The organism is Paenibacillus sp. FJAT-26967, from assembly GCF_001541095.1.
GTDB lineage: Bacteria > Bacillota > Bacilli > Paenibacillales > NBRC-103111 > Paenibacillus_F.
This window is the reverse complement of sequence record NZ_LMXH01000001.1, coordinates 1922870-2153555: the sequence shown is the minus strand read 5'-3', so window position 1 is coordinate 2153555 and position 230686 is coordinate 1922870. Positions and strand designations below refer to the sequence as shown.

Sequence of the window (230686 nt, the reverse complement as noted above, 5' to 3'; positions counted from 1 at the left end):
AAGCTCCCGCGTACACACCGATCAGTTGATCCTCGGATTCGGGAGGGTGCCCCGCATTCTCAAGCGCCTCCCAGGCACATTCGTGGAACAGACGGAACTGCGGATCGATTAGCTCGGCTTCTCGCGGCGTGTAATCAAAAAACGGCGCATCGAACGATTCGACATCCTCAATCTGAGCCTTTGCTTTTACATACTGGGAATGCTTGAGCATCTCCGGAGCAATTCCTGCCTTCTGCAGCTCTTCATCCGTAAAAAAAGTGACCGATTCCTTGCCGGCACGTAAGTTTTCCCAAAATTCCGCCAGGTTCTTCGCGCCCGGAAATCTTCCTGCCATTCCGATAACGGCAATTTCCAAACCGGTTTCTCCGTACTTTTCGTTCTCGGCACTCATCTTGCCACCTCCTTCACGTTCTATCCCGTTTTTGCAGCCGCTTCTGCAGCCTGTGCTTTCCGTCTTTTATCAGCTCTGTGCGGTCCGCCGTCTCTTCCTGCCGATCAGTTCCCGCTTGCGCTCTTCGCAACAAGCCAGCGAGTGTATAGATAGTCGGATGGCTGAACATATCAACGACCGACACTTCCTGCTTAAGTGAACGCTGGATCTTGGAATTCATTTGAATCATATCAAGCGAGGTAGCACCCAGCTCGAAGAAGTTATCATGCAGACCGACTCCATCGATACCCAGATAGTCCCGCCAAAGCTCAGCTAAAGTCTGCTCCAGCTCGTCTTCGGGAATCACAAAAGACGTGCTGACATCGGGACGTTCGGCTCTGGCGGAAATTCCGCTCCGCTCCCCGTCCACAATGGATTGCAGGGATGAAGTGCGGGCGGCATGCAGCCGCAGACCCAAATCCGTCGTCGATACCGTTACCTGGGGCAGACGGCAGGCCAGTGCATACCGGAAAACAGCGATTCCTTCCTCCGGAAGCAGCCGGGTCTGCTTGTCCGCACCTTGAGCGGACACTCCCGCTTGCGCCGCAGCGACGGCGACTTCCAGTTCAGCCGCAGCAGCCATTCCGACGGTCTGCCACCCGTCCCAATCAACCGCGACGACATGCGTATCGTCCAGTGCGCGTTTGCGGTAGGCATAAGCATCGAGAAACGCATTGGCCGCGCAATACCCCGCTTGACCCAGGGCGCCGAGCACACTGGTCAGAGAAGAGCACAATAGTAGGAAGTCCAGCTTCCTTCCGGCCAGCACCCGCTCGAGGACACGCGTGCCGTTTACCTTGGCCGTCAATGCACGTTCCTCAATTTCCCGAGTCCGCCGCTGGATCAGCGCTCCATCGGCCGTTCCGGCCGCGTGGATGACGCCGTGAATCTCTCCGAAGCGTTCGAGAGCCCGAGCTACGGCCTGCTCCATTTGCTGCTCATCGCTTACATCTGCTTTGCAGACAAGCACCTCAGCCCCATACAGCTCCAGCTCCTCCAGCTTATTCAGTTGAATCGCCAGAGTTTCGTCGGCCGTATGTTTGGCGCAGTGACGCCAGTCCTCTTCGCCGCCTATTCCCGAACGGCTTACGAGTATAAGCTTCGCTTTCACAGTCTTCGCCAGATGCTCCGCCAAGGTCATTCCTATACCGCCCAAGCCTCCGGTTATAAGGTAAACCCCCTCTTTCCTGAGACCGGAATTCGCTTCGTCAACGGAAGGAACCGGAATTGGAACGTAGGTCTGCACCCAACGGTTCGGGCCGCGATACGCGACGAAAATGTCGGCGGAAAAAGCGGTTAATTCGGCTTGCAGCCGGTCTAGCAGAGATTGCTGCCTATGTTCCGAATCCTCCTGCCGCAGCGAATCCGCAATATCAATGCTGCGGCAGCGCACGTTGCCGTACTCTTGCGGAATGACGAGGCATGCACCGAGCACCGCTGCTTGTTCCGGCATCAGCTGCTCTTCTCCTGTCACCTCTTGCATATTGGAAGTTATGACCGTAAGCTGCAGCTCTTCTTGCAGTCCGCACGTCCCGATCGCCTGAGCCAGTGCAATGAGGCTGTGATAGCCTTTACCCAGTACTCTTGTGCTGTGGGAATAGCTCCATCCTTCGGTGTTGACGCTCTCCTCAGTCAGCCAGGCATGAACAATGCGATCTGGTATTGTGCCAGCTTCCTTCAAATATTGCAGCAGCCGGGTATAATGCTCTTGTTGCCCCGGATCGATCCGATACGCCTGATCGTTCAGCCGGACGAACGAATCGGAAGGATATACCGATACGATGCGGTGACCAGCTTGCAATAAACCCGCAGCCAGCCGGGAACAAATCCCATGCTCTGGCGCAAAAACAAGCCAGGAGCTTGCTGCGTTCATACCGGCAGCCGCAACCGCTTCTTCGTTCAACAGGGAACGTTCCCAGATTGGCGTGTACAGCCAATCCCGAACGGCATCTTTTTTAACCAGTCCGGCAGCGTTTGAGGGCTTTGGCTGCTTCGTCTGCTTGCGGACAAGACCTTGCTTTAGAACATCCGTCTCAAACGGCGGATCAACCCAGTAACGCCTGCGCTCAAACGGATACGTCGGCAAGGCTGTCCGCTGACGCTGTTCGTTCGCATGGTATGCCTTCCAATCGGGCCGAGCTCCTTCCAGCCACAGACGCCCCACCTGCTGCTGCAAATAATAGTCGTCGCGCGCCTGCTCCTTCACATGCCGAACAAGATTGAAGACAGCATGCCGCTCTTTCTTGTCAGGATGCCGGCGCACAAATGCGCTTAATGTGTTGCCGGGACCGACCTCCACAAACACCGCCTTTTCGTCAAGCAGCAGCTCTCGGAGACCGTCGCCAAAACGGACGGTACCACGCAAATGCCGGGTCCAGTAGTCGGGATCGACTGTTTCTTCCTTCGTAATCCAGCTTCCGCTTACATTTGAGATATAAGGAATATCGGGGTCCTGCAGCTTCATCCCGATCAACTTCTGGCGAAAAGGGTCCATAGCCGGTTCCATCATGGCGGAGTGAAAGGCATGTGAAGTTTGCAGCCGTGTGCAGGCTTGCCCTTTCTCAGTCAGCTTTTCTTCCAGTAGCTCTATTGCCTCATGAGGTCCCGATACAACACACATCGCCGGACCGTTTACTGCCGCAAGCGATAGGCCTTCGTTCATGAACGGAATGAGCTCACGCTCAGGTAAGGGGACGCTTAACATCGCTCCCTCCGGCATACTGTGCATAAGTTTACCCCGCAGCACAACCAGTTCCAGCGCCTCTTCTACTGTCATAACTCCGGCCAGGCAAGCGGCCACATATTCTCCGGCGCTGTGTCCGATCATGGAGGCGGGCTTCAGCCCCCATCCGATCAGCAGTTGTGCCAGCGCATAGGAGAATATAAACATTGCCGGCTGTGTCACGTCCGTCTGCTTCAGGCGATCATTATGATCTCCGGCCGCTTCGCTAGCGGCGGGATACATCAAATCTTTTAAATCAACGTCCATCAACGGACGGATAAAGTCAAAGCAGCGGTCGGCCGCTACCCGGAATTCCAGCTCTCGGTTGTACAAATCCAGTCCCATATTGACATACTGCGCGCCCTGTCCAGGGAACATAAATATGAGCCTCGGCTGTTCATTGTCGCCAGCACGGCTGTACACCCGTTCAGGAGGCAAGGTGTCCAGCAGCGCAAGCGTCTCCTCCGCAGAAGAACTTACGAGCATACGCCTGTGTTTGAATGCCCTGCGGCCGATCTGCAGCGTATAGGCCGCATCGGGTAGAGATAGGCCTGGATTACTCCGCAAATACTCGCGGAAGCGTGCCGTAGCTTGCTCCAGGCCAGATTCAGTCTTCGCGGACAACAGGAGCAGCTGTGAGTCTCTGCCCTGAGCTCTTTCCGCCCGGGGAGGTGCTTCTTCAAGCACCACATGCACATTGGTTCCGCCGATACCGAACGAACTCACTCCGGCTCTCAGCGGGTGAAGCTCGTTCGTCCAGCTCGTGAGCTCTGTATTGACGATAAACGGACTGCCGGCAAAATCGATTTTGGGATTAGGCTTCTCGAAATGCAAGCTCGGCGGAAGCTGCTTGTGCATAAGCGCCAGCACCGTTTTGATGAACGCCGCAACCCCGGCAGCGCTATTCAAGTGGCCGATGTTCGTCTTGACGGAGCCGATCCGGCAGTACCCTGTTTTGTCCGTCTGAAAGGCCAGCTTAAGCGCTTCGATCTCGACCGGATCGCCCAGCGCCGTACCGGTACCGTGCGCTTCTATATAGCTGATACTCTCCGGAGCGACCCGGCTCATCCGCTGCGCCGCCCGGATTACCTCCGCCTGTCCCTCTACACTGGGAGCGGAGTAGCCCATTTTACGCGTACCGTCATTATTCGCCGCCGAGCCCTTAATAACCGCATAAATAGCGTCTCCGTCGGCTAATGCCTGCTTAAGCGGCTTCAGCACAACAACTCCCGCCCCTTCGCCGCCGACGGTTCCCTTAGCATTGGAATCGAAAGCACGGCAATGGCCGTCCGGCGAGCTGACCATACCTTCCTCGTATAAATAGCCTTCCGTCCGGGGTACCGTTACGGTAACTCCGCCGGCTAACGCTATCCTGCATTCGCCCGTAAGCAGTGCTCGGGAGGCCAGATGAATGGCCAAGAGGGAGGTCGAGCAGGCGGAATCGACACTCACACTCGTGCCTTTTAAATTCAGCTTGTGGGAAATTCGCGTGCTCAAGAAATCTTTGTCCGACAAAGCCAGTGCGGCGAACTGCTCGGCTGTGCTCTCGCTGCGCGAAAGCATGGCCACTAGCTGCCAGTAAATACTTGACGAAGCCCCCGCGAACAGACCGATGGCGCCGCTCGTCTGCTCCGTGTCGTAGCCTGCGTGCTCCAGCGCTTCATAGGCGCACTCATGGAAAATCCGCAGCTGCGGATCAATGACTTCTGCTTCGCGTGGCGAATAATCGAAAAAATCGGAATCAAACCATTCGGCATCCGGCACGAGCCCTTTGGCCCTCACATATCTGGAGCTTCGAATCAGCTCGGGATCGACGCCTGCGGCTTCAAGTTCGCTGTCGGAGAAGAAGTGAATCGACTCCCTGCCGTTTCTCAGGTTATCCCAATACTCGTCTAAATTCCGCGCTTCGGGAAACCGGCCCGCCATTCCGATCACAGCGATTTCCAGCCCGGTGGCCGCTTGCGTTTGTCTGCTTTTAGTCATCATGCGCCCCCTCCAGAATCAGCATCGTCTGCTCCATCGTTTCGAATCCCGCATCCATCTCCTCATTGTCCGCCATATCTTGGGGCATAGGTGCTTCCCCTTTTTCCAATCTCTGCAAGTAACCACCGAGCGCCGAAACCGTAGTGTACTGGAACATGACGGGTACCGGAATGTCATGCCCGAAGGTTTCCTTCAGCATATTCACCACCTGCACCAGCTGAAATGAGTTGCCTCCCAGGTCGAAAAATGTATCCTGCACTCCGACTCTGTCTTCGCCAACGGCCAGGACTTCGGCCCAAATCCGGACCAAAGTGCTCTCTATTTCACCCTGTGGCGCCACGTATTCCTTGCCGGTATGAACATGAGCTTTGGGATCAGGCAATGCTTTCGTGTCGAGCTTGCCGTTTGCCGTTACAGGAAGCTGATCCAGACGGACAAAATAGGCCGGGATCATATAAGCTGGCAGTTGTCCGGAGAGGTGATCCCGCAGCTTAGCAGCGGATAGATCATCCGCTCCGGTATAGTACGCACATAAAATGTTCTGCCCGCTCTCATCTTCCCTGATGCGGATAACAGCTTCGCGGACATCATCATGCCGTCGCAGCAGAGCTTCGATTTCCCCCGGCTCTATGCGGTATCCACGTACTTTGACTTGGTCATCCTGACGCCCCAAGTATTCCAAAGTTCCGTCCTGTAGCCAGCGTCCCCTATCACCCGTCAGATACAAGCGTTCTCCGGGAGCGAACGGATGAGGTACGAACTTTTCTCCGGTCAGCTCGGGTCGTCCGAGATAACCGCGTGCCAGACCCGCACCGGCAACACATATTTGACCTGGCATTCCTGGTGGAAGGAGCTGCAAATTAACGTCTAATATATAAACCTTGGCATTGTCGATCGGCCGGCCGATCGGAAGGCCTCCGGTATCCGGTTTAATTTCGGTGAACGTAGTCACGACTGTATTCTCAGTCGGACCGTAATTGTTGAACAACCTGTAGTTGGCCGGCTTATACCGCTTCAGGCGATCGCCGCCCGTTAACATGATTCGCAGCTTTGTCTGCTCCCGGTCCGGCAAATCCATAAATTGCTCGCACATCAGCGTCGGCAGGAAAGCGATGGTAATGCCGTTCTCTGTAAAAAAATCATCCAGTTTCTTAGCATCCAGTCTGATCTCGGAAGGCACGATATGAATACAAGCCCCTGCAAGCAGATAAGGGAACACTTCCCACACGGAAGCGTCAAACCCGAATCCTGCATACTTAATGCTGCGGTCCGCCGTAGTTACACCAAAAGCGCGATTGTGCCAGAACGACAGGTTAACAAGCGAACGGTGCTCAATCATGACACCCTTGGGGCGTCCGGTAGATCCGGATGTATAGATGACATAAGCCAGATCATCCGCCGAGCTCTCTAATGCCAAATTACTTGTTTCACCGGTAAACAATTTCTCATCATCCAGACAAAGCGTCTTGCGGCCTGTCGTTCTGCCGGTAAAAGCCCGTTGTGTCAGCACCACTTGTGCGCGACTATCATCCAGCATGTACCCCAGGCGCTCATCGGGATAGTCCGGATCTATCGGCAGGAAAGCACCGCCGGCCTTAAGGACGGCCATCATACCGAGCATCATGTCGGCGGAAGGCGCAAACAGCAGACCTACGATGTCACCCGCCCCAATTCCTTCGGCCCGCAGTATACGGGCGAGCTGATTGGCTTTCTCATTCAGCTCGCGATACGTCACCTGCCGCTCCCGGCTGGCGATGGCCGGCGCGTACGGAGTGCGTGCCGCCTGTTCTTCGAACAAGTGCTGAACGGTTTGCTGATCGGCAAATCCGGTTTGGCAGCCAGCGAGCGGTCCGAGAAGAACTTCTCTCTCCCCCGGCAGCAGGATGTCGATACGGTTCAGCGGAAGATCCGGATTCGCCAGTGTCTCGCGCAGCAGAAGCGTGTAACGCGCGACGAGTTTATTTATTGTATCGCTGCGGTAGAGCTGCGCGTTATATTGAACCGTACCGCCGATGTGCTCTTTCTCCCTATGAAAAGAAAACAACGTCGTCCATCTCACATTCCGGAAATAACGCTCCTCATGAATGTTACCCAGCAGCAAGGCCGCCTCGAATAGTGGATGAGCGATGGGATCATCCGCCTGCAGCGCCAATTGTTCCGCCACCATCTCCATCGGATAGCTCTGATGATCCACGGCAGCCACAATCGTATCCTGCATGTGAAGAAGACACTGTCTGAACGAAAGTGAATGATCGATCTTAACCCGCAAAGGCAGCACGGAATTGATAAATTCCGCCTCTTCCTTCTGCTTGTAGATCGGAGTCCCCAGCGAAACCACACTGCGACTCGACATTTTGGCCAGCAAGGCGGCGAGTACAGCGGCTAGCACAACATGAAGCTTTGAATCGGATTCGTTACTAACCTGGAGCAGGCGGTCCGTCAGTTCCTGCGGAAAAGTGAACGAAGCTTCTTCAACCGTCACCCCTGCTGCGCGCGTGTAATCGGCAGGAAAGCCGCTCTTGTCATATTCTCCGGACAATGCGGACAGCCAGTAATCCCTTTCCCTGCTTTTTTGAGACGCCGCTACTGCCAGCCGGTCCAAACGATTTTGTGGCCCCATCACTATTCCTCCCTTTCTTCCTCCGGGTCCGCTCATAGTCCGAACTCCCCCCGGGCTCCAGCAAGATAGACAGGCTCGGGCTCCGCTAAATGATGAGCAATCGTAATGTCGCTTAGCTTCTTGTCCGGATTTGCCAGAACATCGGATATAATATCCTGCATATAACCGGCAAAACGCTCAATCGTGTCCTGCAGGAACAAGCGGGTGCTGTATTCGAATTTGAAGGACAGTCTATCTCCGTCCTCCTCTGCGATCAGAGATAGATCAAAATGAGAGGCGTCATGAACGAACGGGAACGGCTCCATCGTTAAGCCGGGAATGCTCATCTCAGGGTTCTGCATATTCTGGAGCGCGAATACAACATCGAATACGGGGTTGCGTCCCAAATCGCGATCCTGCCCCAGCTGCTGAACCATTTCCTCGAACTGGTAGTCCTGATTGGCGAAAGCATCCAGTGTTGTGGCTCTCACCTTCTGGAGCAAAGCGCTGAAACTCATCTCTCCATCCAACTGATTACGAAGTGGAAGCATATTGACGAATTTGCCGATAATAAGCTGCAGAGACGGCTGTTTACGACCGATAATCGGTGTACCTACAACGATGTCTTCCTGAACACAAACTTTGGCCAGCATCAGATTAAAGACGGCGAGCAGCGTCATGAAGAGTGTCACATCTTCCTTCAGGCTGAGCGACTTCAGAGCTTGTGTCTGCTCTGTACTCAGTTCAAACGGAACACGGCTGCCGGCGAAATTTCTTGTTTCCGGACGCGGATAATCCGTACGCAGGGCTAACCGTGGAACTTCCTGCAGCTGATTCAGCCAGAATGCCCCCTGCCGTTTCTGCTCCTCTGTTTCCTTCATCCGGTTCTGCCATTCTGAGAAATCCTTATATTGCAGCACAAGCTCGGGCAATTCGCGTCCGGCATACAGGGCCATAAAATCGTTAACGAATATATCCTGTGATAAACCGTCCGACACGATATGATGAAGATCCACCATCAAGACGTGCCGCTCTTCCCCGAGTTTGATGAGTCCGGCGCGCATCAAAGGCGCACGTGTCAGATCAAAGGGACGCACGAACCTCGCCACTGCTTCGCTTATTCTCTCCTCGGTCTCCATTTCATTCTCAAGCGGTCCAGAGCCGTAGTTATAAGGTGCAAGATCGTCGCTGAAGTCCTCGTATTCAACCTCGAACGCGACGGTTTCGCTAATTTTCTGCATCGGTATTCCGTTAACCAGTTCAAATGAAGTCCGCAAGCTTTCGTGACGCTCTATCAGCTGCCGGAGTACTTCCTCCATAAGTGCCCTGTCGAGTCTGCCTTTCAGAATGCCTGCAACAATTTCGTTATATCCCGTATGACCCTTCTCCATCTGCTGGATTAGGTACAGGCGCTTTTGCGCGGAGGAGAGCTCGTAATATTCACGCGTTTGAGCCTTCTCAATATCGTGATAGCTGCTTTTTTCCGCCTCATCGATATATGCGGCCAGCTGCTGGATTGTCGGTATATTGAAAAAGACCGGCAAGCTGATTTCCACCTTCATTTCTTTATGAATCCCGGTTACGGCCGTAATCGCTTTGAGCGAATCTCCCCCCAGTTCGAAGAAGTCATCCTGCACTCCGATCCGGTCAATCCGGAAAAACTGCTCCCACATTCCGCAGAGCTTGCGCTGGGACTCCGTTACGGGAGCTATATATTCTCCGGACAGCGCGGGACGGGTGTAGAAGCCGCCTTCTCCCTGCGGAAGCTGCGCTTCTTCCTTGGCCGTCCGTTTCACCCACTTGTCGATACGGTCCTGCAAGCTGCCGGTCGACAGGACGATCTGACTCGCTTCCCTGACCGACAGCAAGCGCTTCAGCAGCTCAGTTCCCTCTTCCGGTGCAATAAGCAGCTCCGATATCGAGGTGCCCGCCTGCCCGTGAATCGTCTGCTCTTGTTCCAGCTGCCAGCCGTCCCAGTTGACACTGGTCCAAGCCGTGCGCCGGCGGCGATTGCGATCATGTACATAAGCGTCCATAAAATGGTTCGCTGCCGCATAGGCGGTAAAACCCAATCCGCCGAGCATCGGAGACAGCGACGAAGCCAGCAAGCAGAAATCAAGCTCTTTGTCAGCCAGCAACCCATCCAAAACAAAGAGTCCATATAGCTTTGCTTGGAAATGCTGCTCACTTAACTCCTCGTCTGTCTCCTCAAGCATCCGAAATGCCGCTTCGCCTGTCATTCCGGCTGTATGAATAACCCCGTTCAATGAACCGAATGCCGCCTCGGTTTGCCGGATGGCCTCCTTCATTTGCTCATGATCCGACGAATTCGCGGTAAGCACGAGCACCTCGGCTCCGTGAGATTGAAGCTGCTTAAGCTTGCCGATCTGGACACTTACGGTATTTTCTGCGCCGTATTCGGCAAGCCATTGATCCCATTTATCGTTTGACGGAAATGAGGTGCGGCTGGTAAAGACAAGCTTCGCCTGTACGCTTCGGGCCAGATGACCTGCAAGAACTTGACCGATATATCCCAAGCCGCCTGTGATCATATAGACGCCGCCTTGACGGAGCCCCGCCGCTTGCGCTTCAGGTTCCGCTACCCTAACCGGTTCATAACCGAGCACCCAGCGTTCGTTGTCGCGATAGGCGGCCGCCAATTCGAACCGGGCGGCGCCAAATTCGTCCAGCAGGCGGCGGATCAGTTTTTCCCTCTGCCAGCTTCCCGCTTCCGGCAGGTTAATATCTATACTGTGACAATGAATGTGCGGTAGTTCCTGCGGAATAACCCGGCAGGGTCCGAGCACAGTCGCCTTCTCAGGATAGAGGACCGATTCGCTGGCAATAGCCTGCATATTATCCGTCAGCACCCACATGCGTATTTCATGCCCCGCAGCTTGTTTTTTCAGCGCTTTGCCCGTGTATAACAAGCTGTAGTACCCACGTTCTTGAGTGGACTTCAGCCACGATACACCATTGTTCCGCGAGGCAGGAGCAGAGATTCCCCAAGTGTGAAGCAGCAGGTCAGGCAAGGTACCCCCCGCTTCCAGATCATCAAAAAGCTTCTTATAATGATGTTCATTTTGCGGATTCAGGGTATATTGATGAGCTGACGCCTGCTCGTAGTGCTCACCCGCACTCACTACAATGATTTGTCCTCCACGTTCGGCGAGTGACTCCGCAATGTCGGCCGCCAGACCGTATTCGTCGGCGAACAGGAGCCAATTTCCGGCTATGTTAGCGTTTATGCCGGCAGAGCCTGGAAGAAGCTGCTCTTTTGTCCAAGTCGGCACATAGAACCAGTCGGTCATGTCGGGCAGCTTGGCCAGCTTGCCGCCTGAACCCTGAAGCTTGCTCTTGGCGCTTCCCGGCGGCAGTGAAGTTCCGGCAGATGATTCGATCCAATAGCGCTGTCTGGCGAACGGATAAGCAGGCAGAGAGACACGCAGCCGCGTTCCTTCTCCATGAAATGCTCTCCAATCGGCGGACTGGCCGTAAAGCCACATTCTCCCGATGCGGTTAACGAGCAGTGAAGTGTCCGGTATACTGCTCTGCGCGGGTGGTACGAGGTTGAGTGCCTGCTGTCCGCGCTCTGTGTTAATGTAGCGACGCGCCAGAAGTGTTAAATCCTGTCCGGGACCGATCTCCACGAACAGTCTGCCCGGCTGCTCTACAAGCCGTTCAATGCCGTCCGCAAAACGTACGGTATCGGTCATGTGCCGGGTCCAATAACCCGGGTCTGTCGCTTCTTCATCCGTTATCCAGTTGCCTGTCGTCGTGGAGACATACGGTATTGCGGGCGGATTCAAGCGCACCTGCCGGACGGCTTCGGCGAACGGCTCCATCACTTCGTGAAGAAGAGAAGAATGTGAAGCCGTCGATACCGGCAATCTCATACAAACGTACTTGCCCGCCTTCATTTCCTGCTCGAAAGCGGCAATTTCTTCTTCAGGGCCGGATACAATGCAGGAGGGTCCGTTCACGACGGCCAGTGATAAGGACCCGCTGAGAAGGGGCTTGAGATCCCGCTCCGGAAGAGGTACGCTGAGCATCCCCCCTGGCGGCACCTGCTGCATAAGCTCTCCGCGCAGTATGATGAGGCGCATGGCATCTTCCAGAGACATGACGCCAGCCAGGCAGGCAGCCGCATACTCGCCGAAGCTGTAGCCGATCATCGCATCCGGCTTCAGTCCCCATGACAGGAGAAGACGCGCGAGCGCATATTCGAACATGAGCATGGCTGGCTGGATATGCTTGGTCTGGTTTAATGAATGAGTGATTACCGCCGTCTCCGCTTCTGCGTCCGGATACAGCATTTCCTTCATATCAGAGCCGGTAAGGTCAAGATACAGACGCAAGCAGCGGTTCATTTCTTCCCGGAACACGGACTCGGTCTCATACAAACCCTGCCCCATGCGGATATATTGCGATCCTTGCCCGGAGAACATGAACACGATTGAACCGCGCTCCTCCCCGGCCGTGTGGGAAATTACTCTCCGTGTATCGAAGCTTGCTCTGTCGGCAGACGGCGTCAGTGCCGCTGCTGCTTCCTCTACCGTGCTGCATGACAGCATACGGCGGTATCTGAAGGGATGCCGGCCGGTCTGCAGGGTATACGCAATGTCGGCCAGATTCGCCGAAGGATGCTCTTGGAGATAGGCGCCCAAATTAGCCGTCATCGAATCAAGCGCAGCCGGTGTCTGTGCGGACCATACCAGCACCTGATTGGCCCCCCCCTTCCCTGCGCCTTCCAATAGGGGAGCCTCCTCCATAACGACGTGAGCATTCGTTCCGCCTATTCCGAAGGAACTGACGCCGGCGCGCAGCGGATGGCCATCGCTGCGCCAATCGGTCAGGCCGGTATTGACCACGAAAGGACTGTTCGCAAAATCAATATTCGGATTCGGGGTCTCATAATGCAGGCTTGGCGGAAGCTGCTTATAATGAAGCGCCAGTGCAGTCTTGATCAATCCGGCCACCCCTGCTGCGGCATCCAGATGTCCTATGTTTGTTTTTACGGAGCCGACACGGCAAAACCCAGTTTTATCTGTCTGGAATGCCTTCGTCAGCGCTTCGATTTCGATCGGATCGCCAAGCGTAGTTCCCGATCCGTGCGCTTCTACGTAGGTGATACTCTCGGCCGGAACTCCTGCTGCCTCCTGGGCTCTGGCGATAACATCCGCCTGACCCTGCACGCTTGGCGCCGTATAGCCGACCTTACGGCTGCCGTCATTGTTGATGGCTGAGCCTTTGATAACCGCGTAGATCCGGTCACCGTCGGCGACAGCCGCATCGAGCGACTTGAGCGCCGCGAATCCGACTCCGTCCCCGCCTATCGTCCCTTTTGCTTTGGCGTCAAAGGTACGGCAATGACCGTCCGGCGATTTAACCATACCTTCTTGATAAAGATAACCGGATTTATGAGGAAGTACGATGGACGCGCCGCCGGCCAGAGCCAGATCGCAATCCCCGTTAAGAATAGACTGGCAAGCCAGATGCACAGCTACCAGAGAGGTGGAACAAGCCGTTTGCAGACTGATCGCAGGACCTTTTAAATTCAGCTTATGAGAAATACGGGTGCTGACCGTGTACGAATCGTTCAGCGAATCAACCTCAAACATGTCCGATAAGTTCCCATGCAGACGGTCAGACAACTGCGAGAGCCAGTGGAAATTGTTCGTGACCCCGGCAAACAGCCCGATAGAACCGACATGTCGCTGCGGATCGCATCCCGCGTCCTCCAAAGTATGCCAAGCGCATTCGTGCAGGAGCCGAACCTGGGGATCCATAATCGCCGCCTGATCGGGAGTATAGCCGAAGAAGGCCGGATCGAAGTGATCCATCTCATCCAGCACGCCTTTTGCTTTGACGAACTCCGGCCGTCCCAAGAGCTCACGGTCAAAGCCATACTCAGCCAGCTCATCATCCGTGAAGAACGAGATCGACTCTTTGCCCTGCTGCAAATTGCTCCAAAACTCACTAATATTCCGCGCGCCAGGGAATCTGCCGGCTAAACCGATGACTGCGATGTCCCTGCTGCCTTCATTACCGCGCTTCGAACTGCCGGATTGTGCCCGCGATGGTTGTTCGTTCATCTTGCCGGAGGCTGAGCCCTCGTTCTTCCGATCTGCCGATCGCTTAGTTTGGCCTGCCAAATGCATAGCCAGATCATACACGGTGGGGTATTGAAACAGCGTGACGATGGGGATTGTACGCTTCAATTGTCTTTGCAGCTTGCTCTGCAGTTGAATGAGGTTAATCGAATTACCGCCTACTTCAAAATATTTATCGTGGATACCGATTCGGTCCAGCTCAAGCACGGCTTTCCAGGCATCCGCGATCAGGCTCTCCAGCTCTGTCCTAGGCACTGCCGCTTCCTGAATCTCGCGGGGAGGTTCTACAAGCGCAGGCAGCGCCTTGCGGTCCAGCTTTCCGTTGGGCGTCAGCGGAATTTGATCCAGATAGACAATATGAGACGGTATCATGTAATCCGGCAATTTCGCGGCAAGATAAGCCCGCAGGTCAGACACGGACATCTGCTCGGAAGCGGCTACGTAGGCGCATAATTCCGTCTGAGCGCCCCGCTGTTGTACCGTCACCGCTGCTTCTTGCACGGATTTGTGCTGGAGAAGCATCGTCTCGATTTCACCGATTTCGATTCGGTGGCCGCGGATTTTTACCTGCTGGTCTATTCGTCCCATATATTCAATGGTTCCGTCTTCCAGCCAACGCGCCATATCGCCTGTCTTATAGATCATCCCGCTTGAGCGGAAGTGATCGGGTACAAATTTCTCCGCCGTCAAATCCGGCCGGTTCAAATAGCCGAGCGCGACTCCGTCACCGCCGACGATCAGCTCGCCCGGAATGCCTATAGGCAGCAGCTTATCATAGCGGTCGACGATATAAGCCGTGGAATTGCTGATAGGCCGTCCAATCGGTATATGCTCGTTGAATTCACGATCGATGCGGAAACAAGTCGAAATGACCGTGTTTTCGGTAGGACCGTACGCGTTCCAAATCGTCAGGCCGGGACATGCTTGCCGAACGGCCTCAATGTGTTTCGGGGAAAGTACATCGCCTCCGACGACCAGATTCCGGATCCCGGCGAACATTTCCGGACGCTGCTGGGCCAACTGGTTGAATAACGCCGGAGTGAGCAGCCCGCCCGAGATTGCATGCGTACGCAAAAAGTCATCCAATCTGGCATTATCCAGCAGGGTATGCTTGTCCGCAATGTGCAGGCTGGCCCCGTTTAAGAGCGCGCCGAACACCTCGAATGTCAGCGCGTCAAAGCCGATTGCTCCTGCCTGAAGAATGCAGTCCCGCGCTTCGAACTGGACGTAGTTCGTGTTCCGGACCAGCCGCACGATGCCCCGGTGCCCGACAATGACGCCTTTAGGCTTACCGGTCGAGCCGGAGGTATACATAACGTAAGCGGGATGTTCGGGCCCGCCCGCCGGAGGCAAATCGGCAGCTTTGCCGCGTTGAAGCAGCACTTCGTCCAGTTTCAGCACTTGAACATCTTCAGGTATCAGAACCTCAAGACCGGGAGAAGCCAGCACCTGGCGCACACTGCCATCGGACAGCATGTAGGCGATCCTGTCGGCAGGATGAGCGGAATCAAGCGGCAGATAGACGCCTCCCGCCTTGAGAATACCGAATATCCCGGCAATCAGTTCGGTGGATCTGCTTGCCATCAAGCCCACAACCTGACCGCTTTCCATACCTTCCGCCTGCAGCGTGCGGGCAATCCGGCCCGCCTGTTCATTCAGCTCCCGATACGTATAGGATTGCCGCTCATCTGTTACAGCCGTGCTCTCAGGAGACAACAGCACCTGTTCCTCGAACAGCTCATGAACGGTTTTCTCACTGGGATAATTCGAAGTTGTCAGGTTGAATAACAGAATTTGTTCCCGCTCTTCATGGGTAAGAATGCCGATATCTTTAAGCCTTGTCTCCCGGTACGCGGTAACCTGAGTGGAAGCTTGGATAATTTGTTCAAGAATGTAGAGATAGTGGTGAGCAATTTTCTTGACCATATCCTCTTGATACGCCTGCTTATTGTATGAAAAGGTTATTTCAAGCTTTTCAGTTACTGTAATGCGGAGTGTCAGATCGAACTCGGTCTCTTCCTCAATATGATGAGGCTCCATCGTAAGCGGTCCGCCGGTGCTTGTAACGACTTCATCAAGCGGATAATTCTCCACTACAACCAGAGAATCAAACGGACTTCCTTCAGTCCTGAGCTCTCCGTAAGTTTTGATATCCGTCAAAGAAGTGTTCGCATGCTCTTCGCTCCCTTGAATGGAAGCATTCACCTCAGCCAAGAGCTCAGGCAGAATTTTGCCCGGACCGGCCGTCATGCGAAACGGCAGTGTATTGATGAATAAGCCGACCATGTGCTCCATTCCGGAAATACTCATATTGCGTCCCGATACAGTGGTACCGAACAATACATCGTCACTGTTGGTATAGTGCTGAAGCAAGATACCCCATGCCGTATAGAAAAGAGCGGCTTGCGTCACTTCTTCCGAACGGACCCATTGGTGCAGTCTGGCAGTGAAGGAGCGGCTCCGTTTTTCGGTGTATGCGGCCATAACCGGCGTCCCTGAAACTTTGGCGTTTCTTATAGCGATGGGCCGGTTCTGCATGTCGTGAAGATATTGGCTCCAGTAATTCTCTTGCGTTTGCTTGTCCTGCTGCTGAAGCAAAGAGATAAACTGCTTGAGCCGCGGCTTGTGCTGCCGCTCCGGCTTCCGCCCCTGCGCCAGCATAAGGTAGGCGCTCCGCCATTCTTTCAACAGAATTCCGGTGCTCCAGCCGTCGAACAAGATATGGTGAAAGCTCATCAGCAGCGTGTGTTTGCGCTCGTTCTGCGTGCACAGCGTCAGACGGAAGGGCACTTGATCCAGCTTGAATTTTTCCTTTTTATCGGCGGAAATCCGGTCTGCAATCAGTTCAGCTTGTACATTCTCGTCATAACCGGAATAGTTCTCATAACGAATAACGGGACGGTGCTCCCGCAGCACGATTTGAACAGGCTGGTTCACCTCTTCCCAGCGGAACAATGACCGCAGCGCCTCGTTGGTCTGCACAACGGATACCCATGCCTGCTCAAACAACGAGGGCTCCAGCTCCCCGCTCACGCTAAGTGCGATTAGCTCGACGTACTGCGTAGTTTCGGGATCTTTCAAGTATTGAAGCAGCATCCCGGACTGCATAGGGGACAGTGCCAAAATATCTTCAACATTGCTTTTGTCCAGCTTCTGAGGTTCCTTCACGCTATCACACATCCTTTCCTGTTCGAACTTCCTCCTGCTTCTTCACCGCATACTTGCGAAGTCCGTATTGAGAAATGACCTGCTGCTGAATTTGGCTGGTGCCTTCAATAATTTCCAGCACCTTGGCTTCCCGGAATAACCGTTCGGCAGGGTAACCGCTGCGGCAACCGTTGCCACCGTGTATTTGCACCGTATCGTTAGTGACCTCAACAGCCGCCTTCGATGTAAAATATTTGGCGATCGCTGTCTCGTCAACCGCTTCCGCCGCCCCGCTTTTGCGCATTTCACCTGCGGCAATGCAAAGCGTTCGCGCGGCATGAACCTTGGTGACCGCATCGCCAATCAGCCCTTTGATCAGCTGGAACTGGTGCAGCTTCTCACCGAACTGGGACCGCGATATCGAGTACGCAACCATCGCTTCCAGCGCCTCGCCTGCAATTGCCGCTCCTGCCCATGCAATGCTGTACCTGCCGTGATCAAGCGCCGTGGATACAATATAAGTAAAGCCTCCGCCAACGATTCCGAGCACGTTCTCCGCCGGGATCTTCACTTCATTAAGCTGAATCTCCGCAATATGAGCCGCCCGGTTGCCGAGCATGCCGGGCATCGGGATTGTATGCACCCCTTCACGTTCGCGCTCGACGATGAATGAGGTGATTTGCCCGCCCGAATCGGCTGCGATCACGACGAAAAAATCAGCGATAGCGGCGAAAGAAATCCACTTCTTGGTGCCATTCAGAATATAATGGCTCCCTTCTTTGCGGTAGGCGGTCTGAACGTTTTTCGCATCCGAGCCCACATTTGGCTCCGATAAGGCGAACGCGCCCAGCTTCTCGGCCCTCGCCATTGGCGGCAGCCAGTATCTTTTCTGCGCTTCTGTGCCGAAACGCAGTATAGTCTCTCCCAGCAGTGAGGTTTGAACGGTTATGAGAGCCCTCGTATTGCAGCATGCTTTGCCGATCTGCTCTGTAAATAGTCCATAGGCCACCGGGTCCAGTCCCAGACCGCCGTATTCCTCCGGCCAGCTGGCCGACAGATATCCCCGCTGTCCCATTCTGCCAATTAAGCTGCGGGGAAGCTCGCCTTTGACGTCGATTTCCCCTGCGATCGGCCGGATTTCCCGGGCGGCAAAAATTTTAGCCTCCTCTATGATTTGGGCGGCAGAAGCGCATGTCTGAGCAATCATCGCTTAGGCCTCCTGCTTATGCTTTTCGATTAGCTTTACGATGTTGTTAAGCGTGCTAAAATTGGCGATATCCAAATCCTCGTTACTCACCGTGAATCCGAACTCTTGTTCAATGTAGCTGAGAAGTTTCATCGCGAATAAGGAATTGACGAAACCCTTCTGAAAGATATGATCATCGTCGGTGAACACTGCCTCATCCTCAAATACAACCAGATTGCTTTCAATAAAACTGCGGATTTTATGTTTAGTTTCCATCTAGTTACCCCTTTCTCCCTGCAACCGTGACCAACACATCAATATAAGGCGGGAACGGCTGAATTTGATTTAAATTGTTCTCGAACAGAATATTTCCTTCACCGTCATTGGAGACTTCCGTAAAATTGGCGAAACGGTACGTAACATACATCATCTTGTTGCGGTCTGTCTGTTTGAAGTCGGCCCTAAGCACTTTTCCTTCGTTTTTCGCCTGCTGCATGATATAGGTGAGCATTACGGTACCAACTCCGCGTGACATCACCCTGCAGGACATAAGCATCATTTTCAGGTGCCAGCAGCTTTCCTTCAATTCGATCAGAGCGAGCCCGATTTTGCCGTAGGAGCCATATTTATCCGTCAATTCACATACCAGCAGAATATGATTATCCGATTGTCTGATCTTGTCCAGCTCTTCATAGCTGTACGTATAACCCGTCGCATTCAGCTGATTCGTGCGGATTGTCAGTTCCTCCGCCCGTTTCAAATCCTCCTCTCTCGCCTCGCTTATGACAAAGCGCATGCCGAGCGAGCTCAGGAACGCTTCTTGGGGCCCCGCGAACGATTCTTCTTCGCTTTTGCGCTCTATGTCTTCCAGATACATGACGCGTCGGCGTCTTGAATCTTCCGTAATGAACCGGGGATTCAGACGCGGGTGACCGAGCAATGTCTCGTATGGCGTCACATCCAGGCACTCAACCTCCGGATGGACGCTTAAGACCTCATCCCGTTCGAAGGGCTGATCGTCGATGAACAGAATCGTGTCCATCCCGATGTTCAGGTTCCCGCGTATTTTATCGATCGACATTGATTTGGCATTCCAATTGATTTCGGGATAAAGAAAATAGGTGTCGATACCAAAAGCCTTAAGCTTGTCCATCGCATGCTCCGTATCATTACGGCTTGCGATCGATTGCAGAATGCCGCGAGAATCCAGCTCCGCGAGAAGCTCCCGCATGCGCGGCTTTAGCTCGACCTCTTCCGACTCCAGCAAAATGCCGTCCCACATCGTATTGTCCAGATCCCAGATCACGCATTTGACTTCCTTTAGCTTTTCCGCTGCTCCATCCATCGTTATCCCTCCCTACTTGCTGTAATCGAAAAATCCTTTTCCTGATTTTTTGCCCAGGTAACCGGCATCCACCATCTTTACAAGCAGCGGGCAGGGCCGGAACTTCGGATCCTTGTAGCTGTCCTGCAGCACCAGCAGTGAATTGAGAATGGTGTCCAGGCCGATCAGATCGCATGTAGCAAGCGGCCCCATCTTATGGCCGAAGCCCAGACGGAAAATCTTATCGACATCCTTCGGCTCTGCGACTCCGTCCTGCACGGTCCAGACGCATTCGTTGATCGTCAGCATGAGAACACGATTCGTCACGAAACCGGGAAAATCTCGAACAACTACCGGGACTTTATCGAAAGATTTCAAAAACTGCTCCCCGGTGGCAACGGTCTCGTCGGAAGTGTGCTCGCCCCGGATGACCTCGACCAGTTCCTTCATCGGGACCGGGTTCATGAAATGCATACCGATAACATTCTCCGGTCTTGGCATTAACGAGCCCACCTTCGTAATGGAAATGCAGCTTGTATTAACGGCATAGATTGTATGTAAGCCGCATACCTTGGACAGCTCCGTAAACACCGCTTTCTTAAGTTCCCATTCCTCTGTCACGTTCTCGATAACAAACTGGACGCGTCTGAAGTCATCATAGGCCGTTGTAAAGGTAATCCGGGAGAGAACGTCTTCCACGGTAAGCTGCTTCGCCTTAGGCTTGACCAGCTTCAGCAGCCGAAAATCCGTACTGATTTTTTCTTTGGCTCGATGCAAGACATCTTCGTTAATATCTTTGAGCACCACTTCGTATCCATAGCAAGCCAGATCCAAAGCAACGTCACTGCCCATTACACCCGCACCGACTACTCCGACCGTTCGTATCATCAATTCACGACTCCTTTTTAGTGGACATTTGTACAACAGGGCTGCGCAGCACATCATGGATGAGCGACACTACCTGCTCGGTATGTTCATTTATGAAAAAATGACCTCCTTCGAACTCATAAAGTTGACAGCCCCGGCTGCCATATGAGGCCCACTCCAGAAGGTTAAAACCTTCGGTCGCTTTATCCTCTTTTCCGTTGAGTACGGATATATCACAGTGAATAAGCTCCGCTCTGCTCTTGAAGCAGTGCGTTTCCACCAGCTCCAGATCTCTCCGCAGTCCTGGCAAAAAGAGTCGCAGCAGTTCCTCCCGCTCAAATAATTCGTCATCGGTTCCGCCAAGCTGCCTAATTTCTTGCTGAAGTCTTGCATCCGATAGAAGATGCAGTGGAAGACTCCTGCGGGCATGAGGGGGATAAGTCCCCGAGACGAATAAATGGAGGGGCTCGCGCCCTCTCTTCTTCTTGACGGCATGCGCCAGTTCATAAGCGATGAGGGCGCCCATACTATGGCCGAAGAAAGCAAAATCAGTTTCGTCCAGCTCTTGGTCCAGATACCCGTATAAATCCTCGACCAGTTCATCCATGCTGCCGTAATGGGGTTCGAGCAATCTTTTCCCCCTTCCGGACAATTCGACGGGATGCAATTCGATATCGCCGTGCAGATGGCGTTTCCATCTCGTATAAATGGTAGCGGAGCCTCCGGCGTAAGGCAGACAGAACAACTTCATTTTCATTTAGATCACCTCCTCTGCAGAAGCGGGAAGAACCGGCCCGCAGCGGCGTTTCACTGATGGAAACAACCAGACTGCAAGAAAGAACAGGAACGCCATTCCGACGAATAGGTAGAGCGCATAGACGAGCCAGATGACCGTCACAGGCGACCATACCGCGACTACGGCAAGCGGTAAGCCTGCAAAGGCAGCCTCGAGCAGCAGCCCGATTCCCCACAATGAGGTCCCGGTCAACAAAAGCGCAGCTCCCAGACCTACAAGCCTCCTACCTTTTGGCGGAACGAAAATGCGCCTCTGACGACGAATTTGTCCTGGTATTCCGATCGTTTTACCAGCCATCATAAGCATGAAGACACCGATAAGGCTCAGCACGATCATCGAAATGCGATCAAGCTGCGGATAGAAATCCGCTGCAGCGGGCGGAAGCTCTTGCTCCCGCAGCAGGCTCATCAAACCTTGGCCGATATGAAACGTATAGGCCGAGTTGATGTTGGCAAGCACTCCCACACCGAGCTGCTCTTGCGGGCGCATTATGAAATAGGACGAGAAATTAGGGTTAGATCCCTGGTGCGAGAGCTCTTTGCCGTCCGCCGTTACAAACCATCCTGCGGCATAGTAGGCTCCGCTCGCGTCCGGCCCTACGCTCGTATCAGGCATATGGGAACGTTCGATGATGTTCCGCTGCGCCTCGGAGATACTCCTCGTTCCGAGCTGGAGCAGCAGCCACTGCCCGATATCGTCCGCACTGGAGACTAAATAACCGGCGGGTGTGTTTCCCCTGTAAACGGGTGCTTCGTATAAACGAGGGGAGCCGAATCCGATCTTATATCCCCTGGCGAGCATCTGCGGGTTATTCAGCTGTGCGGCAGTCACCGTGTTGCTCATGCCAAACCGCTGCAGCATTCCAGACATGTATGCCTCATATGACATACCCGATACTTCCTGGATGACCAATCCCAGAACATCATAATTAATGGTCGCATATTCATACTTATTCCCTGGCTGGCCGCTCAGCTCCGTACCCGATAACGCCTGCACAGTCTGTTCCAGCGCCTGCTCTCCCGAGCTGATCGGGATGGAAGCGAGCGAAGCGAACGGCACCCCGCTCGTATGGTGCAGGAGATGACCCAGCGTCACCTTGGCCGGCTGTCCTTGATAGGTTAGCGACAGCCACGGAATATAGCGGGTGACCGGATCGTCAAGGCTAAGCGCGTTGTCACGCTCCAGCTCTAACAAGGCCAGGCCTGTGAATGCTTTGGAAGTCGATCCCAATTCAAATAATGTCGTGCTTGTTGCCGGAATCCCGGCTGCACGATCAGCCTGTCCGAATCCCTTCGTATAGACCACACGATCCCCGCTTACGACCACAACTGCGGCTCCCGGGCTTTGCGCCTTCACCAGTTGGTCCTGCACGAACTGGTCGATGGCAATCGTATCTATATTCGGCTGTCTTGGCGGAGAAGGGGCTCCGCCTTCGGCGGCTGCAGCCGGCGGACTGACTAGCAGCAGCATCATCAGTACATAGAAAACAAGTTTCTTTACCACGATTATCCGCCCCTTTATTAATTGAAGAGTACGTCAAGTTCTTCTTGTGCGAGCTTGACAGTCTCAAAATCAGAGGGCGTAAAATCAGCCTGTCCCCTGTCTGAGCCTAGTTGAATGACTTCAGCCAGCCGCTGCATAAAAACTTGGATTAACTCGTCCATAGTATCCCGGCTGAACATGGCTGTGCTGTATGTCATGCGGATCTGGAGCCTCCTATCCGTAATCATGGCTACCACATCGGCCAGACAGGATAACCTGTTGCTTGGGCATGTATCTCTTCCGGTATCGTCCCCGGCAATGGCGAGCACAGGGCTGTGCAAATGATTATCGATTTCGCCCATATAATTGAAGCGGAGCAGGCTGCCGCCGGTCTTCGGGATACTGCCTGAACCATATGCCAAGATGCCATAGTCAATTCCTTTGTTCGGGATTGAACGAAGCTGCCCTTTTATGCTCTTGATGATCCCCGCTGTTTTTGTTTCAGCCATCAAGAGATTAACGGGATACAGCGATGTGAACCATCCTACGGTTCTGGATACATCCATGTTCTCGAACAACTCTTCGCGTCCATGTCCCTCCAGTTCGATCGTGATTTTATTCTTGCCAGTGATAGCGCTCACGGCCATTGCCAGCGAGGCGACCAGCAAATCGCCCGCATGAGTTCGGAATGCGGTGTTCGCCTCCCCCAGCAGTTTGCTCGTCTCCTGCTCGGAGAGCTCCCGGATTAGCGTATCGCATACGGCAAGCCGATCATCATCCGAAGGAAAATCCGCAGCAAGGCTGTCTTCTGCGTTCTCTGCGACCGACTTCCAGTAGTCGAGATGTTCAAGTGCCCTCTCGCTGCCATAAGCGTCTATGGCATCCGACCATATTTGAATCGAATGCGTTTTATTCGGCAGAGTCACAACCGACCCGCTCAAACCCGCCTTCAGCAGACGGTCTAAGTCTTCCAGCATAACTCGCCAGGATACGCCGTCTACGATCAAATGATGTGCTGTCAGCAAGAGACGTTGTCCGTGGTTTCCTTCATCAAATACAAGCGCTTTGAACAGCATACCCTGCCCGAGCCGCACACTTGCTTTGAACGTTTCGGCTTGTTTCTTCAAAGCCGCAGCCCGCTCATCCTCCGGAATGCCGGCAAGATCGAAGTGCGCAAGCTCCACGTCCTCGCGTCCGACAGTCCGGTAGACCAGGCGGCCGGCATCAACCTGCAGCCTCAAAGTGTCATGATGGCTGATTAATGCAAATAATGCGTCATGAAGCTGATCCATCGTTACTGTTTGCGTTAGGCGGAGCAAAACTGACTGCGCGTAGTAATGAGGATTATTCCATTGTCTTGTAAAAAACCACGATGTAATCGGCAGCGGCTTAACTTCCCCGTGACTAGGCCCTTGCTCAATCGGAGCCGCCGAGTTTATTTCAATAAGCACAGCCAGTTCACGGATAACCGGATAGCTCATAATTTGCTGCACCTTAAGCTGATAACCTGCCGACTTCACTTTCGATACAATTTGTATCGCCTTGATTGAGTCACCGCCCAGCCGGTAGAAATTGTCCTGAACCGTGATTTCTTTCAACCGGAGTACATCCTGGAAAATATCCATTAACATTGTTTCGACTCCACTGGTCCGTCCGGTATCGCTTGTTTCGATGTATTGCTCCGGATCAGGCAGAAGACGTCGGTCCACTTTACCGTTCGGGGTAAGCGGCAATTGATCGAGACGGACAAAATAAGCAGGTATCATATACGAAGGCAGCACTTCTGCCAGCTTCATCCTCAGCTCCAGAGCCGTAAGAGGTCCCCTGGCTACATAATAAGCGGCAAGCTGCTGCTGTCCGTCTTCTCCGGTGCGGTCCATGACAACGGCTTTTTCAATGCCGTCTATTTCAAGGAGCTGATGCTCGATTTCCCCCATTTCAATTCGGTATCCTTTTATTTTGACCTGATGATCGATCCGGCCTAAATAAACGATGCTGCCATTCTCGTGGCGTACAGCCAAATCACCCGTCCGGTACATCCTTTTTCCCATAAGGAAAGGATTAGACAGAAATCGCTCTTGAGTCAGCTCATCCCTGTACAAGTAGCCCCTGGCAACCCCGTCCCCGGATATATATATTTCGCCGACCGATCCGTTTGGGACAGGCTCCAGCTGCTCATCCAGCAAATAAATCTGCACATTATCAATCGGCTGCCCGATCGGAACGGATACCCCTTCGTCGCCCGCAGGATCATACCGGTAAATCATACAACCGACTACGGTTTCGGTCGGTCCGTACTCGTTTAGGATTTCAATACCGCCCCGACTGTTTTCATAAATGTCACGAGCCAGCGAGCATTTCAAATCCTCACCGCCCACAATGAAAGTACGGACCGTGTAAGCGCTGAAATCCATGTCTTTGATTAGAGCCAAATGAGCCGGCGTCAGCTTGATAACGGTAGCCTTGTTGTCTTCCACAATTCGTTTGACAATAAAGTCCCTTCCGTCATCTTCATAGATTTCGATACGGCAGCCGCTAATCAATGGCGCGAAGATAGAGGTCACGGTCAGATCAAAAGCAATGGAGGAATACAGCGCAAAAACATCGTTTTCCGAGCGGATATACGTTTTGGCGGCCCACCAGATGTAGTTCACCAGTCCTCTGTGCTCGATCATCGCACCTTTGGGATTGCCTGTTGATCCTGAGGTGTAGATCATATAAACCAAATCGTCTGCCGTACTCATGACAGGCAGATTATTCCCGCCCTTGTTGTACAGACGTTCATCATCGAGTGCAAGAACCTCACCCTTGTAAGACAGCTGCTCCCATTCCTTGCCGCTCGTCAGCAGCAGCGAAGATCCGCTGTCCTTCAAAATATACTCGATCCGTTCCTTCGGATAGTCGGGATCGATCGGAAGATAGGCCATTCCGGCTTTGATAACCGCCCAGATCCCGACAACGATGGACAGAGAGTGGCGGCCCATGACAGCTGCCGGTGTGTGAGGGCTGACCCCTCTCTCCAGTAATGTTCGTGCCAGCCGGTTAGCGCGTTCGTTCAGCTCCCTGTAGGTAAGCGATTGCCCCATATGTGAAACGGCAATGCGGTCCGGAGCCCGTCCGGCTTGTTCTTCAAACAGCTGCAAGATCGTTTTGTGCGAAGGATATTCGCAATCCGTAGTGTTGTACGTATATAGCAGCTTCGTACGCTCATCCGGCAGAAGCAGCTGCAAATCCTTAAGTACGGCATCGGGACGGCTCAAGACTTGATCGGTTAAATAGAGAAGCCGGTCATGTATTTCATCGATCTGCTTCTCCGTGTAATCGCCTTTCTTATAATCGAAGTACAGCTCCAGTTCCTCATCCGATGACCATTCGGTGACGATGAGCTGCAAGGAATACAGCTGATTGCCGTTATTCACTTCAATTTGCTGCATCTTCCATCCAGGACCGAATTTCCTGTCGAATGCCGTATTATAATAGTTCACGCATATTTGAAATAATTGATCCAATCCCCGCTGCTGAAGCTGAAGATCCTGTACGAGCAAGTTATAAGGATATTTCTGATGAAAATAACATTGGATCAGCTCTTGGTTGACGTTATCTATGAACGAAGAGAAAGAAATCTCACGCTCGATGTCAATGAGAAAGGGCATCGTGCTGGTAAACATTCCGAATGTATTTTTTTCTTTGGCCCCCGTACGGTTTAATACAGGAGTGCCTATCAGGAGGCGGTTTTGTTGATTCGTTTTGTGGAGATAAAGGAGCATCGTTGCTACGAAAAAAGTATTCAACGAAATATGATGGGTTCGTGCAAATTCGCGGATGGAATCGGAAGCAGGCCGGCTTATCGAGAATTTTTTGCGGTTGCCTGCGGTGCCGATTGCTGTATTCTGAAGATCAACGTCATGGATGTGATCGAATTTATTATTCCAATACCTTTTATTTTTCATAAAGCGAGGAGATGACAGATACTTATTCTCTTGCTCAATATAGTCCAGATAGGTAGGGCGGGATTCCTGGCGGACTTCCTCCCCTTGCATCAATTGTGTATAGATTTGGTTGATGTGCGTCGTCATCAATTGAAAAGACCAGCCGTCCGAAATAATATGGTGGAATTTTGTCAGATATGCGCTTTCTGTCTCGCTGATCCTGACAAGTGCAAAATCATACAAATATTCTCCGTCCAGTGCCAGCGGTTTGGCGAACTCCGCACTTACCCAGTCATCCACATCCGATTCCAGGGCCATAAAATCGATTAGCGGGAACGTTCTCCTGCGATATTCCGTCACCGTCTGCTGAACGGATCCGTCCTGCTCGACTACCCTTATGCGGACGGCCTCATTAAGCCGGATGAATTGATTGATTGCTTCCTCCAGTAAAGAAAAATCTACGGGTCCGTAAATTTTGATGAGTCCTCCGATGTTATGTATGCTCGTACCCGGGTATATATTTTCTACATACCAAATACGTTTTTGCGGATGCGTCAGTGGATAGAGCTTGCATGTCTCCAAAGAAATAACCTCCAATCGGAATAAGTTACGAATACTAGGAAACAACCTGATGATCCAGCGCTTTCACAACCGTTCCCAATATTCGTTTTTCGCTTTCCATGATGTGAGTCATTTCGTCGAGTCCCTGCTTCAGAATGTAATCCTCTCCCGTTAAGGCATACTTCATCAATAACTGGCGCAAACCGAATGCCTGCTCTTCTACCGGCCGGAAACACTCTGCAAAATCCGGTGAAAGAAGTCCCTGCTCACATAAATAACGCATCCGCAGTCCCATCATTTTCTTGTGCTCCCACAGAATGTGGATGGGCCGGATATCACGTTTACGTACAAGTACAGGCATGTTACGAATGAGCGCATCATAAACATTGAGACCGAATGCCGCATCCAACGGGCCCGCCGTACCCCGGTTACGCAACGAAATATTACTGCCTGCTATATATTCTTCCAGTGATTCTTGAATGAACGCCGAATCTAACCGGTAACTTCCCGATTTATTGAACTTATAGAGGTAGATTTGTTCTTCATAATTGTCCGTCCATTCGAGATTTTGGAACCCTTCCTCCATTTCATGGTACGGTACCACGGTCTTCTGGAACTGCATCTCCTCATCGTAGCCGAGAACAAGGAATGTTCTGCTCGCATCATCGTAACCGTAAACCAGAATATCGTGAGCATAATGAGTATGTTGATAGACTCGTCTCCGAGGGATATAGAACTCATCCACATGAAGAGAGATCGTATATTTGGATTGGATACTATTTATCAGAAATTCGGTAATTCCAGGCTGTGAATCCAGCAAGAAGTCGCGCTCCAGTTTTTGTGTGATCAGCCATGGACAGCGGATAAAATCTTCACCGTAGAAGGTCATAGGCACAGAGCGCGAAGCCGCCTCTCCATCAAGATCCTGATGACAATATAGGTGGATGAAATTGCTGTAAAACCATGGCAGCGCCTCCGTGCGTGTGAGTACCGTACAAAGGGGATATGCCAGATACTGATATCCGACAAGAGGCGGGATGCTCAATTCCAGTTCCTTGATACCCAAATTCATACTCACTTCTTTCTTGTATCAGTTATTTTGTAAAATAATGAATCATCATAGGTTTACCTGTAAATAAATAAATTAACTAATTTATGTAATTTTTTTATACATCTATACTCCCATAGATGTATTTTATTGTCAATATCCAATAAATTTTTATTACATAATTTTCACTCCCTTAATATGTAAATGTTTATTATATGAACAATTACCTAATGTATTCTTTCTCTCACAGAACCCAAAAAAAGAGCAGAGGCAGGGCCCCTGCTTCTACTCTTGCCTGGAACGGATTACAACGAGCTTGAAGCTTGAATAACCAATGATACAAGATACCCGGGGTCAAAAGGATCCCCTTGGCGCAGCTTCAAAGTCTTTCTCTCCGGCGGACCATCGAACTTATCTTCAGGAAGCTCCAGTACGGCGGCATTAAAAATCGTAAAGCTGACTGCATCTTTGGAAGTCGAGATCACAGCCGCATATTTGCCGTTTTTCAAAAAATGCGGCTTTTTATACTGAATACGTTCCTGTACATCCGGTATGGCCTGGTGGACAACCTCACGCAGCTTAGCGGACAGATCTCTCTGCCAAGATTCTTTTAGCGCTTCAATAAATTCGTTTACTTCCTGATTCATTTTGTTTACTCTCCCTTAGTATAGAATAATATTAAATTTTTATTAATATGCTCATCCTGTCCTTGAGGCAGCGGCCGCTCTAAGCCTCCCCCACTAGTATGACGAACGGGATACGCCGTAATCGACACGCAGGACCCAAAATTATTCGGCCGCTGCATTCCTGCATTCAGCTGCACGATTCAGCAAAAGCTCCTGCTCACGGACATTTCGCGTCATAGAAGCCGCCCGTTCGAATTCAGAACAAGCTTCACCGAGCCGGCCCAGCTTTGCCAGAAGATCGCCACGTACGCTCGGCAGCAGATGGTAGCTTTTGAGGGAAGATTCGCCGCTAAGCGCATCGACAATTTGCAGGCCGAATGCCGGCCCGAACGCCATAGATATGGCAACCGCCCGGTTTAACTCGACTATCGGTGATGGCGCTGCTCTTGACAGGGCTTCGTACAAAGCTGCAATCCGAATCCAGTCTGTCTCAGCTGACGTGGGCGCTTGGGCATGGCAAGCCGAAATTGCAGCCTGCAGTGAGTATGGACCAAGCGGGCATCCAATCTTACGACTGCGTTCAAGTGCAGCTAGACCCCTTCGTATCAGCAGCCGGTCCCACTGTGCCCGGTTTTGATCCATCAAAAGCACGGGTTGGCCTGCAGGATTGACTCGCGTCCTCAACCGCGAGGATTGAATCTCCATTAAGGCAACCAGACCGTGAACTTCGGATTCATTAGGAGCAATCTCAGCGAGTATTCGGCCCAGTCTCAGCGCCTCCTGACATAGCAGCGGCCGGATCCAGCAATCCCCTGAGGTTGCGGAATACCCTTCGTTAAACAGAAGGTAAACTACCTCAAGTACGGCAGACATACGGGCACTCCGTTCATCTCCTGCAGGCACTTCAAAAGGGACCTTCTCCGCGCTGAGGGTTCTTTTGGCCCGGACAATCCGCTGGGCGATCGTTGATTCGGCTGCAAGGAAAGAGCGGGCAATTTCATCCGTGGTAAGCCCGCATAACAAACGAAGCGTTAGGGCAACTCTGGCATCCTGCGATAACACCGGGTGACAGGTCATAAAGATCAGACGAAGGAGATCGTCACCGATCTCCCCGTCCAAAGCTTGGTCCATCTCTTCTTTCGTATACAAATCCATACTGTGGGCGATCTCTATGTATTTCTGATCCCGAACCTTAGCTCTGCGCATGAAATCAAGCGCACGCCGCTTCGCTGTCGTCATCAGCCACGCTCCCGGTTTGTCTGGAATACCGGTTTCCGGCCATCGCTGCATGGCAGTTACCAAAGCATCCTGAGCGAAGTCCTCGGCCAGGCCAACATCTCGTACCATTCGCATTAATCCCGCGATAAGCTTAGCCGACTCCATTCTCCATATCGCATCAATAGTTCGGTAGGCACGGGAAGACGTCACGCTTTTTTTCGCTCCTCGACCTGTTTGCGGAGTTCTGCTTCTTTTGCCAACGATTCGGTATCATTCATTAGGTCCTCGACCTCAAACACTTGTCTCAGTTCAATTTCACCCTGTCCCAACCCATGGGGATCCGGCATACGGAGTGCCCATTCTACCGCTTCTTCTCTGGATTTCACTTCGATCAACGTGTATCCTGCTATTATTTCTTTGGCCTCCGTGAACGGGCCATCGGTTACCTTTGGTTTGCCCCCAGGCTCGGGGTAGGCAATCCGAATACCGTTTGAGGTAGGCTGCAGGCCATCCGCAGCTAACAGCACACCTGCTTTTACTAATTCTTCATTATACTTCTGCATGGCATCGATAAGCTCCTGGCTGGGCATAGTACCCGCCTCTGAATCCGTTGTTGCTTTGACAATCATCATAAATCTCATAATGACTCCTCCTTATATATGACGAAGCATGTATACTGCAATGAGTCCGTTCTTCTGTAAATCCGCTTCTATCTCTACGACGAACAAGAATTGACCAGAATCGACCGCATTCATAATTTTCTGTGGTAGGAGAAAAAATTTCCTGCCTATTCAACAAATGACTTTTAGAACTAGTTACACATAGCAAAGTCAGTGGTTGCCCAGAAAGAACGTTTTAAGTTCCGATGAAATTAATGCTGCCTGCAGCTTCTTCGTATGGCCCAGTCCCTTTTTACTCAGCAGCCGCGCATGAGGAAGCACATGAGCCAGCGCCTGGGCCCCATGCCGCAGTCCAGCCGGGCTTTCCGTGCCTTCGAGCACCAAGACAGGCATTGTGACATTATTCCAAATCCCGGTTGGCAGCGGCTTTCCCTCCATATATCCGTCTAACAGAGCCGCATCATAGGGCAGGGTGTGGGCAACAGCCGTGAGTCTAGGCCATACGCCCGGCATCACGCGCATGAGGCTGACAACCAGCGAGGGCGCCCCCATGCCCTTTGTCATAAAATATCGGATAGCCTCAGCCCTTCGATTATCCGCAAGAAGCTCGCTGACATGCCTAGCAAAGTCAATTGGCGGCTTATGATCGGCAGCATGGACAACGAATGGGGGTTCATGCAGCGCTAATTTAGTCATCCTTACCCCACTCGCTGCCGCTTCCAGGGCAAGAACCGCCCCGGATGACAATCCCCACACATTTGCTGACCCGCCCGCTTCATCAATCAGAGCCTGTAAATCTTCGATCTCACGGGCAACGGCATACGGCTGAGTGTCTCCACTGTCGCCTCTGCCCCGGCGGTCGTAGTTATAGACTGTGAAGTGCTCCGATAACAGATTAGCAAGCCGCACCTGGCCGGGAAATTTTCTATAGCTGAATGCACCCGCTACAAGTATAAGGGCCGGCCCATGACCAACTTTGTCATAGGTGATTTTCGTACCATCCTGGGAAGTTATTGAATACATGTGAAGTCTCCTTTGTTGTGTGACAGATTGTTAGATCTAGCTTAAAACGGATAACAGTTTTTGGAAAGCTTTTAGTGAAAATGCGCCGTTTGGATGTGCGGATTCACCTGGTGAAATCAACCTTTATTAAGACGACGAATCACTGACGGCAAAATCGACATACTGCAAATAATTTTTTCTATAGACAGTCGGGAGGACATTGAAGGCTGTTCTTTGGATAAAATGCAAAAGAGCCCTTGCGATCGATCGCAAGGGCTCTTTTGTTAGAACAAGAAACATCTCCGCTTACAATTAAAACCCTTAGGCCAAAATACGTTTCAAGAACATGCCTGTGTAAGAAGCCGGCACTTTGGCTACCTGCTCCGGCGTACCTTCAGCTACAAGCTTGCCGCCCGCTGCGCCTCCTTCAGGTCCGATGTCGATCACCCAGTCGGATTCCTCGATCAGCTCCAGACTATGCTCGACTACGACAACGGTATTTCCCGTGTCGACCAGCTTATCGAGCAAGACTTGCAGCTGTTTGATGTCAGAGGGATGCAGGCCCGTCGTCGGCTCATCCAGCAGATAAAGGGTATGGCTCTTGGGCGGTTTGCTCAGTTCTTTGGCCAGCCTGATCCGCTGTCCTTCGCCGCCCGATAAGGTTTTGACCGATTGCCCCCATTGCAGGTAACCAAGCCCTACCTCACACAACATTCTGATTATGCCCGCAATTTTGTTCTCCGACTGGAGAACCGGCAAACTTTCCTGAATCGACATATTCAGCAGATCAGAGATGGAGAAACCCTGATACTGAACCTGCAGCACCTCATCTGTAAATCTCCTACCTTTACAGTCGTGGCACTTCACCTCCAGATCAGGAAGAAAATTCATATCGACAGACAGCACACCCAGACCTTGGCATGTCTCGCAGCGGCCTCCCGGCGTATTAAATGAGAAGTGCTTGGATGTCAGTTTTCTTGCTTTGGCCTCCGGCAAGCCTGCAAACATCTGTCGGAGGTGTGTAAATACATCGGTATAGGTTGCGACATTCGAGCGCTGAATTCTACCCATAGGCGTTTGATCAAAGATCACGATGTTGCCGACATGCTCCAAGCCCGTTATTTCCTTACAACCGGTGTACTCCTTTTCTTTGGAACCTCCTTGCGCAAGTATATCGAACACAAGTGTAGATTTGCCCGAACCCGAAACGCCGGTTACGGACACTAAACTGCCCAGCGGAAAGGAAACGACGGGAATATGAAGGTTACGTACTTGTGCCTCCCTGATCGTAATATGCTGTCCGCTTCCCTTTCTGCGGATGCGTGCGGGAGATGGAAGATTTGCTTCCCTCAAATAGGCACCCGTAACCGAAAGATCGCTCGCCATCAAATCTTCGAGGCTGCCTTCCCCTACCACGCTCCCCCCATATGGACCGGCACCGGGTCCGATATCGATAATATGATCGGCAGCACGCATCATCTCGACATCATGCTCGATAACGAGCACGGTATTGCCCAGATCGCGCAGCTCCTGAAGCACCCGAATGAGGCCAACCGTGTCCCGAGGATGAAGACCTGTCGTTGGTTCATCCAGAACATACAACACGCCGGTCAGTCCTGAACCGAGCAAGGACGCCAGCCGCAGCCTCTGCGCTTCTCCGCCGGACAGCGTTACCGTCTGCCGGTTCATGGAAATGTAGCCGAGACCGACATCCATAATCCGTTTTAGCCGGGTGGGCATGTCATGGAGGATCGGCTCAAGCAGATGAAGTCCTTCGGCCGGTATCACTGCCTCAAGCCCTTTCGTCCACTCATAAACGTCACGGAGTGACCAATCAGATACATCAGAGATCGTGGCATCCGCTACCCGAATATTACGTATTTCTTTTTTCAGACGGGCTCCGCGGCACTCCGGACAAAGCTGTTCATGGAAAAAACCGCCGTCTTTTTCCTGCGCGCCCGCTTCACCTTCCTTTTCCTTGTAACGCCGCCATAAGCTAGGAATAACACCTTCAAATTTAGTTCCTTGGGGCGGTTTCTTATCCGGATAATGACGCTTGAATGCCTCGCTCTCAACTCCGTAGTACAGCAAATCACGCTGAATTTCGCCATACTCTTTCAAGGGCTGATCAGGGTCAATCTCGAATCCGTAATGTTTGCCGGCAGCCACTAATATACGGATCTGAATATCGCGATGGACACCGTTCAGCGAGGCTACTCCTCCTCCGCGTAAACTAAGCTCCTGATTGAATACCGCCGATTCCTTGATGGTTGCCACATGCCCAAGCCCGCCGCACTCTTCGCATGCTCCCTCCGGTTTGTTAAAAGAGAAATGTGGCATTCCCAGCTTCTCAAGCTGCGCATGACAATGCGGACAGCTTATCATCTGAGAGTCCATGTCCTCGTCTTCCTCCGCCAATAACCCTGCCGGCTCAAAAGAAGGCGGAATGCTTCCGCTGCAAGATGGGCATACCCGCTCCCCCAGCCGTGAAAAAATAAAACGGACATACGTATAAATGTCTGTCACAGTCCCGACTGTCGAGCGCGGGTTGCGGTTGGTGACATGCTGTCCGACACTAATAGATGGGGACAGTCCTTCAATAGACTCGACTTTCGGCTTGCTGATAGAATCCGACGTCAACCCCATGGATTCCATGTACTGTCTCTGGCACTCCCGCTGAAGCGTATCCATGGCTAAGGTCGATTTACCCGAGCCTGACGGTCCTGTAAGGACAACCAGCTTGTACTTTGGAATTGTAAGAGAAAGATTCTTAAGATTGTTTTCCCGCGCACCTTTAATAACTATAGCTTCTTTCACATAAATCCTCCTCTTGCTTCATTTTAAACGTATAAACTTATAGTTGAAGGGCTGACATTCTGAGTCTTGGCTTGTTTATAGCTTTATTTCTTGCCCCTTTGCAATTCCGTTATGATTTCGATACAATAAACTTTGTTAAAACGTAAGTAAATCTAGTATCTCGAATATCTTATATCTCGATAATCGAGATATATTACATCTTAAAAGGAGGGGATATCCTTGTCAAGTGATCGGCAAGCTCAACCAACAGATCTTCAGGAAAATTTTACTTTGCGCATGCGGGGCCTGGGGTCCCGGACTGTCCTATACCAGCAAAATGCAGCTTCCTCTCTAGGCTTATACAATAATGATTTTTTATCCGTAGATATCCTTCGTGAGAAAGGTCCTATTACCGCCGGTGAACTGGCTAAACTAACGGGACTTGCTACAGGAAGCGTTACTACATTAATTGACCGGCTTGAAAAAAACGGTTTTGTCCGCAGGGAAAACGATCCAAACGACCGCCGCAAAGTGATTATTGTTCCTTTGTATGAAAATAAAGAAGAGGTCAGCAATACGTACCAACCTCTTCACGCCGCCATGATTAAACTGGCTTCCTCCTATACGGATGAAGAGCTTGAGTTCATTACTCAGTTTCTAGATAAAGCAAGTACGGTGCTGGAAGAGCAGATTCATCATCTGAGCTCCGCGGCACGCGGCAAATCTCATTCCTGAGTCTTATATCAGAGCCTTCCAATATATACCTCCTCGTTTGGAACATAACTAACAAAGCGGACGCTGCCCGTTCGAAGGAGCGTCCCCCTTGTTTCATTATTCTCCCTTCCAGAATTGATCCAGAAGTCCATCTGCATTTTATATATTCAACGCAAAAAACCGCCAAACTTGGCGGCTGGTTGTTCATATCCAAAACTTTATATGCAGCTACAGATTTTTATCTGCAAATCGTTTTAATAGTTGAATCGTATTAAAATGCATGCCTTCGTGATAGATGGAAAAGTTCACCAATTCCCCAATTGTCTCAAAAGTTAATCCGTTGCCCAAAGTGAAAGGTTTCTGTATAGGTTCGCCTAAGCGGCTTTGTAAGGTTTGCCGAATACGTTTGGGCTGGTCTGCCAGCAGTTCAAGTAACTCCTCAAGTTTTGGAGCTGCCTCATTCCAATCCGCAGGTTTGGTGCCTTTTGCAAACAATCGATCAAAGTTCTCCGGGAGCTGCAAAGGATCTCCAGAGAAATAAAAGGCGAACTTCTCTTGAACCGAGTAAATATGTCCCAAATTCCAAATCACATTATTGTTGAATCTTTCTGGTATGACAGCTAAAGTTTTCTCAGATATACCTTCAACAGCCTGGATAGTAAGATGACGTACAAATTCAATTTGTTTGAACACGACTTGATCCATAATGCGCCTCATTCCTTTTAAAATGGGTTAGTTGTCAGAATGGAAAATATAACCATACGCTATTATTTTAACACGGAATAAATGTAACAGGGGGAAAAGTTAAGTACTCACCTTTAGTCATTGATTCGTCTGGCTTGCCTCCTTCTCTTGTCTGCCTTAAATAGCTGGCATGATGTCGCCTCCGTTAACTGGAATATACGCGCCCGTAATAAAACTAGCAAGATCTGATGCCAAGAACGCATTGGCGATTCTCCTGACTCTCCATACAGCCCCCAAATATAATTCCACTTGCATACACGTTTAATTTAGGTCGGTTAAATTTTTATTGTTTACATAATATTAATTACGTAAACAATAAAAGAGTGCGATGGAAACATCCTTCTTTTCTATGACTCATGACCTGCTATCCTTCCTTTGGTGCCTCCCCGATTAAGCCGAGCAGAAACATTTGAGAAAAGCGTATCCTTTATAAGTTTTCGAAACACAAGAAGGAATTGTCAGATCAAGATCCAAGTAAGTGGTCAGTATTTGCTGAGTGAATTCTTTTGGATTCGTTAGGGAATATTCCTGCAATTGTTTGGCAAACTCTCTGCTTACCTTATCTCTACCGCCAAGAGCTTGCTGCAATTGGTATCCCGCCCTCCATTATAAATTTTTAATGGATTCACGTTATAAACACAATGTAGATACAAAAACTTTAATTTAGATTTCCCTCACTATTAATAGTACGCAATGGTTTCTTCGTATAAATACTCAACCTAACATAAATAGAGATGTTCCAGTGATGGAACATCTCTTTCGTTTGGATTTCTGCATTAAAATACCATTTAAATCATGACCATTATCTCCGCATCCCTATAACCCGTTGCCTTTACTTTAAACTTATATTGAGTACCGGGTATTATCATACCCATCCACGGGATCATAATTCTCCCTGGAATTGAGAGATTATAAGTCGGCGTTATAGGCTGATTATCCCATTCAATAGCCGTTATTTTACTTCTCCAGTTCGCGTCATCGATGAATGAAAATTCTACCATAAGCGGCGAAGCGAAACCCGTTAATATTGGCGGCATAGATTCTGCCAGGGTGACATTAAATTCTGTATAGTTGGTTCCGCCTTTTCCATCATTTGCGGTCACTCTAACGACAGTTGAACCGTTTAACAAGGGTGTAATGGTAAGGTCTGTACCATTGACGGTTACGGTTGCTTTACCCGGATCGGAAGATACAGCCGTATACGTCATGGCATCGTTATCCGGATCGCTAAAGACGTTGGCCAGATTAATGATCCGATCCCCTAATACAATAGGAACCATGACCGGAGTAATCATATTCTGTACAACTGGCGGCTGGTTAACCAACACCGGTATTTTCAATCCCGCTATTACTGCGCGGGCCGATAATGACGTATGGGTTGCCGTGTTGGTCCCTGCATATGAAATTGCAGCCAGAGCATTCTCAGCCGCTATCCGATCTGCCGTACCTGCCGTCAAATCTTTCCCCGCAGCTACCGCGTTCTCTAAAGCGATAACCAGAGCTTCTGCTGTATCGGCAGCTGTCAGGGCTGCAACCGCTGCGTTAACTCGTCCGATAACGGCATCCTTGGTTCCGGTTGTTACATTTGTATAGGAAATAAGAGCCGCTGCCGTATCTGCTGTCAGTCGATCCGCTGCTGCCGCCGACAAATCTTTGGTATCCGCAACAGCCGCCTCTAAAGATTCTACGTTCATCTTTAAAGTATCGGCTGTGTTCATTAAGGCGGCACTCGTGTTAACGCGATTCGTCAATGAGACTTGAGTAGCGCTGTTAAGTCCGGTGTAATTAATCTCTGCGAATGCGGTACCCGCCAATACACGATCTGCTTTTCCCGGCAGCAAGTTTTTGGTATCCGCAGTAGCGTTCTCCAATGCCGTTACCTTTCCTGTTGCTTGGACTGCTGTTGTTAGGAAAGATTGGACAGCATTCAGCCTTAATTGGAATTCGTCTTTCCGGGTTGCATCCGCAACAGCAGATACTAACATTTGGGCGGATTGAAGGGCTTGATTAACTGGCGTCAGATTCTCTGTCCTACTAAAATCTTTATCCTCAGCCGATAATTGTTCCGTTGCGATTACGGCAACCGCTACCGGATCAGCTTCCACCGTTATTGTAAATGTCCTCTGAATCGTTCCACCTTTTCCGTCGTTTGCCGTGATTGTAATCGAAGCGGCCCCGACTGAAACCGGTTTAATATATATCTTGCCGTCCACAGCTGCTGATGCAATATTCCCATCCGTGGAAGTCACGGTAAACGTTAAAATATCCCCGTCCGGATCACTGAAATGCGCTGCCGGATTTATGCTGATTTTGGTTCCCCCTGCCGTACCCGTTTGATCCGTGATTTCTTGGACAACGATCGGATTCCGATTCCCAGGATCATAGGTGACCACTTCCGAGATCTGCGGTGATACTTTGCCTGTTCCGCTAATAATAGCATTATCTGATTGATAATTAATTTGTATGCGAGCTAAATAATTCACTGCCTGAGAAAGCTTTAAGCGTACCTTCGTACCTTCCACTCGCACTTCTTGCAGCGGAAGAGGAGATGCCTGCGGGTCATCCGCATCAAGAATAACAAAATCGTTCAGGGCCGGGATCGAATTTGAATCCAAGTCTTCCTGATAGGTAATCACCAGCGTATCGGCACTGGTAAAGGATACGGCAGGCTGCCCCATTCGAGGAACACGCAGCTCAAGGACAGAACTGGGCACGGAAACATTCGAGCTGGTATCGACAGCATATACTTTGCCTCCTCCTGTGCTTGGGACTGACGGTGCAGGTATGTTGGGTGTAGGCACAGGTGCCGGCTCCACTGGTTCCGGCTTCTCCGGATTAGGTGGAGTTGGATTTGGAGCTGGGTTTTTCTGTACTTCTGAAAGGAATTTAATCGCGACGGATGCGACTTGCTCTCTGGTTGCACTGCCTTTGGGACTGAAAGCACCATTCTCATAGCCGACTATGAGGCCTAGTTCTACCGCTGCTCCTACTGCATCCTTAGCGTAATCGGCAATAGAATCCGCATCGCTGAATTTCAGATCAGCCGCTTTACCGGTGATATCGATTCCTAATGCACGCACGAAAATGATGGCCATATCCTGACGGGACAGATTCTGACCGTTCCCGAAAGTTCCGGCTCCTTGTCCTTGAATTAATCCGGCTTTGGCTGCCGCCTCTACATATGGAAACGCATAATGAATGACCGGAATATCTGCGAACGTCGGTTGGGCTGGTGCAGCGGATATATCAAGCTGCAGCGCCTTTGGGCAGGAAGCGCCAAAGAACAAAACAATGCAGCGGTAGTGACTACTTTAACCATATTCTTCTTCATCATTGATCCCCTTCTACACCTCTGATTCTAACTCATATGAAAATTATACCTCCTAGGCCTGAACGGATTCTGAACATTGAATCTCCTATTGGTCCCCGCTGCAATAAAAAAACCGCGCTGCGCGCGGATCTCTTGTGAATATTCTTGTCTTCGGTGCAGCCAGCCGGCTCCTAATGTACTTTCTTCCTGCCCAGCTGCCCCCGGACAAGGGCTAATATTAAATAGTACAACGGAATCCCGTTAATGGCTACCCAGAAAAAAATGAAACCAGCCTCTGTTATTTCCTTCTGAAACCAGCTGATATTCTGTGAGTACTGAAAGGCAGCCACGGTTGCTGTTCCTACCAGTATTGCATTAAGAGGTTTTTTCTCTTGCAGCTTAAGAAGATGTCCTATACAGGCCACGCCCACATAGATCAGGAAAGCATCATGAATAATCATGGACGTTGCCCACAAACCAATGAAGACAGGATCTGCATGGCCGATCAGCCCCGTGAAAGAAGTCCCCCGGATTAATTGAAGAATCGGATACTTGAGTTGGCTTCCGTAATGAATCCCGAAATTAAGGAGTACGAGAAGCCACGTCAATAAGACGGAGAACGTCACTAGCGTGTTAGATAACAACAGATTTCGAAGTGTCTTCTTATCGAAGGGGATCTGCGGCGCAATGAACAGGAATATGAACCACTCTCCGATCCATGAAATTACACTGATGACATCATTGAAGACAATGCGTGAATCGTACCGGGTTATAAGTGCTGGAAGCATCTGATAATCCGCATCCGCGGAGAAAAGGATTAATAAAAATACAATCCCCAGAAGGATGATGATAAAAGTGCCATCCGCAATATAAACCAGTGTTGCAAACCCCCATCGGGCCGTTACCAAAATAACAAGTCCGATCATTAATTGAAGCACCCAAGATGGGGTTTCTCTCATATAGATGGTTCCATAAAATAAACTGAACTGTTCAATGTCCAGAGAAACATAATAAACACTCCAGAATACAAGCAGGAGAAGAACTGCCCTATGGCCCCATTTCCCGGCGATTTTCTCGCCGAAATCAGCCCAGGATTGCCCCGCTGTCATTTTGCCTAATTTGTGAGTACAGAGGATTAGCACAATGTTAACGGCTCCGCCAATTACTATTCCGATCCACCCTTGGTACCCGGAAGAAGCGATCAAGGGCGGAATCATAAATGCCAGCGGGATTGTAAGCATATAAATACATGCGAACCGGAAAGTCTGAAACGATGTCGTATGCATGGATGCACCATCCCTTTCACATGTGTTTGCTGTAAACCAGACTACTACGGATTACATCCAGCCGAGTAAATACATAATCAATCGGATCGGACTCGGCCACCATGGGATAATATTCGCCGCTAAATTCCAGACCAGCATCAGCGAAAAGAACCACCAGAATGCTTTTTGTCCGCCGGAAGGTTTATTTGCACGCTGTCTCCACTCGAATACAGCTATGACTGCAAAGCAAATGGCGAGCACGGAAGACACATCCTTTCAGTCGAACAAACCCGCGCCTGATCGTCTACGGCTGATTGGTAATATGAGTGACATCCACCTTCGCTTTGACTTGAATATCACTTTGAGTCTTGTAATAATCCGGCCAATCCTCACGGACTTTATTCCAATATTGGGGATAATTCCATTCCAGGAGCAATCCTAATTTCAGAGTGTCCGAGCCGTATTTCTTCGTCAACCTTATCGCAGAATTAAGATCCTTCTCAATTTTAGATGCAAGCAGTTTTGCAATCATAAGGGTCCGTTCCGTATCGCTTCGCCGCTTCATATCTTTGCTGTAAATCAAGTTCCCGGTAGCTTCGAGATGTATGGTAAACTGTGGACCCCGCTCAGTCATCTTCACTTTACGGGTGGCCTTAAGTTGATCGAGCAGCACACCCCCCCGGCTTTTTCCTTCATCCCAGGTGACTGAAAAGACTTGTCTGCCCAGCCGCCCTGTGGCCCAAGCGACTGCTCTAGCTTCTGGAGCGTCCAAAGTTCCTGTCATTTTGTCTCTTTGGTACAGCGCTGCACCTTGTATCCCCGCCCACTTCTGCATCTTCTCATTCTCTCCGGGCATAGTCTCGAAGCCGATCGACATATAATTCGTCCCGAAGCCTACATTAGATGAGTAGGCTAAGAGAGCTTCTTTCACACTGGTACTGAACATGGTGCGCTGTAAGTTCATTTTACGAAGGACTTCGGCAGGCATTTGTTCATAGAGAGGAGTCAATTCCGCTATATCTTTGGCTTTATGGGGAGCCGTGGCCAGAAAGGCGCTGATATGGAAGCTGTGCTCTTTGCTTATCCAATCAAGTAAATCTCCAATCCCAGACTCAGCATAATCCCGGCCGACGATAATTTCGCGGGTATGACCGAAATTTATACGACGGGTAAGGTCTTTTTGAATTTGACGAACGGCATCCGGTATCGTTACATCCGTTTTGGAGACCATTGCGTATGATTTCCCGTTCGCACCGCTGCTCCCTGCCTGCTGGCCAGCCATCATCCGGTTGGGTAGAGGACTGCTTATGGTAACCTCTACTGTTCCCGGCTCCTGCCCTACATCTACATAAATGGCGAATACGAAAATTTGTTCATCCACTTCAATTTTGGACCAGCATCCGCTTAAAAGTATGACGGGAATCATAATTATCAGCCATTTGGAGGATTTCACTTCAACTTCTGTCTCCTTGGATTCCGTGTCGTGTAAGCAGTTGTTCTTGCCTTCATAGCCGGTGCCGGAACCCGGACAAATATATCTTTCCAATCTTTAAAAACTAAAGGAGCCAGGGGCTGCATATAGGGGGCTCCGAAGGTATTCAGATTGGCCAAGTGTCCAAATACGATAAACGTTGCAATAAAGACACCGATCAGCCCCGTCATTCCGCCTATTATAAGAAGAGGGAACCTGAGCAGACGAAACGCCAGTCCGAGCTCGAAGTGAGGGATAATGTAAGAAGCTATTCCCGTAACCGAGACCACAATCACCATAGGTGCGGAGACGATCCCCGCCTGTACTGCGGCTTGTCCGATTACAATTGCACCGATGATAGAGATGGTTTGTCCGACAGGTTTGGGAATACGCGTTCCTGCTTCGCGAAGCCCCTCAAAGGTCAGCTCCATAATGAGCGCTTCCGTTAACGCGGAGAATGGAATGTTCTCCCGGGCCGCTGATATCGTCACCAGCAGCTCCGTCGGAATCATCTCCGGCTGGAAGGTTGTAATCGCCACATACAGTGACGGGAGCAGCATGGAAATAATCGCAAAGAACATTCTGACGATCCGAATCCAGCTGGCAGCCATATAACTCTGATAATAATCCTCAGAGGATTGCATCAGAGAGAACAAGGTAACCGGCACCAGAAGTGCCGATGGCGTCCCGTCCTGCATAATCCCGACTCTTCCTTCCAGAAGGGAACCGGCGACAGAATCAGGACGCTCCGTATACTGGAATTGAGGGAATGGAGTGCGAATCCCTTTTTTCATTAGTTCAGCCGTGTAGCTGATGCCAAGGACTCCGTCAATGGATAACTGATCGATTTGCTGATCCAATTCCTCCACAATTTCCGGCTTACATAACCCTTCGATGTATACGATATAAATGATCGTTTTCGTATAGGTTCCGACTTCATATCGGATTGTCTTCAAACCGGGATGTTTAATTTTGTGTCTTAGCAGAGATAAATTCGTGTTGATATCCTCTATAAAGGCCTCTTGGGGACCAATCACAACGAGTTCGTTTTTGGATTCGGAAACGGCTCTTTTCTCGTATTTCACAAGATCGAACAAATATATTCTGTGAGCTTCATTCAAGCACAGAAGGACCTTCCCCTGAACCAGCTGATCTACAGCCTCCTCCGTGGTCTGGGCCAGTACGGAAGGCAGTGGAATCAGCGTCCCCTGATCCAGTCTCTCCACCAGATTCCCGGTATTCACTTGTAAACCGGATTCTTGGATGAGGACAGCGGCAATTCGTTCCTGCATGACAGGAACATTAATAATGGATTCGATATAAATAAGTACACACGTATGACCGTGAATGAGAAAACTCTGATAGACAATGTCCTCATTATCTGTGAGTTGTTCTTTCATATACTCCATTAATGTTAGGTTCATGGCCATAAGCTTTTTCTGCTCCTGACAATTCATTCTTGTGTATAGAGTGCCAGAAAATATTAGAAGTTATACAATGAATGAGGTGTAAAGAATACGGTACACAAGGTGGATAAGAGGGAGGTTAGCGGGAAGGATTGGTCAAATGGCAGCGCAGAGTCATTTATCTCCGAAAAGCAAAAAGCCGCGCAATGCGCGGCCTTGAATGGTTAAAAAAAATGGACTCCCCACATATGCCGGAGATGGTATTCTTGGACGATGGTTTATATGGACTCTTCGGCCGCTGGAAATGAACATGGAACATGTTCGACACCGGTACTTCCGGTTTGGTGAAGATCCCTTCACACTCATTGAAGAAACCCGCTAACTCTTTCGCTTCCTCGAAGTACTGCTCCATATTACCGATTCGCTGGCCGAAGTAATATTCCGAACTGATAATGTAAGGATATAGACTAATCAGATCGCCTCCATGGCGCCTCTTCCATACTTTAGACTGTTCTGTAAACGGGGTCTCACCTGCCAGAATAGCCCCTGCAATCCCGCCGATCCCTTTGTAAAAGGAGACATATACGCTGTCAAACAACGCGCAAATTTCAGCCGCCGATTTCTGATAATAAGGCGTGATCTCGAACAGTCTCGCGCCGTCCAGATGGAGCTTAATGTTATTTTCACGGCAATATACAGAGATCGCCTCCAACTCTTCGTAAGCCGGCAGCTGCCCGCCGATTTCGCGCTGCGGCAGTTCCAGCAGCAGGCAGGAAATCTCCTGACCGAGCTGCTGCACATCTTCAAGAGTAATGAGCCGCTCCTTGTTCGCAAGCAAAAACGGCTCAATATGGTGAAGCTCCTTCAGCGCGTCTTCCTCATGGATTTCAAGATGGCAGAGCGGATGATAGGCTACCCGCTTCAGCCCCTGCGCATCGCACCAAATTCTAAGCGCGATCTGCTGGGCCATCGTTCCGCTAGGGAAGAACACAGCGGATTCCTTCCCGAGATAAGAAGCCATTCTGACCTGAAAGTCCTCGATCAACTTCCCTTTGCCGTACATATCACTTGCCATGTTGTCATCAACTGCCTCAATCGCCCGCTTCAAAACCTGTATATCCCGGTGTCCATGTCCTCCCAGCGGGTAGGACGACTTTTCAAATGCTTCGTTTAACGCTTTGCTGTGACTCACGAACAATCCCCCTTCTTTAAACGTGACCTTGACGTATACTGTCTCTCAACACAAAAAGACCCTCCTTAAAGAATGGCCTTTATGCGCTTTCCAACAAACTAGTCATCAGCGTTCCGAATTTCCTGTGAGTGGCTGTACATCTCATTAAGCAGATAAATGAGGGTCTTACTTTGCTCCTCCCCGAGCCTTTCGATGAGACTGGAGAAATAGAGCAAATATCGCTCGGAAGCCTTCATCGCAGCCTCCGCCCCTTTATCCGTCAGCCGGAGCAGGGTAATCCGCTTGTCCTTTGCGTCATTGTAACGTTCGACGTACCCCCCGTTGATCAGACTTTTAATCATTTGAGTGATAGTCGGTGAAGTTACAGATAATCGTTTGCTAATATCCGAAATATTGACGCCATGATCATTTTCTTCGTTTAGCATTTTGAGACATAGCAGCACCCGGACTTCACTTGATTTAATGCCTGAGACGGATTGTTTGCGCCATTCTGCTTTGGCGAAAAGTGTGAAGGTTTCAATCATTTCTTTTACAAGAGAGGACCTATCTTCATTCAAGACAAGTTTCACCTCATTTCTATGCCGAAATTGCCTGTCCGTTTATCTAAAAGATTCAGCTTTTCCAATGGGAGACAACTGAATGACTTATCTAATAATAGTGTACTAAAAAACGGACCCTATGAAAATTTTTAATTAAAATCCTATAACGGCAGATCACATTCCCGCTTGGTCCGTGACCGCTTTATTTGTTGCATGATTCATCTGCTTTTCATTGGACGAGCGTAATGGAATCTCCTTCAAGAAAACAGTCAAGACCAAACCGACACCGATCAAACAAGCCCCGATAATGAATACAGTTGACAGCGTCTCTCCTAACACAGAACGAAGAGTATCCAGCAATTGAGTGAACAATGGCTGCGCCTCTTTCGGCAGATTGGACTGTATGTTCACCAGCAAAGGCTGATTCATCAGTGATCTCGGGTCCATTAACTTAGTGAATTGTGCGGTGATTCCAGGATCGACCCGGGATAAGTCTAAAGCCGGATTCGAACTCATCGCTTTCTCCAGATTACGTGTCAATGCAGAATTCATCACGGACCCGAATACGGCAATACCGATCGTCCCTCCCAAGTTACGGAATAATGTGGAAGTTGCGGTCGCAACCCCTATCTGGCTGGGCGGCAGAGCATTTTGTACCGTCAGGGTGAAGACGGACATGCTAAACCCAAGCCCGATTCCAAAAACAGCCATGCTTATAACGGCCATGCTAACACTATGCATATTCGCCAGCATGATCATACTGACGATCATAATCGCTACGCCAATAAGCGCAAAGCGTTTATATTTCCCGCTTTTGGATATCCAGCGTCCCACCAGGGTACTAAGAATAATCATAGTAAGCGACATAGGGATATTCACAAGCCCAGACTGTGTAGGAGTCAAGCCTTCTACGCCCTGTACAAAGAATGGCATGTAAATCATTGCCCCCATCATACCGGCATTCATCAGAAATCCAACAGAGAAAGAAATCGTTACGATACTATTTTTAAACAGGGATAAAGGTAAAACAGGACTTTTCGCTTTTCTTTCGATAAAAATCAGAAGAATCATGCCGATTACACTAGCTGCAAAGAGACCTAAAATCTCCGGTGAATCCCATGCATATTTATTGCCCGCCCATGAAAATCCTAACAGCAGAACGATAATAGTCACTGCCAGCACTGTAGAACCCCAGAAATCAATGGACTCAGATGAAACCCGGCCTGTTTTGGGGAAAATGCGCCAGATCATTACAAAAGCAACAAGACCAAGCGGGAGGAAAATCCAAAAGAGCCATTTCCAATTCATATAATCGATCAAAAATCCGCCTAGCGTAGGACCGAGTATGCTGGAAAATCCGAAAATAGCCATCATGACTCCTGTCCATTTGGCTCTTTCGCGCGGAGCGAATAAATCACCTACGGCAGTAGTCGTTGCCGACATCAAAACACCTGCTCCGATACCTTGAATAGCACGGAAAATAATCATTTGAAAAATGTCCGTCGATAGGCCGGTTAAAAAAGATCCGATCATAAAAATGACAATCCCGCCGAGTAAAAACGGTTTACGTCCATAAATATCGGATAGTTTGCCGACTAGAATCGTAGAGATGGTGGACGCCAGCATGTAGATGGTGATTACCCAAGAATAATAATCCATACCGCCCAGCATCGAAATAATCCGGGGCATAGCCGTACTTACGAGCGTCTGATTAATCGCGGCAAAAAACATCGCCGCCATAAGCGCAATCATGATCGCTACCTTTTGTTTAGCCGTCATTTCATTCATAGGCCCACTCACTTCCATCTTTAATAGAGATCTGTTAAATATTTAATCACAATATAAATAGGTTTACAACCTATTTATATTTCGGGCAACATTATTTCCTTTTGTATACCTAAAAAAACAGCAGTTCAGTTAGGACTGCTGTCTTTCTTAGGTATCCCCGAGTTAATCCAAATCCACCTTCGCAAGTGCCTTCTTCGCCGGACCTTCGATAACGTCCCCTTGTAACGAGTATCTCGAACCATGACAAGGACAATCCCACGTCCGCTCCGCCTCATTCCACTCCACCTCACACCCCATGTGAGTACAAGTGGTATCCACGATATGGAGCTTCCCGCTTAAATCCCGGTAAGCCCCAGCTCTCTTGCCATTCAGCTGTACGACTGAACCTTCGTCAGCCGCAAGTTCTCCCGCATCCTTCCGGGTCTCTTCCAGCTTGCCGCCGATTAGCTGCATGGCTACATTAGCATTCTGTGTCATGAATGTCTTGATGTCGGGATCACTGTGAAAACGCTGCGGATTGAACACTTCTTCATATGGGCTCTTCTCTCCCGCTACAAGCTTCGTATTCAGAATTGCCGCCACGATACTGTTCGTCATCCCCCACTTCCGGTAGCCGGTTGCAAGGAGAAGATTCGGAACGTTCGGCAGCTGCTTTCCGATATAGGGCATTTTGTCCAGCGTGTAAATATCCTGCGCCGACCACCGATAGAGAATATCCCGCAGCCCGAACTTCTCTTCGCCAAACTTCTGGAGGTGTTCGTAGTATTGGAAAGTGCACAACCCCTGGCCCGTCTTATGCCCTTCGCCGCCGATAATCACGGCCGGTTCTCCATTCAATAGTACGGACCGCAGCGAGCGCTTGGGATCTTCCGCACTGAGGTACATCCCGCCGGGATAAGGCTTCTCTGTTCGGGCGGCGAGCACGTATGACCGCTCCGTATGCAGACGGGAAAAATACAATCCCTTGAAATCCACGAAGGGATAGTGTGATGCACTTACAATGTTATGACACGTTATCTTAGGCCCGTGCTTGGTCTTCACGATTAACGGCTTCTCCAGATCCGCTCCGACTACTGTTGTCTGTTCGAATATCTGTCCTCCCATCTCAACGATTTCTTGGACAAGCCTGATCAGAAAAGGAACCGGGTTGAACTGAGCCTGATTCTTCATAATCACGGCCGCTTTCGTCTCATAAGGCAAAGGTGCCGCATCTGCATAAGCACCCGGGATACCCAATTTCTCATATGCCTTATGCTCGTCTTGAATTTTTTTAATATAGGAATCATCGCTTGTGTACACATAGGCATCTTCTTCGGTGAATTGGCAATCGATACCGAGCTCCGAAACCGTATTTTTTACGAATTGCAAGGCTTCGTCGTTGGCCTCATAGTATAGCCGGGTTTTCTCTTCTCCGAAATGAGATACAAATTCACTATAGGTGAGATCGTGCTGGGCGGTAATTTTGGCTGTCGTGTATCCTGTGGTCCCCTCCATTATGCGGCCGGCATTAAGAACAGCGACCTTCAGCCCCTTTTTGGCCATGAGGTAAGCAGTAGTGATCCCCGTTATACCGGCACCGACAATGACAACATCGATACTCAAATCTTTCGTCAATTTAGGAAAAGCCGGAATGGGATGGATAGAGTGAAGCCAGTAGGATTCGGGAAACTGCGGCAAGGTGCTCGTGAAGTCTTCATTGTTCCTGGTCAAGTTCATACCTCCTGGTTGGTCCATGATGTGCATACGTTGTTCCCAGAGCCTGAAGCTCTAGCATCTGACGATCGGGTACCCGCCTGCTGATTTGTATTAAGCAAAGGCATGACCCGGCAGCTTCCATGCGGGAATATACCGGGTCTGCTTGTTACGTTGAATTTGAGTTAGTGGAACGATTTGCCCCCATTGTAACCGGGCATTTGAGGGCTGCCGGTCGCAGGCGTATACGCGCCCAGCATCTGCTCCATGAATGGAGCCGCCAGCTGCGGCACTTGGTAGTAGCCGTGCTGATTCTGGTACAAGAAGATTTCGTAAGCCATTTCTACGAAATTCTGAATCTGTGAAGCCAACACCCGGCGTACAACGGGATTGGTTACTTCCGGTGTAGCCATCGCCAGCAAGGAAGCATGGGATTTAATCAGACCCAGCATATGAGCGCTGATTCCGGCGTCTTTAATGTCCGCCAGAGACTGATTCGGTTTTTTGGGCGGTGCCGGATGCATTCCATAGACAGGCTGAGTCATATTCGGGATCAGATAAGTAGCCGTTTCCTGGAACGGCTTCTGTCCTGTTCTGAAGCTTTCGCAAGTGATGTTATAGTGGGCCAGCATAAAATTGTACTGCCGATCCAGAATACTTATGAGTTTCTGATCCTGAATAAACGTACGGAACAGCATAAATTGATCCAGAACATTGATCTGACCTGCCAGCACTTCATGCAAATCAAATAATTCATGCGTACCATGATTAAACTGCGGACCATTTTGCTGATAACTTTGGAATTGCGGCTGCTGTTGTGACTCCTGCTGCATGGTTGTAAGCTCCTTTGAAAGGGGAATATAGTACCTCCTTAATGTGGATGTATAAAGCGGAATTTATGCATGTTCACCTTCCGCAGGAGACATACTTACCTTACAAGCAGAATCGGGAGGTTGGTCTAAACTTATGCCGCAAGAATGGTTAATTCCGGCTACAAAAGGTCTGGGACTCCGGCTCACAAAGGGACAGGTTGTCCGGGTTACGGATGTTGACGGGATGCAGGTGGCTGATTTTGCCGCTTTTAGCGACCGCGACTACACGGAACGCCTTGATCCCGGAGTCACTATGGATGTACTGGGCCAAATGTATGTGCGTCCAGGCGATCAGTTGTACTCCAACAAATATCAGCCTCTTCTATGCATTGTTGCGGATACGGTCGGTCGCCATGATTTTATTAATTCCGCTTGCCGGCCCGAAATGTACGAGGTCCTGTATGGCAAATCACCGCACGCCAGCTGCTATCAGAATTTGAATGCGGCGCTAGCCCCTTATCATATACCGGCACCGGATCAGCACTATCCGTTTAATTTGTTCATGAACACGGTCATCCATCCCGACGGCCGTATTACGGTAGAGAAGCCGTTATCCAAAGCAGGAGATTATACGGAGCTGCGGGCGGAGACGGATCTGATTATCGCTATATCGGCTTGTCCTTGTTCGGAGAGCAAATGTAACAATTACGACTGCACCCCGATCAAGGTGGAAATTCGGTAGGCAACCTCGATTCCCATTGAAGGATTCGTTCTAACACGATGATTCGCCGAATATAATGCCTTGTACAATTTTTTGTTCAAGGGGCGGAATAGATGAATCATTTCATGACCTATTTTTTTCTCGGTATCTCACTGTCGGCTCCGATCGGTTCGATTAATGCGGCTCAGCTGGAACGGGGTGCCAGGCATGGTTTCACACATGCGTGGCTGATTGGACTTGGTGCTATGTGTGCGGATCTGATTTATATGCTGCTGATCTATTTTGGACTGGCTCACTTCCTGACAACGCCCTTTCTGAAAACGTTCCTCTGGTTCTTCGGCAGTTTCGTGCTTCTCTATACCGGCATCGAAACGCTGCAGTCTTTGAAGGTGACAAACAGTAACAAGGACCGCATCCATCCTGCTCATAGCAGCTCTTTCCGGACCGGATTTCTAATGGCGTTGATGAATCCGCTCAATATTTTATTCTGGCTAGGCATATACGGATCCATCCTGGCGGACAGCATGCAGCAATTCGGGATGAGTAATATCTTGCTTAACAGCGCGGGTATTTTCGCGGGAATCCTGCTATGGGATATCTTAATGGCGGGATTTGCAAGTTCAATCCATCGTTTCGGAAGCCCGAAACTGCTCCCGTACATTTCCGCGGTTTCAGGCTTGTCATTAATAGGTTTCGGGTTATATTTCGGCTATCAGGCGGTTTGCTTGCTTGCAGTGTAACTCTATGTATTCCTTGTTTCTTGCTCGTTGGTCCCTGCCAGACGATCATTTGATGATGTACAAAACAAAGAGGATTGCTCCCTGCAATCCTCTTTGTTTTGTACTAGTCATTCTTTTGCAAAACCGGGCATTCACCCTCTTTTCACACCAAGCATACCATGCTTTAGATGAAGAAGGAGGTTCGATACATGCCTCGCTTAATGACTAAAAGATGGCTCGACGAACATTTGCCGGAGCTGGCAGACTGGCAGCGGCAGGCATTTTCAGACTTTGACAGCCAAATCGCCGATCCGGGGAAAACTTATCCTTGTATACCAGGACGCCAAGGACATCTCACGAATAATCTGCGGTACGGTTTTGCCGCTGATCCCCGCTCCAAAGAAGCGGCAGACGATATTTGCTCGCTTCTCTCGCAGTATAATAAGGTCTCACGTGATACAGGACCGTATGCCTCGCTGGTTCTCTTCTTCGAAACGCCTGAGTCGCTTATCCGCAAAGCTACGGTCGAATTCTTCGAAGAACTCTTCTGGTCCCTGCTTCGTCAAGTGAATGAGAAGGATCACGCCCCCTGGCCGGAAGGGATTTCACCGAATCCAGAACATCACACGTGGGAGTTTTGTTACGGCGGCGAGCCGTACTTCGCCTTCTGCGCCACGCCCGCACACGAAGTCCGCCTCAGCCGCAGGGCTTCATGCTTCCTGATCGCCTTTCAGCCCCGCTGGGTCTTTGAGGAGCTTAACGATTCGACGGCGCTCGGACGCAAGATGAAGAAGCTGATTCGGGGAAAACTCTCAGCTTATGACCGCATACCCGCTCATCCTTCCTTGAAGTGGTACGGAGGAGAAGATAATCTGGAGTGGAAGCAATATTTTCTGAGGGAGGATGAGAGCAGCCCGTCGCGGTGTCCTTTTTCTCATGTCTGGAATCAGCCCAAAGACGCTAAGACGCAATCATGAGCGCTCCGTTGTTCTGCGTGCCCATACCCGCTTCATAATGAAGGTCAGGGCGCCGATGACACTTACCAGCAGGAGGCTGAACCAGAAGCCGGGTCGTCCTGATTTCTCGGCGAGCGTTCCGCTGACGGCTGTCATAATCAGCAGGATGGCAATCCATGTTTTGATTTGCCCCGCATAACCAGGCTTTAGTAATTTCAGATAAGAAGCAAGAATATACAACCATGTGTATAGGATAACTAAGCCCGCAGCCGTACTCAGATGTTCGTAGAGTTGTTTGGGCAGCAGCAGGGCCAGCACAATGGAGATACTTAAAGCGGACGTATTTACCAGAATGGCATAAAGCGGCAATTCCCGTTTCCCTTTGGTTACGGCCAGCAGCTTGGGTGCGTCCCCATCCTGCGCAAGAGTCAACAACATCGTTGATACCGCATATAGCGAGGCAACCAGGATGGAGAACCCGGCCACAATCATAACACCATTCAGAATTTGAACAAAAACTTCCGCATTCACTGTTTCCAGCGCACTAATTATCGGAGCTTTGTGAGGTGTAATTTTATCCGGTGTAGTCATCCAGAGAACTAGGGCGAGAGACAGCGTGTAAAGCAGAGTAACAGAAGCCAACATGACACGCCCCGCTTTGGGTGCATCCTCAGGCCTGCGCAGCCCGGAACCCATAAATCCCATGACCTCAATTCCGCCATACGCATAAAACGCATATAAGAACCCTTTCCATGCGCCCTGAAGTCCGCTGCCCCCCCAAACCTGAGCCTTGACTTCAAAGGTTTGCGTCATTATGGAGCCGCGGCAAATCATCATGCCCACAATGAGGATAAAAGCCATCACAGCCGCTATCTTAATGATCGCAAAAAAATTCTCGGCGCGGTTAACGCTCTTGGAACCCAGAACGACAACAAACAAGCCAAGCAGCGCGTAACCCGCTGAGAGGAGCCAGAGCGGAGCTTGGGACAACCATATTTGCGAGAATATTCCAAGCGCCGTCAGTGTGCTTCCCAGAATCAATATCTCCGAGCTCCAGTACATCCACCCCATACTGAAGCCGGCCGGACGCCCGAAGGCTTCCCTGGCATATGTACGGAACGAGCCCGTACTCGGGTTAACAGCCATCATTTGAGCAAGTGCTTCATAAACAAACAAGGCAGCCAGAGCAGCCAGGCTAAAAATAACCAAAACTCCGATGCCGCTTCTGGCAATAGCAATACCGGAACCCAGGAAAAAGCCGGACCCGATTGTACAGCCCACCCCGAATAACGATAAGTGCCACCAGTTCAACCGGTTATTGCGCATTATGTTTCCCTCCCCCAACATGCAGTTAGCATGATTTAGGCAAAGGAGTTTTATACAAGAACCTTCCATTAAATCCGAACGCTATTCAAGAAATCTGCCCATCATCACGGTATCATAGTATTTCCCGTCCGAAAGCAATTTATCTTTTTTTAAGAGACCTTCTATTTCAAACCCAAGCTTTGAATATAGTTTAATAGCTTTATCGTTCGTTTCCAGAACGTTCAATGTAATTTTTTTAACCCCGTTCGAATCCGCCCAGGAAATAGATTCTTTCAAAAGGTTTTTCCCGATTCCATATCCCCAATAATCATTGGATACACAGACCCCGAACTCTACTTTATGAGAGAACCTTTTCAAATCATTCCCTTCGCACCTGGAAAACCCTACAATCCGTCCTTCAGCGACCGCAACTAGAAATAAGCTTCTCCGGTTCCCGGAATCTTCTTGAATGATATGTTCAAAGCCCGACGGATCTATGAATGCCTCCCCTCTCTCCCTGTCTAAATTTTCGGTTTCCCCATCTATTTGCACTCTTAATTCCGACAATTCTTTCGCATCTTTACCGGCTGCGGATCTAATCGTATAATAAATCCCATTTTCATAAAATTCTTGTCTGTTAATGACCATAATCGGCTTCTTCCTATTCATTAGATTCATTCCCCCAAAAATCAATGCACGAAATTCGGCGGCGGCATAGCTGGAACCCCTATATAATGGTATCAAAAAGATACGGAGGAGTTCCATGATACCATACGAAAGAAATCTCGACTATTATCAGGCTTTACTGGATAAAAACTCGGAATATGAAGGCGTTTTTTTTGTAGGAGTCAAGACAACAGGCGTGTTCTGCCGTCCGACCTGTCCGGCTAGAAAGCCGAAATTTGAGAACTGCGAATTTTATAAAACCGCTAAAGAAGCTCTGCTGGCTTCATTCCGGCCCTGCAGGCGCTGCCGTCCGCTCTCTCATCCGAATCAAGTTTCGGAGCTGGTTCAACTGCTTGTGAATGCGGTGGAAGAAAACCCGGAACAACGCTGGACGGATTCCGACTTCCGGAAGCTGTCTATAGATGCTTCAACAGCACGCCGTCAGTTCAAAAAACGGTTTGGCATGACATTCGTTGAGTATGCCAGAGCCCGGCGTATGGGAATCGCCTTGAAACAAATCCGGGCGGGCAACCCCGTAATCGATGCCCAGCTGACGACCGGATATGAGTCCAGCAGCGGATTTCGGGATGCCTTCTCCAAAATTATGGGTGCCGCGCCTACTCAGATCGGGTATCAGACTATTTTAAAAGCAGCATGGTTAGACACTCGGCTCGGTCCGATGATCGCTATTGCGGATGAAGAAGCGCTCTATCTGCTTGAATTCGTCGACCGCCGCGGTTTGGAACGTGAAGTTGAACGTCTCAGGAAGAGAACCAAATCAGCGATTCTTCCCGGATACACAGCTCCAATCCGTTCGATTGAAAATGAGTTGACTCATTATTTTGAAGGGAGTTTAACTCAATTTAATACCCCTGTCGTTTATTTAGGCTCTTCTTTTCAACGTGAGGTCTGGGAGCAGTTACAAAAAATCCCCCCTGGACAAACATCGTCATACGCCGGCCTTGCAGCAGCGATCGGAAAACCAGGCTCTTACCGTGCCGTTGCTCAGGCCAATGGTGCTAACCAGCTTGCCCTTGTAATCCCTTGCCACCGGGTCATTAACTCCAATGGTGACTTAGGCGGTTATGGAGGCGGTATCTCTCGTAAACAATGGCTGCTGAATCATGAGATGACCATCGGCAGTGAATCCTCCTGATTGTAAAATATCATTATAGAAAGAAAATCAGCTAGGAATCTCTCGTTATACTGCTGTAGAATTAAACGATCCAGGTATGTGACTATAACGATAGGAGATTAAGTAATGCTAGAAAATGAGGATTATTCTATAGCTTCTCCCGGCCGGAGCCGCCAGGCTATGCAGGCGGACTGCGAGAACTGCTTTGGCTTGTGCTGTGTTGCCCTTCCCTTTGCGGCTTCAGCGGATTTTGCGGTCGATAAAAATGCCGGACAGCCCTGCCACAACTTGCAGCCCGACTTCCGCTGCGGCATCCACACCAGCCTTAGGCAGCTGGGGTTTCGCGGCTGCACGGTGTATGATTGTTTCGGTGCGGGACAGAAGGTGTCGCAAGCTACCTTCGGCGGACGCGACTGGAGGCAAGAACCCGGCTCAGCGAAGCTGATGTTCGAGGTATTCCCCGTCATGCGGCAGCTTCAAGAGCTCCTCTGGTATCTGAACGAGGCGCTGACGCTAGAGCCGGCCCGGGTGATTCATGCTGAACTGGGCGCAGCGCTTGAGGAGACAGAACGTCTCACTCATCTTAGTCCTGCCTCTCTGGTGCAGCTGGACGTGGCCGCACAGCGGGGCATTGTCAATGCTCTGCTTCTGCAGACCAGCGAACTTGTGCGTGAAGAAGCCCGCCGGCAGCATAAAGGGCCGGCCGTGCGGAAGATTCGCCAGGGGCGCGGTGCGGATCTTATCGGCGCGAATCTTAGAGGAGCAGACCTCAGATATGCCAACTTGAGGGGGGCCTATCTTATTGCAGCTGACCTCCGGGGTGCGGATCTGAGAGTGGCGGATCTCATCGGAGCCGATCTTCGGGATGCCGACCTCCGCGATGCCGACCTCACAGGAAGCCTCTTCCTCACCCAGGCCCAGCTCAACTCGGCCAAAGGCAGCGACCGGACTAAAGTGCCGCCCTCCCTCGTTCATCCGGCGCACTGGTCCGCCTCAGTGGGATAATCGGGCAGATATAAAAATACCAGGACCTGTTAGAGGTCCTGGTATTTTTATAGTTTAGTTCAACAAAGATTCTAAGCTTAGCCCGCTTCCTCAGCAGGTTTGACATGACTTTCTTGGCTGCGCTCTACAGTTGGAATCTCGAACTGTCTGATTCCTTTGGATAAGAACATGATAATTCCGCACAAGGCGGTAATGAGGGCACTGAAGAACAGAACGTCAGGTAAGGCAAAACGCAAGGTGAGCGCACCTCCGATCAGCGCCCCAAGCGGCAGTGCTGCACTTGACAGGGTGCTCATAAAAGCGGTAACACGCCCCATCAAAGGCAGTGGCGTAATAATCTGAATCAATGAAGTTTGGAGAACACTGATAACGCCTGTAAACAGACCTAACATCAGCGCGGCTGACAGCTTCATCCAAATTTCCGGCACGATGGAGAACAGATAGATCGCAATCCCCATTGCTACCCAGGAGGCCGCAATGGTAGCGCCGTTTTTTTTCAGAACATTAACCAGAAAAGACCCCATAAACATACCGATAAAATAGGCAATATACAGCAAGCTGTAATAAATCGGCGAACCGTAGGATACAGCTAGTGACGGTATCGTAATAATCAGAATCGCTATAGAGAAATTGGTCAAAGCGAAAAACGGCAGCATCACTCTCAAAAACGTATGGTTTTTCACAAAAGTATAGCCCTCTTGCAGCTCTTTCAGATAAGGTCTCCATTTAAGCGAGTTACCGCTGTCTCTTGATTCCGTTGACCGGGTATCAATCTGTTTACTGAGCCTGACATAGATCGCACCCGCAAGAAACAGCAGACCGCTGGCCAGAAAAAAGGTGCTTTTCATACCGATCGCTATAATAATCGACGCTCCTGCCAGATAGCCTGCGATATTAATAATCTGATCCGTAGATGAAATCACGGAGTTAGCCCGGATAATTAAATCGGGTGAGCGCACCAGCAGCGGGAGCATTTTACTGTTGGCCGGGTAAAACAGCGTAGAGAAGCAGGATGCAATAAAGACGATAAGAAGAACGGCAATCAGATTGATCATCCCATCTTGAATGAGGAACGGGACAGTCAGAATGAGAACTCCTTGTGTAAATAAAGCCATACTGGCTAATAGAGCGGGTGAATAACGGTCCACCAACGGACCTACGAGAAAGCTGAATATAGCTGCCGCGGATACCGCTGTATACGTAAAGCTGGTAAATGCCACCGACTGGGTCGATTGCTGAACGAAATAAAGCAGCACAACGGAATAAATACTGTCCGCTATATTGGCTGAGGTACGAGATGCAAAGAAACGGACAAACCGGCTGTCTTTAAACAATTGATTCATATCTTCAGCTCCTTAGGTGCAGGATGGTCAGAGACGACATCTTGAATTTGGGGGGTACCGCGAGCTTGCTCACCGGTACCCGTGCTTGTAGTAGCGAAGATCGATTCCAGATGCCCGCGAATCTGTTTCACCGCTTCAAGCCCAAACCAAGAATATCGTTCTCTAGTTGATCCCAGATTTCTTACATCAACACTCCATCTTGCTTGCTGCTGCGGAGCCTGCGGAGTTCAGCCTCCAATAGTTCTTTGATGAAGGACTGTTCCTCTTCATAGGGCAGTTCAAGGGATATACGCAGAGCGTTATCCTGATGTTGAACCGTGAAGAAAATGATCGGCTTGCCTGAAGAGATTTTTGCGCCATCTTCCAAATTCTCAAACATCTGCATGTCCTCAAATAACTGTGCTTTATCTGATGATTCACCCAGATAGTTAAACACGATAGGCAGCTGCTCCAGGCTCTGCTTCATATACTGCTTGGACAGCGGATAAGACGAAGACATCTCGTCGCTGTAAATCAGGTTTAGGAAGTTCAGATTTCGAGATACAGCCAGATTCAATTTCCCTTGAATATCCCGGCTTAGATCAAGCTCATCTGTCAACAGCACAGGAATATGATCAATAAATTCGCCTACGGTATCAAAATATTGTTTATCTTCATATTTCCTTCCGTAGTTGGTGAGGAGAATCGGAATTTCAGTCATTTGCAAATAGCTTCGGAAAAACCGGGCCGCTAACCGCAAGGACAAATCCCACATTTGACCGGCTTCGATCGGCCCGCCCCAATCCGCCAGTTCAAGATCCAGTTCGGTAGAACCCGCACGACTGCGCTTACTCACTGCGAAAGCCAGCTCGTTCATGGCACTTGCAAAAGATGAAAGCCTGAATGTTTCAACAAGCTGTTGATCGTTCATTCCTTGAGGCCCTTTGCTAACCTGACGGATATAATCCCGATAGGAATCGGCTCCGGCTCCAGGTTGCTCGGTTATACCCGCATATTCGCGGTACAGCTCGCTTTTGATAACATCGCCGCTCATTCCGTCGTAAATGATATGCGAGCAAGGAAGCAGCAGCAGATGCTCGCGTAAGTTAAGACGGACAAGTGCAATACGATACAGCAGAGATCCCGTCATCTCATAAGGCGTCATGTAGAACTGCGGCAGTATCAGCGAGAGCAGCTGCTTCTGTTTGGCCGCCGGATATTCCGATAAATCCAGCACCGGTAATTGGATCTTCTCCGGCACAGGCATCAGTTCCCACTCGCTGCGCCCTTGCGCCCGAACCAATACGCTTCTCAACAGTTCATGGCGGTTCAAAAGGCGGCTCACGGCTGCGGTTAACCTGCCTGAATCCAACATGAATGCGTCAAACGGGATCACTCCGCCCGAACACAGCGGGTTCTCGAGATGATACAGCTGGGCAGGTCCCAGTGCATATCTCTCTTCGGGCATTGCCGATAGTACGGTTCCGTTCCAAGCTTCGTTCATGACTGCCAGCTGTTCCAGGCACAAATTCGCCTGCTGCTCCGTTTCGTCATCCAACTGCTCGGCGGATAAATCCTGTACACCCCCTTCGTCACCCGACCCGGCTCTTTCTTGTCCCGCGTCTTCGATAGGCGAAACATAGTGCGGATGAAGGTTCGGATGCAGATGGGATTGAATAAATTCGTTCAGTTCATCTGCCCGTTCCGTAATGAATGGGTCCACCCGTAAGATCACACGATTCTTCCCTTCAAGCGGTGCGGATTCAAATTGTGCCCGCACGCCGAAGGTAGCCTCCAGAATAGCTTCAGCGTCCGTATAATTGTCAACAAGTGTGTCAGCTTCGGAACCGGCACTTCCTGCTAGTGCCGATAACTGACGGATCGTCTGGTATTGGAAGACCTCATTGATCCCGATTTCGATGCCGGCGCTCTGCGCTTTTGAGACAAACTGGATCGCCTTCAAAGAGTGGCCGCCAAGCTCGAAGAAATTATCATCGATGCCGATCGTTCCCGCTCCCAGAACATCTTTCCAAATATCGATCAGCCGGCTTTCTGTCGGGTTCCGCGGCGGGGCGTATTCAATGCCTGTCTGAATGTCCCCTTTGGGCGCAGGCAGAGCCTTGCGGTCGATCTTGTTGTTCGGTGTCAGCGGCATCCGATCCAATTGGACGTAATAGGCCGGCATCATGTACCCTGGAAGATTCAGAGTGAGTGCCGCTCTAATTTCGCTGACCGTCAGTTCTTTATCCGCCACGAAATATGCACACAAGTCTTTCTGACCTGTTTCGTTCTCCCGGGCCACTACGATCGTTTTCCGGACAGAAGGTATCGCCATCATCTGCGCTTCTACCTCTCCCAGCTCTATCCGATAGCCCCTGATTTTCACCTGATGATCAAGTCTGCCCAGGTATTCAATCGTACCGTCCGACATCCAGCGGGCCAAATCGCCGGTTCTGTACATCCGTTTGCCCGGCTTGAACGGATCGGTTACAAATTTCTCATCCGTTAACACTTTGTTTCTCATGTACCCGCGTCCGACCCCGTCGCCGCCAATGTATATTTCACCTGCAACCCCTACAGGCACCAGCCTGTTCTGCGGGTCCATCAAATAAACACATTGATTGGCAAGCGGCTTGCCGATCGGAACAGTATGCGTCCATGCTGTTTGTATGTCATCGCCGATGTCATAAGCGGTTGAATCCACACAGCATTCCGTCGGGCCGTAGACATTCGTCATGCTCGGGCGATATCCGGGACGCCTGCTTAAGAACTCGTTAACAAGATGAACAGGCAGAGCCTCCGCTCCAAAAATAAAATGTTTGACGTTTAAATCCGCCACCGGATCTTGCATTTCCGTTAGGAGCTGCAGATGAGCCGGCGTACCGTCCGAAAAATCAATTTGCTCCGTTCTGTAATAATCAGCCAGCTGCTCGCCGCTGGTACTAATTGTTCTCGGTATGACGTAAAGCGTATGTCCCATAAGCAAGCAAGGAAAGATTTGCTTCACCGATGCATCGAATACATACGGAGACAGCCACGCCATACGCATAGGAGCCTCGTACTTGCTGTAGACCTGCCGGGTAAATCCGGTTGTCATGTTAATGACATTGGAGTTCTCGATCATGACGCCTTTGGGTCTGCCGGTCGTACCGGAGGTATACATGACATAGGCCAGATCGTCCGGGTTGCATGCGCTTGTCAGGTTGGAAGCATTTCCTTGAAGCAGCAGCTCACGGTCAAGCGGAATGATCTGCACATCTGCCGGTACAAGAGAAGAGAACTCGGGCTTCGCAAGGACGATATTCACACCGCTGTCTTCCAGCATAAAGTGGATGCGCTCCTGCGGAAACTCCGGATCGATAGGCACATATCCACCGCCGGCTTTTAAGATCCCGAAGATCCCGACGATCATCTCTAACGAGCGTTCCATGATCATGCCGACCAGATGATCCCCTCTAACGCCTTTGGCTCTCAACACGCGAGCCAAGCGGTTTGCCCGCTCGTTTAACTCGCGGTATGTCATTACGCCGCCTTCAAAAACAACCGCTGTCTGATCCGGTGTCCTTTCGACCTGTTCTTCGAACAGTTGATGAATCGTCTTATCCCGCGGATAGTCCGTCTCCGTATCGCCCCATACTTCCAAAATCATCTTGCTTTCTTCGGGAGTAATAATCTCGATTGCGGAAAGTTTCGTCTTCGGATCGTTTGCGATGGCGCGCAGCAGTTGAACAAAATGTTGAGCCATCCGTTCAACGGTTTCACGCTTGTACAGGCTATCCGCGTATTCGATACTGAATGCCATGCCTTCAGAGTTGTCTGAGGCACTGAGCGTCAAATCGAATTTTGCCTCGTTCTGCTCACCGGGACAAAGGCTGACCTGCAAATCTGTAAAGCCCGGCAGCTTAGCCGGCTCCGCATTTTCAAGGACAAACATTGTATCAAAGAGCGGATTACGGCTCATGTCACGCTTGACATCCAGCTTTTCCACCAGCACTTCGAACGGGTAATCCTGATGTTCATAAGCATTCAGCACCAGATCCTTCACTTCCTGCACGAAGTCGTGGAAGGTCTTCTCTCCTTCTGGGAAGCTGCGCAGTGCCAGCGTGTTGACAAACATGCCGATAATAGGCTGCAAATCAGCGTGTTGTCTGCCTGCAATCGGCGTCCCGACAATCATGTCCTCCTGTCCGCTGTATTTGAACAACAATGTCTTGTAAGCAGCCAGCAGGACCATAAATAAGGTTGCCCCTGTCTGCAGGGCGATCTGCTTCAATGCTGCCGCTTCTTGCGGATCAATCGTGAATGCCAGCATACTTCCGGAAGAACTGCGCGTAGAAGGTCTCGCATAATCGGCCGGAATATCCAGGATAGGAATTTCTCCGCTCATTCGTTCCAGCCAATAGGCTTCCTGCTTATTCATCCATTCGCTGGCTGTGTCCGCCTGCTGCCATACGGCATAGTCCTTGTACTGGATACGCAGTGCAGGCAGTTCCAAGCCCTCATACAGCTGAGGAAGTTCATTCAATAAGATGCTCATGGATACACCGTCAGAGATCGTATGGTGCATATCAAACAATAAACGATGGCGCAAAGGCGCTTCCTCCACAAGCGCTGCTCGCAGCAGCGGCGCTTTGTCTAGATCGAACGGGCGGATGAACTTGTTCATCAACGCTCCGGCATCTCTTTCACCAATTGCCTGCATACGCTCCAGCTTGAAATCGACCTTGTCAACTATCCTTTGAACCAGTTCACCCTCAACAAGTTCAAATGCAGTCCGAAGCGTTTCATGGCGGCGAATCAGCTGGGCAAACGCCATCTCAAGCCGCGTAAGATCCAATTCACCTTCCATCAGCAGCATCGCTGACATATTGTAATTGTTCATATGGCTTAAGATATACAGCCGCTTCTGTGCCGTGGAGACCGGATAGCTGTCCCTATATTCGGCTGCCGGAATCCCGGCATACGGGTTGGGCGATAATTTTTCAATGGCTTGTGCCATCTGTTCAATCGTCGGATACAGGAAAATATTCCGCAGCGGGAATGCAACGTCCAGCGACTGGTGAACTCTTGCCGCCAATGTTGTCGCCCGCAGTGAATGTCCTCCAATTTCAAAGAAATTATCCTTAATTCCGACAGACGGAATACCAAGAATTTCTTTCCATATAATTTCCAGTTGCACTTCCAACGTTGTACGCGGAGGCAAGTATTCGACACCCGTCTGATGGTTATCTTCCGGTTTAGGCAGTGCTTTCCGGTCGATTTTGCCATTTGGCGTCAATGGCATATGTTCCAGCTGAAGGAAGTACGGAGGCACCATGTAATTCGGGAGGTTCTCGCTCAGTGAATGGCGAATCTGGCTTGAACTTACTTGCCGCCGAGCAACATAGTACGCGGCCAATTGATTCTGACCCTGCTTGTCAGCATGTGCCAGCACGATCGCTTCCTGCACATTCTCCACTTTCAGAATTTGCGCTTCAACTTCTCCAAGCTCAATCCGGTATCCGCGTATTTTCACCTGATGGTCAATCCGCCCCAGATACTCGATATTACCGTCCGGCATCCATCTCGCCAGGTCTCCTGTCCGGTACATCTTTTCATAACCCGCTTCTCCGGCAGCATAAGGATTCGCCACGAATTTGTCAGCGGTGAGTTCCGGCCGGTTCCAGTATCCTCGTGCCAGACCCGGACCGGAAACGCACAGTTCCCCCGGTACGCCTACCGGTGCCAGATGGCCATGTCCGTCCACCATGTACACCCGGTGGTTTGATACTGGGCGGCCGATGGAAATGATTTCTCCGGCTCTAGGATCTTGGGATACCGGCCAGAATGAGGTCGCAACCGAATTCTCTGTCGGTCCATAACCGTTGAAGTACTCTACATGGTCCTTCCACTTGTACACGAGTTCGGCAGAAGACGCCGAACCGGCTGTGAGCAGAATACGCAAATCCGGAATCCGCTGCGGCTGCAGATAAACGGCATAAGCCGGAGGGAGCGTCGCAATCGTAATCCGGTGCTCCGCCATATACTCTTCCAGCTGCTCATAATTCAAGATCGTCTCCGAGGTCGGCACGTAAAGTGTCGCTCCGCACAGAACAGACTGGATGATCTCGGAGCAAGATGCATCAAACGAATAGCTGGCAAACATCAGCACATGATCAGAAGCGCTAATGCGCAGCATTTGATGAAAATGTGTCGTGAGGTTACTAAGTCCTCGATGCTCCAGCATTACACCTTTGGGCTGGCCTGTTGTTCCTGATGTATAAATCACGTATGCGAGATCGTACGGGCCAGATAATGGCTCCAGATTCGTTCCGTCCTCGTCATACACGGACGTCTCTACACTGCGGTTTGCCGCCCCGCCGGAATCACTTGCTCCCGCATCTTTTTCTCCATCCAGAACTAGCACTTTACCGTCAAAGACTGCTTTTTCTACCAGATGGCTTTGCGTCAACAGGACTGCCGCACCGGAATCATCCAGCATATAGCGGATCCGCTCCGCCGGATAACTCGGATCAACCGGTACATAGGCGCCCCCGGCCTTCAAAATCCCGAAGATCCCTACGATCATATCTACGGAGCGTTCAGTCATCAGGGCGACTAATTGATTCGTTGTCACACCCCTGCTGCGCAGAGTACGGGCCAGGCGGTTTGCACGCTCATTCAGCTCACGATAGCTTAACTGTTCTCCTTCAAAGAACAGTGCCGGCTGCTCCGGTGTCTGCTGAACTTGCGCTTCCAGCAAGCCGTGAATGGTTTGTTCATGTGCATACTGCGCTGATGTATCGCCCCATACGCGAAGTATTTGCTCACGCTCACGCTCAGTCACTGCATCGAGCTCAGTTATCCGTATGTCCGGATTTACAGCTACCCGCTCCAGCAGTTGTGTTAAATGTCCCTGAATTCGCACAATGCTTTCTCGGTCAAACGCCTGTGAATTGTAGCTGAATCTAATCCGAATCGTGTCCCCCGGCAGAACCGCCATGCTAAAGTCATAACCGGTCTGTTCTGCCAGCTCTACTGCAGAGAGATTGAAGCTCTCACCGAACGGCTCCTTCTTAATGTGAACCGGATCATGCTCGAAGACCATGATGTGATTTATTAAATCTTGTTTAAGCTCTGTCAACGCTTGAATGTCCTTGTACGGGAATGCCGCGTAGACGTTAGAAGCAAGCCCTTGCTGATGCGTTCTCCGCAGCAGCTCGGCGAAGCCTTCGCCGTCAATCGCCTGAATGCGGACGGGTACCGTATTGACGAGCTGGCCAATCATGCCCTCCACATCCGGAATGTCCGCAGAGCAACCTGCAGCGACGCTGCCAAAAACGACATCATGAGTTCCGTTGTATTTCTGCAGCAGAATGCCCCATACGGACTGTATCAGCGTGTGAATCGTAACTTGGACGTGATTCGAAATCCTCCTGATTTCATCAGTCAGACCATTACCCAGATCAAAATCCAGATACTCCGTCTTTTCATTCGCATTCTGATGAATTCTGGCTTGCGGCAACCGGGACGGCTCCTCGAATCCCTGCAAGTAGTTGCTCCAGTAATGTAAAGCTTGTCTGCGCTCCCGGTGTACTTTTAGTGCATGAGCGGATTCTTTCTCTGTGAACAGTTCGAACTCACCGAGCTTCATATCCGGCTGGGCTGCAACGGCCTCAGTCAGCCTGACGAAATGACGCGTCATCAGTTCGATTGTTTCCCGCTTATAAAGTGAAGTCGCAAACTGTAAACCGAACTGAATACCCTCATCTTCTTCACTGGCCTCTAAAGTCAAATCGAACTTTGCCGGAGTCTGCTCCAGACCATATGGCCGGAAAATGAGATTTTCAAGTTTCAGTTCGCTTTCCTCAGTGTTTTGCAGGACAAACATCGTATCAAAGAGCGGATTGCGGCTCATATCGCGCTTTATATTCAGTTTCTCCACCAATTCTTCGAAAGGATAATCCTGATTCTCATAAGCTTGCAGCGCAGTCGTTTTCACATCCTTCAGGTAACTAAGGAATGTCTGCTCTTCATTCGGATAATTACGCAGAGCTAGTGTGCCGACGAACATCCCCAGAATCGGTTCCAGATCGGCGTGCGACCTTCCTGCAATCGGTGTACCGACTACAATATCCTCCTGCCCTGTGTACTGATGCAAAAGCGCCGTATATGCTGCCAGCAGGACCATATATAATGTCGATCCCGTTCTTGCCGCCAGGTCTTTCAACTGATCACTGACTTCTCGCTCCAATCTGAATTCCACCATATCCCCATCCGTACTGCGGACGGCCGGGCGGTCAAAGTCTGTCGGCAGGTCCAGAACAGGCAGCTCTCCCCGGAATGTATCCAGCCAATACCTTTCCTGTTGGTTCATCCATTCCTGCTGCGATTCGCTTTGCTGCCATACAGCGTAATCCTTGTATTGAATTCTAAGGGGATTCAATTCCCCGCCGCTGTACAAATGGACAAATTCATCGGCCAGTACGCCAAGCGATATTCCGTCTGAAACGATATGGTGCATGTCAAGCATCAGCAGGTACTGCTGCTCTTCGTCCATCCCCTGCAAACCGAGGTCGATAAGTCCAACGCGAAGCAGAGGAGCCGTTTGGAGATCAAACGGACGTATAAATCCGCGAATCCGCTCTTCCAAGGCTTCATCGGATACTGATTTTTCCTTCGCTTCCTGCTGCTTCGTCAGTTTCAAGTATTCTATCTCAAACGGCACGGAATCTTGGAGCCGCTGTACCGGCTCACTGTCTACAAGTTCAAAAGTCGTGCGGAGCGTTTCATGGCGACTGATCAACTGGCGGAATACTTCTTCCACCCGTTTGATGTCAAGCGGGCCGCTCACATGCAGGACAGACGATGTATTGTAGCTAACCTCTTCCGGTTCGAGCTGGTGAAGGACATACATCCGTTTTTGCGCCGAGGACAATGGATAGCAGCTGCGGTCTTCCGTTACCGGTATGGAGGCGTAGGCTATCTGCTGCATATTCCCCAGAACCTCTGCCAGCTGCTCAATTGTAGGTGCTTCAAAAATACTCCGCAAAGGAAGCGGCTTGTTCATTTCTTTATGAATCCTAGAGGCAAGCGTTGTCGCGCGTAGTGAATGCCCGCCAATTTCAAAGAAGTTATCTTTAATACCTATCTGCGCCAATCCTAGTATATCCTGCCAGATTCGAGTCAACTTAACTTCTATCCAAGTCCGCGGAGCAATATAACCGGACCCGCCTGTATAAACGCCTTCAGGTGCAGGGAGTGCTTTCCGGTCGATTTTACCGTTAGGAGTCAGCGGCATTTGTTCTATCTGAATCAAGTAAGAAGGCACCATGTAATTCGGAAGGTTCTCCGCCAATGAACTGCGCAGCTGGCTTGCGCTCACCTCACGCTCCGCAACATAGTAAGCAATCAATTGATTGTGTCCCTGCGCGTCCTCATGCGCGAGCACGATGGTCTCTTGTACGTCATCCACCTTCAGAATTTGGGCTTCCACCTCACCCAGTTCGATCCGGTAGCCCCGGATTTTCACCTGATGGTCGATCCGCCCCAGATACTCGATATTACCGTCCGGCATCCATCTCGCCAGATCTCCTGTACGGTACATTCGTTCGTAGCCCTTAGTACCGCTATGGAAAGGATTCGGAACAAATTTCTCTTCCGTAAGCTCCGCCCGGCCTAAATATCCTCGTGCCAATCCCGGACCTGAGACGCATAATTCACCCGCTATACCGATTGGCGCAAGATGCCCGTGCACATCTACCATGTACACCCGGTGATTCGGCACCGGACGTCCGATGGAAATCAGCTCACCTGCCCTCGGATCTGCCGACACCGGCCATACGGACGTTGCTACCGAGTTCTCCGTCGGGCCATAAGCGTTGTAGTAGGCAACCTCACTCTGCCACTTGTTAACCAATTCTGTAGTGGCGGCCGAGCCGGCTGTGAACAGAATGCGCAAGTGAGGTATTCGCTGCGGTTCCAGGTATACCGCAAATGTCGGTGGCAGCGTCGCAATCGAAATCCGGTGTTCCGCCATATATTGCTCCAGAAGCTCATAGTCCATAATCGTCTCGGACGTCGGCATGTACAGTGTCGCTCCATACAGTAACCCCTGCAACATTTCCCAGCATGCTGCATCGAATGAATAACTCGCAAATTGAAGAACGTGGTCGGCTAAACCGATGTTCAGCGTTCGATCGAAATATGTTTTCAGGTTGCACAGACCCTGATGCTCGAGCATCACACCTTTGGGCTGTCCGGTTGTTCCCGATGTATAGATCACATACGCCAGATCATGAGGCCCAGATACCGGTTCCAGATTAGAACCGTCTTCGTGATACACAGGAGAGCAGATCAGAGGCGCAGCCGATTCCCCATCTCCGTTTGCGCCAGCTGGCTGTCCTTTCTCTTCGCCATCCAGTATAATCACTTTTCCGTCAAAAGCCGCTTTCTCCAACAGGTGGCTTTGAGCCACGAGCAGATTCGCACCGGAGTCTTTCAGCATATAGCGAATACGTTCCTCCGGATAGGCCGGATCAACGGGCACATACGCACCGCCGGCTTTCAAAATCCCTAGAATACCTACGATCATATCTAACGACCGATCGGTCATCAGTCCGACCAATTGATCGGTTGTCACCCCGTAATTACGCAGAGTACGGGCCAAGCGGTTTGCACGTTCGTTCAGCTCGCGGTAAGTCAACTGCTTGCCTTCAAAGAAGAGTGCAGGTTGCTCCGGTGTCTCCGCTGCTTGCGCTTCGAACAAGCCATGAATCGTATGCTCACGGGCATATTCCGCTGCCGTATCGCCCCAAACATCGACGATAAGCTCACGTTCCTGATCGGTTACTACATCCAGTTCATCAATTCGAATGTATTGATTTGCCGATACCTGCTCCAGTAGACGTATCAGGTGCCCTTGTATCTGTTCTACATTTTCCCGGTCAAACTTATGAGCGTTGTAGCCAAATATGATCCGGATCGAATTCCCCGGCAGAATCACCACATTGAAGTCATAGTTTGTCTGCTCGACCGACTCGACTGAATTTATGCTGAAACTCGCTTCTTCCCCATCACCTAACTGCTCGATTTGTTCATCCACCGGATAATTTTCGAACACCATAATATGATCGATCATATCCTGCTTATGCTCCGTCAGCGCCTGAATTTCAAATAGAGGGAACGTGTCATAGGAGCCGGAGGACAGTGCATTCAGCTGAGTTTTTTTCATTAAATCGGCAAAAGTTTCACCCTCATCGGACAGAACACGAACCGGTATTGTATTAATAAACAAGCCAATCATGCCCTCGACATTCGGAATGTCAGAGGGACGTCCGGATACGACACTTCCAAACACCACATCATTCGTCCCGTTGTACTTTTGCAGCAGAATACCCCAAATCGTCTGCATCAGCGTATTGATCGTCACTTGATAATGCTTGGCGATCCGCTGAAGTCCAGCCGTCAAGTCCACACCCAGACTAAAGTCAAGATGCTCCGACTGATAATCCTGCCGCCCTTGAGATTTGGCCTGAGGCAGCCGAGACGGTTCCTCAAATCCATCGAGGTAACTGCTCCAGTAACGCGAAGCTTCCTCATGATCCTGCTGCTCCAGCCATTCAATATACCAGCTGTAAGGTGTTACGGGTGCTAGTTCAGGCTGTTTATGGGCAAGCGCCGCAAAATAACCGGCAAATACTTCATTCGTTACCAGGGACAAGCACCAGCCGTCCATCACAATATGGTGGAAGCTCCAGACAAAACGATAGGAATCTTCTCCCGTGCGCAGAATCGCCACACGCATTAAAGCATCCTGCGCCAGGTTAAATCCTCTCTCTTTGTCTTTACGCGTATATGCGAGAATATACTCGCTTTGTCTGTCCTCTTGCAGATCTCGCAAATCTTCTACAATCAGTTCACTGCGCTTGTTGCGGAATACCACTTGAAGCGGTTCATCCTGCCAGCCGCTATAGAAATTGGTCCGCAGTACGGAATGCCTCTGCACCAGCAAATCCAAACTCGCCGCAAAAGCTTCGATTTTAAAGTCCCCTTTAAGATCAAAGGACGACTGCTCGAAATAGGCAACGGACTGCGAATCCATTAAGTTAAAAAACAGCATTCCCTTCTGCATCGGGGTCAGCGCGTATATATTCTCCAGTTCCCCGACCGGCCGTGTCTGCTCCACAATTTCGTCCAATTGCTCAGCTGTCAGCTTCTTAAACAGGACATCGCTCGGTGTCAATTCTGACCGTTCTTTAGACGCGCAGTGATGGATAACTTCAAGCAGATTCTCCTTGAGGCGTTCAGCCAGATGCTCAACAGTACTGCTGCGGAACGCTTTACGGTTATACCGCAGCTCCAGCTCCAGCTTTCCTCCCGTTACCATACCGCCTATATCCAGTGCATATTTCATCTCCGTCCGGTCACTTTCACCCGACCCGGTAGAATAAGGAGAAGTCATCATATCGCTATTATGAAGATCCTGGTCGAACTCACCCAGATAGTTAAAGCATATCTCCGCCTCAGGATGATTCATGCCCGCGCGTCCCGACTGGCTGAGGTACTTCCAAATACCGTAGCCAATCCCCTTATGCGGAATATGGCGCAGACTTTCCTTGACCTGTTTGATTTGTCCGGATACTTCCGGTGATTTGCCGATGTCCAGCAGCACCGGGTACTGGCTCGTAAACCAGCCGATCGTACGCGATATATCGGTACCCGGTAAAATATCTTCACGCCCGTGGCCTTCCAGATTAATCAATGTCCGTTCATTGCCCGTCCAGTCATACAAAGCTCTGCCGAGAGCGGTAAGCAGCAGGTCGTTCACTTCCGTGTTGTATGCACGATGGGATTGTTTCAGAAGCTGATCCGTCGTTTCTTCCGAAAGTTTCACCCTTACTGCATCCGTATCGGTTATTCTAAATCTGCCGTCATGCTCCATGTCCTCAGGTAATGGAACGTAGCTAGATACAGCAGCTTCGTTTACACCTTCCCAATAGGATTTCTCGTTCAACATGGCCGTACTATTCGCATAAACAGACAGCCGCTCGGACCAGGCTTGGTACGAATCCGTTTTGTCCGGCAATACAATGACTTCTCCGCCCAAAGCTTGTTCATAAGCATTCGCCAAATCTTCAAAGAGAATGCGCCATGAAACTCCATCAACCACCAGATGGTGAATAACGATCAGCAGATGATCCCCGTCTGTGCAGCGGAACAAACCGAGCCTCAGAAGCGGACCGTCATTCAGGTTTACACTGCTCTGAATTTCACTCGATTTGGCCTCAATAGCCTGTCCTAGTTCAGCTTCGTCCGTTATTTGTCTGAAGTCGGCTGCATCCAGATGATAGAGCGTACCTTCATGAATCCCGCGATTCCACGCTTCATAACCATGCTGCGTCCGGCGGAATACCGTCCGCAGCGCATCATGATGCTGGACCAGTTTCGTTAGGGCTTGTCTCAGTGCCGGTTCGTTGAAGCCGTCCACCCTATGAAGCATGACAACCTGATTGAAGTGATGCGGTGCCTCCTGATCTTGCTCGACAAACCAGTGCTGGATCGGAGTCAGCGCAACGCTGCCCGTAACTTCACCTTGCTCGGCCGTTTTGATTCCGGCTAATCGGAGATGTGCGGCAAGATCGAGTGCGCTCGGATACTTAAATAAGTCTTTCATTTCCAGCTTATATCCCGCCTGGAGCAATCGGGATGAGACCTGAATAGCCTTGATCGAATCCCCGCCCAAATCAAAGAAATTATCCAGCATACCTACTTTCGGCACACCCAATACGGTTTGCCATACAGAAGCCAAAGCTTGCTGCGCAGCTGTCTGAGGAGCTACATATTCGGTTGTGCTCAGAATGTTTCCTTCCGGTTCAGGCAATGCTTTACGGTTGATTTTACCGTTTGGCGTTAAAGGAATATGATCCAGCCGTACAAAATAGGAAGGTACCATATACGCCGGTATTTCTTGTGCGAGCCTAGTTCTAAGCTCTCCGACATTCCACTCACGGTCAGCTGTAAAATAAGCGCAGAGAACCTTTTGTCCGAACTCATCCTCCCGCGCAATCACGACTGCTTCTCTTACGGAATCCAGATTGAGCAAATGAGCTTCGACTTCGCCCAGCTCAATGCGATAGCCGCGAATTTTGACCTGCTCATCCATGCGGCCATGATATTCCAATGTCCCGTCCTCACGCCAGCGCACGAGGTCCCCTGTCCGGTACAAGCGATCCCCCGCTGCAAACGGGTTCGCGATAAATCTCTCGGCTGTCAGTTCCGGACGGTTCAAATAACCCCGCGCAACCCCGTCTCCGCCGACAACCAGTTCGCCCCAGGCTCCCACCGGCTGGAGGTTAAAAGCTGCATCCACAACATATGCTGTAGAGTTGCGGATCGGTCGACCGATCGGTACGGTATCGAATTGTTCCCCCTCAATAAGATGAGTGGTCGAGAAGGTCGTATTCTCCGTCGGCCCGTACCCGTTAATGATGCTCATAGCCGGATTATCCTGCAGCACCCGGTTAATGTGCGGAACAGACAGCTTATCGCCGCCGACAAGCAAGTGTTTCACATCACCGAACAATCTGCTGTCCTGTTGAGAGAGCTGATTGAACAGCGGCGTAGTCAGCCACATCATCGTAATGTGATGATCACTTATCGTTTTCTTGAGCTTCGCCGCATCCAGAAGGTCATCCTTGCGCACGAGTACAAGCTGTCCTCCGTTCAGCAGAGCGCCCCATATTTCAAATGTCGACACATCGAATACAAACGCACAGGTCTGCAGCATCCGGGTTGATTCGTCGAACTGTGCATAATCTGTATTCCGCACAAGACGAACCACACTTTGGTGCTCAACGACCACACCTTTCGGTTTACCTGTCGATCCGGAAGTATAGATGACATATGCGGCATTGTTCCCCGAACCTTCAAGCGCCAAATTGGAATCATCCGGATTGTAGGATCTCTCGGCATTCAAATCAAGAACCTGCCCGTCAAAATAGCAGCGGTCCAGCAGATGGTGCTGTGCCAGAACTATGCCGGCTCCCGAGTCTTCCAGAATATAACGAATGCGGTCTTCCGGGTATTCCACATCCACGGGCACATAAGCACCCCCGGCTTTCAGAATCGCCAGTGTTCCTATAATCATATCCAACGAACGCTCGCTCAGAATACCGACAGGCTCATCCGTCTTCACTCCCGCTTCCAGCAGAGTACGCGCTAAGCGGTTAGCTGTCTCGTTAAGCTCCCGGTAGGTCAGAGATTGACTTCCGAGCGCAACGGCAATATGGTCCGGTGTACGTTCAACCTGTTCTTCAAACAGTTCTTGAATAGTATGATCGCGCGGATATTCAGCTGTAGTGTTGTTGTATTCAACGAGTATCTTTCTTTTTTCGGCTGCAGTGACGAGTTCCAGCTCTTCTAACCGTATATCAGGTTTAATGGAAATTTGTTCCAATAAGCGGGCTAAATGCCCTCCTAACCTTTGTATTCCTGATAGGTCAAAAGCGAGCGCATTATAAAGGAAGCTGATTTTTATGCCATTCCCCGGCATCACGATCACATTAAGATCATAGTTCGTCTGTTCCATGGCCACGACGTTCGATATCGTGAATGTGGCGTCGTCACCGTCACCCAGTTGCTCGATTTGCTCTTCCATAGGATAATTCTCAAAAACCATAATATGGTTAATCAAGTCCTGTTTTTGATCCGTAAGCGCTTGGATTTCATACAGCGGGAACGTATCGTAAGCATTGGAAGCAAGAGCCTGGACCTGAGTTCTCTGCATCAACTCTCCAAAAGTCTCATCCCCAACGGATTGGATACGGACTGGAATCGTATTAATAAACAGGCCAATGATATGCTCCACATTCGGAATATCCGTCGGCCGACCGGAGACGACACTGCCAAATACAACATCTTTAGCGCCATTGTATTTGTGCAGCAGAGTCCCCCATACGCTCTGCATCAACGTATTAATCGTCACTTGATATCTCTTTGCGATCTGCTGAAGTCTGTCACTCAGCTCATTGTCCAGGTCAAAATCAAAGTGCTCCGCTTGGTAGCCTGTTTTATCCTGAACGCTTGCCTGGGGCAGACGGAACTGCTCCTCGTACCCATCCAAATAAGTACTCCAGTAATTGGAGGCTTCCTGACGGTCCTGCTGCTCCAGCCACTCAATGTACTGGCTGTAAGGCGTGACCGGCAACAACTCCGGCTGCTTGTCGGCAAGAAGCGCAAAGTAGCTTGCAAACACTTCATTGGTCACCAGCGACAGGCACCAGCCATCCATCAGAATATGGTGGAAACTCCAGATAAGACGATACTCTTCCTCACCTGTGCGTAAAATCGCCACACGCATTAAGGCATCCTTTTCCAGGTCAAAGCCTCTTTGCTTATCTTTTCGCGTAAATTCAACAATATAATCATTCCGGTGCTCTTCCTGCACATCACGCAAATCCTCAATATACAGCTCCCTGCGTTTATTGCGGTATACCACCTGGAGAGGTTCGTCCTTCCAGCCTCTGTAGAAGTTCGTCCGGAGTACCGCATGTCTTTGCACCAACAGATCCAGACTTTCCGCAAACGCAGCAATAGTGAAATGCCCCTTCAGGTCAAAGGAGGACTGCTCAAAATAAGCACCAGACTGTGAATCCAGAAGGTTGTGAAACAGCATTCCTTTCTGCATCGGGGTCATTCTGTATACATTCTCCAGCTCTCCGACCGGCCGGGTCTGGTCCACAATAATGTCCAGCTGCTCCTGCGTAATATCTTTAATAAGGACGTCGCTCGGGGTCAGCTCAACCCGCTCGCGGGATACGCAGTGCCGGATTACTTCAAGTAAATTATCTTTCAGACGCTCAGCCAAATAAAGGGCCGTATCCCTGCTTAACGCCTTACGGTTATACCGGATGTCCAGCTCCAGCATCCCGTCCGTCACCATTCCGCCTACATCCAGAGGGAACTTCATCTCGGTTTGATCGTTAACGTCCGACCCAGTCGAATAAGGCGAAGTGCGCATGTCACTATTGTGCAGAACTTGATCAAACTCGCCCAAATAGTTGAAGTTTACTTGCGGCTCCGTATAAAGGACGCTTGTCTGTCCGGCTTGGCTGAGATATCTCCAAATCCCGTAACCGATCCCTTTGTTCGGAATCTGACGCAATTCTTCCTTGATTTGTTTAACCTGTCCCGAAACATCTGAGGATGGGCCGATATTCAGCAGCACCGGATATTGGCTCGTAAACCAGCCGATCGTCCTCGAAATATCCGTATCCGGCAAAATATCTTCACGTCCGTGTCCTTCCAGATGGATCAAGGTCCGTTCCTTGCCTGTCCAGTCGTACAGCGTCCTGCCAAGGGCGGTCAGCAGTAAATCGTTCACTTCTGTGTTGTATGCGCGATGTGCCTGCTTCAGCAGCTGATCGGTCTCTTCCTTGGTGAGCTTCACCGCAACTGTTTCTGTATCACGTATCAAAAATTTGCCATCATGCTCCAGATCTTCAGGCAGCGGAACATAGTCTGAGCCGGCCGCATCGTTTACACGCTCCCAGTAGGCACGTTCATTTGCCATTTCCGGACTGTCGGCGAAAACAGACAACCGCTCGGACCAGTCACGGAAAGAATCCGTTTTGTCAGGCAATACAATAACTTCTCCGGCCAAAGCTTGTTCATAGGCATTCGCCAAATCTTCAAAGAGAATGCGCCAAGATACTCCGTCTATAACTAAATGATGAATCACCATCAGTAAATGATCGCCATCCGCGCAGCGGAACAATCCGAGTTTCAGGAGAGGGCCTTCACTCAGTCGAATGCTACTTTGAATCTCATTGGATTTGGATTCAATGGCCCGGCTCAATTCGGGACCTGTGAGCGAAGACGGGAAGTTCATTACCTCCAGATGGTACAGCTCACCTTCATGGGTTCCGCGATTCCACGCTTCATAACTATGCGCTGTCTTGCGGAAAACCATCCTGAGCGCATCATGATGCCGGACCAGCTTCGTCAGCGCCTGGCGCAGCGCCGGTTCATGGAATCCCTGTTCCCTGTGAAGCATAACAGCCTGATTGAAGTGCTGTGGTGCTAAGTGATCCTGCTCCGCAAACCACAGCTGGATCGGTGTTAGCGGCACCTTACCCGCTACTTCGCCTTGTTCGGCAGTTTTGGTGCCGGCCATGCGCAGATATCCGGCAAGCTCACCTACAGTCGGATGCTTAAACAAGTCCTTCATGTCAAGCTTGTAGCCTGCCTGAAGCAGACGCGATGACACTTGAATGGCTTTGATCGAGTCTCCGCCTAAATCAAAGAAATTATCCAGCAACCCGATTTTTGGCGCTCCCAGCACGGTTTGCCAGACAGTAACCAGCGCTTGCTGCGCGGAGGTCCGGGGAGCCATATATTCACTTCGGCTCTGAGCGTTTCCTTCTGGTGCAGGCAGAGATTTCCGGTCAATTTTCCCGTTAGGAGTCAGCGGCATTTGCTCCATCTGCATAAAGTACGACGGCACCATATAGTTCGGAAGTTCCTCGCCCAGTAAACGGCGCAATTCACTTGATTGAATATTACGCTCGGCCACGTAGTAGGCAACAAGTTGATTCTGGCCCTGCTCGTCCGCACGGGCCAGCACGATCACTTCCTGTATATCTTCCACTTTCAATATCTGCGCTTCGACCTCGCCCAGCTCAATCCGGTATCCCCGGATTTTCACCTGATGGTCAATCCGCCCCAGGTACTCGATGTTGCCGTCCGGCATCCATCTTGCCAAGTCCCCCGTCCGGTACATTCTTTCATAGCCGGCTTCTCCGCCGGAGAATGGATTTAGTACGAATTTCTCAGCCGTAAGCTCCGGACGATCCAAATACCCGCGTGCAAGACCAGGACCGGTCACGCACAGCTCACCTGCTACGCCTACAGGCGCCAGATGACCATGCCCATCCACCATATACACCCGGTGGTTCGGCATCGGGCGGCCAATCGAAATAAGCTCTCCTGCCCTCGGATCTTCCGATACCGGCCAGATCGACGTCGCTACCGAGTTTTCAGTAGGTCCATAGCCGTTGTAGTAGGCAACCCGGTCTTTCCATTTGTGCACCAGTTCAGCGGAGGAAGCAGATCCCGCCGTGAACAGAATCCGCAGGTCCGGCATCCGCTGCGGCTTCAGGTATACCGCATAAGTCGGCGGTAAGGCGGCCACGGTAATCTGATTGTCCGCCATGTACTGTTCAAACCGTTCGTAATTCAGAATGGTCTCCGACGTTGGCACATACAGCGCAGCTCCGCAGAATAGCGCCTGGAAGATCTCCCAGCAAGCGGCATCAAACGAATAACTGGCGAACAGCAGTGCACGGTCTGATAAACCGATTTGTAACGTGTGATCAAAATACGACTTCAGGTTGCACAGACCGTGATGTTCAACCATGACGCCCTTAGGCTGCCCTGTAGTTCCCGACGTATAGATCACATAAGCCAAATCGTCAGGACCTGACACCGGCTCAAGATTTGAACCATCGGCGTGATACACCGGCGACTCTTCATCCAGTACAAGAATCTTACCGTTAAATTCGGCCTTATCCTTCAGATGACTTTGGGTTAACAGTAAATCAGCACCAGAGTCGTCCAGCATATAACGAATACGTTCCTCAGGATAAGCCGGGTCAATCGGCACATAGGCGCCGCCCGCTTTCATAATTCCGAAAATCGCTACAATCATATCTGCCGATCGCTCGGTCATCAGGCCGACCAGACGATCCCTGGTTACACCTTGGCTGCGCAGAGTGCGTGCAAGACGGTTGGCTCGTTCGTTCAATTCACGATAAGTCAGTGTCTGCTCTTCAAACACAACCGCTACCGCTTCCGGTGTCTTGGCAGCCTGCTTCTCGAAACAAAGATGAATGGTAGACTCGGCCTCATACCCGTTCTGAGTGTCGTTAAAATCCGCCAGTATCTGCTTCTTCTCCTCGACTGTCAGGAAATCCAAATCCGAAATTTGAATGTCCGGGTTCTGAATAATCAGCTCCATGGCCTGGCTGAGATGCCCCGCAATTCGTTCGATCACCTGTTTGTCATAGACGGCCCCGTTAAAACTGAAGCAAATTTCAAGTTCTCTGCCGGGTACGACAATTACGTTGAGATCGTAATTCGTCTGTGCAACATCTTCTACTTCGGCAATTTGAAGCGCATCCGGATCTTTAGCGTTAATCAGTTCCTCGGAATAAGGGTAATTTTCAAAAACGATAATATGACGTATCAGATTTTGCTTCAAGACCGTATAATTTTGAATATCAGACAATGACATATACGAATACCGGTTGGATTCCATGTTGGAAGTCTGAACGGAACTAATCAGGTCGGAGAACCGCATTTCCGCTTCGCTATGGATACGGACCGGTATTGTGTTAATGAACAATCCGACCATATCCTCAATACCCGGAATTTCATCCGGTCTGCCGGAAACAACAGATCCGAAAACAACATCCGTACTGTTGTTGTACTTTTGCAGAAGTACTCCCCAAAGAGTTTGAAATAAGGTGCTTACTGTAACGCGGTATTGCTTGGCTACAAGCTCCATACCTTGAGTCAGCTTCTCAGCCCATTTGTATGTAAACCGTTCCGACTGAAATGAGCGATCCGGTGAACGCGTATACCCGGGAACAGTCGTTTCACTCTCAAAGTCCAGTAAATACCGCTGCCAATAAGCTTTCGCTTCATCCTTATTTTGTCTTTCCAGCCACTGGATAAAGCTGCTGAACGGATAGACGGGCGCTAATTGGATAGGAACGCCATCGCGAAGTGATGTGTAAATATCGAAGAAATCTTTGACTACCGTTCCCATACACCAGCCGTCCATCACAATATGATGCACACTCCAGGTCAGCTTACACGTCCCATCCCCCCACTCGGTCAAGGCAAGCCGGATCGGAATATCCTCCTCCAGATGGAATCCTTTCTGCCGTTCTCCCTTCAGAAAAGCTTCAAACCGGCTCTTTTTCTCCTCTTCAGGAAGGCCGCTTAAATCTTCGGTATGAATGGCTTCCGCCTGACGCTGCTCCAATACCACTTGAAGAGGGCGCTCGGTTTCCTTGTAGATAAAGACCGTACGGAAAATATCATACCGGTCGACCAGCTTCTGTAAGCTTTGTTGGACCAGGCCGGCGTTCAATATTTCATGAAAAGTAATGATCGATTGCTCAAAATAGGCCTCTGACACTTCATCGAGGATAGAATGAAACAATAATCCTTCCTGCATAGGGGATAACGGATAGAGATCTTTAATTTTTACCTGTTCCAAAAAATTCACCTCTCCATTTACATGCAAAATTTAGGCTCAAGCTTGCGCGTTATCCTATTTTAATTTCTTTAGCAGTTTATCCGACAAGCTGCTCGATAACGTATCGAGCTGGCCGATAGACAACTGCCCATATGTAAAATCGGTCGGACTTTGCTCTGCTGTTTCCTTGCCGCAGCAGTGCCGGATAAGCTGAACCAGATGCTTCTTATATCCCGCTGTCAGACGCTCCACTGTCGAAGATTCGTATTCACGTCCGTTGTATTCAAATACGAGCCGCAATTTTCCATTCATAATCATCCCGTTAATATCAAAAGTGAGCGTTTTCTCAGCTTGAAGGCTCGTTTCTGCGCCGATACAATCAGATAAATCCGAAGTCCGCCACGGCATATCGGCTCCGGCTTCCTCATCAAACTGTCCCAAATAATTGAAACTGATCTCAGGAGATGGTACCGCAGCGAGGGAAACCAGGCTCCCCGGATCTCTGCCGGACAAATAACGCAATATTCCATAGCCTATGCCCTTGTTAGGCATTCTCCGCAGTTTATCCTTGACCAGCTTAATCTGATAGCCCAGATCATCGGGGCTGCTCACCTCAAGAACGAACGGATACATCGTGGTAAACCAGCCGACGGTGCGGGAAATATCGATATCTTTGATTAATTCCTCTCTGCCGTGGCCTTCCAGTAAAACCGGAATTTCAGAATTGCCGCACCATTCCCGGAAGGCTAACCCCAGGGCTGTCAGCAAGAGATCATTAATTTCCGTTTTGTAGGCATGATGCACATGTTTGAGCAAATTCTCCGTTTCTTCCGCGCTTAGATTCACTTCTGACTTCCGCACATCTTGGATGAGGTTGGTTGAAACTTCGTAGTCTCTCGGCAGCCGGTAGACCGGACGGGATTCCACAGCATTCCAATAGCTGATTTCCTGCCGTGCCTGTGTGCTTTGTCCATAAAGGGAGAGTTGTTCAGCCCATACTTTGTATGAATCTGTCTTGGAGGGCAGCTGAAGCAGCTCGCCGCCGGCCGCTTGACGATAGGCAGTGCCCAGATCTTCCAGCAAGATTCTCCAGGACACGCCGTCCACTACGAGATGGTGAATGATAATCAGCAAATGATCCGCTTGAGCGAGACGGAATAATGCCAGCCGTACGAGAGGTCCTCTTCGCAAATCAAAGCGGCTTTGAAGTTCCTCCGCGATATGGCGCACATCTTCCTCCGCTTGCTCCGAGTGTATGAAATCATAGCTTTCAAGAGTGAAATGCTCACCCTCGCCCACACCTCTGTTGTAAGCCAACGGACCCTCCTTGCTCTCATCAAACGTTACGCGCAAAGCATCATGATGCGTGATCAGCTTTTCCATAGCGCTTTGCAGCCAGTCTTCGTTCCATCTATCTGTACTCTGGAGCATAACAGCCTGATTGAAATGATGCCTGTCCGTCCGGTGATTTTCAAAAAAGTCTTTTTGAATAGGAGTCAGTTCAAGCGTTCCTTGTACGGCTCCTTGCGGAATGACGCGAGTTACTTTTTTAATATAAGGAACGATCAGGTCAATCTGCGGATAACGGAATAAGTCCTTCACTTCCAATTTGAGACCTTTTGCATTTAAACGGATGGCGATTTGCAGCGCTTTAATCGAATCGCCTCCGAGCTCAAAGAAGTTGTTGCGAAGGCCAATCGGCTTAACGCCTATCGTTTCCTCCCAGATCGAAGCAAGAGTTTTCTCCAGTTCGGTTTGGGGAGGCTCATATTCTATTCCTGTCAATACAAAATCACTCGGTTCCGGCAGTGCACGACGATCAATTTTACCGTTATGTGTTAAAGGCAATTGCTCCAGCAGCATAATATGCGACGGTACCATATAACCGGGCAGTTCTCTTTCCAGCTCTGCCTTAAGGTCCGATTTGTCTGCTGTACCTGCCACATACGCGCATAAATACTTCTGCCCTGTTTTGTCCGATCTGTCCGTAACGAGCGCCTGCTTCACACCTTCCTGTCTGAGCAGGACGGACTCTATCTCCCCCGGTTCGATCCGGTATCCGCGGATTTTCACTTGGTAATCGATCCGTCCGATGAAATCGATATGGCCGTCCGGAAGCCAGCGTGCGAGATCGCCCGTACGGTAGAGTCTCTCCCCCTCTGAAAAAGGACTCGGAACAAACTTCTCGGCCGTCAGCTCCGGCCGGTTCAGATAACCGCGTCCCACGGAGGCGCCGCCAATACACAGTTCCCCTGCAACACCGACGGGGACCGGCCGCAAACTTTCATCCACAATATAAAGTTTATGGTTAGGGAGCGCCTTACCGATCGGTACAATACCCGATGCAGGCAGACGTTCTTGGTTTCCATCGTAAAAACTCGATTCAATTGCCGCTTCCGTCACACCATAGGTGTTTAGAATTCGCATTTTATCGCCGAAGCGCGCCAGAATCGTCCGGTAATCTTCTACACCGAAGCTATCCGCCCCCGTCGTCACAAGCTTCATAGCGCTTAAATCCGTCCCTTGCTCATACACATAATTCATAAGAAGGGTCAGCAGCACTGGCGGGACTTCAAATGAAGTAATGGCTTGCTCTTGAAGAAGTCTAGCCAAAGCGGCAGGATCGTTGCGCACATGCTGCGGACAGATAACCAGAGTGCCTCCATTGACAAAGACTTTAGCTAGATCACAAGCAAAAACATCGAACGACATACTGGCAATCTGAAGAAGTTTGACCGGGAAGTCATTAAAGCCTTGCGCGTGTTTGTACCCCAGAGAAGTATTTACATAATGCCGATGTTCAATCATGACCCCTTTGGCATTCCCTGTTGTTCCCGAAGTATAGATAACATAAGCCAAAGCTTCCGGGTCATAGAGAGGGACGTAGGCAGACTGATCCACGCTCAAACTTCCTTCAGACTTCAGCAGCAGCGCGGGAAGATCCACTACTTCGCCCCCGAATCCGCTATCGGTCAGCAGACCAGTCAAGGATGACTGCGTAAGGACGATAGCTGCACCGCTGTCGCGGAGCATATACGCGATACGATCCTTCGGATAGGTCGGATCAATGGGCACGTAAGCGGCGCCCGCTTTCATGATCCCGAGGACAGCCGTGACCATATCCGCTGAACGCTCGATCATGACCGCGATCAGACTTTCACGTTTGGTCCCCAGGCTCTGCAAGGCTTGAGCCAGCCGGTTTGCTCTTTCATTTAGCTGGCGGTAAGTCAGTGTAGTCTCTTCGTAAAGGACGGCCTCCTGATCCGGTATCCGCTCAGCCTGCGCTTCAAATATGCCATGGAATGTCAGATCAGGGAACTCGGCGCAAGCTCCGCTCCAAACATTCGTCAGCTCCGCTTCTTCCTCGGCCGACAGCAGACGAATGTCCCGGAGTGAAATCTCCGGAGAGTGTGCAATCTGGACAAGTACATTCTCCAAATGTCCGGCTAACCTTGTCATCGCCTCATCTTTATATACATTTTCATTGTAGGATAGAATGAAACTCATCCTTTTAGCGTCTTCTACCTCAATGTTGAAAGAATAAGGGATTTCTTCGGTCAACTGGGCATCTTCTATGATGAATCCCAATCTTTCCTCCAAATCAGGACGTCCGATCATATCTTCCAGCGGATAATTTTCAAATACAATAATATGGTCCAGCAGCTGCTGTTTAAGCTCAGACTGAGCTTGAACCTCAGCGAGTGAGCAGTAGTCGTACGCCCGGGATTGAACGGTCGTACGCTGAATTTCGCGCAAGAGACCGGAGAATGACTGCTTGGCATCCAGAGTGATGCGAACGGGAATCGTATTGATGAACAGCCCGATAATCCGCTCTACACCTTCAAGTTCGGGCGGACGTCCGGATACGACGGTACCGAACACGACGTCCTCGCTCTGATTGTAACGTCCGAGCACGATCCCCCATGCAGCCAGGAATAAGCTGCTGAGTGTGGCCCCGTTACGTTCGGCTATCGTGCGCAGCCCAAGAGTCATCTCTTCCGACAACGCTGTTTTCTTCTCTCTGAGCTGATAACCGCCTTCCGATAAATCCGGATTAGCCGTTTGGAGCATCGGCAGTCCTGCGGGCTCATCATAACCTTCTAATGTGGACCTCCAGTATGCTTTTGCAGCCTCTTTATCCTGCTTCTCCAGCCATTTGGCATATCCGGTGTAAGGCGCCGGCGCCGGCAGCAGCACGGGCTTACCGTCTTTAAGCGCTTCGTATGCAGCGAACAACTCATCCATCAGAATTCCCAGGCACCAACCGTCCATAATAATATGGTGGAAACTGAGCAGCAGCGTATAGCCGTTGGTTTGTGTTTGAAGCACTGCCAGACGGACGAGCATATCCTTATTCAGGTCGTAAGAGTGGTTCCGGTCCGCCTCGATGTAATGACGAATCGCCTCGGCTTGCTCCGTCACGCTCAACTTCATCAGATCCTCGTAATGAATGGCTGTCGAGCGTTCCTTGAAAATAATGAGGCGTGAGCGGGAAGCGCTTTTCTGATAAATATTTGAACGAAGCGTTTCATGACGCTGAACCAGCGTCTGAAAACTTCTTTGCAGCGCATCCAAATTTAGCTCTCCCCGGATAGTCATCCGAACTTGTTCACAGTAGGCTTGCGAGTCCGGCTCCATCACCGTATGAAAGAGCATCCCCTCTTGTAGAGGAGTCAAATTGGCCACTTTTTCTATCTCAAGGCTTTTACTCATCGGTTTTCCCCCTCAAGCGAATCTTATAGAATCTCATAAAACTGTTTCATTTCCTCGAACTCGTCCAAATCCAGGTCATCCGCCCCCACATCAGTTGGTGTCAGTTCCTGCCTGTTCTGATTGAGACAATGGCCGATGGTATGCAGCAGATGAGTTTCGAATTGTGTAAGGAGCATGCTGATCGTTTTTTCTTCAAAGGCATGTTTGTCATAGGTTACATTTATGTTCAGCTTTCCATCACTAACACGGCTCTCTACATATAGGGCATAAGGTGACTCACTCTGGCCTTGATTGATAAATTCCAGTTCATTCTGCATTGGGGATGTAGAAAAGGAAAGAGTATCAATAAGCTGCAGCTTACTGAATGAGAAGCCGATTTCCGGTATGCGGGAAAACAGTGAATCAACCGAATCTGAGCTGCTCAAGTATTGGGTTACACCATAAGCCAACCCTCTGTTTGGCACTTGCCGGACCGTTTCTTTCACACGTTTGAGCAGAAGGGATATAGGTTCATCAGACTTGACATTCAACACAACCGGATAAAAGTTCGTAAACTGCCCCACGGTTCTGCTGATATCCAGCCGGCCCATTCCCGTACTATCCCGGCCCTGGTTTTCTAGATGAACTGCAATCCGGTCCATCCCGGACCACTCGGCAAGCGTTTGTCCCAGAGCGGTAAGCAGCACTTCATCAGGCTCTGTATTATAGGCATGGTTAACCCACGTCAGCAGATCTTGTGTTGCTTCCTGCGGTAACTGCAGCCGGAGCTGGTTCGTCTCATGCAGTGATCCCGGGATATCCGTACGTTCATGGTCTTTCGGAACCGTTCCCCATTCGGATAACTCCATCTTCCTCCAATATTCTTGTTCCTTAACCAGTTCTTTGCTGTTCGCATACGTTTCTAGCTGCCGGGCCCAAGTTTGGTAAGCATCTGTTTTATCGGGAAGCACGATCGTTTCGCCGTTCAAGGCTTGACCGTATCCTGCAGCCAAATCATCCAACAGAATGCCCCATGATACTTGATCAGCTGCAAGCGTATCTATAGCAAGGAAAAGCTGATCGCCGCTTTTCAGACGGAAAAGCCCTCCACGAACGCGTGGTCCGCCATGCTGCCTGAGGCTGTTGTGAATACGGAGACACTCCTCTTCTAATAGGCGGTGAACTTCGCTTTCTGTCCCTATAAGGGACAATACGTCCAAAGAGAACAGCTCCCCATCCAGCCCTGTATGAGACTGGACAACCGCACCGTCAACTTGCGACAAGCTGAGTCGAAGAGCGTCGTGATGTTCCATGATTTTCGTTAGCGCAATCCGTAGCGGCTGCTCTTCAAAACCTGATTTCGCTGACAAGAGCACCGCTGTCGCTTCCGGGTGCGTTCCTGTAGAGCACTTCTCCATCAGATAACGTTGAATCGGCGTCAGAAGCACCTCTCCTTCGACGGGCTCTTGCCCGATATGGCGCGCTAAAGAATCCACGTAGCCGCTCAGAATTTCAATAGTCGGATGCTCCATCAGCCGGCGGATATCGAGCGAATAACCGTGTAGACGCATCCGGGCCGTGACTTGAACGGCCTTAATGGAATCCCCGCCAAGCAGGAAGAAATTATCGTGAATACCCACCTGTTCCCGGGCGAGAACCTCCTGCCAAACTTGAGCTAGAGCGTTTTCCACATCGTTTCTTGGTGGCGCATAGGCGATGTCCGACTGAAATAGCTCGCTAGGTTCCGGCAGCGCCTTCCTGTCGATTTTTCCATTTATCGAAAGCGGCATGCGCTCCAGCTGCACCATGTAAGCAGGAATCATGTAGCCGGGCAGTTTCGGCTGCAGCGCTTTCCGCAGCTCGGGCAACCCCAGCGGTTCAGCTGCGACCAAGTAAGCGCACAGGTTCTTGGAGCCGTCTTTACTCTCCCAAGCTGTCACTACAGCTTCCTGAATCCCGTCCACGGCCAGCATTTGCGCCTCAATCTCGCCCAGCTCAATCCGGTATCCGCGGATTTTCACCTGATGGTCGATCCTGCCCAAATACTCGATGTTCCCATCTGGCATCCATCTCGCCAAATCCCCCGTTCTGTACATCCGTTCAAAGCCTTCCTCACCGCCCGTAAACGGGTTGGCTGTGAATTTCTCCGCTGTCAGCTCCGGACGGTTCAGGTAACCCCGGGCCACGCCTACACCGCTGATACACAATTCACCCGCTACGCCTAACGGCTGCAGCTGCTCCGTGCCTTCCTTCAAGATGTACAGACGGATGTTCTGAATCGGCTTGCCGATCGGAATCACCGGATATTCTTCTGTCGGCTCGCAATCGAAATACGATACGTCTACCGTCGCTTCCGTCGGGCCATACAGGTTGATCAGCTTCGTTCCGCCAATAGCAGACAGCAGGCGCTGGAACCTGGCCACATGCTGGGGAGGCAGTGCTTCACCGCTGGCAAAGACATGTCTCAGTGTTCCCAGCTTCGTTTGTACGATTTCGGGCGGCAGCTGCTCCAAATATTCCGTGAAAGCATGCAGCATAGCAGGCACAAAATGCATCGTGCTTACCCTGCCACGCTCAATCGCCTCAACAATTTGCTCGGGATTCTTTTCTCCGCCTACCGGCAGCAAACAAACCTTAGATCCGACCATCGACCACCAGAACAACTCCCATACCGATACGTCGAAAGTGAAAGCTGTTTTCTGCAAAATCGTGTCGCGAGCGCTCAAACCGTATCGGTCATGCATCCACATAATCCGGTTAATGACAGACCTGTGCTCCACGACAACGCCCTTGGGTCGGCCGGTGGAACCGGATGTATAGATCACATAGGCAGCATGATTAGGGCCGGAGAGCGGTTCCAGATCAGAGCCGTCTGTATGGTAAACAGATTCTTTCGTTCCGGCAGCATCCGATGGATCGCTAGAAGTATGTATGGCTGCCTCATCGAGCACCAGCACTTTACCGTCAAAGCTTTGACCTGCTTGCTCCGCCAAGTGTGCCTGCGTCAGAAGCAGATTTGCCCCCGAATCCTCCAGTGTGAAGCGGATACGCTCCTGCGGATAATCCGGGTCAATCGGAACGTACGCGCCGCCTGCTTTGAGAATCGCGTAGATGCCTACAATCATCTCCAGGGAACGCTGCAGAAGAATACCGACCGGCTGATCCGGCCCGACTCCTTCCGCACGCAGTGTGCGTGCCAACCGGTTCGACCGCTCATTCAACTCCCGGTAGCTTAAATGCTGATTCTCGAACCACACAGCCGTGTTATCCGGGGTCTTTGCCGCCTGTTTTTCAAATCGCCCGTGAAGCGTCTCTTCTTGAGGAAAAGATGCAGATGTATCGTTAAACCCAGATAACAATAACCGCTTCTCCCCATCGGATATGAATTCGATATCAGCCAGCACCACAAGGGCATCCTGTGCAACCAGCTCAAGAATACGCACATAATGATCCGCAAGCCGCTGTATGGTTTCCCGTGTAAACAGCTTCGTACTATACTCCCAGGTGAAGGAGAGCTGATCTTGTTTCTCTGTGACATGCAAGGAAAAATCAACCTTGGACACACCCGGGTTGAATTCTTCCGGATTGAAAAGGAGCCCTCCTGTCTCCAGTACGTCTGTTCCGACATTTTGCAGACTGAACATCGTATCGAATACAGGATTCCGGCTTAAATCACGTACCAGCTCCAGTTTATCTACCAGTTCGTCGAACGGATATTCCTGATGTTCCAGCGCTAGCAGCGAATTGTATTTGACCTCTTGCAAGAAGGTTAGGAACGTTTGGGAAGCCAGAGGCCGATTGCGCAAAACTAGCGTGTTAACGAACATGCCGATCATCGCTTCGGTATCCACGTGGCATCTTCCCGCAACAGGAGAACCGACAATAATATCTTCCTGGCCTGAATATCTACTCAGCAGAACGTTATAAGCCGCAACGAGTACCATAAAGATCGTCGATTCTGTATCTTCAGCCAGTTTGTATAAGGCAGCGGCAACCTTGGGCTCCAACGGAAATGATATGCTGTCCCCTTCAAAACTCTGCACTTGTGGACGCGGAAAGTCGGAAGGCATATTCAAAGCAGGAAGCTCGCCTTCCAGCAACTGGAGCCAATATGCCTCATGCGACTGCAAAACGGTGCCGGTAAGCTGCTGATTCTGCCAGGTGACAAAATCTTTATAATGAAGCCGGGTTGCGGCAAGCTGTCTGCCTTGGTACCGCTGAATAATCTCATCCTGCAGCACAGCCATTGAAAAACCGTCCGCAACGATGTGATGCATATCTACCAGCAGCATGAAACCGCCTTGTATATATTCAATCAACTCGGCACGAAATAGTGGAGCTTCATCCAAATGAAAAGGCCGTATAAACGAATCGCATACCCGCCCGGTTTCTTCTATGGATATTCGAGTCCATGGGATATCAATCGACAAAGTATCTTTCACTTTTTGCACGACTTCCCCATCTACCAGCTCAAAATATGTCCGGAAGGATTCATGCCGTAAAATAACATCCTTAACAGCTTCGATAAATTTCGCAGCTTGAAGGTCCCCTGTGATATGAAGCTTGCCGGTTACATGATAGGCCGCTCCGCCTCCTAACTGATCGAGCACATACATTCTTTTTTGAGAAGAGGAGACCGGATAATAGGGTCGTTGTTCTACAGATTCAATCGGTTCATAAGGCTGTATAGTTCCTCCGGCAATGTAAGCGGCCAGCTCCGCAATTGATTGCAGATCGAAGATCCGGCTGAGCGGAATTTGTACGCCGAATTCCTTATTTACTCTAGCCAGAATGACGGTCGCTTTTAAGGAATCCCCTCCTAATTGGAAAAACGTATCGTGACGGGTGACATCTGCCGCATCCAGAACATCCTTCCAGATCCATGTAAGCCTCTCTTCTACTCCCTGAACGTTTGAATCCGAATTGTTCCGGGCAAAAAGACCTGCTTTTCGCGGCTCCGGCAAAGCTTGTATGTCCGTTTGGCCATCAGGCAAAGCAGGGATTTGGTCCATTTGAACCCAAAAACGGGGCTGTGTATAGTCCGGGAGTATTGCATTTACAGCCTTCTGCAGTCCAGCTTCTTCCCAAGCATCCGAAGCGTTGTCCACCACATAGGCCGTAATGTAAGAGGAGGTTTCTTCCTCTTGACCCGTCTGAGGCATCATAAAGCAAGTTTCCAAGTCAAGCGTTTGGATCAGGTAATTCTCCAGCTGTTCCAGGTTCACCCGATGTCCGCGAAGAGTGACAGTCCGGTTGACAGCTCCGATATGACGGAGCGCGCCGCCGTTCTCCACGTATGCCAGCTCCCCGGTTGATTTCATAATTCCTGTAGCTGCCGAGACTTGATAAACCTCACCTGCGGTACCGGCCGGGGACAGATGCTTGTATGCATCCAGGACGCACGGATAATTGCCAGTGCTATCCGCATTTGCAGCCCAAACAGTTCTAAGCTCTTCGTATTGTAAATTGTTAAGGAGAGAGAGCTCGGATACGCGAACGTCCTGTTCTTCCACAACTGAATGCAGCAAATGAATAAAATAGCCGGTCCATGCTTCAATGATCTCCGGCTCGAAAAGATCCGTATTATAATCAAAATCAAGACGCAACTCTTTCTGATTTTCTGTCACATTCAAAAACAGTTCATACTTGCTGAACGATACTTCATTCTCCAACAGTTCCACATCCAATTGATGAAACTGAAAACGCGGAATCGGCCGGTCCATATTAAAGACAACGTTAATTACTGGCAGATGCTTTAAACCCAATTGAGCAAGACCTGCGAAATTGTATTTCTGATAGGGGTCTTGTTCATTTATTATTTTTTTGATCGATTCGGCAAATTCGGTAAAAGTATCATCGGGACCCACTTTACCGATCACAGGCAATAAATTGACGCAGCTGCCGATCAAAGAGTAAGCGTTCATCTGGGCTTGCCCTGCCGTAGGAACCCCCACCGTCACTTCCTTCAATCCCGTTAACCGATGTAGAAAAAGCTGGAAGGCAGATAGCAGCGTAACAAATAGACTGCTGCCAAGTCTCATGCTGCAGGATTTCAATTGTTTGACGAGCGGCGCTTCTAGAAGGACGGTATGCCTGCTTCCTCTGGAAGAGGGTATTCGTGTACCACGCACCGGAGAAGGAAGATCAAGGACGGGCAAAGCCTTATTCAACACACCCGCCCAGAAAGCGACGGCCTTATCCCCTGCCTGCAGTTGATCCTGCTGCCAGCGTGCATAATGCCGAAATGGAACCGGCTCGGGTAAAGTGCAGACTTCCGTCCGGAGGAGTGCGGAGTAGATCTGCTCCAGTTCCTGAATGAATATACCGATTGACCATCCGTCCGCAATAAAATGATGGAACGTAAAGACGCTGATATGGTCCTCATCCGATAATTTCATCAAATGTATGCGGAATAACGGTTCCCATGGGGTCATCGGAAAAGGCGTCTCGCTATCCTTAGCCACCCAGCTGCGAACGTGCTTCTCCTGCGCCTCTGCGGGATAGTTAGTGAAATCATGCAGAGGAACTCCTACCTTCATTACCGGGGCGATTATCTGTGTCTCCCCGTCCCCGCTCATGTAAGTACGTAACGCTTCATGACGGAGGACAATGCTATTGACCGCTTGTTTGAAGGTCTCTAGTCGAAGCTGTCCACGAAACCTCAGCAGGACAGTCTCATGCAGAGATTGGGATTCGCTTCGTTCCGACACGGATGCAAACCAAAGTTGCTTCTGATCCGGGGTCAGCGCAAGCACGTTTTCTTGAAAGTCGGCACCAGCCTCTTGCGGCTGCAATTCCGGCACAGCAGCCTTGTCCGGTCCTCCCCCACCTGGTGGCAAGTCCGGAAGAAATCCGCCTCTGCGCAGCTCACTAACGCTTTCCTTGACTGCCCGCACAATACTCGCAATATCTTCCTCCGTATGTGCCGTAGATAAGAAGCAGTTCCGTCCCTCCCAGATATAAATGCCCTTATCCAGCATGTGATAGAAGAACAGCTCCAGGTCTCCCTTGAGCACAAAGCGGAACAGCGAGCCGAAATGCACGATTTTCATAGGAAGTTGTTCACTGGCAAAATATCGATTCAGCTCTTCGGCTAATGCCGCTGTCCTGCTGTTCAGTCTGATTTGCAGCTGCTCCCCGCTTGCCTCCAAATGATCGAGTACGGCCAAAGATGCCGCCATAGCCAGCGGATGATGACAGAACGTACCTGCTACAAAGGTCCGCTGATTCTCGTACTGCGGATACGAATCGTCGCCGAAGTTCCATGTTCCCCCATCTATGCCATTCATAAATGTCGCCTTGCCGGCCACAATGCCAATGGGAAGACCGCCGCCAATCACTTTACCGTAGGTTACCAGGTCGGCTCCAATACCAAACCAAGCTTGTGCACCTCCGGGGTGGGTACGGAAACCTGTGATGACCTCGTCAAAAATAAAAGCCGTACCGGACTTCTCGGTAATTTGACGAATATCTTGTAAGAAGGCTTTGGGCTGAAAATCCGGACGACGGCTTTGAACAGGTTCGACAAGCACAGCAGCCAGCTCATGCGAATGAGTGCGTATGTAGTCCAGCGACTCGTCTGTGCCATAGTTGAGAACGACGATATCATCCACCATGTTCTGCAAAATACCCGGAGCCAGAGGCGTCGAATGCTCCTTATTGTCTCCTGCGCTTCCTAGTGCCAGAACCCCGTCGAAGGTACCATGATAGGAACCTGCAAAAATAACGATTTTGGCCCGTCCGGTAGCTGCACGTGCCAGACGGAGTGCGACCATGATAGCTTCTGTGCCCGAATTGTACAGGGCGATACGTTCTGCGCCGGTCATCCTGCAAATTTTCTCCGCAACTTGACCGGCCATGTTGGACATCGGCCCGACACACATTCCGTTCTTCAGTTCTTCCTCAATCTTCTCACGGATATAGGAGGGATTGTGGCCGAACAGGTTTACACCGAACCCCATCGTTAAATCGATATACTCGTTTCCATCCAAATCCCATATCTTGGAACCGTCGGCGCGCTGAGATACGATCTGATAGACCATTTCCTTAAGAATCGGCCGGAACCCCGCCACATTTCGGTTATTGGCATAAACGGAACGATACTGCTGGGTATATTGTTTTGTGCTTCGTGTACGGGCTGTATAGCGTTCGATCAATTCTTGCAAATGTTTCTCCTGACGAAGGGAGAGCGATTCGCGAGCTTTGACATCCAGTGATTTGTATGGTGTATATGGCCTGACTTCCGTACTCGCCCGTTTCGAACTATCCTGTAAGGAAGGGTTTGCTTCGCCTGTAGAAGCGACCTCCTGCTCCGTTGTGGTGAATATGTTCCCGGATCTTGTCGCTGCAATTGAAGGCGATACAGTTTGGACCGTGCGTAATGAATCGGTTACGGCTGCAGATGCAGATGAATGATAGCGAAGCACTTCAAGCTGCTGGGACATCAGACGAAGCTGCTGTTCCATAATACGTTCTACACCCTCAGATGCCGCAGTACTCCGGAAGCCGGGATCGTGAGAGCCCGTGTGATTACGGTTTATTGAAGAGACGGCCGCAAGTGAGTGAACCTCTGTCTGTCTAAGCGTTTTCTCCGGCTGGCCTCCCGCCATAAATGGATCCGGAGTTTTAGTGAGGCTGGTAATGTTCGCCCGCTCTGCTATGTAGTTCGTCAACAGCTCCAAATTAGTCAGCGATTCGAAAAATTCATTCATCGGAATATCCAGACCGAAAGTATCCTTGATGCTGTGACGAACCTGAGTAAGGTTAATGGAATCGAGACCCAGCTCCATGAAATGCATCTGCGGTTCCAGTTCATCCAAACTAAGCTGGGATACATTGCTGATCATCTTGGATATCTGGTGAAGGACGGAAGATTTATATGTATCGGCAGCCGATTCCGTCAAGCTGTTCTGGCTCACCATATCTGTTGACTCCTTTGCTATAAGGGTATTAAGAACGGATGTACCAAATTCGGGCCCATTCTGTTCGGGTACGTCAATCCAACATCTTTTCCGCTCGAACGGGTAGGTTGGGAGAGAAATTTTCTTGCACTTCATTTCGGCATACAAGGAATTCCAGTCCACCCGGGCTCCTTGGACATACTCAGCTGCTAATTGCTCCAGCGATTGCAGGGAACGCAGTGTGTCCGGGCTTGCGTTTACCGCTTCAGCTTCCCGCGCACCTTCCGCTTTACCGAAGTACACTCCTTCCACGGCCCTGCCTTGCTCGTGAAGCAGAAACAGCTTCTCTTTGAGCGCATCCGTATCCGCGGCCGTTATCGCAATTCGGTGAAGCAGGTGACTTCGTCCCGTGTTAGCTGTATAACAGACGTCATGCAGAGGGAGTTCTTCCGGTCGTCTGAACCGGTCAGCGTATCGTCCGACAAGCTCCTGCAAAGCTGCTTCACTCCGTGCAGACAGCGTCAGCAAGTACGGTAATGAACCGCTGACATCCCCGCAGCCCTCAATCGAAGGAGGGATGTATTCCTCCAGGACCACATGACAGTTGGTCCCGCTGAATCCGAATGAGCTGAGACCGCTTCTTCTCGGAACCCCCTCTGTATTCCATTCACTCAACATGGTATTGCAATAGACAGGAGAGTCTTCATTATGTATTTTTCGATTCAATGTCCGGAAATGAACAAGCGGTGCAATCTGCCGGTGTTTTAACGACAATACGGATTTGATAAGTCCCGCAATCCCTGCAGCTTCATATAAGTGACCGATATTCGTTTTGACTGCGCTGATCGCAACAAACTGTTTGCGCTGAGTAAACTTACGGAAAGCTTTGGTAATCCCGTCGATTTCGACCGGATCTCCCAGCTTCGTCCCCGTTCCATGCGCTTCGATATAGCTTATCGTTTCGGGATCGATACGGGCATCCTTCCACGCTTGTGTGATAACATCCGCCTGTGCCAATGCATTCGGTGCGGAAATGCCAATCGTGCTGCCGTCCTGATTGATCGCACTCCCTTTGATCACAGCCAGAATGTTGTCACCGTCCTGCTGTGCTTTATGCAGCGGTTTGAGCAGAACGGCGCCCACTCCTTCGCCCCAGCCGGTTCCATCAGAATCTTCATCGAATGCGCGTGCCCGGTCGTCTGAAGACTCCATTCCAATACCCGCCTTGATCGGGAGCAGAATGGTTTTCACTCCGCCTGCCAAAGCCATGTCACAATCCCCGTTACGAATAGACTTGCACGCCAGATGCACGGCAACCAGCGACGACGAGCATGCCGTATCAATCGTTAACGCCGGTCCCTTCAAATCAAGCAAATAAGCAATCCGGCTTGATATAACGGACGGCAAATTACCTATCACAAAATTCGGCAGTGCGCCCGGTTCAACTTCCGTTAATAAGCGCTCGTACTCGAAGCTTGTTTTGGAAAACCCGACATACACACCGACCTTTTGACCGGCAAGCTGCTTGCCGCCATATCCCGCATCTTCAATCGTGGTCCAGGCTGTCTGCAAAAATAAACGCTGATTCGGGTCCATCAGCGAAGCTTCCCGCGGAGTTAATTTAAAGAAGGAATAGTCGAACTGATCCACTTCATCAAGATAGCCGCCCTCTGCAAACTGAATATTCCGGCCTTCCAAATTCAGGTGTGAAATGAATGATTCCGCATCTTTCCTTCTTTTATCATTGTAAGGGCGGATATTATCTGCTCCGGAAGACACATTTGTCCAAAACTGCTCCAATGTATCCGCCTGTGGAAACTTGCCGGACATGCCGATAATGGCAATATCTCCGTTTGTTGATTGATCTGCAGATCCAGGCTCTGCCTCTTCCATATCTCTGCGCCCTTGTCTGGAAATATAAGCCGCAAGCTTGGAAATAGTAGGATACGAGAAGAAGTCGGTTACTTCGATTTGCAGATCAAACTGTTCCTCTAACTGATCTGCTATTTGAACGAGCTGCATGGAAGTCACTCCGATATCAAAGTAACTCTCATCCGCCCTGATGGAAGGCTTCTTTAAAATTTGCCGGCATATCCGGATCAGCTTCTGTTCTATATCATCTTGAGATAAGTCGGTGTTCTGAAACTCCCCTTCTGCAGGTGCCGCTTTGGCGAGGGATTCGAGTACCTCCTCAAACTCACCGTCCCTATAACTGCGGGCCAGTTTAAAGCGTTCAACTTTACCGCTGGTCGTTTTGGGGATACGCCGGATCGGAATTACTTCGTGTACACTCCAGCCCCCCCGGTAATTCAAGTGGCTTTTCAGCTTTTGAGCTACAGGAAGAAAGTCATCGATCTTTTTCGTATGCATCACAAAAACGATCATGCGATCCTGCTTGGTGTGTTCATCGTATACACCGCATACCGCTACTTTTCCTAAATCAACTCCGTCGACTTCTTCTGCAATCCTCTCAATATCGTGAGGATACACATTCTGCCCGTTGACGAAAATGATATCCTTGACCCTTCCTGTAATGACTAGACGGCCGCTTCGTATAAACCCTAAATCTCCAGTGATAAGCCATCCATCCGCCGTTTTGGCTTTCGCAGTGGCTTCAGGATTGTTGTAATACCCGGCCGTCACGTTTTTACCCCGAATCTGGGTGTGCCCGATTACGCCATCCTCCAGCACCCGGTTATGCTCATCGCATATACGGACGGAGGTACTTGCCATCGGATATCCCAAATCCGCAAAAGTGAGACAACGCTTGTCGGACTGATCCACCTCTTCGACCGGTTCGCCTATTTGTAATTGCTGACGGTTCAAATGAATCGGGACAAAGTGATCCGCTGTTAATGGAGGTGTAGATACGCCTACACTCGCTTCCGCCAAACCATATACAGGGTACATCACATTTTTTCTTAAGCCGTGAACACTCATTGCATTCACAAACACTTCACAAAGTTCAACGGATATGGGCTCCGCCCCATTTAAAATCATACGTATATTTGATAAATCCCAGTCAGAAGCAGAAGCGGGTTTATATTGATCCAGAAAAAATTTATAACCGAAGTTGGGCGAACAGATTTGTGTGGCCCTATGCTCGGATGCTTTTTTAAGCCATAAAGACGGGCGCCTGATAAAAAGTGCCGTCGGCATAATCAATTGTTTGGCATCCGCAATGAGACACGTTAAATGAAAAGCAATCAGTCCAAGGTCATGCGTGAGAGGCATCCATCCCAGATAAATATCTTCCGGGCTCATTCCGGTTTGATTCGCAATATCCCTAATATTGAAAACCAGGTTCTCGTGGGTCAGCATTACGCCTTTCGGATCACCTGTTGACCCTGATGAAAACTGGATGAACGCCAGATCTTCAGGTTTAGATACATGAAGCATCCCTTTATTCTTACCGGTATAATCAAGTTTCTGACTTGAAATAGTTACCTTTTTAACAAGTTCAAAGGAATCAATCAGGTTATGCTGCTGTGAATATTTGTCCAGCTGCTCCAATACTTTGTCATCGGCAACCATAGAAGGGCGGGACAGTGTGCTCCAAATTCTAAACAGTTTCATTTTGTGCTCATCATTATTCCCGATACTCACAGGAACAGGAACGATTCCCCCGAGCAGACATGCCCAAAACACAGTTAAAAAGGTATGATTGTCGTCAATCTGCATAAGCAGCTCATCACCGGCTTGTATTCCGTTCTCCTGTAACTGATAGAGCACCTTCGACGCATGCTCCAGGAGATTTCCGTAGGATACGTATTCTTCTTGCTTATCACCGGTGATAAAAGTAATTCCGTTACGATCTCGTTGTGCCCGATCTTGAATAATTTCAATTAAGGTCTGAAATTGCTCCAATCTGATCTCTCCTTAATGCCAAGTATGATGACTTACTGTGCATCCTGCGCCCATACAACTTCACAAAAACAGATGACTGTTCAACAGTAAAGTAAGCGTTATCTAATAAGTTTTCCTCACTTTCTTTTAGCGTTTTACATATGAGTCGTCTCATACTAGAAGTTCACGAAACAAATTTTTACATTGTAGATTTTTACAAATATTAAAAAATTTAATATTATAGTTAATTTAATTAACTATAAAGTCGTTGGTTGGTTCTGTCTATACATAAAAATGTCGAATGATGTGACTTTTTACAAAGTTATGGTTAAGCAGTTTTAATAACACAATACTTTACATTGTTTTTAAGATTGTCCCATTATATTCAATTAGAATTAATGTTAACTGCTCATTATTTTAATATAATCTATGATTTTAATTCCTGATCTCCTTTCTGCGTAACTGTCTCGTTTCCTTGAGGGAGAATTTATGTTCTCAAATTTTATAATGCCTCTTAAATCTATATTTGAATATACCATCTTAACCTTTACCTTTAAAATCATAAAAAATATTTAATAATTGTAAAATTATTGATTGTATAGAAATCCTTAACGGGTCAGGTGGGTTCTCACACAAATTCGAGTATTTAAAACAACCCCCTCGCTCATATCTTGTTACTAATGTGCTTTATAGGAGGAGATGGAATGGCTGATGTGTTTGTTTCTCGTTCTTTAGAGGAAATACGGTTTTGGTCGCGCATTATGAAGGAACATTCTTTCTTCTTACGGTTAGGTTTTAGATGCGAGGATACCCAGTTGATTAATGAGGCCAATTATTTTTATCGTACATTCGAGACTATTGAGCAAAGAGCCCTTTCTTTCTCAGAGGAAACAGACCCGGCAACCATAGGAGCTTTTAATCAGGAAGTACATACTGCCGTGTCACATATTTGGGTTTTCAAAAGAAAAGTGCTGGGTTTAATTCTGACCTGCCAGCTGCCCGGCGGAACGAATTTCCCCCTCTTAGTGGATCATATCAGCAGGGAAGCGAGATATTTCCGCAATCGGCTGGAGGAATTGAATGAAGGGAAGCTCGAGCCTCTTCCCGATGCCATTATTGATGAGAATGTATTTTTCTTACGCATTATGGCCGACCATGCCAAATTCATCGGACATCTTCTGGATCCGTCCGAACGGAAATTGGTAGATCAAGCACGGGACTTTAGCCATGATTTTGATGAATTACTCTATCAGGCCAGAGATTTGGATTCGATGCGTCCCCAATCACAGACCGCTCCCTTATTAACTCAATTCCTTAATCAGAATAAAGTTTCGGTGAAATCACTAAAAGACTTTAAGAAAACGGCAAGAGATTTAATTGAGCAGTGTAAAATTAAGAGCATCATCCATCCTTTACTTGCAGATCACGTATTCCGTGAAGCAGAAAGATTCCTGGAGATCATCGAGATGTTCGAAAGCTCATTGACCGGAACCGCGGTCCGTACCCACATACTTCATCACTAGATCGTTAGATATTCCACCGCACAACAAAACCACCACGTATGAAGTGGTGGTTTTGTTCATTCCATATTCAAGTGCGGGATGAGACAAGGAGCCTGGTTGTATCAACCTTAGGGACCTTATCAGACATGAGCTATTGCAGGCTTCTCACATTTGTTCCCATCGTTGTTTGAAGAAGAGAACATAAACTTTACTGACGATAATTTTGACGATCATATAGAGAGGGATAATTAACAGAATTCCTATAATTCCGGCTAAATCACCACCGACCAGTACGAGAACGATTGTCGTGAGCGGATGAATGTCCAGCTGTTTGCCGAATACATAGGGAGCTATGAGATTATCTTGGATTTGCTGAGACAAGAAGATAATAACCAAGGCCCATAAAGCTGTTGCAGGCGACTCAAGGAATCCGATAATTAGAATCGGCACAGAGGACAGTAAAGCCCCGATGAACGGGATGAAATTCATGATCACGGCCACAATGGTAAGCAGTAACGCATACGGCAAGCCAATGAGAAGGAATCCCAGGAACATGAGTACCCCAAGCGCTAAATTTATCAATAATCTTCCTACAATAAAACCGCTTAGCGAACGGTCAATTTCTGAAATAACTTCTGCAGCATCATTGTGAAATCTTTTGGGTGTAAGGCCGATTAGTTTATCTCGAAGACTGCCTTTTTCTTTCAGCATATAAAATAGACTAATCGGGAAAATAAATAACACAATGGCAATATTCGAAACGACGGAAACCAGCCCGGTTACATAACCGGTCAGGAAGGTAAAGCCCTTATTCAAATAATTTGTCAATTGCGTTAAAGGGCTAACGTCTTTCGGCAGAAAATCCGCCAGAAACCCGCTCCTCTCCAGTTCAGCGAGTTTATCGCTTAGAGACGTGATTAAATCAGGGGCATTGTTAAGCAAATTAATCAGCTGCACGCGCAGAGAAGGCCAGACACCGATAATAAAGCCTGCCAAGATCACCGCAATGACCAAATAAATGATTAGAATAGCCAGCGTTCTATTTATTTTCTTGCGCTCCATTTTATTCACGAGTGGGAGCAGCAGGTAGTAAAAGAACACCGACAGCATCAAAGGTACGGTTACAATCGTAATGGTAGATAGCAGCGGCATAAAGATGAAATTAACGCGCGAACCCAGATAGATGATACCCAGAACGAGGATAACAGCTACACATAATTTTATAAAGGAATTGAGCTTGAACACATCTTCCCCGCCTTTTTCATATCATTGTTTGTACAGTTGTCTGTAGTTTTTTAACCAGACGCCTGAATTCTAAAACCTATTATTTATGTATTATTTTACCATATCAACCTTCTGTATTCACCTCTCCATTTTATTTAATCGACTCCATTGCAGAGTCACTGCCAGTATCCCCGCTGAACCTAACATGTCAATTCCGCCTATCGGTTCGGGAACCCTTCAGAATGAAAATTCTCATACTCTGACCACTAGCAGCACAGTTCGTGCTTTTGATTACCTGGCCGAGTAAGTCAGATGCGTACCGCGCAGCTGGATACCATATTCAGAATACGGCTAACGATACCCTTTGGTTTCTGGAAATGTTCAGAAAATGATAAAAGAGCTGCCATCAGGCAGCTCTTTTGATTGTAAGCTCTTACTTCATCTTAGTTAAGTATCGTCGCCAGCCTGATGATCTAAACGAGAACCAACGGGTCGGCCCGGATCCGGACAACTTTGATTTTTGATAAAATATTGACCAAAGGCGCTCCCGCTTTCATTTCTGAAAGTGAGGGTGCCTTCTTTTCACGCATACTTCACTTAATAAATTAAGACAGAAAGTCCTTCACCCGTTTTTTGAACGCTTCTCTGCCGGGATAGCCGTTATACAAACGATTGTTGACTGTAGAGGAATTACCGAAGAAGAACCGCTCATAGATCGTCTGCCTGCCGCCAAAAGCGCTGACGCTCAGTTCCCACCCGAGTCTGGACAGCTGTACATTTCCTTTAGCATCCAAGTCTATGCCTTTAAGATAAGTGTTTAACTGGCCGCTTATTTCGGTGTCGAAATCCTTTTCATCCGGAATCATGATCAGGCCGCTTGCACCGATTATTTGAATAATTTCAATCATGCGCGGATATATTTTCGGAAAATAAGCATTTGCGGCAAGCAGCGGCCTCCGGTCAGGAAGCATACTCCCCCAACGATCCCGAGAAGCACCCTTCTCTGCCGCAAGCTGCAGCGCCTTGAGTGTCTCCAGTGCGACAATTACTTCCGTCACTTTCTCAATTACATGCGCATGACTATCCAGACCAGCCGCTTCAACCATCGTTTCTATCGTCCCGAGCAGAAACTCCGTTTTGGCGATATTTTTACACATAATCTGTGTACTGGCGTGGGTATGAAACCGGCTTTCGTCAACCAGCTTAAACAGCATACTCTCATCGCCGCATATAAACACCCGGTCCCACGGGACCAGCACGTCATCAAAAATGACCAGCGTATCCATCTCCTCAAACCGGGAGCTTAGAGGGTAATTATAGGCGGACTCTCCCCCTACGAAGCTTTCTCTGCATACGTACCGGATTCCGGGAAGATTGCTCGGCACGGCAAAGGCGAATGCAAAGGGGCTATCCTCGGCCCCTCCCGAAGGAAACGGTGCGGGCAGCACAAGAATTTCATCCGATGTAGCCCCTTGCGTGTCTAACAGAAAAGCGCCCCGGATAATAATGCCGTCTTTATTCTTATCCACTACCCGGGCTGCTGCCGGTTCTTCAAAGGTTCTTAAGAAAGTCTCCAGCCTGCCTGCTTTCGGCTGAATAAAAACATGTGAAAGGGTGATATCATTTTCCCTGCAGTACTCATAGTACTTTCTTAAGTTTGAGGCATACTGGGGGCTTTTCTCTTCCAAGAGCCCGGACGCCGCCGAGAATGCCATCAGGGCTGTGTTCATGTAATCGGGTGCACGCCCCAAAAAACCGTGGTGCTTGTAAGCCCAGGCCTCCATCATTTCTCTTCTTGCAGCGAGATCGCGCTTCGTCTTGGGCTGCATGAAAGAAAGTCCGACGGGATCGCCTGTCAGCGGTGAAGAATAGGTCATACTGGTTCTCCATCTTTCGTCTTGCTGCATATCATACATAGAAGCTTGAGTCCCCATGAGACCCTTGAAAGCTTTATGCTCCGATATGTTTCCTTTCACCTGCTCCCCTGCAATCCGTATGTCCGGCAAATTATCATTTATACGCTGAAGATACTGCTCTCCGTTTTTAATGGGCATTGTCCAGTCGCCTCCTTGAGCTTACGATACAGTATTCGGATATAGACGACTTTGCATGAACGGATACCTATCAGATGAATTTCGCAAAGTGAAATCCTGTAAATGGAAAAATCGGACAAGCTTAAGATCGACAAAAGCGGTTTTGGACGATCTCATCAGCAACATCGTCAAAAAAAGATGGGGAATTTCCCCCACCTTTTGACCTTTGAATACTTATTTTCTTTTCACCACAGGTATCCATATTTCGCTTTTAAAATTAGGTAACGTGATTTCCTTGCTCTCATTCCATAATATCTCGGGTCCTTCCGCCAGTTCATATGTCGAAGATGGGAACCATTCCGAATAAATACGTCCCCATATTCCCTGCAGCGTCTCGGGAAAAGGTCCCTTCACTTCGAATACAGCCCATGTCAGCGCCGGTACTTCCAGCGAGGTCAGATCTTCCGGACACGGCTGAGTCGAAGCCACGCCGATATAATGATCTAGTTCTCCATGATCGAGCCGCCCTTCTGAGAAATTAAGGGATGCACTGATCAATCCCGCCGGCTCCATATTCGAAAGCTGTTTAAGCCTTTGGATCTTGGCTTCATCAAGACTCTGCCACATTAAAGTAATGTCGGGATTCACTCCATGGTAGATCAACGGGACCCTTTTCTTAAGGCCGATGATGTGAAAAGGCTCTTTATCTACAATCCGATAGTTCATTTCACTTCCTCCTTGTATAGTGAGTTGGAAGGTCATTCGCGGATACGCTTTTAAAAATGAACTTCGATTTCTGGCCTCTGACGGAGTAACTCCGTGCAGGCTATGAAAAGCACGGGTAAAAGCGTCCGGTGACGTATACCCGTATTTCACAGCTACATCTATGATTCTGCTATCCGGGTTATTAAGCTCAAATGCTGCCAGTGTGAGGCGCCTGCGGCGGATATACTCCGAGAGAGAGACACCTGCCAAGAAAGAAAACATGCGCTTGAAATGATATTCCGAGCATAACGCCTGCCTGGCAACCTCTTTGAAACCAATCTCATCCGCAAGATTCTCTTCGATATAGTTCATTGCCCCGTTCATTCTCTTAAGCAAATCCATGTGAATGACCTCCTTTCACTCATACAATAACAGGGTCCATATAGATCGGTCCGACATTCCGTGCACCGTTCTGCAGGGTTCCGCCTTCATAGAGAAACTATCCTCTCATTAAAGATTACGCTCCCTGGAGGGTCTTAGCATAAGCAATCCGATTGTAAGACTAACCATACTAACCGCCCAAAGGATACCAAGCCATGCGATAGTCAAAGAGTTCTCGATTGAACTGGTGTAAGCCCTTGTCTCCAGCACTTGTATCCAGCTCCATGCGCACCAGAAAAACAGGAGCAAATGCAATAAAATCCAGCCGTATCCGGCTTTTCTGTACTTGAATATGAGTCCTATCACCAGAACCAGAAGCGCCCCGATTACAGTAATAAGGCCAACTTGTAATAAGGGTATGACTTCTTCCTCCATTGACATGCTAACCATCTCCGTTTCATCGGAAGAATATTTCTGCTGCTACTGGTTAGACGTACCGCTCAGATTTTTGTTGCATCCGCTTAATATGTCCTGGACAGGCTGGACATGGACATCAGAAGATCAAAATACTTCTACATCCCATCTTAAGCGGATAAATAGTCCTTTACCTTCCCTACACGTCTAATGACAAGCCAGTCGATCGCGAGCACGGCAAGAAGTGAAACACCCACCAGCGGAAAGAAAATTCCGAAGCCGATCACGATGACCGCAATACTTTTGTAAAACTTGCGTTCCCTGGGCTGGGCAGGAGCTCCCAGCCGCCCGGCCGGCTTACGTTTCCACCACATGATTACGCCGGACAGGGAGATGCCGATCAATCCCATACATGCGATGGCTCCCAGTATCTGATTAGGCAGGCCGAAGTAGCGTCCTTCATGAAGGGCAATGCCGATTTCGATGGCTTGTGCGAGCGGACCGTAATTGGCAAATCTCAAATCTGCCAGGATTTCACCATTGTACCGGTCAATATGAAGCGTGGCCTGGTCTTTAGGGAACTTGGGGAATACAGAAACGGTATATACCCCCTTTTCCCCTTGCGGCATTGTAATCGTATAACCGCTGTGTAAGTTGCTAGCGTCAACGGTACGTATGACTTCTTCTACCGGAATTGTCGGCATGCCGTGTGAAGCACTCGACTGAGGCACAGGCATGTTCCCGGCTGCCCAGGGAACGTCAGCAACAGCCTTTGCAGGAAGAGAAGACTTAGGGACATTATCCCAGAGCTGCGCCGGGTACCCGGTTTGTGTCGAAAGGGCTATCCGGCTCAAATTGTCTCCCCATACACCCGACCAGGGAAGGCCCGTCATAATGAGCAGTACAATGCCTAGCGACAGCCACATCGCCGGAACGGCATGCAGATCACGCCACAATATTCGTTTGTTGTTCGACAACCTCGGAAGGAATGTACCGAATATGGATTTGCTGTCACGCGGCCACCACAAATACAAACCTGTCACGAGAAGGATGATTGCCCAGCAGGCTGCAAGCTCAATGATCCGGTCCCCTGCCTTGCCTATCAGCAGTTCGCCATGCAGCTTTTTAATGACTTGCATGAATTGGCTGCTTTCTTGCTGGGACCCGAGAATGGCTCCGGTATATGGATTAACATAGACGATAACCGCTTCCTCACCAAGCTTAATACCGACTTCGGATGAGCGGTCAGGTTCATCCGAAGGCCGGAATTTGAGGATGTCCGCTTCCGGATAACGCTCCTTCACCAGAGCGATCTGGCTGCTTGCCGGCAGGGGCGTTTGCTGCCCGGCTTGAACGACATACAGATCCTTGTACAGAATAGGCTCGATCTGGGGTTTAAACAAATAGATCAAACCGGTTACGGCCAGCAGAATTAATAGAGGCGCAAAAATAATGCCTGCGTAGAAGTGCCAGCGCCAGATCGAGCGGTACAGCTTATTTTCTTTTCCTGCCGATTGTTTAAGTTCCAAGATCATTCATCCTCTTCTTTGTGTGTTTGTTTAAAAGTCAGACGCTTTTGTTCATAAAAGCTCTCTGATTTCGGTCCGAACGATCCGTCTGGAAGAACAGCAGCACGCAAGGCAGCAGGCATAGAAGTGCGCAGCAGCCGTACATGACACGGAAGGAGTAATACTCGGCGAGGGGCCCCATAGCCAAGGCACCCAGTGAGAAACCGAAATCAGCGGCTCCGATAAACAGTCCGATTAAAAAGCCTCTGGCAGAAGCCGGTACAGCAAAGGAGACGAAGGTTAAGAGAGCCGGATATAACAGGGCAAAGGCAATTCCATTGCACACGGCCGCGGCCAGCAAAGTAAAGCCATATGGTGCCAGACTCAGCAGACAGCAGCCTGTCCCTGCCAGCAAGCAGGTAATGCCCACCAGCCCTTTGGGAGCCGTCCCGTCGGATGGAATCATTCCGCGTCCGATAAATCGGCAGACGACCAGCACAATCGTCTGGGTCAAAAAGTACCAGACCGCAGCCCGAGAGTGCGCCTCTTCCAAATAAAGAGGCAGGAATGTAAAGACCGCGCCATTGGCTACCGAAGCAAGCAGGATCATTACGGAGGATACCAATAGCGCCCTTTGCTTCCATGAAGAACTTTTAGCCGGTTGCTCTGGTTCTGCAGCGGTTGTACGGCTAAGATGACTAAGCTGCCCGGATCTCGATACTTGAATGGCAAATACTACATTTCCGATCGCCAAACCTATGAATACAAGCAGCATCATATTCATTGACAGCGTGTCCTTCAGAGCAAGCGCAGCCGCAGGGCCGAAAGTCGAGGGCAGCATAGTAGCCAGCGAATAAAGTGATAATCCTTGTCCTCTCATTCGCTCGGACATCAGATCCATCGTAATGATCTCCATCGCCGTAGAGAAGAACGCAGCAACAGCTCCTTGAATAACGCGAACCAGCCCCAGCACCCATAGCTGCGGTACGAAATAACCGAACAAGGACGCAGCGAATAACACTAGTATGATAACGAAAACACGATGTGCTCCGTATTTGTCCATAACTTTACCCGCTATAGGCCGGACTAACATGGACGTGAACATCGTGACTCCCATGATAAGACCGATATCCGTAGTCGATCCGTCTAGGCTCGCCGCATAAAAGGGCAGAACCATCAGAACCATGTAAACGATTGCATAGAAAAACACGGTAATCGCATAAATCTGCATCGCGTGCTTCGAGAAGGGATTGTCCGGATCCGGACGCAAGCTCTCCGCATGAATCAGCTTCTTATTCATACAAGATCTGGTCCTTGAGATACCGGCTTGGCGAATCAAGAAGATCCTCCAGCTCAGGCTTGTAATTAGCCGTTTCAGCAGGAAACACACTATAAGGCTGCAAATGGGTACGTGTCCATTCACGTAAATCGGCAGGACTCGTCGATGTGCTCATCGAATGGTTGTTCATCCATTCGTCATTATAAATTGTGGATAGGTACCGTTCCCCATTATCCGAGGCAATCACGGCGATTCGCTTGCGGTCCCCCCGGGCCTGCGCCAGTTTCAGCGCTACTAGCGCAGCCGCTCCGGTTGAACCTCCGCACAGGATACCTTCGTGGCGTGCTAATACGCGGCACATTCTGAAGGACTCCTCATCGGGTACTTTGTAAACAGCATCAATCCGGTTCAAATCACCGACGTTAGCCGGTGTCCAGCTTAGGCCCATACCAGGAAGAAGATAAGGATGCGGGACTCCTCCGAAGATAGTTGAACCGATTGCATCCACTGCAATGATCTTCACATGGGAAGCTTTTTCTTTGAAATATCTGGAGAATCCTCCGATCTGACCGCCTGTACTCACCGTTAGAATAACGGCATCCAGATTTTCTCCACATTGCTGAAATAACTCGGCAGCCGTTTGTTTGTAGTGGGCTTCGCTGTTGAGCAGATTAAAACATTGATCGGGACGGAACGAGTCCGGAATCTCCCGGTGTAACTTGTTCGCCAAAGTAATTCTTGTTTTATGATAGGAGCCGCTGTCATCCTGTTCCGTCACAACAATCACCTCTGCTCCATAAGCTTTGAGCATGGATAAATTCGTGGAAGTTGTTTTGGGATCAACGAGTATGATGACCCGGTATCCCCTTGCAGCCCCTATCATAGCGAGTGAAATACCGAAATTGCCGGAAGAAGATTCAATCAGTGTCCCTCCCGGTTTTAGCCACCCCCTTCGCTCGGCCATTTCCACTATGAAAAGCGCTGGCCTGTCCTTAATACTCCCTCCGGGATTGGTACGCTCCAATTTGATCCATAATTCTCCCTCCTCTCGCGTGACTACATTGCGCAATTGTATGACAGGAGTTTTTCCTATCGTGTCCAGTACCGAGTTCATTCTCCACCACCTTAAGGATTTTTTTCGGGCAACTTTATCTTAAAGGAATTCGTGAATTCCATATATGGCTAGATCGGGCTATTTATGGATAAAAAATTCAACCCTTTGCTACCGACTCGCTCCTTTCTATGTATAAGTCCGCCCTTAAAACTAAAAACGGATGTCCCCAAAATGAGGAAACATCCGTTTCTTGTAACGATTCCTTTAAAGCTGTACTAGACACGATCAGGAGCAGTCGAGCCCTGAAACATTAAGAGATCGTATGTCGCGGTTACTCCTTCAGGTATCCCGAAATGGTTCTCATAGTGCCTGAACATAGCAGCAAACAGCTGTCTGGACAAAGCTACCCCAGGAACTTCCGCCTCCGAGGAACTGGCTCCCAGCGCTTTGACAGAAAGCAGAAAATCCCGGGGAGACGGGTGCTTTTCAATGTAGTCAGACCGTTCGCTCCGGATCTCGCTTAAGCCCGCTGTCTTCATCTGGCTTAACCAATCCTCCCGCGTCTGGAAAGACAACCCGTGCCTCTGCGGCGCCCTTCCTACAGCCCGATAAGCTTGATCGAACGACTCATGCAGTTCACGAAACGTATCCGGTCCGAAAGTTGCGAATGCCAGGAAGCCGCCCGGGCTTAACAGCCGCCGAAGATGCCGCAGAGTCGAAGCCGGTTCTCGCAGCCATTGGAAGCAGGCATTCGATAGGATGAGATCGAATGAACCCGCCGGAGCCTGTTCAGCCCACATTTCGATATCGGCTTGAACAAAACGCATATTATCCCTACGGCTGCCCCTGCGAAGCAAGTTATCTCCGGCAGTACGCAGCATACGCCGCTCAGCCGCTTCAATCATCGCAGGCGATACATCTACGGCAGTAATGCAAGAACATGGCCATTTCTCGTCCAATATTTCAGTTAGCGAACCGGTCCCGCAGCCAACCTCAAGTATACGCAGTTCGGTCATCTCGCTTTCGTCCGTCAGAAGCGCGACAGAATCTGCAAGCCGCTTTGCCATCATACTCTGCACCCGGGCATGAATATCATATGCCCCTGCTGCACTGCGGTCGAATCCGCGTGCGGCCGTGTTATTGGCAGCGCTCATCGCCACCAGCTCCTTATTTCTTCGGCTATGTAAATTTCTCTTCCCGCAAACGGCGCATGACCGCCACCCGGCAGCGTTACCAGCTTCGCCCGGGGCAAATGCCGATGGAGTTCTTCTGCGGCAGCCAAAGGGCAGACCTTATCTTCGGTGCCGTGAAAGAGAAGAACGGGACATCCGATTTGGGGCAGCACTGCCAGATAATCTTCATGACGCAAGACTTCTAATCCCGCAGCAAGCGCGGATGTTGTCCAGCTGGCCGCAGGCGAGAATGACGCGTTATCGCACGAATCGCCGAATGCCAGCTGCCGGAACTTGACCTCCGCCTCGCAGCGGTCCTTCCTGAGTCCCGCAAGCATTTGCTTGAGATAAGCGTCCGGCCAACCGAGGTGCCTCTCTTCTCTGGGCCGTACGAATCTCGCCGTTGCCCCGAAGAGGACGAGGACGTCCGCCTGTCCCCGCGACGCAAGTCTTAGCGCGAGCAAGCTCCCCAGCGACCAGCCAGCGATCAGCAGCCGCTCATCGGACCCGCTCTTAGCCGCCTCTATATGCCGGGATGTCCGCAGCGAACCGGCTGCCGTTTCAGCCAGCTGGATTATTTCTTCGGCGGTACCGGCTTGAGTATAATCGGCATAGGTATGCCGATATTCCGGCAGCCATTGCCGGATACGGTCAAAAGCCGCAGTCGGCATGCTCCAGCCGGTCAGCCACAAGATTGTCGCTCTGCCGCCTTCAAAGCCCTGTTCCCGCGCATCCATTTGTATGGTCACGATTTGAGTACCCCCGTCTCTAATCCGGTTTTGCGTATTACTCCGGCAGCTTCAGCCAGCTCCTTGACCGTATGGGAGGCGGATAAGGAAAAACGGATTCGCGCGGTACCCGCAGGCACGGACGGCGGCCTGATCGCCACAGCCGCGATACCTTGTGTATCCAAAGCGCTGCTGAAACGTAGAGCTTTGGCGTTATCACCGACAAGAAGCGGAACGATGGGAGAATCGCCCGATCCGATGCTGAATCCCGCCGAGTCCAGTAAGGACCGGAATAATGGAGCGGAGTCCCACAACCTCTCACGCCTTTCATGCTCCGTCCGAACCAGATGGAGCGCGGTGGAAATCCCCGCCACTAGTGCAGGAGGCAGCGCGGTTGAATAAATTAGCGGCCTCGCATGATTAACCAGCCATCGGACCAGTGTACGGCTTCCGCAAATGTAAGCCCCGTAAACTCCGAATGATTTGCTGAACGTTCCCATATGGATGTCTACGCAGTCTTTAATCCCGAGTTTGTGACACAAGCCTTCGCCCTGTGTTCCATATATGCCCCCGCTGTGCGCTTCATCCACCATCAGCATGGCCCCATATTCCTGTTTGAGTTCTGCCAGCTCCCTCAGAGGCGCACTGTCGCCATCCATGGAGAACACGGCATCCGTTACGATCAGCTTCCGGGGCCTGTCCCGATATTTGTGGAGGAGAGATCTCAGATGGCTCATATCGTTATGACGGTACCGTGCATGTTCCGCACGGCTCAAGACAATACCGTCCACGATGCTGGCATGATTCAACTGATCGCTGAAAACAACGTCGCTGCGGCCTGCAACAGCTCGTATGACACCTGTGTTGGCCATATATCCGTTAGCGAATACTAGAGCGCTCTCACTTTGCTGCCAGGAGGCCAGTTCTTCTTCGAGACGGGTATAGGCAGGGGCATTACCCGTCACAAGCCGGGATGCGCCGGAACCAGTCCCTTCGCGAAGCAATTCCCTGCGGATCGTCTCCGTGATAGCGGGGTGGCCGGCGAGTCCCAGGTAATCATTCGATGACAGATTAAGCTTCGCCTGTTCTCCCTGCCTGGCGCAAGCGGGACTCCCCTGCACAGGAACACCCTCCCGCAAAGATCTTTCCAGCGATTCCCCCGCCAGAGACTCCAGTTCTTGTTCCATCCATTTCATGACAGGTGCCACCTTCATTCGTTATTCATTACTGTTCACAAGAATTTGGCTTACATAGCAAGAGCTCGCCGGACCGGTTCCAAATCAATTGATTTTCTTACGGTATCGACCAGAACCTGAGGATGGATTTCTCCTTGCAGGACGGGAAAACGCCCTAACACCCGGTGACCGCTGATGTGTTCGATTAACTCCACATTCGTTGCAACGCTGGGATCCTGGTCCAATCCGTCCCCGGTCCCGTCATTCATAATAACGCCAATGACCGGGATCTTACGCTGTTGAAGAAAAAAGGCGGTCAGCGCCGTATGATTTACGGTACCCATGCCTGAACGGGCTACGATCAAGGCTGGCAGCCCCAGCTCCAAGATCAGATCAGCCGTGAGACAATCCTCCGTGAGCGGAACCGCCGCACCGCCGGCACCCTCGACAATCAGTGTCTCGTACCCGCGGGCGGCTGTTTTTCCGGCGGACACCAAATCTTTCAGCGTAACCGATATGTTAGCCTGTCTCGCAGCGATAAGAGGAGCCAGCGGCGCAGCGAACGAGAACAGCGCCACGGTCTCGGGGCGTTCCGGGATTCCCGTATAGCGCAGCAGGCGCTCCGCATCAGTCGCTCCGCTGCCCAGCTGCGCCCCTGACTGTACGGGCTTCCATATGCCGGCATGTATTCCTTCAGCCCGCAGGGCTGCAGCAAGAGCGGCTGTCACGATGGTTTTTCCGACGCCAGTGTCCGTACCCGTAATAAATAATCCGCTGAATATATTCATTGCGCAGGAGCACCTTCCGTTATTTCAACTATGGAACGGATCAAAATATGGATCATCGCGTCCAATTCCTCTTCGGTGCTGGCAAGCGGAGGCATGAAGACCACTACGTTGCCCAGAGGCCTTGTCAGCATGCCAAGTTCTCTTGCACGCTGGCTCACACGCACACCGACGCGCTCTGACCATCCGAAAGGCGTCCGGGTCCGTTTATCCTGCACCAGCTCAATTCCGATCATGAATCCCAGCTGGCGAACTTCGCCCACATAGGGGCGCCCTGCTAACGATTCCAGCTTTTTCCGGATGAATACAGCCTTTCCTCTCCCCTCCTCTATAAGATTCCTCTTCTGCATCAGCTCCAGGCTGGCAAGTGCTGCAGCGCAGCCCAGCGGATTACCTGTAAATGAATGACCGTGGAAAAATGTTTTCTGCTCTTCATACTCGGCATAGAAGGCATCGAATACTTCCCCTGTAGCAAGCGTCGCGGCTACCGGCAAATAACCGCCAGTCAATCCTTTGCCGATGACCAGCAGATCCGGAGACACCTGCTCGTGGTCGCAGGCGAACATCTCGCCCGTCCGGCCGAAGCCCGTAGCCACTTCATCGGCGATCAGCAGTACGCCATACTTGCGGCACAGCGAAGCGATCTCACGCAAGCACCCCGGCGGCATGAGGATGATCCCTCCTGCACCCTGCACCATGGGCTCTACGATCAGGGCCGCGATTTCATCCGCCCTTTCCTCCAGCACATCGCGGAGTGCATCCAGTGTATCCTTCATCGCAGCAGCCGCGCCGCCCTCGTGGCGGTATGCGTAAGGATACGGGATCGTATGCGCCGGGAAGAGCATGGGCCGGAATACATCGTGATACAGAGGAATTGCGCCGACGCTTACCGCACCAATCGTATCTCCGTGATAAGCCTGATTCATCGTAATGAATCCTTTTTTAGAAGGCTGACCCCGGTTATACCAATATTGAAAAGCCATTTTGATCGCGATCTCGACACCCGTCGCACCCGAATCCGAATAGAAGACTTTGGTCAGTCCTGCGGGCGCAATTTGCGCCAGCTTCGCGGCAAGCTCGATCGCAGGAACATTGGCCATACCGAGCAGTGTCGAATGGGCAACACGCCCCAATTGGTCTGTGATCGCTTGATTCATCTCGGGCACATTATGCCCATGCACATTCAGCCATACGGACGAGAATCCGTCATAGTAAGCGCGGCCCTGGACATCGTACAGCATCACACCTTCGCCTCGTTCGATAATAAGGGGGTCGGAGTTGTTGTAATCTTTCATTTGTGTAAAAGGATGCCATACATGCGCTTTATTCATGTCGGCGAGTCTTTCATAACGCGAGAACACGGGGTATCACCATCCTTTATTTATTGTTAACCTAATTTTAAATATAAAGTTGACAATAGAGCAGTGCTATTCTATCAGACGATGATCTCCCCTGTAAAGAGACTCCTGCCCTATCATTTAAATCAGAGGCGGAAGCGAAAATACATTCAGACCCGTTAATAGACTTGTTACATTGTCTTTGGGGACCTGTGATCAGGTCTGCGGATAAGACAAAAAAGACACCTCAATGGGTGCCTTCAACCGCTTATTAGCCATTCATGGTACTGCTTTTTTTATACCCAAATTTATGCCATTAATCATTAATAGCATTAATTAATTAATTGGATCATTCATACTATATAAGAAGACCTTTCGCGTGTAACAGGCCAAAATTTTTCGATTAACTGAATTCTTGCGTTTGCCTCATCCTCCAATTTATAAATAAGACTGGCTCTTGTCAGATTCTATAGTACGGGCTGGAAAATTAACCACGCACATCCGTCACTTTAGCTATTAACCGGTAGCTCCCTCTCAGCGCTTCATAGCCTAATCGGCGATTGATTCGTAAGATAGGCTCGTTCAGGGAATCGTTGTCCGTACGAAGATAAGCCGCATGACGCTCTTTGGCAAGGAGGATTGCTTTCATTTTCAGTCCCAACGCAATTTTACGTCCACGGTAAGCTCTGGCGACACTTGTATATTCGTGATACATCCCATTCGTTAACGGATTGTACAGTACATTGGACACTCCTACGTGTTTGCCGTCATGCACAGCAAGAAGGACCTGTTCAGGAGAATAGCCCTCTGCCATCAAATACCATTTCCTCCATTGATCAAAAACAGGGACTTCTCCCGTATACCCGGGTATATCTTTCAGCGTCTCTTCATAGAGACGGTACAATTTCTGCTCGCCCTCTTCATCCGGTTCTTCCGCCAGTGTTATAAACCGGATCCCGTCCTGAGCTAGCTTATCGAACAGTTCATGGTCGAATGCACTATCCGGATCTACCTTGTTCAAGGTAAGCACGGATTGGAAAGCATGCCGCTCGATTGCAAATCCGGTGCGTTTGGCAAAATGGAGTGATTCCGGACTATCATCCCAAATTTCGGTTACCAATGTATCCGCCCCCACCTTCTCTCCCCAACCCGCTGCATGCTGCAGAAGCAATTGCCCTATTCCTTGCCTGCGGTAATCTTCTGCGACGATGAGAGTGTTATTCAGATAGCCCGGTTCCGTCCAAGGTGCCCGCCATGAGTTTATGTACCCCACGATCTCATCCTGCTCCGTTACCGCTACTTTCCGAGTACGATCATACCCGGCGAGAAGTCCATTCTCGTCGAGGTATGTATGTCCTACTTCGTAAAGCTTTGAATCGTCCTCCCTCAGTCTCTCCGCCGTGGTCGGCTCTGACCCGTGCGTATTAAGAAGTTCTGCCAAAGCTGTGTAATCTTCAGGCAATCGTAAATCTCTTAGTAAAATGGACATCGGCTACCTCTTTTCCCAATAGTTAAATAAATCATGTTTCTATCATTATTCCATTAAGTCCCTGATTTTGGTATGGAGAGTATCCGTATAATCAAAAAACAGCAAACAGGCTGATCACCGTACGGATGTTCAACCTTGGCTTGCCGGGCTATTTATCTATTTGTAAGACCACCGTATCTTATACAAGCTCTTGGTCCCCGTCCCTTAATAATCGGCAGACTATGGCACTCTGTTCGTCTCCCGATTAGTAAGCTGGATATTCTGATCCCAATACGAGTTATCCCTACAAACAGGATTTACATAGGATGCAGAAGAATACGGCTGAGGCGGGTAGCTGCGTTCATAGCCATAGTTCGGACTCGGAATACCTGCATGGGGAGACGCGGGTGCGCGGTAGATCTGCTGCTGTGAAGAGGGCCTAACTTGTTGTGTGTAGGAGACAGGATACCCGGAAGAAGAAGGATAAACGGATGACTGGGTGTATCGTTGGCCTCTCTGAGAGGAATTGAAGGTGGAATCGGATCCGGGGTTATCCTCTCGGTATTCTCTCCCGCTGCGGGGCTGCTTGTGACAGCTGTCAAGCGGGCCGATCGCGACTGTTGTTGTAATAGGCGCAATCGCTTCCTTCCACTTCTTTTCATCCAGGCAATATGTTTGCGCCATTACATGAGCAGGAGTAAGCCTGAGAATATCCGAGCCGAAGATAACCTCCGGTATAGGCGCGTCAAAGATCGCAACCAGGTGTGTGTTATTTTCAGCTGCTTCTTCATAATGCCACCAGCCTTGCGGTATATTGGCCACCTGACCGGGCTTTATAGGAATGCTGGATAGTTTGTTCGTGAACGGATTAATAAAAGATACAACAGCCGTTCCGGATACACAGTACACCAGCTCGGATGCATTCTGATGGTAATGCGGCTCTACATAATGCCCCTGACTTAAATAAATATCGAGTATGGAGGCATTGCCTATGGTGTTGAGCTGTCTATAGCCAAGCAGATTGATATAATTTTGGTTGTTCGTTTTGAATGCGGTATTCTTAGGTAAATCATAAAAAAACTGGAGATCAGGTGAAGTGTAATCCATGTATGAAATTGCCATGCCCATCTACCCCTTTCTCATAATATCGGCAAATTATCCGATTAAAGGTCCCGGACCGGCTCATCTTGCAGCAAGGAGAGCCAGTCAGCAACTGTCCTCGCACTCCATCACAGCGGGCAGTCCGGCCCTATTGTGAATCATCCGCACCTTCCCCTAAAGTATGGAAGCCTCTAACTATTTATGACCTCAAAGTTTTTCTCTTCCGCGAAAAGGGAACCCCGTCCCTTCCATTTACGAATGACACGCCAAAAAAACGACTGCTCCCGCAGCCGCTTTTTTTAAGAAATGTTCTATTTCCTGAGCTCTAGCCGCTTGATCGTCTGATCCGCTGCAGAGACGAATACGATTGAACCGTCATAAACACCAACATGAGAAGCCTGACCTGCAATGGACACCTTGTGACTGCCTGATGCATCCAGCAGCTTAACCCCGTATTCCCCGTCTTCTGCTGTTTGAACAATTATCGTATCCTTATCAGCCTGCACGCTTTCCAGTTGTTCCCAAACAACAACAATATCTTCAGTATCGGCAGCAGCTTTGTACAGCCGGTAGTGGCCCTCTTCACTTCTCACGGTATAATACACATTGCCTCCGACCTCTTCATACCAATTGGCAGTGGGTTTATCCGATATCTGTTGTTCGTCAGATCCATCGAGATTAGAAGTGTATAAGAAATGATCTTCCTCTTTTACATAATACAGCTTATCACGGAGCACTTTAAAATGCTCCACCGGGAATGTCGTGATTTCGGACGTTACATTTGTTCTAAGATTGATCCTGTGAATCCGGTTTAACTTGCCGCCGCTTTGAGCAGGATACGTAGACGCCAGGATATAAATATCGTCATTTACGATGGCGGTCGAATGGTCCGGAGCTAAGCTTTGACTGCTGCCGCTTGAAATATGCCATCCGTAGATAAGTTCCGGATCTCCTAAGCTGCTCTTGGCGGTATCATCCAATCCTTCCGGTACCAGTGATAAATTATTGCCTCTCGGCGGAACGGACTGATGAATAAGCAGCGAGCCGCCAGCCGCTTTTTTAAAATCGAGATATCCCCGGTGCTTCACTTCTCCCTTGCCATCTGCATTCACTTTGCCATATACATCGGACCCCATAAGGGCCCCACCGACATGATAGGAGAACCACAGTTCGCCATTTTCTACCCGGAATCTCACGTTGCTGTTCAACCCGTAAGCGGTATCCCCTTCATACTCATATACAAGTTCTTTATGTGAAACCGCATTCTCCGGTGCTCTATAAATTTGAATCGTACGATCGTTAACTTCAGTATAATAATAATAGCCTTTATACAGCGCAACCTGGTTGTGAGCAGCGGCCGCCGGAAGGTTCACGGTTCGCAGCGGTGGATTATCCGAAGTTATGGCAAGGCCTCTGGAGTTGTCCCACTTATAATCCCATCCGAACTCTTCGTGCGCAAACTTCCAGGTAAGCGGAAAGTAAGTGACATTATTGAAGCTTAACAGCGGATATTCCTCCTTAGAGTTATTCACCTTACTTCCATTGATCGTAATGACCGATGCAGGGACTGTTGCCTTGTAAGTGTTATCGTTCTTTACTTTCTTTGTGTAAGATCTGTAGGAAGAAGTGACATCGCTTTTAACGATATTCAGGCCATCTGCCGGCGACCAGCGCGCTTCCAGTCCGAGCAGTCTCGAATCGTACCACGTCATGGGGAAATAAGTGATGTCTTTATACACGAGGAGCGGATACTCCCGATATTGATTGTCTACGATATTGCCATTCAAAGTAACCGTGAAATTCGGCAGAGTCACCGTAACATCCGGTTCATCGGCCGCGTCTGCTATAGGCATAGTTACCGTACTTATGCTGCATACACTGACAACAGTCAACAAAAAACGTTTCATTCCCATATCATTCATCCTCTCTTTATTGAGCCGTTTGCAGCGATCTGATTTTACAGACGTCCACAGTAAAGGAAAAGTTATGGATGATATTCAAAAATTTTCCACAAGGAATAAAGACTATCATCCAATCCTACTAATTTATTCGTCATAGGATAGAGTATGTCATACAAAAAGGAGATGAATGGACATGCCTTATTCTACCGGAACGATTACAAATACTAGAGCAGTAGGCACTGCATCCTCTAACGTTGTTATGAATGTAAGAAATCTGGACACCGTCAATCCTGTGACGATCACTGTTGAAATCTTCGCATCCGTCAATTCTACGACATTCTATACGGCGTATCTGACTACGTATGTGGTTCCTGCAAACGCTTATGACGTAAGAGAGTTTTTTATTGCCGGAAACGTTGCCTATGAAGTTCAAATCAATCCCGTTTCGACGGTCGCGCCCAGTGTGCTGCTTTCCGTCTTTGGGATTGACGGATCGGGAAATCTCGTCACGGATCAACGCATTCTGCAATCTGAACTTAGTTTTATAAACTCTCTTAGCCCAATTATGTAAGTAAACGATCGCTCGACTCTACAAAACCCCGGCAGCGCTTGCCGGGTTTTGCTAGTAAAGGAGTGCTTGCTATACATATAGAGTTGAAGTCGTGATGATAAATGAGATAAAGTTACAGTAATCTTATTCTAAAATGAACCCGAATGGAGTGTTTATCAAATGGACTCTCAAGAAAAACAAAATACCGATCTTCCCGCAGGGCTGTCCAAGCCGGCGCTGCGTGCCCTCCGGGGGGCTGGATTGTCGACACTGGAGCAGTTCAGCAAGATGACGGAAGCCGAAGTGCTGCAGCTGCATGGCATGGGTCCCAAAGGGATAGAGCTGATCCGCCTCGCACTCGCCGATAAAGGGAAGTCATTTGCAGAACGCTCTTAAGATTTCCTGTTACGAATGCTCGGATGCAATCATTTAAGCTCACAGCGTATAGAGCAGCATCTGACAGAGCTGGAGAGGACATTCGATGCTGCTGTAAAAGCGGCCAAGACAACGTTTTTCTTCAGCACCGATATTACTCCGGCAGCACGGCGGATAGCAATCGGAGGAAGCCGCGAGCTCATTCGGGCCGGCTGCCACCGCGAAGCCGTATTTTGGATCGTCGCGACTTTTGCCCGCTGCCATAAGATTCTGGAGACAGACTCCCCCGCCCGGTCTTCAGGAATCTCTCATCCCGGCATTTCATGCTATTCTGGCGGACCTTGGCATTACTTTTACCGGAAGACATTCACCGCCGAGCCGAGGAAGTCAGGCAATTGTTGCCTATACTCCGGCACACTACCGGGGCAATCATAAAGAATAATCCGGATATAAAGTCTAACGGTTATTCGCAGTATAAAAAAGATGACCTCTGAATGATCAGAAGTCATCTCGTACCGCTTAAGCAAGCATTAATTAAGGAATTACTTTCCAGACATCAGAAGTCGCGCTTGGCGTTTGACCTTGTGTCCACCATTTCGCTTCATAGTTTACACCGTTGTGAGTCACTTTGCTTCCGCCTACGTAAGCAGTAGAAGCGTTCCAAGCCGGGAATGTTGCAGGAGCTGCGGGAGTCGTAACGTTAGTAACGTTGCTTGCAGCGGATACATTACCAGCAGCGTCAACCGCTTTTACCGTAAAGGCATAAGCTGTATTCGCAGTCAGGCCCGTAACGTTGTAACTCAGGGTGGAGCCGGAAACTGTAGCTACCAGCGTATTACCGTTGAATACTTGGTAACCTGTTACCCCTACGTTATCTGTGGACGCATTCCACATCAGAGGAATCGTTGTGGAAGTGCTGGTACCCATAACATGAAGGCCTGTAGGAGCCGATGGCGCTTGAGTATCAGGACCTGACACGTTCAGAGTCGTGAAGGAAACCGCGTTGCTTGCAGCAGATACGTTCCCTGCAGCATCTACTGCTTTTACCGTGATATTGTAAGCAGTATTGGAAGTAAGGCCTGTCAAGTTGTAGCTGAGGGCTCCAGTCGTGGAACCGATTTGCGTCGAACCGTTGAAGATCCGGTAGCCGGTTACACCTACATTGTCTGTGGAAGCGGACCAGGAGACCGTTGCGCTTGTCGCAGCAACATTGGATGCCGCAGCACCAGCCGGTGCTGTAGGGGCCGAACTGTCTACGTTGCCGCTATTGCCACCGAAGTTAACATCGATAACGTTGTAGAACGCATTGCCGGTATCCGAAATTTCCCATACAGCCAGGATAACTTGGTATCCGGATCTAGCCGGAACGTTACAAGTGTCAGAGTAAGAACCGGAAGGCTTACCCTTGTATGGCACGTTACAGAAAGGAGTCAGATCGAACGATGCACGAGTAAGCGGCGCATTCGGGTTCCAATCCTGCTTCGTGATGTAATATTTCCAGCTTGCAGTAGCATGAGGAACTTTCAAAGTCCAGTTGAACGTAGTCGATCCCGGACTGATGTTTACCTTGGTCCAGCGAGTTGCCGATTGCTCATCCAGTTGGGAGAACAGGCCGTTAGCGCTTGCAATTTTACCGTCAGCCGGTCCGGCTGCAGGGAATCCTTTAGCTGCTTCAAGGCTGTAAGGCTCGTAAATAATAAGTCCGCAGTTCTTATTCGTACCTTTGGCACAAAGGTCAGCACGGCTGGAAGGGTTATTGATGTAGCCGTGAGCAGAAGCTTTATCACCGAATACGAGAAGCATCGCGAGGGTCAGCACCAGCATCATGCCGCCTGCGACAACCATTTTGAAAAGACCTGAATTAGATGAACGTAATGTTGTCACTATAAATTTCCTCCTTATAATGGTAGAATAGGTAATAAGGTATATTGTGTATCAGCTTGGCTGAAATTTCCAAGCATCCCCTCCTTCTATGAAATTCTGATCCAGCAATTAAATTAGTACTTGTATAGCGAAAGGTTATCCTCCTCCTTTAGCCATCCTCTTATATAAACTCGCTATGGAGCTTATACCTACATCCGGAAAATAAAAGAAAGCGATTTCAAAAACAAAAAAGAAATAAAAACTACGGCCCAAGCGAGTGCGACAAGAAACACATTTCATATTATACCTCAAATTACATATTATACAATATTAAATCCGTTTCATTTTTTTGAATTTTTCCTCCACTGCTTTTCACCCGCTTACCAATCCTGACAAAAAAACACGGATCGTAAGACCCGTGCACAGCTGAACGCTATCCTAAATTCACTTTGAATCAACAATGGTGTCCAGCAGCAGTATAACGGCCAAGGTAAGGAAGATTAGTCCTCGATAATTATACGTTCGAGTTTTAGATTAACTGCATTAGCAATAGTATCGCCAACCGGGCACTTACTTTCGAGGAATTGGACGAACTTCTCTACCTTCTCTCTCGGAGAATCGGTTTTGATCCGGAATGTATAACGGATATCCGAGTAGCCCGGACGAACTTCGGATCTATCAAAGAATCCGTCCAGATCAAGATCGCCTTCTACGTCGACTTGGAAGTCATCCAGCTTAACCTCAAACTTAGGCGCATAAACACGCGCCACGATTGACTGACAGGCACCTAGTGAAGCGAGAAGAACTTCAACCGGATTCATTCCGGTATCCGTGCCTCCGAGACTTGCCGGTTCATCTATCGTGATCTCGAAATTTCTCGAACGGGTTTTGACTTGCACACCGTTTTGTAAATGGGCAGATGCCCTGAAAGTCTGAATAGCAGCCATAATATCTTCTCCCCTTATGCAGCTTCTCCGCTTGATAATTATAATACCAACTTACCCTATAAGAATTATTGCTATTATAAACTCCACCTGCTTCACTGTCAATTGCCCTCAATTCTTATCCCGGTTTGAATGTTTTACTGGGGCCGTACCCATTTGGCACCCTTCCACGTTTGAATATAATACCAGGTCTCTCCATTGGGTGATTCCCAAACACGAGAAGCAGTCACGGTTTGCGGCGTGAATGCAAGCCCGTCGTTGACTGTGGACTGATTCACATAAGGGATATCCAGAGCTACGGAGGTCTCTGTCAATTCAATATGGGTCGTAATTTGCTTCACACCAAGCTTGGCATCATTCCGGAGATCTCCTGTCAGTTTAGAGGAAACTGCCTTAGCCGGATTAATCCATTTGCCCGAACCCTCCGATAATACGAAGTACCAATCGTCTCTTTTGCCAAGTGCATGAACGGTTTGCTGCGGCTGCTCTATAGAAGATTTATCGGCATAATCAAAGGGAACGGAATAATAGTGAAAGGGTACAGGCATATTTAATTCAAGATCGACCTGCTCTACTCCTTCAAATCCAAGCCCTCCGGAAGTGCCTAAACCAATCCATCTAAGTCCCTTCGGAGTCTCGATCTGATACCAGACACTCGGTGGCACCATGCGCACCAGCTGTACATGTTTTGAAACAGGCTTCACTACTTGTGGAGTCACTTTGGGTTCATCGATCAAAGGTTTTTCGAAAGGCAGCTGATATACTTCGCTTTCTTCTGCAATAGCAATCATTCCCTCGACCGGATTCCCGGTATATTTCTCCGCATAGTGATAAGGACGAATCCATTTGTCTCCGAGCCAAGAAGTCCGGATGAGATACCACTTATCTTCCGAGTAACAGGGTGTGTATGGATCACAAGCACCGATGGAGGCAATAGCCTGAACCTTCTGCGGGGAAAGTCCATAAGGAGTCATCTTCATGGGTGAATCATAAATGGAAGTCGTCTGCTCCAGCAGCGTTATCGTCTGTTCCTTTACCTCTAGCTCTCCATACTTATAAGCGCCTTCTTTTAGATTAATCCAGGCATCGCCGAGCCATGTTACGACCTTGACCTTGTCCATTGCCGTAATACCTAGCAGCTGGTTTCTCTCGATCGGAGCTAATCGGACCGATTGTAAAGAACTAAGCGCCCCGATAGCCTCTGAGGGTCTTGTTGTGCTGCTGGAATACAAAGTAAATTCATCCAGCAGGGTAATAGCCGGCATCTCGCTTGGTAAAGCGAGTTCTTGACGTGCCTGTGCCTGAGTGGGCCGCGTCGTGCCAAGCACCACCATTCCTGCCACTAACAGCAAGGTGATCCATTTCTTCATGTTTATTCCTCCCCTTTGTCAAGTTAGACGTAAGCTTGTCCGTAAAGTTACCGAACCTTGGAAAAATAAAAACCGCGCACCGCACGGGTTTGAAGAGATGAAGTGACTTGCTCTGCTGCTCCTGTTACCGGCTTAGCTGAGAAGGAGTAACCTGCTGGATCTGGATGAGAATATCAAACAAGCTTCCCAGCGGTATATCTACTGTACTTGGAATATCCGGACCGACTGCAGTAACTCCTGCGAAGAAAGAATGCGGTTGCTCCAGCCAACTTTTCGTTAAACCGTCTGCCTTACGCAAATCGACAAAAAATAACTCCTTCTGGACCTGTCCTAGCGTATCGTTAATGCTGTCCGGATTCGATTGAATGGTACCGTGAGGTCCAAAATCATTCTGGCTGTTAAAAGCGTTATACTTGCCCTGATACACGGACGTTCCGATCGTAACATACTTCTCTCGGTAATATTCTGCCAAATGTTGTCCCGATACTTTAGGGTAAACAAAGGGAATCAAGTTTTCTTTAGAAATGTGACCGTTGTGAGCCCATACAATGGTTTTGCCCAAATTCTCTTGAGTCCATTTAGCGTTCTCATACATGGCGATATCGTGTTTAAGATAGAATTCGGAAGGCTGTTCAGACAAAACAGCCGCCATTGTGGTAAATTGCTCTATGATCCGGACGCTTTGCAGAATCCACTGAAATTCGTTAGCCTGTCCTTCCAGATCATTTTTATTTTGTTCGAGTATCATTCTGATCTCTTGTGCCTCGGTAATCAGCCGGTCTTTGTCTTCTTTGGGAAGACTGCTGAACAAGCCGATATCCTTCGTGAACGGAAGAAGTGCTTTCGTCTTTTCAGTTACAGAAAGCAGCAGATCGGGTCTATGTAAACACATGTAGTCCGTTATCTTGTTATAGACAGATTCATCGACCTGCTGGATATCCATTCCAATGATACGTACTTTCGCTTCATGCTCGGGATCGGCATTGTAAAAGCGGACCCATTCCAGCATATCCGTAACTTCCCTGGTGTTAAAGACGGGATTGAGAAACTCACTTGGATTTCCTTCACCCGTCAGAACATAATGATCCAACCGCAGCGCGCTGTCCCAATTCTCTTCTAATACCAGATTGGTAAAACCCATTTCAGATACCAGGAATTCAACAAAACGATGCTTCACTTTAAAAATTTCTCGCGTTCCATGAGCCGCTTCGCCGAGTCCTACAATTGGCGCTGAACCGATCATTTCCCGAAGCGGTTCCAAATCTTTCAAAGAGGAACGACACTCGAGCGTCTGTAAAACATGAGCATTTTTCTCCATCCATTTAACGGGCATTTGGGTATCCTCCTGTGGAATCAGACTCAATAAATTCGAGCTGTCTGGTTTAGCCTGAAATGTAACTTGTGCTGAACATCCCCAGAAACTTTAATGTAAACCAAGTTCGTTTGTGACCAGTATGACAAAATCGATGTCATATGAACAAGTTAGCTTTTGTCATAACTTAGGGCGATGATACCCGCGGCATTGTATATGTGACTACTTGTCCGTGCATATCAGCATTTCATGACTAATGCTAAATCACAGAACAACAAAAAAAAGGCTGTCCCCGGGGGAACAGCCTTTTCACTGCTGGTTAATGCTCGAATTCAAGCTTAGTTTCTTGTTCTCCATCCTTACGGTCCCGCTCAATACGCTTGTTCCCTACCAGGAAAGAAACGATAATTCCCGCAGCAACGAAGATCAGTCCTGTTAAAGCTACCGTCGAAAAGGCTTGTGTCCAAGCGCTCTGAATGAAGTGTATCACCTGCTTCTTGAGCTCATCCGGCAGAGGGAATTTATCCGGGTATACCATCACACTGTACAAGTCGATATCATTGGCTTGAATACCGCGAATAGCCTCAACGACTGCACCGTTGCCCTGGGCCTGTTCTGCGGCAGCTTGTGTATCTACATTCGAACGTAAAGTGTTGTTCATGACGACGCTCAGTACTGTTACACCGATAGTTCCCCCGATTGAGCGGAAAAACGTCGAAGCCGATGTTACCGTACCTAACCGGTCTTTGGAAAATTCATTCTGAACGGCAATCATGAGCGTCGGCATAACTAAGCCCATCCCAAGACCCAGAATAACCATATAGAGATAGACCATCCACATGGAAGTGTCCAGACCCATGGTGCTGATCAAATAAAATCCTGCCGTGGTAATAATCATACCGCCGGCCAGTACACTCCGGTAAGGCATCCGGAGCAGTAATTGACCTCCGAGTACGCTTGAGACAATTAAAGCGATCATCATCGGCGTCATCGTTGATCCCGCCTTTGTCGGGGATACGCCCATAATCCCCTGCATAAACAAAGGCACGAACATAATGGCGCCGAACATGCCGAGTCCGAGCAGGAAGCCTAATGCGTTTGTAGTCGTAAATACCCGATTACGGAACAAGGACAGATCCAGAACAGGTTCCCTGGCTTTGGTCTCCGCATAGAGGAAAACGATTGTAAAAAACAAGGCGCCGCCAAAAATTAAATAACTCGTTGCAGAGTTCCATTCGAATTGATCGCCGCCAAACGTCAGTCCGTACAGGAACAAAATCAGAGCGGGCACTAAGGTGAAAATCCCGAGATAATCGATTTCAACGCGCTCCGTATGTTTAACGAACTCGTTCTTCATGCCCATAAAGATCATAACGGCACTCAAAATACCAAAGGGCACGTTCATAAGGAAGATCCAGTGCCAGCTGACCGCATCGACGATTACACCGCCGATGAACGGACCGATGACCGAGCTCAATCCGAAGATCGCTCCGAACACGCCCTGCCACTTAGCCCGCTGCTCCGCGGTGAAGATGTCGCCGATAATGGTCTGCGATAGCGGCATAAGCATGCCTCCGCCGATTCCTTGAAGCGCCCGGTATGCGACGAGCATTTCCATGGATTCGGCTGTCGCGCACAAAGCGGAGCCCGCTGCGAAAATAATAGCCCCGATTAAATAAAGCAGTCTTCTTCCGTACAAGTCGGACAGCTTACCCACGATTGGCACGACAACGGTCGAAGTGATCATGTATGCCGTCGTTACCCAAGCAAAAATCTCGAATCCCTGAAGCTCCGAAATAATGGTCGGCATAGCCGTACCCACAATTGTCTGTTCCAGCGCACTGAAAAACATTCCCATAATGAGGCCGAACAGCACTAAATTCTTATTAATCCCTTTCTCTTTCGCTTCCACAACTAACCTCCATCTCAATTTGACCCTTCGGTCAAAATTTGTGTTACAATAAACAACGCGGACAGCTTTAACCTTTAAGTATTAGCATAAAAATCATTATATCCATATTTGACTAAGTGGTCAAACAAATTTGGGAAGGTGGATATGACATGGATAAGAAGACGCTTATCTTGCAAAGCGCAATGGAGCAATTCGCAGAGAGAGGCTACCATCATGCAACGATTCAAGACATTGCGGATGCGGCGGGTATAGCCAAAGGCGGCATCTATTTTTATTTTAAATCCAAGGAAGAATTACTCTATGCGGTATTTCTTCATTATCATGAACAGTTGTTCAACAATATATCGATTGCGGCTGAGCGTTACGCCTCTAACCCTAAAGAAGGACTCCATCAGCAAATCATGGTTCAATTCAATGAACTCATGTCCAATTCCAGTGTCTTGAAAATTTTTTCCCAGGGTCAGATTGATATCAGTGAGGAAATAAAAAAACTCTCGATGACGATGAGAACGAAGTTCTACGTCTGCTTCCGGGATCAAATTATCCAAGTTTACGGCCCTGACATCGAGCCGCACGCTTTTGATCTCTCAGTAGTATTACTTGCGCTCATCCGTGAATACATGGGCTTCGTCGTTCTCGACAATGTCCAATTCCTGCCCAGAGATGTGGCCGAATATATCGTCGCACGGCTGGATGACTCCGTTCACGGTATTGTCAGCTCCAAGAAAGAGCCTATGCTGACAACAACGATCATGAAGTCGATTTTTCCCGAGGTTTCTATTACGGAGGGTACATATGCGGTCCGCCGATTGTACATGGCAGTCGATAATTTAATCCGTGCAGTTGAGGGCAGTCAATTAGAGGACGAGAAGCGGTCTTCTGTTCAGCAGATTCTGGAGGTCCTGCAGGAAGAAGCAGCGAAATCTCTCCCCCGGCCGATCGTACTCCAAGGCATGCTTGCGCTTTTGCAGGGGACGGTACCGGACGACCAGTATCCCCAAATCTCAGAGATCAACAAAATTATTTCAGAACTCATCTGAGCGGCCTTCCGTCAATTCACTGCCAGGACTGCTGATATGGCCGTTAGCAGAACGATGCACCTATCGCAGTCATTTGATCAGCAAAGTCCTCATGCCCAGATTTACAGCGACTTCTTCTCCAAGAGATATGATGGCTATGGATCGGGAGAGTAGAAGTGCTGTAATGATACCGATTATGGCAAAGGGAATAAAGAGCCAGATAAGATCAGGCTCCAGTTGATGAAGCCGTGAGTTGTGCCAGAAACTGATATTTTGCGCGGCCGATACACAGCTCAGAAAAGTTCCGATCACTGTACCGACAACCGCCATATGTACAGGTATCAGACCGTTAGGAAGCAGGGAGTCCAGTCCGAATACAATCGCGACGCCTACAGCCGAACCTTTACGGAATAGATTATCACGGATATACGAAAAGCCACAGGATGTAATCATCCCTGTGACTGGCTTATTGAGCGGCTGCTATGGATGACCCTGCTTCCATTATGGGCGGGACCCTACATCCGGATTTTCAGAACCGTCTGCAGGCAGCCTGTTGGTCCGGTTATGTTCCAGAGCTTCTTTGACGGCCTGCAGATACCCATACCCGAAATCTTGATCGGGCTCCAGATACGCTCCCTCTGCCCATTCATTCCAGGCATTAATGAAAAGGAAGTCACTCCTGTAAGCTTCTCTCGCTCTTGAGATCTGCTTGGACAAATACCAGCTGAACTTTTGCGGATTCATTCCGATGGAGCTTTGTCCTTCCGCTTTTTTACGGGGAGTATTATCCCAGTTGACAAAGGCCCCCGGGTAGACCTGCTCTCCATTTCTATGAGGGGTCCGCTCCAGAATGTTTGTCCACACCCTGTCATAGTCAACGACCAGATGCATATGGCCTTTGACCGGTATTTGGAGCCAGGGTTGGTTCATGCTTCCATGTGCAAATGTATAATGCGGCTCAAACTCAACACTGGCATCGAATCCTTGCTGCTCACCAAGCGGGAACCCTCCCAGCGTCCGTACGAGGTGCAGTCCCTCTAATCCATTCTGCAGGGCTAACTTGCGCCAGAAGAGCAGCATCTCTTCGCACCTCGGAATACTTGCAGGTCTGTAGATGAGAAACACCGGTTTGCCTTCTACGCGAATATAACGCTTATCCTTGAAGGCGTCCAAAAGTGAATCGAAATGGGCCTTCCAATCCTCTTCATCTCCATAATCCTGGGGCATCAGCACATCGGATTCCATGCCGTCCCATCTGCGAGTCCAAGGTTCATTGGCCCACGACAAACAAAAGGGGAAATCGGGATCGCGGCTGTTAAGAATTTCTTGAAACGGTCTTTCCAGAAGCCGCTTCCCCTTAAACCAATAATGATAGTAGCAGAAACCGTAAATCCCGTAGTTCCGGGCTGTTTCAGCCTGCCACAGCCTGGCATCCGGATCGGTCAAATCATAGTAATAATGGTTCAAGGGTATTTTAGGCTGCTTATGATGACGGTATAAAGATACCGCTTTTTTGACATTCGTCCACTCGGTAAAGCCTTTCCCCCACCAACGGTCATTTTCTTCAATAACATGAAACTGGGGCAGTAAAAAGGCAATGAGCTTCAATTCCTATCCCTCCTTCATTATAGGAGCGATCGCCGGCTAGTCATGCTGCAGGCGGCTTAGTTAAACACGATATCCAGTAATTGCATTCCTTTTTGCAGATAAGAATGATTATACTTGTTGTTCGCCAATGCCCTCGAAGCGGCCAATCGCCTTTGGTCAATATTCGTTGCATAATAGGCGAACTTGTCTGAAAGCTCTTCCGGTGTATCGAAAGATTCTAATTCCCCCGTCAGAATGTGCGGATTTATTTCAGGATGCCGCTGAATAAGCTGGAACGCGCCGCATGCCGAAATTTCTAACATTTGGTGTAACGATGAGCTGGTATTAATGACTATCTTCGCTCCGTTGTAGTAATCGGCCAAATCTTCCTCAGATGAAATGGGGAGCAAAAATTGTGCTGACTCCCATCCGTTACCATACACTCTTACTTTTTTGTCTGATAAAACCCCAGAGTGAACAAAGGAATATAAATTCCCGTGGGAACTGGCATCGCCGACAATAAGCACATCAGATAAAAAGCCGCTATCGACTTGTTTGGGGAAAAATACATCGGTATTTACGGCAAAAGGAACATCATAACATTGTTTACAGCGTAAAGACCGATAGGCGGAAACATTAGCGGGATTCTGCGTCAGAACGTAGTCAAATAATGGAGCTAACTGCAGCTCCACACTGGACAATCCTTCTTTATCGGACATCCACACCGCTTTTTTGACAGGAGAAGTCCGCAGCAAAGCCTCGTGCTCAGGAGGAAGAGTCTCCTCTCCGCCAATAACCAGGATAAGGTCTACATCATTCTGGGATAGGCTGTCGGACAGATTATGCGCATACTTGATGGCACGCACCTGTTTAACAAGATGACGCAGCTGTTCTTCCAGTGCAATTTCATTCGGTGCGTTTTTTGTTTTTATAGTGGGAACCAGCAGTAAAATGTTCAGATCCTTATAAATCACCTTTTTCTTATTGAAGTCCTGATCGTGAAGATCCCGCAGCAGAAGCAAGCCATGCTTCATACTGGTCTGATAGGCAGACATGGTAAGCTTAACCGGCTTCAATTCTTTGTTTAGCGTTTTTTTCACCTGATTGACAATCCATTTATTAGGGGTCTTCGTATAGAGGTGCTTTTTTTTTGAGTTATTCTTTTTCATGTCACTCCTCTTTTCTGAATAAATGTCCGGATAATTCGCAGTGTCCTACCCTACAATATGCACAGGCACTTTGTTTTGATTTAGGGTGTTCAACCATAATTGATAGGCAGATTGATATGAAAATGATAGGATGGGGAATTTAGACTCCGTCATTACCGGAAATGTGTGAAGAAAGGATAACCAATTAGTAGTTGTCCTCATAGAATAAGGTAGACTAATTGAAAGAGAAGGTGATAGATTTGCCTACATTTGATAGCGTACAGGTTACGGGAAGCCAAACCATTGGACAGGATTTGCAGGTTGGCGGCAGCCAGACGATCGGGACACATCTGAATGTCACAGGCAGCCAGACAATCGGGACACATTTGAATGTCTCGGGCAGTCAAACGATTGCAGGGAGCTTGCAGGTCAACGGCAGTGAAGCGATTCTGAATCATTTAGGGGTAGGAGGTACCGTGACAGCCGGAGACAGCATAAGAGCCGCCTTACAATTGGCTGCGACGAATCAGGCTGCGCTTCCTGCATCCATTCCCAGCGTTCAGCAGGTGAGATATTATAATCCGGGCGCGGCCAATCAGCCTGGATTAGTCCTAACCGGAACGGACGGGCTGACATATGTTCTATTCGTCGATGTCAGCAGCGGAACACCGAATCTAGCTATACAGAGAGCTTAATAGGATTAAGAATCGTGACTCGTACGAATCACGCGCGCATCCCATACAATACAACAAGACCCGCTGGAGTAATATCCATGGGTCTTGTTGCGTTTCTTCATTAGATGACATGAGAGCCGATTACTTCACTAAGCCGATCTCGATCGTCTTGCCGTCTACTGCATCGAACTCCACCGTTGTCGTTGCTGAATTCGAGCTGATTACACGGGCTTCGCTGCTGGCATTCTTAAGATGCCACACTCCGTTTAAAGTCACCGTATCTTTCTTCAGAATACTCGGCTTAAGCACATCCGCTGCCGGTATCGCCTGGTTCGGATACTTCGGCAGACGCAGATCGGGATCGGAAACGCTGAGGACAACCTCACTCGCGCTGATGTCCTCAATCATCACCGTGACCGGATCACTGCTGCCTCTCAGCAAGCCTTGAGTAACAGGTATACTACTGTTAAAGATGGCATACCCTGTAATCTGTCTGCCAGGCTCCGTATTCTGAACGATATGAGCATTGCTATTCTTTTGCAGAACCGTATACTGCGTATTGGCCGCAAAATCCGCCGTACCTTGCGCTCCTGCTCCGACTTTAATGGCATACTCATAACCGGATGCAGCCGGAGCCGTTCCGTGATTGATATAAGCTGTCGTGTAATTCCCGGATGTATCGGCGGCTCCCGAACTATTTTTAGAATTCTGAACACCCCGCGCAATGACAGTACCTGCAGGGCTGGGCAGCACATATCCGTTACCGTACGGGTCGACAAGCCAAGCCTTGGATGTCCCGGTTATCGTATTGTTATAGGTCGGACTGACGATCGGGGTCGTAGAGTTGAACCAGAAGGGTACCGAGCTGCTAGACATATAGGACTGGAACAGAATGGTTTCGGTAGCATGCGCAGAATCCGAGTTCTGGATATCGGAACCCAAGCTCACAATTTTATCTCCGAAAAAAAAGACCGATTTGTTCGCTCTGAAGCTGGTGTCATACACGGGGTCATGAAGCTTCATAGCGAACAGACCGTATTGATTACGGTGAGACACGCCTCCAACGAACGTGCTGTCCGTAAAGGAGCGGGTCGGCCCGCCTTCAGGCAGGGCAAGCTCCGCCAGAGACAGGTGTTTCACCGTCGTACCGGGCCAGCGGCTCCAATCCCAGCCTGCTCCTACATTGATTCCGCTCTCGGTAATACCAGCTGCCGGTCCGTTCTTAATGATCTGGAGATTGCCGTAATTCTGGTATCTGCCATATAGATTCTCGGACAAATTCTCCGTTGTCTGCGGGTCAAATTTATTAGAGGCTTCAAAATCCCAAGCATACTGGCTCCACCCCTTCAACCCTACCAGCCGGTCGTTAATCCGGTTTACAGCCATCGCTCCGTAAGGTTTCACCCAGAATCCTTGCGGGTTCGCTTTGGGACTGTAACCCGCTTGCGACAGCGTAACAGCAAGCTGCAAACCTCCCAGCGTATCCAGATAAGAGACGCCGTAGGTGTCTGCTGAAGGGAATAGTTCATTCTGCAGCAAACTCGACTGCGGGTCCCACAATCTCATGAAGGTGGAGGCCAGTTCACTGTCTACGGGAGATTTGGCTTGAGCCAGATAAGCATATGCGGGCAGCATATTCGTAATCGCCCGGGTCTGTCCGGGGAATCGCCCCGTCGCTCCGATCGGCATGTCATACAGGTTCGACACCTGCTCGATGGTCAGCAGTCCTTTCTTAATATTGTTAAAGGAAGACTCGGACAGTGCAAAAGGGGTCCCGTTCAAGAAATAAGCGATGAGTGATGCGGCATGAAGCGCATCCGGTCCGTAAGCATTTAAATACACGCCTCTATGATGAAACAGCGTACCATCCGGCTTGATCGTTCCCGCATATCCGGGGGCCGTTTGCAGCGCTTGTTCATACATGCCGGTCAGTCCTTTCATGTACTGGACTTTCTTCGGTGTATGATCCATACCGAGCACGTAGAGAAGATCGTACAGGAACTTCGTTCGGAATTCATCCGGAGTCGTTTCCTCATAAACAGAGTTATCGAAGGTCTTGCCGAAATTAGAATACCAGAAGCTCGTTCTCGACTCTCTCTCGTAAATCCCCGCTGCTTTCAGCTCATTTCTCATCAAATAAACTGTATGAAAGTATCCGTTGTTTTTATTCATTTCATGATCCTGAGTGCCCAGAGCGCTCCCTTCCGCCCAGCCTTGGTCATTCATATAATCAAGCACATCAATCACTTTTTGTTTGCTGGCGGCATTGCCGTTGATCTTGTAGTCGAATACGAGAGGCAGAAGTACCCGTTTACTTACATCCTCCCCGAATTTTCTTAAATGGGGATCGCGGCTTGCATACAGCGCAGCGCCTGTGACCGATCCATCCGGATGTCTGGCAATATTCAGTGAATCATACTCAGCGAGCCCAGCTGTAATGAATGTCTGAAGCGAATTGTATCTCGTCTGAAGCGGCCCGCTGAGAGAGGCATATTGGAGAGCGTCTCCATATACCCACTTCTCGTATTTACTTGCAATCGCATCGAATGAAGCGATTTGCTGCGGAGTAATGGCAGATTCGAGCGGGATCGTCGGCTGCTGCTGACTGTAATGGTAGACGTTGTCCCAAGTACTTGCGCCCACGTCGATACCCGGCTTGGGCATTTGATAATCAGCCGTTCGCGCCTTAATCATCGAAGGCGAGAACTCCAGATTATCCAGGTACAGACTGCCCGACGGCACAGAAGCAGGCGGAACGATCTGCATCACCTCGAGCGCATTGCTTTGACTTTTGGTATAAGCAGGGTTGTTCCCTTCTTCTCTGAATTTAACCCAAATAGCCCGCCACCCTTTAAAATTCAAATTAGCGCTGAATGTGTAATGATAAACTCCCGTATTAATTTCACTGATTTTACCGAAATTGAACGTGATTTTGTCATTCACCGGAGTCTCGTTATAAATCCATAATTTCATCCCTCCATTCTTGACGTTCGCCGCTGCCAAATTAGCCGGCTGAGTATCACGCAGCTTGGATCCGTTCGACCAAGTCCAGAGCAAAGAGCGCTGTCCGTGTTTGTAATGCTTACTGGATACGGCGGCCGTCCCCCCATTCTCTGTACTCCAGCCGGCTGGCACCGATGCGGATTCGAATGACTCGGTCTGAGAGTAATCATCAGCGGCAAGCGATTTGTCCGGGCTGAAATTCCAGCCGGCACTCAAGATCGCGACTGCAATCAGAAGACTTACATATTTTTTCCATTTGGTGATAAGGCTTCGTTTCATGTCTCCTTCACTCCTTTATCCATTTCATGATTAGACCTTACGATGTATATAAAAAAGACTCTTCCCCCAAAGAAAACGCCGTGCGTTTTTTCGGAAAAAAGAGCCTCTAGTAACCCAGTCGGCTTAACATGCCTGCATACTCAATCTGCTTCGATCATCTGTAATCCGCGTCCAAATAATCCTGATCGGGATTCCAGTTCGGGAATGTAAAGTCATTCCTGCTTACATCCGAACCGCCGGATTTCAGTTTGTTAATGGCATCGTCCAAGCCTTTGTTCGCTTTATCATTATAAGCCCGGAGTGCTCCGGTCCAATCTTTCTGGGCTCCGGTCAAAGCAGCCTGGAGAATTTCCCCGTAAGACGGTTTGATCTTCGGCTGGGATAGAGCGCCTAACTCTACGATGACCTTGGCCGTTTGGGGATTTTTGACCGCATAGTTCGGACGCTCATGCAGCAGCTCCTTGTGAAGCTGGACGAACTGGCCGAATTCCGGATACGGATACAGCGACTTGTTGCTGTTAATGCTTTCTATCGGGGTCAGAGCCACGCCCCGGTTCAAATATTTCTCATAGAATAGCGGGGACGCAAAGCCGTTCTCGATAAACTCCCCGACTTCCTTGGGGTGCTTTGTGTTTGCGGAAATCAGATACCCGGTCCCGCTAGCCCTTGTAAATGTATAACCGGGTTTACTGCCGTCCGGCGTCGGAACTGCGGCTAATCCGAAATTGGCTTCGGGTGTATCCCGTTTAATAATCCACATACGCGCACGTCCTTCAATGAAGAAGGCCGCCTTCGCTTGTCCGAACAGGACGGTAGCCTCGGCCAGTTTCATCGTATAGGAAGACGGCAATATACTTCCGTCTGTTTTCAACTGATTTAAGAATTCGAAGGAGTCCAGTGAAGCTTTGGAATTGAACGCATACATACCTGTTTTATAATTAAAACGTGAAGAACCATCGCCCACTTCTTCCTTGTTCAAACCTGCTGCCAGTCCATCCACGATTTTGGTAATGCCCGACGCTGTTGCGCTCTCCCCTCCACTGAAAACAAGGCCGTATACATCGCCTTTCCCCTTCTCTGTTACTGTTCGGGCCATGCTGCGCAGCTCTTCCCATGTTGTGGGCGGCTTATCGGGGTCCAGGCCCGCATTCTTCAGAACATCTTTATTGTAGTAAAGGATTGACGTCAACGCGGGTCCTGTGACCGGCCAGGAGTAGGTTTTCCCGTCAATGACATTGACGCCTTCCTGGAACGATCCTTGAGCAAACTGCTTCTTCCAATTGTCTGATACAAGTCCGTCATATGGCAGAGCCCAGCCTTGCGCTACAACGGTCTGCACATCGGTGTTTTGCGGTGTAACGAACACATCGGGCAGCTCGTTTGAGGTGGCCGCTGCTTGAATAGCTGTATGATACTCCGCCCATGGCATGTACTTGGCCTCGATTCGGACTTTGCCCTTGTTCTTGACGTTGTACTCTTTCACCATTCTCTGTCCCGGACTCTCCTCCCCTTTCAGAAAATCATCTCCGCCCCATAATCTAAGGACGATCTCCTTGCCCTCGCTCTGCGCTTCCTGCTGCTTCCCTTCCGCACCCGTTCCCTCTTCCGCCAATCCTGAGCAGCCGCTCAGCATAATAGCTGCACTTAGGGTAATCGCTCCGGTACTCCATAACTTATTCAACAAGGTAGCCTCCTCTTGTATCTATCCGATCCCGCCTAATTATTAGCCTTGATAGACTCATGTCAATAATTATCCCTTGATAGCACCTGCCACACCCTCAACAAAATAGCGCTGCAGCAGGATAAAAACCGCCAGAATCGGCAGCAGCGAAATACTGGCAGCGGCCGCCATTCCCGTCCAATCCATGGTCTGCTCGCCGACAAACTGGTACATCCCCACACCTAGCGTGCGCAGCTCAGGCCTTGATAACGTAAACACAAGCGGCATCAGGAACGCGTTCCACGTCCACATGAACTGCATAATAGCCGCTGTTGCGATCATAGGTTTAGCGAGCGGCAGCATAATTTGCACGAATGTCCGGAAAAATCCGCTGCCGTCCATTTCCGCCGATTCCTCCAGCTCCTTGGGAAGCCCTCTGAAATAGGCGACAAACAGCAGGATGAAAAGCACATGTCCGCCGCCTACCTCTGCCAGGATAATGCCCCAGAGCGAATTGTTCAGCCCCAGTTCATTTACCAGCATGTAGACCGGAATAAGTGTATATCCTTTGGGCATGAACATGGTGGCCGTAATCGCTGAGATGAACAATAACCTGCCCCGAAATTGATACCGGCCGACCGCATATCCTGTCAGCGAGCATACTGCAACGACAATCACCACGACGGCAAGGGTTATCAGGACCGTATTCCAGAAGTAAACCGAGAAATGGGCTGTCTCCCAAGCCCTCCGGTAATTATCGAACTGGAATGTCTCGGGCAGCAGCTTGATACCTGATACGATGTATTCGTTGTTCGTTTTGAAAGAAGACATCAACATCCATATGAACGGATAAATCCATACCGCTCCCATAGTTATCAGGAGGAGATGGGCCGCTATCAGCAGCGGCGAACGGCGGCCCCGCTTTCTTGTCATGATCAATCGTCCCCCCTACAGCCCCGAATTTGTACGCCCTCCGCTAAGCTTCACTAACGCTCCCAGCAGCAGCGAGATGAACATGACCGCAATCCCGTAAACGACTCCTGCGGCAGAAGCGAAACCTACTCTTGCCTCTCCCTGACCTGAGAAGGCATACCGGTAAATATAGACATCGACCATATCCGTCTTAAAAGCCGGGCCGCCCTCGGTCATAGCTTTGACCAGATCGAACACATGCAGTGCATTTACGGCCGATACGAGAATAATGACGCTTCCTACCGGAATCAGAAGAGGCACGGTGATGTACCGGAACAGCTGCAAGGCGGATGCACCGTCAATGCGGGCAGCCTCGAAGAGCTCTCGGGGCAGAGATTGAATACCCGCCAACCAGTAAATAAGCTTCATGCCGAAGCTTTTCCAGATCCCGACCAGAATGACAATGAGCATGGCCGTATCAGCGGAACCGAGCCAATCCACCGGCTTATCCAGTAATCCGATCCTCATCAGTACTTCATTGGCGAGCCCTTTGTATGCACCGAATATAAAACGCATGACGAGTCCGACAACCGCTGTTGTCGTCACAACCGGCAAAAAATAAACCGTCCGGTAGAGGACTTTGCCTCGCATACGACTTGAATTGAGCAGCAAAGCCAGCAGCAGAGCGAGCGGAACCTGAATACCGACAAGCCAGGCCATGAATACAAGACTGTTGCGGAATGCATTCCAAAAGAGCGGATCGGTCATCGTTTCTTTGAAATTCCGCCATCCGATGAAATTCTGAAGCGGTCCATATCCCGACCAGTCAAAAAATGCATACACATAACTCATCACTATGGGATACACCGTGAATAGTAAAAACAAAATCAGCTGCGGAGCGATAAACAGCCAGCACCATAGTACCTTGCGGGTACGGTTATGTACGCTGGCACGCTTGCGTTCCGTACGTACACCTTGGCGGGTATGCGCAGCAGTATCCATTGTGTACACCCCCTTCATCCATTTCATTGCGGCTAACAAAAAAGAGACTCCTCCCTTATCTGACTCTAAGGAAAGACGTCTCCGGCAGTCCGGTCTGTCGTCTTACGGGTGATAGGCTCATCTATCTGCTCAAAGCCTTGTTATGCAAAATTACATGTAATAATCTCTAATGTACTAAACACATAGTTATACTTGGTTTAAAATCAAAAGTACTTCTTAAGCAACATTCCTTGCAATCCCACTCATGAACAAGGAACCCAACCGTCTGACGCATCCAGCGATACTTGCGGTGCTGGTCTTGCCACTGCTTTAAGCTATTGCATAAATAGGCGATATCCATGCGCATTGACCGTTAACCTGTCTGATCTCCACATGATACACGTCACAATCGGATTCGATGGTATCATCGCGCCATGTTTCCTTCAATGTATACAATCTTTCATTAACAGCGCGGTGAATCACGAACGCTTCGGAGTTGTATGCCCTCAGATGAGCCGTACGGTTCCCGAGCAGCAGTTCTCCTACTGTTGCCTCCATCCTTGTACCGTTCAGGTCCACTTGGACAACGGTATGACGGTCTCCCTCCACTTCAAGAATCAGTCCCCCCGTGTGCGAATGAAGAGTTGTCGGATTCCGGAATGTCGTACAAGTCCATTCAACCGTTGACTCCGACTGGCTGACGATTGCATTGCCCAGTGCGTTCATCCCCGGATCATCTTTTATATCCGGAGTCGGAGCAAGAATACTGCGCCCCCGAAAACACGTTTCTGAAGAAAGAAGCCTGCCTCCCGAAATATCGGCCCTGCCTTCCCAGAAACAGCCGTTCTTAGCGTTGCCCCAGCCGGATTCTATTCTCACTTTGTAAGTGCTTAGCCCTGCATTTGACGTATCTGCCCCGTTACAAGTATTTGGGGCGAGATCTTCGCCGTTAAAGACTTTGTACGGCTTTAAATTTTTGAAAACGACAACTTTGTCGAGCTGGTCACAGCCCGTCACTTCAAGTTCGAATTCACGCTGCCTTGCCTTCAGTTCGCTTCCCATCGGCATTTTGTTAAGTGTGAAGCGGCAGCCGATTTTATCTCCTGTCACCGCATACGTTCTGCGAGCAAGAATGGCTTCCCATATGGCCTCACGTGTCTTCGATTCGGCTAGTACAGCCACTCTGCCGTCTCCGTACGAACCCGGATAACCCGCATGGTGGTCGGTCGATCCGATGAAGCCGAAGCGCAGTTTGCGCTCGAGCGCCGCGTACACGCTGGATCTGGAGTCCCGTGGTCCCATATCGTGGTAATAAGGATAAGGACTCTGATCGGACAACCCGCTGCCATGCTTGGAATATACTTCGACCACCGGACTGACCGCCGGATTGAAGCTCTCCCAATTGCCGCCCCGATAACCCGGTGTATAGCCGACATGATGAGGCACCGCAATAACCCGATACCCGTTTAACTGTTCCAGTATAGCTGCAATCGAGCTTCCCTCTACCAATGGGAGCTCATCGTCCGGCGACAAAAAATGATGATCGCCATATCGGCTGGAATGGGCTTCATAGCCTTGAAAGGTTACAAATTCATGAGGAATGTGAAACTTCTTCACAGTATCCCGCACCTTTTCCCAGTCTCTGCGCAGTTTGGCAAAGCCCTCTGTATGAAAATCAACCAGATATTCAAGACCGTTGGTGCGCGCCGGCATGTCGGACCAGGAAGCATGACCGATAATCGCGCAGAAGTCCAGCTGTCCCCTGGCAGCTGCGAGAGCATTCTCCAGACTGCCGAAGCCATAGCTTATGCCGCAGTGATTATGCAAATCTCCCCAATACCTATTCATCTTGATCTCTCCTATACTAGGATAGCTGACGGCGGATGCCGCAGTCTTATTATGATTTCATCCCGTTCACCAGAATGTTTCCTTCTGTCCCCTTAATTTTGCCAGCGCTTCTATATAAAAATAGTCACCGTAAATCAATCCGGCATCGATATTTTTAGCTGCCGGAAAGTTGCCGGTACCGTGGAGCAGAATTGCTTCATCCCGGTCGTCCCATACGGCGTAATGCTCGCTTAAGGATTCCAGGATTCGCCGGGCCTGTTCTTCATAATGAAATGAAGCAGTACTTACCGATTCCCCGGCGGAGCTCTCCTCTATAAGTTCGGCCAGCAGCAGCAACCCTCCGGCTGCAACAGCTGCCGCCGATGAATCCTTGGGCGCCCGCCCTACGTCCGGGATTCTGAAATCCCAGTAAGGAACTCTGTCACCTGGCAGGTTATCCAAGAAGAAATCGGCTACCCGCCTGCTGCCTTGCAGATACGCCTCATTCTTCGTATAACGGTAACACAGCGCGAGGCCGTATAACGCCCAAGCCGCTCCCCTCGCCCAAGCCGAATCAGGGGCATATCCCTGACCGGCTAACGCTTCGAGCATTTCACCCGTATCCGGATCGAAAGCCACAATGTGGCGGCACGATCCGTCTTCCCGGACGAAATGTCTAAGCACGGTATCCGCATGCTCGGCTGCAATATGCCGGTACCGCGGATCTTTGGTCTCGGCAGAAGCCCAGAGCAGAAGGCTCAGGTTCATTGTGCAGTCCACAATCGCTAAGCCTGCATTATCCCGGGTGCCGATTCCCGAGTCTTCATTCCAGGCGCGGATAAATTTCCCGCGTACATTAAATCTTCCGGCGAGCCAAGAGGCGACTTTAAGCGCGCGAACTTTGGATAGCGGATTCCCATTCAATTTGTAGTTCGCAACCGAAGTCAGCTGCCAAATAAAGCCTACATCGTGATGAAGATTTACGAACTTGTCTATCGCCTCGTCCAGCTTATGCTCGCACTTTTCTGCCGTTTCCCGCAGATTCTCGTCCTTGGTCTCCCGGTACACCACCCAGAGGATTCCCGGCCAGAAACCCGCCGTCCACACATGCGGCAGAATTCGATCATACTTCCCGCTGCGGGATGCATGAACGAACCCGGCGCCGATTGCGGAGTTTGCCCGGGTTGTCTTGCGGACAACACCCTGCCAGGCTTCCTCCAGCCAATTTTGCGCGACATTTAAATTTTCAATCTTCGGCATGTTCATGACTCCTTGCTGTAACGTTACGATTTAAACGGTCCGTAATCGGACAAAAACCGGCTGTACGCACACTCCGGTATGTTCACCAAATCCCCGGTACCGAGCATATGCTCTCTTAGCTTCTCCAGCATTGAAGCGATTCGTCCGCTTTGTTCGGCATCAAAAGCCAAATTATTCATCTCGGAAGGATCCGTATCTGTGTCATACAGCTCGATATACAATTCGTCCTTAAACAAGTCAACGATCAATTTATAAAACCCTTCGATGACACACCGCTGGAAGTTACCCCGGGCACCATTCCCATCGAACTGAATAAAAATCCGGTCGCGATCCAGCCGTTTATTATTCCCGTTAATTAATGGCATTAAAGAAATTCCGGACAGCTTCTCCGGCATACCGATTTGCAAATAGTCACAAAGCGTAGGCACAACATCCACAGCGCTGACGAGTGCATGGCTGCTTCGTAAAGCCGGAGGCGAACTTGCCGGAAACTTCAGAATAAGCGGTGTACGGACGGCTTCTTCATACATACACATTTTCTGCCAAAGCCGGTGTGAACCGAGCATCTCTCCATGGTCACTGGTAAAAACCAGGAGGGTATCTTCATAAATCCCCTGCCGTTTAAGCTCAGTGACCAGCTCGCCGACACAGTGGTCAAGCAGCGCAACCAGCCCCAGATAGACCCTCCAGACGGGCAGCCACGCTTCTCGAGAATACGAGCTCCCGAGCATACCGGGTAAGTTGTACAACTGTAGAGGCGACTGATTGAGACCCCAACGACCCACATTGGCCGGCAAATCCGCTTCTTTGAACATCGAATACCAGGGCTCAGGAATGTGCAAAGGCGGATGCGGTGCCAGGAACATGGCACTGAGCGCAAAAGGTTTACCCGGATCCCGGTGACGGAGTGCATATAAAGAATCGCGAAGGATGAAGCCGTCATAAAAATATTCAAAGCCCTCCTCATAACATCCTATCGCCGGAATGGAGTAGTTTCTCGGCCGGGTGATTCTCCCGTAGGCCTGTTCGGGAACGGGGCCCTGAAATGAAGGGCCGCCAGGCTTTTGCTTCCCCCGCTCTTGGAGAAACGCCTGGTAGCGCTGTTCCAGCGGGAGCCAGGTGGTCTTACTGTCCGGTACAGTCTCAGGCTTCGGTTCGGTAAAGAGGTGCTGCTTGCCGGTATGCCAGCTGTCCCAATCTTCCTCCAGCAGGTCATACCAGTGTGTGTGACCGGATTGCACACAGCCGTGCTGCTTTTCTTGCCCGGTCCAGGGATTAATTAGAGAGCCGGTTACATTCGGATATTTTCCTGTCAAGAAGGCTCCCCGGGCAGGAACGCACAGTGGAGAAGCGCAGTAAGCTCTGCGGAAATCTACACTTTCCGATTGAAGCTTATTCAGATTAGGTGTGTGCTCACCAAGCGCATCCCATCTTAATTGATCGGCCATAATGACAACAACATGGGGTTTAGCCCTCAATCTTCTTCACCCTTTTCGAAGCTTAACAGTCGGGTTCAAGCCAAAACTTATAATTCACATAAAATTAGTAGGGTATTAACCAAAAAAAATGTTCTTTCTCTCCGCTTAACCGGACACGGCTTCTTTACTTCTTTTGATCGGCCCGAATTCGAACGATCAAAGCTGTTGAGTAAGTCCGTTTGTACGGTCCTTGTAAATTACATTCATCTTAAGGCATATTCTTTACTTTTGTCAATATTTAAACATAGTGGATATTTTTTTAGCGTTCATGCAGAATAAACCTTCTGTTTCATTGCTATGTGTCTGCGATTTTGATATTTTTGAAATACTTGACCGTGTGCTTCGGAGAACGATCCGTCTCATACAGCTTGTACGAAAAGCGAAAGGATGCATTATGGACAATAATCGCAAGGCTGCCGATCAGAAAGGCAGTAAAACAGCCGTCATTCAAATGCTTCGCATCTACGGTCCGATGTCTCGGATCGAATTGGCCCAGCGGACCGATTTGAGCCGGGCCACGATTTCCATTACCATTCAGGAACTGATTGAGCTCGGACTCATCCACGAAACTGAAATCCGCCAGTCAACCGGGGGGAGGCCTCCTACCAACGTGGAACTGGTGCCGGGTTCTCATGCGGCGCTCGGCGCCGATCTCAATCAGGAAGGCTGGATGCTGGGAGCTTTCGATCTGCTCGGCCGGACGTTGGCAAGCAAACGCATTACTTTCAGTCCCTTTACACAGGAGGCTGCTTTTCGCGCCTTAATTGATGCAATTCCATTATTTATTTCAGAATTAGACAAAAGTCCGATGCCACTCCTCGGTATCGCTCTTCCCGGCATTGTGGATTCCCATCAGGGCCTTCTGCGAAGCTCAGCCGTTCTCGGCTGGCAGCAGGTCAGTTGGGCCAGCGAATTCGAACGCGAACTTGGCTGGCCGACCACTCTTCTTAACCGGAGCCGGGCCCGTGGACTCTCGGAGTGCCGGTACGGGGCCGGCAAATCGTACCGGCATATGATCTACATCGGAATCGATGCCGGGATCGGGGCCGGTATTTACATCGACCGGGAATTGATCCACGGTGCAGCAGGCGGTGCCGGTGAAATCGGACATACGACCGTGACCGACCACGGACCGTTATGCCCCTGCGGCAACACGGGCTGTCTCCAGATGGTATCCGCCGCTCATGCGATTGAGAGGGAAGCCCGCAGACAGCTCCGCTTGGGCACACCTTCCCTGCTTCAGCAGCCTGAGCTTGATCTGCAGCTGCTACGGTACGAACATATCTGCCAAGCAGCCGAAGACGGCGACGAGCTTGCACTCCAGATTATCGGGAATGCAGCCGCTTACTTGGGCACTGCTATGGCCAATCTGGTCAACTTGCTCAACCCCGAAGCGATAATTCTGGGAGGACCTGTCCCTGCAGACAGTCCCTACTATGTTAAGGCGGCGGAGAAGGTAATGAGGCAGCGTGCCATGAGCACGTTGTCACGTAACACGGAAGTAAAGCTTAGCCGATTCCTAGAAACCGGCGGTGCGCTAGGAGCAGCAAACTTCATGCTGGACAGACATCTGACTTTCTCCCACCTGCTGCCTTAAGTCAGATTCAGGAGCCGCCGTACGACAGGAAGCCGCTTTAATCAGCGGCTTTTCGTCATTTATTTTCAGTCGCGGTAAACTCCCGCGTAATGATTAGCAGCTTCATGATCGCCTTTATCACGCAGTCTTTGTACCCAGTCCTCCAGCGTAACGTATTTCCAAGGTCCGGTTTCAACGACTTTTTGCAGCGGATCTGTTGAATGCCCCGGCTTGCCCAAGTGCTCATGCAGCCATTGTGACAAACGATGGTCCATTTCTTTTACTATATCGGGATGCAGATCAGCCACATTAGTGGTCTGATTCGGATCGTGTTCCATGTCATACAAACTGACCGGTTCGAAATTATACAAACCCGGATGGTAGGTCCGGATAAAATACCACTTCTGATCGCGGACCGCCCGCTGGCACGTATAAAGGGCGTGATCCATCACCAAATAGTCACGCCCCTGCCAGTGTTCTCCTCTTAATACCGCAGAGAACGAAGCGCCATCCCAGCCTGAAGGGACAGGCAATCCTGCCAGATCCGTAATCGTGGCCACAACATCTACATTGTAGATGAGGCCGTTCACAACGGTTCCGGGCTTCGTGATCCCCGGCGCTTTAATAATAAGCGGAAGATGGTGAACTGATTCCGTGGCACTCGCATGCTCGGCATAGATTCCATGCTCACCCAGGGATTCACCGTGATCTGCGCTGATAATGAAGCACACCTCGTCTTGAATGCCCAGCTCATGCAGTGTCTGGACAATCTCGCCTACATGCTTGTCCATATAGCTGATGCCTCCGTCATAACCGTTCAAGAGATCAATATAATCCTTCCGGTTTGCGATCCGATTCGGCATTGTTGCCGGGAACACACGGTCCGTATGCAAATAAGCCGCCGAATGCGGGAATCGGTCCGTTTGATGTGCGGCGATCTCTTCTTCGGATGGGTATGGCTTTGCCGGATGCTCTCTCCATTGCTCGGCAAATTCCTGCGGATACGTGTACAATGTATGCGGGTCCCAATACTGAATGTGCAGAAAATAGTTCTCCTCCAAGCCGTGACTTCGCAGCCAGGGGATTACCGCTGCATTCACCTCGTCGGCATCTTCATTGCCTTCCTTCAGAGTATGGGTATGGACCTCGTTCCAGCCGGCAAAGTACCACCAGGCATGATGACGATCGCCGAAGGATGAGAAAGTAACCGTCCTGTATCCAGCTTCCCTCAGTCTCCTTGTAAAGAAAGCATACGTTTCACTATGAGTTTCACCTTCTGGATAATAAAAATCATAGCCAGGTCCCCAGTGTGTCATAGCCCCGTGATTAACAGCAAATCGTCCGCTCATAAAACTTGCTCTGGAAGGCACACAAGGAGATGAAGCACAGTAACAATGATTGAACCTTACACCCTTGGCTGCGATGGCATCGATGTTCGGTGTCGTATTCCGTGCATAGCCGTAGCATCCCATGTGATCAGGTCTTAATGAATCAATATCCAAATAGATCATGCGCATAATTATCACCTCTACCTTTCAGTTAATCATTCTAGTATTCCTATGTAAATACTATGAATAATTTCCTGCAAATCATATAGCAAAAGAAACTTTATTTCAAGAGTCGTTTGCTTCAAAGAAGAAAAGTCCGCCTGCTGGAGGCGGACTTTTCTGATGAGATATGTTTACACGCTTACTGCCGCCACACGATTTCTGCCCTCATCCTTTGCCTGCTGCAGCGCTCTTTCAGCTGCATGAAGTAATTGATCGGGACTGCTGTCCAAACCTCCTGAAGCTTCAGGAACACCGGAAGATACACCTAGAGTGACGGTCAGGAATTCGCCGCCTTCCGAATGCGTCTGGGGGATCTGCATCGACAGAACGCCTAAGCGGATCTGTTCAGCCAAATTCTCCGCCTTCTCCAGAGATGCGTTTAATTGAAGTGCGAAAGTGTCCCCTCTGTATCTCGCAATCATCGCTCCATAAGGTTTGCCGACCGCCATAAGGATGTCCGATATCCACTGGAGGCACGTATCTCCCCCCTGGAAGCCGTGCATGGCGTTATAGGCTTCAAAATGATCAATGTCCATAAGAATAACAGACAAAGGGCTCTGATTATCCAAGCCCAGTTGCCACTCTTCTGTGAGATGTTTGTCAAAAGAAAACCGGTTAGGCATCTCAGTCAGCGAGTCCGTGTGAATCATGTTGTTCAAGCTGCTCCGGATCTTAGCGAAATCTTCGCGTCCTTCTTCTTCTTTTTTACGCGCAATGACGAAAAAAGAGGGCTGGCCGCTAAAGGTAACTTGAGCGAGTGTAATTTCCAACTGATGTTCGGTTCCGGTCAAATCCCTCATAATTCCTTCTGTTGAGTATAAAGGAATCGAAGATTCCGTTAATTCATTCATCTTTGCTTGGAAGATAGACCGAAAATCTGTATGCATGAATTCTGAAATATCTCTGCCAGTCAGAATTTCAGAGGATTCCGCTCTGAAAAGATCTGTCCCCTGTTGATTGCTGTACTGGATTCGATTGTCCGTAATCGTAAAGAATGCAACGGGAGAATGCTCCATTAGCTGAAGGTATCTCTTCTCATTTTCTTTAAGCTGCCTGGAGTTCTGCTGTGCCTGTTCCTCCGCGTGGCGCATTTGATTCTCCGTCTGTTTGAGGACAATAGATTTAAGGTCCGGCAGCGTCCTCAGTTCTTTTGCTTTCCATGCAACCGACGTACACTCGACAACCTCTCTCCATTTCTCAAAAGACTTGCGGGGAGATAGACGGTATCCGTCATTTTCTTTTAAGACAGCTTTAGCAGGATCTCCCGCCCATTCTACAATTTGAACGACCTCGGGGCGGAACCAGATGATGTAATCTTTAAGGTCCGGCGATAAGGCCAGATAGAGCGCCCCCGATGCTTTATTCTTGTAGAATCGGGCAGGAAGATATTCGCGGCTCAACCGTGAGGTATGGTATTCGTAATCTTCGGATTGTTCAGCAAGCCAAGAAGCTAAGCTGTGAATCTCTTCTTTGGCAGGCGTCTGTCCGAACACAACAAGTTTGTCCTTGTAACTGACAGCCGCTCCAGTCGCACTCATCACATCCAGCAGTGATTTTCCTTCCAGCTGAAGCTGCTCCATAACCCGATGCGCACTCGTATTGCCGATGAAAATATTCGATATTCGGTTGGCCAGTGTTTTCAGTTCAATCTCTGACTGGTAATCATCCAACTGCTGTCTCTGATAGAGCTCACTGGAGAAAAAGAAACCTAAGAAATTACACAAATTACGGATACGGTGAGAAATATATTTGGGTGAATAATGATGGCAGGTAATCATGCCCCAAAGCTGATTCTCATGGATTAAGGAGAGAGTCGTCGTAGCGCCGACACCCATATTTTGCAAATATTCGATGTGAAGTGGCGAAACACTCCGCAGGGTAGATAAGCTCAAATTAAGAGGCTTGCCTGTTTGCGGATGCAGGGTCGGGATAATTTTGACCGGGACATAATTTACATCGACGATGGTACGGAGCCAATTACGCAAGTAAAGCTCTCTGGCCTGTTTGGGGATATCAGTTGCAGGATAATGATGACCAAGAAACGGCTCCAGCCCTTCTTCTTTCGCTTCAGCGATTACCTTGCCGTTCCATTCCTCATCGAATTCATAAACCATCACTCTATCGTAACCCAGCATTTCCTTCATCTGCTCGGCCGCAATTTGACTGGCTTCAGCGCGGTCCCCCGCCTCTTTGATTCTGCAAAAGAATGTCTGGATCCATTCATAATCTTTATCCGGTTCATTCTGACCGGAAGCGGGCTCCATCTCCAGAATGAGGAGACCTTCACTTTGATGAAGAATGCAATAAAACAAGACGGACCGGGTATTCACGTCAATCTGCAGAGTAAGATAGTGAAGCTTGGAAGAATCATACGTACGGCGCGTAAGCTCTTCTTGAATGGCGGCTACCTGCTCGTTCCCAAATAGATCCGTGAGCGGCGTACCCAGCAATTCAGATGCCGGTATCCCCAGGTAGTTCTCGGTATTTACACTGCATTGAACAATCCTCGGATGTTCGCTGGAATAGGACACGGCCAGAAGAACACCATGGGGCTGAATGAGACCCGGAATATGGATCGGTTCCTTGTCGCAGTTCGTCAAATCGATCTCTTCGTTTAATTCATAGTTTCCCTCTGTCAGAAGTGTACGGTTGAGAATTTCTTTGTCTCTCTGTTTTTCCGATTTGGACATGCAGGCTTCGGCCCCTTTATTTATGGTTGAACGGATGGTTGAACCGGCTCTTGGACAAGCCATTGGTTCAAGAGTATGAACGTTTGTTTGGCCGCGGACAATACTTCCTCCTGCTGACCGGCTGTAACGGCTTCCTGCTCCAGCAGTTCACGGAACTCCAGCCACTTGGTACGTAAATCCGTGCCGTAGCTGCTGAAATATCGACCGCCCGACTCGGGGGTAACCGGCAGGAACTGCTTCAATTGTCTAGTAATCAGCTGCCCGCCAAGCGTTGAGCCCTCTAGTACGTACAAATAGCCCAAAGCGCGCGGCAGGGTGGATAAATCTGGAATTTCATTACATGAAGCCAGATTATTCAAGTCTGCCCGCTTGAGCCCTAGCTCTATTAAATCTTGTTCCAGCAATGGGCTCTTCATCCGTGACCCGATATCAAAACCTAGCTCGTCCCACTCTGGTAGAGCCGTTATTGCTTGCTCTGCCGGGGTGACAAAGCCATAAAATTTCTCAAGATACGTTCTATATTCCTCCAAAGTTAGTCCCTGATTCATAATGCCCTTGGCATAGTAATTCTGCTCGATTTGTATATGAAAGGGTGCCGTTTCTTCTTTTAATCGTGCTGATATTGTCGAATTCATATCGTAATCCCCTTTCTTAGGTTTCTTTAATGATACCAAAATAAACAGCCAAAAGCATCCAGCCGCCCTGGCGTCATTAAAATCCAAGGTTTTTATGAATTCGCAAACTAACTAAATAATAGTCATAAATTTGTTTCCTTTTATTCAAAATTTCGCCAATAATATAGTCGTTTATATGAGGAAATATATGGCAATCTATAGATAACAACAAGAAACGCGATGCTCTACTTGCTCCTGCTAACTTATTCCTGGGAGGTAGTTATATGACGAACAATTTTGTTAAGACTGCAATAGTAACAGGCGGAGCTTCCGGTATCGGGAGGGCCTTGTGCAAGCAGTTATCCGCTAGGAATATTTATGTAATCGTATCCGATATTAATGTTGCGCAAGGAGAAGAACTCGTCCGGGAAATTATAAATCTCGGTGGCCAGGCACGGTTTACTCTTCTGGATGTAACCGATGCCTCTCAGTTCAAGAGTGTCGTTCAGAAAGTATCTGAGGAATTTGGACGATTGGACTATTTATTTAACAATGCAGGAATCTCTATGTATGGAGAATTTAATGATATGAGCCTGGAAGACTGGAACAAAATCGTGGATATCAATTTCTGGGGAGTCATCTATGGAACTCATGCCGCTTACCCGCTCATGCAAAAACAAGGATTTGGGCATATCATTAATACAGCTTCAGTCGCAGGACTGGGACCTACCCCTATGGTAACCGCATATAGTGCGACCAAGCATGCCGTTGTCGGTTTCACAACTTCGCTTCATTACGAAGCAGAGAAATATGGAATTCGGGTTACCACACTATGCCCGGGGCATGTGGATACAGCCATCTATGATAATGGCTATGCCATTAATTTGAACAAAGATCAGATTAATCAATCTGTGAAAGAGCGTAAAATGATGAGTCCCGAAAAATTTGCCGCTCTGGCGATGAAAAAAATCGATAAAAATGTACCCCTTTTCTGCCCGTTACCTCTGCGTAAAACAACGGATCTCTTCTTCAACTTATTCCCGTCTGTGCACAGAAAACTGATGCGTATGGTCTGCAGGGTCATCAGAGATGCGCAAATAAATACATAATTCTTACTTGCAAGTATCATTGTAATCTTACGAAACAAGCCTCTGACTATAAGCGGGTCAGAGGCTTTTGTGCGATCTATAGCCGATTCTTGCGGAGCGCTGAGAACCGTTAATGCGATAGCCTCGCTTTTGATTTCGGCTATGTTAAATTCTAATGTTGATATTTGACCATAAGAAAACCGCATTTGTTGAAAAGGCGGTTTATTGCTATCGTGTCCCGATAGCCCAGCCCCATAGCCGCAACGAAATAATGAGCCTAATCCGACAGTGCCCGCATGATGTTGGATTTCGCCTCTACAGCAATCGCTTCATTCCCGTCATCGACCGCTTGCATTAAGATCAGTATGGGGATGTATACCGCGATCAGCCGCGCCAGCAGCTTCGTTTCCTCGTCCGCTCCTCCGTACGTTTCGAAAAACACGCCGCGAGCGTAAGGTGGTAAAAAACTATAAGCAACGCTCAAATCGCAAGCCGGATGGCCTACGCTCAGATCGCCCCAATCAATGATGCCGGAAACGATCCCGTTCTCATTCACAAGCATATTTTTGAAATGAAGATCACCATGTAGCAGTGCATTCACCGCCTCGACACGGTCCTTTTGCAGCCTGCTAATATACGCTTCGATCACACCGGACTCCTCCGGCGACAAGTGTTCAACCACCTTCGATAGAAAGCCCTCCAATTTCACTTTGCGCGATGCTATGTCCGTCAAGTTTCGATGATCTTGCTGAACTCCGCACTTCAGCGCCGCCTGCACCGGAAACTCATGCAATCTCCGCAAAAATTTCGCCAACGTCTCTGCCGATAAAGCCCGGCGTTCTTCCGTCAAACCGATTGGGAAATCTCCTGGCACGTAGGCATAGCCAAGAAATGGTGCCGGGTATTCGTCACTTGCTTCGCCATAAAACAACGGTTTCGGATAGGGGATGGTCATAAATGCCTCCAGCTTCGGCAGCAGCTTCCCTTCCATACGAATCGAGCCAACTGCAATCGTTCTTCTTGGAAACCGGAACACGTACTCGTCACCAATGAAAAAAACCGTATTGTCCCAGCCCCAGCCCAATCGCTTTACTTGCTTCGATGACAGCTGAGGGAATTGTCTGCCGATCAGCGTCCGCGCCTGCTCTTCGTTAACCTCCCACTCCGCATCCCATACATTCGTTCCTCCCATGAATTGTCTGCCCCCTCGTTCCTTACGTTATTTAGATGTTTACATTCCCTGGAAGTTACGCATAACTGCCCGTTAGCTTAACAAGAATAAGCAGAAAGCCGAAGTTTGGTGTTCGTGTTGGTCACAGTATACAGGCATGATTTGACCAACATATTTTTCTTATTCGATGCGGTATTCTCATATTCCTTGCTGTCTAAGTAACGAAACCACGCCAAGTAATTCTGCAAATACTTTGTTGCAACACCATTGAAGCGATCCATCCATTTCTTCAAGCGGCTGTGGTAGCTGTTTACGTTTTGGATATGGTAGACGGCTTTCACACGTTGTTTTCAGTCGGACTTGAATCGGTAATGAGTCATGCCTTTTGAATTCGCATAGGAGCTAAACGGCAATAATCCGCTTGCCTTTTTCCGAGTAAAGAAAGTAGGTCTCGTCCATTTCAACAATATCTTGAAATGCTTCGGTTGGAATCTGCTTCAGAGCGGAAAGAATCTTATGCCGCCAGTAAACAAGGTGACATGCGTGACTTCATCGTTTAACTGCTCTGCACATTTCCTCAAAGAAAAGCAAGCTTTTTCAGTTCCTTTAAATCCATGGGCAAATCATCTCCGAACAGTTGTATTGCCCTTATTACAGAACGCTCGTTCGTAATTATCAAATATGAACAACAAAGTTTAACATAGCCTTTATTTCAAAGCTTTGTGCCCACTGCAATCCATCGCCCATCCACATCTTCAAATACAAATTCATGATTATTGTAGTCTGTTACACCTAAAGGACGAACAATTTTGACGCCGAGCCGGATTAGTTCCTGTTCTATCTTTTCTTGTGTGTCGGATATAAAATATGCATCATACCCATAACCATGAATTTCTCTATTCGGAAGATAGGTTTCCACCTTGGATTGGGTCAGAACAATCTCGATCAGATCTTTATATAGACATACGTGGGGTTCAGCGGAATCGAGATAATAGACGGCCCTAAATCCCAACTGTACATAAAATTCAGCTGTCTTATTCATGTCTGGGGTTGGGAAAATCTGCAGGCAGGAAGTAAATCCCATATTTATTTCAAATCCCTTCTTCACTATGTTTTACTTGCTATTTTGTGTAGCGTTTAAATTGAAATAATTTTCTGTACTAAGGAGTTTTGTGTAAGGATCTTGTATGCTATCACAAATAATTATACGGAGGTAGAAGGCATGTATATACGTCTATTACAAGAAGCAGACGCTGAACGGTATCAAGAATTACGATTGAAATCGTTAACAATCAACCCGGAAGCATTCGGGTCAACGTATGAAAGGGAAGTGAAGTTTTCACAAGACACTATAGCCGCACGAATAAAGCCGACTACAGATAAATTTGTACTTGGAGCTTTTGATGATAATGGTTCATTAGTTGGCATGGTGACTTTTATGCGCGAAAGCAGCCCTAAAACTATTCATAAAGGAAATGTTTACGGGATGTATACAGCTCCTGAAATGAGAGGAAAAGGGTTAGGTAAATCGCTTTTGCTTGAGCTAATCAGCAAATCAAAAGAACACGATGGCTTGGAACAAATTAACTTAACCGTTGTATCTGACAACGACTCCGCCAAGAAGCTGTATAAGTCCTTGGGATTTGAGGTTTATGGCATAGAACAAAATGCCTTAAAATTCAACGGGCAATATTGGGATGAGGAATTAATGGTTCTAAAACTCTAGAGGTGAAAGGGATAACTCAGATCAAAAAAATCTTCCCTTGATTACTTAAGTGAGCTCCTGCAATTCGCACAGCTTCTTGTACCTCCACTAAGCTGTACCGTGCGGCAGGCGGCCTCAACTTTATTTTGTTAGGTTGAATAAGCGTTATCAAATGGTTAAAGGTTGCTTGCCATGCAGATACAGACACTCGCTCATTCCAATGCCTCAGATGAAACATCCGGACATGCACCTGCGCTTGCTTGGAGATTTCAGCCCAATTAACCGAAACCCCGGATAGCAGCCCGATCGTGACTAAGCTGCCATGCGGCTGTACGCACAATGCTAAGCCGGTACCGTCCGCCCCTCCAATTGAATCTATCGCAGCATGAACTCCGCGGCCATAGGTTAGCTCCATAACTGCGCCATATAGAGGAGTTTCGGATGTATCCACCACACACTCGGCGCCGAGTTCAAGCAATTCTTCCGTATAGGCATTATTTCTAGTTACAGCAATCAGCTTAAAACCGAGAACCTTGGATAACTGGGCAAAGATACGGCCGATTGAGGACCCGCAAGCATTGACCAACAAGGTGTCATGGGGTTTAAGTGCCAGTACTTCCGTACAAATAAGCCATGCGGTTATAGGATTGATGTATAGCTGGGCTGCGGTCTCATCCTCCATAGAGTCAGGTATAGGAACTGCAAAATCCGCTGAGGTTCTTACGAATTGCTTCCAGGTTCCTTCTCCGCGTATAGGGAGCACCCGCTTCCCAAGAAGATGCTGCGGTACGGATGGACCCACCTCAGTCACCACACCCACTCCTTCGTAGCCGGGAACACCTGGCAGCGAGATCCGATGAGAATAGGCTCCCCGCACGGGCAGCAAGTCGGAGGGATTGATAGGACGTGCGGTCATGCGGACAAGAACCTCACCATTCCTCGGCTGCTGCAGTTTTTCAGCTTCCACTTGTAACACTTCGCAAGGATCTCCAAATTCATAGAACTTGACACCTAAGGCTTCCACTATAACAAGTCTCCTTTTAAAAAAACTCCCGTATTCATAGTACCGTATAAATCGGAGGGTTGAAATACATGTTTACGGAAGTGAATGATCCCGACTTGTTTGAATTAAAAATTAAGAGGTTAAAAGTGTAAGTGTTACTTAACTAATAGGAGGCTGAAACGATGTTTAGAAGAATGAACGAAATAATGATAGAGATTCCTGACGTTGAGAAGCCGGATCCGAATGCGGCAGCAGCCATTCAAGAACTGCTCGGAGGCAAATTCGGTGAAATGTCGACGTTAAATAATTACTTATACCAATCTTTTAACTTTCGTTCCAAAGAAAAACTAAAGCCTTTTTACGATTTGGTTATGAGTATCACTGCAGAAGAGCTGGGCCATGTCGAATTGGTTTCCCATGCCATTAACAAATGCTTAAGAGGTTCGACAGATTATAAAGAACCGGATAAAACACCGCTAGGCTCTGCTAAAGACGCGCGCTTATCCTATCACTTTCTTGCGGGTGCACAAGGAGCGATGCCTTACGATTCAATGGGGAACCCGTGGACGGGCGCGAATGTTTTTAACAGCGGCAATCTAGTAGAAGATTTGCTGCATAATTTCTTCTTAGAATGTGGTGCCCGAACTCATAAAATGAAAGTATATGAAATGACCGACCATCCGGCTGCACGCACGGTTGTCGGATTCCTGCTTGTCCGTGGCGGTGTTCACGTCGTTGCATATGCCAAAGCGCTGGAAATTGCAACAGGTGTAGATGTCACCAAGCTGGTTCCAATTCCTTCACTAAGCAACAAATCTTTTAATGAAGCGCGGAAATATGAGGAAAAAGGCGTGCATACCAAATTATATACATGGAGTGAAAATGATTTTACGGCCATCGACCAGATCTGGAAAGGAACTCATCCGGAAGACGGCCTTGAGCTTGAAGTTATCCAGGGTTCCCCTAAAGGATTCCCGATTCCAGAAGCTCCTGCTGTAGAGGAAGAGTTTGCCCCGGGCATTTCTGCGGAAGATTTTAAACTAATCGCTAAAAGACTTAAAATGTCCGGGAACATAGCTGATTGATAGATGAATTCCATCCAGCCCTGCACTCTATCAGATGATCCTTATTCATAAGGGTCATCTTTTTGTTGTCCCAGAAAAGCAATAATTCGCCCGTTCACCTCTTCGGGTTGTTCCAGCGGAAGTCCGTGACCCGCATTAGGCACGATCTGCGCATCAATATCCGGTATGACGGTTCGCGCACGGAACACGGCATCCCCCGCATCATACTGGACCTCCTGATCTCCGGTAAGCAGAAGCGTAGGTACGGTAATCCGCAGCAGCTCGTTGTCTTTCATGTAAGACACGAACAACTTCTTCGTGAAGTGGACAGGATAATGGTACGAATATAGAGAACTTTTGAATATCAAACTTAAATATGATGGAGGTCCCGATATCTTATGACACTTTACTACTATATCGCTGCTGACCAAGAACTCCCTACCGGCTCCTTTGGAATGAAGAAAACGACGATGAAGCTCCAAGATGCCCTCAAATTATGTCCGCCTCAAATGGACGTTACCCCTATTCATTCCATTGTGGACCTGTCACATTTGTATGAAGAAGAGACCGATGTATATGAAACGGAAGAAGATGCAGCCGGACTCTATGTGAGCGGGCCGTTACACCACCAGGATACATCTGCTTATTTTCAGCATCCGTTTGTCTACCAGATCGACCCTGACGGAGGGTCTTTTTGTATCAGCAATCAGTCCCGCGAGTTCTCACCCGCTGCCTATCTCACCGGCAGAAAATGCTTATCAGAGCTTTTCTCTTATATCGACAGCAATCTCGGGTCAGGAGGGTTTGTAGAACTCTATGCCGGCTGGGCATATGGATCGGACAGATTCTCAGAACCGCGCAGAGATCACTTGATCTCAAGCTGGATCTGAATACTTTTGTGCTGGGAGATGAATTTGAGTGGAAGGAACGACAGTATATCATTGTGAAAAAATAACCCGGGTACTCAGAAGCCCGAGAACGTAGAAGCCCTGACTTCTGAGTACAAGTGAAGCCTAAAACTTTTTAACATGACACGGGAAATACGATCGTGCAGATATAATGAAAAAAATCTGAAAACATTGATTTATATAAATAATCGTTGCTATTCATCATAGAAGAATAGCGAAGAAACCTATAATATGATGGTATAAATGTAAATTTATAGAATGGGCGGCACGATTCATAGGACTATTTAAAAGATACATTTCTTTTACACCGGCTTGTGAGGAGGTGGTTTTGCCAGCTTCTATCGAAAGCGCTTTGCTCCACAAAATAACCAATAAAGGATGAGATGGATGAAAAGAAGAACACTCGGGATTTTATTTATTTGCCTGGCCCTATTTGCTATACTTCCGATCACCTCCGCTTCTGCAGTTAGCAACTCTCAGATCAGCGGCCAGGGAGAACTGGTGATCACCGCATCTTTCCAGGGATCAACGGCAGATCTATGGGTAACCAACCAGAACAGTCAAGTTGTCTACTCACGAGCATTTGGAAGCTATGGCGGCACCGGAACTATATATGCATCCATACCTAACCTGCCAAGTGGTACTTATACAATCTCCATAGGCGGTCCGCAGCTGTCCATCAGTAATTTGCAATATTACTTCAAATAATCCGCTTACGTGGATATATTGGACAAGCGGATACCTACAAGTAAGCCTTTAAGGCTTACTTTTTTTTGTCCCTCATCTAACCTTAAACGGATGCCTCCTAATCTTTACATAATCTTCTCAAGCCTCTTACTTAACGTTAACAAACCCTTGATATAGTCATGGATAGGAACATACATAGGATTAGAATTTACCAAAGAGGGGAAGCAGACAGGATGATGAAAAAATGGCTTATTACCGCTTCAGCAGCACTAACGCTTGTGGGAGGAACGGCGAATGTCTTTGCGGCGGGTGTGACTGGAACGACTGCCGATACAATCACGTACACGAATAACGGTGAAACAGTATCCCCCTCCACTCCTGGGGTCAACATTGACGGGCACCTGTTCTTGCCGGTAAGAGCGCTTAGCGAAGCACTGGGCAAGTACGTGGATTGGGACCCGTTCCGCAGCCGCGTCTCGCTGACAGACAAGCCTGAGCTTACCGGCAAATATACGCTTGCGGCACCCGATTTGGCAGAAGGAATCAAGATGGGCATCGGCTCCTCTCTCACTCATCTGCCCGGCGATCCGGATAACATCTTCTATTCAACCGCAGACCGCGGCCCAAACGGTGAAATTGAAGTGAATGGAACGACTGTACGAACTTTTCCGCTGGTCGGCTATACACCCACGATCTACAAAATTGAAGTGAAAGACGGACAAGTCAACATCCTTGAAGAGATACCGCTGAAGGTGAACGGTAAAAATCCAGTAACGGGCCATGCAGGCATTACCGGTCTTCCGAACATCAAAGGGAGGGACGAAGTCCCTTATGATGCCGTTCTAAAGGAAGAGCTTGCCTACGATCCCTATGGTCTTGATATCGAAGGTATCGCTTACAATCCGAAGGACGATACCTTCTGGCTTTCCGATGAGTATGGCCCGTCCCTAGTCCATGTGAAACGTGACGGCACAGTGATTGAACGTATCGTACCGAAGGGCTGGGCGGCTCAGGTAGAGGCCCCGCTGGTACCGGCACGTGAAACGCTGCCAGCGGTCTACAATAAGCTTCGCCAGAACCGCGGCGCGGAAGCGGTCGGAATTACACCAGATGGCAAGTACATGTTCATGGCGATGCAGAGCCCGCTCCGCAGCCCCGGCAAGGAAACCGATAACTCACGGCAGCTGCGCCTCATCAAGTTTGATCTGACTACGCTGGAACCCGTGGCAGAATTCTTTTATATGACGGAGGATGCCAAATCCTATAAGGGTTTAAAGCAAGCCGACATTGTGATCTCCGACCTTGTAGTCGTGAATGAGAACACACTCCTCATTGACGAGCGCGATAAAAACGCAGGCGATAAATCAGAGCTGAAAAGTATTTTTTCCATAAATCTCTCGAATGCAACGAATATCCTTGGAAAATATGACGACAGCAAAGCTGGAAAAACTCTGGAGCAAATGACCGTTCAGGATTTGGAAGAACATCATATCCTCCCTCCAGCCAAACAGACCATCCTGGATCTGGTCGCTTTTAAATATCCATATGAGAAAGTAGAAGGATTATCTCTGGTTGACGGCGATAAGCTTGTCATTGTCAACGATAATGATTTTGGCGTAGGCAGCACTTCTCCGCAGAACGGAACAGAGCTATGGACGTTTAAACTGCCGTATACCCTTCAATAATTTACTGGTAACCAGTCTAACCCGGTCAAGACCAATCGGTCTTGCCGGGTTTTTGCAATGCCATACGCAAATGATTAAGTACAGCGGCTTCCGGATTCCGATTCCAGTGGAGTCTCCAGAGTCACGCGACCAGATACACAATGCGGCCAAATTCCACTGTATTGCGCCTAATAAAAAAATACCTTGACCCTCCCCTATAGGGGAGGCTTTAATCTAGAGAGAGAAATGAAAGCTTGCTGAGGAGGAAAGAACAGATGTACCTTGTAGGCGAACTGTCAGCCAAAACAGGTGTTACCATTAGAACGCTTCATTATTATGACCGGGTGGGCTTGCTTCAACCGGCCAGACAATCCGATACCGGTTATCGGATCTATGACAGCACTGATATTTTGAAACTACAGGAGATATTCGTTTTAAAAGAAATGGGTTTCTCATTGTCAGCCATAAAGAACATCCTCGATCAGAATAACCGGAATTCGAAGAGCGAAACCAGAGAGGATGTCTGGAAAGAAGCGATAATTTCTCAAATCAGCTCGCTTCGGGATGAGCAGCGCAGGCTTTTTCGAATCGAACAGCTATTGCAGGGCTCTCTGTACTCCATAGAAGTGAATGACGAAGTCCGGCTCGAGGAAATGCTTCATTTTATTAAGGAAATCCAGACTATAGAGCCCGAGAATAAAAATAAATGGCGCACTCAGTTCTTTACTCCCGAGGAGATCGCCAAACTCCCTTCTGATGATCTCAATGATCCCCTGATTCAAGAATGGACCCGGCTCCTCAAGAAAATCCGGGAGCTTGTCCATGAGCCGGAGAACTCTGCCCGATCGCAAGAGCTTGCTAAGGAAATTCTGAGCCTGTCGGATCAGTTATTCCAGGGTGATGAGGCGTTAACCGAAAAGTACTGGGAGTCGATGCGACCTGCTGCGGGAGAACAGCCTCGGCTCTATGGAATGGATGTAGAAATGATGGCTTATGTAGATAAAATTGTGGATTATTATCTCCAGTTTACAGAGGAAGGAGATATCGGCTGATGGAAGCAGTTAAGTCACGAAGAGTCGGATTCAGTTTCATTTACCATTTGATAATCTTTGCCTTAGCACATGTGCTGCTTATATTCGTCATTGGGGTGGTGCCTGCCTCTGACTTAACCGAAGGTTCTTATGTGGATCATCTATCCAGACATTTTTGGAATCGGGGAGTTGACATTTATTTGAATGATCCGGTCAACAAAATGAGCCAGGTATGGAAGACGGTTCTTATTATTCATGGTGTTATCGATTTGTCTTATCTCCTGTTCCCTAGTAAAAAAAATAATGACAAGACGACAAATAAACCCGTACAAGTAGATAACTTGTCCGGAATGCAGCATACACTGGAGGTACCGCTGGCTGCTGTACCCGTGAAAAAACAGGAAAAGCCGCCTATCAGTAACCGGCGGGGCTGGACCTATGTGCTTGTAGCCGGAGCACTGGAAATTGTATGGGCGTCCAGCTTAAAGTACGATTATGTTCCTTCCATCCTTGTTCTTGCCGCTTTATTACTCAGCTTTGATTTATTGATCCGGGCCGTCAAAATTATACCGATCGGCACTGTATACGGAGTGTTTACCGGCATTGGAACGGTAGGTCTGGTCATTATGGAAGCCATGATGGAAGGTTACATCCGTCCCTTGAAAGTCGGAATCATTTTGCTCCTGCTGGTATTTATCATCCTGTTGAAACAAACGAGCGGCAGAAAGGAGAACAGCTGATGGCATGGGGTTTATTAATTTTTGCCGGAATGATGGAAATTATCGGAGTGATTGGGATTAAGCGTGTGTCGGAGACCAATAACCTGTCCAATAATCTGATCCTGATCGGCGGATTCATTGTCAGCTTCACTTTACTGTCGGAGGCTATGAAATCCATTGACTTGTCTACCGCCTATGCGGTATGGACAGGAATCGGTACGGTCGGTGCGGCAATCGTTGGGATACTCCTCTACAGGGAGTCCACAAGTCCTCTTCGATTATTTTGTATGGCAGGTGTAATCTGCTGTGTGTTAGGCTTAAAATTGCTCGGTTAGGTCTTTATCCCCTCACTCGGCTGCCTACGTCCATATTAGGTTAGCTACACGAATAACCAAGCCGACCTGTATACTGCAGGTCGGCTTACTCATTTTCATATCATTTACGATTTGGCGGAACTTCTCACACGACGCTTTTTTCTACAAACTCTCTTACCCTTTTTAACACCTCGTCCTTATAAATGAGCTCCTTCTTATTACTCTTCCGTTCAACTACTTCCACCATACCCTGCTCGGCATCCCTACCGATTATGATTCTTACAGGCAGACCCAATAAATCGGAGTCTTTGAATTTCACGCCCGGACGTTCATCCCTATCGTCGATCAGCACTTCAATCCCTTGAGCAAGAAGCTCGCTGTACAGATCCATCGCCGCCTGCATTTGAAAGTCGCTTTTAACAGAAACCGGAATTAAATGGACGCGATAAGGAGCTAAGGCAGCTGGCCATATGATTCCATGCTCATCATGATTCTGTTCAATCACCGCAGAGAGTATCCGTGAAACTCCAATGCCGTAGCATCCCATTACCATCGTCTGTACTTGCCCGTCCGCATTTAAGAAAGAGGCCCCTAATCTTGCGCTGTATTTCGTTCCCAGCTTAAACACATGACCGATCTCGATTCCCTTGTAAATATTCAGCCTCCCTTCTTCACACCGTGGGCACGAATCACCTTCGACTATATTGCGGAAGTCCCCTACGTGCTTAAGTTCGAAATCTCTCGCAGGATAAACATGCCTGTAGTGGTAGTCCTGTTCGTTGGCTCCGGCTATCCCATCCGTCATACGGGCGACTTCCTCATCAATCAAGACCGGTACCGTTAAACCAAGAGGTCCGATAGAACCTGGAGCTGCTCCGGTTAATCTTGCTACTGCTGCCGGATCGGCTAGTGTCAGGCTCTCGATACCCAAATAATTCTTAACCTTAATTTCATTGATGTCATGATCACCTCTAACCGCTACGGCAACGGCTTTATTGTCCGCAATAAAAATAAGCGTTTTGATGATCGCAGCAGGATCGATATGCAGAGCTTGAACAAGTTGAGCAATCGTACGAAGACCTGGCGTGTGAAACTTCTCTGCTATGCCGGCATCCGCCCGCTGGTCTGCTTCTATGAACGCTGGCACGCCCGCCTGTGCTTTCTCAAGATTCGCAGCATAGTCACACTGGCTGCAAGCTGCGATTGCGTCCTCGCCAATTTCAGCCAGTGCCATGAACTCATGGGTTTCGCCTTCGCCCCCTATTGCACCGGAATCCGCCTCGACCGCACGGAAATTAAGACCACAGCGGGCGAATATCCGCTTATACGCACGATACATATTCCAGTAGGATTGATCTAGACCATCCCAGTCGGTATCGAAGGAATAAGCATCTTTCATCAGGAACTCCCGGCTCCGCAGCAAGCCGAAGCGAGGTCGCCGTTCATCACGAAATTTCGTTTGAATTTGATACAGCGTAACTGGCAGCCTGCGATAAGAGTTAATCTCCTCTCTAACCAGAGAAGTGATGACTTCCTCGTGTGTAGGACCTAGTGCAAACTCTCGTTCATGCCGGTCATGCAGCCGTATTAACTCAGGGCCATACACGGAATAACGCCCCGACTCTTGCCACAGTTCCGCAGGCTGCATAGCAGGCATCAGCAGTTCTTGTGCACCGGCCCGCTCCATTTCTTCTCTTATGATGTGTTCGACTTTCTGCAGCACTCTTCTTCCGAGCGGCAGGTACGTATAAACCCCGGCGGCCAGCTGCCGGATCAAACCAGCGCGCAACATGAGCTGATGACTAATCACTTCAGCATCGGCAGGCGATTCACGCATTGTGGATAGGAATAATTGACTTTGTCGCATTCGGTCCAGCCTCCTTTATTTATGCAGCAAAATAACAAAAAGACACATCCGTCAGGGACGAATGTGTCGTGGTACCACCCTAATTTGACCGCAACTAATAACGCAGGCGATCCTCCTTCTGATAACGGCAGCTGCCGGTAACGGATGCTGACTCCGCTACAGCTCTCAAGGCGGGAAGTAGTTCACTCGCTGCGAGAAACCTTTCAGCCCATGGGTTTCTTCTCTGTACGGCGATGATCGAACTCGTTGACCTTGGTCCAAGCAATTCCTGAATATGATAATTTCCATTACCTTACATGAATTCGCTTTGGCAGTCAAGCTCTCTTTAGAATTTTTATGTTATCACGATGTAATTCGGATATTCATATATCGGCTTATTTATTAGAACGGGCGGCATGATGCAAACGGTTTTCCTTGCAGATTTGATTAATCAAATCCTGTACGGCTTCTTTTTCCGTATCATGAATTCCAGCCAGCGCTTTCATAATATTTTCAATAATAGTTTTGTTGCGGCTCACAAAAAATTTCAGCAGCATATTGCGAAGTGTGAATACTTCCTTCTCAATCTTGATAAATGCTTCCAACGAGGTAACCGGCTCGCCCAAATACCCCAGTTCTTGCAAATACCGGATTCTTGCAATCATCATTTTCTTGTGCTCCCACAAAATATGCATCTGCCGCACATCCAGATTAATTTGATCCTGGAGCAGCAAAGTGAAATAATCATTCAAGGCTTTATACACTTTCATGCCGTAGAACCCAGGCTCCGGATTTAAATAGAATTTGAGTCTGTCCCCCGTATTGACGCCGTGCAGATAATCTGCCATCATATCGACCATGAGCTCCAGATCCAAATCATATTTACCAAGCTTCATGTCATATTTGAAACTATCGTATTCATCCGGGGAGACTTTGCGCATCAAGCTGATATAATCTTGCCTGGTGTCACTGAAGTAGGCTTGTTCGAAGACCTCATAACTGATCTCGCGCATTGAAAATAGCCGGTTATCATCGAAAATCGCAATATTGTACGTGCGTTTATCAAGATTATAGCCGTACACAAGAATATCATGCGTAAAATGATACTCTTGATAACTGATTGAATTCGGAATATAAAAGTCATTCACATAAGAGAAAAAGTAAAAACCCCGATCGATGTGATCTTTAAGAAAAGCGTGAATGTCTACCCCTAACCGGGCCAATGTGCCTTTATCCGTCCGGTTGTATTCCAGCCATGGCACATTGCCGAAAATAATCAGCAGATCCGGATTAAAGTCCAGCCTATACTCCTTGATATCGATATAGTGCTGTGAAATATACAGCTGAATGTAATTGTTATAGATCCACGGTTTACATTCCTTGTAATTTTGAAGAATGCCAAGAACATAAGCATGTCCCAGAAATCCGTATACTTGCGGTGCTGTAAGAGGCAATATTTTCTCATGCATCAAGATGTTCGTTCCAGAAGCTTCAGAACCTGGCTGTACCATTGCTATTCCTCCTAGCGTCCATCCCGCGTCTTAGAACGATTCCTTGTCGGCAAACATCCGGGTACACCGGTTGCATACCATCAGATTGCTTGTTTTTAAGTAGTTCCTGAACTTGACTGCACGTTCGCCTTCCCACATTTCCTGGAAAGAATTCTCATAAATATTCCCATATTTATAATCCGGGAAGTCCACACATGGATAGACTTCGCCCGTGCGGCGAATAACCATTTCGTGCCAAGGGGCTACGCATTTCGTGCGGCCAAATACATTGTCAATGTCTGTGTAATAATCATGAATATCCACAAAACTGGAAGTGTCGATTCCCTCCGACTGCCAGATCTCTTCCAGATCGCTCTTCAAAATCGCCGTATCGAAGTCGGTATCGATTGTTTCTTCCACAAAGCCCTGCCATGCCGGGGATACGTCACAATCCAGATTTTCTTTCATTTGAGCCGCATAGCTCATTCCTCTTTCCTGTGATGTGAACAGCAGCGGCGCGAAGTTAACCGAGAGGTCTCTGCGTTTCATCCAAGGGTTCTTCGAGTCATGAAGGACAACATTCGCATCTTTAAAGCGTTCACGCAAAGCTCCCATGAAATCTTTAATGCTCCGGTAGTTGTATTTGGAAAGCACCATCGTGATGTTGATAAAAGGAAACATTTTATTGCGTTTGCGCTTCTCTTCAATTAATGCGTCGATATTTTCACAGATCGTCTTGAAGCTGCCTTTACCGCGAATAGAATCGTGGAATTCCTCCGGACCGTCAATCGAAATGTTTAATGCTACGATATTCTCCATAATAAATTGAACTTTGTTCTTTATCAGCGAGCCGTTGGTCAACAGGTAGATGTTCGCTTTTTTGCTGCGCAGATGTTCGACCAGCTCTGTAAAATGCTTGTACAGCATAGGTTCTCCGCCCGTAATAATAACACCGAGATTTTTATTAACCGCTGTTACATCATCCAGAAAACTCTTCAGCACATTAATATCGAGCTGTTCACGAATAGCGCGCTGAGGCTCTTTGAGCGCCCATCCGGTTTCGCCCCAAATATGGCAGAAGCTGCAGCGGTAATTACACAGCTCGGAGGGAAACAGAGTCAATTGTTTAATTTCCGGAGTCAAATCTTGTACATGATCTAAAAGTGAAACGCCGCTTCCTGCTTTAGTTAACATAGCGAATATTCCCCGCTTTCCTCAATTGGATTAGTCGTTGCTGGAGCTGGAGATGTAGTTCATAATATTGTTCACCGTCATAAAATTACGAAAATCGAGATCCTCATCCTTCCAGGTCACGCCAAACTCCATTTCGGTTGCAATCACGAGTTTAATAAAGGTCATGGAATTCACCCCAAGAACCGACAAATCATCATCCGGACCCAGTTGATCCAGTTCTTCAGCATTACCCAGATTCTCTTTAAGCAGGTTAATGATTCTTTCCTTCAATTCGTCTTTGGTTTCGATAGTCATTATTATTCCTCCTATACAGTGGTTTTCTCTCTATATGGTTCAAGCTTTGAGAGCAGATGTGTGGTAAATACGGCTTCATCTTCAGCGAGCTCGCACACTTTCTCATAGATTGCTTGGAGCGATTGAAGCTGATAGACCGGAAGATACATGTACCTGACAATTCCTTTTCTGACGAGATCCCATTTACTCAAAAGCCGCTCAAGAAGCACTAAAACTTCATCTTCATCCTGCAGCAGTAAGGACAACCGGTAGTTTTCCACATGTTTTGTATTGATAACCTGATTAACGAATTCAACAAGATGATTTATATGTTCTTTCATTAAATCCTCAGATGAAATGAAGTACTGAAAGTCGTCCCTAAACCGCTTAAGCACGTTCAAACTCTCACTCAGCTTATTGCGGTTGGACAGCATGTTCTGTGCAAAACGGCTTAATAAGGCTGGCAATGCGTTAACAGACAACTCATTACCGGCTGATTCTTCAGAAATCATCGTATCAAAGACATAGTGAGTCGCACTGTGATCCTGATGCAGATAATGTTCCGTAAAACCTTGACAAGCTTTCTCCATATCCTCGTAGGAGAGCGTACATTTCTTATACGACAGGTTCTCCCGCCGGTCATGTTCAATAATATGAAAAAGCCGCTCTTCCTCGTTATAACCGTATACCAGCAAAGTGTGATCCAAGTGCTGCGTTAGATAAGCGTCCTTGCGTATGGATTCGTAATAAGAATCCACCCATACTACGACCGGTTTGCCCTGAGATATGCTTGCGATAATTTCTTTGCGGATATCTGTGTTATCCGACCTTGTATCCACTTGAAGCATCAGTTGTGCAAATACTTCTTCAATAGCATGAACAGATACGTATTCGACTGCATACCGTGTCTGATCCCCGTCTTGCGTGCCCGTAAATAGAATCATATCGTTGAGTAAGAAAGGCAGAATGCTCCGGTTGAAATGCTGAACGACGGGAAACATAGAGTTATACAGACAATTACGGTAGAAAATATCATTAAACGGCTCCATATCCGGCAAAATTTCAACTGCGGACGGGAGTTGTTCAGAAGCAACCTCATCCCGTCTTATGCCGGTCAGCAGTTCAGACTCGTTCGTCGGGGTGGCCGGATACCGCTTCTTTTCAACTTGTGAATCCAGCTGCGTCCCCTTACCCATCAGGTGTGCTGCAGCTTCATTAATTGTGCGGTACAAATACATATCGTTCGAATCGAACGAAATGCCGTCCCCTTCCAAGTCAACCTCCATCTTGATGGCTAAGATCGAATTGCCTCCCAGTTCAAAAAAATCATCATAAATATCGACTTCTTGTATTCCCAGCAGCTGTCCCCATACAAGAGCCAGTTTCTTCTCCATCGGAGAATAAACTTCATCCTGCCTTCCTTTAAGAAGGATCTGCGGAGCGGATTTTGCTGCACGTGCTCGAAGCTGACTGTCCTCCCTCCCGGCAGGGCTCAGAGGAAGTATTTCTGCAGCAACATCTTGTTCGAACTCGATCCAACACCTCTTATTCTGAAACGGATAATACGGGAGGCGTGCTTTCTTGCTGATACCAGTGCCGTAGAAAAGCTCCCAGTTTACATCCGCGCCCTGCACATAGTACCTGCCTAACTGTTCTAATTGTTCCCTTATGGGAGGCTGCTCGATGATTTGCAAGGTCAGATCACCCGCTTCCCGGGTGTATCTTCGCAGCTCATCCGCAGTAAGCTCACCGGCCGTTTTGTCATCCCGCTGCGCGTTTATCAGACGATGCTCTCCATAAGGCATTCCATACGAATTACACTTCTCCAGTCCTTCATCGGCGGCCCTTTGAAGTTGTCCAATCAACTCTGCTTTGCTCCGGGCTATTATGGCCAGTCTGAAGCTATAATGGCCTCTTCCCGTATTGGCGGTGCAGCAAATATCGTATAAGCTTGCTTGGTTATCCGGAAGATTTTTCAGATACATACGGATTAACTCTTCAAGGGCAGTTTTGCTTTTGGCAGACAGCGCCAGAATTTCTTCATCGGCGACTGATGCTCCCGCTCGGCTTTCTATAACCGGCGCTTCTTCCAGAATCACATGACAATTCGTCCCGCTGAAGCCAAATGAACTTACTCCGCATCTTCTCGGAAATCCGTCCGTATTCCATTCTTCAGCTCTATCGTTCACATAAACCGGCGAATGCTCAAACGGAATGTTCCGGTTCGGCTTAGTGAAGTGGATCGTCGGGGGCAGTTCTTTATTCTTCAAAGCCGCAATAGCTTTAGCGAGACCGGCGACACCGGAAGCTGCGTCCAGATGGCCGACATTCGTTTTCACTGAACCCAGAGCGCAAAACTGCTTTTTATCCGTATAATGTCGAAAAGCTCTGCGAATCCCGTCCACTTCAATCGGGTCACCCAACCTCGTGCCGGTTCCATGCGCTTCGATATAAGTGATCGTTTCCGGATCTATGCCAGCATCTTCCCATGCTTGGATCAACAGCTTCTCCTGGGAGGCAGCATTGGGAGCCGTAATCCCTACGGAAGTCCCGTCCTGGTTGATCGCACTGCCTTTAATCACCGCATGAATCGGATCATGATCCCGCAGTGCTTGATCCAACGGCTTGAGCAGCAGGGCCACGGTACCCTCTCCCCACACCGTACCGTCGGAGCTGTCATCGAAGGTGCTCGTCCGGTGGTTAGACGATTCGATGCCCATTTCAAAAACACCATCGACCGGCATCAGACAGACCTTGACTCCGCCTGCGATGGCCAAGTCGCATTCATCATTTTTCAAAGCCTTGCAGGCCAGATGCACCGCCACCAAAGAGGATGAGCAGGCAGTATCGACCAGAAAGGCAGGGCCTTTCAAATCAAGCAGGTACGAGATTCGGCTTGCAATTATGGAAGGTGTATTCCCTACACTGGCCGTATCGACATGCGATGGCTGATTTTTGGTGATGTACTGCCCATAAACCGGCCAGTCGGCATATCCCAGATAAACTCCGGTCCTGCTGCCTGTGAGCCGCTTCCCGCCATAACCGGCATCTTCAATAGCTTCCCAGGCAGTTTGCAGGAAAAGCCTCTGGTTGGGGTCCATTAAAGATGCTTCCTTCGGCGATAACTGGAAGAATCCGTAATCGAACCCGTCCACTTCATTCAGATAGCCGCCGTAACTGTATTGAATATCTTCCTCTCGCAAACCGGTGAAGTTAGTTATAAACCGCTTCGAGTCCTGCTGTCTTGCGGCAGGGAATTGCCGTATCGAATCACGCTTATTCCTGATATGATCCCAATACTGCTCCAGGTTGTCCGCATCCGGCATTTTCAAGGAAAGACCGACGATGGCGATATCCCCTACATTCTTCTTATCTTGCTGCTTGATTGTCCATAACAGCTCGACCCCGGTTTCTTTATCTAACTTGCCGGAAGCAACACTTTCTAAGATCAATCGTGCTATCTTATCCATTCGCCACCTCCAGGCAGTGGTATCTGTCCAGAGCTTCATCAATGGTGAGCTCTTGATTACCAAGATGATCGAGTATTCTCAACATCTCTTGTCTGAATGCCTCTTCCGAAGCGAGTAAGGCGCCTGCCTCCGGCAAAGCGGCATAACTTAGATGCTCCGCTATCTTCGCAATAGTCGGATAGGAGAACAAATCAGCTATCGTCGTCCTGCCCGGAAACTGTTCTTCGATGAGGGCATGGACTTTCGTAATGAGAATGGAGTCTCCGCCGATTTCGAAAAAGTTCGCCTGGACATCCAGTTCATCGTAACCAAGCACCTGTTTCCAGGCTTGAGCCACTTTCTGCTCGGCTTCCGTATATTGGCTGTCCGCCTTCCCTTTTAGGCGAATCGAGATGTTCTCTTTTAATTTTGCCGCTGCCGGTGCTTTGGGCGCCGTCTTCCCATCCGGTTGAAGTGCAGGCGCCAGCCTGAACGGCAGCAGTTCCCCGAGTGCATAAAGATCGCTTTGATGATTGAGTTCACCGACGAACAGGTGCTTGATTGTATGATTCAACGAGCGGTGGAATGCATTTATTCCCTGCTTTACGGGAAGAACACGGAACAATTCCTTCTCTTCCTGTACCGATTCCCCCTCAGCCAATCCTGTATTGTCCCAGGCCGGCCAGCTTATTGCGAGCGTCCGTTTCCCCTGGCTTGCTCTGTAAGAAGCGAAACCTTCCAAATAGGCATTGCCTGCAGTATAAGGCCCGGATCCCATGCCGCCCATTAAAGTAATAGCAGAGGAGAACATAACGAAAAACTCCAGCTGATCTTGTTCAGTCAATCGGTCCAACAGCCAAGTACCCTGTACTTTTGATGCAATGATTTGTCTAAATTCATCCTCGGTTAGCTTCCCTAGAAGATTCCCTTCACCGATGCCGGCTGCATGAATGACACCTCGGATGTGCCCATGTTTTTCACGCAGTAAATCGAGGGCAGCCCGCATTTGCGCTTCATTGGCTGCGTCCGCTTGAATGATATCCACCTGTGAGCCCATCCGCTCGATTTCCAGGACTGCGCGCAGGACTCTGGTTTGCTTATCGCTGCTATGGCCGCCTCGTAAAAGTCCGTCCCACTCAGACCTATGCGGCAGGCCGGTCCGGTTTATCATCGCGAGATGAACCTTCTCCTGCGACGCCAGATGTCTGCCGATATGCAGACCGATCCCGCCCAAACCCCCAGTAATGAGATAGACTCCATCGGATTTAAAAGCAACCGGGCTTGATTCAACAATTTCCATATTCAGCGTATCGATTCTTTCGATATACCGTACACCATGGCGATATGCGATTTTGTATTCCTTGGTATCGCAATGCAGTTCTGTCCAGATAGTATCAGCGGCATTTTCAGTGGGCTCGACATCAATACAGCGGACTTTAAGATTTGAAGATTCCCACCGAACGACCTTACCCAGGCCGATTAAGGCGGTATTCTCAGGAACAACTGTATCCTGCGCCGAAATGACTTCATCCGCCCGATCCGTTATGATCACTAAGTCGACTTGCTCTGAAGCTCGAATTTTGACTAAGGCTTGCACCAGGTAAAACAAACTGTACACACTGTGATTCAAACGGCGCTCCAAGTCATTCCGCGAATATCCGTCATCCGGTGAGGACAAGGAAAAAAGATGAACAATCCGGTCGATCGGTTTGCCGCTAAGGTCCCGGAGCAATCGTTCGTAATCCGCCTGTCCCCCCCCGATGACAAATGAGGAATCGCTGCGCTTCTCATAACTGTCACCCAGCCCGACTTCAAAGACTTGCGAGCCCGCTATTCTTAGCTTCTGCGCCAGTCTGGAGCCGATTCCGCTTCGGTCATTGAAGACCAGATAGCACCCTGGCTTGTGTGCAGCGATAAGATCATTAAATGGCTGCTTCAACCAGACCTGCTGATACAAGCTATCGGTCCCCGGCTCATTCTCTTCTTCCCTAAGTTCAGGAAGATCCAGCCAGCACCGGTGTTTATCGAAAGGATAAGTCGGAAGACTGATCCTTTTTCTCTTCTCCTGCTTGTACAACCGGTCCCACTCTATGGTCGCCCCTTGAACGTAGAGGCTGCAAAGTTCATGAAGGACAGCTATGTTCCGCTTTCCCGAATCCAAAAACTTCGACAGTTCAGCTTCTGCTGTCACATTCATTTCCCTTAGCCGGTTTACGTCCGATACACGTCTGACTTTATCATTCAACGGGTCTGGATCGACAAAGTTATTCCTTGTAAGAGAATCCGTTTGTTCTCGCAGTCCGGCTTGCGCGCATTCTTCCAGCACACGAATCAATTCTCGGACATCTTCCACAGCAAAAGCTACCCGGTAAAGATAGTGCCCGCGTCCTGTGCAAGCGGTATAACAAAGATCACCGAGAGACAGAGACGGATGATTTTTCAGAAACGCTATATAGTTATGGATATGGCTTTGCAGTGCGGGCTCCGTTTTGGCGGAAAGTACGAACAACTCAGGCCTTGCGGCCGCTCCGGCAATTTGTGTCGGGTTCGCGGCGGGCGCTTCCTCCAGAACAAGATGACAATTCGTGCCACTTAATCCAAAGGAACTGACGCCACACCTTCGCTGATCCGATTCGCTCTCCCACTTCTCCAGCCGGTTATTCACATAAACAGGCGACTCTTCGAATGCGATTTTACTGTTCGGCTTCTCAAAATGCAGCGTAGGGATGAGTTCCTTGTACTTAAGAGACAAGACCGCTTTTAGCAGCCCGGCTATACCGGCTGTATTATCTAAATGACCGATATTGCTTTTCACGGCACTGACGGCACAAAATTGCTTGTCGTCCGTGTATCTGCGGAAAGCTCTCTGGATCCCTTCGATTTCAATCGGGTCTCCCAGCTTGGTCCCCGTGCCGTGTGCTTCTATATAAGATATCGTTCTGGGATCAATGCCCGCTCTTTTCCAAGCTTCTACAATGACAGCCTCCTGTGCTTTTGCATTTGGTGCCGTAATGCCAACGGAACTGCCATCCTGATTGACCGCGCTGGATTTAATCACAGCATAGACGTGATCGCGGTCCTCTTGAGCTTTTGACAGGGGCTTTAATAGCATCGCAACGACACCTTCGCCTGTTCCTGTACCATCGGAGTCATCGTCGAACGTCCTTGCACGGGATGTAGACGACTCGATTCCTACCTCAAAATCGCGGACCGGAATCAGATGAACTTGTATGCCACCGGCCAAAGCCAAATCGCACTCTCCATTGCGTATGGCCTGGCAGGCCAAATGCACTGCCACAAGCGAAGAGGAACAAGTCGTATCCACGACCATACTCGGACCATTCAAGTCCATTAAATAAGACAGTCGGCTAGCGATGATCGGACGCACATTTCCGGGCATAGAGAGTGAAACGAATTCGGGCTCTACTTCATGAATCATCTTCTTATAATCCGAATCGGAGCCAAATCCCAAGTAAACTCCCGTGCGGCTTCCTTCAAGCTTAGAACCGCCATATCCCGCATCCTCGATCGCTTTCCAGGCCGTTTGCAGGAACAATCTCTGGTTCGGATCTAGCAAGCTTGCCTCTTTGGGGGACAACTTAAAGAAAGAGTAATCAAACTTGTCGATCTCATCGAGATAAGCCGCTTCTCCATAAGTGATCTGATCAGGGTTCTGCCCGATGAACTCCAAATAGCGGTCTACATCCTGCTGCCGCGCAGGAGGAATGCCTCTTACGCAATCAAGGCCCGTTCTCAAATTATGCCAGAATTCCTCTGGAGTCTCGGCTAGCGGCAGCTTAAGTGAAATACCGATAATCGCAATATCTTGCTCAGAGATTTCTTCTATAGCTATCTCACTGAAGTCATTCGAACTTCCCAAAGTCATATCGCCTAACTTAATCGAGCGAAAGTCCATTCGGTCCACCTCCCGATGTAATAAGCTTAACCTTCGTTTAAGCACCAATATGAGTAAATTCAGGGAACAAAGAGACCGTATGGGTATCCCTCAAAATGATTTGAAATCTTTCCTTTTGCTCGGTTGCCGGAACCTTCTTTGTGTCCAGAATAAGCTTCAATAGATCAAGAGCTTCTTTCATTTGACTGAGCGTAGGACTTCCTGTCTCACCCGGGGCATCCAACTTTTCTTGGAGAAGTTGGATTTTACGATACGGCTCAAGAACTCCACGTTCGTATTCCGTTTGATCCCAGTTGCGATTGCGGGTGCAGACGGCCGTCGTAAGACACTTAGTCACGACATTATTTACTTTGTCCTTGCGTCGCTGTTCAACGATTTCTACAGCCAGATCTTCACGGATTATGTCCAGCTGTCCGGGTTTGTCGAGCGGATAACAAGCCACCGATTTGACGTTCAGCTTCATTAAATTAGTGAGAATGTTCCTGGCTCCGAGTTCAATCCCGACCGATACGCCTTTTTGATGTACATAATGCATAGATAGATCCCATTTAACGGGGGCAGTCATCTGTGCGGTTAAGTTAACGATAACCTGATCCGGACTATCGTATGGCAAGCCGGTGACATTCGAGATAACAGGCCACTTGAACGCATGATACGAATAGTTCTGCAGCTCTTCTTCGAATTTGGCAGCTGCCGTTTTCATTAATGGACTGTGAAATGGAGCGCTGACTTTAAGAAAGGATACCCGTGCCCCTTGTTCCTCCAAGCGTGCAGCCGCTCTGGTCACGGCCTCCTGATGTCCGGAGATAACAATTTGTTCAGAAGAATTATAGTTGGATACTACAACCATTTGATCCGGATTCCATGCAGATGCCGAATTACATTCTTCTTCAATCCTTTCTTTGCTGACGCCAATGACAGCGCACATCGACCCAGTACCTTCAGCAGCTGCTTCCTGCATATATATCCCTCTTTGCCGTACAATACGCAGAGCATCCGGGAACATTATTACGCCTGCACAAGTTAACGCTGAGAATTCACCCAGACTGTGGCCCGCAGAATAAGCAGGCTCTATTCCAACCTCCTGCATATACACCCGATAGGCCGCAACACTAACCGTTAATAAAGCAGGCTGCGCATTCTCGGTTAAAGTAAGCATTTCCTGACTTCCTTCAAAAATCAGCTTCGTTAAGTCAAATGTCAGAGTGTCATTGGCCTCTTCGAAAACAGCTCTTGCTTCGGGAAAGCTGTTGTACCATTCTTTGCCCATACCAACATATTGGGAACCTTGCCCTGGAAAAACATGTACCAGCTTTCTCATGACCCTTCTCCTCTCATGACATTACATGACTTTTGGTCAGTTGCTGAATCAGATCCAGATAACCTTTGATTATCAAATTCATGGCTTCTTTTTTAATCCTTTTGTCATTGAATTTGCAGGTAACGGATAACGGATGCCCGTCCGCGGCCTCATCGAAGCATAACGCCATATCGTAAATTTCAAGGAATGCGGCATCGACGGATAAGTCGGAGTTTTTAGATACGAACGGTAAAATCGAGTGCTGCCCTTTAGACATATGGATCCTGCCCGTATCTTTCAGGGCGTATGTCTGCTCAGTCTCATCCATTCTTTTCTTATGAACAACAGTAAACAGCTGCTCAAAATTGTTCATTTCAGCTAAATCTATCTGCAGAGGCACTACTTGTTCCCCGTTAGTTTGAAGACATTGGACAACGGCATTCTTCTCCCCGCTTAATTCAGACAAAAGATAGATCATCATCGCCAAAAGCAAATCGAATTCTTCTACCCGATTATCTCGGGCGATTAGCTTTAACTTCTCCCGGATAGGCAGCGGCAGAAGAAAACGCATGACGCCTGCTCCGCTTGCCTGCATGTTCCGCTCAAAGTAATTCTCAGGCAGTGCCTGATATTGGATGAATACTGATTCATTCAGCTTCTGATCTTTCTGATCAATCCACTGGGCAAGCTTGTGTATGGTTGTATGGGAGAAAAGATCTACAATTTGAGTTCCCCAGTCATATTCTTTTTCCAGCTTGGCGTGCATTTGCATAAGAAGAATTGAGTTGCCGCCGATATCAAAAAAACTGTCGTGGAGTCCAACGTTGTTTACTTTTAGAACGTCTTTCCAGACTCTGCGGATTTTATCTTCTGTATCGTTTACAGCACTCTCTTCCTCCTTCCCGTTGTTTAATAAATGGTTACACTGCATCAAGGATTTTTTGTCTACTTTTCCATTCGTCGTCTTCGGAATAGCATCTATCCGGTAGAACAAGGAAGGAATCATGTAATGCGGAAGACGTTCAGACAAGTAGTTACGCACTTCACTGGTATCTAACTCTCTGCTTGTTTTTAAATAAGCCGCAAGACTTTTCGCTCCATTGGCATCTTCGACCGGCAGCACGACGGCTTCTTCTATATCCGCATGTGTCTGAAGTCCGTGCTCGACTTCCCCCGGTTCGATCCGAAACCCGCGGATTTTGATTTGTTCGTCATTTCTTCCGGCAAATTGGATATTACCATCCGGCAGCCACCTCCCGACATCCCCGGTCCGGTACATCCGGACGCCGGGAAAGTAGGGATTGGCTACAAACTTCTGGGCGGTCAGATCCGGCTGATTCCAATATCCGCGTGCCACTCCGTTACCGGCTATGCAGATTTCTCCGGAAATTCCAATTGGCAGCAGATTATCGTTCACGTCCAGAATATAAACCTGATAATTCAAAATCGGCCTGCCGATTGGTATATTCTTGGCAAGCGAGCTGGTGCATCTATAATAAGTAGCGCAGACGGTTGCTTCGGTTGGTCCATACGTATTGTAGATTTTTGCCCGCTTAATAAGATCCGATATATATTCAGGTTTCAGAACATCGCCGCCACTGATGTAGGTATGAACGCTGTTCATCCCCTGTTGTTTGTTCAACTCATTCAGCAAAAGCGGAGAACAAGAGACCATCGTGACTTGATGAACCTGTATCAATTGGATCAGTTGGCGAATGTCCATGACATCCATTCTAGCGGCAATTACTATCCCGCCTCCGGCTACCAGAATCGGATATACCTCTTCAATGAATACATCAAACGAACAGGAAGCCTGCTGCAAAAACACATCACGACTGCTCAATAGGAATTCTCGTTGAAACGCTTGTACGTATGCCAGCAGGTTCCGGTGCTCAACTACAACTCCTTTGGGATTGCCGGTTGATCCTGATGTATAAATAACATAGGCTGCATGCTCGGACGAATTCAGACTTTCCAGATTAGCGGGATTACAGGTATCGATTTCTTCACTATCTGCCAGTATAATCCTGCCTTCAAACGAAACATTATCGGCTAAACCCGTCTGAATAAGTAAGATATCGGCTTGGCTATCCTGCAGGATATACTCGATTCTTGCTTGCGAATATTCATGATCAACAGGGACATAGGCGGCGCCCGCCTTCAGGACGGCCAGCATAGCAACTATAAAGGCGTCGGATCGTTCCATAACAATGGCTACAAGCTGATCGGGCTGTACGCCTTGAAGTCTTAAATATCTTGCAAGCCGGTTGGATCGCTCGTTAATCTCCCGGTAGGTGCAGCTTCTTCCATTAAAGGTAACAGCCGTTTGATCGGGCGCCTGTTCTGTTTGTCTTTCAAACAATGTGTGCACCAATTCGGAAGGTGCAGGTGCTGATGATGAATTAAACACAGTTAAAATCTGATTCTGTTCCTCAGATGTGAGGATTACAATATCACGCAGCTGCATATCGGATTGACGGAGCATCTGTTTCAAGATTTGTTTGAAATGTCCCGCCATCCTCTCTACCGTGCAGCTAGTGAATAATGCAGGATCATAGGAAAAATCCAGTTCCAACGCCCCGGATGTCTGAACACCCAGTGTCAGCCCGTAATGCGTTGTTTCATACATTTGGTAGTGCATCAGCTTCAGAGCTTCATCACCTTGGATGCTGCTGTCAAGCGGATAATTCTCCAGCACTACAATCGAATTAAACAGCGGCTCGTGATTACCCAGACCACTGTAACCTCCTATGTCCGGCAGTGGCGTGTTCTCGAATTCCTCCCGCTTTTGCAGTTGCTCGTTCACATTCCTGAGAACATCTTGAACCCTCTCATCCGGTTTGGATTGAAATCGCAGAGGGATGGTATTAATGAACATTCCGACCATATTCTCAATAGCTTGGATTTTCGGAACTCTACCCGAAACAGTAGTGCCGAACATCACATCATCCGTTTGATTATATTTACTGAGCAGGATTCCCCAAGTCGTGTAGATTAAGGATGCTAATGTCAGCTCGTGTCGGCTTACGAAACGGGATATATCTTCAGTCTCGGATTCCGTTAATACGGAAACTAATTTGCCCGCAGCTAACGGTTCCGAAGAGTTCCTGCTCTCTTGGGATTCAGGCAAAGATGTCCGTTCTTCCAGGCCGTGCAGGTAATCTTTCCAGAATAACTCCTGCGAAGCTTTATCTTGCATACTTTTCCATTTAATAAACTCTTTGAATTTGGACTTCTCAGGAACAATGGGATCAATTCCGGACGCCAATGCCCGATAAGCATCAAGAAATTCTTTTAGCAGAATCCCGTTACTCCATCCATCAAACAAAATATGATGCCAGGTTAAGATCATGTCAGAAGTCGAAGAACCCAGCTTACACAAGGTAATTCGGAAAGGCTCCTTTTCCAGATCTGGCTCAAGCTGCCTATCCTTGTCTTTGATCGCTTGTGCATGTTTTTTGCTCTCTTCGGGTGTGCAATACGAAAAATCATGCTCCACGACCAGAATTTCACGGCTTTTCAGCACAATTTGAACGGGACGTACAAGTTTGACCCACCGATACACCGTTCTGAGCATTTCATTGTTATGAATCACGGTATCCCATGCTTTTTGAAATGTACGCGAGCACAAATCGCCGGAAATTGTAACCGTAAGCTGCTGTACGTAATATCCTTTGTCTTGACTGCTCACATGGTGAAACAGCATTCCTTCCTGCGTTGGAGTTAATGCCAAGATATCTTCAACATTTGTTTTATCAATTTTATGTGATTGTTCTTGCCTCATGCTTCTCCCGTCCTTTTATCCGTTTCTGATTGCAGCAGTTGGCAGGTCAGCGGCTAAATGGTTGCATAGTGCATGTCTTGCGCTGAAGGCTGTGAATCACTTTGTACCATTTTCCCCATCTCCATCTTGATTACACGATCCGCCAAATGGAAGAAGCGATCATCATGCGTAATGGCAATGACACATTTCCCGCGATTTTTCAATTCAGGCAGCAGCGTATGATAGAAGAATGAGCGATATTCCGGATCCTGATCCGCCGCCCATTCATCAAAGAGATAGACCGGACGATCCTCCAAGTAACTGACAAGAAGTGCAAGTCTTTTCCGTTGTCCTGTCGAGAGCTTGATTGATTGGAAAACACCGTCTTGGATTTGAACCTTATCCTCTAAATGCAGCACCTTCAGGAAATGCTCAATATCCTTCTGCTTAGACTTATAGTCGATTCCATACATTTTCTCGAATAAATGAAAATCGCTGAAAATGGCGGAATACTGCTGGCCTAACTGTGCGGCGCTAACCTTCTCACCATTGATGAGAATTTCTCCCTGAGCCGGAACATAGAGTCCGGTAATCAGTTTAGCCAGGGTGGATTTACCGCTGCCGTTACCGCCTGTAATGAAAATGATTTCTCCGGTACGGAAAGCATAGTTGAAAGGACCTACCGCAAAACTCTCTCCATCTTTGGTGCTGTAATGATACTGAACGGACTTCAGCTCGAGCTCTATAGATTTGGAAGCAATCGGCTGTATCTCTGTCGCCGCCTGCTGATGGTCTCTCAACGAATCAAGCTCTTTGGAAAGGGTCTGGAGCCGGTTCCAGCTGATCCGAACTCTGAATATATTCGGAATCGTACCTAGAATCCCGTGAACGGGACCGGTCATATACAGCAAGATAAACACATAGCTCCGAAGTGCATCGACCTTTAATTCACTAAAGAGAAGCGGAAACAGAAATGCAACGGCTCCAATAACGAAAGTAAACAATAACTCACCGAAAACGTTGACATTGGCAAATTTCAAATCGCCTTGAATCCGTTTATCCCGGTAAGTATTGCAGCTGTCTTGCATATCTTCCTGAAAATCTTGCCGTTTGCCGCGATGCATGCTGAGTTCTTTAAACCCTTTCAGGAGATCATTAATAAATTTAAAAAAGATATTTTGAATATCCCGCGTCTGCTCCCAGAGCTTGTTGGCTTGAAGACCGATAACATAGTGAAGGCCGGCCGCCAGGGCAATTACGAGAATCGCGATCAGCATACCGTAAAAACTAATAATCCCCATATAGACAAAGCAGCAGATGAGCGTAACGAAGCTGGTAGCACCCGTAATCACAATATTAGAAAAATCGCTTATCGTTTCCGTATCATTATTCAGTGAGGCTTGAATGGTCCCGTCTTCTAATCCCTCTATTTTCTCGTAAGACGTGTCAAGAATCTTCTCCAGCAATTCGGTTCTCTTGTCGTACACCATATTGTTGGCAACCCGGACAAGCTTCGTCCTTACCAGCCTCTGACCGAATACATACACGGCAATCCCAAGTACAAAATAGAGCAGCAGCCCGCTTTGGAATGTCTCGATATCCCGGTTTAACGTCTCGTTTACGATAAAAATGACGACAGCATTTCCGAATCCGCTTGCTATGCTCAGCAGTGTAAGAACAAATAACGATCTGTCGTCGGACTTTGGAAACAAATTGGTAAGAATGAAATAAAGACTGAAACAAAATACGGTCACGATTAAGGAAAGAACGGCTAAGATCAGGGTTTGCGGTGCCCAGACTTTAACGAAATCCCAGTTCAGCTCCCAATAAATAACGTCTGGTATCCGGTAGAGGCAGTAAATGAACGCTGCCATAAAACAGCTAAAGATGAACAGGCTTAAACCTACCGAGAAGACACTGCCTTGGAAAACACGTTCTTTCCTGATCATCTGTCTAACCACATTCCCGGTAAACCATAGAATAAGCAGCATGACAGGTATTGTGATAAAAAGAACAGCCGAAGCGGTATTGTCGATACTCTTATACATATCACTAATAGGCTCTGGTAATTTCTTATCATGGATAATATTCATAATCCCCTGGGCAATCGTTTGCGTGTAAGGGGAATTAAGATTGGTCAATACAGCGATACCAATATTGTCTTGAGGACGAAGCACAATATGAGAGGAAAAGTTAGGGTTAGCCCCTGCATGCGAGACCTGTCCGGTTCCACTCTGATAAATACTCCAGCCTGCCGCATAAGAGCCTCCGTCAAAATCCGGAGCTACGGACCGATCAGGTTCATGGGATTTGCCTATCAAAGTAGCCATTGAAGGTGCCGCTGAAGCTGGCGCCAGCTGAATTTTCAGCCATTTGGCCATATCTACCGCATTTGTAATGTAATAGCCTGCAGGCGTATTACCTCTGTACATAGGCGCATCATAAACAGCAGGCCTTAACAGATTGAACTTGTAACCTTTGGACATAAGCTCTTGAGGAGCTTCTTCCCTGAAGACGAAGGTCTGATTCAGACCTAAGGGCTTCAGTACGTTTTCTTTAACATATTGTTCGTATGTCTGACCCGAAACCTTCTGAATGATCAGACCGAGCACATCGTAGTTAATCGTTGCATACAAGTATTTTTCACCGGGTTTGTGATCCAGTTCCTGCCCGGTTAAGACTCTAACCGTATCTTCGAGTGCTTCTTCACCCTTAGCGATTGGAATATCACCGATGGTTTTGAAAGGAACCCCGCTGGTATGATGAAGAAATTGGTTTAATGTAATCTCCGCAGGCTGCTTCTCAAAATTCATCGTGAACCAAGGAAGATATTTGGTTACGGGATCATTCAAATTCAGAAGCCCTTTTTCTTCAAGCTGCAGCACGGCCAGAGCCGTAAATGCTTTACTTGTCGACCCGAGCTCAAATAATGTCTCCGGTGTGACCGGCACATCGTTCTTTACATCCGCATAACCGAAGCTTTTCTGATACAACGTATCACTGCCGTTTACAATGACAACTGATAAGCCGGGTATATCTGACTTCTTCCAATTCTTCTCGATATAATTCTCAATCTCTTTTTCTTTCGCTGTAATCTCTTCTCCAGCAGCAATCACCGGGCTTATCGGAAGTAGAAGATTAATGACCATGGTGAATAACAAGAGATACCAACTATAACGTCTCATGAGCAACCCTCTGCTTAGCAAATTTTAAAATTCCATCAACTGCATAGTCCAAACCGCCCGTCGCTTCAAACGATTGCTTAATCCTGCAGCAATTATCACGATAGGACGGTGTCATTAGCACCTGTTCGACTGCTTCTTTAAGCTCGGCTGCACTTACTTCTGCCTGACGGAGATAGATTCCCGCTCCCGCCTTCTCAACCATTAACGCTCCCATGTATTCATCAAATACTTGTGGCATGACAACCAAAGGAACATGATTGCATAACCCTTCATAGATGCTGTTGGCGCCGCCGTGACTAATGAATACATCCGCACGTTTCAGAATTTCGAGCTGCGGGACATACGGCCGAACGATGAAGTTATCCGGTATTTCGCCCAGTTCCTGCAGATTTATTTTATTGCCCACAGACAAGATAACTTGATGCTCTCTGCTTCCGAACGCTTCTAAACAGGTTTTATAAATTTCTTCCAGCTCGTTGTATATCGTACCGAAAGCGATATAAATTAAAGGCCTGCCATCCAGCTGTTCGTAAGGAAATTCAACTGATTCCGTGCGTGAATATAAAGAATACCCTGCAAATAAATGACTTTCATCAAAAGCATCGGCATAGATCTGAAATTCCCGGGAAGTAAATAGAATATTCAAAGCTTCCTTGCTGCAGAATATATCGTTAATGACATTAACATTATGCAACCCGTGCTTTATAGAAAGCATTCTAGACAGCTTGTCGAGCAGCTTCCGGTACATGTCGTGCTGTCCCTTGTACTTCTTATAAATAGGATCGTCGGCAGCTCGTAGTACATATTCCATAAAAAAATCCGGATCGAGATCTGCCATCTCATCTATAAATGGGAAGTTTGCAAAGACAGAAATGCCCGGAATGCCCAATTGTTCGGCAAATTGCTTGCCCCAAAGGGAAAAGGCATCATGTATGATATAGTCCGGCTGCCATTGAGTAACTTCTTCTTGAAGAGCCTCTATAATAATGTGACTTTTGTTCACGATAAAATCAGCAAATACCATGAAGGTATCGATGCCTGTTCCATCATTTGTGCCAAATCCAAGCAGTCCTCTGTAACTTCGAAAAGTCGCGCCGGTTTGTTCAATCTTGTCTTGAAACGCATCGCTGCAGTAATAGACAACTTCTTCTCCGCGTTCGATCAACTTATGAATTAATCCAAGTGTCGGATTAACATGTCCATGCAAGTCAACTCCGAAAAAAATGACTTTAGCCATACGGTCCCTCCAGCATCCGTTCCGTCATTTAAAACAAAAGGCTATCCAATTCGTCTTGAGAAAGTTCTATGGTTTCAAAATCTGATGGTGTATATTCGGTATCATCTTTCTCACAGCAGTGCTGAAGGATCGCTTGTAACCTCGTAACATAGGCTGACAAGAACCCTACTACTGTTTCATCTTTGAAGCGATTACGGCTATAGCTTATAGTCAAGCTCAGCTGGCGATTTACTACGAGCGCATTTACATCGAGCAGTGAAGTCATCTGGTTAGCGGGGGATGAATCCGCTCCGCTGTCCTCGTTCGCGTACGAAAACCAACTGTTGTTCATTACAGCGTCAAAGTCTCCTAAGTAATTAAAGCGGACAAGTTTATGCTTGCCGTAATCAGGGAAAACACCGGATATGTGCTGGAGTACGCCGAAACCGATGCCGTTATTCGGTATCCTGCGAATCTGTTCTTTAACTGATTTGATTAAGCCGGACAGCTCATCAGAATTTCTGCTCAATTTAACAGGATACATGGTCGTAAACCAGCCAACGGTTCTAGAGACATCAATTAATTCGTCTAATTCCTCACGTCCGTGACCTTCAAGTTCAATCACAGCTTGATCTAGCTTAAAGTAGTCATAAATTGTTCCCGCAAGTGCCGCAATCATTAAATCTTTGGGTTCTGTTCCGTATGCGTTGTGAGCCTGAAGGAGCAGCTGGTTTGTTTCCACGACTGAGAAATGATGCGTCAGCGTACTGGAAGTTGCCACGGTATCTTCGTCACAATCAGCATCCACGGGAATCGTCGCCAAATCACCGACGACCGTCTGCCAGTAGCTCTGCTCCTTAAAGGCTTCTTGCTGATAGTTTTGTAAGAATCGGGCCCAGCTTTGCATGGAATCTGTTTTTAAAGGCAGAGAAGCTTCTGCTCCGTTACGGGTGCTCGTCAACATAGATGCCAGATCTTCAAGAAGAATACGCCATGATATACCGTCAACTACCAAATGATGAGCGGCTATCAGCAGCTTTTGGCCGCTGTGTCCAAGATCGAAGATGCAGGCTTTGATTAACCTGTCATTTTGTAAACTCATAGCCGCCTTAAACGATTGTCCCAATTGAGCTATTCGTTCCGCCTGCTCCCGGGCCGGGTAACTAGAGAGCCGGAATACATTCACTTCAATAAAGGCATGGTCATCCAACTGATTGTTGTAAAACAACTGCCCGTTCTCTGCATCAACATTGATTCTTAACGCATCATGGTGCTGAATGAGTGTGCGAAGAATATGCTCCAGCTCAGAGGCATCAATCTCATGTTTCAGATTCAGAAGCACCGATTGATGATAATGCTCAGGCGAATTAAAATTTTGCTTAAAAAACCAGGATGAAATGGGCGTATTCTCTATGATACCCTCACATTTCTGCTGCTGCAGGGTACGATCCTTGACTTTGGTTTCGAGGAATTTCGCCATATTCTCAATAATCGGATTAGAGAGAATGTCTTTCACTCTGATTGTGCAGCCTACACTATTCAGCTTGGAAGCAACCTGGATCGCTTTGATGGAATCTCCGCCAAGATGATAAAAATTGTTCGTCATTCCAATTTGGTCAATCTGAAGAATTTCTTCAAGTGCACGCGCCAAAAGTTCCTCATGTTCATTGCGGCTGGAAATGAATTCAGTAGTCGCCCCGCCGCTCATATCGGGTTCGGGGAGCCGGCTCCGATTCACTTTGCCGTTCACATTCAACGGAATCTCGTCCATTTCTATGAAAAAAGATGGCACCATGTATTCGGGCAATGCATCTATTAAATGCTTTCTTAAGTTTTCTATTGGAATATCCAAATTCAGTACCATGTAGGCACAAAGATATTTGGTTTGATTCTCATGCTCGCGGTCAATGACGACCGCATCTTGCACGGCTTCGTGCTGCAGCAGATGCTTCTCAATCTCAGCAAGTTCTATCCGGTATCCGCGTATCTTGACTTGATGATCGACACGCCCACAATATTCTATTCTGCCCGACGGAAGCCGTTTCGCCAGGTCTCCCGTCCGGTACATTCTTTTATCTGTTTCAAAAGGATTGTCTATGAATCTATCTGTCGTCAGATCGTCTCGATTCAAATATCCTCTTGCAACTCCGTCTCCTGAAATGTACATTTCGCCAATTGTACCGACGGGTACGGGATTCATTCCGGGATCAAGAATATAGATCATGACATTATCCGCAGGTATGCCGATAGGCACGGAAGCTCTATGATCCTGTTCACTCTCATATTTATGTATCATGCAGCCCACTACAGTTTCAGTAGGACCGTATTCGTTATAGATCTCGATTTTTCCGTCAAAACTATCCGTTATACTTTGGGCCAAACTAACTTTGAGATCTTCACCACCCACGATAAAACGCTGAACGGATGAATTCCGATTGTCCATTTCTTTCAGTAAAGACAAATGTGCAGGAGTAAGCTTGATTACGGTTGCCTCGTTATCCCTCATAATACGATGCAGCACAAATTCATCGCCGTAATCCCGGTAAACGAGTATGGTTCCCCCACTAATTAGCGGCGTGAAGACGGACGTAACGGTAAGATCAAAAGCTAAAGATGTATAGAGCGGGAACACTTCCGTGTCCTCGGACACGTACTTAAGCGTCGCCCACCAGATGTAATTCGTAAGACCTTGATGCTCGATCATCGTTCCTTTGGGTTTGCCTGTCGAACCCGATGTATAAATCACATAAACAAGATCGTTCCGATTATTTGTAACCGCCAGGTTAGAAGACGCTTGTGTGTAAATAGTCGGATCATTCAAATGGACGATTTCTAATGTAAAGTCGAAATCGCCGTCCATATCCACGTTGGTGAGTACCAAACCCGTGCCTGAGTCCTCCAGCATATACCGAATTCGTTCATTCGGATAAGCAGGATCAATAGGCAGATAAGCTGCACCCGCTTTTAGTATGCCTAGGATGGCAACAACGGTTTCAATAGAATGATGTGTCCATAAGCCAACTATCGTTTCCTTTGTAACATCTCTGCTTATCAAGTAACGCGCAAGCTTGTTAGCCTTCTCGTTAAGCTCAATGTAAGTCAATTGATCTTGCTCGAAGCGGATCGCAACTCGATCCGGTGTCCGTTCGACTTGTTCTTCAAACAACTGATAAATTGTTTTATCGCTGGGATAATTCGTTTGCGTCGCATTAAACGTCACAATTTGCTCCGTCTTCTCCGCCGCTGACACAAGGCCGATCTTACTTAAGCAAGCTTCCGAATCTTCTATAATTTGATCAATTATAATTTGCAGCCGCAAACCCATTTCTTCAATCTGTTCTTCCGTGTAATCATCGATCTTATAGTCTATATCCAGTGTCAAGCTGCCCGACTCCGACCAATCTTTAATGACCAGCTGTAGAGAGAACAATTGATGTCCGTTGTAAAATTCTACATTTTGAATGGATGTACCGTTCATATTCGATGACAGCTTTGTATTGTAGTAGTTGACACAAGTTTCGAACAAATTGTTATAACCTAGTTTTTTCAACTCCAGATCCTTTATGAGAAGATCATAGGGATAACGTTGATGAAAATAACATTCCATCAGTTCTTTTTGAATCCGGGTTAACGTATCTGCAACCGTTGCACGGTCATCGAGCCTGAACCGAAAAGGCATCGTACTTGTGAACATGCCGAAAGTGCTTTTTTCTTTTCTGCCGGATCGGTTTAATACCGGTGTTCCTATAACGATGTCATTTTGCTGCGTAGTTTTTTGTATATAAAGGAAGTAAATGAAAACAAAAAAGGTATTCAACGAGATGTTGAATGAATTCGCGTAAGTTCGGATTCTTGAAGAAAGTAGTGGTTCTAATTCGAAGGTTTTCCTTCTGCCGTTTGTACGATCCGAAGTGCTGTACATTAATCCTTCCGGCAGAACTTTGAACTTTTCATTCCAGAATAGCTTGTTCTTAACAAACCTGTCTGATTGTAAATATTTCTGTTCAGAATCTAGATAATCAAAATAAGAAGGGGCAGATTCAGCAATATTTGCCGTATCTCCCGCTAACAGCTTCCAATATTCCTGGGCTATTTGATCCGTCAAGATGTGGTTGGACCAACCATCGGCAATGATATGATGACATTTGACCAAATATCCGTTGTCACGCTCGGATATGCGAAACATTCCAAAATAATATAGCGGGTCTATCCCCAAACGTATCGGCTTGGAAGCCTCAAGATTTACCCAGTTCTGAAATGCTTCAACAGGATTCTCGCAATTGGAAAAGTCATGAAAATCTAATTTCTTGTGCTCATATGGGATTACATATTGATGAGCTTCACCATGATCTCCGATAATCTGAATTCTTGTGCCGTCATGTCTTCGAATGAAACTCTGGATGGCTTCCTCCAGCAAACCGAAATCAACCGTCTCCTTGATTCGCACAGGGCCACCGATATTGTACAATGAAGAATTTGGGTAAATATTCTCAATATACCAAATCCGCTTCTGGGGATGAGTTAAAGGATGTTTAACAGAAGAATTAGATAAAGTCGCTGCCGAGACTAGCATTTCTTATGACCTCCATCGTGATTCGGCATCCAGTATTATCGACAAAATGTAATATTTAGTAGAATTGTGTAATTGTAATATAAAGATACCAAATGTTACATTAAAGAGTCAACAAAATTATATTAAGATATTATTTGTATCCTAACCATATTATTCTATCAAAAAAAGCCGTTTGCTCCTGCAAATGGCTTGTAATATAGAAAAAAATATTTACTTTTAATTTAGTAATTTTTGAAGGATAATTTATCCAAGCTTTTGAATTCATATCCTTGTTTGCGTGCGTAATCAATGATTTTATCCAGGGCTTCCGTATTATCCTTCGAAACGGAATGGAGCAGAATTACAGCACCGGGATGAAGTTGAGCGGTCACTTTCTCGTAGGCGTATTCCCCGCCTTTTTGATCTTTAACATCCCAATCTTTATAGGCAACTGACCAATAGACATTGACATAGCCGAGGTCTTTGCTGACCGACAACATCCGTTCACTGAAAATCCCTCGAGGTGGTCTCATATAATTCATGGTTTTCTGTCCGGTTAGGCTTGTCACCTGTTCCTTCAATTTATCTAACTCCGCTTTTATTTTCTCGTCAGAAATCCGGGTCATATCCGGATGACTCCAGGAATGATTCCCTACAATGTGCCCTTCATTCACCATCCGCTTCACTAGTTCCGGCTGGTCCTCGACATAATGCCCCGTGATAAAAAAAGCGGCCGGAACCTTCTTTTCCTTAAGAATGTCCAATACCTTGACCGTATAACCATTCTCATATCCGTTGTCAAAGGTAAGATAGAGTTCTTTTTGCTTGGTATCGCCCAGGAATATCGCTCCGTTTTTTTGGAGGAGCTCCTTAAATCCTTCTTCATTGATAGAAGGCAGCTCCCCTTTTTTACTCTTTTTGAATCCGAAATGATAAGGTTGATCTCTTTGGGATGCCGATACCGTCATAGAAAACAGAGATACGGTCAACATCAGTACAGCCCAAAACATCACCAAACGTTTCATACAAAACCCTCCTCTAATCAACAAGTATTGATTTTACTGGTAATATGCCTCCAAAGACGTGATAACATTCCACTCCTCACAAAAAACCATCGCACAAAATCTGCGATGGTTCATCATACAAGCTGTATTGCATACCGGACGTCAGCGGCGTGGTAGTCCAGTTCAGTTCCCTGAAATCGGCATAAACTGCGAGGATCATGTGGGAATATATCAACCGCTAAGTTTATTGAGAATTCTCAACCGCTTCAGTGGTAACCATCCATTTCACACCAAATTTATCCTCAACTTGACCGAATAATGATCCCCAGAATGCCGGCTGCAGTGGATGCTGGACGTTCCCGCCTTCCGATAACTTGTCAAAAGCCTCATGAGCTTCGCTTTCCGTTCCATATTCCAGGCACAGGTTTATCGCATTGCCTTGAACTACCGGCTCCCCTATGCTGTCGCAAATTAAGAAGTTAACTCCCGCCGCTACAAAACTTAAGTTAAGCACTTTGTCTTTCAGCTCTTCTTTTGCCCCCGGAAGCTGTCCGTGAGTCATGACAGATAAGATCTCGCCCCCGAGTGCTTGTGTATAAAATTCCGCTTGAACTGTAGCATTTTCCGAGAAAATATAATTAAAAAACTTAGCCATGTTTCTTCATCCTCTCGATATCATTATTGAATTTGATTCTAACATTCCCATAATAGCGCGCTTTCTCTTCGATTGCTGGTTTACATGAGTGGTATCCGCGTCCGCCGTTGTTTATTTTTGTTTAATTTTATTAAGAAAATTATTCATCAGCAGAGGCAGCGAGATCAGAATAGGCGGATCATCTAAACGCGGAACGTGAAGCATCACTTGCTGATGAGGAACCGGAGTACACGCAGTCACCGTGATAGGCTCCTTGCAGCGGGTACGCAGTGTCCGGTAGGGAAGAAGAAAATCAACGGCTTGCATCTCCCAGGAAACCGATGTAGCCATCAAATAATAGGTTCCGGGTTTAACGTCGGTAAAACTGAAATCACCTAAAGATGAAAGCAATGTTCCATGAAGCGGAACTCCCTCTGGAATGGGTTTGGCGAATAAACCGATCAGAATAAAGCCTTCAAACGGGACGGTCGCCCGCACAGTACCTCTAATTCTAGCATTCGGGCCCGGCTGATCGTCCGATGTTGTCCAGTCAGAAAGACTTTGCAGACATCGCATGTGATTGTCCGCTTGTTGCAGGGAATTCCGGAAAAGAGAAGGCGTTACACCTACCCTTTCCGTAAAGCGGGTCGTGAATGTCCCTAAGCTTTGTTGGCCGATTTCGAGGCCGATATCACGTATAGTTAAATTCGTGTGTAATAATAAGTCTTTTGCTTTTTGCAGGCGGAGTGATGATATGTAATAGTGTGGGGTTAACCCGATCTTTTCTTTGAAAATACGGGCAAAGTGGTAAGGGCTATAAGCAGCGTAACGGGCTAATTGATTGAGTGGAAGCGGCTCATCTATATGCCGATGAATATAGGCGATCACCTCGTCTATTTCTGTATACAGATCGGTCATTATTCTTTCACCTTTCAAGTAAACTCCTCACGAATCAAACATAATCATTACATAAGGCATTCCCAAAATATAGATCAAATGTTCTCATTTATATTACCATATTTTTCATGTAAGGAAAACCGTAACATCGTTAAAATTTATAGAGCCACCCGTTTGAATCTATGACTAATCACTTCTACAATAGAGAAAGGATCATTCCTTTCTTGCGGGGCGTTCCATATAATGTTAACATATAATATTCTTACAGAATCACGTACACCAAGTAAGTTCTGCATCCTTTCGTAAAAGGGGAATCCTTAATGAGTACTGGAGTTATTTTCTTCATCCTGATTAGTATCGTCGGCTTTATAGTCCTAAAGAACATCCTAAAGAGCAAAAAACGTAAATCATCCCCCCGTCGTTTGCACAATGCGCCTGCTGTCCCCGCTCTAGCCGAACCGGGAAGTGTTTCATATGAACTAGCTGCCAAGCTGGAAGACTCCATACCTGCGGACTGGGCCTATGCTCTCAAACAACGGGTACTAAGTGAACATTCTGGCATTTCGGAACGCGAGTACGATTGGCGCTGGCTGGAGCTGAAACGGTTTTTTATGATGTGCGCGGTTCTGAAACAGGTTCCTATGTTTAGCCGCACCGTCGATGAGGTCTGGCATGAAATGTTGATGTATACCCAGGAGTACCAGAGGTTTTCGACTAAATTTCTCGGACAAATGCTGCATCATGCCCCCAGCGGTGAACCATCCAAACCACAGCCCGATGAACGGGCCTGGTTCGATCTTGTCTATGTCGAAATGTTTGGGTGGAATCCCTACAGCGAAGCGATCTGGGGAGTCTTCTTCAGGAATCCTCTTCCCCGGGAAGAATTAAACTTATATAGAAATGACAACCTGATGCTGCATACGCAGAACAGGTTTAATTCCCGGACCTATGAGCATTTACCTGAAGCACGTAAACTAATCGATTCCATAAGAAGTTCTTTAAATTATAGGACAAACTTATCCGTCCAACAATTTTCTAACAACAAAACAAAAATGAATTACAACAATACGGAATTACTGCTTGCCTCTGCCGTGTTCTTCTCCATCCATAATCCTACCGGCTTTGCGGAACAGATGACCCCCGCCGACAGTCGGAATCGCAAAGACGGTGCTTCAAATTGTACAGCAGCTTCTTCCTGCAACTCTGGGAGTGACGATTGTAACAAGTCAAGCTGTTCAGCTGGCAGTTGCAGCGGGTCTTCATGCAACAGCAGTTGCGGAAGTGGATGCGGCGGCGGAGACTAGCCCAACGGTTGTATAATCGCACCTGTTCTTGCCAAAATATTAACGGTAAGATATAATAATTATTTTGACCGGTATCCTTTAATGAGAACAGACTTATAAAACTAATGAACACATAGGAGATAAACATGATTGAAATTAAGGCATCCAAGCTTAGCGATGGCGAGTTCAACCGAGGAGTTTTTGCAACACGGGATATAGCCAAGGGGGAGCTCATTCATGAAGCGCCAGTCATTCCCTACCCTAATGAACAACATGTTCATATAGAAAAGACTTTGCTTGCGGATTACATGTTCGAATATGGAGCTAACCATACGGCTCTTCTGTTAGGCTACGGGATGCTGTTTAATCACTCCTATACCCCAAATGCCACTTATGATCTTAACTTCGATAACCATACCGTAGACTTTTTTGCATATACGGACATAGCCGCCGGTGATGAGATCCTCATCAATTATAATGGCGAAGAGGATTGCGACGATCCCTTATGGTTCTACGAAGATTATGAAGAAACCAAATAAGTACCCGGTAAGCATGACTGCCAATGTCCCGCAAGGACAAGGCAGTCATGCTTTTTTCGTTAATAAAAAAGCCTATCCGGCCGATAAGGCCGGACAGGCTTGCAGAACTTCTTTAGAATACTTTTGTCGTCCAGGATTCACAGTTCCATGTTTCTGTAACGACATCACGATAAAAATCAGGTTCGTGAGAAATCAGAAGGATACTGCCCTTGTATGCTTTAAGAGCACGTTTGAGCTCGTCTTTAGCATCTACATCCAAGTGGTTCGTCGGCTCATCAAGCACGAGCAGATTCGTTTCGTTGTTGATCAGTTTGCACAGACGGACTTTCGCCTTCTCACCACCGCTAAGTACAGCGATTTTGCTCTCGATATGCTTAGTCGTCAGCCCGCATTTGGCTAATGCCGCGCGCACTTCAAACTGTGAATAGGACGGGAACTCTTTCCACACTTCTTCGATGCATGTATTATAATTGGCATCTTTCATTTCTTGTTCAAAATAACCGATGCTCAGGTTCTCCCCGAGCTGCACAGAGCCGGACAAAGCCTTGATCTCACCCAGGATGCTCTTAAGCAGAGTCGTCTTACCAATACCGTTAGCACCCACGAGCGCGATTTTCTGCCCCCGCTCCATGCGCAGGTTAAGGGATCTGGATAACGGCTCTTCATAACCGATTACAAGATCCTTTGCCTCGAATATCATCTTGCCGGATGTTCTTGCATCTTTGAAGTTGAACTGTGGCTTCGGCTTTTCCTTAGCCAGTTCAATTACATCCATCTTGTCGAGCTTTTTCTGTCTGGACATGGCCATATTACGCGTGGCAACACTTGCCTTGTTCCGTGCTACGAAGTCTTTCAGATCCGCAATTTCCTGCTGCTGACGCTTAAAAGCCGATTCCAGCTGCTGTTTCTTCATTTCATGAACCTGCTGGAAATAGTCGTAATCGCCAACATAGCGGTTGAGCTCCTGATTTTCCATATGATAAATCAGGTTAATGACGCTATTAAGGAATGGAATATCGTGCGAGATTAGAATGAACGCATTCTCGTACTCTTGGAGGTAGCGTCTCAGCCACTCGATATGCTGCTCATCCAGATAGTTGGTCGGCTCATCGAGGAGCAGAATGTCGGGCTTCTCAAGCAGCAGCTTCGCCAGCAACACCTTAGTCCGCTGTCCGCCGCTAAGATCGTTAACATCCTTATCCAGACCGATATCGGTCAGACCCAAGCCGCGTGCGGTTTCTTCGATCTTGGCATCGATCATATAGAAGTCTTGATTCGTCAATGTATCTTGAATCGTGCCGACGTCCTCCAGAAGCTGCTCAAGCTCCTCAGGAGTTACATCGCCCATTTTGGCGTACATATCGTTCATCTCTTGTTCCATATCGAACAAGTATTGGAAGGCTCCTCTAAGGACGTCGCGGATAGTCATGCCTTTGCTAAGCACCGCATGCTGGTCCAGATACCCCACACGCATACGTTTAGACCACTCGATCTTGCCGTCGTCCGGCTGGAGTTTACCCGTAATGATGTTCATGAAGGTGGACTTGCCTTCTCCGTTAGCGCCAATCAGTCCGATATGCTCGCCTTTGAGCAGGCGGAAGGACACGTCATTGAAGATAGCGCGGTCTCCAAAGCCGTGGCTCAATCTTTCTACATTTAATATGCTCATGAATGACACCTTTTCTTTTATACTTTTTACTCGTTTTATTATAAGCGTTATAGGGGGAACAACTCAACGTGAGAAACAAAATTTATAACAGAAATAAATCAGAATGTTCTGCGGCACGCCGCGTTGTCCTCATCCTAATAAAAGCCAGTATTTATCCGCTCGGGAAAATACTGGCTTATCCTGAATAGATGTGTATTGTACATGACTGCATAATTTCGCTAGGTGCGCCGGAATTGTTCCAATAAATAGCGCAGTTCCGCATCATGGTGCTCCGCTTGCTCATTTCCCATTTTGACAATACGGATTTGTACAGGGTCTTGCGGGTTATCGTCGATAAAGATCAGTTGGTTCATATCCTTTACTTTAACGTTGAAGCCGCATTCTTTCAGGAAAGACTGAATGTCATTAACGGACGGGGGATTTTTACCTTCTGTGAATACCAATCCCTTTAAGTTCCTCTCTTCCCCCTTCTGATTCAGATGATCTACGCGAAATAAAAAATTCCATTCCATTTCAAAGTGCCCCTCTCATCGTGATGAACTTGACTTGCTAAGGATGGAGACATACTGCGGGTAATAATAGGATCTGGATTTAATACCCTTATTCTACTCATAACCCAATTCGAAATTCAACTCTAAATACAGAGACTTGTCCTATGAAATCGCTTCATCTATAAAAAGAAGGAAATTTGTCATGACTCCTTGTTTTGTTCTGCCTGTAAAAAAAGGCTCTATCCGCATTTATGCGACAGAGCCGTTATTCTTTAAGTTTCCGGTTACAGCATGTAGCCCAAATCAGAAATAGGAGTAGGGTAAGCGGATTTCATTTTCTTAAGATCTTGAACCGTTAAATTAAACTGAATAGCCGCAGCAAAATGGTTAATCAGCTCATCCGCTTCATCACTGATTAAATGTGCACCTAGTATCTTCTCGTTCTCTTTATCGATAATCACTTTGGCCATCGTATGCGTTTCATTCGTCCGTCTATACGTGTACCATTCGGAAGTGTCCATTTTGTTAATGGTAACCGGACGACCGAGTTCTTTCGCCTGTTGCTCGGATAGTCCGACAGAAGCCAGCTTGGGAAGGGTGAACACAACAGTAGGCATTACCTTATAATCCGGTACCTCCTCATTGCCGTTCAACAGGTTCTTCCCTGCAGCCTGTGATTCCATACTCGCCACAGGGGTTAGAGGAAGACCGTCCGTCGATGCGGCATCTCCGGCAGCATAAACTTTGGGGTTAGAGGTACTTTGAAGGTACTCGTTGACCACAACTCCTTTTTTATCCCGCTCGACCTTCCCTTTATCGAGATCCAAACCGTCCAGATCCGGAATCCTCCCGGCTCCATGAACAACTAAGCCGCATTCCCATTGCTCCGTCTGCCCGTTACGAATCCCTTTGACAAGATAGCCGGAGCCTTTCTTCTCGACCGATTTCACATCCGTATTCAAATGGAGACGGATACCGATTTCCTCCGATTTTTGAAGGAGTAAATCAACCAGTTCGGGATCAAAGCCGGCAAGAGGTCTATCGCTTCTATGAATGATATGCACTTCAGCGCCCGCTCTTGCTGCAATGTGCGCGAATTCAAATGAAATATAACCGCCGCCGATAAATACGAGTGTCTTCGGCAGGTCATCCAGTTCCATGAAACCGTCACTGTAAGTCAAATGTTCAGCGCCATCGATCGGAAGAGGAGCGGGCTTGGCCCCGGCTGCAATTAAGAACTTGCGGCCATGGAGGATATTCTCACCCACTTGAATCCGGTCTTCACTGACAAAAGAAGCTTTGCCGTGAAACGTATGAATCCCTTGTTCCTTAAACCTCTTTTCACTGCTTTCCGGCATTTGATCCGTAAACGTCCGTTTAAATGCCATTAAATCCGGCCAATTAATCGAAAATTCTCCGCTGATTCCTTTCCCTCTCATCCGCTGGGCCCGTTCTATAATTTCGGCTGCTCCGACTAATACTTTTTTGGGATCACATCCTCTAAGTGCACAAGTCCCTCCAAAGGGACGGGAGTCGACCATAGCTACTTTCCAGCCTGCTTTATTACACATAGAGGCCGCGGAGGATGCTCCGGAACCTGTACCGATTACAATAAGATCATAATTGTGTTCAGTTGTCATCGTGTCCACTCCTTACATGAAATCTTTCATGAATATCTATATAAATTAACCCTCAGAGCATAGTGCCAAACTTGGACGTATTTCCATTTATCCCGCACAGGGAAAAACCACTGGTTTCCCAGTGGTTTCGGATGACGCTGTAGCAGGGTCTATAAAACGCCTTATTTTATGTAAATCTTTTTATCGGCTAATATTTTCAGAGTAATTTCTTTCGCTTTGGAACTGCTTGCTTGGCCGCTGGCTTGAATATTAGTGACGAATAAGTATACGTTGTGATTTTTTTCGACATATCCGATAAACCAACCGTTAACAGGCGTACCATTTATCACATTATCCGCCCAACCTGTACCCGTCTTACCTGACAGAACTGCTTTCTTATTCTTGTCCAGTATAATCATCTGTTTAACCGCATCGATATTGCATTTGGCAAACGGAAGCTTATAGCTGTAAAATTTCTTCAGAAACTCAAGCTGTTCGCGAGGAGAAATGGTCAGAGAAGACTGGAGCCAGAACTCGGTAAGACCGCCGGAAATATCTCTATTACCATATTGAATAGCATCCAGATAGTACTGTTCCTTCTTAACGCCTACTTGTTCTGCAACTCTTTGAAAATACCAGATAACCGATCTGCTTATAGATGTAGCCAGTGTCTGGTCCTCATTCCAGTTCACAAACGGATATACCGTTCCGTCCCATCTAAAAGTCGTATTCGCATTGTGCAGAACCCCGGTTTCCAGGCCGATTAGGGCATGCGGGATCTTGAATGTAGAAGCCGGAGATACCGCTTTCTCACTTTGCTCTTCATTATAAATCGTGTACCGGTTCTTTTTAATGTCCAGAAGCAAAAAGGTTCCGGAATAACCTTTGAAATACTCCGAGAGGTCCTCGTAAAGATAAACGGGCTCCTTTTCATTCTTCATCATTTGGGTCTTCTGAGCATAACCTGTAGACGTGCCTCCCCAAAGAGCCACAAGCAGAACGGCGGCCAAGCAGCCTAGCAGTACCTTTATTTTAGACATGAATGCTTCCTCCTTATCATCTTCCCCAAATCCATACATGACTATTTCAATTACTGAAATACACTTTTCACCTTAGAGGTAACATAGTTGCTGCCCCCGCGTTCTTTCACATTTTCAATCATGACAGCCACCATAAGATCCGGATTCGCCGCATCAAAACCTATAAACCATCCGTTTTCCTGTCCAATTTCACCTTTTCTTTTTTTCAGCTCCGATGTTCCTGTTTTACCTGCAATTTGCTTGCCCTTAATAAATGCTCCATGCCCGACTCCGGCCGGATCTTGGACTGCCTGAATTAGTATTTTCTGTAACAATTCCGCCGTATCCGGTTTCATTACAGCCCTTTTCCAAAGCTTCTGTTTGTCTAGATCTTCTTTCAGCAGTGTTGGAGAATGAATATTGCCTTGATTGACAATGGCAGAATAAATAATGGCTATATGCAGGGAAGTCATCGTCACCTCACCTTGTCCGTAACCGGAATCTGCAAGCTGAATTTCGTTGGAAATTTCTTTATTATAAAGCCGCGATGGTTCAAATGGATAAGTCAATGGAATTTTTTCTCCTATGCCAAAGTCACCTGACATTTCCATAAAACGTTCCTTCCCCATATCAAGGGCAGTCTGTGCAAAATAAATATTGTCGGAATAAGTGATTGCCTGCTGCAAGTTAACCTCCCTCACATCATGAACACGGGTGACGTAATAATTACCCCATGAGGCATCTTTGGTCCAGCGCAAACCATGAATGGTCTTGGTAGCCTCCGGTCTTAATATCCCCTGATCTATCCCCATGGCAGCTGTCAGAAGTTTAAAACCAGAACCCGGAGAATAGCCTTTAGTGAAACGGTTAAGAAGCGGCTTGTCCGGGTCATCCGACCATTGCTTATACACAGCCGCCGGAACACCGCGGACAAAAAGATTAGGATCAAAGGATGGCGTGCTGACCAGCGCCAATACTTCTCCGCTCCGCGGATGGATAGCTGCGGCTGACCCGGCATCCCGTTTCATTTGTTCGTATATTGTTTGCTGAAGATCCGCATCCAGTGATAATTGTATGTTCTCCCCGGGGACGGTTTCCTTACTGGCAAGCGTCATTTTTTCTTGTCCGGCAGCATTCACAATAAAAATCCTTGCCCCATTCTGCCCTCTTAATCGTGCCTCGTAAATTTGCTCCAGTCCGGTTTTACCGATCCGATCATCCGAGCTGTAATTCTTGTTCTTCTTCAATTCTTCCTCGTTAATGGGTGCGATATAGCCCGTCAAATGAGCCGCTGCTTCCTTATAGGGATAGGTTCTTATCGTTATATTCTGATACTTAACACCCGGAAGTTTCTTGTAGTCGGCCAGTTCATCTTTCTCTGCTACAAAGAGGGGGACAAAAGAATCTGATTTAACCCACACCGCAGACAGCTTGTTATTCAACTCTCCGATAGGGATTCCGGATTTACGCGACAGACTGCTCTTCGTTTGCTCTGCATGATCACCCAGTTGTCCGGGGACGAGGCCGATCTGCAACATGGTTTCATTGACTGCTAAGCCGTTTCCATGACGGTCTGTGATTTCACCTCTTACAGCTTGCCGCGTTTCGTATCTGACCTTATCCCCCTCCCCCATGCTTGGGAAAATGAGAGATGGATTCCATTCCACTTCCCATCCGTCCTGCGTTCCTCCCTTGCTTTTCACCAGTTTGGCCTCATGCTTAAAAGCGATCGGACCTGCCATCGTATTCATTTGAACATGAAAGGGGATTTTAACTTCTTTCAGATCTTTTCCTGCCGGTTTATCCGCAGATATGATTTGAATCGACAGCTCAGAAATCCCGATGCCTTCATAAATGGAACTGTATTTCTTTGCAAATTCCTCTCTGGTAATTACATTCTTTGCTGTGCCGCTTAAGAGAGTGTACATTCTGTCATATTGCTGATTCCTCCACTCACTTAAATACCGTTCAAAAATTTGCTCGGGTGCTAGATCCTGCTCACATCCCGCAAGTATGCTGGCGGGAAACAGGAGCAGCAGACATACGGCCGCGATTCTGATATACATCGTTCCTACTCATCTCCAGTTCACAGAAGCTGTATCCTTTCATTCGTTCGAATCGGTTATAGAGGTTTGATCGATGACCTCCCGGCTCTTACTCCTCCTCCCTTTCCCTGAGTCCAACTAAATCTTACATGCTGCGTGTAACGTTTCTGCACACCGGATGTTTCTAAAATGTATCCTTACAAAATAAAAAAGCCGCAGCGTTTCCTGCAGCTTCTTGCAATGAACAAAACAGCGAAATGATGCGGTATTCAGCAGTCGCATTACTCCCATAGATTCAATTTCTTCAAGATGCTTACGGCTTTTTGTTTAGCTACGCTGCCGTTGGCTTTGTGGTCCGCCTCTAAATTGACAGCGAAAATGTACGATTTCCCATCCGCTTGCACCTGTCCGACGAACCATCCGAGGTTATCGTTCTGGGGCTGTTCGGAGTAACAATTTCCGGCATTGCAAGTGCCGGTTTTGCCGGCCAGAACATTCTCCCCCTGCTGTTCTAAGATCAGCATTTTCTTAACCCCATCCATCGTTTCCGGGGAAAACGGAAGAGTGCCTTCGTACAGTTTGGATATAAAATGAATCTGCTCCAATGCAGAGATCTGCAAAGAGGAGCCGAGCCAGAAAGAATCCACTCCTCCCGAAGTGTCCGAGTTTCCGTAATTCGCTGCCCGGACATAATGCTCCATCTGCTCCTTACCTATCCGGATGGCCAGTTTTTTATAATACCAGGTAACGGAATTAGTCAGGGCGGAGGCCATCGTATGATCCCTGTTCCAGGCCGGGAACACATAGGGATGACCATCCCAGGGCAATAGGGTGTCTACACTCTGAACCGCCCCCGTCTCCAGACCGATAAGTGAATTCAGAATCTTAAAAGTCGAGGCTGGGGTTAACCGTTTCTCACACTGTATAGGGTTATACGTACGGTAGTTTTTCTCTGAAGTATCATAGAGAAGAAAGCATCCCTGGTATCCGGCAAATTCGGAAGCCAAGTCCAGAATTTCTACTTTCTCACTTGTCAAAAGCCGATTAGTGCCAACTGGCTCGGCCGGTTTAGGACTCACGGGAGCTATAGTTTGAGGTGCACGGCTAACTGTTAAGTTCCACACAGCAATAATGGCAATTAAGGCTGCCGTCCCTATCAACAAACCCGTAAAGATTCCAGATCGTTTCCGCATCATTCATAATCCTTCCGAGGTCATATGGTTAATTCGTGAACGTCATCACATAAGTTACCGTCATATTCCTTTGCTGTTCCTCGATCACCTTCGTAGCCAAGAGCTGATTGCCTGACGGACTGAAACGGATCGGGTAACCCGTAAATACATCCGAAGAAAGCTGTACGAGCTGCTGAGTCGCCCCGCCATGCGCCAGGAACAGGCCGCCTTGACCTATTTCGTTTGAGATGACCGAGAATGCCAGCTTACTGCCATCCGGTGACCATGCCGGACTATAAAAGCTTTGTCCCTTGGCAATTGTCCGTTCTTTGCGGGAATCCATGGAAAGAATAACCAGGGAAGATCCCCCTGAAGCCTCGGATTTAATTAAAGCGGCCTGAGTCTTGTCAGGGGAGGGGATAACTTCCTCGACATGATCCGATAATTCAGTAGCAGACCCATTCTCTTGAACAGCGGTTAATTGCCCGCCACTTTTTAAATAATAAAAGGTTTCATTCCACTGAAATACTTGCTTGACCCCTTCTTCCCCCGGTACCAGCTGTTTCTCAATCGCTCCTGTCCCGTCCGCCTTATAGATGCTTCCTTCTAAATCCGCATAGACGACATGGCCGTTGTCTGTCCAGGAGCCTTCTTTGACAAATACCGCATTCTCCTCCGTCACCCGGACCGGTATTCTTCGCTCCAGGTTTAGGATGTATCCGGTTGCGGAGGCATTGATCCCTTCGGTTACCTTATAGTAAACCGACTTTCTATCCGGTGAGAGCTCTGCCTCTACCTGGTTTAAGGAGTCGGATGGCAGCGATTCTTCCTGCCCGGTTATCAAGTTCATCTCGATCATATACTGCCCGATAACTGGAGCTCCATCTTTCGCATGATTTACAGCTACAAGCAGCGTATTCTCATCCACCCATCCAAGACCAATCCGTTCCGGGTAGCGTGACATTCGGCTGAACGCCGCTTTATTAACCAGCAGATCATTTTTATTCGCAAGCACCGTGATTGTTTTTCCCGGTTTCTGAATAACTACCCGCTCCCGGGACTCATCCGATCCGCATCCGGAGACAACTATCCATGGCAATGTCAACAGCAGGACTGCAAAGCATTTCCGCATAACTTTCCCTCCTTCCTTCTCTGCTTATAGACATCGGTTAATGCCATTTAACCGGCAGCTGCATGCTCTGATCATTCATCTCCTGGGCATGGCTTCGGAAGGATAACTATAAATGAGCTTCCCTCTTCATGAGAAGTCAGCTCAATAGAGCCTCCTATTCTTCCGATTAGAGGACGGACAAGTGCAAGCCCCAGTCCCGTCCCTCCCATCTCACGGTATAGACTTTTATGAGCGGTTGCAAAAGGTTCAAAAATAACTTCTCTAAGCTCGGAAGGTATGCCTATTCCCGTGTCGCGAATTTCGACTTGGATATGTACGGCGTCGGATACTCCAGTAACCTTCACATAACCTCCCGGACGGTTATATTTAATCGCGTTATCCAACAAATTTAAAAAAACAACCGACAAAATTTCTTTATCCGCACAGATCCATATTTCCGGCATTTCAACTGTCAATTGAACGGACATTTTACTTGCTTTCCCGCTCAGCCTCTCTTTAAGCTCCTCAAGAAATCGACCTATACTAAAATACTCTGCATGGGATTCCAGATTATACCTATCAAGTGCGGCCAACCGCAGAATGTTCTCAACCATTTCTTGAAGTCTCGTGGCTTCTTTGTCCATACTGGTTGTCGCTTTCTCGAATAGCCTCTCATCCTCTTTGTACAGCGTCACCAGTTCCAGATAAGCTTTGATCACCGTCAAAGGGGTTTTAAATTCATGTGAAATCATTCCGATAAAATCCTTTTGCCGCTTTTCCAAATCAGTCAGCCGCTCGACGCTTCTTTCCAACTGAGCCTGCTTACTCTTCATCGACTCCAGATGATTCTTAATTTCCTGCCCCATATAATAAATGTTTTCACTCAGTACACCAAGTTCATCTCCGGTCTTGAGACGCTGGACAGCATGGTATCGTCCCTTTTGAATTTCTTGAGTGGCTTTCGTAAGTTTCATAACCCCGCTAGATAACCGATTGTAGTAAAGCGAGCCTAGCCAGAAGCTGAAGAGTAGAATGGCACCGCCGGCATAAAGCAGCATTCCCCTTATTGACGTATAGAACGATTGATTCATCGCCAATGAATATTCAAAACCGACCGCTCCAATCAGTTCCTTCGAATCAGCAAGAGGTGACAAATAAATGACTTTGCTGCCTGTTGTTTCATAGGCAGACTGCCCTTTCCCTACATAAGGGAGGAGATCCTGTATATCTACAGAAGCAGACAAAGGTAAAGAGTCCCCTAAGATCTCTCCCCGCAGGTCATATAGAATCGTATGAATGCCGCTAATTAACCCAAGCTGCCGCGCTATCTCGTTACCCTTTTCCGCAAACGGATCCTTCGAAGCGGTTTTAGGCTCCAAAATAGCCTGCCTGACAAAAAGGTTGGCCGTATGACTATGCTGAGCAAGCATTTCTTCCACCTGCAGCTTTTGATATTTTTGAATCCCCTGCAAGACGATAAAACTGAGCACGCTAACCGTTAGCAGAAGATGGACGGCAAGAAACCACTGCGATTTACTTTTAAGACTCATCAGATCCAGTATTTCTGGAAGCTTTATAACCGACCCCATGTACAGTCACTAGTAAGTGCTGGAAGTCTGTCCCCAGCTTCTTGCGCAGCCGCTGCAGATGAATATCCACCGTCCGCGCACTGCCCGCGTAATCAAAGCCCCAGAGAATATCGAGCAACTCATCACGTGTATACACGCGATCTATATGACTAACGAACAAGTTCAGTAGATCAAATTCTTTAGGAGTTAAGATAATCGGTTGTCCGGAAACCGTGACCTTGCGCTTAGAGCGGATGAGCTGCAGCTCACCGTATGTGAACAGATCTCCGTCCGGTTGTTCATTGCGTTTGTGTATTCTTCTCAGTAAGGATTGAACACGGGCGAGCACCTCCCGGATATGAAAAGGCTTCGTGATATAATCATCCGCGCCCAGCTCGAATCCTACTACCTTATCGACAATATCGTCCTTTGCGGTCAGCAGAATAATACCGGTTTCCTTCGTCTGATCCATCCTCCGGCACACTTCAAAACCCGTCATATCCGGTAGCATCAGATCCAGCACAATCAGCTGCGGTCTGCTGGTCGCAATTACATCAAGTGCCTCTTGACCACTAAAAGCCGTAAGCACCTCCAGCCCTTCCCGGACAAAGGCATAAGAAAGAATCTCAACAATCTGTTTCTCATCGTCGATAACTAAGATCTTGTGTGGCATATATGCCGCTCCTTAAGGTAAAAAGAATCATTTCGTAGCAGATCGAAATCTAGCATTTTTTTGTTGATATTCAGCATGACCGTATGATCTAAATTGTATAGACTTTTTGTTTCTAAATTGTAAACAGATTTGCTTAGAGTGAAAATGAAATGAAACAGCCATTCACCCATAGGATGAATAGCTTGAATTGTATAGTCTATAGTCAGGGACAAACCGGCCCGTATTTCAATTGTTTATCATTTATTCGTTGTTCCGATTCTGGTCCGGAATAGAGCTGATGCATCAAGATGGGAACATTACAGCCAATCATAGTTTATCCAATCCGCTTGTTAGACGCTTGGCAAAAAATACTTCTCCGATCTCCCCTTCATTAATGCCGTTAATAATCCCGCACTCCTGGAACCCCATTCTCCGATGCCACTCCTGGGGCTCTGCTTCATTTACTTGAGACGAGCTATAGAGAACGGCTATTCCTTGCCTTCGAAATTCTTCTTCTGCGAAACTTAACAGGGCTCTCCCAATTCCTTGATTGCGCAGCTCATGATCAACCTTAATAAGACCTATGTATGGATATTTCGACCATAAATACTCCACTCTTAAATAACCGACTACTCCTGTATGATGTTCCGCCACAATGATTTCCCCGTTATTCAACTTCCATTCCAGAATCTTTCTCTGAATACCCGGATCTTTACTTACTATGATCTCTACATCCTCGATCTGTCCAGATCTAACCAGCAGCTTCATCTAATCCTCCAAAGTATTTATAGCTTCTTAAGCATATGAATATCAAGCGGTTCTTTTACAAAAAGCTCCTCATCCACCGTATCTGTGATTTCACTTCCATTGCTCCTATAAAATGAAACAGCTGATTGAGTTTCTGTAGAAGAGATGTAGAGATACTTCGCACCTTTTTTCTGCGCTTCCGTAATGATCTCCTTCATGATTCGAGTCCCGATTCCCTGTCTTCTGTATTTCCTTGACACATACATTAAATCCACTTGAAGCTGATTTTGATTAGCGCCCCGAAATTTATGAGCGAGTACACCAAACCCTACCAGCGTCTCTCCATCAAAAGCTCCTACCGCCATTCCGCCATGCTCCAGTTCAAAGCGAAATCTATCTTCAAGCTCGATTAGCATATCATGAGTCCAATTTGGGCACTCGTGGTTAGCTTCTATGGTGCTGAGCTTGCCATCACGCATTTCGTAAATGAGATCAATCGCTTCCGACCGGTCAATTTCTTTGAGTTTGCAAGATTGGTCTATAGTCATGAATTGATAGGTAATCATCTGTTTCCTCCATTTATCCCACTACAACACCTATCTCATTAAGTTTCTGGTTAGCCCGCTTTACAATATATTAAAATCAGTCACCAGCGATACAATTTGCCCGTCGTCATCGATTCCCCAGTAAGATGCATAATACCCGTCGCCGTATCCGGATCTGAACATAATTACATTGAGTGCAGGGTCCTCACTAACGATCAGGGAACCCCACTCATCGTCATGCTCAGTCAACACATCATCAATCAGGTTGTCGTATAAGCTGATAAATTCTTCCCCGAGCTCCCGCATTAATGTGGCTTCCAGTTCGTCCAGCTTAAGGATCGCTTCCACATCAGCAAAGCAGCCCAGCCCCGTATCCACAGGATAACCGAATAGGCTTCCTTCCTCCAACTCGCTTAAGTTCTGACCGGGCCTTACGGCCATTTCCCATCGAACCGCTTTCGAATCGGATAACTTCAATTCGGCCGCGGCGATCCGTTCTTCTGCGGTATGCCGCCATATAGCAACCGGATAGGTGCCTGGCTGAATCGTCTTTCCAAACGGGCTGGCTTGTGCAAGAAGCGGGTCGCAGGCAACCACTTTACCAGAAGTAATTTTTAAGTAATCAATTATTTCAGAACGCAGTACTCCATCAGCAGAATTCGATAATTGATCTAATATTTTTGACATATCTGTTACGCCCTCCCTTGATCTTAGAATTTCTTGACGAATCTATACCCCGTGATTTCAAAACCTCTTTTTTTATAAAATGCATGGGCGTTTTGTCGTTCTTCCGATGCTCCACTGGTCAGATATATAAATTTCGATCCTTGTTGCTGCGCCCATTCCTCAATAAAATCAAGGAGTGCTCGGCCAATGCCCTGCCCCTGGTATTCCTTTTTGGTTACGAGAGATGCGATTTGAGTTTTAAGCAGATTACTCGTATAGGTAAGATTAAGGCGCACTCCGATCATTCCGACTACTTTATCATCCAGGACCGCTACAAATGTATAAAAATACGGATTCAATTCTATTAATTCCATTCGCTTCTGCATGTCTTCTACTGATGTAGGCGAACCCAAATCGGTCATCAAAGCAGTCATCTCTTCTAAATCAGTTCTGTTGTATGGACGAATTTGAATCACAGCATATCTCCCCTTAGATGAAAATTATAATTTATGTATCAGCCGTACTAGTGCTTTCCTTGATCTAAGACTCTTCTTCTAATTCATTATTATAGCATTATATTTTTGGGAATTATCCCTAATTCCCTTATCATTCTTTTGAAAAATACATATAATGTTCACGCATACTCTATTTACAAAAAAATATTTTTGTGTTATAATATATGGTTACCCACATTGATATCCTCCGGTAATTTGGTACTATAATCTTGTGAATTCAAGAAACCTTATCACGAAATGTAGATTACCTAGAGGAGGACCTGTCATGCCCCAGGATCAAGGAATTAAAATGCTTAGCATTTCAGCGGAAGTCATGGGTAAAACTGTAACGATTCATCCCACGGTAATTTGGGACCGTAACGAACTGATATTAGTGGATACGGCCTACCCCGGTCAATTTCCTCTATTAGCTCAAGCAATATCAAGTGCAGGTTTGTCCATGGAGAGACTGAGTAAAGTCATCATTTCGCATCAGGATTTGGACCATATCGGCGGTTTACCTGCTATTAAAGAGCAATTTCCGGATGTCGAGGTCATCGCAAGCGCAATTGACCAACCTTATATACAAGGGGACAAAAGACTGTTAAAACTAACGCCCGATGCCATAGCCGAAGCCGTAAACTCATTGCCGGAAGGAGTTCCGGATGAGTGGAAGTCAGCATTCAAACATACGCTTGAGAATCCCCCCAAAGCTCATGTAGATACAACAGTCGCTAACGAGGAGGAGCTTCCGGTCTGCGGCGGTATTATTATCATTCATACACCCGGACACACGCCCGGGCATCTTAGTCTGTATCACAAGGCGAGTAGAACTCTCATTGCCGCTGACGCTCTAATCGTTGAGCAGGGTGTATTAGCTGCCCCGGACCCTCTATATTGTCATGACTTCGAATTAGCCAACACTTCCATACAGCAATTCCTGAACTATGATATCCGGCAGGTGATTTGTTTCCATGGAGGCCTGTATGACCGGGATTGCAATAAACGTATAGCGGAATTAGCAGAAAAATCAGCAGATTCATAAGCCTAGTTGCCTTCTATAGTCCTCCAAAATAAAAAACAGGCTTAAATGTGACCCGCAGCTCATGTCAGTTAAGTCTAACAGCATGGGTGCAGGCACAAATAAGCCTGTTATTCTTATACCTTTGAACTAACCACCATACCTCTCCTATACGCTGATCATCGGCAGGACTCTCTTATACATTCCAGTTAGCCAGCATACCTCTTGCCATCTCCATATTGCTTTCTGTTCCCGTAACAAGAGCAAACTTAGCTACTATCGCCGGATAAGCAGCCCACTGCTCCGCAATATGCTCGTGCATACGCGGCCATACTTTCCCTCCCGCTTTCTCGTAGCGCCCTAACAAGTCAAGCAGCCCTTCCTCGCCGAACAGAGCATAATAAATCACAAAATCTTTGCCGGGATCGCCGATCTCCGCCTCCGTCCAGTCCAAAAATCCCGTTACACGATGGGTCTCATCCACAAGTATATGGGGAGGATGCAAATCACCGTGGTTAAACACAGAGTGCTGGGGCCAATAAGAGTCTGTTGATAACCATCTCATCCACCTTTCATACAGCTTAACGGGAATTGTAAATTCGCTCTTAATCTCTTCTATATTGGCGGCAAAAGCCTGACGGGCTTCCTGCGGGGTCTTGATACGAATACCCGCTTCAGCGGCGTTTTTATGATCAACGCCATGCAGACCAGATAGAGCTTCCGCAAGCGAATCGAAGAAAATATTGTTCAGCGAATGTTGTTCGTACAACCAGGAATAACCAGCGCCCGCCGGATCGACAGTCGCTACAGGATTCCCTTCTACAAGCGGATAAGCGATAAGCTCCGGAGTGAAAATACGCCAGTCCGGCACCTGAATCGGTAAATGACGCCGGACTAACTTCAGGACCTTGTGCTCATTTTCCGCACGTTCCCATACATCGTCACGTCTTGGCTTGCGCAGCACCCAAACGGTACCAGCGGCATCCGCAGCGAATACGACGAGGAAATCCATCCCCGATTCGTTCAATTCTGCACTTTCGGGGTTTAATGTTAGCCCATGCTCTTTAGCCAAGTCTAACATTGCTTGTATCATCGTTTGATTGCCGTTCAAAGGAAAATTTGTCATTGATCCATACACTCCTCTTCTAAAAACAAATTAAAAAACACAGACATGCTGCTGCCTGTGTTCTCGTAATCGGAAAAGGACCGTCCCATAAATCGTATCATAAGCGAATAAAAGTAAACGAAAGCTTCCGGACTTATCCGGTTAAGCTCTTTACTTTAAAGCCTATCGATCATTAGGGGTATCCGTGGATAGACATACCAAACCCGATTACTCTGCACAGACAGAGCTTAAGTAAGCTGCAATTAGCTGCATGACTTTCTCAATCGGGAATAATCTATCACACGTAACCCTCCGTTCTCTTCAAGTATTGCCATTCTAGCATGACCGGTTTAGGCTTGCAACCCCAAAGCGGCTGCCGCCTACATTACGCTTATCCCTTGAAAGCAGACATGGATTTCAAATACTGGCTGACTCCGCCCAGCCCCTCTCGCTCCAACACTTTGAGCAGCTGTGTTCCGATGATAGCGATATCGCATTTTCCCTGCAAGAATTGTAAATCCTCTCCGCTCTGGATGCCGAATCCGACTGCAATCGGTTTTGTGGAGACCTTACGAACGCGGTTTAAAAATTCGTCCGTCTCCGTACCGAATGAAGTCTTCGCCCCGGTCACTCCTTTGCGTGCAGCACAGTATATAAAGCCTTGCGTTTGTTCTGATAAATAAACTAGCCGGCTGTCAGTTGTATACGGTGTCGCGATAAGAATCGGGGCTACCTTGTACTTGCTGCAAGCCTCCATGAACGGACTGCTCTCCTCCGGATAGGCATCCGGTACAATCAGGCCTTCAATCCCGATATCCGCACAATCTTGGACAAATCGGTCGATTCCGTATTGAACGATAACATTGTAGTAGGTCATAAATAAAAAGATCATATCGGGAAATTCCGAGGCCACTCGCCTGGCAAAATCCATACACTGCCGTGTCGTTGTTCCGTTTACAAGAGAAGCTTGATTAGCTTGTAAGAATACCGGACCGTCGGCGATGGGCTCAGAGAAAGGCAGTTGAAGCTCCACAAGTTCAACGCCATTTTCATGAAACAAACGAATCATCTCATAATTAGTATGGAAGTCGGGATAACCAAGAATCTGGTGCGTCATCATCTGCAACGGATTCTCGGACCGTTTTCTAATAACCCGGTCAGCGAGACTGAGTTTCAAATTGTCTGCTTTTTCGATGGATAAAGGCTTTCCATTCCTCATCATTCAATCCCTCCGCTATATTAAAGATATCTTTGTCGCCGCGTCCAGACATATTAATCATGAAAATATCCGTTTTGGAGGATTCGGCAATGTCTTGAAAAGCTCCCGCAAATGCATGTGTTGATTCCAACGCAGGAATGAGTCCTTCGGTTTTCATCACGATCTTCAGCGCTTCAATCACCTCAGTATCAGTCGCAGCTGAGAACTGAACCCTGCCGCACTGGGCCAAATCAGCCAATATCGGCGATACACCCACGTAATCCAAACCGGCCGCAATGCTGAATGTATCGTTCATCTGCCCGTCGTTATTTTGCAGGAAAAGAGTTTTATATCCTTGAGCTACGCCGGACTTTCCTTCTCCATACGCGATGCGTGAAGCGTGCCTGCCGGATTCCTTCCCTTGTCCGCCGGCCTCGACACCAATTAGTGTCACATCTTCATCCGTATAGAAGGCCTGGAAGACGCCTAGTGCATTGGATCCCCCGCCCACACAAGCATAAACACGATCCGGCAGCCGATCAGCTGCACGCAATATCTGTTCTCTGGCTTCAATCCCGATCACGGACTGAAAGTACGACACAAGCGCAGGAAAAGGATGAGCGCCCGAAGCCGTTCCCAGAATGTAGTGAGTTGTTTCAAAGCTGGAAACCCAGTCTCTCAGCGTCTCATTAATCGCATCCTTTAGAGTCTGAGAACCGTAATCGACCGCAACGACCTCAGCCCCTAGTCTTTTCATCCAAAAGACGTTCGCATATTGCCGCTCCATATCCTCGCGTCCCATATAAATTGTCGCCGACAGCCCCAACTTGGCCGCAGCGGTAGCGGTAGCCACTCCATGCTGCCCCGCTCCAGTTTCCGCAATCACCCTCGTTTTGCCCATTTTCTTGGCAAGCAGGGCCTGGCCCAGCGCATTATTTAATTTATGGGCTCCCGTATGATTCAAATCCTCACGCTTAATATATATTTGTGCACGGCCAAAATACTCGGTTAGTCTATCCGCAAATGTGAGTGGCGTAGGGCGCCCTGAGTATCCGGTCAGCAGTGCACAATATTGCTGCCAGAATGAATCATCATGCCGAATCGCTTGGAACTGCTCCTTGATCTCATCAAAAGCTGGAACTAATATTTCGGGTATAAACATACCGCCATAATTACCGTAATAGCCATTCTCGGTTACCAGCGTATGAGCTGCGGCAGGAATAGACTGCACTGCCTCATTCTTGTCAGACATATAAACGTCTCTCCTTCTCTAATGTTTTGATCTATCAGGATGAAACGATCTCCCGCGCCACAACCGTATCGGTTACCAGAATATCGACCCATTTGCCGCGTAAAGCTGCTGTCACCGCCTCGACTTTCCCGGTGCCGCCTGCGATGCCTATAACTGACGGTATCCCGCGAAGTTCCCGGACTGTCAAGCCGATCATTCTGTTGGCCCCGGGAAATGAAATTTCCTGTCCATCCCGATCCACAAAGGAAGCGCACAAATTGGCAGCCGCGCCTCGTTCTTTCAAATCATTAACCTCATCAGGCTTGAAACTTCCGGAAGTCACCATAGTAGCCTGTTCACTCATTTCACCAATACTGACAATCGCCACACGGCAGTTCTGAGCAAGCTTTAGAACCTTGGCAATCTCAGGTTCCTCACGTAAAAGCAGGCCTGTTTCTTCGCTGGCAACCACTGCGGGTGCGTGAATAATCGAATATTTTGATTTTAATTTGTTGGCGAACGCAGTAGCGTTGGAGTTCGCATGACACGATTCACCATCTGACCCCCAACCCCCTACCAAGGGAACAAAATGAAGCCCGGCCACCGGGAAATAATCCAGTTCTTCGGCAACCCGCCCTATTGTCCGTCCGGCCATAACCCCTACGATATCGCCATCTTTCAGCACGGATTCTAATAATGGAGCGCTCGCACGACCTAATAAGGAATGCAGCCTGGAAGCGGCAATGTCGGATGAATCGACGACCAGTGCATCCTGGATGCCGAATTTCTTAATAATTAATTTCTCAAGTTCCTGCTCTGCGGAAAACGGATTATGAATCGCAATACGCACAATGCCTTCATTCTTGGCTGCAGTCAACATGCGACTAACATGCGGCCGGGATATCCCTAGACGCTTGGCAATGTCCAATTGATTCAACCCGTCTTCATAATAAAGCTGGCAGATTTTCACCAACAAACGGAGGCGATCTGGATTCTTTTCTGGCATAAGATTCATTCATCCTCCTATTTACACATGTACATATGTACATCAATAACACTTATGTTCATAGGACGAATATACAACATATTCCATTGTAATTCAACTATTTTCCTGCCTTTGCAGCGGAAATAGAAATAAGCTTCACCCTATTCCTATAGAAGAGGAGAAGCTTAAGTGATATTTCCTTACGATCTAATCTACGAGACCTGCAATCAATAGAAATGTTCCGCTAAAAATGAATCCCTTCCGCTTTCTTTCTTACATCAAGAAACTTCATAGCCATCCTATCTTTATCTTCTTTTATTCTCAACAAGGTTCTTTTTCCAACCCGCTTATCTAAATAAGCAAAAGATCTTATCATAGCATTCTCTGAAGTTATGGCTCTATTTACTGACTGATTCAGAAATTCCTCAATAGCATCGTAAAATTGATACTGATAATAAAAACCTTGATTTTGCAAAATTTGAGCTGCAAGTTCATAAGCTTGATAGTACTCTTTTTGTTGAAGAGGATCTTCCCAATCGAGGCAATTATTTTCCTTTAGTATGGAATCAGCTAAAGCATTATACTTATAACTTTTTTTCATCGTGCAAAAATCATGCAGAATTACATGATCAAGAGTTATCCAGGCTCTCCCTACTTGATCATGACTACCTCGATAACGAGTGCTGTTATACTGAATTCTCCCTCTTAATGAGTCACATAAGCGTGATTCAATCCGCATTTTCATTTTACTCCACTGCATAGAATATGCACCCAACCTTCACGAACAGCGTTTAGTTATAATATCGCCATACAATAACTTTTAATAAAGTACTATTTCAATTACTTGAAACCACTAATCCCATACAAAAGTGATTGTATATTTATACAGAATTATGTATTATTAATTAATAAAATTATCCAAAGCAGGTGTTGCTTATGATAACATACGTTCCTCATCTTCCCCATAAAACCGAGCTCTATCAATTGTTTCAAACAACGGGTTGGAACGGAATTATTCAACTAAGTGAGAATAAAATCTATGAAGGAGTTTCAACTAGTTGGTTTACCATGTCTGCTTATCATAATCAGGATCTAGTCGGTTTCGGCCGAGTTCTTTCGGATGGGGTTTTTCAATCCTTTATCTGTGATCTCATAGTTCATCCCGATTATCAGAAACAAGGAATAGGAAGCTCCGTACTCAAAGCTCTGCTGCTCCAATGTACAAATCATCATATAGTCTCCGTACAACTGTGTTGTGCGCAAGCAAAAGCGGAATTCTACAAAAAATTCGGATTTATGGAACGCAGTTCCGATGCTCCCGGGATGTACTGGTTGAACCGAGATTTGGGCTGATAATTATACATCCGATAACCCTTGATAACCCTACCGGTTTCCTATCCCACTATTCGCTAATCATTTTCCGTTTCCTTTATTCAGCCATCTCCCTTTCCTTATTAAAATACAAAAAACAGCTCCGGCTATGCCAGAGCTGTTTCTTATCAAGTACTCTTTTGAACGGCTGCCTCTTAAATCCGGTAAGTCCAGAACTGTTCAGTCCCAAGCCTCTGACGCACTGCAGGGTCATCAACCGACTTGCCGGTTACCATCTGTCCGAGAGAGAATTGGGATTTATGAGCCTGCACGGAGCGGATTTTGTTCTCCGTGTATTCTTTAACATCATTAATAATATCTGGCTTACCGATCTCATTCTCACAGCCTTTGGAGAATGCGATACAGTGAATAACGGGGCGATCCGCCGCGGGCAGCTTTCCGACAGCCCTAATTACAGCTGCTCCAGTCGCATCATGGTCCGGATGTACGCTGTAACCCGGATAGAAGGTGATGACGAGCGAAGGTTTTAACTCCTCCAGAAGTTCCTCTACCTTCTGAGTCAGCCGTGTCTGATCAAATTCGATGGTTTTGTCATGGAAGCCCAGCATACGAAGATCCTGAATGCCAATGGCGCGGCAGGATTCTTCGAGTTCTACCCGGCGGATCGTCGGCAAGGTAACCCGGTTGGCAAACAACGGACTGCCCATGTTACGGCCCATCTCTCCCAAGGTCAAACAGGCGTATGTTACGGGCGTCCCCTTTTGGATATGAGATGCCAATGTACCCGAACTGCTGAATGCTTCATCATCGGGGTGAGGCAGAATTACAAGTATATGTCGTTCCATGTCCGTACACCTTCTTTTCTATTTAAAATGGTTCCCGGCTCAGCTGGAGTGCAACGACAAGTCTGCCTTCTTTGTCATGCCCTGCCATAACCAGCCTTTCCGTCTCCGAATCTTCCCAGTGAGTAAGCCCTTCCGAGTAGACCCAGCCGCCCTGCTCCAGCTTCAATCCGACCCGGTATGGGCCTTTGCCCGCAATGGACCCTTCGCTGTAACGGACCTGCGCATTCTTTATAAAAGTAGATGCCGTATGCCTCGATTTATCCATGTGCGAAGCATACGCACCATTCGTCATTTCCAGGTGAATATATAAGTCCTGGCCCTTGAGCCGATCAAGAATCTGCTGAACTCCGGCCTCATCTATAAGCTGCATAAGCTCTCCTCCAATTGCATTACAATTACTAAACGTAAGCGTCTAATCTATTTTATTATAGTCGATCCTCGTTCAGTTCACAAACTCCAGAATAATCCCCCACAAAAGTTATGCTCTCTCCGAATTTCTCCTTTCTTTAAAATGAAAACGAGCCTCCACTAGCAGAGGCCCGCTTTCTTTCGCTTAGAAACCAGTCTTTAGGTTTCCAACTCGCTGCTATTTTATTCCGGACCGCTTTCTTCCGTTACCCGCTTTACAGGATTCGCCCATGTCCGCAGGACACGTTCCACTTCCGCGACATGCACGGGTTTGCTGATAAAGTCCTGCATCCCTCTGCTCAGACAAGCCTGCCTGTCTTCTTCTCTGGCAAAAGCGGTTACAGCTATGATAACGGGCCGCTTCGCTTCGTCTAACCGCTGATGGATAACTTCCACCGCTTCAAAACCGTCCATAACCGGCATTTGTACATCCATGAATACCAGATCATAGGATCCGGCAGTAACCGCCTCTACAGCTTGGAGTCCATTGCAAGCACTATCTGCGTCCAGTCCCATCTTGGACAGAATCGTATGCAGAAGCTGGCGGTTCACCTGGTTATCATCGACGATCAGAACGTTCATAGGCGCTTGGTTAAGTAAAGTAATCGCACTTTCGCTCTGCTCTATCGATGCAGCTTGCAGAGTTTCATACAGGTGAACTTTAGAAGTGCTTGCAGGAGATTGTACGGGTAAAAAGAAATGAAAATTCGAACCTATTCCCTCCTGACTCTCCATTCCGATTTCACCGCCCATTAATTCGACGATTTTCTTGCTGATGGACAGCCCAAGACCCGTTCCTCCGTATTTACGGTTAATAGCAGGATGCAGCTGCGAGAAGGACTGAAATAACAACGCCTTCTTATTCTCAGGTACGCCTATTCCCGTATCCTTGACCGCAAACTGCAGGAGCATATCCTGCTTACTGTCTCCCAATCGCTCTGCAACAACGGTTATGCTCCCTTTCTCGGTAAATTTCACCGCATTGCCTATTAGATTGATTAGAATCTGACGCAGCCTTGTTTCATCTGTTACTACAAATAAAGGAATATCTGCGGATACTTCTGCGGACAGACTGATGTTCTTCTCCCTGGTCTTGGTTGTAAATAAGTCCAGCACATGTTCTAAAGTAGACCGGACATCCACCGGTTTCAGGTCGAGATCCATTTTGCCGGCTTCAATTTTGCTGAAATCTAGAATTTCATTCAAAATATGCAGTAAGGCATCACTGCTGATCCGGATTATATCGGCATAGCTGCGCTGCTCCTCCGTCAAATCCGTTTCCATCAGCAGACCGGTCATACCCATGATTCCATTCATAGGCGTCCTCAGCTCATGGCTCATAATCGCAAGAAATTCAGATTTGGCCCGGTCAGCCTGTTCTGCAGCTTCCTTGGCCCGTATAATTTCTTTCTCGTTGGTCACATCGTGGAAGACAACTACGATTCCTTTTCTATCCCCTTTATCAAAAAGAGGCGTTGCCTGGTATTCGGCCAAAAAACTCGATCCGTCTTTCCTCCAGAAAACGCCTTCCCGGTTACTGATTGAAATTCCTTGGGAAACCGCACGTTGGATCGGAGAATGGCCCGCTTTATAGTGGGTACCATCCGTTTCTGTTTGCTGAATCATGCTTAGAAGTAAGCTTCCAATCAGCTCCTCGGTCGTATAGCCAAGCATAGCTGCGCCTGCAGGATTAATAAACATGGCATTCCCCGAAAGATCAACACCGAAGATTCCCTCAGATGCGGAATTTAAAATAAGTGCATGTTCATAGCTTAACTTTTCAATTTGCTCGATATAACGCTTCCGTTCGGTAACATCTCTCGAAATAGCAATAATAGCTTCAACATTGCCATGCTCATCATACGTATAACGGCTGGTCGTTTCAAACCAGACATAAGTCCCGTCCTTACGCCTGAACTGGAACGTAACCGTCTTCGCAATTTCTTCATTCAGATTATCCTCGAGGTATTTCCTTACCCTGTCAACATCTTGCGGATGAATGTAACTCAATCCGGCAGTACCGATCATTTCTTCCTGCTCGTACCCGAGCATTTCGAGGCATATAGGAGATACGAACTGGAAAGTGGCTTGTTCATCAGAATCATGACGAGATATAAAATCAATGGAGTATTCCGAGATCAGCCGATAATTTTTCTCGCTTTCTCTGAGTCGCTCTTCCATCTGCCTGCGCTCCGTTACATCCTGCACCAAACCTACCACGAGGATGGGCTGGCCGGCATCGTTCAGGCTTACATCCCAGAAGCCGCTAATCGTCCGTATGGAGAAATCCGGCAGAATAATCCGGTACTCGAGTTCATAAGATTTCCCCCTGAGTACAGCCTCCTCGATACTGACAATCACTTTCTCCAGATCATCGGGATGAATGCATTTCTGAAACAGATCTGTGTTAACATCTTCAGCCGGAATCTGATAACCGAAGATCCGTCTCATTTCTTCCGAAAAAGAAAGTTTGGATGCAACTATGTCCCAATCCCAGGATCCGATGTTAGCTATGCGCTGAGCTTCCGCCATTCGGGTCTCATATTTGATTCTGTCCGTGACATTCCGGCCGATAGAAAGAACCTTTTCTTCTTTACCCGTGCTGTCCCTTACCACTTGAAAAGCGGTTTCAAGCCAGATGAAATGACCGTTCTTATGTCTCACACGCCGCGTAAACACATCTTTCTCCGAATATAATTTATTGGGCAAACGCATTTGTGCCGCATCATCCGCATGGTAGAAATTCCCCCGGTAAGATCCGACCATCTCTTCGGGCGAATACCCCAGCAGTGCTTGAACGGAAGGAGATATGTAGAGAATCGTACCATCGGGTGTACTGATCGAAACGACATCCTGAAGGCTCGTGGACATAACGAGGTCGAAATACTCGAACTCCTGAACCCGCTGCTCTGCCGCCTTCATTCTGGTAATATCCGTCATCTGCTGATAAAGAAATAACGGGGTTTGAACATCCTGAGGATCTCCAAGTAAAGATACGTGCACAGACATCCAGACCGGATGGCCGTTTTTATGCCTATATCTTTTCTCGACTTGAAAGCTCTCGCCGGGATTTTGCAGCAACTGCTTATAAATTTCATCATACTTGATCAGATCTGAATCCTGAATGTATGAGAGGTCTTGTTCCAAGCGATCCGCCATCTCAGCCTCGGTAAATCCGAGCATGGAGCATAGTGCAGGATTCACTCTTAACCAGATTCCGCTATCCGGGGATACGAGGGCCAAGCCGCTCACCGCTGAACGAAACATCGGTTCACTGATCGTACGATTGCCATGTAAAGGGTTATTCACAAAAAGCCTCCTTATATAACCCGGCATTGCGGGCTTCAAGCCCTTCTCCTTCCACGTCCCGCTTACGAATAAGCATGATCCTGCTGTGAGAAGAACAACGATGTCATCCATTGTCCCTATTATAACAATTTAGCCAGGATTAAGAACGGTCTTCTAGAGTAAATATCATTTTATTTATTTGAAAAAAATTAAAAAGAGCTGCCTCCCGGAGGAAACAGCGCCGTATCTGGAATTCCCGTTATATTTGCTTGCCGGATGCAGCCGAGTATTCTTGTCTGGACGCATAGAGAACCGCAGCTGCAAAGACTGCAACACCGCCCCATACTTCCAGCATGGCCAGTGCAGACAGCGGGAGTACAGACAGCTCCAGCACAGACAGGCCTAATGCCGTTTGGATGGTCAGAGCAAGGATGGCCAATAGCCAAGCCAGGCCTCCTGTGTGTATAAACAAGCGTCCATGCCTGATATTGCTGCCGGCGCTCGTCAGCAGCCAGCCGATAAGCGGCAGGCTTTGGAGGGCATGAAAGCCAAGTCCATGCAGGAAAATCAGATTACCGGAATCTCCTGTATAACGGCTTTCCTCGATAATCATCCATATCCCGCCTGCATACGCTAAGAAAACAGACAGGAAAGCATACCTGATGCTGAGTGCAAGCAGCGGTCCTCCCTTCGCACGGCTCTTGCGCCAGAAAGGTACTGCCAGCATAACGGTAAGCACGATAAGGAGCAAAGAATCTAACCCGAACAGCATACCGGTTAGTCGATCCCATACGTTACCCGCTTCGGTAAAACGGGGGTTAATTCCGCGTAAATGCTGAATGGTCTCCGCTGCGTAGCAGAACGCTATGCCCGCCGTAAACACGAAGCGAAACCGTCTGCGCTTCCGGTCTGTCCATCCCGTTAACGGAAGGATCGCAGCGACTGAGAGGACGAACATGCCAATTGCCGCATTGAATGAGAATGCACTTTCTACATTACCTTCAGGAAGAACCACCTCCCCGAACAGGGCGATATAAAGTGCCATAAGGGCGGCCAGAATAAACCCGGTGAGACTGAGAAGGAGCAGCATTTTTTCATCCCGGAAAAGAGTTTTTAATCTGATTTGGCTGGGGATCACTTGAGTAGTCGTCATCGTCCAATCATTCCTTTCAATCTTTTTAAAGATTATTTATTTATCAATCAATAAATGAATTTGTAAAAGAATAAGCAGCGTAAAGCTGCTTTCTTTAATTTCTGGTTTTACTTTCGGTTTGTTATATTCGCGCTGTACTCGGAAATATCGGGCAAGCATAAGATTTCGGGCAGCTGGAGTACCTCTGCCACTGTCAAGAGCAGACCTGTGGCGAGGAACTGGCTTGCTGCATTTCTGGCATCAGGCACTCCCCCCTTTTCGAAGTTGGCCACGATGGTTTCATGAATAAGGCGGAATTTCTCCCGGACATGTTCACGGATGACGGGTTCTGAAATCGCATGTGCCTGCATCACCATAACTATCTCGTCGCGGTTACTCGCCATAACTTCATCAAAGGCCGCTGCCATCTTCCCCAGGACCTGCTCACCGGACCCTTCCGCTTTCATGAAGCCCTCATATATGCGATTGATGGATTTGTCTATCACTGCCTTAAACAGCTCTTCTTTATTCGCAAAAAAATGAAACACATACGGCTGGGTCACGCCCGCCGCTCTGGCTACCAGAGCCGTTGTCGCTTTATAATATCCTTTTTCCGCGAATATCGCCACGGCTTTGTCTATGATCTGTTCTTTGCGGTCTTCGCGGACTACCACGTCTGCCGCCTCCTTATTTATTAATCAATAAATAAATTTTAATTGTTGAGTGCTATGCTGTCAATAGGTTCCTCTCAACTTTTGCAAACAACAGCAAAAAGGCTGCCTATGCGGTTAAACCGCAGGCAACCCTTCCTTAACCAGTAGTCCTCTGGGACGACTGTCATTCGTATTAAAATTTGTTCAATGTATCGGTTAAGACTGGAACGATTTGCGATTTGCGGGATACAACGCCTTTAAGAACCGCTTTGTTGTCAACCAGCGTCACGTTGTATGCCTGCTCGACAGCTTTGGATAAACGGCCCAGTGCCACACCGATGGAATCGTTGTTAAGGATGTCCGTTACGACGAATACGAACAGATCCAGTCCCTTGCTCTCGATAATCGAGTTAAGAGCGGCTTCAAGCTCTGCCTGACGGGAAAGCACATCGTTCGTGTCTACCGCATTCACTTGTGCGATTTCGACTTTGTATTCGCCCATCTTGAATTCTTTGGCGTCCAGGGATACCAGCTCGGCGATAGACTTGTCACTCAGGTCTGCGCCAGCTTTCAGCATATCCAGGCCATAGCTCTCCAGATTAACACCTGCGATGTCAGCCAGTTCACGGGCTGCAGCGACATCTTCGTCTGTGCAGGTTGGGGATTTGAGCAGCAGCGAATCGGAAATGATAGCAGACAGCATAAGTCCGGCAATATTCTTCGGAACTGATTTGCCATTCTCCTTGTACATTTTATTAAGAATTGTGGCTGTACAACCGACAGGCTCTGCACGGTAGTACAGGGGGCCGCTCGTTTCAAAATTCGCGATACGGTGATGGTCGATGACTTCCGCTACGCGGACTTGGTCGATATCACTTACGCTTTGCTGGCGTTCGTTGTGGTCAACCAGAATAACCGTCTTCACTTCATTTGCTACCGTTTCGACCAAGCGGGGTGCTTCTGCCTTGAACGTGTCGAGTGCAAATTGAGTTTCGCCGCTGATATTGCCCAGACGGACAGCTTCAACGTTGTGGCCTAATTGTGTTTTGAGATCCGCATATGCGATTGCAGAACAAATGGTGTCCGTGTCGGGGTTCTTATGCCCGAAAATAAGTGTTTTCTCCATCATCTTACTCCCTTAATTAATCTGATTTTAGAAGAATGCCTTAAAGAAGGATCTTACTTATTTTGATTATATCGCTAAATCCTCCTTATTCCAATCCTTTTACAGAGAATAGAAAAAATATGAGAATTCAGGTCGAATAAAATGTTAATTTGTACTCCGGTTCTTATCTTAAACTCTTTTTCCGATATAAAGCAAATGAGAGGAACTTCCCAGATTATAAGGATTCTCCGCCTCTTTCATGACAATATCCAATATGCTTCGGAAAGCCTCTTCCCCCTGAGAGCGCCAGTAGTTCCACTGCTGTTCATTCATTGATCCTGCAACACTGCCTGACCCGATCAGCTTGATCGTCTTTAGACTTATAAGCACAAAACTCATCAAAAAAACTTTATGATAGCGCTATCATTATTTGACACTTTTCTCAACGCCGGATTGATATAGTTATCTTGTACCTGGTGAACTGAGTATACAAATGGAGGGATGAACATGGCAGAATTGGAAAACGAGGTTGAATTGCAAGAAGCGGCAGTAATCGGGGAAACAGCAGCTGTCGAGGCTGTCGAAGAGGCAGCAGATGATACGGATGAGGCCCAAGCCGTCCAGGAAGACGAGGCTGTTCCGGAAAGCGATGCCGCTGACGAAGCAGCCGTAGAAGCTTCCCTAGAGACTGCGGCTGATGAAGCTGTGCCAGACGAAGAAACAGCCGAATAAAGTTCAGCATCCCTTCAACTTAATCGACATACAGCCCTAACCAGCCTGTTCCCTGGAAGAGGCTTTGCTAGTATCTTAGGCCCGGGGATTCGCAACACATGGGCATCAGCCACCCGCAAACAAGCAATAACCGCTTCCCTGCGGACAGCCGGGAAGCGGTTAAATGTACAATGTTGTTGCAGGAAGCTTTATTACTTAGTTTGCGATTCCGGCAGATTCTCTTTGCAGAAAGCGTCAACCAGTTGGATTTCATCCTCTTCCAGATCATAATCGAGGTACTTATCCGTTGAACTTTCGTGAAAATCAACTTTGGCGATTCGCGCCCCGCTCTCTTCCACGCTATAAATGACTCTCAGATAAAGTCCGTTAGGCGTATACAGCTCATCGTCCTCCGGAACTTCAATGTCGAGAATAAACTCGTAACGTTGTCCCGCCAAAATACCAAATGGATCTTTTACTACTTCTACACTGTAAGCTGTAATCGTTAGCATATTTGCATCCTCCAAATTCTATCCGTACAGCTTATTATACACTAGAATCTTATCGGATCAATCCAAGTTCTCTGGCTTGCTCTTCTGTTAGGACGAATGCTTCACTCGGCCAGACATCATCTTCCTTGTTCAAACCGAACAGATTCATGACTTCCTGCCAGACACCTTTTTCCAACGCTTCGTTCTGAGTGATCGTAATCTTCATACCGGACACCCCTCTCTTATATCTTGAATTACTATTTATTTACCCAGAAAATGAAAGTTCTAGCCCCCCTCATTTGTTCCCATGTATTAAATATCAGCAACAAAGGTTAACATAGCCTTATATTAAGAGGTCCTATTCTCTGTTGCGGAGAACAACGGATGTCTCGACTTGTCTTTGAGGTACATCCCAGTATTGATGCAGTAACCGTTCTTTTTCCTCACCGGGGACGAGATGAAACCCGTTCTTCTCATAGAAACGGATGGCCCATACAGCAGATGCCCACGTTCCGATAAGGATCGGTCTGTCCTCTTTATCCATTAAATGTTGAAGCAGTTTGCTCCCAATTCCGCCGCTGCGCTGATTCGTTCTCACATAAGCATGCCGGATTAAGGCAGCATCCAGTTTGTCCTGGATTCCCATAACACCCAGTAACCGCCCATCTTCATCCGCATAACCGGAGAAGACAACGCCATTCTCAATTTCTTCCTGCAATTCCTGGAGCGGCATGTATGGTTCGTGATAGCGGTCTTCGGGGATAGTTCCTTTGTAAGCGGCCGCCGCATCATTAATAATGTCGCAGATAGAAGGTATATCTTCTTGATTACAGATTCGGATCATTATTGTTTCCTCCCGGAATCAGAAAATGGATGACGGTTATTAGATCCCCCTAAATTCTCCTATAGAATCCTATAGATAATCCAATAACTCACTTAAATGCTCTACCGCCGCTACAGGATTAACTCTTCTCTCTTTCATGAACGAAATTTTTTTGCCGTAACTGATAAAAGGAATGCCGGCATCATTGGAAGCCTTGCCGTCTATCCAGGAATCTCCTATGGAGATCCAGGCCGAGCGGGTTATGCCGCTGTACGTATCCAGCACATATTCAAAGCCCGATGGCGAAGGCTTCAGAGCCTTCATCTGTTCTCTTCCAACTATCAAATCAAAAAAAGGAGCAATTCCTGTACTATTAAGCGCCTTAAGTGCCGCTTCCCGTGAATTATTTGTCAGGATCACCAGAACATATCGGCCATGAAGTTTCTGGAGCAGTTCTAGCGCTCCGTTCTCTAATCCGGCTCCTTCCATACCTGTAAGTTCATGCTTGGCTGCAATCTTCATGAGCTGCTCATAGGAGGATTCGCTGATTCCTTTCTGCCTTGCATGCTCAATTAAGGTAGAAGAAGTATGGTCAACCACGTTGAAAGAATCCTCAAATACGTGCAATGCTGATAAATAATTGTAAATTTCCGCCTTCATAGCCGGAAAGTCGATCTTGGACTGAAGGAGGGTATTGTCCATATCAAACATAATCCCTTTAACTTCACTCATTTGTGATAGCCCCCTGACTTAAACGAAACGAGTTGGCTGAACCAGTCAAGAAACGGAGCGGAGCCGTTTAACAATGAATGAATAGTCCACATCATTTCAACGGCTGCATCCTCGGCAGCTCTCTTACCTGTATGTATTCGCGCGGTATGGATTGTGAACCTTTGTATGTTACAAAGAGCCCAGGCAGCGTCTGCCTGGGCTCTTTGTGTTGAATGGAATTAACCTTCAAGCAGAAGGGATTCCGGATCTTCCAGCAATTCTTTAACGGTTACGAGGAAACGAACAGCCTCGCTGCCATCAACGATACGGTGATCGTAGGAAAGAGCGATGTACATCATCGGACGGTTCTCCATACGTTCAGCGTCGATAGCTACCGGACGGATCTGGATTTTGTGCATACCCAGAATACCGACTTGCGGTGCGTTAAGGATCGGCGTGGACAGCAGGGAACCGAATACACCACCGTTAGTGATCGTGAAGGTACCGCCTTGCAGGTCGGACAAAGCAAGTGCGTTATTGCGCGCTTTGCCGGCAAGTTCGCCAATTTGTCTTTCGATCTCAGCGAAGCTGAGTCGGTCTGCTTCACGAACGACCGGTACAACCAGGCCTTCTTTGGCAGATACCGCAATACCGATATCATAGAACTGCTTGACAACAATATCCTCGCCGTCAATCTCAGCATTCAGATGCGGGTACTGTTTCAACGCGCCCACAACGGCTTTGGTAAAGAAGGACATGAAACCCAGTCCTACTTCATGCTTGTCTTTGAACGCATCTTTGCGGCGTTTGCGGACATCCAGAATCGCCGTCATGTCCACTTCATTGAAAGTAGTCAGCATCGCTGCCGTATGCTGCGCTTCAACCAGACGCTTGGCGATAGTCGCGCGGCGGCGGGACATTTTCTTGCGCTCTACCGGCTTGCTCGGATCAGCCGCCGGCTGCGAAGCCGTATTCGCGGAACCGGAGTTAGCGGACTTCGGTGCGGAAGGTGCGCTTGCTTGCTGGTTGGAAGTAGATGGTTGAGTGCTGAATGTTTTGACATCATCCGGATACACACGGCCGATTGGATCTTGCGTTCTGACCTGGTTCAGGTCAATTCCGCGCTCTCTCGCCAATTTGCGGGCAGCCGGAGAAGCAGCTACAGCTGCGCTCTCAGCTTCCGCTGATGCTGCAGGAGCTTTGGCCGGCTCGCTTGCCGGAGCAGCCTTCTCCTCAGCTTTAGGCGCTTCAGGTGCGCTAGGCTGGGAAGCTTGTCCGCTGCCTGCGCCGATAAGACCGACAACTTCACCGACGGATACGTTGTCGCCTTCTTGCTTACGGATTTCGGACAGCACGCCATCCTGCTCCGCACTGATTTCCAGGTTTACTTTATCTGTTTCAAGCTCCAGCAGAAGATCTCCCTGGCTGACTTGGCTACCTTCTTTAACTAACCATTTGGAAATGGTTGCTTCCGTGATAGACTCTCCCAATTCGGGTACTTTAATTTCTGACACAGCGTCGTCCTCCTATGAGCAAATTATTCAGGTTGCTTTAATGCGTTAGCGATGATTTGGTTATGTTCGAACGTGTGAACTTCCTGGAAGCCGCTGGCCGGGCTCGAGCGGTCCGGCAGACCGATATACTGCACATCGGCTTTGGACGGTGCGATCGCGCGGATGCGAGGCTCCATGAAGTTCCATGCGCCCATGTTCTTAGGCTCTTCCTGAACCCAGATGATTTCTTTCAGTCCCGTGAAACGCTCCATTACGGCAGCAATTTCTTTATCCGGGAAAGGATACAGCTGTTCTACCCGAACAATTTGCAGCCAGGAATAATCCTTCTCTTTGTCCGCTTCAAGCGCCTCTTCAAGATCGATGGCGATTTTACCGGTGCAAAGAACCAGACGACGGACCTTCTTAGGCTGTTCGCCAAGACCCTGCTGCTCAATAATCGGCATAAAGGAGCCTTCGCTGAACTGCGTGCCCGGAGAAGCTACCCGTGCATTACGGATGAGGCTCTTAGGCGACATAATAATGAGCGGACGAGCTTCTTCACGCTCTGTAATAGCAGCCTGACGGCGCAGGATATGGAAATATTGAGCCGCTGTACTCAGATTCGCAACGGTCCAGTTGTTCTCGGCCGAAGACTGGAGGTAACGTTCCAGTCTTGCGCTGGAGTGCTCCGGTCCTTGTCCTTCATAGCCGTGCGGCAGAAGCATTACGAGACTGGATTTCTGGGCCCACTTCACGCGGCCGGCAGCGATGAACTGGTCGATAATAACTTGCGCGGCGTTGGCGAAGTCTCCGTACTGGGCTTCCCAGATTACAAGCGTTTCAGGCGAGTAGACATTATAGCCGTATTCAAAGCCCAGGATCGAGCCTTCCGACAGCGGACTGTTGTAAATGGCAAACGACGCACGAGCCTGAGGAATCTTATGAAGCGGCGAATAAGTCTCACCCGTCTTGGAATCGTGCAGGACGACATGGCGATGAGCGAACGTACCGCGGCCTACGTCTTGTCCTGTCATCCGGATCGGCTTGCCGTCAGCAAGAATAGTGGCAAACGCAAGCGTCTCGGCCAGAGCCCAGTCAACTTTGCCGCCTTCATTCAATGCGTCGCCACGGCGCTCCAGAATGCGCTGCAGCTTCGGATATACATGGAAATCTTCCGGCCAGGTAATGAGCGCCTTGTTGATTTCCTGCAGCTGAGGAAGCGGAACAGCCGTGTCGATATTCAGATCCTTGTCGAATACGACCACGTTAGCCAGACGGTTGCCGCTGTCTTTATTCTTTACAAGATCGTAAGCTTCCTGCAGTTTAGCCTGCACATCCTGAACCATCTGCTGGTAGCGCTGATCGTCGATAAGGCCTTCCTGCTTCAGTTTTTCCGCATAGGAAACGCTGACGGTCGGATGATTCTTCACTTTCTGATACATGAGCGGCTGCGTTGTTTCCGGATCGTCGTTCTCATTATGACCAAAACGGCGGTAACCAACCAGATCAATCAGGAAGTCTTTCTTGAAACGATTACGGTATTCGCAGGCCAGACGGGCCGCTGCTATACACGCATCCGCATCGTCCGCATTGACGTGAACGATCGGAATTTCGTAGCCCTTGGCCGGATCGCTGGCGTAGTGCGTGGAACGCGAATCCGAGCTGTCCGTCGTAAAGCCTACACGGTTATTAACGATAATATGAATGGTACCGCCATTGCGGTAACCTTGAAGCTTCGTGAAATTAAGCGTCTCCGCTACGATACCTTCGCCAGGGAATGCCGCGTCACCATGGATTGTTATGGTCGCCGCTTTACTTACATCCTGAACGGGATAACCCGGGTTCTCACGGTTATCTTGCGCAGCGCGTGTGAAGCCTTCAACAACAGCTCCTACGAACTCCAGGTGACTCGGGTTGTTAGCCAAAGTCAGTTTAGCTTCAAGTGCATCGCCTTCCTTAATGGAACGCTGCTCACCCAGATGATATTTGACATCCCCCGTCCAACCGTAGTTAATTCCCATCGAACCTTCAGAAGGAATAATATCTTTGTTAGGAGAATGATGAAATTCTTTGAAAATCTTGTTGTAAGGCTTACCTAAAATATGTGCAAGCACGTTTAGGCGGCCTCGGTGAGCCATTCCCATCAGGATATGGCTGGCGCCATCAAGCACCACTTCGTGTACGATCTGATCAAGTATCGGAATTAGAACATCTGTACCTTGAAGAGAAAAACGTTTCTGTCCAACGAATGTACGATGTAGGAATTGCTCAAACTGCTCTGCTTGAATAAGACGGTCAAGCAATTTAATCCGTTCTTCCGATGTTAGAGGCTCAATGGAGGCTCCGGATTCTGCTTGGCGGTTAAGCCAGTCTCTCTCGCTTTCTTCGTGCACATGGCTGAATTCAAACGCGATCGATTGGGAATATGATTTACGAAGACGTTCAATCGCTTCCCAGCCGTTTGCAACATCGGTAGGAGCTTCCTCCCATACGAGTGAAGACGGCAGCGCAATGAGGTCTTCCTTCGTAAGTCCGTAAGTTGCCGGTTCAAGCAATCTTGTATCCGCAGTTGTGCTAAGTCCCAAAGGATCGATATTAGCCGCTAAGTGTCCATAGGTACGAATGTTCCATACCAGCTTGCTGACGGCCATTACTTTCTTCAGCACTTGAGGATTGCTGCTGTCGGTCACTTGGGCTTGTTGCTGCCCGCTTCCAGTTGTTCCGGACTCAGCCGGAGGCGCTCCAAAACGCGCGAAAAGCTCCCGAAAAGTTTCTTCAACCGATTCGGGATTGTTCTGATACTGCTCGTACTGCTCCTGAATGTAACCTAGATTCGGACCGTAATAATTAGCCCACGGCCATCGTCTGTCCTCTTGTCCATTCTTCATAGCTGTAATTTTCCGCCTCACTTTTAAAATAATAGTATTGCTTGCCATTTTCCTATCAATCTAACTAGTACGCGCCGCCCTTATGTCTTAAATCTATAACATGTCCTGGGGGACGTCTTGTGTGATGAAAATTACATCTTCTATTATAGTCCACTATTTCAAAATTTCCAAAGAACTTTCGATTTTTCGGGAAAAATATCGATTTATCGCGAAATTAGGGCAATCTTTTGACAAAAGCCCTGTTTCACTCTACACCATTGCTTACTATTTCTTCATTTACCCGCCCTCTTTTTTCTGGGAAGAGTCCCTTTTTTATGTAACCGGGAAGAAAATAGTCCCTTATGATTTAACGGCAAACCGGACACATAATGTTAGCTTTTATGAAATGAAATTCATAGCTTGCACCTTAACTATATCATAGATATAATAGCATAGTAATCCAATGCATTGTTAATCGAGGTATAGGGAGTGACCTATGAAAATCAATAAAGAACTTCTTAAAGGCAGTACTGTCATCCTCATTCTTTCACTGCTTCGCCGGAAGGAAATGTACGGCTATGAAATGATCAAGGAAATGGAGAAAAGTTCGGACGGGATTTTTGAATTCAAAGAAGGAACTCTCTACCCCATTCTCCACACACTTGAAAAAGAACGCTGGGTCGAAGCTTATTGGAGTGAACATGAAGGTCGCAAACGCAAAAATTACCGGTTAACTGAAAAAGGAAAGCTGCAGCTTCAGGAAAAACAGAAGGAATGGCGGATTTTCAGCGGAGCGGTCGAAAGAGTGATCGGGGAGGGAAATGTGTGAATCTGCTGCTAGATGACGAGAAGGTGAGGCGCTTCCTTAGCAATGTCTGCGCGCAGGTTAGAGCCAAGGATCTTCATTCGGAAATCCGCGCGGAACTGACAGGACATATCGAAGATCTGGTCGAACGGGCTGAAGCCAAAGGAATGTCTCGCGAAGAGGCGATAGCCCAGGCCATTAGTCAAATGGGCAACCCGGCCGAAATCGGACGCGATTTGCATAAAGCACACAGGCCGCAAATCGAATGGGGTATGCTGGCGATCATCGGGGTACTGACGGCTCTTGGCTTGTTTGCGATGTTTGCGCTGGACAGTGCACAGTTACAAAACCGGGGAATGCGTACTATAGGTATAAGTTTTATGATGACACAATTAAAATTTATTTTAATAGGTCTTTTAGCAGCAGCGGGCGTTTGGTTTTTGGACTACAGGAAATTACAGCGGTTTTCAGTGCTGTTATTTGTGGGAACGGTTTTTCTGCTTTTGTTTACGACTTCTCAGAGAAATTCCCTTATAAATGGTTCTTTATACTTTTTAAACATTGGAGAATTTTCATTTAACGCAGTTAACTTTTCCTTATATGGCTTTCTCATTGCAGCAGCAGGCATGAATTTCGCTAAAATAAGAAGCCTCCCGGAGTTACTATTTCGCATCGGACTTTGCGGATTCTTACCGTTGTTTATTTATTTCCAAATGAATTCATACATGCCCGCTCTTATCTATACGATCGGATTCGCCTCCCTTCTCTACTATACGCGGCGCAAATGGTGGCCTGCTGCCGTCTTTATTGCCCCTGTTGCCGTTGCCGGACTTTTTTTAATTGCTCAGAAACCGCATTTGTATAACCGGTTAATAAGCATAAGCTCGAACTCCGGTAAGGATAACAATTATCAAACCATGAATTCTATCGAGGCCATTCAATCTGGAGGATGGTTCGGAAAAGGGTTTGGGGTATGGAATAACACCCTGCCTGCCATATACTCAGAGGCGATTCTGCCCTATTTAATGTACGCCTTCGGCTGGATCATGGGCATCATTATTATAACATTAGCTCTTATTTTCATCACAAGACTTGCACAAATTATTAAGCGAATCGAGGATTCATATGGCCGCTCAATCGTTTTTGTCATCTCTGTCCTTATAACCATTCAGTTCTTGTGGACGATCCTCATGTCCATCGGTCTTGTGCCGTATACCTCAATTTCTCTACCGTTCATCTCCTTTGGAGGCAGTCAATTGCTGCTTCATTATGTTTCATTCGGGCTCGTACTTAGTGTCTATAAAAGGATTCATATGATACCTAAGCTGTCGACCGGTTAACTGGGCTGCGGCTGATCTGGTAGGGGTGCTGTGCTAACGCATGAGCCAGTCTTATCTATCATGATCTCATGGAAAAAGCCTGCAGGCCGTTCCTGTTAAGGAAACTGGGCTGCAGGCTTCTGGGAACCGCTGCGGCGGTTCTTTTTCCATCTAAATCTTATACTAATTAACCGTTACGTATACTTTGGTCGATTTCTTCGCATAAGTAACCGTAATCGTTGCCTTGCCTTTGCCGATTGCCCGGATGACCCCGTCCTTCACATCCGCGATCCGAATGTTAGAGGTAGACCATAGTCCGTTAACAGATACGTCCTGCTCCGACAAATCGTCGAAGGTAGCAATCGCTTTGATATTTACTGTCGACCCGGCTTTCAGATCAACAGTGATCTTGTCCGTCTTCAAATATTTCAGTTTATCGACTTCAACCGGAATGGAGATGCTTTTGCCGCCGAATGTTGTGGTCACGGTCGCAGTTCCTGCGCTCACGCCCGTTACTTTCCCCTCGCTGACATCCGCAATTTTGTAGTTGCTTGCCTTCCACTGCGCGCTCGAAGTTACGTCTTTTTTGCTGCCGTCCGAAAGCGTAGCCGTCAGCTTAATTTGTACGGATGAGCCGGATTTCGTCGACACAAAACGCTTATCCACTTCCAAAGAAGAAACCACTCCGATTTCTACCGGAATCGTGACCGTTTTGCCGCCGTATTTAGCCGTGATCGTTGCTTTACCGCGTGACACCGGTGTAACGACGCCATTATCTACCGTCGCTACAGCCGCACTGCTTGAGCTCCACTCCGCATCTTTCGTTACGTCTGTAGGAGTTCCGCTTGCATCTGTACCTGTCAGAGTAATGAATTTATTCTCACCCAGATCAAAATTCAAGAAAGAAGGATTTGCCGTCAGCTTATCCGCCATGTCTACTTGAACTTTGAAAGTAACCGTCTTGTTCCCAAAAGCTGCTGTAATCGTCGCTTCGCCCGAGGCCGCTGCCTTCACAACCCCTGCGTCAACCGTTACTGCTTTGTCATTGGAACTGGTCCAAACCGCTTCCTTCGTTACCTCTTCTTTGGTACCGTCGGAATACGTCGCCGTTACATCAAGCTTTTGTTCAGCCCCCTTCTTAAGAGAAAAGGTTGTTTTACTGCTGGTGGTCAACGTCTTCAGAACGCCTACAGACACTTGAACGGCTACCGTTCTGGTTCCGTACTTGGCTGTAACCGTCGCCGCACCTGTGCCGACGCCTGTAATGACGCCTTTACGAACTTCTGCGATTTCGGAAGAGCTGGACGTCCAGTCCGCTTTATCCGTTACATCTTCTACTCTTCCATCGCTGTATATCGCACTCAGCGTTACTTTCTCATAACTGCCTATTTGAAAGTTAACGTTCTTAAGACTTGCTTTGATCGTGTTCGGGATATCTACGGATACATGAATCGTGACTCTTTTGCCGCCATAGCTAGCCGAAACATTCGTTTCACCGGCTTTACGCGCAGTAACTTTACCATCTTTTACACTGACAATCGAATCGTCATCGACCGACCATTTTGCTTCGCCCGCTACGTCTTCTTTGGTATCATCGGCATAGGTAGCCCACAGGATGATCTGCTCGTCTTTGCCTGTTTGCAGGAACAACGGTTCCTTATCCGCTTCCAGACGCTTGGGAACGTCCACATCTACAATAACGGAAACCGTTTTGGTACCATATTTAGCTGTAATCGTTACTTCGCCTGTCGCATTCGCAAAAAGCTTGCCTTTTACGACGCTCACGATATTCTCATCGCTTGAAGACCACTCAGCACGGGCTGTAACATCGTCCGTACCGCCATCAGCATACGTGGCAGTCAGCTTCAATTCTTCTGTGGTGTTCTTTTTAAGTAGTACAATTTCCTTGCCCAGATCCAGCTTGACGGCATTGTCTACATCCACTTTAATTTCCGTGGATTTCGTGCCATAGCTCGCGGTGATTGTTGCTTTACCAGGTCCGTAACCGGTCACTTTACCTTTCAGCACATCCGCTATGTCCGGATTATCGGATTCCCACTCGGCCAGGTCCGTCACATCCTCCGATGTTCCATCCGGATAAGTCGCCATCAAAGTGACGGTATCCGTTTCTTTAAGCAGCATAGATATTTGAGACTTGTCGGGATCAACCCGTTTGGCGACTTCAATGCTTACCGGTACAGAAACGGTCTGATTGTTATACTTCGCTGTAACAACTGCCTTTCCTGAGCTTTGGCCCGTTACCAGACCATTTACGACAGTAGCGACAGAACCATTGTCAATATTCCATTCCGCTTTCTTAGTGACGTCTTCATTCGTACCGTCATCATAGTAGGCCTTTAATGTAATCTGTTCAGATTTACCCTTGCGCAAATCGATCGTTTGTATGTCTTTAATAAGGGAACGGACGTGTTTACTTACGGTCACGTTCACGATCACGGTTTTTCCTTTGTGAGTAGCCGTAATGACGGCCTTTCCTTCTTTCTTCGCCGTTACCGAGCCCGCATATACGGATGCGATATCCGGTGAACCTGAAGTCCAGTCGGTTTTGACGGTAACATTCTCAGTCGCACCGCTGTCATAGACGGCAGTTGCTGTCAAAGGGGCAGTACCGCCAACTTCCATTGAAAGTTCGTTTTTGTTCAGTACCAGACTGGAAACTTCCAAAGCCATAGCACTCATAGCGCCGAAGCTGCCTGATACCAATGTTAATGTTAGGAATAAAGCCATAATTCTCATTGCCCGCATCATTTCATCTCCTAGTCTTTATTGTCGGTCATATTTCGGAAATCCGATTGTAATCTTACTTGTTTGAGCTGTTCAAATAAGCTGAGTGTTTTTCATGCCGAACCCGAACATTAAACTCGACGTCCTTGTCAGTACCTGGAAATCGTAATCCCCCTTTTAGGTAAATCTGTTCGCCCGGCACAATTTCGGCGTCTTCCAGAGGAGTATTCGATTAACACTCCGTTTGGCTGTTAACCTTTTGCTGGTTCCAACGCCTCTACTACTATCGGCAAATGAATACTGAAACTTTAGGAAAAATCTCCGAAACATGCTGATCTATGCGGAAATTCACTCCACGATCCTAAGCTAAGACAGCAAAAAGACCCTCGTGAGGGTCTTTTCAAATGAATCATGCGGTACTCCAGATAAAGAAGAAACGAAGCGCATTCACAAAATTTAAGGAGAGCAATCGAAGCCTCGCCGCTCTTAGCGTTCGATAATTTGTTCGCGCCTTGGACCGACGGATATAGTCCGGATCGGCACGCCGACCAGCTTTTCCACGAGGAGAACATATTCTTGAGCAGCGTCAGGCAGATCGCCGAATTGGCGGATGGAAGAAATATCGCAATTCCAGCCTTTTACGTTCTCATAGACCGGCTTAGCCTGATCCAGCCGTGCCGATACCGGAAATTCCAAGGTTCTGCTTCCATCGAGCTCATAGGCTGTACAAACCGGGATTTCCTCCAGATATCCTAAGACATCCAGATTGGTCAGAACGGCTTCGGTAGCTCCCTGAATCCGGCAGCCATACCGGGTTGCGACAGCATCGAACCACCCCATACGCCGCGGGCGTCCTGTCGTAGCACCGAATTCCCCGGCATCCCCGCCCCTTTGGCGCAATTCAGCGGCGCTCTCTCCTTCTATTTCGGAAACAAAAGGGCCGGCGCCTACACAGCTTGAATAGGCTTTCGTTACCGCGATAATCTGTTTAATGGCATAAGGAGGAATTCCCGCTCCAACAGCAGCAAAACCGGCTAGTGTCGAAGAAGAGGTCGAATAAGGATAAATACCGTGATCCGGATCTCTCAGTGCTCCGAGCTGCCCTTCCACGAGTATGCGCTCCCCGCGCTTCACAGCTTCCTGCAGAAGAACCGATGAATCCACAACATAAGGCCGGATCTGTTCCGCTTTGTCTGCGAACTGTTGAACAATTTCGTCCGCATGCACAAGCGGATGGCCATACAAATGCTTCATGAGAGTGTTCTTGGCTGCCAACGAAGCTTCCACTCGCATCCGCAGCCTGTCTTCATCGAACAAATCGGAAACTTGAATACCGAGTTTCGACACTTTATCCGAATAGAAAGGGGCAATCCCCGATTTGGTGGAGCCGAACTTTAGATCCCCCAGCCGCTCCTCTTCCAATTGGTCCAATAATTTATGATACGGCATAACGATTTGAGCCCGGTCCGATATGCGCAGAATCGGTTCAGGGACGCCTCTGTCCGTCAGCCCTTTTAACTCGTGAAGAAAGTCATCTATATTCAGCGCCGTACCCGGACCTATAATGTTACACACCCCCGGGTAAAAAACGCCGGAAGGAAGAATGTGCAGCGCAAATTTGCCGTAAGGATTGAGAATAGTATGGCCTGCATTGCTGCCCCCCTGATACCTGACTACGTATTTGGACTGTGCCGCAAGCACGTCCGTGACTTTCCCCTTGCCCTCATCTCCCCAATTAGCGCCGACAATTGCCGTTACCGTCATATCATTAATCAGACCTTTCTGCTTGGAATCAACTCTTACATTCAGTATAATTTGGAGTGTCTTATAAATAAAATGAATATTACTTATACAGACCATAAAGGTGGTTAATGTCTTGTTTGAAAACTTAGAAGGGTACCGCGTCTTTTACTACACGGCAAGAGCAGGCAGTTTTACCCGCGCTGCCGAGCACTTATGCATTACTCAGCCTGCCGTCACCCATTCAATCAAGCAATTAGAATCCAGGCTGGGCGTTCAGCTATTCTTCCGTACATCCAAAGGTGCCGTATTAACCCATGAAGGAAACGTGCTTCTGCAGCATGTCGGCAAGGCTTTTAATTTTATCGAGTCAGGTGAGCGCAAAATAGCGGATATACGTCAACTCATGGAAGGCGAGATACGGATCGGAGCAGGCGATACCCTCAGCAAACATTATTTGCTTCCGCATCTTAAACAATTCCATGACAAGTATCCCGCCATCAAAATTCAAGTGACGAACCGGACGACACCCGAGACTCTCCTTTTATTAAAAGAAGGCCGGATCGACCTGGGTCTAGTTAATTTGCCTTTACAAGACAAGCACATTCACGTCCAGGAAACTCTGATTCTTCATGACTGTCTTGTAGCAGGCCCCCAATTCGAAGAACTGACGGAGGGCCGTTACACCTGGGAGCAATTATCCGGGTACCCCATTCTTTTACTGGAAAAAGGAAGCCGTAC

146 protein-coding genes and 3 pseudogenes (2 of these 149 cut by a window edge) are annotated in these 230686 nt (G+C 48.3%); 29 read left to right on the top strand and 120 right to left on the bottom strand.

Annotation, left to right across the window (positions count from 1 at the left end; genetic code table 11):
* The 17 genes from AR333_RS09345 to uvrA form a co-directional block, all read right to left on the bottom strand.
* Positions 1-391, bottom strand: partial view of an SDR family NAD(P)-dependent oxidoreductase gene (locus AR333_RS09345; RefSeq protein WP_068774981.1) — the 5' portion only. It extends 7409 nt beyond the left edge of the window; the window shows 391 of its 7800 coding nt (coding positions 1-391); its start codon is at positions 389-391; the stop codon falls past the left edge of the window.
* Positions 392-404: 13 nt separating this feature from the next.
* Positions 405-5138: a type I polyketide synthase gene (locus AR333_RS09340; protein WP_253735762.1), complete on the bottom strand. Its 4734-nt coding sequence runs from the start codon at positions 5136-5138 to the stop codon at positions 405-407.
* Positions 5128-7755 carry an amino acid adenylation domain-containing protein gene (locus AR333_RS09335; protein ID WP_253735761.1) on the bottom strand — a complete coding sequence of 876 codons (2628 nt, stop codon included), beginning with the start codon at positions 7753-7755 and terminating at the stop codon, positions 5128-5130. The genes AR333_RS09340 and AR333_RS09335 overlap by 11 nt, the downstream gene beginning before the upstream one ends.
* Before the next feature lie 32 nt (positions 7756-7787).
* The gene (locus AR333_RS09330) at positions 7788-17015 is read right to left on the bottom strand and encodes a non-ribosomal peptide synthetase/type I polyketide synthase (RefSeq protein ID WP_253735760.1); all 9228 of its coding nucleotides are present in this window, start codon (positions 17013-17015) and stop codon (positions 7788-7790) included.
* Positions 17016-17019: 4 nt separating this feature from the next.
* A complete protein-coding gene (locus tag AR333_RS09325) occupies positions 17020-18201 on the bottom strand; it encodes an acyl-CoA dehydrogenase family protein (protein ID WP_068774977.1) in 1182 nt (393 codons plus the stop codon).
* A gap of 3 nt (positions 18202-18204) precedes the next feature.
* Positions 18205-18456 carry an acyl carrier protein gene (locus tag AR333_RS09320; protein ID WP_068774976.1) on the bottom strand — a complete coding sequence of 84 codons (252 nt, stop codon included), beginning with the start codon at positions 18454-18456 and terminating at the stop codon, positions 18205-18207.
* 4 nt (positions 18457-18460) lie between these two features.
* A complete protein-coding gene (locus tag AR333_RS09315) occupies positions 18461-19525 on the bottom strand; it encodes an HAD family hydrolase (protein WP_068774975.1) in 1065 nt (354 codons plus the stop codon).
* A gap of 12 nt (positions 19526-19537) precedes the next feature.
* On the bottom strand, positions 19538-20392 hold the full coding sequence (locus AR333_RS09310; protein ID WP_068774974.1) for a 3-hydroxyacyl-CoA dehydrogenase family protein: 855 nt from the start codon (positions 20390-20392) through the stop codon (positions 19538-19540).
* A 4-nt stretch (positions 20393-20396) separates the two neighbouring features.
* Positions 20397-21128 (bottom strand): thioesterase II family protein, encoded by a 732-nt coding sequence (locus AR333_RS09305; protein ID WP_068774973.1) that lies wholly within the window; start codon positions 21126-21128, stop codon positions 20397-20399.
* Positions 21129-22670: a serine hydrolase gene (locus AR333_RS09300; RefSeq protein ID WP_068774972.1), complete on the bottom strand. Its 1542-nt coding sequence runs from the start codon at positions 22668-22670 to the stop codon at positions 21129-21131. It abuts the gene before it with no gap.
* A 17-nt stretch (positions 22671-22687) separates the two neighbouring features.
* Positions 22688-27160, bottom strand: a complete 4473-nt coding sequence (locus AR333_RS09295) for an amino acid adenylation domain-containing protein (RefSeq protein WP_253735759.1) — start codon at positions 27158-27160, stop codon at positions 22688-22690.
* A 34-nt stretch (positions 27161-27194) separates the two neighbouring features.
* Positions 27195-28211: a BtrH N-terminal domain-containing protein gene (locus AR333_RS09290; protein WP_253735758.1), complete on the bottom strand. Its 1017-nt coding sequence runs from the start codon at positions 28209-28211 to the stop codon at positions 27195-27197.
* Positions 28212-28492: 281 nt separating this feature from the next.
* Entirely contained in the window at positions 28493-28834 is a 342-nt protein-coding gene (locus tag AR333_RS09285; protein ID WP_068774970.1) for a DUF1801 domain-containing protein, read from the bottom strand.
* Between the two features lie 141 nt (positions 28835-28975).
* Positions 28976-30241, bottom strand: a complete 1266-nt coding sequence (locus AR333_RS09280) for an RNA polymerase sigma factor (protein WP_068774969.1) — start codon at positions 30239-30241, stop codon at positions 28976-28978.
* Positions 30238-30672 (bottom strand): YciI family protein, encoded by a 435-nt coding sequence (locus AR333_RS09275; RefSeq protein ID WP_068774968.1) that lies wholly within the window; start codon positions 30670-30672, stop codon positions 30238-30240. Before AR333_RS09275 ends, AR333_RS09280 begins: the two co-directional genes overlap by 4 nt.
* Positions 30673-30861: 189 nt before the next feature.
* Positions 30862-31674, bottom strand: a complete 813-nt coding sequence (locus AR333_RS09270; RefSeq protein WP_068774967.1) for an alpha/beta fold hydrolase — start codon at positions 31672-31674, stop codon at positions 30862-30864.
* A 300-nt stretch (positions 31675-31974) separates the two neighbouring features.
* Positions 31975-34470, bottom strand: a complete 2496-nt coding sequence (uvrA, locus tag AR333_RS09265; RefSeq protein WP_068774966.1) for an excinuclease ABC subunit UvrA — start codon at positions 34468-34470, stop codon at positions 31975-31977.
* Between the two features lie 276 nt (positions 34471-34746).
* On the opposite strand from uvrA, the gene AR333_RS09260 reads away from it, so the two are divergent.
* Entirely contained in the window at positions 34747-35184 is a 438-nt protein-coding gene (locus tag AR333_RS09260; protein ID WP_253735797.1) for a MarR family transcriptional regulator, read from the top strand.
* Between the two features lie 207 nt (positions 35185-35391).
* On the opposite strand, the gene AR333_RS09255 is transcribed toward AR333_RS09260, so the two are convergent.
* From AR333_RS09255 to AR333_RS09205, 12 genes and pseudogenes are all read right to left on the bottom strand, one after another.
* Positions 35392-35868 carry a DinB family protein gene (locus tag AR333_RS09255; RefSeq protein ID WP_068774964.1) on the bottom strand — a complete coding sequence of 159 codons (477 nt, stop codon included), beginning with the start codon at positions 35866-35868 and terminating at the stop codon, positions 35392-35394.
* 156 nt (positions 35869-36024) lie between these two features.
* Positions 36025-36117, bottom strand: a pseudogene (locus tag AR333_RS25355) (short-chain dehydrogenase); the annotation flags it as partial.
* 578 nt (positions 36118-36695) lie between these two features.
* Positions 36696-39194 (bottom strand): S-layer homology domain-containing protein, encoded by a 2499-nt coding sequence (locus AR333_RS09250; protein ID WP_068774963.1) that lies wholly within the window; start codon positions 39192-39194, stop codon positions 36696-36698.
* Positions 39195-39408: 214 nt separating this feature from the next.
* The gene (locus AR333_RS09245) at positions 39409-40503 is read right to left on the bottom strand and encodes a GerAB/ArcD/ProY family transporter (RefSeq protein ID WP_068774962.1); all 1095 of its coding nucleotides are present in this window, start codon (positions 40501-40503) and stop codon (positions 39409-39411) included.
* A gap of 51 nt (positions 40504-40554) precedes the next feature.
* Positions 40555-40743 carry a hypothetical protein gene (locus tag AR333_RS09240; protein ID WP_068774961.1) on the bottom strand — a complete coding sequence of 63 codons (189 nt, stop codon included), beginning with the start codon at positions 40741-40743 and terminating at the stop codon, positions 40555-40557.
* Positions 40744-40786: 43 nt separating this feature from the next.
* Positions 40787-41935 carry a Ger(x)C family spore germination protein gene (locus tag AR333_RS09235; RefSeq protein ID WP_156430851.1) on the bottom strand — a complete coding sequence of 383 codons (1149 nt, stop codon included), beginning with the start codon at positions 41933-41935 and terminating at the stop codon, positions 40787-40789.
* Positions 41932-43383: a spore germination protein gene (locus AR333_RS09230; RefSeq protein ID WP_068774960.1), complete on the bottom strand. Its 1452-nt coding sequence runs from the start codon at positions 43381-43383 to the stop codon at positions 41932-41934. The genes AR333_RS09235 and AR333_RS09230 overlap by 4 nt, the downstream gene beginning before the upstream one ends.
* A 154-nt stretch (positions 43384-43537) precedes the next feature.
* Positions 43538-44551, bottom strand: a complete 1014-nt coding sequence (locus AR333_RS09225; protein ID WP_084783547.1) for a low specificity L-threonine aldolase — start codon at positions 44549-44551, stop codon at positions 43538-43540.
* 98 nt (positions 44552-44649) lie between these two features.
* On the bottom strand, positions 44650-45108 hold the full coding sequence (locus AR333_RS09220) for a MarR family winged helix-turn-helix transcriptional regulator (protein WP_068774959.1): 459 nt from the start codon (positions 45106-45108) through the stop codon (positions 44650-44652).
* 156 nt (positions 45109-45264) lie between these two features.
* Positions 45265-46878 (bottom strand): MDR family MFS transporter, encoded by a 1614-nt coding sequence (locus tag AR333_RS09215; RefSeq protein ID WP_068774958.1) that lies wholly within the window; start codon positions 46876-46878, stop codon positions 45265-45267.
* 162 nt (positions 46879-47040) lie between these two features.
* The gene (locus AR333_RS09210; RefSeq protein ID WP_253735757.1) at positions 47041-48588 is read right to left on the bottom strand and encodes an FAD-dependent oxidoreductase; all 1548 of its coding nucleotides are present in this window, start codon (positions 48586-48588) and stop codon (positions 47041-47043) included.
* Between the two features lie 167 nt (positions 48589-48755).
* Positions 48756-49403, bottom strand: coding sequence for a spore coat protein (locus tag AR333_RS09205; protein WP_068774956.1), 648 nt, complete (start codon positions 49401-49403; stop codon positions 48756-48758).
* Between the two features lie 133 nt (positions 49404-49536).
* On the opposite strand from AR333_RS09205, the gene AR333_RS09200 reads away from it, so the two are divergent.
* From AR333_RS09200 to AR333_RS09190, 3 genes are all read left to right on the top strand, one after another.
* Positions 49537-50124, top strand: a complete 588-nt coding sequence (locus AR333_RS09200; RefSeq protein ID WP_068774955.1) for a DUF1989 domain-containing protein — start codon at positions 49537-49539, stop codon at positions 50122-50124.
* Between the two features lie 92 nt (positions 50125-50216).
* Entirely contained in the window at positions 50217-50843 is a 627-nt protein-coding gene (locus tag AR333_RS09195) for a LysE family translocator (RefSeq protein ID WP_068774954.1), read from the top strand.
* A 188-nt stretch (positions 50844-51031) separates the two neighbouring features.
* Complete coding sequence (locus tag AR333_RS09190) at positions 51032-51799, top strand: YqcI/YcgG family protein (RefSeq protein ID WP_068774953.1); 768 nt, start codon at positions 51032-51034, stop codon at positions 51797-51799.
* Here the strand turns inward: AR333_RS09190 and AR333_RS09185 are convergent.
* On the bottom strand, positions 51794-53104 hold the full coding sequence (locus tag AR333_RS09185) for an amino acid permease (RefSeq protein WP_068774952.1): 1311 nt from the start codon (positions 53102-53104) through the stop codon (positions 51794-51796). The genes AR333_RS09190 and AR333_RS09185 overlap by 6 nt on opposite strands.
* Before the next feature lie 81 nt (positions 53105-53185).
* On the bottom strand, positions 53186-53731 hold the full coding sequence (locus AR333_RS09180; protein ID WP_068774951.1) for a GNAT family N-acetyltransferase: 546 nt from the start codon (positions 53729-53731) through the stop codon (positions 53186-53188).
* A gap of 115 nt (positions 53732-53846) precedes the next feature.
* Between AR333_RS09180 and AR333_RS09175 the strand changes: the two genes are divergently transcribed.
* Positions 53847-54905 (top strand): bifunctional transcriptional activator/DNA repair enzyme AdaA, encoded by a 1059-nt coding sequence (locus AR333_RS09175; protein ID WP_068774950.1) that lies wholly within the window; start codon positions 53847-53849, stop codon positions 54903-54905.
* 105 nt (positions 54906-55010) lie between these two features.
* A complete protein-coding gene (locus tag AR333_RS09170; RefSeq protein ID WP_068774949.1) occupies positions 55011-55889 on the top strand; it encodes a pentapeptide repeat-containing protein in 879 nt (292 codons plus the stop codon).
* A gap of 77 nt (positions 55890-55966) precedes the next feature.
* Here AR333_RS09170 and AR333_RS09165 read toward each other — a convergent pair whose 3' ends face one another.
* The 4 genes from AR333_RS09165 to AR333_RS09150 all read right to left on the bottom strand — a co-directional run bounded on the left by AR333_RS09165 (position 55967) and on the right by AR333_RS09150 (position 95914).
* The gene (locus AR333_RS09165) at positions 55967-57232 is read right to left on the bottom strand and encodes an MFS transporter (RefSeq protein ID WP_068774948.1); all 1266 of its coding nucleotides are present in this window, start codon (positions 57230-57232) and stop codon (positions 55967-55969) included.
* A gap of 181 nt (positions 57233-57413) precedes the next feature.
* Complete coding sequence (locus AR333_RS09160; RefSeq protein ID WP_068774947.1) at positions 57414-78476, bottom strand: non-ribosomal peptide synthetase; 21063 nt, start codon at positions 78474-78476, stop codon at positions 57414-57416.
* 54 nt (positions 78477-78530) lie between these two features.
* A complete protein-coding gene (locus AR333_RS09155) occupies positions 78531-83168 on the bottom strand; it encodes a non-ribosomal peptide synthetase (protein WP_068774946.1) in 4638 nt (1545 codons plus the stop codon).
* Positions 83169-83191: 23 nt separating this feature from the next.
* Positions 83192-95914, bottom strand: a complete 12723-nt coding sequence (locus AR333_RS09150) for a non-ribosomal peptide synthetase (RefSeq protein ID WP_068774945.1) — start codon at positions 95912-95914, stop codon at positions 83192-83194.
* 683 nt (positions 95915-96597) lie between these two features.
* Here AR333_RS09150 and AR333_RS09145 point away from each other — a divergent pair.
* Positions 96598-97416, top strand: coding sequence for a DUF2935 domain-containing protein (locus AR333_RS09145; protein ID WP_068774944.1), 819 nt, complete (start codon positions 96598-96600; stop codon positions 97414-97416).
* Positions 97417-97560: 144 nt separating this feature from the next.
* Here AR333_RS09145 and AR333_RS09140 read toward each other — a convergent pair whose 3' ends face one another.
* From AR333_RS09140 to AR333_RS09070, 15 genes and pseudogenes are all read right to left on the bottom strand, one after another.
* On the bottom strand, positions 97561-98640 hold the full coding sequence (locus AR333_RS09140; protein WP_068774943.1) for an AI-2E family transporter: 1080 nt from the start codon (positions 98638-98640) through the stop codon (positions 97561-97563).
* A 584-nt stretch (positions 98641-99224) separates the two neighbouring features.
* Entirely contained in the window at positions 99225-100673 is a 1449-nt protein-coding gene (gene hpaB, locus AR333_RS09135; protein WP_068774942.1) for a 4-hydroxyphenylacetate 3-monooxygenase, oxygenase component, read from the bottom strand.
* A gap of 213 nt (positions 100674-100886) precedes the next feature.
* Complete coding sequence (locus tag AR333_RS09130; RefSeq protein ID WP_068774941.1) at positions 100887-101759, bottom strand: AraC family transcriptional regulator; 873 nt, start codon at positions 101757-101759, stop codon at positions 100887-100889.
* Positions 101760-101867: 108 nt separating this feature from the next.
* Positions 101868-102179 (bottom strand): hypothetical protein, encoded by a 312-nt coding sequence (locus AR333_RS09125; RefSeq protein ID WP_068774940.1) that lies wholly within the window; start codon positions 102177-102179, stop codon positions 101868-101870.
* Between the two features lie 143 nt (positions 102180-102322).
* A complete protein-coding gene (locus AR333_RS09120) occupies positions 102323-103681 on the bottom strand; it encodes a PepSY domain-containing protein (RefSeq protein WP_253735756.1) in 1359 nt (452 codons plus the stop codon).
* Positions 103682-103718: 37 nt separating this feature from the next.
* Positions 103719-104960, bottom strand: coding sequence for an MFS transporter (locus AR333_RS09115; protein WP_068774938.1), 1242 nt, complete (start codon positions 104958-104960; stop codon positions 103719-103721).
* Complete coding sequence (locus AR333_RS09110; protein ID WP_068774937.1) at positions 104953-106053, bottom strand: cysteine synthase family protein; 1101 nt, start codon at positions 106051-106053, stop codon at positions 104953-104955. The genes AR333_RS09115 and AR333_RS09110 overlap by 8 nt, the downstream gene beginning before the upstream one ends.
* Before the next feature lie 215 nt (positions 106054-106268).
* Complete coding sequence (locus tag AR333_RS09105; protein ID WP_068774936.1) at positions 106269-107147, bottom strand: methyltransferase domain-containing protein; 879 nt, start codon at positions 107145-107147, stop codon at positions 106269-106271.
* The gene (locus AR333_RS09100; protein ID WP_253735755.1) at positions 107144-107914 is read right to left on the bottom strand and encodes an alpha/beta fold hydrolase; all 771 of its coding nucleotides are present in this window, start codon (positions 107912-107914) and stop codon (positions 107144-107146) included. Before AR333_RS09100 ends, AR333_RS09105 begins: the two co-directional genes overlap by 4 nt.
* Entirely contained in the window at positions 107911-109089 is a 1179-nt protein-coding gene (gene bioF, locus AR333_RS09095; protein ID WP_068774935.1) for an 8-amino-7-oxononanoate synthase, read from the bottom strand. Before bioF ends, AR333_RS09100 begins: the two co-directional genes overlap by 4 nt.
* 50 nt (positions 109090-109139) lie before the next feature.
* Complete coding sequence (gene bioD, locus AR333_RS09090; RefSeq protein WP_068774934.1) at positions 109140-109856, bottom strand: dethiobiotin synthase; 717 nt, start codon at positions 109854-109856, stop codon at positions 109140-109142.
* Complete coding sequence (gene bioA, locus AR333_RS09085) at positions 109853-111184, bottom strand: adenosylmethionine--8-amino-7-oxononanoate transaminase (protein WP_216638969.1); 1332 nt, start codon at positions 111182-111184, stop codon at positions 109853-109855. The genes bioD and bioA overlap by 4 nt, the downstream gene beginning before the upstream one ends.
* Before the next feature lie 493 nt (positions 111185-111677).
* A complete protein-coding gene (locus AR333_RS09080) occupies positions 111678-112679 on the bottom strand; it encodes a GNAT family N-acetyltransferase (protein WP_084783545.1) in 1002 nt (333 codons plus the stop codon).
* Between the two features lie 564 nt (positions 112680-113243).
* Positions 113244-113780, bottom strand: a pseudogene (locus tag AR333_RS25350) (cupin domain-containing protein); the annotation flags it as partial.
* A 290-nt stretch (positions 113781-114070) separates the two neighbouring features.
* The gene (locus AR333_RS09070) at positions 114071-115666 is read right to left on the bottom strand and encodes a DUF5050 domain-containing protein (protein WP_172798810.1); all 1596 of its coding nucleotides are present in this window, start codon (positions 115664-115666) and stop codon (positions 114071-114073) included.
* 187 nt (positions 115667-115853) lie between these two features.
* Between AR333_RS09070 and AR333_RS09065 the strand changes: the two genes are divergently transcribed.
* On the top strand, positions 115854-116231 hold the full coding sequence (locus AR333_RS09065) for a hypothetical protein (protein ID WP_068774930.1): 378 nt from the start codon (positions 115854-115856) through the stop codon (positions 116229-116231).
* 159 nt (positions 116232-116390) lie between these two features.
* The gene (locus AR333_RS09060; protein ID WP_068774929.1) at positions 116391-116606 is read left to right on the top strand and encodes a DNA-binding protein; all 216 of its coding nucleotides are present in this window, start codon (positions 116391-116393) and stop codon (positions 116604-116606) included.
* A 513-nt stretch (positions 116607-117119) separates the two neighbouring features.
* On the opposite strand, the gene AR333_RS09050 is transcribed toward AR333_RS09060, so the two are convergent.
* The 5 genes from AR333_RS09050 to AR333_RS09030 form a co-directional block, all read right to left on the bottom strand.
* Positions 117120-118430 carry a lytic polysaccharide monooxygenase gene (locus tag AR333_RS09050; protein ID WP_068775189.1) on the bottom strand — a complete coding sequence of 437 codons (1311 nt, stop codon included), beginning with the start codon at positions 118428-118430 and terminating at the stop codon, positions 117120-117122.
* Positions 118431-118948: 518 nt separating this feature from the next.
* Positions 118949-119395 (bottom strand): OsmC family protein, encoded by a 447-nt coding sequence (locus tag AR333_RS09045; RefSeq protein ID WP_068774927.1) that lies wholly within the window; start codon positions 119393-119395, stop codon positions 118949-118951.
* A 134-nt stretch (positions 119396-119529) separates the two neighbouring features.
* Complete coding sequence (locus AR333_RS09040; protein ID WP_068774926.1) at positions 119530-120762, bottom strand: hypothetical protein; 1233 nt, start codon at positions 120760-120762, stop codon at positions 119530-119532.
* 124 nt (positions 120763-120886) lie between these two features.
* A complete protein-coding gene (locus AR333_RS09035; protein ID WP_068774925.1) occupies positions 120887-122095 on the bottom strand; it encodes an erythromycin esterase family protein in 1209 nt (402 codons plus the stop codon).
* A 298-nt stretch (positions 122096-122393) separates the two neighbouring features.
* Complete coding sequence (locus AR333_RS09030; RefSeq protein ID WP_084783542.1) at positions 122394-123986, bottom strand: MDR family MFS transporter; 1593 nt, start codon at positions 123984-123986, stop codon at positions 122394-122396.
* A 149-nt stretch (positions 123987-124135) separates the two neighbouring features.
* On the opposite strand from AR333_RS09030, the gene AR333_RS09025 reads away from it, so the two are divergent.
* On the top strand, positions 124136-125026 hold the full coding sequence (locus AR333_RS09025; protein WP_068774924.1) for a TetR/AcrR family transcriptional regulator: 891 nt from the start codon (positions 124136-124138) through the stop codon (positions 125024-125026).
* A 69-nt stretch (positions 125027-125095) separates the two neighbouring features.
* On the opposite strand, the gene AR333_RS09020 is transcribed toward AR333_RS09025, so the two are convergent.
* The 3 genes from AR333_RS09020 to AR333_RS09010 are packed head-to-tail and all read right to left on the bottom strand — an operon-like array spanning position 125096 to position 127761.
* Entirely contained in the window at positions 125096-125458 is a 363-nt protein-coding gene (locus AR333_RS09020; protein WP_068774923.1) for an iron chelate uptake ABC transporter family permease subunit, read from the bottom strand.
* A 48-nt stretch (positions 125459-125506) separates the two neighbouring features.
* The gene (locus AR333_RS09015; RefSeq protein ID WP_068774922.1) at positions 125507-126613 is read right to left on the bottom strand and encodes a glycoside hydrolase family 99-like domain-containing protein; all 1107 of its coding nucleotides are present in this window, start codon (positions 126611-126613) and stop codon (positions 125507-125509) included.
* Between the two features lie 56 nt (positions 126614-126669).
* Positions 126670-127761, bottom strand: a complete 1092-nt coding sequence (locus AR333_RS09010; protein WP_068774921.1) for a glycosyltransferase — start codon at positions 127759-127761, stop codon at positions 126670-126672.
* Between the two features lie 230 nt (positions 127762-127991).
* On the opposite strand from AR333_RS09010, the gene AR333_RS09005 reads away from it, so the two are divergent.
* Positions 127992-128435, top strand: a complete 444-nt coding sequence (locus AR333_RS09005; protein ID WP_253735796.1) for a hypothetical protein — start codon at positions 127992-127994, stop codon at positions 128433-128435.
* A gap of 120 nt (positions 128436-128555) precedes the next feature.
* Here AR333_RS09005 and AR333_RS09000 read toward each other — a convergent pair whose 3' ends face one another.
* The 7 genes from AR333_RS09000 to AR333_RS08970 form a co-directional block, all read right to left on the bottom strand.
* On the bottom strand, positions 128556-131696 hold the full coding sequence (locus AR333_RS09000; protein ID WP_068774919.1) for a chondroitinase family polysaccharide lyase: 3141 nt from the start codon (positions 131694-131696) through the stop codon (positions 128556-128558).
* A 154-nt stretch (positions 131697-131850) separates the two neighbouring features.
* Entirely contained in the window at positions 131851-133377 is a 1527-nt protein-coding gene (locus AR333_RS08995) for an ABC transporter substrate-binding protein (protein ID WP_253735754.1), read from the bottom strand.
* A 69-nt stretch (positions 133378-133446) separates the two neighbouring features.
* Complete coding sequence (locus AR333_RS08990) at positions 133447-134289, bottom strand: carbohydrate ABC transporter permease (protein WP_068774917.1); 843 nt, start codon at positions 134287-134289, stop codon at positions 133447-133449.
* A gap of 15 nt (positions 134290-134304) precedes the next feature.
* The gene (locus AR333_RS08985) at positions 134305-135270 is read right to left on the bottom strand and encodes a carbohydrate ABC transporter permease (protein WP_068774916.1); all 966 of its coding nucleotides are present in this window, start codon (positions 135268-135270) and stop codon (positions 134305-134307) included.
* 309 nt (positions 135271-135579) lie between these two features.
* Positions 135580-137097 (bottom strand): DUF3604 domain-containing protein, encoded by a 1518-nt coding sequence (locus tag AR333_RS08980; protein WP_068774915.1) that lies wholly within the window; start codon positions 137095-137097, stop codon positions 135580-135582.
* Between the two features lie 66 nt (positions 137098-137163).
* On the bottom strand, positions 137164-138336 hold the full coding sequence (locus AR333_RS08975) for a glycoside hydrolase family 88 protein (protein ID WP_068774914.1): 1173 nt from the start codon (positions 138334-138336) through the stop codon (positions 137164-137166).
* A gap of 23 nt (positions 138337-138359) precedes the next feature.
* On the bottom strand, positions 138360-139814 hold the full coding sequence (locus AR333_RS08970; RefSeq protein WP_253735753.1) for a sulfatase: 1455 nt from the start codon (positions 139812-139814) through the stop codon (positions 138360-138362).
* A gap of 394 nt (positions 139815-140208) precedes the next feature.
* Here AR333_RS08970 and AR333_RS08965 point away from each other — a divergent pair, with 394 nt between their 5' ends.
* Positions 140209-141411, top strand: a complete 1203-nt coding sequence (locus AR333_RS08965; protein ID WP_068774912.1) for an ROK family transcriptional regulator — start codon at positions 140209-140211, stop codon at positions 141409-141411.
* 65 nt (positions 141412-141476) lie between these two features.
* On the opposite strand, the gene AR333_RS08960 is transcribed toward AR333_RS08965, so the two are convergent.
* The 3 genes from AR333_RS08960 to AR333_RS08950 all read right to left on the bottom strand — a co-directional run bounded on the left by AR333_RS08960 (position 141477) and on the right by AR333_RS08950 (position 146265).
* Entirely contained in the window at positions 141477-142907 is a 1431-nt protein-coding gene (locus AR333_RS08960; protein ID WP_068774911.1) for a sulfatase, read from the bottom strand.
* A gap of 164 nt (positions 142908-143071) precedes the next feature.
* Complete coding sequence (locus AR333_RS08955) at positions 143072-145630, bottom strand: diguanylate cyclase (RefSeq protein WP_068774910.1); 2559 nt, start codon at positions 145628-145630, stop codon at positions 143072-143074.
* 20 nt (positions 145631-145650) lie between these two features.
* Complete coding sequence (locus AR333_RS08950) at positions 145651-146265, bottom strand: biliverdin-producing heme oxygenase (RefSeq protein WP_068774909.1); 615 nt, start codon at positions 146263-146265, stop codon at positions 145651-145653.
* A 263-nt stretch (positions 146266-146528) separates the two neighbouring features.
* Here AR333_RS08950 and AR333_RS08945 point away from each other — a divergent pair, with 263 nt between their 5' ends.
* Positions 146529-147353 carry an SDR family oxidoreductase gene (locus AR333_RS08945; RefSeq protein ID WP_068774908.1) on the top strand — a complete coding sequence of 275 codons (825 nt, stop codon included), beginning with the start codon at positions 146529-146531 and terminating at the stop codon, positions 147351-147353.
* A gap of 256 nt (positions 147354-147609) precedes the next feature.
* Here the strand turns inward: AR333_RS08945 and AR333_RS08940 are convergent, their stop codons facing one another.
* The 3 genes and pseudogenes from AR333_RS08940 to AR333_RS08935 form a co-directional block, all read right to left on the bottom strand.
* Entirely contained in the window at positions 147610-148524 is a 915-nt protein-coding gene (locus AR333_RS08940) for a phosphotransferase (protein ID WP_068774907.1), read from the bottom strand.
* Positions 148525-148601: 77 nt separating this feature from the next.
* Positions 148602-149090, bottom strand: a pseudogene (locus AR333_RS25345) (hypothetical protein); the annotation flags it as partial.
* 125 nt (positions 149091-149215) lie between these two features.
* Positions 149216-149593 (bottom strand): VOC family protein, encoded by a 378-nt coding sequence (locus tag AR333_RS08935; RefSeq protein WP_084783585.1) that lies wholly within the window; start codon positions 149591-149593, stop codon positions 149216-149218.
* 132 nt (positions 149594-149725) lie between these two features.
* Between AR333_RS08935 and AR333_RS08930 the strand changes: the two genes are divergently transcribed.
* On the top strand, positions 149726-150229 hold the full coding sequence (locus tag AR333_RS08930) for a GNAT family N-acetyltransferase (RefSeq protein ID WP_068774905.1): 504 nt from the start codon (positions 149726-149728) through the stop codon (positions 150227-150229).
* Positions 150230-150245: 16 nt separating this feature from the next.
* On the opposite strand, the gene AR333_RS08925 is transcribed toward AR333_RS08930, so the two are convergent.
* Positions 150246-151232: a zinc-dependent alcohol dehydrogenase family protein gene (locus tag AR333_RS08925; protein WP_068774904.1), complete on the bottom strand. Its 987-nt coding sequence runs from the start codon at positions 151230-151232 to the stop codon at positions 150246-150248.
* A 161-nt stretch (positions 151233-151393) separates the two neighbouring features.
* Between AR333_RS08925 and AR333_RS08920 the strand changes: the two genes are divergently transcribed.
* Positions 151394-152296 (top strand): manganese catalase family protein, encoded by a 903-nt coding sequence (locus AR333_RS08920; protein WP_068774903.1) that lies wholly within the window; start codon positions 151394-151396, stop codon positions 152294-152296.
* Positions 152297-152337: 41 nt separating this feature from the next.
* Here AR333_RS08920 and AR333_RS08915 read toward each other — a convergent pair whose 3' ends face one another.
* Entirely contained in the window at positions 152338-152580 is a 243-nt protein-coding gene (locus AR333_RS08915; RefSeq protein WP_068774902.1) for an alpha/beta fold hydrolase, read from the bottom strand.
* A gap of 93 nt (positions 152581-152673) precedes the next feature.
* On the opposite strand from AR333_RS08915, the gene AR333_RS08910 reads away from it, so the two are divergent.
* The 6 genes from AR333_RS08910 to AR333_RS08885 all read left to right on the top strand — a co-directional run bounded on the left by AR333_RS08910 (position 152674) and on the right by AR333_RS08885 (position 157619).
* On the top strand, positions 152674-153165 hold the full coding sequence (locus AR333_RS08910; RefSeq protein WP_068774901.1) for a hypothetical protein: 492 nt from the start codon (positions 152674-152676) through the stop codon (positions 153163-153165).
* A gap of 405 nt (positions 153166-153570) precedes the next feature.
* On the top strand, positions 153571-153891 hold the full coding sequence (locus tag AR333_RS08905; protein ID WP_068774900.1) for a hypothetical protein: 321 nt from the start codon (positions 153571-153573) through the stop codon (positions 153889-153891).
* Between the two features lie 212 nt (positions 153892-154103).
* Positions 154104-155555, top strand: coding sequence for an esterase-like activity of phytase family protein (locus AR333_RS08900; protein WP_068774899.1), 1452 nt, complete (start codon positions 154104-154106; stop codon positions 155553-155555).
* A 254-nt stretch (positions 155556-155809) separates the two neighbouring features.
* Positions 155810-156586, top strand: coding sequence for a MerR family transcriptional regulator (locus AR333_RS08895; RefSeq protein ID WP_068774898.1), 777 nt, complete (start codon positions 155810-155812; stop codon positions 156584-156586).
* Positions 156586-157305 (top strand): multidrug efflux SMR transporter, encoded by a 720-nt coding sequence (locus AR333_RS25340; RefSeq protein ID WP_253735752.1) that lies wholly within the window; start codon positions 156586-156588, stop codon positions 157303-157305. The genes AR333_RS08895 and AR333_RS25340 overlap by 1 nt, the downstream gene beginning before the upstream one ends.
* Positions 157305-157619 (top strand): multidrug efflux SMR transporter, encoded by a 315-nt coding sequence (locus tag AR333_RS08885; RefSeq protein ID WP_068774897.1) that lies wholly within the window; start codon positions 157305-157307, stop codon positions 157617-157619. Before AR333_RS25340 ends, AR333_RS08885 begins: the two co-directional genes overlap by 1 nt.
* 124 nt (positions 157620-157743) lie before the next feature.
* Here AR333_RS08885 and AR333_RS08880 read toward each other — a convergent pair whose 3' ends face one another.
* From AR333_RS08880 to AR333_RS08815, 14 genes are all read right to left on the bottom strand, one after another.
* Positions 157744-159465 carry a proline--tRNA ligase gene (locus tag AR333_RS08880; protein WP_068774896.1) on the bottom strand — a complete coding sequence of 574 codons (1722 nt, stop codon included), beginning with the start codon at positions 159463-159465 and terminating at the stop codon, positions 157744-157746.
* Positions 159466-159839: 374 nt separating this feature from the next.
* On the bottom strand, positions 159840-160955 hold the full coding sequence (locus tag AR333_RS08875) for a hypothetical protein (RefSeq protein WP_068774895.1): 1116 nt from the start codon (positions 160953-160955) through the stop codon (positions 159840-159842).
* Positions 160956-160985: 30 nt separating this feature from the next.
* Positions 160986-162128, bottom strand: a complete 1143-nt coding sequence (locus tag AR333_RS08870) for a radical SAM protein (protein WP_068774894.1) — start codon at positions 162126-162128, stop codon at positions 160986-160988.
* Positions 162129-162158: 30 nt separating this feature from the next.
* Positions 162159-162422 carry an acyl carrier protein gene (locus AR333_RS08865; protein WP_068774893.1) on the bottom strand — a complete coding sequence of 88 codons (264 nt, stop codon included), beginning with the start codon at positions 162420-162422 and terminating at the stop codon, positions 162159-162161.
* An 11-nt stretch (positions 162423-162433) separates the two neighbouring features.
* On the bottom strand, positions 162434-165871 hold the full coding sequence (locus AR333_RS08860; protein ID WP_068774892.1) for a beta-ketoacyl synthase N-terminal-like domain-containing protein: 3438 nt from the start codon (positions 165869-165871) through the stop codon (positions 162434-162436).
* A complete protein-coding gene (locus AR333_RS08855; protein WP_068774891.1) occupies positions 165864-169766 on the bottom strand; it encodes a type I polyketide synthase in 3903 nt (1300 codons plus the stop codon). The genes AR333_RS08860 and AR333_RS08855 overlap by 8 nt, the downstream gene beginning before the upstream one ends.
* Before the next feature lie 37 nt (positions 169767-169803).
* On the bottom strand, positions 169804-171087 hold the full coding sequence (gene fabD / locus AR333_RS08850) for an ACP S-malonyltransferase (RefSeq protein ID WP_068774890.1): 1284 nt from the start codon (positions 171085-171087) through the stop codon (positions 169804-169806).
* Positions 171088-171100: 13 nt separating this feature from the next.
* A complete protein-coding gene (locus AR333_RS08845) occupies positions 171101-174850 on the bottom strand; it encodes a non-ribosomal peptide synthetase (protein WP_068774889.1) in 3750 nt (1249 codons plus the stop codon).
* Positions 174851-174903: 53 nt separating this feature from the next.
* On the bottom strand, positions 174904-178014 hold the full coding sequence (locus AR333_RS08840) for a cyclic peptide export ABC transporter (protein ID WP_068774888.1): 3111 nt from the start codon (positions 178012-178014) through the stop codon (positions 174904-174906).
* Positions 178001-179251: a macrolide family glycosyltransferase gene (locus AR333_RS08835; RefSeq protein WP_068774887.1), complete on the bottom strand. Its 1251-nt coding sequence runs from the start codon at positions 179249-179251 to the stop codon at positions 178001-178003. The genes AR333_RS08840 and AR333_RS08835 overlap by 14 nt, the downstream gene beginning before the upstream one ends.
* Before the next feature lie 28 nt (positions 179252-179279).
* Positions 179280-183803, bottom strand: a complete 4524-nt coding sequence (locus AR333_RS08830; RefSeq protein ID WP_068774886.1) for a non-ribosomal peptide synthetase — start codon at positions 183801-183803, stop codon at positions 179280-179282.
* Positions 183804-184024: 221 nt separating this feature from the next.
* Positions 184025-184807: a delta-lactam-biosynthetic de-N-acetylase gene (gene pdaA / locus AR333_RS08825; protein WP_068774885.1), complete on the bottom strand. Its 783-nt coding sequence runs from the start codon at positions 184805-184807 to the stop codon at positions 184025-184027.
* Between the two features lie 223 nt (positions 184808-185030).
* A complete protein-coding gene (locus tag AR333_RS08820; protein ID WP_068774884.1) occupies positions 185031-185441 on the bottom strand; it encodes a VOC family protein in 411 nt (136 codons plus the stop codon).
* A 111-nt stretch (positions 185442-185552) separates the two neighbouring features.
* Positions 185553-186338: a helix-turn-helix domain-containing protein gene (locus tag AR333_RS08815; protein WP_068774883.1), complete on the bottom strand. Its 786-nt coding sequence runs from the start codon at positions 186336-186338 to the stop codon at positions 185553-185555.
* A gap of 299 nt (positions 186339-186637) precedes the next feature.
* Here AR333_RS08815 and AR333_RS08810 point away from each other — a divergent pair, with 299 nt between their 5' ends.
* A complete protein-coding gene (locus AR333_RS08810; RefSeq protein WP_068774882.1) occupies positions 186638-187621 on the top strand; it encodes a hypothetical protein in 984 nt (327 codons plus the stop codon).
* A 125-nt stretch (positions 187622-187746) separates the two neighbouring features.
* Positions 187747-188139, top strand: coding sequence for an SET domain-containing protein (locus AR333_RS08805; RefSeq protein WP_068774881.1), 393 nt, complete (start codon positions 187747-187749; stop codon positions 188137-188139).
* Positions 188140-188251: 112 nt separating this feature from the next.
* On the opposite strand, the gene AR333_RS08800 is transcribed toward AR333_RS08805, so the two are convergent.
* From AR333_RS08800 to AR333_RS08740, 13 genes are all read right to left on the bottom strand, one after another.
* Positions 188252-189808: an ABC-F family ATP-binding cassette domain-containing protein gene (locus AR333_RS08800; RefSeq protein ID WP_068774880.1), complete on the bottom strand. Its 1557-nt coding sequence runs from the start codon at positions 189806-189808 to the stop codon at positions 188252-188254.
* 218 nt (positions 189809-190026) lie between these two features.
* Positions 190027-190320 carry a hypothetical protein gene (locus AR333_RS08795; protein ID WP_068774879.1) on the bottom strand — a complete coding sequence of 98 codons (294 nt, stop codon included), beginning with the start codon at positions 190318-190320 and terminating at the stop codon, positions 190027-190029.
* Positions 190321-190583: 263 nt separating this feature from the next.
* Entirely contained in the window at positions 190584-191939 is a 1356-nt protein-coding gene (locus AR333_RS08790; protein WP_068774878.1) for an NAD(P)/FAD-dependent oxidoreductase, read from the bottom strand.
* A gap of 161 nt (positions 191940-192100) precedes the next feature.
* Positions 192101-192958, bottom strand: a complete 858-nt coding sequence (locus AR333_RS08785) for a penicillin-binding transpeptidase domain-containing protein (RefSeq protein ID WP_068774877.1) — start codon at positions 192956-192958, stop codon at positions 192101-192103.
* A gap of 50 nt (positions 192959-193008) precedes the next feature.
* Entirely contained in the window at positions 193009-195003 is a 1995-nt protein-coding gene (locus AR333_RS08780; RefSeq protein ID WP_068774876.1) for a penicillin-binding transpeptidase domain-containing protein, read from the bottom strand.
* 260 nt (positions 195004-195263) lie between these two features.
* A complete protein-coding gene (locus tag AR333_RS08775) occupies positions 195264-196178 on the bottom strand; it encodes a penicillin-binding transpeptidase domain-containing protein (protein WP_068774875.1) in 915 nt (304 codons plus the stop codon).
* 25 nt (positions 196179-196203) lie between these two features.
* The gene (locus AR333_RS08770; RefSeq protein WP_068774874.1) at positions 196204-197286 is read right to left on the bottom strand and encodes a PD40 domain-containing protein; all 1083 of its coding nucleotides are present in this window, start codon (positions 197284-197286) and stop codon (positions 196204-196206) included.
* A gap of 71 nt (positions 197287-197357) precedes the next feature.
* The gene (locus AR333_RS08765; protein WP_068774873.1) at positions 197358-198815 is read right to left on the bottom strand and encodes a HAMP domain-containing sensor histidine kinase; all 1458 of its coding nucleotides are present in this window, start codon (positions 198813-198815) and stop codon (positions 197358-197360) included.
* Positions 198805-199506 carry a response regulator transcription factor gene (locus tag AR333_RS08760; RefSeq protein WP_068774872.1) on the bottom strand — a complete coding sequence of 234 codons (702 nt, stop codon included), beginning with the start codon at positions 199504-199506 and terminating at the stop codon, positions 198805-198807. Before AR333_RS08760 ends, AR333_RS08765 begins: the two co-directional genes overlap by 11 nt.
* 306 nt (positions 199507-199812) lie before the next feature.
* On the bottom strand, positions 199813-200253 hold the full coding sequence (locus AR333_RS08755; RefSeq protein WP_068774871.1) for a GNAT family N-acetyltransferase: 441 nt from the start codon (positions 200251-200253) through the stop codon (positions 199813-199815).
* A gap of 17 nt (positions 200254-200270) precedes the next feature.
* Complete coding sequence (locus AR333_RS08750) at positions 200271-200798, bottom strand: GNAT family N-acetyltransferase (protein ID WP_068774870.1); 528 nt, start codon at positions 200796-200798, stop codon at positions 200271-200273.
* Positions 200799-200858: 60 nt separating this feature from the next.
* Entirely contained in the window at positions 200859-201464 is a 606-nt protein-coding gene (locus AR333_RS08745; protein ID WP_068774869.1) for a DUF4241 domain-containing protein, read from the bottom strand.
* A gap of 23 nt (positions 201465-201487) precedes the next feature.
* Entirely contained in the window at positions 201488-201919 is a 432-nt protein-coding gene (locus tag AR333_RS08740; protein WP_367584116.1) for an N-acetyltransferase family protein, read from the bottom strand.
* 304 nt (positions 201920-202223) lie between these two features.
* Between AR333_RS08740 and AR333_RS08735 the strand changes: the two genes are divergently transcribed.
* The gene (locus AR333_RS08735) at positions 202224-202982 is read left to right on the top strand and encodes an MBL fold metallo-hydrolase (protein ID WP_068774868.1); all 759 of its coding nucleotides are present in this window, start codon (positions 202224-202226) and stop codon (positions 202980-202982) included.
* 172 nt (positions 202983-203154) lie between these two features.
* On the opposite strand, the gene AR333_RS08730 is transcribed toward AR333_RS08735, so the two are convergent.
* The 5 genes from AR333_RS08730 to AR333_RS08710 all read right to left on the bottom strand — a co-directional run bounded on the left by AR333_RS08730 (position 203155) and on the right by AR333_RS08710 (position 208237).
* Positions 203155-204084, bottom strand: coding sequence for a macrolide 2'-phosphotransferase (locus tag AR333_RS08730; protein ID WP_068774867.1), 930 nt, complete (start codon positions 204082-204084; stop codon positions 203155-203157).
* Positions 204085-204454: 370 nt separating this feature from the next.
* Positions 204455-205285, bottom strand: a complete 831-nt coding sequence (gene trpA, locus AR333_RS08725; RefSeq protein WP_253735751.1) for a tryptophan synthase subunit alpha — start codon at positions 205283-205285, stop codon at positions 204455-204457.
* Complete coding sequence (gene trpB, locus AR333_RS08720; protein WP_068774865.1) at positions 205221-206513, bottom strand: tryptophan synthase subunit beta; 1293 nt, start codon at positions 206511-206513, stop codon at positions 205221-205223. The genes trpA and trpB overlap by 65 nt, the downstream gene beginning before the upstream one ends.
* Before the next feature lie 34 nt (positions 206514-206547).
* Entirely contained in the window at positions 206548-207498 is a 951-nt protein-coding gene (locus AR333_RS08715; protein WP_068775185.1) for a sugar-binding transcriptional regulator, read from the bottom strand.
* Positions 207499-207721: 223 nt separating this feature from the next.
* The gene (locus tag AR333_RS08710) at positions 207722-208237 is read right to left on the bottom strand and encodes a hypothetical protein (RefSeq protein WP_156430848.1); all 516 of its coding nucleotides are present in this window, start codon (positions 208235-208237) and stop codon (positions 207722-207724) included.
* Between the two features lie 176 nt (positions 208238-208413).
* Between AR333_RS08710 and AR333_RS08705 the strand changes: the two genes are divergently transcribed.
* Positions 208414-208830 carry a GNAT family N-acetyltransferase gene (locus tag AR333_RS08705; RefSeq protein WP_068774863.1) on the top strand — a complete coding sequence of 139 codons (417 nt, stop codon included), beginning with the start codon at positions 208414-208416 and terminating at the stop codon, positions 208828-208830.
* A gap of 173 nt (positions 208831-209003) precedes the next feature.
* On the opposite strand, the gene bshB2 is transcribed toward AR333_RS08705, so the two are convergent.
* From bshB2 to AR333_RS25160, 7 genes are all read right to left on the bottom strand, one after another.
* A complete protein-coding gene (gene bshB2, locus AR333_RS08700; protein ID WP_068774862.1) occupies positions 209004-209654 on the bottom strand; it encodes a bacillithiol biosynthesis deacetylase BshB2 in 651 nt (216 codons plus the stop codon).
* A 22-nt stretch (positions 209655-209676) separates the two neighbouring features.
* The gene (locus tag AR333_RS08695) at positions 209677-210024 is read right to left on the bottom strand and encodes a YojF family protein (RefSeq protein WP_068774861.1); all 348 of its coding nucleotides are present in this window, start codon (positions 210022-210024) and stop codon (positions 209677-209679) included.
* A gap of 221 nt (positions 210025-210245) precedes the next feature.
* The gene (locus AR333_RS08690; RefSeq protein ID WP_253735750.1) at positions 210246-213371 is read right to left on the bottom strand and encodes a PAS domain S-box protein; all 3126 of its coding nucleotides are present in this window, start codon (positions 213369-213371) and stop codon (positions 210246-210248) included.
* Between the two features lie 238 nt (positions 213372-213609).
* Positions 213610-214503, bottom strand: a complete 894-nt coding sequence (locus tag AR333_RS08685; protein ID WP_068774860.1) for a hypothetical protein — start codon at positions 214501-214503, stop codon at positions 213610-213612.
* A gap of 107 nt (positions 214504-214610) precedes the next feature.
* Positions 214611-215156, bottom strand: coding sequence for a TetR/AcrR family transcriptional regulator (locus AR333_RS08680; protein WP_068774859.1), 546 nt, complete (start codon positions 215154-215156; stop codon positions 214611-214613).
* A 172-nt stretch (positions 215157-215328) separates the two neighbouring features.
* The gene (locus AR333_RS08675; protein WP_068774858.1) at positions 215329-216261 is read right to left on the bottom strand and encodes a manganese-dependent inorganic pyrophosphatase; all 933 of its coding nucleotides are present in this window, start codon (positions 216259-216261) and stop codon (positions 215329-215331) included.
* A 168-nt stretch (positions 216262-216429) separates the two neighbouring features.
* Positions 216430-216639, bottom strand: a complete 210-nt coding sequence (locus tag AR333_RS25160) for a hypothetical protein (RefSeq protein WP_068774857.1) — start codon at positions 216637-216639, stop codon at positions 216430-216432.
* A 108-nt stretch (positions 216640-216747) separates the two neighbouring features.
* On the opposite strand from AR333_RS25160, the gene AR333_RS08665 reads away from it, so the two are divergent.
* Positions 216748-216972 (top strand): hypothetical protein, encoded by a 225-nt coding sequence (locus tag AR333_RS08665; RefSeq protein ID WP_068774856.1) that lies wholly within the window; start codon positions 216748-216750, stop codon positions 216970-216972.
* Positions 216973-217163: 191 nt separating this feature from the next.
* Here the strand turns inward: AR333_RS08665 and AR333_RS08660 are convergent, their stop codons facing one another.
* The 6 genes from AR333_RS08660 to AR333_RS08640 form a co-directional block, all read right to left on the bottom strand.
* Entirely contained in the window at positions 217164-217463 is a 300-nt protein-coding gene (locus AR333_RS08660; RefSeq protein ID WP_068774855.1) for a DUF6509 family protein, read from the bottom strand.
* A 49-nt stretch (positions 217464-217512) separates the two neighbouring features.
* Positions 217513-217668, bottom strand: coding sequence for a hypothetical protein (locus AR333_RS24940; RefSeq protein WP_172798809.1), 156 nt, complete (start codon positions 217666-217668; stop codon positions 217513-217515).
* Positions 217669-217800: 132 nt separating this feature from the next.
* Positions 217801-218286, bottom strand: coding sequence for a GNAT family N-acetyltransferase (locus tag AR333_RS08655; RefSeq protein WP_068774854.1), 486 nt, complete (start codon positions 218284-218286; stop codon positions 217801-217803).
* A gap of 69 nt (positions 218287-218355) precedes the next feature.
* Positions 218356-218997: an HAD family hydrolase gene (locus tag AR333_RS08650; RefSeq protein ID WP_068774853.1), complete on the bottom strand. Its 642-nt coding sequence runs from the start codon at positions 218995-218997 to the stop codon at positions 218356-218358.
* A 218-nt stretch (positions 218998-219215) separates the two neighbouring features.
* The gene (gene odhB, locus AR333_RS08645; RefSeq protein ID WP_068774852.1) at positions 219216-220490 is read right to left on the bottom strand and encodes a 2-oxoglutarate dehydrogenase complex dihydrolipoyllysine-residue succinyltransferase; all 1275 of its coding nucleotides are present in this window, start codon (positions 220488-220490) and stop codon (positions 219216-219218) included.
* Between the two features lie 23 nt (positions 220491-220513).
* The gene (locus AR333_RS08640; RefSeq protein WP_068774851.1) at positions 220514-223357 is read right to left on the bottom strand and encodes a 2-oxoglutarate dehydrogenase E1 component; all 2844 of its coding nucleotides are present in this window, start codon (positions 223355-223357) and stop codon (positions 220514-220516) included.
* A 475-nt stretch (positions 223358-223832) separates the two neighbouring features.
* Between AR333_RS08640 and AR333_RS08630 the strand changes: the two genes are divergently transcribed.
* Entirely contained in the window at positions 223833-224165 is a 333-nt protein-coding gene (locus AR333_RS08630) for a PadR family transcriptional regulator (RefSeq protein ID WP_068774849.1), read from the top strand.
* Positions 224162-225481: an FtsW/RodA/SpoVE family cell cycle protein gene (locus tag AR333_RS08625; RefSeq protein WP_068774848.1), complete on the top strand. Its 1320-nt coding sequence runs from the start codon at positions 224162-224164 to the stop codon at positions 225479-225481. The genes AR333_RS08630 and AR333_RS08625 overlap by 4 nt, the downstream gene beginning before the upstream one ends.
* Positions 225482-225643: 162 nt before the next feature.
* Here AR333_RS08625 and AR333_RS08620 read toward each other — a convergent pair whose 3' ends face one another.
* Together AR333_RS08620 and AR333_RS08615 are read right to left on the bottom strand one after the other, a co-directional pair.
* Complete coding sequence (locus tag AR333_RS08620; RefSeq protein WP_253735749.1) at positions 225644-228226, bottom strand: Ig-like domain-containing protein; 2583 nt, start codon at positions 228224-228226, stop codon at positions 225644-225646.
* Between the two features lie 465 nt (positions 228227-228691).
* Positions 228692-229969, bottom strand: coding sequence for an adenylosuccinate synthase (locus AR333_RS08615; protein ID WP_068775183.1), 1278 nt, complete (start codon positions 229967-229969; stop codon positions 228692-228694).
* 112 nt (positions 229970-230081) lie between these two features.
* Between AR333_RS08615 and AR333_RS08610 the strand changes: the two genes are divergently transcribed.
* Positions 230082-230686 carry the 5' portion of a LysR family transcriptional regulator gene (locus AR333_RS08610; RefSeq protein ID WP_068774846.1) on the top strand. 277 nt of this gene lie beyond the right edge of the window, so 605 of the gene's 882 nt are visible here — the first part of the coding sequence; it begins with the start codon at positions 230082-230084; its stop codon lies beyond the right edge, outside the window.

Coding starts and splice junctions, on each gene's coding strand:
- AR333_RS09340 (WP_253735762.1), bottom strand. CDS start 5,138: ATGATGACTAAAAGCAGACAAACGCAAGCGGCCACCGGGCTGGAAATC.
- AR333_RS09335 (WP_253735761.1), bottom strand. CDS start 7,755: ATGGGGCCACAAAATCGTTTGGACCGGCTGGCAGTAGCGGCGTCTCAA.
- AR333_RS09325 (WP_068774977.1), bottom strand. CDS start 18,201: ATGATTGCTCAGACATGCGCTTCTGCCGCCCAAATCATAGAGGAGGCT.
- AR333_RS09320 (WP_068774976.1), bottom strand. CDS start 18,456: ATGGAAACTAAACATAAAATCCGCAGTTTTATTGAAAGCAATCTGGTT.
- AR333_RS09315 (WP_068774975.1), bottom strand. CDS start 19,525: ATGGATGGAGCAGCGGAAAAGCTAAAGGAAGTCAAATGCGTGATCTGG.
- AR333_RS09310 (WP_068774974.1), bottom strand. CDS start 20,392: ATGATACGAACGGTCGGAGTAGTCGGTGCGGGTGTAATGGGCAGTGAC.
- AR333_RS09305 (WP_068774973.1), bottom strand. CDS start 21,128: ATGAAAATGAAGTTGTTCTGTCTGCCTTACGCCGGAGGCTCCGCTACC.
- AR333_RS09290 (WP_253735758.1), bottom strand. CDS start 28,211: ATGAATTTGGGTATCAAGGAACTGGAATTGAGCATCCCGCCTCTTGTC.
- AR333_RS09285 (WP_068774970.1), bottom strand. CDS start 28,834: ATGAATCAGGAAGTAAACGAATTTATTGAAGCGCTAAAAGAATCTTGG.
- AR333_RS09275 (WP_068774968.1), bottom strand. CDS start 30,672: ATGAGATTTATGATGATTGTCAAAGCAACAACGGATTCAGAGGCGGGT.
- AR333_RS09270 (WP_068774967.1), bottom strand. CDS start 31,674: ATGTATTCAATAACTTCCCAGGATGGTACGAAAATCACCTATGACAAA.
- AR333_RS09260 (WP_253735797.1), top strand. CDS start 34,747: ATGCGGGGCCTGGGGTCCCGGACTGTCCTATACCAGCAAAATGCAGCT.
- AR333_RS09255 (WP_068774964.1), bottom strand. CDS start 35,868: ATGGATCAAGTCGTGTTCAAACAAATTGAATTTGTACGTCATCTTACT.
- AR333_RS09245 (WP_068774962.1), bottom strand. CDS start 40,503: ATGCATACGACATCGTTTCAGACTTTCCGGTTCGCATGTATTTATATG.
- AR333_RS09230 (WP_068774960.1), bottom strand. CDS start 43,383: ATGGCCATGAACCTAACATTAATGGAGTATATGAAAGAACAACTCACA.
- AR333_RS09215 (WP_068774958.1), bottom strand. CDS start 46,878: ATGAATGAAATGACGGCTAAACAAAAGGTAGCGATCATGATTGCGCTT.
- AR333_RS09205 (WP_068774956.1), bottom strand. CDS start 49,403: ATGCAGCAGGAGTCACAACAGCAGCCGCAATTCCAAAGTTATCAGCAA.
- AR333_RS09200 (WP_068774955.1), top strand. CDS start 49,537: ATGCCGCAAGAATGGTTAATTCCGGCTACAAAAGGTCTGGGACTCCGG.
- AR333_RS09195 (WP_068774954.1), top strand. CDS start 50,217: ATGAATCATTTCATGACCTATTTTTTTCTCGGTATCTCACTGTCGGCT.
- AR333_RS09190 (WP_068774953.1), top strand. CDS start 51,032: ATGCCTCGCTTAATGACTAAAAGATGGCTCGACGAACATTTGCCGGAG.
- AR333_RS09185 (WP_068774952.1), bottom strand. CDS start 53,104: ATGCGCAATAACCGGTTGAACTGGTGGCACTTATCGTTATTCGGGGTG.
- AR333_RS09180 (WP_068774951.1), bottom strand. CDS start 53,731: ATGGTCATTAACAGACAAGAATTTTATGAAAATGGGATTTATTATACG.
- AR333_RS09175 (WP_068774950.1), top strand. CDS start 53,847: ATGATACCATACGAAAGAAATCTCGACTATTATCAGGCTTTACTGGAT.
- AR333_RS09170 (WP_068774949.1), top strand. CDS start 55,011: ATGCTAGAAAATGAGGATTATTCTATAGCTTCTCCCGGCCGGAGCCGC.
- AR333_RS09165 (WP_068774948.1), bottom strand. CDS start 57,232: ATGAATCAATTGTTTAAAGACAGCCGGTTTGTCCGTTTCTTTGCATCT.
- AR333_RS09155 (WP_068774946.1), bottom strand. CDS start 83,168: ATGAGTAAAAGCCTTGAGATAGAAAAAGTGGCCAATTTGACTCCTCTA.
- AR333_RS09145 (WP_068774944.1), top strand. CDS start 96,598: ATGGCTGATGTGTTTGTTTCTCGTTCTTTAGAGGAAATACGGTTTTGG.
- hpaB (WP_068774942.1), bottom strand. CDS start 100,673: ATGCCCATTAAAAACGGAGAGCAGTATCTTCAGCGTATAAATGATAAT.
- AR333_RS09130 (WP_068774941.1), bottom strand. CDS start 101,759: ATGGATTTGCTTAAGAGAATGAACGGGGCAATGAACTATATCGAAGAG.
- AR333_RS09125 (WP_068774940.1), bottom strand. CDS start 102,179: ATGTCAATGGAGGAAGAAGTCATACCCTTATTACAAGTTGGCCTTATT.
- AR333_RS09115 (WP_068774938.1), bottom strand. CDS start 104,960: ATGAATAAGAAGCTGATTCATGCGGAGAGCTTGCGTCCGGATCCGGAC.
- AR333_RS09110 (WP_068774937.1), bottom strand. CDS start 106,053: ATGAACTCGGTACTGGACACGATAGGAAAAACTCCTGTCATACAATTG.
- AR333_RS09105 (WP_068774936.1), bottom strand. CDS start 107,147: ATGAGCGCTGCCAATAACACGGCCGCACGCGGATTCGACCGCAGTGCA.
- bioF (WP_068774935.1), bottom strand. CDS start 109,089: ATGAAATGGATGGAACAAGAACTGGAGTCTCTGGCGGGGGAATCGCTG.
- bioD (WP_068774934.1), bottom strand. CDS start 109,856: ATGAATATATTCAGCGGATTATTTATTACGGGTACGGACACTGGCGTC.
- bioA (WP_216638969.1), bottom strand. CDS start 111,184: ATGAATAAAGCGCATGTATGGCATCCTTTTACACAAATGAAAGATTAC.
- AR333_RS09080 (WP_084783545.1), bottom strand. CDS start 112,679: ATGTCCATTTTACTAAGAGATTTACGATTGCCTGAAGATTACACAGCT.
- AR333_RS09070 (WP_172798810.1), bottom strand. CDS start 115,666: ATGAAACGTTTTTTGTTGACTGTTGTCAGTGTATGCAGCATAAGTACG.
- AR333_RS09065 (WP_068774930.1), top strand. CDS start 115,854: ATGCCTTATTCTACCGGAACGATTACAAATACTAGAGCAGTAGGCACT.
- AR333_RS09060 (WP_068774929.1), top strand. CDS start 116,391: ATGGACTCTCAAGAAAAACAAAATACCGATCTTCCCGCAGGGCTGTCC.
- AR333_RS09050 (WP_068775189.1), bottom strand. CDS start 118,430: ATGGTTGTCGCAGGCGGCATGATGCTGGTGCTGACCCTCGCGATGCTT.
- AR333_RS09045 (WP_068774927.1), bottom strand. CDS start 119,395: ATGGCTGCTATTCAGACTTTCAGGGCATCTGCCCATTTACAAAACGGT.
- AR333_RS09040 (WP_068774926.1), bottom strand. CDS start 120,762: ATGAAGAAATGGATCACCTTGCTGTTAGTGGCAGGAATGGTGGTGCTT.
- AR333_RS09035 (WP_068774925.1), bottom strand. CDS start 122,095: ATGCCCGTTAAATGGATGGAGAAAAATGCTCATGTTTTACAGACGCTC.
- AR333_RS09025 (WP_068774924.1), top strand. CDS start 124,136: ATGGATAAGAAGACGCTTATCTTGCAAAGCGCAATGGAGCAATTCGCA.
- AR333_RS09020 (WP_068774923.1), bottom strand. CDS start 125,458: ATGATTACATCCTGTGGCTTTTCGTATATCCGTGATAATCTATTCCGT.
- AR333_RS09010 (WP_068774921.1), bottom strand. CDS start 127,761: ATGAAAAAGAATAACTCAAAAAAAAAGCACCTCTATACGAAGACCCCT.
- AR333_RS09000 (WP_068774919.1), bottom strand. CDS start 131,696: ATGAAACGAAGCCTTATCACCAAATGGAAAAAATATGTAAGTCTTCTG.
- AR333_RS08990 (WP_068774917.1), bottom strand. CDS start 134,289: ATGACAAGAAAGCGGGGCCGCCGTTCGCCGCTGCTGATAGCGGCCCAT.
- AR333_RS08985 (WP_068774916.1), bottom strand. CDS start 135,270: ATGGATACTGCTGCGCATACCCGCCAAGGTGTACGTACGGAACGCAAG.
- AR333_RS08980 (WP_068774915.1), bottom strand. CDS start 137,097: ATGAATAGGTATTGGGGAGATTTGCATAATCACTGCGGCATAAGCTAT.
- AR333_RS08975 (WP_068774914.1), bottom strand. CDS start 138,336: ATGCCGAAGATTGAAAATTTAAATGTCGCGCAAAATTGGCTGGAGGAA.
- AR333_RS08965 (WP_068774912.1), top strand. CDS start 140,209: ATGGACAATAATCGCAAGGCTGCCGATCAGAAAGGCAGTAAAACAGCC.
- AR333_RS08960 (WP_068774911.1), bottom strand. CDS start 142,907: ATGCGCATGATCTATTTGGATATTGATTCATTAAGACCTGATCACATG.
- AR333_RS08955 (WP_068774910.1), bottom strand. CDS start 145,630: ATGTCCAAATCGGAAAAACAGAGAGACAAAGAAATTCTCAACCGTACA.
- AR333_RS08950 (WP_068774909.1), bottom strand. CDS start 146,265: ATGAATTCGACAATATCAGCACGATTAAAAGAAGAAACGGCACCCTTT.
- AR333_RS08945 (WP_068774908.1), top strand. CDS start 146,529: ATGACGAACAATTTTGTTAAGACTGCAATAGTAACAGGCGGAGCTTCC.
- AR333_RS08940 (WP_068774907.1), bottom strand. CDS start 148,524: ATGGGAGGAACGAATGTATGGGATGCGGAGTGGGAGGTTAACGAAGAG.
- AR333_RS08930 (WP_068774905.1), top strand. CDS start 149,726: ATGTATATACGTCTATTACAAGAAGCAGACGCTGAACGGTATCAAGAA.
- AR333_RS08920 (WP_068774903.1), top strand. CDS start 151,394: ATGTTTAGAAGAATGAACGAAATAATGATAGAGATTCCTGACGTTGAG.
- AR333_RS08910 (WP_068774901.1), top strand. CDS start 152,674: ATGACACTTTACTACTATATCGCTGCTGACCAAGAACTCCCTACCGGC.
- AR333_RS08905 (WP_068774900.1), top strand. CDS start 153,571: ATGAAAAGAAGAACACTCGGGATTTTATTTATTTGCCTGGCCCTATTT.
- AR333_RS08900 (WP_068774899.1), top strand. CDS start 154,104: ATGATGAAAAAATGGCTTATTACCGCTTCAGCAGCACTAACGCTTGTG.
- AR333_RS08895 (WP_068774898.1), top strand. CDS start 155,810: ATGTACCTTGTAGGCGAACTGTCAGCCAAAACAGGTGTTACCATTAGA.
- AR333_RS25340 (WP_253735752.1), top strand. CDS start 156,586: ATGGAAGCAGTTAAGTCACGAAGAGTCGGATTCAGTTTCATTTACCAT.
- AR333_RS08885 (WP_068774897.1), top strand. CDS start 157,305: ATGGCATGGGGTTTATTAATTTTTGCCGGAATGATGGAAATTATCGGA.
- AR333_RS08880 (WP_068774896.1), bottom strand. CDS start 159,465: ATGCGACAAAGTCAATTATTCCTATCCACAATGCGTGAATCGCCTGCC.
- AR333_RS08875 (WP_068774895.1), bottom strand. CDS start 160,955: ATGGTACAGCCAGGTTCTGAAGCTTCTGGAACGAACATCTTGATGCAT.
- AR333_RS08870 (WP_068774894.1), bottom strand. CDS start 162,128: ATGTTAACTAAAGCAGGAAGCGGCGTTTCACTTTTAGATCATGTACAA.
- AR333_RS08865 (WP_068774893.1), bottom strand. CDS start 162,422: ATGACTATCGAAACCAAAGACGAATTGAAGGAAAGAATCATTAACCTG.
- AR333_RS08860 (WP_068774892.1), bottom strand. CDS start 165,871: ATGGATAAGATAGCACGATTGATCTTAGAAAGTGTTGCTTCCGGCAAG.
- AR333_RS08855 (WP_068774891.1), bottom strand. CDS start 169,766: ATGGACTTTCGCTCGATTAAGTTAGGCGATATGACTTTGGGAAGTTCG.
- fabD (WP_068774890.1), bottom strand. CDS start 171,087: ATGAGAAAGCTGGTACATGTTTTTCCAGGGCAAGGTTCCCAATATGTT.
- AR333_RS08845 (WP_068774889.1), bottom strand. CDS start 174,850: ATGAGGCAAGAACAATCACATAAAATTGATAAAACAAATGTTGAAGAT.
- AR333_RS08840 (WP_068774888.1), bottom strand. CDS start 178,014: ATGAGACGTTATAGTTGGTATCTCTTGTTATTCACCATGGTCATTAAT.
- AR333_RS08835 (WP_068774887.1), bottom strand. CDS start 179,251: ATGGCTAAAGTCATTTTTTTCGGAGTTGACTTGCATGGACATGTTAAT.
- AR333_RS08830 (WP_068774886.1), bottom strand. CDS start 183,803: ATGCTAGTCTCGGCAGCGACTTTATCTAATTCTTCTGTTAAACATCCT.
- pdaA (WP_068774885.1), bottom strand. CDS start 184,807: ATGAAACGTTTGGTGATGTTTTGGGCTGTACTGATGTTGACCGTATCT.
- AR333_RS08820 (WP_068774884.1), bottom strand. CDS start 185,441: ATGGCTAAGTTTTTTAATTATATTTTCTCGGAAAATGCTACAGTTCAA.
- AR333_RS08815 (WP_068774883.1), bottom strand. CDS start 186,338: ATGACCGATCTGTATACAGAAATAGACGAGGTGATCGCCTATATTCAT.
- AR333_RS08810 (WP_068774882.1), top strand. CDS start 186,638: ATGAGTACTGGAGTTATTTTCTTCATCCTGATTAGTATCGTCGGCTTT.
- AR333_RS08805 (WP_068774881.1), top strand. CDS start 187,747: ATGATTGAAATTAAGGCATCCAAGCTTAGCGATGGCGAGTTCAACCGA.
- AR333_RS08800 (WP_068774880.1), bottom strand. CDS start 189,808: ATGAGCATATTAAATGTAGAAAGATTGAGCCACGGCTTTGGAGACCGC.
- AR333_RS08795 (WP_068774879.1), bottom strand. CDS start 190,320: ATGGAATGGAATTTTTTATTTCGCGTAGATCATCTGAATCAGAAGGGG.
- AR333_RS08790 (WP_068774878.1), bottom strand. CDS start 191,939: ATGACAACTGAACACAATTATGATCTTATTGTAATCGGTACAGGTTCC.
- AR333_RS08785 (WP_068774877.1), bottom strand. CDS start 192,958: ATGTCTAAAATAAAGGTACTGCTAGGCTGCTTGGCCGCCGTTCTGCTT.
- AR333_RS08780 (WP_068774876.1), bottom strand. CDS start 195,003: ATGTATATCAGAATCGCGGCCGTATGTCTGCTGCTCCTGTTTCCCGCC.
- AR333_RS08775 (WP_068774875.1), bottom strand. CDS start 196,178: ATGATGCGGAAACGATCTGGAATCTTTACGGGTTTGTTGATAGGGACG.
- AR333_RS08770 (WP_068774874.1), bottom strand. CDS start 197,286: ATGCGGAAATGCTTTGCAGTCCTGCTGTTGACATTGCCATGGATAGTT.
- AR333_RS08765 (WP_068774873.1), bottom strand. CDS start 198,815: ATGAGTCTTAAAAGTAAATCGCAGTGGTTTCTTGCCGTCCATCTTCTG.
- AR333_RS08760 (WP_068774872.1), bottom strand. CDS start 199,506: ATGCCACACAAGATCTTAGTTATCGACGATGAGAAACAGATTGTTGAG.
- AR333_RS08755 (WP_068774871.1), bottom strand. CDS start 200,253: ATGAAGCTGCTGGTTAGATCTGGACAGATCGAGGATGTAGAGATCATA.
- AR333_RS08750 (WP_068774870.1), bottom strand. CDS start 200,798: ATGATTACCTATCAATTCATGACTATAGACCAATCTTGCAAACTCAAA.
- AR333_RS08745 (WP_068774869.1), bottom strand. CDS start 201,464: ATGTCAAAAATATTAGATCAATTATCGAATTCTGCTGATGGAGTACTG.
- AR333_RS08735 (WP_068774868.1), top strand. CDS start 202,224: ATGCCCCAGGATCAAGGAATTAAAATGCTTAGCATTTCAGCGGAAGTC.
- AR333_RS08730 (WP_068774867.1), bottom strand. CDS start 204,084: ATGACAAATTTTCCTTTGAACGGCAATCAAACGATGATACAAGCAATG.
- trpA (WP_253735751.1), bottom strand. CDS start 205,285: ATGATGAGGAATGGAAAGCCTTTATCCATCGAAAAAGCAGACAATTTG.
- trpB (WP_068774865.1), bottom strand. CDS start 206,513: ATGTCTGACAAGAATGAGGCAGTGCAGTCTATTCCTGCCGCAGCTCAT.
- AR333_RS08715 (WP_068775185.1), bottom strand. CDS start 207,498: ATGCCAGAAAAGAATCCAGATCGCCTCCGTTTGTTGGTGAAAATCTGC.
- AR333_RS08710 (WP_156430848.1), bottom strand. CDS start 208,237: ATGCAGTGGAGTAAAATGAAAATGCGGATTGAATCACGCTTATGTGAC.
- AR333_RS08705 (WP_068774863.1), top strand. CDS start 208,414: ATGATAACATACGTTCCTCATCTTCCCCATAAAACCGAGCTCTATCAA.
- bshB2 (WP_068774862.1), bottom strand. CDS start 209,654: ATGGAACGACATATACTTGTAATTCTGCCTCACCCCGATGATGAAGCA.
- AR333_RS08695 (WP_068774861.1), bottom strand. CDS start 210,024: ATGCAGCTTATAGATGAGGCCGGAGTTCAGCAGATTCTTGATCGGCTC.
- AR333_RS08685 (WP_068774860.1), bottom strand. CDS start 214,503: ATGACGACTACTCAAGTGATCCCCAGCCAAATCAGATTAAAAACTCTT.
- AR333_RS08675 (WP_068774858.1), bottom strand. CDS start 216,261: ATGGAGAAAACACTTATTTTCGGGCATAAGAACCCCGACACGGACACC.
- AR333_RS25160 (WP_068774857.1), bottom strand. CDS start 216,639: ATGAGTTTTGTGCTTATAAGTCTAAAGACGATCAAGCTGATCGGGTCA.
- AR333_RS08665 (WP_068774856.1), top strand. CDS start 216,748: ATGGCAGAATTGGAAAACGAGGTTGAATTGCAAGAAGCGGCAGTAATC.
- AR333_RS08660 (WP_068774855.1), bottom strand. CDS start 217,463: ATGCTAACGATTACAGCTTACAGTGTAGAAGTAGTAAAAGATCCATTT.
- AR333_RS24940 (WP_172798809.1), bottom strand. CDS start 217,668: ATGAAGATTACGATCACTCAGAACGAAGCGTTGGAAAAAGGTGTCTGG.
- AR333_RS08655 (WP_068774854.1), bottom strand. CDS start 218,286: ATGATCCGAATCTGTAATCAAGAAGATATACCTTCTATCTGCGACATT.
- AR333_RS08650 (WP_068774853.1), bottom strand. CDS start 218,997: ATGAGTGAAGTTAAAGGGATTATGTTTGATATGGACAATACCCTCCTT.
- AR333_RS08640 (WP_068774851.1), bottom strand. CDS start 223,357: ATGAAGAATGGACAAGAGGACAGACGATGGCCGTGGGCTAATTATTAC.
- AR333_RS08630 (WP_068774849.1), top strand. CDS start 223,833: ATGAAAATCAATAAAGAACTTCTTAAAGGCAGTACTGTCATCCTCATT.
- AR333_RS08620 (WP_253735749.1), bottom strand. CDS start 228,226: ATGCGGGCAATGAGAATTATGGCTTTATTCCTAACATTAACATTGGTA.
- AR333_RS08615 (WP_068775183.1), bottom strand. CDS start 229,969: ATGACGGTAACGGCAATTGTCGGCGCTAATTGGGGAGATGAGGGCAAG.